212 protein-coding genes, 2 tRNA genes, 2 pseudogenes and 1 riboswitch (2 of these 217 cut by a window edge) are annotated in these 227,268 nt (G+C 62.8%); of the genes and pseudogenes, 134 read left to right on the forward strand and 82 right to left on the reverse strand.

The annotated features are described in order from the left end of the window. The 3 genes in view from gcvP to gcvT are tightly spaced (at most 18 nt apart) and all read right to left on the reverse strand, a layout consistent with a single transcriptional unit that may run on beyond the window. A protein-coding gene (gene gcvP, locus MESAU_RS18675; RefSeq protein WP_015317601.1) for an aminomethyl-transferring glycine dehydrogenase crosses the window boundary here: on the reverse strand, positions 1-2,614 show its 5' portion. It extends 197 nt beyond the left edge of the window; only the first 2,614 of its 2,811 coding nucleotides appear in the window; the start codon lies at positions 2,612-2,614; its stop codon lies off the left edge, out of view. A gap of 18 nt (positions 2,615-2,632) precedes the next feature. Then, positions 2,633-3,001, reverse strand: coding sequence for a glycine cleavage system protein GcvH (gene gcvH, locus MESAU_RS18680; RefSeq protein ID WP_015317602.1), 369 nt, complete (start codon positions 2,999-3,001; stop codon positions 2,633-2,635). 5 nt (positions 3,002-3,006) lie between these two features. Continuing rightward, the gene (gene gcvT / locus MESAU_RS18685; protein ID WP_015317603.1) at positions 3,007-4,107 is read right to left on the reverse strand and encodes a glycine cleavage system aminomethyltransferase GcvT; all 1,101 of its coding nucleotides are present in this window, start codon (positions 4,105-4,107) and stop codon (positions 3,007-3,009) included. 149 nt (positions 4,108-4,256) lie between these two features. Then, positions 4,257-4,343, reverse strand: a riboswitch (glycine riboswitch). Between the two features lie 174 nt (positions 4,344-4,517). Here gcvT and MESAU_RS18690 point away from each other — a divergent pair. Then, positions 4,518-5,519: a hypothetical protein gene (locus MESAU_RS18690; RefSeq protein WP_015317604.1), complete on the forward strand. Its 1,002-nt coding sequence runs from the start codon at positions 4,518-4,520 to the stop codon at positions 5,517-5,519. Here the strand turns inward: MESAU_RS18690 and MESAU_RS18695 are convergent. The 7 genes from MESAU_RS18695 to MESAU_RS18725 form a co-directional block, all read right to left on the reverse strand. Beyond that, positions 5,516-5,914 carry a GNAT family N-acetyltransferase gene (locus MESAU_RS18695; RefSeq protein ID WP_015317605.1) on the reverse strand — a complete coding sequence of 133 codons (399 nt, stop codon included), beginning with the start codon at positions 5,912-5,914 and terminating at the stop codon, positions 5,516-5,518. The two genes, MESAU_RS18690 and MESAU_RS18695, sit on opposite strands and share 4 nt — an antisense overlap. Before the next feature lie 38 nt (positions 5,915-5,952). Continuing rightward, positions 5,953-6,744, reverse strand: coding sequence for a molybdopterin-binding protein (locus MESAU_RS18700; protein ID WP_015317606.1), 792 nt, complete (start codon positions 6,742-6,744; stop codon positions 5,953-5,955). 1 nt (position 6,745) lies between these two features. Then, positions 6,746-7,627: a cytochrome b/b6 domain-containing protein gene (locus MESAU_RS18705; RefSeq protein ID WP_015317607.1), complete on the reverse strand. Its 882-nt coding sequence runs from the start codon at positions 7,625-7,627 to the stop codon at positions 6,746-6,748. A 97-nt stretch (positions 7,628-7,724) separates the two neighbouring features. Continuing rightward, a complete protein-coding gene (locus tag MESAU_RS18710) occupies positions 7,725-8,402 on the reverse strand; it encodes a DUF1345 domain-containing protein (RefSeq protein ID WP_015317608.1) in 678 nt (225 codons plus the stop codon). 30 nt (positions 8,403-8,432) lie between these two features. Beyond that, a complete protein-coding gene (locus MESAU_RS18715) occupies positions 8,433-8,900 on the reverse strand; it encodes a YaiI/YqxD family protein (RefSeq protein WP_015317609.1) in 468 nt (155 codons plus the stop codon). Between the two features lie 64 nt (positions 8,901-8,964). Continuing rightward, entirely contained in the window at positions 8,965-9,534 is a 570-nt protein-coding gene (gene gfa, locus MESAU_RS18720) for an S-(hydroxymethyl)glutathione synthase (RefSeq protein ID WP_015317610.1), read from the reverse strand. Between the two features lie 68 nt (positions 9,535-9,602). After that, a complete protein-coding gene (locus tag MESAU_RS18725) occupies positions 9,603-10,730 on the reverse strand; it encodes an S-(hydroxymethyl)glutathione dehydrogenase/class III alcohol dehydrogenase (protein ID WP_015317611.1) in 1,128 nt (375 codons plus the stop codon). 248 nt (positions 10,731-10,978) lie between these two features. Between MESAU_RS18725 and MESAU_RS18730 the strand changes: the two genes are divergently transcribed. The 3 genes from MESAU_RS18730 (at position 10,979) to MESAU_RS18740 (ending at position 17,484) form a co-directional block, all read left to right on the forward strand. Next, on the forward strand, positions 10,979-12,991 hold the full coding sequence (locus tag MESAU_RS18730; RefSeq protein ID WP_015317612.1) for an acetyl-CoA carboxylase biotin carboxylase subunit: 2,013 nt from the start codon (positions 10,979-10,981) through the stop codon (positions 12,989-12,991). Positions 12,992-13,098: 107 nt separating this feature from the next. Then, positions 13,099-16,626: a DNA polymerase III subunit alpha gene (gene dnaE, locus MESAU_RS18735; RefSeq protein ID WP_015317613.1), complete on the forward strand. Its 3,528-nt coding sequence runs from the start codon at positions 13,099-13,101 to the stop codon at positions 16,624-16,626. A gap of 78 nt (positions 16,627-16,704) precedes the next feature. Further along, positions 16,705-17,484, forward strand: coding sequence for a potassium channel family protein (locus MESAU_RS18740; protein WP_041163441.1), 780 nt, complete (start codon positions 16,705-16,707; stop codon positions 17,482-17,484). A 9-nt stretch (positions 17,485-17,493) separates the two neighbouring features. Here the strand turns inward: MESAU_RS18740 and MESAU_RS18745 are convergent, their stop codons facing one another. Then, positions 17,494-18,375, reverse strand: coding sequence for a DMT family transporter (locus MESAU_RS18745; RefSeq protein WP_015317614.1), 882 nt, complete (start codon positions 18,373-18,375; stop codon positions 17,494-17,496). Between the two features lie 191 nt (positions 18,376-18,566). Here MESAU_RS18745 and MESAU_RS18750 point away from each other — a divergent pair, with 191 nt between their 5' ends. Continuing rightward, positions 18,567-19,073 carry a hypothetical protein gene (locus tag MESAU_RS18750; RefSeq protein WP_015317615.1) on the forward strand — a complete coding sequence of 169 codons (507 nt, stop codon included), beginning with the start codon at positions 18,567-18,569 and terminating at the stop codon, positions 19,071-19,073. A 6-nt stretch (positions 19,074-19,079) separates the two neighbouring features. Here the strand turns inward: MESAU_RS18750 and MESAU_RS18755 are convergent, their stop codons facing one another. Next, positions 19,080-20,408 carry a DNA polymerase IV gene (locus MESAU_RS18755; protein WP_041163442.1) on the reverse strand — a complete coding sequence of 443 codons (1,329 nt, stop codon included), beginning with the start codon at positions 20,406-20,408 and terminating at the stop codon, positions 19,080-19,082. Between the two features lie 65 nt (positions 20,409-20,473). Between MESAU_RS18755 and MESAU_RS18760 the strand changes: the two genes are divergently transcribed. Both MESAU_RS18760 and MESAU_RS18765 read left to right on the forward strand, forming a co-directional pair. After that, the gene (locus tag MESAU_RS18760; protein ID WP_015317617.1) at positions 20,474-21,061 is read left to right on the forward strand and encodes a GNAT family N-acetyltransferase; all 588 of its coding nucleotides are present in this window, start codon (positions 20,474-20,476) and stop codon (positions 21,059-21,061) included. A gap of 93 nt (positions 21,062-21,154) precedes the next feature. Then, positions 21,155-22,714, forward strand: coding sequence for a hypothetical protein (locus MESAU_RS18765; RefSeq protein ID WP_085986601.1), 1,560 nt, complete (start codon positions 21,155-21,157; stop codon positions 22,712-22,714). Between the two features lie 74 nt (positions 22,715-22,788). Here the strand turns inward: MESAU_RS18765 and MESAU_RS18770 are convergent, their stop codons facing one another. After that, positions 22,789-23,442, reverse strand: coding sequence for a hypothetical protein (locus tag MESAU_RS18770; protein WP_015317619.1), 654 nt, complete (start codon positions 23,440-23,442; stop codon positions 22,789-22,791). After that, entirely contained in the window at positions 23,439-23,738 is a 300-nt protein-coding gene (locus tag MESAU_RS18775) for a DUF3572 domain-containing protein (RefSeq protein WP_015317620.1), read from the reverse strand. Before MESAU_RS18775 ends, MESAU_RS18770 begins: the two co-directional genes overlap by 4 nt. Before the next feature lie 262 nt (positions 23,739-24,000). Here MESAU_RS18775 and MESAU_RS18780 point away from each other — a divergent pair, with 262 nt between their 5' ends. From MESAU_RS18780 to MESAU_RS18820, 9 genes are all read left to right on the forward strand, one after another. Next, positions 24,001-24,357, forward strand: a complete 357-nt coding sequence (locus MESAU_RS18780) for a response regulator (RefSeq protein ID WP_280110242.1) — start codon at positions 24,001-24,003, stop codon at positions 24,355-24,357. Between the two features lie 33 nt (positions 24,358-24,390). Next, positions 24,391-25,764, forward strand: coding sequence for a PleD family two-component system response regulator (locus MESAU_RS18785; protein WP_015317622.1), 1,374 nt, complete (start codon positions 24,391-24,393; stop codon positions 25,762-25,764). Positions 25,765-26,313: 549 nt separating this feature from the next. After that, the gene (locus tag MESAU_RS18790) at positions 26,314-27,849 is read left to right on the forward strand and encodes an FAD-dependent monooxygenase (protein WP_015317623.1); all 1,536 of its coding nucleotides are present in this window, start codon (positions 26,314-26,316) and stop codon (positions 27,847-27,849) included. 86 nt (positions 27,850-27,935) lie between these two features. Beyond that, positions 27,936-28,670 carry a FadR/GntR family transcriptional regulator gene (locus tag MESAU_RS18795; protein ID WP_015317624.1) on the forward strand — a complete coding sequence of 245 codons (735 nt, stop codon included), beginning with the start codon at positions 27,936-27,938 and terminating at the stop codon, positions 28,668-28,670. Further along, positions 28,667-29,854 (forward strand): PLP-dependent transferase, encoded by a 1,188-nt coding sequence (locus MESAU_RS18800; RefSeq protein ID WP_015317625.1) that lies wholly within the window; start codon positions 28,667-28,669, stop codon positions 29,852-29,854. The genes MESAU_RS18795 and MESAU_RS18800 overlap by 4 nt, the downstream gene beginning before the upstream one ends. Before the next feature lie 28 nt (positions 29,855-29,882). Further along, positions 29,883-31,160 carry an ABC transporter substrate-binding protein gene (locus MESAU_RS18805; protein WP_015317626.1) on the forward strand — a complete coding sequence of 426 codons (1,278 nt, stop codon included), beginning with the start codon at positions 29,883-29,885 and terminating at the stop codon, positions 31,158-31,160. A gap of 183 nt (positions 31,161-31,343) precedes the next feature. After that, complete coding sequence (locus MESAU_RS18810) at positions 31,344-32,267, forward strand: carbohydrate ABC transporter permease (RefSeq protein ID WP_015317627.1); 924 nt, start codon at positions 31,344-31,346, stop codon at positions 32,265-32,267. Then, positions 32,267-33,115 carry a carbohydrate ABC transporter permease gene (locus tag MESAU_RS18815; protein WP_015317628.1) on the forward strand — a complete coding sequence of 283 codons (849 nt, stop codon included), beginning with the start codon at positions 32,267-32,269 and terminating at the stop codon, positions 33,113-33,115. The genes MESAU_RS18810 and MESAU_RS18815 overlap by 1 nt, the downstream gene beginning before the upstream one ends. A gap of 4 nt (positions 33,116-33,119) precedes the next feature. Further along, positions 33,120-34,187, forward strand: a complete 1,068-nt coding sequence (locus MESAU_RS18820) for an ABC transporter ATP-binding protein (RefSeq protein ID WP_015317629.1) — start codon at positions 33,120-33,122, stop codon at positions 34,185-34,187. A gap of 207 nt (positions 34,188-34,394) precedes the next feature. Here MESAU_RS18820 and rpmG read toward each other — a convergent pair whose 3' ends face one another. The 8 genes from rpmG to MESAU_RS18860 form a co-directional block, all read right to left on the reverse strand. Beyond that, complete coding sequence (gene rpmG, locus MESAU_RS18825; protein WP_006201775.1) at positions 34,395-34,562, reverse strand: 50S ribosomal protein L33; 168 nt, start codon at positions 34,560-34,562, stop codon at positions 34,395-34,397. Positions 34,563-34,716: 154 nt separating this feature from the next. Next, on the reverse strand, positions 34,717-35,175 hold the full coding sequence (locus MESAU_RS18830; RefSeq protein WP_015317631.1) for a YqfO family protein: 459 nt from the start codon (positions 35,173-35,175) through the stop codon (positions 34,717-34,719). Between the two features lie 114 nt (positions 35,176-35,289). Further along, complete coding sequence (locus tag MESAU_RS18835; protein ID WP_015317632.1) at positions 35,290-36,468, reverse strand: MFS transporter; 1,179 nt, start codon at positions 36,466-36,468, stop codon at positions 35,290-35,292. A 74-nt stretch (positions 36,469-36,542) separates the two neighbouring features. Beyond that, entirely contained in the window at positions 36,543-37,283 is a 741-nt protein-coding gene (locus MESAU_RS18840) for an NUDIX hydrolase (RefSeq protein ID WP_015317633.1), read from the reverse strand. A gap of 73 nt (positions 37,284-37,356) precedes the next feature. Then, a complete protein-coding gene (locus MESAU_RS18845; protein WP_015317634.1) occupies positions 37,357-37,791 on the reverse strand; it encodes a DUF983 domain-containing protein in 435 nt (144 codons plus the stop codon). Further along, on the reverse strand, positions 37,791-40,097 hold the full coding sequence (gene rnr, locus MESAU_RS18850; protein WP_015317635.1) for a ribonuclease R: 2,307 nt from the start codon (positions 40,095-40,097) through the stop codon (positions 37,791-37,793). The genes MESAU_RS18845 and rnr overlap by 1 nt, the downstream gene beginning before the upstream one ends. A gap of 6 nt (positions 40,098-40,103) precedes the next feature. Further along, positions 40,104-42,725: a type I DNA topoisomerase gene (topA, locus tag MESAU_RS18855; RefSeq protein WP_015317636.1), complete on the reverse strand. Its 2,622-nt coding sequence runs from the start codon at positions 42,723-42,725 to the stop codon at positions 40,104-40,106. Positions 42,726-43,069: 344 nt separating this feature from the next. Beyond that, complete coding sequence (locus MESAU_RS18860) at positions 43,070-43,447, reverse strand: COG4315 family predicted lipoprotein (RefSeq protein ID WP_015317637.1); 378 nt, start codon at positions 43,445-43,447, stop codon at positions 43,070-43,072. A 169-nt stretch (positions 43,448-43,616) separates the two neighbouring features. Here MESAU_RS18860 and MESAU_RS18865 point away from each other — a divergent pair, with 169 nt between their 5' ends. Beyond that, a complete protein-coding gene (locus tag MESAU_RS18865) occupies positions 43,617-44,363 on the forward strand; it encodes a cytochrome c biogenesis CcdA family protein (RefSeq protein ID WP_015317638.1) in 747 nt (248 codons plus the stop codon). A gap of 14 nt (positions 44,364-44,377) precedes the next feature. Here the strand turns inward: MESAU_RS18865 and MESAU_RS18870 are convergent. After that, positions 44,378-44,441 (reverse strand) — tRNA-Lys (locus MESAU_RS18870). A gap of 80 nt (positions 44,442-44,521) precedes the next feature. On the opposite strand from MESAU_RS18870, the gene glmU reads away from it, so the two are divergent. The 3 genes from glmU (at position 44,522) to MESAU_RS18885 (ending at position 48,769) form a co-directional block, all read left to right on the forward strand. Further along, a complete protein-coding gene (gene glmU / locus MESAU_RS18875) occupies positions 44,522-45,898 on the forward strand; it encodes a bifunctional UDP-N-acetylglucosamine diphosphorylase/glucosamine-1-phosphate N-acetyltransferase GlmU (protein ID WP_015317639.1) in 1,377 nt (458 codons plus the stop codon). Between the two features lie 202 nt (positions 45,899-46,100). Next, positions 46,101-47,924: a glutamine--fructose-6-phosphate transaminase (isomerizing) gene (glmS, locus tag MESAU_RS18880; protein WP_015317640.1), complete on the forward strand. Its 1,824-nt coding sequence runs from the start codon at positions 46,101-46,103 to the stop codon at positions 47,922-47,924. Between the two features lie 92 nt (positions 47,925-48,016). After that, the gene (locus MESAU_RS18885; protein WP_015317641.1) at positions 48,017-48,769 is read left to right on the forward strand and encodes a DUF502 domain-containing protein; all 753 of its coding nucleotides are present in this window, start codon (positions 48,017-48,019) and stop codon (positions 48,767-48,769) included. Here MESAU_RS18885 and recG read toward each other — a convergent pair. Further along, a complete protein-coding gene (gene recG, locus MESAU_RS18890) occupies positions 48,721-50,829 on the reverse strand; it encodes an ATP-dependent DNA helicase RecG (protein WP_015317642.1) in 2,109 nt (702 codons plus the stop codon). The two genes, MESAU_RS18885 and recG, sit on opposite strands and share 49 nt — an antisense overlap. Positions 50,830-50,921: 92 nt before the next feature. On the opposite strand from recG, the gene MESAU_RS18895 reads away from it, so the two are divergent. The 3 genes from MESAU_RS18895 to MESAU_RS18905 all read left to right on the forward strand — a co-directional run bounded on the left by MESAU_RS18895 (position 50,922) and on the right by MESAU_RS18905 (position 56,310). Continuing rightward, positions 50,922-51,209, forward strand: coding sequence for a succinate dehydrogenase assembly factor 2 (locus MESAU_RS18895; protein ID WP_015317643.1), 288 nt, complete (start codon positions 50,922-50,924; stop codon positions 51,207-51,209). A gap of 71 nt (positions 51,210-51,280) precedes the next feature. After that, on the forward strand, positions 51,281-54,778 hold the full coding sequence (gene mfd, locus MESAU_RS18900) for a transcription-repair coupling factor (protein WP_015317644.1): 3,498 nt from the start codon (positions 51,281-51,283) through the stop codon (positions 54,776-54,778). 158 nt (positions 54,779-54,936) lie between these two features. Beyond that, complete coding sequence (locus MESAU_RS18905; protein WP_015317645.1) at positions 54,937-56,310, forward strand: class II 3-deoxy-7-phosphoheptulonate synthase; 1,374 nt, start codon at positions 54,937-54,939, stop codon at positions 56,308-56,310. 114 nt (positions 56,311-56,424) lie between these two features. Here the strand turns inward: MESAU_RS18905 and MESAU_RS18910 are convergent, their stop codons facing one another. Beyond that, positions 56,425-57,495 (reverse strand): GGDEF domain-containing protein, encoded by a 1,071-nt coding sequence (locus MESAU_RS18910; RefSeq protein WP_015317646.1) that lies wholly within the window; start codon positions 57,493-57,495, stop codon positions 56,425-56,427. Between the two features lie 397 nt (positions 57,496-57,892). Here MESAU_RS18910 and MESAU_RS18915 point away from each other — a divergent pair, with 397 nt between their 5' ends. The 3 genes from MESAU_RS18915 to MESAU_RS18925 all read left to right on the forward strand — a co-directional run bounded on the left by MESAU_RS18915 (position 57,893) and on the right by MESAU_RS18925 (position 59,375). Beyond that, complete coding sequence (locus tag MESAU_RS18915; protein ID WP_015317647.1) at positions 57,893-58,309, forward strand: GFA family protein; 417 nt, start codon at positions 57,893-57,895, stop codon at positions 58,307-58,309. Between the two features lie 78 nt (positions 58,310-58,387). Further along, positions 58,388-58,747, forward strand: coding sequence for a diacylglycerol kinase (locus MESAU_RS18920; RefSeq protein WP_015317648.1), 360 nt, complete (start codon positions 58,388-58,390; stop codon positions 58,745-58,747). A 40-nt stretch (positions 58,748-58,787) separates the two neighbouring features. Further along, positions 58,788-59,375 (forward strand): hemerythrin domain-containing protein, encoded by a 588-nt coding sequence (locus MESAU_RS18925; RefSeq protein ID WP_015317649.1) that lies wholly within the window; start codon positions 58,788-58,790, stop codon positions 59,373-59,375. A gap of 3 nt (positions 59,376-59,378) precedes the next feature. Here the strand turns inward: MESAU_RS18925 and MESAU_RS18930 are convergent, their stop codons facing one another. Together MESAU_RS18930 and MESAU_RS18935 are read right to left on the reverse strand one after the other, a co-directional pair. Further along, entirely contained in the window at positions 59,379-59,966 is a 588-nt protein-coding gene (locus MESAU_RS18930) for a DedA family protein (RefSeq protein ID WP_015317650.1), read from the reverse strand. Next, positions 59,963-60,523 (reverse strand): DUF1003 domain-containing protein, encoded by a 561-nt coding sequence (locus MESAU_RS18935; RefSeq protein ID WP_015317651.1) that lies wholly within the window; start codon positions 60,521-60,523, stop codon positions 59,963-59,965. The genes MESAU_RS18930 and MESAU_RS18935 overlap by 4 nt, the downstream gene beginning before the upstream one ends. Before the next feature lie 182 nt (positions 60,524-60,705). Between MESAU_RS18935 and MESAU_RS18940 the strand changes: the two genes are divergently transcribed. The 6 genes from MESAU_RS18940 to MESAU_RS18965 all read left to right on the forward strand — a co-directional run bounded on the left by MESAU_RS18940 (position 60,706) and on the right by MESAU_RS18965 (position 68,751). Next, the gene (locus tag MESAU_RS18940) at positions 60,706-61,422 is read left to right on the forward strand and encodes a DNA-3-methyladenine glycosylase I (RefSeq protein ID WP_015317652.1); all 717 of its coding nucleotides are present in this window, start codon (positions 60,706-60,708) and stop codon (positions 61,420-61,422) included. A gap of 63 nt (positions 61,423-61,485) precedes the next feature. Continuing rightward, positions 61,486-63,162, forward strand: coding sequence for an NAD+ synthase (locus MESAU_RS18945; protein ID WP_015317653.1), 1,677 nt, complete (start codon positions 61,486-61,488; stop codon positions 63,160-63,162). Positions 63,163-63,218: 56 nt separating this feature from the next. Continuing rightward, the gene (locus MESAU_RS18950) at positions 63,219-63,635 is read left to right on the forward strand and encodes a GNAT family N-acetyltransferase (RefSeq protein ID WP_015317654.1); all 417 of its coding nucleotides are present in this window, start codon (positions 63,219-63,221) and stop codon (positions 63,633-63,635) included. 385 nt (positions 63,636-64,020) lie between these two features. Continuing rightward, entirely contained in the window at positions 64,021-65,826 is a 1,806-nt protein-coding gene (locus MESAU_RS18955) for an ABC transporter ATP-binding protein (protein ID WP_041163825.1), read from the forward strand. Between the two features lie 63 nt (positions 65,827-65,889). After that, the gene (locus MESAU_RS18960; protein WP_245262880.1) at positions 65,890-67,200 is read left to right on the forward strand and encodes a hypothetical protein; all 1,311 of its coding nucleotides are present in this window, start codon (positions 65,890-65,892) and stop codon (positions 67,198-67,200) included. Positions 67,201-67,377: 177 nt separating this feature from the next. Continuing rightward, positions 67,378-68,751, forward strand: coding sequence for a glutamate--tRNA ligase (locus MESAU_RS18965; protein WP_015317657.1), 1,374 nt, complete (start codon positions 67,378-67,380; stop codon positions 68,749-68,751). Here MESAU_RS18965 and MESAU_RS18970 read toward each other — a convergent pair. From MESAU_RS18970 to MESAU_RS18985, 4 genes are all read right to left on the reverse strand, one after another. Beyond that, complete coding sequence (locus MESAU_RS18970; RefSeq protein ID WP_015317658.1) at positions 68,669-69,868, reverse strand: DUF2865 domain-containing protein; 1,200 nt, start codon at positions 69,866-69,868, stop codon at positions 68,669-68,671. The genes MESAU_RS18965 and MESAU_RS18970 overlap by 83 nt on opposite strands. Before the next feature lie 143 nt (positions 69,869-70,011). Next, the gene (locus tag MESAU_RS18975) at positions 70,012-70,689 is read right to left on the reverse strand and encodes an outer membrane protein (protein ID WP_015317659.1); all 678 of its coding nucleotides are present in this window, start codon (positions 70,687-70,689) and stop codon (positions 70,012-70,014) included. Positions 70,690-70,882: 193 nt separating this feature from the next. Beyond that, positions 70,883-73,207, reverse strand: a complete 2,325-nt coding sequence (locus MESAU_RS18980; RefSeq protein ID WP_015317660.1) for an NADP-dependent malic enzyme — start codon at positions 73,205-73,207, stop codon at positions 70,883-70,885. A 175-nt stretch (positions 73,208-73,382) separates the two neighbouring features. Continuing rightward, the gene (locus MESAU_RS18985) at positions 73,383-74,162 is read right to left on the reverse strand and encodes an SDR family oxidoreductase (RefSeq protein ID WP_015317661.1); all 780 of its coding nucleotides are present in this window, start codon (positions 74,160-74,162) and stop codon (positions 73,383-73,385) included. A 153-nt stretch (positions 74,163-74,315) separates the two neighbouring features. Between MESAU_RS18985 and MESAU_RS18990 the strand changes: the two genes are divergently transcribed. Next, positions 74,316-75,098: a UDP-2,3-diacylglucosamine diphosphatase gene (locus MESAU_RS18990; RefSeq protein ID WP_041163826.1), complete on the forward strand. Its 783-nt coding sequence runs from the start codon at positions 74,316-74,318 to the stop codon at positions 75,096-75,098. A 129-nt stretch (positions 75,099-75,227) separates the two neighbouring features. Continuing rightward, positions 75,228-76,442 carry an MFS transporter gene (locus tag MESAU_RS18995; RefSeq protein ID WP_015317663.1) on the forward strand — a complete coding sequence of 405 codons (1,215 nt, stop codon included), beginning with the start codon at positions 75,228-75,230 and terminating at the stop codon, positions 76,440-76,442. Here the strand turns inward: MESAU_RS18995 and dgcA are convergent. Continuing rightward, positions 76,413-77,396, reverse strand: a complete 984-nt coding sequence (dgcA, locus tag MESAU_RS19000; RefSeq protein WP_015317664.1) for an N-acetyl-D-Glu racemase DgcA — start codon at positions 77,394-77,396, stop codon at positions 76,413-76,415. The two genes, MESAU_RS18995 and dgcA, sit on opposite strands and share 30 nt — an antisense overlap. A gap of 77 nt (positions 77,397-77,473) precedes the next feature. Between dgcA and MESAU_RS19005 the strand changes: the two genes are divergently transcribed. The 4 genes from MESAU_RS19005 (at position 77,474) to MESAU_RS19020 (ending at position 81,551) form a co-directional block, all read left to right on the forward strand. Next, positions 77,474-78,661: an ABC transporter permease gene (locus MESAU_RS19005; RefSeq protein ID WP_015317665.1), complete on the forward strand. Its 1,188-nt coding sequence runs from the start codon at positions 77,474-77,476 to the stop codon at positions 78,659-78,661. A 4-nt stretch (positions 78,662-78,665) separates the two neighbouring features. Continuing rightward, complete coding sequence (locus MESAU_RS19010) at positions 78,666-79,475, forward strand: ABC transporter ATP-binding protein (protein WP_015317666.1); 810 nt, start codon at positions 78,666-78,668, stop codon at positions 79,473-79,475. A 14-nt stretch (positions 79,476-79,489) separates the two neighbouring features. After that, the gene (locus MESAU_RS19015; protein ID WP_015317667.1) at positions 79,490-80,863 is read left to right on the forward strand and encodes an MlaD family protein; all 1,374 of its coding nucleotides are present in this window, start codon (positions 79,490-79,492) and stop codon (positions 80,861-80,863) included. Positions 80,864-80,972: 109 nt separating this feature from the next. Continuing rightward, complete coding sequence (locus tag MESAU_RS19020; RefSeq protein WP_157163659.1) at positions 80,973-81,551, forward strand: ABC-type transport auxiliary lipoprotein family protein; 579 nt, start codon at positions 80,973-80,975, stop codon at positions 81,549-81,551. A gap of 36 nt (positions 81,552-81,587) precedes the next feature. Here the strand turns inward: MESAU_RS19020 and MESAU_RS19025 are convergent, their stop codons facing one another. Both MESAU_RS19025 and MESAU_RS19030 read right to left on the reverse strand, forming a co-directional pair. Continuing rightward, on the reverse strand, positions 81,588-82,202 hold the full coding sequence (locus MESAU_RS19025) for a 3'-5' exonuclease family protein (protein ID WP_015317669.1): 615 nt from the start codon (positions 82,200-82,202) through the stop codon (positions 81,588-81,590). A 126-nt stretch (positions 82,203-82,328) separates the two neighbouring features. Next, positions 82,329-88,682 carry a kinesin gene (locus MESAU_RS19030; protein ID WP_015317670.1) on the reverse strand — a complete coding sequence of 2,118 codons (6,354 nt, stop codon included), beginning with the start codon at positions 88,680-88,682 and terminating at the stop codon, positions 82,329-82,331. A 275-nt stretch (positions 88,683-88,957) separates the two neighbouring features. Between MESAU_RS19030 and MESAU_RS19035 the strand changes: the two genes are divergently transcribed. From MESAU_RS19035 to MESAU_RS19045, 3 genes are all read left to right on the forward strand, one after another. Continuing rightward, on the forward strand, positions 88,958-89,326 hold the full coding sequence (locus MESAU_RS19035; RefSeq protein WP_015317671.1) for an Hpt domain-containing protein: 369 nt from the start codon (positions 88,958-88,960) through the stop codon (positions 89,324-89,326). Between the two features lie 143 nt (positions 89,327-89,469). Then, positions 89,470-89,790, forward strand: coding sequence for a 2Fe-2S iron-sulfur cluster-binding protein (locus tag MESAU_RS19040; RefSeq protein ID WP_015317672.1), 321 nt, complete (start codon positions 89,470-89,472; stop codon positions 89,788-89,790). Positions 89,791-89,878: 88 nt separating this feature from the next. Further along, positions 89,879-90,910 carry an NAD(P)/FAD-dependent oxidoreductase gene (locus MESAU_RS19045; protein ID WP_015317673.1) on the forward strand — a complete coding sequence of 344 codons (1,032 nt, stop codon included), beginning with the start codon at positions 89,879-89,881 and terminating at the stop codon, positions 90,908-90,910. Here the strand turns inward: MESAU_RS19045 and MESAU_RS19050 are convergent, their stop codons facing one another. Together MESAU_RS19050 and MESAU_RS19055 are read right to left on the reverse strand one after the other, a co-directional pair. Next, positions 90,911-92,392, reverse strand: coding sequence for an MDR family MFS transporter (locus tag MESAU_RS19050; RefSeq protein WP_015317674.1), 1,482 nt, complete (start codon positions 92,390-92,392; stop codon positions 90,911-90,913). A gap of 229 nt (positions 92,393-92,621) precedes the next feature. Further along, entirely contained in the window at positions 92,622-93,242 is a 621-nt protein-coding gene (locus tag MESAU_RS19055; RefSeq protein ID WP_041163443.1) for a DUF922 domain-containing Zn-dependent protease, read from the reverse strand. Positions 93,243-93,356: 114 nt separating this feature from the next. Between MESAU_RS19055 and folP the strand changes: the two genes are divergently transcribed. The 3 genes and pseudogenes from folP (at position 93,357) to folK (ending at position 95,063) form a co-directional block, all read left to right on the forward strand. Further along, positions 93,357-94,205, forward strand: coding sequence for a dihydropteroate synthase (gene folP, locus MESAU_RS19060; RefSeq protein ID WP_015317676.1), 849 nt, complete (start codon positions 93,357-93,359; stop codon positions 94,203-94,205). 3 nt (positions 94,206-94,208) lie between these two features. Continuing rightward, positions 94,209-94,567, forward strand: a pseudogene (gene folB / locus MESAU_RS19065) (dihydroneopterin aldolase). Then, positions 94,551-95,063 (forward strand): 2-amino-4-hydroxy-6-hydroxymethyldihydropteridine diphosphokinase, encoded by a 513-nt coding sequence (folK, locus tag MESAU_RS19070; RefSeq protein ID WP_015317678.1) that lies wholly within the window; start codon positions 94,551-94,553, stop codon positions 95,061-95,063. The pseudogene folB and the gene folK overlap by 17 nt, the downstream one beginning before the upstream one ends. 8 nt (positions 95,064-95,071) lie before the next feature. Here the strand turns inward: folK and MESAU_RS19075 are convergent, their stop codons facing one another. Beyond that, positions 95,072-95,617 carry a DUF924 family protein gene (locus tag MESAU_RS19075; protein ID WP_015317679.1) on the reverse strand — a complete coding sequence of 182 codons (546 nt, stop codon included), beginning with the start codon at positions 95,615-95,617 and terminating at the stop codon, positions 95,072-95,074. A gap of 11 nt (positions 95,618-95,628) precedes the next feature. Beyond that, positions 95,629-97,464, reverse strand: coding sequence for a monovalent cation:proton antiporter-2 (CPA2) family protein (locus tag MESAU_RS19080; RefSeq protein ID WP_015317680.1), 1,836 nt, complete (start codon positions 97,462-97,464; stop codon positions 95,629-95,631). A gap of 159 nt (positions 97,465-97,623) precedes the next feature. Between MESAU_RS19080 and MESAU_RS19085 the strand changes: the two genes are divergently transcribed. The 3 genes from MESAU_RS19085 to MESAU_RS19095 all read left to right on the forward strand — a co-directional run bounded on the left by MESAU_RS19085 (position 97,624) and on the right by MESAU_RS19095 (position 100,320). Continuing rightward, on the forward strand, positions 97,624-98,613 hold the full coding sequence (locus MESAU_RS19085) for an AraC family transcriptional regulator (RefSeq protein WP_015317681.1): 990 nt from the start codon (positions 97,624-97,626) through the stop codon (positions 98,611-98,613). A gap of 59 nt (positions 98,614-98,672) precedes the next feature. After that, complete coding sequence (locus MESAU_RS19090) at positions 98,673-99,881, forward strand: MFS transporter (protein WP_015317682.1); 1,209 nt, start codon at positions 98,673-98,675, stop codon at positions 99,879-99,881. Positions 99,882-100,053: 172 nt separating this feature from the next. After that, complete coding sequence (locus MESAU_RS19095) at positions 100,054-100,320, forward strand: hypothetical protein (RefSeq protein ID WP_015317683.1); 267 nt, start codon at positions 100,054-100,056, stop codon at positions 100,318-100,320. 133 nt (positions 100,321-100,453) lie between these two features. Here MESAU_RS19095 and MESAU_RS19100 read toward each other — a convergent pair whose 3' ends face one another. The 4 genes from MESAU_RS19100 to MESAU_RS19115 form a co-directional block, all read right to left on the reverse strand. Next, positions 100,454-101,005: a hypothetical protein gene (locus MESAU_RS19100; RefSeq protein ID WP_015317684.1), complete on the reverse strand. Its 552-nt coding sequence runs from the start codon at positions 101,003-101,005 to the stop codon at positions 100,454-100,456. Positions 101,006-101,128: 123 nt separating this feature from the next. After that, positions 101,129-102,214 carry a YcjF family protein gene (locus MESAU_RS19105; RefSeq protein WP_015317685.1) on the reverse strand — a complete coding sequence of 362 codons (1,086 nt, stop codon included), beginning with the start codon at positions 102,212-102,214 and terminating at the stop codon, positions 101,129-101,131. Next, a complete protein-coding gene (locus MESAU_RS19110; protein ID WP_015317686.1) occupies positions 102,211-103,689 on the reverse strand; it encodes a YcjX family GTP-binding protein in 1,479 nt (492 codons plus the stop codon). The genes MESAU_RS19105 and MESAU_RS19110 overlap by 4 nt, the downstream gene beginning before the upstream one ends. Positions 103,690-103,765: 76 nt before the next feature. Then, complete coding sequence (locus MESAU_RS19115) at positions 103,766-104,269, reverse strand: SixA phosphatase family protein (protein WP_015317687.1); 504 nt, start codon at positions 104,267-104,269, stop codon at positions 103,766-103,768. A gap of 275 nt (positions 104,270-104,544) precedes the next feature. On the opposite strand from MESAU_RS19115, the gene dksA reads away from it, so the two are divergent. Next, a complete protein-coding gene (dksA, locus tag MESAU_RS19120; RefSeq protein WP_015317688.1) occupies positions 104,545-104,961 on the forward strand; it encodes an RNA polymerase-binding protein DksA in 417 nt (138 codons plus the stop codon). Between the two features lie 148 nt (positions 104,962-105,109). On the opposite strand, the gene MESAU_RS19125 is transcribed toward dksA, so the two are convergent. Continuing rightward, the gene (locus tag MESAU_RS19125) at positions 105,110-105,862 is read right to left on the reverse strand and encodes a flagellar biosynthetic protein FliO (protein WP_015317689.1); all 753 of its coding nucleotides are present in this window, start codon (positions 105,860-105,862) and stop codon (positions 105,110-105,112) included. Between the two features lie 328 nt (positions 105,863-106,190). On the opposite strand from MESAU_RS19125, the gene cckA reads away from it, so the two are divergent. Together cckA and MESAU_RS19135 are read left to right on the forward strand one after the other, a co-directional pair. Then, complete coding sequence (gene cckA, locus MESAU_RS19130) at positions 106,191-108,767, forward strand: cell cycle histidine kinase CckA (RefSeq protein ID WP_015317690.1); 2,577 nt, start codon at positions 106,191-106,193, stop codon at positions 108,765-108,767. An 86-nt stretch (positions 108,768-108,853) separates the two neighbouring features. Continuing rightward, positions 108,854-109,567 (forward strand): purine-nucleoside phosphorylase, encoded by a 714-nt coding sequence (locus MESAU_RS19135; RefSeq protein WP_015317691.1) that lies wholly within the window; start codon positions 108,854-108,856, stop codon positions 109,565-109,567. Here the strand turns inward: MESAU_RS19135 and MESAU_RS19140 are convergent. After that, positions 109,564-109,863: a ribbon-helix-helix domain-containing protein gene (locus tag MESAU_RS19140; RefSeq protein ID WP_015317692.1), complete on the reverse strand. Its 300-nt coding sequence runs from the start codon at positions 109,861-109,863 to the stop codon at positions 109,564-109,566. The genes MESAU_RS19135 and MESAU_RS19140 overlap by 4 nt on opposite strands. A gap of 246 nt (positions 109,864-110,109) precedes the next feature. Here MESAU_RS19140 and MESAU_RS19145 point away from each other — a divergent pair, with 246 nt between their 5' ends. The 3 genes from MESAU_RS19145 (at position 110,110) to MESAU_RS19155 (ending at position 112,732) form a co-directional block, all read left to right on the forward strand. After that, complete coding sequence (locus MESAU_RS19145; RefSeq protein ID WP_015317693.1) at positions 110,110-110,505, forward strand: VOC family protein; 396 nt, start codon at positions 110,110-110,112, stop codon at positions 110,503-110,505. 78 nt (positions 110,506-110,583) lie between these two features. After that, complete coding sequence (locus tag MESAU_RS19150; RefSeq protein ID WP_015317694.1) at positions 110,584-111,114, forward strand: hypothetical protein; 531 nt, start codon at positions 110,584-110,586, stop codon at positions 111,112-111,114. A gap of 46 nt (positions 111,115-111,160) precedes the next feature. Next, positions 111,161-112,732, forward strand: coding sequence for a GMC family oxidoreductase (locus MESAU_RS19155; protein WP_015317695.1), 1,572 nt, complete (start codon positions 111,161-111,163; stop codon positions 112,730-112,732). Between the two features lie 156 nt (positions 112,733-112,888). Here the strand turns inward: MESAU_RS19155 and MESAU_RS19160 are convergent, their stop codons facing one another. Then, positions 112,889-113,296 carry a hypothetical protein gene (locus tag MESAU_RS19160; protein WP_015317696.1) on the reverse strand — a complete coding sequence of 136 codons (408 nt, stop codon included), beginning with the start codon at positions 113,294-113,296 and terminating at the stop codon, positions 112,889-112,891. 344 nt (positions 113,297-113,640) lie between these two features. Here MESAU_RS19160 and urtA point away from each other — a divergent pair, with 344 nt between their 5' ends. From urtA to MESAU_RS30340, 6 genes are all read left to right on the forward strand, one after another. Further along, a complete protein-coding gene (gene urtA, locus MESAU_RS19165; RefSeq protein ID WP_245263010.1) occupies positions 113,641-114,921 on the forward strand; it encodes an urea ABC transporter substrate-binding protein in 1,281 nt (426 codons plus the stop codon). A 110-nt stretch (positions 114,922-115,031) separates the two neighbouring features. After that, the gene (gene urtB / locus MESAU_RS19170; RefSeq protein ID WP_015317698.1) at positions 115,032-116,648 is read left to right on the forward strand and encodes an urea ABC transporter permease subunit UrtB; all 1,617 of its coding nucleotides are present in this window, start codon (positions 115,032-115,034) and stop codon (positions 116,646-116,648) included. Next, positions 116,645-117,880, forward strand: a complete 1,236-nt coding sequence (urtC, locus tag MESAU_RS19175; RefSeq protein WP_015317699.1) for an urea ABC transporter permease subunit UrtC — start codon at positions 116,645-116,647, stop codon at positions 117,878-117,880. Before urtB ends, urtC begins: the two co-directional genes overlap by 4 nt. Positions 117,881-117,886: 6 nt before the next feature. Beyond that, positions 117,887-118,633 (forward strand): urea ABC transporter ATP-binding protein UrtD, encoded by a 747-nt coding sequence (urtD, locus tag MESAU_RS19180; RefSeq protein WP_015317700.1) that lies wholly within the window; start codon positions 117,887-117,889, stop codon positions 118,631-118,633. Between the two features lie 69 nt (positions 118,634-118,702). After that, entirely contained in the window at positions 118,703-119,398 is a 696-nt protein-coding gene (gene urtE / locus MESAU_RS19185; protein ID WP_015317701.1) for an urea ABC transporter ATP-binding subunit UrtE, read from the forward strand. A gap of 261 nt (positions 119,399-119,659) precedes the next feature. Beyond that, positions 119,660-119,836: a hypothetical protein gene (locus tag MESAU_RS30340; protein ID WP_013531844.1), complete on the forward strand. Its 177-nt coding sequence runs from the start codon at positions 119,660-119,662 to the stop codon at positions 119,834-119,836. Between the two features lie 36 nt (positions 119,837-119,872). On the opposite strand, the gene MESAU_RS19190 is transcribed toward MESAU_RS30340, so the two are convergent. From MESAU_RS19190 to MESAU_RS19225, 8 genes are all read right to left on the reverse strand, one after another. Next, complete coding sequence (locus MESAU_RS19190) at positions 119,873-121,021, reverse strand: GGDEF domain-containing protein (RefSeq protein ID WP_015317702.1); 1,149 nt, start codon at positions 121,019-121,021, stop codon at positions 119,873-119,875. A 183-nt stretch (positions 121,022-121,204) separates the two neighbouring features. After that, positions 121,205-122,011, reverse strand: a complete 807-nt coding sequence (locus tag MESAU_RS19195; RefSeq protein WP_015317703.1) for a DUF72 domain-containing protein — start codon at positions 122,009-122,011, stop codon at positions 121,205-121,207. Between the two features lie 28 nt (positions 122,012-122,039). After that, positions 122,040-122,507: a GNAT family N-acetyltransferase gene (locus MESAU_RS19200; RefSeq protein WP_041163827.1), complete on the reverse strand. Its 468-nt coding sequence runs from the start codon at positions 122,505-122,507 to the stop codon at positions 122,040-122,042. A gap of 41 nt (positions 122,508-122,548) precedes the next feature. Beyond that, positions 122,549-125,470 carry an excinuclease ABC subunit UvrA gene (gene uvrA / locus MESAU_RS19205; protein ID WP_015317705.1) on the reverse strand — a complete coding sequence of 974 codons (2,922 nt, stop codon included), beginning with the start codon at positions 125,468-125,470 and terminating at the stop codon, positions 122,549-122,551. Between the two features lie 697 nt (positions 125,471-126,167). Beyond that, positions 126,168-126,467, reverse strand: a complete 300-nt coding sequence (locus MESAU_RS19210; RefSeq protein ID WP_041163828.1) for a hypothetical protein — start codon at positions 126,465-126,467, stop codon at positions 126,168-126,170. Positions 126,468-126,555: 88 nt separating this feature from the next. Beyond that, on the reverse strand, positions 126,556-127,161 hold the full coding sequence (locus MESAU_RS19215; protein WP_015317707.1) for an ATP-dependent Clp protease proteolytic subunit: 606 nt from the start codon (positions 127,159-127,161) through the stop codon (positions 126,556-126,558). 24 nt (positions 127,162-127,185) lie between these two features. Beyond that, positions 127,186-127,647, reverse strand: coding sequence for an SRPBCC family protein (locus tag MESAU_RS19220; RefSeq protein ID WP_015317708.1), 462 nt, complete (start codon positions 127,645-127,647; stop codon positions 127,186-127,188). Beyond that, positions 127,644-127,958 (reverse strand): ArsR/SmtB family transcription factor, encoded by a 315-nt coding sequence (locus tag MESAU_RS19225; RefSeq protein ID WP_015317709.1) that lies wholly within the window; start codon positions 127,956-127,958, stop codon positions 127,644-127,646. Before MESAU_RS19225 ends, MESAU_RS19220 begins: the two co-directional genes overlap by 4 nt. Positions 127,959-128,183: 225 nt before the next feature. On the opposite strand from MESAU_RS19225, the gene MESAU_RS19230 reads away from it, so the two are divergent. Together MESAU_RS19230 and MESAU_RS19235 are read left to right on the forward strand one after the other, a co-directional pair. Next, positions 128,184-128,693: a single-stranded DNA-binding protein gene (locus MESAU_RS19230; RefSeq protein WP_015317710.1), complete on the forward strand. Its 510-nt coding sequence runs from the start codon at positions 128,184-128,186 to the stop codon at positions 128,691-128,693. 126 nt (positions 128,694-128,819) lie between these two features. Next, positions 128,820-129,245, forward strand: coding sequence for an OsmC family protein (locus tag MESAU_RS19235; protein WP_015317711.1), 426 nt, complete (start codon positions 128,820-128,822; stop codon positions 129,243-129,245). A gap of 5 nt (positions 129,246-129,250) precedes the next feature. Here MESAU_RS19235 and MESAU_RS19240 read toward each other — a convergent pair whose 3' ends face one another. The 3 genes from MESAU_RS19240 to MESAU_RS19250 form a co-directional block, all read right to left on the reverse strand. Beyond that, positions 129,251-129,880, reverse strand: a complete 630-nt coding sequence (locus MESAU_RS19240; protein ID WP_015317712.1) for a MarC family protein — start codon at positions 129,878-129,880, stop codon at positions 129,251-129,253. 81 nt (positions 129,881-129,961) lie between these two features. Further along, entirely contained in the window at positions 129,962-130,354 is a 393-nt protein-coding gene (locus MESAU_RS19245) for a VOC family protein (RefSeq protein WP_015317713.1), read from the reverse strand. Between the two features lie 32 nt (positions 130,355-130,386). Next, positions 130,387-130,920 carry a hypothetical protein gene (locus tag MESAU_RS19250; protein WP_015317714.1) on the reverse strand — a complete coding sequence of 178 codons (534 nt, stop codon included), beginning with the start codon at positions 130,918-130,920 and terminating at the stop codon, positions 130,387-130,389. Positions 130,921-131,005: 85 nt separating this feature from the next. On the opposite strand from MESAU_RS19250, the gene MESAU_RS19255 reads away from it, so the two are divergent. Then, entirely contained in the window at positions 131,006-131,836 is an 831-nt protein-coding gene (locus MESAU_RS19255) for a helix-turn-helix transcriptional regulator (RefSeq protein ID WP_015317715.1), read from the forward strand. 235 nt (positions 131,837-132,071) lie between these two features. Beyond that, the gene (gene gyrA, locus MESAU_RS19260) at positions 132,072-134,870 is read left to right on the forward strand and encodes a DNA gyrase subunit A (protein ID WP_015317716.1); all 2,799 of its coding nucleotides are present in this window, start codon (positions 132,072-132,074) and stop codon (positions 134,868-134,870) included. Positions 134,871-134,934: 64 nt separating this feature from the next. Here gyrA and MESAU_RS30345 read toward each other — a convergent pair whose 3' ends face one another. Beyond that, positions 134,935-135,087: a hypothetical protein gene (locus tag MESAU_RS30345; protein ID WP_015317717.1), complete on the reverse strand. Its 153-nt coding sequence runs from the start codon at positions 135,085-135,087 to the stop codon at positions 134,935-134,937. 183 nt (positions 135,088-135,270) lie between these two features. Between MESAU_RS30345 and coaD the strand changes: the two genes are divergently transcribed. From coaD to tgt, 7 genes are all read left to right on the forward strand, one after another. Then, entirely contained in the window at positions 135,271-135,771 is a 501-nt protein-coding gene (gene coaD, locus MESAU_RS19265) for a pantetheine-phosphate adenylyltransferase (protein WP_015317718.1), read from the forward strand. A gap of 108 nt (positions 135,772-135,879) precedes the next feature. Further along, positions 135,880-136,374, forward strand: a complete 495-nt coding sequence (locus MESAU_RS19270) for a peptidylprolyl isomerase (RefSeq protein ID WP_425339446.1) — start codon at positions 135,880-135,882, stop codon at positions 136,372-136,374. A 27-nt stretch (positions 136,375-136,401) separates the two neighbouring features. Further along, positions 136,402-136,914, forward strand: coding sequence for a peptidylprolyl isomerase (locus MESAU_RS19275; protein WP_015317720.1), 513 nt, complete (start codon positions 136,402-136,404; stop codon positions 136,912-136,914). A gap of 12 nt (positions 136,915-136,926) precedes the next feature. Then, positions 136,927-137,376, forward strand: a complete 450-nt coding sequence (locus MESAU_RS19280) for a DMT family transporter (protein WP_015317721.1) — start codon at positions 136,927-136,929, stop codon at positions 137,374-137,376. 6 nt (positions 137,377-137,382) lie between these two features. Continuing rightward, positions 137,383-138,468, forward strand: a complete 1,086-nt coding sequence (queA, locus tag MESAU_RS19285; protein ID WP_015317722.1) for a tRNA preQ1(34) S-adenosylmethionine ribosyltransferase-isomerase QueA — start codon at positions 137,383-137,385, stop codon at positions 138,466-138,468. After that, a complete protein-coding gene (locus MESAU_RS19290; RefSeq protein WP_015317723.1) occupies positions 138,458-138,727 on the forward strand; it encodes a hypothetical protein in 270 nt (89 codons plus the stop codon). Before queA ends, MESAU_RS19290 begins: the two co-directional genes overlap by 11 nt. Further along, the gene (gene tgt / locus MESAU_RS19295) at positions 138,720-139,850 is read left to right on the forward strand and encodes a tRNA guanosine(34) transglycosylase Tgt (protein WP_015317724.1); all 1,131 of its coding nucleotides are present in this window, start codon (positions 138,720-138,722) and stop codon (positions 139,848-139,850) included. The genes MESAU_RS19290 and tgt overlap by 8 nt, the downstream gene beginning before the upstream one ends. A 6-nt stretch (positions 139,851-139,856) precedes the next feature. Here the strand turns inward: tgt and MESAU_RS19300 are convergent, their stop codons facing one another. Further along, positions 139,857-140,276 carry a DUF4864 domain-containing protein gene (locus MESAU_RS19300; RefSeq protein WP_015317725.1) on the reverse strand — a complete coding sequence of 140 codons (420 nt, stop codon included), beginning with the start codon at positions 140,274-140,276 and terminating at the stop codon, positions 139,857-139,859. Between the two features lie 319 nt (positions 140,277-140,595). Here MESAU_RS19300 and MESAU_RS19305 point away from each other — a divergent pair, with 319 nt between their 5' ends. The 17 genes and pseudogenes from MESAU_RS19305 (at position 140,596) to MESAU_RS32315 (ending at position 157,400) form a co-directional block, all read left to right on the forward strand. Next, a complete protein-coding gene (locus MESAU_RS19305; protein ID WP_010909609.1) occupies positions 140,596-140,832 on the forward strand; it encodes an Lrp/AsnC family transcriptional regulator in 237 nt (78 codons plus the stop codon). Between the two features lie 171 nt (positions 140,833-141,003). Continuing rightward, positions 141,004-142,416, forward strand: coding sequence for a circularly permuted type 2 ATP-grasp protein (locus MESAU_RS19310; protein ID WP_041163444.1), 1,413 nt, complete (start codon positions 141,004-141,006; stop codon positions 142,414-142,416). 141 nt (positions 142,417-142,557) lie between these two features. After that, positions 142,558-143,499, forward strand: a complete 942-nt coding sequence (locus MESAU_RS19315) for an alpha-E domain-containing protein (protein WP_015317727.1) — start codon at positions 142,558-142,560, stop codon at positions 143,497-143,499. Positions 143,500-143,563: 64 nt separating this feature from the next. Next, complete coding sequence (locus tag MESAU_RS19320; protein WP_015317728.1) at positions 143,564-144,355, forward strand: transglutaminase family protein; 792 nt, start codon at positions 143,564-143,566, stop codon at positions 144,353-144,355. Between the two features lie 31 nt (positions 144,356-144,386). Further along, positions 144,387-145,118, forward strand: a complete 732-nt coding sequence (locus MESAU_RS19325; protein ID WP_015317729.1) for a proteasome-type protease — start codon at positions 144,387-144,389, stop codon at positions 145,116-145,118. Between the two features lie 115 nt (positions 145,119-145,233). Further along, positions 145,234-146,646 (forward strand): pyridoxal phosphate-dependent decarboxylase family protein, encoded by a 1,413-nt coding sequence (locus MESAU_RS19330; RefSeq protein ID WP_015317730.1) that lies wholly within the window; start codon positions 145,234-145,236, stop codon positions 146,644-146,646. Positions 146,647-146,773: 127 nt separating this feature from the next. Then, on the forward strand, positions 146,774-147,541 hold the full coding sequence (locus tag MESAU_RS19335) for a DeoR/GlpR family DNA-binding transcription regulator (protein ID WP_015317731.1): 768 nt from the start codon (positions 146,774-146,776) through the stop codon (positions 147,539-147,541). Positions 147,542-147,667: 126 nt separating this feature from the next. Beyond that, entirely contained in the window at positions 147,668-149,194 is a 1,527-nt protein-coding gene (gene glpD / locus MESAU_RS19340) for a glycerol-3-phosphate dehydrogenase (protein ID WP_015317732.1), read from the forward strand. A 43-nt stretch (positions 149,195-149,237) separates the two neighbouring features. Further along, positions 149,238-150,317: an ABC transporter ATP-binding protein gene (locus MESAU_RS19345; RefSeq protein ID WP_015317733.1), complete on the forward strand. Its 1,080-nt coding sequence runs from the start codon at positions 149,238-149,240 to the stop codon at positions 150,315-150,317. Between the two features lie 10 nt (positions 150,318-150,327). Further along, entirely contained in the window at positions 150,328-151,395 is a 1,068-nt protein-coding gene (locus MESAU_RS19350) for an ABC transporter ATP-binding protein (protein WP_015317734.1), read from the forward strand. After that, complete coding sequence (locus MESAU_RS19355) at positions 151,396-152,262, forward strand: carbohydrate ABC transporter permease (RefSeq protein ID WP_015317735.1); 867 nt, start codon at positions 151,396-151,398, stop codon at positions 152,260-152,262. A gap of 37 nt (positions 152,263-152,299) precedes the next feature. Beyond that, entirely contained in the window at positions 152,300-153,181 is an 882-nt protein-coding gene (locus MESAU_RS19360; protein WP_411908819.1) for a carbohydrate ABC transporter permease, read from the forward strand. A gap of 2 nt (positions 153,182-153,183) precedes the next feature. After that, positions 153,184-153,471 carry a DUF2160 domain-containing protein gene (locus MESAU_RS19365; RefSeq protein WP_015317737.1) on the forward strand — a complete coding sequence of 96 codons (288 nt, stop codon included), beginning with the start codon at positions 153,184-153,186 and terminating at the stop codon, positions 153,469-153,471. A gap of 79 nt (positions 153,472-153,550) precedes the next feature. Next, entirely contained in the window at positions 153,551-155,278 is a 1,728-nt protein-coding gene (locus tag MESAU_RS19370) for an ABC transporter substrate-binding protein (protein WP_015317738.1), read from the forward strand. A gap of 91 nt (positions 155,279-155,369) precedes the next feature. Continuing rightward, complete coding sequence (gene glpK, locus MESAU_RS19375) at positions 155,370-156,863, forward strand: glycerol kinase GlpK (protein ID WP_015317739.1); 1,494 nt, start codon at positions 155,370-155,372, stop codon at positions 156,861-156,863. Positions 156,864-156,895: 32 nt separating this feature from the next. Then, positions 156,896-157,057: pseudogene (locus MESAU_RS32310) on the forward strand (DUF6882 domain-containing protein); the annotation flags it as partial. Between the two features lie 79 nt (positions 157,058-157,136). Continuing rightward, positions 157,137-157,400, forward strand: a complete 264-nt coding sequence (locus tag MESAU_RS32315; RefSeq protein WP_342447704.1) for a DUF6882 domain-containing protein — start codon at positions 157,137-157,139, stop codon at positions 157,398-157,400. Between the two features lie 77 nt (positions 157,401-157,477). Here the strand turns inward: MESAU_RS32315 and MESAU_RS19380 are convergent, their stop codons facing one another. After that, on the reverse strand, positions 157,478-157,948 hold the full coding sequence (locus tag MESAU_RS19380) for a BA14K family protein (protein ID WP_015317740.1): 471 nt from the start codon (positions 157,946-157,948) through the stop codon (positions 157,478-157,480). Between the two features lie 256 nt (positions 157,949-158,204). On the opposite strand from MESAU_RS19380, the gene MESAU_RS19385 reads away from it, so the two are divergent. Continuing rightward, positions 158,205-158,280, forward strand: a tRNA-Lys gene (locus MESAU_RS19385). Positions 158,281-158,343: 63 nt separating this feature from the next. Here the strand turns inward: MESAU_RS19385 and MESAU_RS31670 are convergent. Continuing rightward, the gene (locus MESAU_RS31670; protein ID WP_015317741.1) at positions 158,344-158,829 is read right to left on the reverse strand and encodes a hypothetical protein; all 486 of its coding nucleotides are present in this window, start codon (positions 158,827-158,829) and stop codon (positions 158,344-158,346) included. Positions 158,830-159,007: 178 nt separating this feature from the next. On the opposite strand from MESAU_RS31670, the gene MESAU_RS19400 reads away from it, so the two are divergent. From MESAU_RS19400 to MESAU_RS19420, 5 genes are all read left to right on the forward strand, one after another. Beyond that, a complete protein-coding gene (locus tag MESAU_RS19400; RefSeq protein ID WP_015317742.1) occupies positions 159,008-160,069 on the forward strand; it encodes a glycosyltransferase family 4 protein in 1,062 nt (353 codons plus the stop codon). Between the two features lie 45 nt (positions 160,070-160,114). Further along, the gene (locus tag MESAU_RS19405) at positions 160,115-162,277 is read left to right on the forward strand and encodes an amylo-alpha-1,6-glucosidase (protein WP_041163831.1); all 2,163 of its coding nucleotides are present in this window, start codon (positions 160,115-160,117) and stop codon (positions 162,275-162,277) included. 107 nt (positions 162,278-162,384) lie between these two features. Beyond that, positions 162,385-164,160: an alpha,alpha-trehalose-phosphate synthase (UDP-forming) gene (locus tag MESAU_RS19410; RefSeq protein WP_015317744.1), complete on the forward strand. Its 1,776-nt coding sequence runs from the start codon at positions 162,385-162,387 to the stop codon at positions 164,158-164,160. Further along, positions 164,160-164,960: a trehalose-phosphatase gene (gene otsB, locus MESAU_RS19415; protein ID WP_015317745.1), complete on the forward strand. Its 801-nt coding sequence runs from the start codon at positions 164,160-164,162 to the stop codon at positions 164,958-164,960. Before MESAU_RS19410 ends, otsB begins: the two co-directional genes overlap by 1 nt. Continuing rightward, entirely contained in the window at positions 164,960-165,172 is a 213-nt protein-coding gene (locus MESAU_RS19420) for a hypothetical protein (protein WP_015317746.1), read from the forward strand. Before otsB ends, MESAU_RS19420 begins: the two co-directional genes overlap by 1 nt. Before the next feature lie 6 nt (positions 165,173-165,178). Here MESAU_RS19420 and dprA read toward each other — a convergent pair whose 3' ends face one another. Genes dprA through MESAU_RS19440 form a run of 4 tightly spaced genes read right to left on the reverse strand, consistent with a single transcriptional unit; the run spans position 165,179 to position 169,228 of the window. Continuing rightward, positions 165,179-166,312 carry a DNA-processing protein DprA gene (dprA, locus tag MESAU_RS19425; protein WP_015317747.1) on the reverse strand — a complete coding sequence of 378 codons (1,134 nt, stop codon included), beginning with the start codon at positions 166,310-166,312 and terminating at the stop codon, positions 165,179-165,181. Next, complete coding sequence (plsY, locus tag MESAU_RS19430) at positions 166,309-166,896, reverse strand: glycerol-3-phosphate 1-O-acyltransferase PlsY (protein WP_015317748.1); 588 nt, start codon at positions 166,894-166,896, stop codon at positions 166,309-166,311. Before plsY ends, dprA begins: the two co-directional genes overlap by 4 nt. Before the next feature lie 53 nt (positions 166,897-166,949). Then, a complete protein-coding gene (locus MESAU_RS19435; RefSeq protein WP_015317749.1) occupies positions 166,950-168,236 on the reverse strand; it encodes a dihydroorotase in 1,287 nt (428 codons plus the stop codon). Beyond that, a complete protein-coding gene (locus tag MESAU_RS19440) occupies positions 168,233-169,228 on the reverse strand; it encodes an aspartate carbamoyltransferase catalytic subunit (protein WP_015317750.1) in 996 nt (331 codons plus the stop codon). The genes MESAU_RS19435 and MESAU_RS19440 overlap by 4 nt, the downstream gene beginning before the upstream one ends. Before the next feature lie 218 nt (positions 169,229-169,446). Here MESAU_RS19440 and MESAU_RS19445 point away from each other — a divergent pair, with 218 nt between their 5' ends. The 3 genes from MESAU_RS19445 (at position 169,447) to MESAU_RS19455 (ending at position 172,102) form a co-directional block, all read left to right on the forward strand. Continuing rightward, a complete protein-coding gene (locus tag MESAU_RS19445) occupies positions 169,447-171,075 on the forward strand; it encodes a DNA alkylation response protein (protein ID WP_015317751.1) in 1,629 nt (542 codons plus the stop codon). Positions 171,076-171,212: 137 nt separating this feature from the next. Next, entirely contained in the window at positions 171,213-171,761 is a 549-nt protein-coding gene (locus MESAU_RS19450) for a hypothetical protein (RefSeq protein WP_015317752.1), read from the forward strand. Then, positions 171,761-172,102, forward strand: a complete 342-nt coding sequence (locus MESAU_RS19455) for a DUF6105 family protein (RefSeq protein ID WP_015317753.1) — start codon at positions 171,761-171,763, stop codon at positions 172,100-172,102. Before MESAU_RS19450 ends, MESAU_RS19455 begins: the two co-directional genes overlap by 1 nt. On the opposite strand, the gene ruvX is transcribed toward MESAU_RS19455, so the two are convergent. Continuing rightward, a complete protein-coding gene (ruvX, locus tag MESAU_RS19460) occupies positions 172,020-172,526 on the reverse strand; it encodes a Holliday junction resolvase RuvX (RefSeq protein WP_015317754.1) in 507 nt (168 codons plus the stop codon). The two genes, MESAU_RS19455 and ruvX, sit on opposite strands and share 83 nt — an antisense overlap. A gap of 124 nt (positions 172,527-172,650) precedes the next feature. Here ruvX and MESAU_RS19465 point away from each other — a divergent pair, with 124 nt between their 5' ends. The 6 genes from MESAU_RS19465 to MESAU_RS19490 all read left to right on the forward strand — a co-directional run bounded on the left by MESAU_RS19465 (position 172,651) and on the right by MESAU_RS19490 (position 177,077). Continuing rightward, the gene (locus MESAU_RS19465; protein ID WP_015317755.1) at positions 172,651-173,358 is read left to right on the forward strand and encodes a metal-dependent hydrolase; all 708 of its coding nucleotides are present in this window, start codon (positions 172,651-172,653) and stop codon (positions 173,356-173,358) included. 23 nt (positions 173,359-173,381) lie between these two features. Continuing rightward, on the forward strand, positions 173,382-173,798 hold the full coding sequence (locus MESAU_RS19470) for a hypothetical protein (RefSeq protein WP_015317756.1): 417 nt from the start codon (positions 173,382-173,384) through the stop codon (positions 173,796-173,798). A gap of 87 nt (positions 173,799-173,885) precedes the next feature. Continuing rightward, positions 173,886-174,173 carry an Asp-tRNA(Asn)/Glu-tRNA(Gln) amidotransferase subunit GatC gene (gene gatC, locus MESAU_RS19475; RefSeq protein ID WP_015317757.1) on the forward strand — a complete coding sequence of 96 codons (288 nt, stop codon included), beginning with the start codon at positions 173,886-173,888 and terminating at the stop codon, positions 174,171-174,173. Positions 174,174-174,180: 7 nt separating this feature from the next. After that, the gene (locus MESAU_RS19480) at positions 174,181-174,636 is read left to right on the forward strand and encodes a GNAT family N-acetyltransferase (protein WP_015317758.1); all 456 of its coding nucleotides are present in this window, start codon (positions 174,181-174,183) and stop codon (positions 174,634-174,636) included. Next, positions 174,636-176,201 carry an amidase gene (locus tag MESAU_RS19485; RefSeq protein ID WP_015317759.1) on the forward strand — a complete coding sequence of 522 codons (1,566 nt, stop codon included), beginning with the start codon at positions 174,636-174,638 and terminating at the stop codon, positions 176,199-176,201. Before MESAU_RS19480 ends, MESAU_RS19485 begins: the two co-directional genes overlap by 1 nt. 78 nt (positions 176,202-176,279) lie before the next feature. After that, the gene (locus MESAU_RS19490; RefSeq protein ID WP_015317760.1) at positions 176,280-177,077 is read left to right on the forward strand and encodes a YdcF family protein; all 798 of its coding nucleotides are present in this window, start codon (positions 176,280-176,282) and stop codon (positions 177,075-177,077) included. Here the strand turns inward: MESAU_RS19490 and MESAU_RS19495 are convergent. Then, positions 177,050-177,766, reverse strand: coding sequence for a DUF599 domain-containing protein (locus tag MESAU_RS19495; RefSeq protein ID WP_015317761.1), 717 nt, complete (start codon positions 177,764-177,766; stop codon positions 177,050-177,052). The two genes, MESAU_RS19490 and MESAU_RS19495, sit on opposite strands and share 28 nt — an antisense overlap. Before the next feature lie 175 nt (positions 177,767-177,941). Here MESAU_RS19495 and MESAU_RS19500 point away from each other — a divergent pair, with 175 nt between their 5' ends. The 3 genes from MESAU_RS19500 to MESAU_RS19510 all read left to right on the forward strand — a co-directional run bounded on the left by MESAU_RS19500 (position 177,942) and on the right by MESAU_RS19510 (position 180,834). After that, entirely contained in the window at positions 177,942-179,345 is a 1,404-nt protein-coding gene (locus MESAU_RS19500; RefSeq protein ID WP_015317762.1) for an L-serine ammonia-lyase, read from the forward strand. Between the two features lie 76 nt (positions 179,346-179,421). Continuing rightward, positions 179,422-179,859: a DUF1489 family protein gene (locus MESAU_RS19505; RefSeq protein ID WP_015317763.1), complete on the forward strand. Its 438-nt coding sequence runs from the start codon at positions 179,422-179,424 to the stop codon at positions 179,857-179,859. A 273-nt stretch (positions 179,860-180,132) separates the two neighbouring features. After that, positions 180,133-180,834: a DnaJ domain-containing protein gene (locus tag MESAU_RS19510; RefSeq protein WP_015317764.1), complete on the forward strand. Its 702-nt coding sequence runs from the start codon at positions 180,133-180,135 to the stop codon at positions 180,832-180,834. Between the two features lie 46 nt (positions 180,835-180,880). Here the strand turns inward: MESAU_RS19510 and MESAU_RS19515 are convergent, their stop codons facing one another. Continuing rightward, a complete protein-coding gene (locus MESAU_RS19515; protein WP_015317765.1) occupies positions 180,881-182,302 on the reverse strand; it encodes a D-alanyl-D-alanine carboxypeptidase family protein in 1,422 nt (473 codons plus the stop codon). A 284-nt stretch (positions 182,303-182,586) separates the two neighbouring features. Between MESAU_RS19515 and MESAU_RS19520 the strand changes: the two genes are divergently transcribed. From MESAU_RS19520 to MESAU_RS19540, 5 genes are all read left to right on the forward strand, one after another. After that, complete coding sequence (locus tag MESAU_RS19520) at positions 182,587-182,916, forward strand: phasin family protein (protein ID WP_015317766.1); 330 nt, start codon at positions 182,587-182,589, stop codon at positions 182,914-182,916. A 279-nt stretch (positions 182,917-183,195) separates the two neighbouring features. Continuing rightward, positions 183,196-183,525 (forward strand): ATP-dependent Clp protease adapter ClpS, encoded by a 330-nt coding sequence (gene clpS / locus MESAU_RS19525; protein WP_010909565.1) that lies wholly within the window; start codon positions 183,196-183,198, stop codon positions 183,523-183,525. A gap of 6 nt (positions 183,526-183,531) precedes the next feature. Then, entirely contained in the window at positions 183,532-186,000 is a 2,469-nt protein-coding gene (gene clpA / locus MESAU_RS19530) for an ATP-dependent Clp protease ATP-binding subunit ClpA (RefSeq protein ID WP_015317768.1), read from the forward strand. 61 nt (positions 186,001-186,061) lie between these two features. After that, positions 186,062-186,697 carry a chloramphenicol phosphotransferase CPT family protein gene (locus MESAU_RS19535; protein ID WP_015317769.1) on the forward strand — a complete coding sequence of 212 codons (636 nt, stop codon included), beginning with the start codon at positions 186,062-186,064 and terminating at the stop codon, positions 186,695-186,697. A 92-nt stretch (positions 186,698-186,789) separates the two neighbouring features. Continuing rightward, positions 186,790-187,740 carry a phosphatase PAP2 family protein gene (locus MESAU_RS19540; protein WP_015317770.1) on the forward strand — a complete coding sequence of 317 codons (951 nt, stop codon included), beginning with the start codon at positions 186,790-186,792 and terminating at the stop codon, positions 187,738-187,740. Here MESAU_RS19540 and MESAU_RS19545 read toward each other — a convergent pair. From MESAU_RS19545 to MESAU_RS19560, 4 genes are all read right to left on the reverse strand, one after another. Beyond that, positions 187,732-188,166, reverse strand: coding sequence for an HIT family protein (locus tag MESAU_RS19545; protein ID WP_015317771.1), 435 nt, complete (start codon positions 188,164-188,166; stop codon positions 187,732-187,734). The genes MESAU_RS19540 and MESAU_RS19545 overlap by 9 nt on opposite strands. A gap of 78 nt (positions 188,167-188,244) precedes the next feature. Further along, positions 188,245-189,465 carry a GNAT family N-acetyltransferase gene (locus tag MESAU_RS19550; RefSeq protein WP_015317772.1) on the reverse strand — a complete coding sequence of 407 codons (1,221 nt, stop codon included), beginning with the start codon at positions 189,463-189,465 and terminating at the stop codon, positions 188,245-188,247. A 55-nt stretch (positions 189,466-189,520) separates the two neighbouring features. Further along, positions 189,521-190,249, reverse strand: coding sequence for a glycerophosphodiester phosphodiesterase (locus MESAU_RS19555; protein WP_015317773.1), 729 nt, complete (start codon positions 190,247-190,249; stop codon positions 189,521-189,523). Positions 190,250-190,263: 14 nt separating this feature from the next. After that, complete coding sequence (locus MESAU_RS19560) at positions 190,264-190,728, reverse strand: RidA family protein (RefSeq protein ID WP_015317774.1); 465 nt, start codon at positions 190,726-190,728, stop codon at positions 190,264-190,266. A gap of 138 nt (positions 190,729-190,866) precedes the next feature. Here MESAU_RS19560 and MESAU_RS19565 point away from each other — a divergent pair, with 138 nt between their 5' ends. The 5 genes from MESAU_RS19565 (at position 190,867) to tsf (ending at position 194,609) form a co-directional block, all read left to right on the forward strand. Next, positions 190,867-191,697 (forward strand): cell envelope integrity EipB family protein, encoded by an 831-nt coding sequence (locus tag MESAU_RS19565; protein ID WP_015317775.1) that lies wholly within the window; start codon positions 190,867-190,869, stop codon positions 191,695-191,697. Between the two features lie 36 nt (positions 191,698-191,733). Beyond that, complete coding sequence (locus MESAU_RS19570; protein ID WP_015317776.1) at positions 191,734-192,012, forward strand: DUF4031 domain-containing protein; 279 nt, start codon at positions 191,734-191,736, stop codon at positions 192,010-192,012. Next, positions 192,009-192,620, forward strand: coding sequence for a LysE family translocator (locus tag MESAU_RS19575; protein WP_015317777.1), 612 nt, complete (start codon positions 192,009-192,011; stop codon positions 192,618-192,620). Before MESAU_RS19570 ends, MESAU_RS19575 begins: the two co-directional genes overlap by 4 nt. 177 nt (positions 192,621-192,797) lie before the next feature. Further along, positions 192,798-193,580: a 30S ribosomal protein S2 gene (gene rpsB, locus MESAU_RS19580; protein WP_015317778.1), complete on the forward strand. Its 783-nt coding sequence runs from the start codon at positions 192,798-192,800 to the stop codon at positions 193,578-193,580. 108 nt (positions 193,581-193,688) lie between these two features. Then, positions 193,689-194,609 (forward strand): translation elongation factor Ts, encoded by a 921-nt coding sequence (tsf, locus tag MESAU_RS19585; protein WP_015317779.1) that lies wholly within the window; start codon positions 193,689-193,691, stop codon positions 194,607-194,609. Positions 194,610-194,613: 4 nt separating this feature from the next. Here tsf and MESAU_RS19590 read toward each other — a convergent pair whose 3' ends face one another. After that, positions 194,614-195,558, reverse strand: a complete 945-nt coding sequence (locus tag MESAU_RS19590; RefSeq protein WP_015317780.1) for a LysR family transcriptional regulator — start codon at positions 195,556-195,558, stop codon at positions 194,614-194,616. Positions 195,559-195,675: 117 nt separating this feature from the next. Between MESAU_RS19590 and MESAU_RS19595 the strand changes: the two genes are divergently transcribed. The 13 genes from MESAU_RS19595 (at position 195,676) to lpxB (ending at position 208,810) form a co-directional block, all read left to right on the forward strand. After that, complete coding sequence (locus MESAU_RS19595) at positions 195,676-196,203, forward strand: nuclear transport factor 2 family protein (protein ID WP_015317781.1); 528 nt, start codon at positions 195,676-195,678, stop codon at positions 196,201-196,203. A gap of 35 nt (positions 196,204-196,238) precedes the next feature. Beyond that, positions 196,239-197,348 (forward strand): aldo/keto reductase, encoded by a 1,110-nt coding sequence (locus tag MESAU_RS19600; protein ID WP_015317782.1) that lies wholly within the window; start codon positions 196,239-196,241, stop codon positions 197,346-197,348. Positions 197,349-197,498: 150 nt separating this feature from the next. Continuing rightward, complete coding sequence (gene pyrH / locus MESAU_RS19605) at positions 197,499-198,221, forward strand: UMP kinase (RefSeq protein ID WP_015317783.1); 723 nt, start codon at positions 197,499-197,501, stop codon at positions 198,219-198,221. 108 nt (positions 198,222-198,329) lie between these two features. Next, positions 198,330-198,884 (forward strand): ribosome recycling factor, encoded by a 555-nt coding sequence (gene frr, locus MESAU_RS19610; protein WP_015317784.1) that lies wholly within the window; start codon positions 198,330-198,332, stop codon positions 198,882-198,884. Between the two features lie 32 nt (positions 198,885-198,916). After that, positions 198,917-199,651, forward strand: coding sequence for an isoprenyl transferase (locus MESAU_RS19615; RefSeq protein ID WP_015317785.1), 735 nt, complete (start codon positions 198,917-198,919; stop codon positions 199,649-199,651). Continuing rightward, the gene (locus tag MESAU_RS19620; protein WP_015317786.1) at positions 199,648-200,463 is read left to right on the forward strand and encodes a phosphatidate cytidylyltransferase; all 816 of its coding nucleotides are present in this window, start codon (positions 199,648-199,650) and stop codon (positions 200,461-200,463) included. The genes MESAU_RS19615 and MESAU_RS19620 overlap by 4 nt, the downstream gene beginning before the upstream one ends. Before the next feature lie 94 nt (positions 200,464-200,557). Continuing rightward, positions 200,558-201,700, forward strand: coding sequence for an RIP metalloprotease RseP (gene rseP, locus MESAU_RS19625; RefSeq protein WP_015317787.1), 1,143 nt, complete (start codon positions 200,558-200,560; stop codon positions 201,698-201,700). 217 nt (positions 201,701-201,917) lie between these two features. After that, positions 201,918-204,317 (forward strand): outer membrane protein assembly factor BamA, encoded by a 2,400-nt coding sequence (gene bamA, locus MESAU_RS19630; RefSeq protein ID WP_015317788.1) that lies wholly within the window; start codon positions 201,918-201,920, stop codon positions 204,315-204,317. A 73-nt stretch (positions 204,318-204,390) separates the two neighbouring features. Further along, positions 204,391-205,446 carry a UDP-3-O-(3-hydroxymyristoyl)glucosamine N-acyltransferase gene (gene lpxD, locus MESAU_RS19635; protein WP_015317789.1) on the forward strand — a complete coding sequence of 352 codons (1,056 nt, stop codon included), beginning with the start codon at positions 204,391-204,393 and terminating at the stop codon, positions 205,444-205,446. Beyond that, complete coding sequence (gene fabZ / locus MESAU_RS19640) at positions 205,439-205,906, forward strand: 3-hydroxyacyl-ACP dehydratase FabZ (protein ID WP_015317790.1); 468 nt, start codon at positions 205,439-205,441, stop codon at positions 205,904-205,906. Before lpxD ends, fabZ begins: the two co-directional genes overlap by 8 nt. A 13-nt stretch (positions 205,907-205,919) precedes the next feature. Beyond that, positions 205,920-206,753 carry an acyl-ACP--UDP-N-acetylglucosamine O-acyltransferase gene (gene lpxA, locus MESAU_RS19645; RefSeq protein ID WP_015317791.1) on the forward strand — a complete coding sequence of 278 codons (834 nt, stop codon included), beginning with the start codon at positions 205,920-205,922 and terminating at the stop codon, positions 206,751-206,753. Beyond that, positions 206,740-207,639: an LpxI family protein gene (locus MESAU_RS19650; RefSeq protein ID WP_041163833.1), complete on the forward strand. Its 900-nt coding sequence runs from the start codon at positions 206,740-206,742 to the stop codon at positions 207,637-207,639. The genes lpxA and MESAU_RS19650 overlap by 14 nt, the downstream gene beginning before the upstream one ends. After that, positions 207,632-208,810, forward strand: coding sequence for a lipid-A-disaccharide synthase (lpxB, locus tag MESAU_RS19655; RefSeq protein ID WP_015317793.1), 1,179 nt, complete (start codon positions 207,632-207,634; stop codon positions 208,808-208,810). Before MESAU_RS19650 ends, lpxB begins: the two co-directional genes overlap by 8 nt. A gap of 87 nt (positions 208,811-208,897) precedes the next feature. Here the strand turns inward: lpxB and gltA are convergent, their stop codons facing one another. Continuing rightward, complete coding sequence (gene gltA, locus MESAU_RS19660; RefSeq protein ID WP_015317794.1) at positions 208,898-210,220, reverse strand: citrate synthase; 1,323 nt, start codon at positions 210,218-210,220, stop codon at positions 208,898-208,900. Positions 210,221-210,403: 183 nt separating this feature from the next. Then, complete coding sequence (gene gltX / locus MESAU_RS19665; protein ID WP_015317795.1) at positions 210,404-211,828, reverse strand: glutamate--tRNA ligase; 1,425 nt, start codon at positions 211,826-211,828, stop codon at positions 210,404-210,406. A gap of 103 nt (positions 211,829-211,931) precedes the next feature. Here gltX and MESAU_RS19670 point away from each other — a divergent pair, with 103 nt between their 5' ends. Further along, positions 211,932-214,385: a ComEC/Rec2 family competence protein gene (locus MESAU_RS19670; protein WP_015317796.1), complete on the forward strand. Its 2,454-nt coding sequence runs from the start codon at positions 211,932-211,934 to the stop codon at positions 214,383-214,385. Here the strand turns inward: MESAU_RS19670 and lexA are convergent. Both lexA and MESAU_RS19680 read right to left on the reverse strand, forming a co-directional pair. After that, positions 214,379-215,122: a transcriptional repressor LexA gene (gene lexA, locus MESAU_RS19675; RefSeq protein ID WP_015317797.1), complete on the reverse strand. Its 744-nt coding sequence runs from the start codon at positions 215,120-215,122 to the stop codon at positions 214,379-214,381. The genes MESAU_RS19670 and lexA overlap by 7 nt on opposite strands. A gap of 410 nt (positions 215,123-215,532) precedes the next feature. Continuing rightward, the gene (locus tag MESAU_RS19680) at positions 215,533-216,306 is read right to left on the reverse strand and encodes a GntR family transcriptional regulator (protein ID WP_015317798.1); all 774 of its coding nucleotides are present in this window, start codon (positions 216,304-216,306) and stop codon (positions 215,533-215,535) included. A gap of 150 nt (positions 216,307-216,456) precedes the next feature. On the opposite strand from MESAU_RS19680, the gene MESAU_RS19685 reads away from it, so the two are divergent. The 4 genes from MESAU_RS19685 to kynU are packed head-to-tail and all read left to right on the forward strand — an operon-like array spanning position 216,457 to position 220,505. Next, entirely contained in the window at positions 216,457-217,443 is a 987-nt protein-coding gene (locus MESAU_RS19685; RefSeq protein WP_015317799.1) for an ABC transporter substrate-binding protein, read from the forward strand. Positions 217,444-217,501: 58 nt separating this feature from the next. Then, on the forward strand, positions 217,502-218,281 hold the full coding sequence (locus MESAU_RS19690; protein WP_015317800.1) for an ABC transporter ATP-binding protein: 780 nt from the start codon (positions 217,502-217,504) through the stop codon (positions 218,279-218,281). A 5-nt stretch (positions 218,282-218,286) separates the two neighbouring features. Then, positions 218,287-219,210, forward strand: coding sequence for an ABC transporter permease (locus tag MESAU_RS19695; protein WP_015317801.1), 924 nt, complete (start codon positions 218,287-218,289; stop codon positions 219,208-219,210). 47 nt (positions 219,211-219,257) lie between these two features. Beyond that, positions 219,258-220,505 carry a kynureninase gene (kynU, locus tag MESAU_RS19700; protein WP_041163834.1) on the forward strand — a complete coding sequence of 416 codons (1,248 nt, stop codon included), beginning with the start codon at positions 219,258-219,260 and terminating at the stop codon, positions 220,503-220,505. Between the two features lie 63 nt (positions 220,506-220,568). Here the strand turns inward: kynU and kynA are convergent, their stop codons facing one another. Both kynA and MESAU_RS19710 read right to left on the reverse strand, forming a co-directional pair. Then, positions 220,569-221,405, reverse strand: coding sequence for a tryptophan 2,3-dioxygenase (gene kynA / locus MESAU_RS19705; protein WP_015317803.1), 837 nt, complete (start codon positions 221,403-221,405; stop codon positions 220,569-220,571). Continuing rightward, positions 221,402-223,027 carry an AMP-binding protein gene (locus tag MESAU_RS19710; RefSeq protein ID WP_015317804.1) on the reverse strand — a complete coding sequence of 542 codons (1,626 nt, stop codon included), beginning with the start codon at positions 223,025-223,027 and terminating at the stop codon, positions 221,402-221,404. Before MESAU_RS19710 ends, kynA begins: the two co-directional genes overlap by 4 nt. A 311-nt stretch (positions 223,028-223,338) precedes the next feature. Here MESAU_RS19710 and MESAU_RS19715 point away from each other — a divergent pair, with 311 nt between their 5' ends. Further along, a complete protein-coding gene (locus MESAU_RS19715) occupies positions 223,339-224,169 on the forward strand; it encodes an alpha/beta hydrolase (protein WP_015317805.1) in 831 nt (276 codons plus the stop codon). Positions 224,170-224,201: 32 nt separating this feature from the next. Here MESAU_RS19715 and MESAU_RS19720 read toward each other — a convergent pair whose 3' ends face one another. From MESAU_RS19720 to trpD, 4 genes are all read right to left on the reverse strand, one after another. Further along, a complete protein-coding gene (locus tag MESAU_RS19720) occupies positions 224,202-225,407 on the reverse strand; it encodes a molybdopterin molybdotransferase MoeA (protein WP_015317806.1) in 1,206 nt (401 codons plus the stop codon). Then, a complete protein-coding gene (gene moaC / locus MESAU_RS19725) occupies positions 225,407-225,889 on the reverse strand; it encodes a cyclic pyranopterin monophosphate synthase MoaC (RefSeq protein WP_015317807.1) in 483 nt (160 codons plus the stop codon). Before moaC ends, MESAU_RS19720 begins: the two co-directional genes overlap by 1 nt. Before the next feature lie 66 nt (positions 225,890-225,955). Then, positions 225,956-226,801, reverse strand: coding sequence for an indole-3-glycerol phosphate synthase TrpC (trpC, locus tag MESAU_RS19730; RefSeq protein WP_015317808.1), 846 nt, complete (start codon positions 226,799-226,801; stop codon positions 225,956-225,958). A gap of 3 nt (positions 226,802-226,804) precedes the next feature. After that, positions 226,805-227,268, reverse strand: the 3' portion of a protein-coding gene (gene trpD / locus MESAU_RS19735; RefSeq protein WP_015317809.1) for an anthranilate phosphoribosyltransferase. It continues 547 nt past the right edge of the window; the window shows 464 of its 1,011 coding nt (coding positions 548-1,011); the start codon falls outside the window, past its right edge — the gene reads right to left on this strand; its stop codon occupies positions 226,805-226,807.

Genomic DNA, 227,268 nt, shown 5'->3' on the forward strand with positions numbered 1-227,268 from the left:
GTGCGTTGACCAGCGGATTGTCGGCCAAGGGCCATTCGCCTTTGGCCACTTTCGCCGCTTCGCCGGCAATGGCGATCATGGCCTCGCAGAAGCGATCCAACTCGCGCTTGGGTTCGGACTCGGTCGGCTCCACCATCAGCGTGCCGGCGACCGGAAACGACATCGTCGGCGCGTGGAAACCATAATCGATCAGGCGCTTGGCGATGTCCTCGACACTGATGCCGGCGCTCTCCTTGAGCACGCGGGTGTCGAGGATGCATTCGTGGGCGACGCGATCGCTCCTGCCCTTGTAAAGCAGCGGGAAATGCGGGGCGAGCCGCGTCGCCACATAGTTGGCCGAAACGATCGCTGTCTCGGTCGCCTGCTTCAGGCCGGAAGCGCCCATCATGCGGATGTACATCCAGGTGATCGGCAGGATGGAAGCGCTGCCGAAGGGAGCGGCGGCCACGGCATGAGCCGAGCCTTCGCTGACATGGCCGGGCAGATAGGGCTTCAGATGCGCCCTGACACCGATCGGACCGACACCCGGGCCACCGCCGCCATGCGGGATGCAGAAGGTCTTGTGCAGGTTCATGTGACAGACGTCGGCGCCGATGTCGCCTGGCCGAGCAAGGCCGACCAGCGCGTTGAGGTTGGCGCCATCGAAATAGACCTGGCCGCCATGCTCATGGATGAGGGCGCAGAGGTGGCGGGCGCCTTCCTCGTAGACGCCGTGGGTAGAGGGATAGGTGAACATCAGCGCCGCGAGATTCTTGGAATGCTCGTTGGCCTTGGCGCGCATATCGTCCATGTCGATGTTGCCGTCTTCCAGGCAGCGCACGACGACGACGCTCATACCGGCCATCGCGGCACTCGCCGGATTGGTGCCATGCGCGGAAGACGGGATCAGGCAGACGGTACGATGGCCCTCGCCGCGCGAACGGTGATAGGCGCGAATGGCGAGCAGCCCGGCATATTCGCCCTGGCTGCCGGCATTGGGCTGCAAGGTCACGGCGTCGAAGCCGGTGATCTCCGACAGCCAGCCTTCCAGTTCGCCGATCATGGCGCGGTAGCCGGCCGAATGGCTTGCCGGCGCGAAGGGATGCAAATTGGCGATGCTTGGCCAACTCACCGGCATCATTTCCGCCGCGGCGTTGAGCTTCATGGTACAGGAGCCCAGCGGGATCATGGCGCGGTCGAGCGCCAGGTCCTTGTCGGCCAGCCGGCGCAGAAAGCGCATCATCTCGGTTTCCGACTTGTTCTCGTGAAAGACCGGCTGGGTCAAAAACTCCTTGCCACGCGGCTTGCCGGGCAACGTGCTGTCGGCGGAAGCGGCAGCCTTGGCATCGAACAAGGCCGCGATCGCGTCGAGATCGGTGTCGGTCGAGGTCTCGTCGAAACTGATGCCGACATGGTCGGCATCGAGCACACGCAGCAGCCGGCCGGTCTTTTCGGCGGCGACCGCGATCTGGGCGGCCTTGCCGTTGGTCTCCACCGTCACCGTGTCGAAGCGGCTGGAGCCGAGCACCGATACGCCCGCCGCCTCGAGGCCGCTTGCCAAGCGGTTGGCCAGCGCGTGTATGCGCCCGGCGATCGCCTGCAGGCCCACCGGGCCGTGCCAGATGGCGTAGGCGGTGGCCATATTGGCAAGCAGGGCCTGTGCGGTGCAGATGTTGGAAGTCGCCTTGTCGCGGCGGATATGCTGCTCGCGCGTCTGCAAGGCGAGGCGGTAGCCGGGGCGGCCCTTGCTGTCGGTCGACTGACCGACCAGGCGACCGGGCATCAGCCGCGTCAGCTTGTCGGAGACCGCGCAATAGGCCGCATGCGGGCCGCCAAAGCCCATCGGCACGCCAAAGCGCTGCATCGGGCCGACCGCGATGTCGGCGCCGAGTTTCGCCGGCGCGTCGGTCAGCGTCAGACCAAGCGGGTCGGCGATGAAGACGACAATGGCGCCAGTGGCGCGCGCTTTTTCGATCGCCGCCTTGTGGTCGCCATAGACGCCAAAGGTGTCCGGCCAGGAGACGAGCAGGGCGGCGGTGTTGTCGTCGATCGTCTCGCCGTCGATCTCGATGCCGAGCGGCTCGGCGCGGGTGCGAACGACGTCCAGCGTCTGCGGGTGCGGCGTGCCCGCAAGCGCCACCTTGGTGCGCTTGTCGCGGTGGTGGCGCAGCGCAATGCCAACCGCTTCGGCGACGGCCGTCGCTTCATCGAGCAGTGAAGCCGATGCCACCGGTAGGCCGGTCAGTTCGGTGACCAGCGTCTGGAAGTTGAACAGCATTTCGAGCCGGCCCTGGCTGATCTCGGCCTGATAGGGCGTGTAGGCGGTGTACCAGGCCGGATTCTCGAACAGATTGCGCTGGATGACCGGCGGCACGTGGACGCCGTGGTAACCGGCGCCGATAAAGCTTTTCAGCACCGTATTCCTTGCCATGGTCACCGACAATTCGGCGAGAGCTTCGGCTTCGCTGGCCGGCGCGGGGAGGTCCAGCGGCTGGTCGAGGCGGATCGATCTCGGCACGGCCTGGCTGATCAGTGTCTCGACCGAGGGAACACCGATGACGGCGAGCATGGCTCTGACGTCGGCAAGGCCGGGTCCAATGTGGCGGGCCGAGAAGGGGTAGGGAGCAGCGGTCATGTCGATAAGTTCCCGATGTCAGGCGATATGGGCTTTGTAGGCGGCCTCATCCATGAGGCTGGCGAGCTGACTTTCGTCGGCGAGCTTCATCTTCCACAGCCATCCGGCCCCGGTTGCCGCCGAGTTGACCAGCGAGGGGTCGGACGACAGCGTGCCATTGGCTTCGGTGATCTCGCCATCGACCGGCGCATAAACGTCCGAGGCTGCCTTGACGGATTCGACCACGACGGCGGTGTCGCCCTTGGCGAGCTTCTTTCCCGTTTCCGGCAGTTCCACGAAGACAAGGTCGCCGAGCTGCTCCTGCGCGTAGTCGGTGATGCCGACGGTGGCGATGCCGCCCTCAACGCTGAGCCACTCGTGATCCGATGTGAAATAGGTTGTTGCCATGGAGTTCATCCTTTGCGGTAGCGATGAGGGGTGAAGGGCAGAGAACTGACATCGACTGGGATCTTCGTGCCGCGCACGTCGGCGAAAATCCGCGTTCCGGGCTTTGCCAGCGGCGTGGAGACATAACCCATGGCGACCGGATGGCCGGCGGAAGGGCCGAAGCCGCCCGATGTGACATGGCCGGCAGGATTGCCGTCGGTTTCGAACAGCGCGGCACCGGCGCGCACCGGCTGGCGACCCTCCGGTTTCAGCCCGACGCGCTTCTGCGCCGGACCACGTTCCACGGCGGCGCGCAAGGCGTCGGCGCCAATGAAGGTGCCGGAGGCACGGATTTCTTTCGGGATCGCCCACATCAGCGCCGCCGCGGCCGGGTCGGTCTCGGGCGTGATGTCCTGGCCGTGCAGGCAGAGGCCGGCCTCCAGCCGCAGGCTGTCGCGCGCGGCAAGGCCGATCCAAAGCACGCGTTCATCCTCCAGCAGCTTGGTGACAAGGTCACGCGCATCGGCTTCCGGCAGGCCGATCTCGAAACCGTCCTCGCCGGTGTAGCCGGACCGGCTCATGAACCAGTTTTTTCGCGGCTCGACCCCATGCATGAACAGCAGCGAGCCGGTCTCGATGCCGGCGCGGGAGAGTGCAGCCCAGGCTTCGGGACCCTGGATCGCCAGGAAGACGCGGTCGAGCGGCTCGACCTTCACCTCGAAATCGGTCGCCAGGGCGCGCAAATGCTTTTCGTCGGCGACGGCATTGCCGGCATTGGCGACCACCATGAACCTGGTGTCGCCGAGCCGGGTGACGATCAGGTCGTCGAGAATGCGGCCTGCTTCGTTCAGGAAAAAGGATAGCTTTGACTGCGAGATTTCGAGCGCGCCGGCGTCCAGCGGGCAGGCGCGGTTCAACAGCGCAACCGCTTCCGGGCCACTGACCTCGAACAGTTTCATATGCGAGATGTCGAACAACCCCGCATGCTCGCGGGTGTGAAGATGCTCTTTCATGACGCCGGCCGGATAGGTCAGCGGCATCGACCAGCCGGCAAAGGCGCCGAAGCGCGCTCCGGCAGCCGCATGAATATCTTCGAGGGGAAGGTGTTTGTCGTCGTCGCCCGTCATGTCGCCTCCAGAGTCGCACGCAATCGGCCGCTGATGGCGACCAGTCCGTGCCCCTCTGTCTGAAGCCTGAGAGACTCGCGCAGCCGGAACTCTGTCAGCGGCGCTTACACCTTCGGCGCGGGGGCAAGCCCCGACTTTCCAGAGTGTCTTTCCCGTCTACGGTTCTTTTGCCTGAGAGATTTCGGGCGATTTCCCCTTCGGCGGCAGCTCTCGCTGCTCTCTCCCGCAAACAGGTAGGACTCAAAACCCTGAGCCCTCGACGCGCCATCCATAGCCCGTCGACGACACCTTGTCACCTCCCAGCGACATTGTTCTGACAAGTCTTCGCTAACCACGCCGTTTGCCGGTTTTTCAAGACACTCCTGATAAAGCTGACCGATGTGACGCGTTGGGGCGGACGGGGACGACAGATGGGCGAGTTGATCATGAGTGCTCCGGTGGCGGGGCTGACTTCGAAGAACCGCATTGCTTCAGAGGACGTCGTGATGCTGCGCCGCGACGTGTTCGCCGACGGCGTGGTGAGCCGGGGCGAAGCCGAGGCCTTGTTCGCGCTCAACCAGACGGCGCGGGACAAATGCGCGGAATGGGCGCCGTTCTTCGTCGAGGCGGTCACCGACTACATCGTTCATCAGGAAAAGCCCTTGGGCTACATTTCGGGGGAGAATGCCGACTGGCTGGTCCGCACGATTTCGCGCGACGGCATGGTCGACAGCCGGACCGAACTCGAATTGCTGGTCCATGTGCTGGAAGAGGCGAAATCCTCGCCGAGCCGGCTTTGCGTCTACGCGCTGGAGCAGGTCGCCCACGCCGTCGTCGACGGTAAGGGACCGCTGATGCTCGGCGGCGCGCTGGTGCCCGGACTGGTCGCCGGGGCCGAAGTCGAGCTTTTGCGCCGCATCCTCCATGCCCATGGTGGCGACGGCAACATCGCCATCACCCAGGCCGAGGCCGAGGTGCTGTTCAGGATCAACGAGCGGACCGCCCAGGCCAATAACGATCCGTCGTGGAACGACCTGTTCGTCAAGGCGATCGCCAATTTCGTCATGTGCTCGGCCGGTTATGAGGCGCCCACCCGCGAGGTGGCGCTGCGCCAGGAAACTTTCCTCGATCATACCGATCCGGAAATCGGCGGCTTCTTCAGCCGCATGGTCTCCGGCGGTCTTGCCGGTGTCATCGAGGCCTACCGCTCTCCTGACGACATAGAGACCGAATGGGAGGCCAAGAACAGGGCCGCCGAGGCGCTGGCCCGCCGTGCCGAGACGATCGATGCCTGTGAGGCAAAGTGGCTGGTCGGACATATCGGGGTGAACCGGCCTCTTTACGAGAATGAGCGTGCGCTGCTGACCCTGATCAAGCATGCCTCGCCGGAAATTCATCCGGCGCTGAAGCCGTTGCTCGACAAGGTTGCCTAAGCCCCGCCGTCCGCTGCTATCGTTTTGCAAAGAATGATATTGGAATGGCCTTCGGGCCATCCCGAGAATTCGGCCATACGCTCGAAGCCAGCCTTTTCATAGAGATCTGGTGCCTGGAAGTCGTGGCTGGAGACCCAGATTTTCCTGACACCGCGATCGGCGGCCTCCGCGACAAAGGCGTCTAGCAACTGCCTTGCGTAGCCGCGACCTCGGTGAGCCTCGTCTATCCACATCAAGGTCAGTTCGGACGTGCCCGCCCAGGAATAGCCGGCGGCTACTCCGACCGCGTGTCCCGCACCATCGCGGATGACAAAGGTCAGCCCTCGGTCATCGTCGCGGTCGATCATACGTCGGTTATCGCGGTTGAGACGATCCTCGAGCGAACTCAATTCCATGGGGGACAAGTCGTGCTCGGCCCGTATGCGAGGGACCGTCAAATCCCGCCATACCAGTCATAGCCGTTGTCTTCCCAATAGCCGCCCCGGCCGCCGCCGATAGTGGCGAAGCCATCGACCAGTTCGATCTTGTAGAGATATTTCGGCATTTTGTAGCCGAGCTGGCGCTCGACGCGGACACGCAGCGGCGCGCCGTTTTCGACCGGCAGCGGCTTGCCGTTCAGGCCGTAGGCAAGGATCGTTTGCGGATGGCGGGCATCGATGAGGTCGATCGTGCCGTAATATTTGATGTCGCCTGACAGGCTGCGGTCGATCGTGTCGAGGCAATGGAACATGACATAGCGGGCCTGTGGCTTGACCACCGCCTGGTCGAGCAGCAGCGCCAGTGGCGTGCCGGTCCATTTGGCGATGCAACTCCAGCCTTCGACGCAATCGTGTCGGGTGATCTGGGTGCGGCTCGGCATGTTCATGAGCTGCTCGCGGGTGAGTGACAGCGGCTTTTCCACGAGGCCTGACACCTCCAGTCGCCAATCGGCGAAGTTGTTGGCGAGCAGGGCCTTGTAAGCGTCGTCGTCCGGCGCGGTCACGCCGTTCGGCCGCATTGGCTGACGGATATCAGCCTCGGTGAATTCGGGCGCCAGCGAATTGCCGCCGCCGAGCAACCGTTGTGCCTTGTGGGTCAGGCCATTGGCGTTTTCGAGGAAGCTGCGCAGGCCGCTGCCGATGCTGAGCTGGCTGTCGAAGGCGTCGCAGCCCGACAGCATGATGCCGGACGCGCCGAGGCCGGTGGCGGTGAGGAACTTTCGGCGGCTTATCTCAAATTTCGCCATCTCAGGCACTCCTCTCGGACGTTTTGTCGTCATGCACGGGAGGATCAGTGCGGTACCAGCCGGTAATGATCGAGCGCAGTTCGTTGATCGGGCCGGCGGCGAGGATCATCAGGATGTGAATGACGAAGAAGGCGACCAGCAGCACCATGACGGTGAAATGGATGGTGCGTGCCGTCTGCCGGCCACCGGTCAATTCATTGAGGAAGGGCAGCACCGAATTCATGCTCGGCGACATTGCAAGGCCGGTGATGATCATCAGTGGCAAGAGCACGAACAGCACGCCGCCATAGGCCATCTTCTGCAGCGTGTTGTATTCGCGCGTGTGGTGGAATTTCAGCCTGGCGTGGTTGGCGATGTCCCGGGGCAAGCGTTTGAGGTCATCCAGGCGAGGCGCCAGATCGCGGCGGATGTGGCCGTTGATCAGGCTGGCGACGAGCCAGACGATCAAGGTCGTCGTCAATATCCAGGCGAAGAAGAAATGGATCACGCGGGCGGTGCCGAGGTCATAGTAGGACGGGATCGTCGCCCAGGACGGGAAACCGCGCGCCGTCTCGTTACCGGTCGGGCCCGACCAGCCAAGGACGCCTGTCGTGTCGAAGCGGTGGCCGAAGATTTCGGTGTAGCCGCGCGGCCCGGCATTGGTGTTTTCGGCGCCTATGGCGAAAATGGTGTTGTTGTAGTCGAAGCCGGATTGCTTGCCGATGTAGAGCTGCGGCCGGGCATTGAAGATCTGCAGGCCGGACAGCAGCATGAAAAACAACGAGATGGCCCAGAGCCAGTGTGTCAGCCGCGTCCAGCGCGACTGCCGGTAGATCAATGTTTTCTCTTTTGACGCGGGGGCGCCCGGTCCAATTTCGGATTGGCTTCTGGCAACCGATTCCATCTTGTCTGGTCTCCCGGCCTTGCGGCTTGTCCTAAGCGTTCATTGTCCTCTTGATACGTCGCGATCCAAACCGATGTTTCATGCGATCACGGATTTATTACGGACCGCCCAGGCTGACGGCGAGATTGACGGCGGCGGCGACGATGACCGTGTTGAAGAAGAACGACAGGACCGAGTGGACAAGCACGACGCAGCGCATGTGCGTCGTCGAGATGTTTGTGTCGGCGGTCTGCGCCGTCATGCCGATGACGGTAGAGAAATAGAGGAAATCCCAGCCTTCGGGGCGTTTGTCGCCCGGGAACAGCAGGCCGCCGACCGGAATCTTCTTATTGGTGCCGGCGTCGACCGCGTCGCCGTCCATCCAGTAGACATGGGCATAGTGGAGCGCTGCCATGGCATGGATGGTGAACCAGCCGAGCGGGATCGACAGCAGTGCGAAGCCGAGTTCGATCGGGTGATCCCCATCCTTGCGATTGATCAGCAGGAACAGGGAGACAAGGGCAACGCCGACGACAACGAGCGTGACCGCGAAGATCACCAGCACCGGCTGATCGGTGGCGCGTGCATTCTTGCTCAGGTACTTGCCGGTGAATTTGGGCATCTGGCTGACGACAAGAAGGACGTAAGCGGCAAAAAATATGTTGGCGCCGATTGAATAGGCGAGTGGGGCGTGCAGCAGCAGCGCCACAAGCAGCGCAAACGCACCGATACAGGCCGACACCGCGAACAGCATGTGGCGCTGCATCGGTTTCTTGATCGGGGTTTCGGCGGCCATGGCGGTCTCCACCTGGATGGCGCTTTGTTGCTAGCCCGGTGTGGCGGATTTCAGCGCGCGCCGCAAGATGCGGTCAAGTTCACCCAGGAACCGGGAACGATCCTGCGGCGCGAAGCTGGCATTGTAGCCCTTGCTCTCGCCGGTTTCGCGCAAATGCTGTTTGAGGTCCCGCATCGCCACCGCCATGCCGATCGTCTCGGGCGTGAACGGCCGCCCGGTCGGTCCAAGCACATGCGCGCCGAGCGCCACCGTGCGGGCGGCGAGCGGAATGTCCGCCGTCACCACGATGTCGTTGGGCTTGGTGTTCTCGACGATCCAGTCGTCGGCGGCATCGGCACTCTTGGAGACCACGACATTGCGGATCATCGGGTCGCGGGAGGGGCGCAGACCGCCATTGGAAACATAGGTGACGACGACGCCATGGCGCTCGGCGACCTTTTCTACCTCCGCCTTGACCGGGCAGGCGTCGGCGTCGACGTAGATGGCGGGTGCGGGCATTGTCTCTCCGGAAACGAGCAAGGGCCGGAAACATATCCGGCCCTTGCCTGAAATCTCTCGGTGGTCAGGCCGGCAGGGCGCCGGACTTCTTGGCCGTCCAGGTGGCGATATAGTCCATCAGGCCCGGATTGAGGCAGTCATAGGGTTCCAGCCCGATCGTCCTCAGCCTGCCGCGAATGCCGTCCATGCGGCTTGGGTCGACACCCGATTCAATGATCGAGGAGACGAAGGCGGTGAAGCCCGGAGGCGACCAGCCGTCTTCCTCGAAGCGCTCGGGATGGATGAAGGACAGGCCCTTGAACGGATGGTCGCGCTCGACCGGCCCGTGCATGTGGACGCCGCATTGGGTGCAGGCATGACGCTGGATCAGCGCCGAGGGGTCGACCACCTTGAGCTTGTCGCCATTCTCGGTGACGGTGACATCGCCGGTGCCGGCAACGGCCACCACCGAGAACACAGCACCGTCCGGCTTCCAGCATTTGGTGCAGCCGCAGGCGTGGTTGTGGGCGATCTGGCCCTTGACCTTCACCTTGACCGGCTTGCTGGTGCAGGCGCAGACCAGCGTGCCGCCGGCAAAGCTGGCGCTCTCCTTGGGCAGCCCATTGTCGATCTTTGGATGCAGTTTCTCCGCCATTGTTTCTCTCCTCCCATGTTTCACCACAGGGGTCGCTGGCCGGATGGCCGGCGGCGTGTGGCTGTCTTTTAGTAAACCACGACACTCCGGATCGATTTGCCCTCATGCATGAGGTCGAATCCCCTGTTGATGTCCTCGAGCTTCAGCGTGTGGGTGATCATCGGGTCAATCAGGATCTTGCCGTCCATGTACCAGTCGACGATCTTCGGCACGTCGGTGCGGCCGCGCGCGCCGCCGAAGGCGGTGCCCATCCAGCTGCGGCCGGTGACCAGCTGGAACGGCCGGGTCGAAATCTCCTGGCCAGCACCGGCGACGCCGATGACGACCGACTTGCCCCAGCCGCGATGCGAGGCCTCCAGCGCCTGGCGCATGACCTTGGTGTTGCCGGTGCAGTCGAATGTGTAGTCGGCGCCGCCGATCTGGTCGGCACCGCGCTTGGTCATGTTGACGAGATAAGGCACGATGTCGCCGTCGATCTCCTTCGGATTGACGAAATGCGTCATGCCGAAGCGCTCGCCCCATTCCTTCTTGTCGTTGTTCAGGTCGACACCGATGATCATGTCGGCGCCGGCAAGCTTCAGGCCCTGGATGACGTTGAGGCCGATGCCGCCGAGGCCGAAGACGACGGCGGTGGCGCCTTGCTCGACCTTGGCGGTGTTGATGACCGCACCAATGCCGGTGGTGACGCCGCAGCCGATGTAGCAGATCTTGTCGAAGGGGGCGTCGGGGTTGACCTTGGCCACCGCGATCTCCGGCAGCACGGTGAAGTTGGAGAAGGTCGAGCAGCCCATGTAGTGGAAGATCTTGTCCTTGCCGATCGAGAAGCGCGACGAGCCGTCCGGCATCAACCCTTGCCCCTGGGTGGCACGGATGGCGGTGCACAGATTGGTCTTCCTCGACAAACACGACGGGCACTGACGGCATTCGGGCGTATAGAGCGGGATGACATGGTCGCCCTTCCTGACCGAGGTGACGCCCTTGCCGACATCGACAACCACGCCGGCGCCTTCATGGCCGAGGATGGCCGGAAACAGCCCTTCCGGGTCGGCGCCCGACAATGTGAATTCGTCGGTGTGGCAGATGCCGGTCGCCTTGATCTCGACCAGCACCTCGCCATCGCGCGGTCCATCGAGGTCGACCTCCATGATCTCCAGCGGTTTTCCGGCGGCGACAGCGACAGCGGCGCGGGTTTTCATCGGGCAATTCCTCCAAAGGCGATTTTGAGCCAAGGTTTCAGGTTTTGAGCTGCTCATCAACTCTCAGATGAGACGAAATCTTGGCTTTCTTGACGCAGCTAGCACACCGTCGACAACCAGCCCGGCTCGGCAGGGGAGTGCGACGGAGCATCGGGAGGGACGCCCGCCATGTCGTCCACTGCGGCACTTGAGACCTGGCGACATAGTCCATAGAACTGAACCATCCGCCGGAGGGGAATTCTGCCCGCATGTTCACCAGGATCCTGATCGCCAATCGTGGCGAGATCGCCTGCCGCGTCATCAGGACGGCGCGCAAGATGGGCATTGCCACGGTCGCCGTCTATTCCGACGCCGATCGCGATGCCGTGCATGTCGAAATGGCCGACGAAGCGGTGCATATCGGGCCGTCGCCTGCCGCGCAGAGCTACCTCGTTCCTGAAAAGATCATCGCGGCCTGCAAGGCGACGGGCGCTCAGGCCGTGCATCCCGGCTATGGCTTCCTGTCCGAGCGAGCCGCGTTCTGCGAAGCCCTGGAAGCGGAAGGCATCGTCTTCATCGGGCCGAAACCCAGGGCAATCAAGGCGATGGGCGACAAGATCGAGTCGAAGAAGTTCGCCAACGCTGCCGAGGTTTCGACGGTTCCGGGTTGGCTCGGCGTCATCGAGAATGCCGATCACGCCGAAAAGATCGCCGGCGAGATCGGCTATCCCGTGATGATCAAGGCCTCGGCCGGTGGCGGTGGCAAAGGCATGCGCATCGCCTGGGAACAGTCGGAAGTACGCGACGGATTTGACCGGGCGCGCTCGGAAGCCAAGAGTTCGTTCGGCGACGACCGTGTCTTCATCGAAAAGTTCGTGGTCGACCCGCGTCACATCGAAATCCAGGTGCTGGCCGACGGGCATGGCAACGCGCTCTATCTTGGCGAACGCGAATGCTCGATCCAGCGCCGCAATCAGAAGGTGGCGGAAGAGGCGCCGTCGCCCTTCCTCGATGCCAAGACGCGCAAGGCGATGGGCGAGCAGTCGGTGGCGTTGGCCAGGGCTGTCGACTACCAGAGCGCCGGCACCGTCGAGTTCATCGTCGACAAGGACAAGAACTTCTATTTCCTTGAAATGAATACACGATTGCAGGTCGAGCATCCGGTGACCGAACTCGTCACCGGCATCGATCTGGTCGAGCAGATGATCCGCGTCGCCGCCGGCGAAAAGCTCGCCTTGAAGCAGAGCGACATCAAGCTGAACGGCTGGGCGGTGGAAAGCCGGCTCTACGCCGAGGACCCCTATCGCAATTTCCTGCCGTCGATCGGCCGGCTGACACGCTACCGGCCACCCGAGGAAGGCCGCTTCGGCGATGTCGTCATCCGCAACGACACCGGTGTCACCGAAGGCTCGGAAATCTCCATGTTCTACGATCCGATGCTGGCCAAGCTGTGCACCTGGGCTCCGACGCGGCTCGAGGCCATCGACGCCATGTCGGAAGCGCTGGACAGCTTTGTCGTCGACGGCATCGAGCACAACATACCGTTCCTGGCGGCGCTGATGCAGCATCCACGCTGGCGGGAAGGGGCGATATCGACCGGCTTCATCGCGGAGGAATATCCCGACGGTTTTGCCCCCGTCGTGCCGAACAGCGAGGAAAAAGCCGTTCTGGCATCGATCGCGACCGCGGTGGAACTGCTGCGCCGCGATCGTCTCGACCGGCTGGGCGGGCGGCTGGCGCCGCATTCGGGAGCGCTCAAGCGCGACTGGGTGGTGAAGATCGGCGAAGAGTATTTGTCGGCGTCGATCCTCGAAGGCATGATTTCCATCCCGATGGAAATGGACCTGTCCATCGATGGCGGCAAGGCGCTGACAGTTTCGTCCGATTGGCGGCCCGGCGATCTCATCTGGCGCGGCACGGTCGGCAAGCGCAGGGTTGCCGCCCAGATCCGTCCTGTCGCCAATGGCCTCCGCATCGCCTGGAAAGGCATGTCGGTGACCGCGCGCGCCATGCTGCCGCGCACCGCCGAATTGGAACGGCTGATGCCGGAGAAAATAGCGCCGGACACGTCGAAACTGCTGCTCTGCCCGATGCCGGGCCTCGTCGTGTCGATCGCCGTTGTCGAAGGCCAGGAGGTCAAGGCGGGCGAGACGCTGGCCGTGGTCGAGGCGATGAAGATGGAAAACGTTCTGCGCGCCGAGCGCGACCTCGTCGTGGCGAAACTCAATGCCAAGCCGGGCGACAGCCTGGCCGTCGACGCGGTGATCATGGAATTCGCCTGAACGGCTGGAAGCCTGTGGGTCGGTAGTCGTTTGTGCTGGACTGGTATCGCCCGGTCCCGGACAATACATCTCCATCGACTCAAGTCTTACGGACAGCGCGAGAAACCATGGCGGATGAGAGACTTCCACGCGATCCCCTGAAGCGCGAGGCCGCGATCGCGGCCGCGCGGCCGGAGGTGCCGGCGCGGCCGTTCGTCCATCTGCGAGTGCACTCGGCCTATTCGCTGCTGGAAGGCGCGCTGCAACTCGGCAAGATCGTCGGCCATGCCGTCAAGGACGAAGCGCCAGCGATCGCGGTGACCGACACCAACAATTTGTTCGGCGCCTTGGAGTTCGCCCAGAAGGCGGTGAAGGATGGCATCCAGCCGATCATCGGCTGCCAGATCGCGCTCGCCTTTTCCGGCGAAAACAGCGACGGCCAGCGTGACCGCCGCCGGCAAGGTCCCGATATGCGGCCGGTCGTGCTGATCGCGGCGACCGAAACCGGCTACTCCAATCTGGTCCGGCTGGTCAGCCGCGTTTATCTCGAAACACCGCCCGGCGAAGCGGTGCACCTGACCACCGAAATGATGGACGGCCAATGTGACGGCCTGATTTGTCTCAGTGGCGGGCCGCGCGGCCCGATCGGCATGGCCCTGAAGGAAGATCGCCGCGATCTTGCCGAAGCGCGGCTGGTAACGCTCAAGGCGATGTTCGGCGACCGGCTCTATGTCGAGCTGGACCGGGTTTCGGGGTACGACCGGATGATCGAGAAATCCTCGATCGATCTCGCTTATGCCCATGAATTGCCGCTGGTTGCCACCAACGAGGCCTTCTTCTCGTCGCGCGACGAGTATGAGGCGCATGATGCGTTGATCGCCATCGCCGAGGGGTCGGTTGTCGCCGTCGACACCCGCCGCCGGCTGTCGCCGGACAATTTCCTGCGCAGTCAGGCCGATATGGCGAAATTGTTCGCCGACCTGCCTGAAGCCATCGACAACACTGTCGAGATCGCGCTGCGCTGCTCCTACTATCCAAAAACCCGCAGTCCGATCCTGCCGCGTTTCACGGGTGGCGATGCCTCCGACAAGGACGCCGCCGAAAAGGCCGAGGCCGAGGAACTGGCCCGTCAGGCGCGCGAGGGGCTCGATGCCCGGCTCGCCCTGCACGGACCGACACCGGGCTACACGATCGAGCAGTATCGTGAGAGGCTCGAATTCGAGCTTGGCATCATCGAGAAAATGAAATTCCCCGGCTACTTCCTGATCGTTGCCGACTTCATCAAATGGGCCAAGGCGCAAGGCATTCCGGTCGGGCCGGGGCGTGGTTCGGGCGCTGGTTCGCTGGTTGCCTATTCGACCACCATCACCGACATCGATCCGCTGCGTTTCTCGCTGCTGTTCGAACGCTTCCTCAATCCGGACCGCGTTTCGATGCCCGATTTCGACATCGATTTCTGCCAGGACCGTCGCGAAGAGGTGATCCGCTACGTCCAGCAGAAATACGGCCGCGACCAGGTCGGCCAGATCATCACTTTCGGTACGCTGCAGGCGCGCGCCGTGCTGCGCGACGTCGGCCGCGTGCTGCAGATGCCGTACGGCCAGGTCGACAAGCTGTCGAAAATGGTGCCGCAGAACCCGGCCAATCCGGTCAAGCTCGCCGACGCCATCGCCAACGAGCCGCGCTTTGCCGAGGAGGCCGAGAAAGAGCCGATCGTGCAGACGCTGCTCGACATGGCGCAGAAACTGGAGGGCCTCTACCGCCACGCCTCGACGCACGCCGCCGGCATCGTCATCGGCGACAGACCGTTGTCGGAACTGGTCCCGATGTACCGCGATCCGCGTTCGGACATGCCTGTCACCCAGTTCAACATGAAATATGTCGAGCAGGCAGGGTTGGTGAAGTTTGACTTCCTCGGCCTGAAGACACTGACGGTGCTGGAGACGGCCGTCAAGTTGATCCGCCGGCGCGGCATCGATATCGATCTGGCGACCATCCCGCTCGACGATCCCGACACCTACGCGATGCTGTCGCGCGGCGAGGTGGTTGGTGTGTTCCAGGTGGAAAGTGCCGGCATGCGCAAGGCGCTGATCGGCATGCGGCCCGACTGCATCGAGGACATCATCGCGCTGGTTGCCCTCTACCGGCCGGGACCGATGGAAAACATCCCGACTTACAACGCCAGAAAGCATGGCGAGGAGGAGATGGCCTCGATTCATCCCAAGATCGACCACCTGGTGAAGGAGACGCAGGGCGTCATCGTCTACCAGGAACAGGTGATGCAGATCGCGCAGGAGCTGTCCGGCTATTCGCTTGGCGAAGCCGACCTTCTGCGGCGCGCCATGGGCAAGAAAATCCGGGCCGAGATGGACAAGCAGCGCGAGCGCTTTGTCTCCGGCGCGGTCGAGCGCGGCGTCGCAAAGCCGCAAGCCGACTTCATTTTCGACCTGCTGGCAAAGTTCGCCGACTACGGTTTCAACAAGTCTCATGCGGCCGCCTACGCTGTCGTCTCCTACCAGACCGCCTATCTCAAGGCGCATTATCCGGTCGAGTTCCTGGCAGCGTCGATGACGCTAGACATGGGTAACACCGACAAGCTCGCCGACTTCCGCCAGGATGCGCTGCGCCTTGGCATCGAAGTCCTGGCGCCGTCAGTGATGACGAGTTTCCGTGCCTTCGAGGTCGGGGAGAACCGGATCTATTATTCGATGGCCGCGCTGAAGGGCGTCGGCGATGCCGCGGTGGAGCACATCGTCGCCGTTCGCGGCGAAAAGCCGTTCAAGAGCCTGGCCGATTTCTGCGAGAGGGTCGACCCGAAGATCGTCGGCAAACGGGTTTTCGAAAGCCTGATCATGGCCGGCGCGCTCGACTGCTTCGGCCACGACCGCGCCCAGATGTTGGCCGGCGTCGAGCGGATGATGGGGCTGGCGTCGCTCGCCCAGCAGAACGCCGTTTCGGGTCAGGCCGACATCTTCGGCGCCTCGCTCGGCGCACAGTCGCAGGCGCTCAATCTGCCGGCGACCGATCCGTGGCTCGCTGCCGACCGCCTGCACCGCGAGTTCCAGGTCGTCGGCTTCTATCTCTCGGCGCATCCGCTCGACGAGTACAAGGCGGCGCTGCAGAAGATGCGGGTGCAGAACTGGGCGGAGTTCTCCGCCGCCGTCAAGCGCGGTGCTTCCGCCGGCCGGCTTGCCGGCACCGTTACCAGCAAGCAGGAGCGCAAGACGCGCACCGGCAACAAGATGGGCGTGGTGGCCTTTTCCGACACCTCTGGCCAGTACGAGGCGGTGCTGTTTTCGGAAGGGCTGGCGCAGTACCGTGACCTCCTCGAGGCCGGCCGTTCGGTTGTCATCACGGTCGCGGCGGAGGACAGGCCCGAGGGCGTCAACCTGCGCATCAACTCCGTGCAATCGCTGGAGGACGAAGCAAGCCGCATCCAGAAGGCGCTGCGCATCTTCGTCAGGAACGATGGACCTGCCTCGATGATCCAATCCCAGCTCACGCAGCGGGGTGAAAGCCAGGTGAGCATTATCGTGATCAAGGAAGAGGCGCAGGGCGAGGTCGAGATCGCTCTGCAAGGCGGCTATCGCGTCTCGCCACAGATCGCCTCGGCAATGCGCGCCGTGCCGGGCGTGATCGAAGTGGAACTGGTGTGATCTGCGCGCTTACCAGGCGGCACTCCGCGGGCCGGCACCGGCTGCTCATGCCAGCATGAAGGCCAAGGAGAGGCGCCCATCGCAGAACCTTCCGCGACGGCGCGATTACGCGACAGGCTGCGCAGGCTCTATCACGGACGCTCGCCGGCCGCGTTCCGGTTCCAACTGGTGGCTGTCATCATCGACCTCGCCATCATCGCTTTTTTCATCGCCACCCCGGTCATCCAGCAGTCGCCCTCGTTTCTGTGGCTGGACTATGCCGTGGCGGCTCTCGTCGCCGCCGATCTGATTGCCAGGCTGCTCGCCTCCAACGACATGCTGCGCCTGACGAAGCAGCCGACCTTCTGGGTGGATGCCTTCATCCTTCTGACGCTGCTGATGCCGACAGCTCTCGCGAGCCTCGGCTTTCTGCGCATCCTGCGGCTATGGTCGCTGTCGCGCAGCGGTTCGATCTGGCGGCATTTCGAGATGCGTGGCCTGCGGCCCTGGCGCGAGGCAAGCCACGCGGTGATCAACCTTTTGACCTTTCTCTTTGTCATCACGGGCTTCGTCTACACGTTCTTTTTTCGCAACGGAGCCGGACTGGAAAACTACATCGACGCGCTTTACTTCACCGTCGCGACCGTGACGACGACAGGCTTCGGCGACATCGTGCTGCCGGGCATCGCCGGCAAGCTGACGGCGATCGTAACCATGATCATCGGTATATCGCTGTTCGTCAGGCTGGCGCAGGCGATCTTTCGGCCGGCCAAGGTGTTCTTTCCCTGTCCGCAATGCGGGTTGCAGCGTCACGAGCCGGACGCCGTACACTGCAAGGCGTGCGGACACGTGCTAAACATTCCAGACGAAGGGAACTGACCGGCAACGCTATGACGCCGCGACCTCTGCCGGCTTGACTGCCTTGCGCTGCAAGTTGAGCAGATTGCCCATCAGGATCAGCAATGCACCGCCAGCGGTGAAAGCGTCGATCTGCTCGCTGTAAAGCAGCCAGCCGATGAGCGCCGACAACGGTACACGCAGGAAATCCATCGGCGAAATGACGGTGGCGTCGGCATAGCCAAGCGCACGGGCCATGCAAAAATGCGACGACATGCCGGTGAAGGCGATCAGCACGATCCATGGCCACAGTTCCAGCGGCGGGTTGCGCCACTCGTAAAGGGCTGGAACGAGGCCGACCACTGACTGGATGATCAGCATCCAGAAGATAATGCGCACGACGCTGTCCGTCCGCGTCAGCGACTTGACCAGGACCACCGAGATGCCGAAGCAAACCGCGGCGCCGAGCACGATGAGATGGCCCGGATCGACCGAGCCCACACCGGGGCGAACGATGATTAACACCCCGATCAGGCCCAGCACGATCGCGGCAAGCTTTGGCCGGGACAACCTTTCACCAAGAAAGGTCACCGCCAGGATAGCCGTCCAGATCGGTGTGGTGAATTCGATCGAAATCAGCACGGCCAACGGAATCAAGGTCAATGCGTAGAGCCATGCCGCCTGCCCGGTATAGTGGATGACGTTTCTGGCGATATGAGCGACGGGCCGCTGCGTGCGCATCGCCGCGAAGCCGCCGCTCATCATCACCAGCGGCAGCAGAATGAAGAACCCGATGACCGAGCGCAGTTCCAGCACCTGGAAGACGTTGAGCTCGGCGGTCGTGGCGCGGCCGGCGACCGACATCGCCAGGAACGAGGCGATCGACAGCGCCATCCAGAAAGCGGCCTTGGGGATCGAGGGGGTAGGTGCCATGTCAGCTATCTCGCAAGCCGGGGTTTTTGCCGCAACCACTAGCCGCCGCATTTGACTGGGCCAGAGATATTGGCGCGACGTTGCAAAACAGCCCTGTCGCGGGCGGAACCTGACATGGCAAGCCGCGTTGAGTCGCGATGTCCGCTTGAGCATCACCGATCGCCGTTCCACCCGTCACAAGGAGACCTTCGATGACATTACTCACGCGGTTTGTGCTTGCCGGGTGCCTGGCCGTCGCGGCCACAGCCGCGCATGCGGACGAGAGCAAATTTCTCCAATCCTTCAAGGGCAATTTCGCCGGCAAGGGAACCGTTCAGGTGACGACGCAGGCGCCAACGGTCAGCGTTTCCTGCACGTTCAAATCGAATGCGACATCGTCTTCGCTGTCCCTCGACGGCAACTGCCGCGGCCTGATCCTGGTGACACGCGCCATCAGTGCTCGCCTGAAGACCAGCGGCGCCAAATACAGCGGTGTCTATGTGGGATCGCGCACCGGACCGGCGCAGTTGAACGGAAGCCGTTCCGGCAATGCGATAAACCTCGCCATCCGCTGGGCCAAGGAGGTCAATGGCGACCGCGCCGCGCAGCTTACCGTGCAGAAAAACGGTGCGGACGGCATAGTCTTGACCGTGGTCGACCGCGATCCCAAGACCGGCAAGAGCGTGGTGACCAGCCGCATCGATCTTCGACGCAGCTGATCGGGTTCAATCTTCCAGCGGCTCCGGCGGATGGGCGTCGCGGCCCTTGCCGAAGGTGTAGCCGGTTTGCACCGCCTTGCGGCCGAACTTGTCGCGTAGTGCATCGATGGCGCCTTCGGCCATGGCGCGCTTGCGCGACTGCACATCGACCAAATCCGGCGGATCGGCCTTATCATCGTCGGAGAGGTCGCTGACGCCGATGCCGAGCAATCGGAATTTCGTTCCGTCGGTCTCCTTGCGAAGAAGTTCCACGCCGGTCGAAAAGATGCGGTCGGCGAGGCGGGTCGGGTCGCCGAGCTGACGGTTGCGCGTGCGGAGCCTGAAGTCCTGGGTCTTCAGCTTCAGCACCACGGTGCGCCCGGCGATGCCTGATTTCTTCAGCCTCGCCGAGACTTTTTCCGAAAGGCCCCTCAGCACCGAGACAAGCTCGTCCAGTGAGGCGATATCGGTGTCGAAAGTGGTTTCGGCCGATACGCTCTTGGCGTCCTGGTCTGGGTCGACGCGGCGGACATCCTCACCGCGCGAAAGCCGGTAGAGCCGTTCGCCCATCACCCCATAGCGGCGCATCAGGTCGCCACGCTCCATCTTCTGGAGCTGGCCGATCGTGCGGATGCCATCCTGTTCCAGCGTGGCGTTGAACGCCTTGCCGACGCCCCAGATCATGGTCACCGGCTGCGTGGCCAGAAAGCCGACCGCCTCCGCCTCGCCGATGACGGAAAAGCCGCGCGGTTTGCGGAAATCGGACGCTATCTTGGCGAGGAATTTGCAATAGGACAGGCCTGATGAAACGGTGATGCCGATCTCCTTCTCCACCGCCAGCGAAAAGCGCGCCAGCACCACGGCCGGTGGCAGTCCGTGCAGGCGCTCGGTGCCGGCGAGGTCGAGGAAGGCCTCATCGATCGACAACGGCTCGACCAGCGGTGTCAAAGCCTGCATCATGGCGCGCACCTCGCGGCCGACGGCCACGTACTTTTCCATGTTGGGCGCGATCACGACCGCCTCCGGGCAGGCCTCGAGCGCCTTGAACATCGGCATGGCGGAGCGCACGCCGCGGATGCGAGCGATGTAGCAGGCGGTGGAGACGACACCGCGCTTGCCGCCGCCGATGATCAGCGGCTTGTCCTTGAGCGCAGGGTTGTCGCGCTTCTCGATGGCCGCGTAGAAGGCGTCGCAATCGATATGGGCGAGGTGCAGCCGGTAAAGCTCGGGATGGCGGGCAAGGCGAGGGCTGCCGCAGCGTTCGCAACGGCGCGTTTCACTGCGCTGAAAGGTCAGGCAGTCACGACAAAAACCGTGGTCGGGATTGTTGACAGGGGTCGCCATCGCTGCGAACATAAAGAGAACAAAACCAATGGTACGACAGCGCAAGGCCAGCGACAAGCCTGGCCTGGGGAGAACGCATGAGCACGACCGTAGTGCCGCTGGCGCCAGAGCTCTGGCCTGAATTCGAGGACCTTTTCGGCAAGCAGGGCGCCTGCTACGGCTGCTGGTGTACGCATTTCCGGCTGGCGCCGGCGGCGCGGCGCGAGAGCAGTCGTGAACGCAACAAGGATCACATCAAGGCGCGCATCGAAGCCGGCCCGCCGCCCGGCCTGCTGGCTTTCGAGGACGGCAAGGCGGTCGGCTGGATGCAGATCGGGCCACGCGCCGACGTGCCCGAATGGAATAACAAGGGCAGGGGCTCGGCGCCGATCGATCCCGCCGACGCGTCCGATCCGGCCGTTTGGGCGATCTCGTGCTTTTTCATCCGCGCCAAGGCGCGCGGCAGGGGCATCACCCACCGCCTCGTCGAAGGCGGCATCGAGTTCGCCCGCAGGAACGGGGCGCGGCTCGTAGAGGCCTGCCCGATCGACCTGTCGCGCGATTCGCGTTCGATCGGCCTGTTTGTCGGGTCATCGGGGGTGTTCGAGAAAGCCGGGTTCGAAAGGCTTGTGGAGCGCAAGGCCGGTCGGCCGCTGATGCGGCTGGTGTTGAAGCCGATTGCCTGACTGTCATCGTCTTGCGGTCGCGATGGTATTTCCCTACCAGAGATACGAAACCATTTTTGCCTTTTTGACGAACGGAGAATTCCCGTGAACCGTATGCTGCCTATTGCCTTTACCGCGTTCCTGCTGAGCGCGCCTGCTTTCGGCCAGACCGTCGACAGTCAGGGCGCCAAGCAGTTGTCCGATGATCTGTCGCGCTATGTCGGCAAACAGGCGCTCGACAAGGGCATCCTGAAGGTTTCGGCCGAAGGCGCCGCCTACAAGATCGTGGTCGATTTCAAGGCGCTGGCCAGCAGCTTTCCCGACGAGAAGCTGGTGAAATTCGACTTTGCGCCCTATGCCCTGCTGGTCAAGCCGCGCAGCGACGGGTCCTGGGATGTCTCGATGGATTTTTCGCAGAGCGCCTCCTTTGAATTCAACGGCCCTCAGGGAAAGCAGAGCACGCAGTTCTCGATCAAGGATGGCAAGGGCAACGGCGTCTACGACCCCAAGCTGGCGGCCTTCACCAGCGCCACGAGTTCGATGGCCGGAATGACGATGTCGTCGCAGGACGCCAAACAAAAGATGGATGTGACCGCCGGTGCCGGCACCGTGACGCTTTCCGCGACCAAGGCGAGCAATGGCGGCGTCGATTTCACGACGTCGCAAAAGATTTCGAACTTCGTCGAAGCGATAAAATTCGACGATGCCGAGAGCGGGCTGAATTTTCCCGTCACCGTGAAGTCGCCGGAATTTTCCGTGGAGGCCAGCGGTAAGGGCGTGCAGACCAAGCCTCTGCTCGATCTTCTGGCGTTTGCCGTGGCCAACGAGGACGAGAAGACGCTGAAGGCAAACCAGGCGCAGCTCAAGTCGCTTCTGCTTGCAGCGCTTCCGGTGTGGGAGCGTATCGACGGAACCTATGGTTTCAAGGACTTCGCGGTCGACAGCCCGATCGGCACGTTCGGAGCAACCCAGTTCGGCATAGCGTTCGGTTCCGACGGCGTCGCCCAGAACGGCAAGGTCAGCTATGGTATCAAGGCTTCGGGGCTGACCGTGCCGCAGCAGCTTTTGCCGAGCTGGAGCGCGGCATTGCTGCCCACCGATATCGACCTGAATTTCGGCGGTGCCAATATCGATCTCGACAGCATGGCGAAGAAAGCCATCGAAGCCTTTGATCTCAACCAGGATCCGCCGCTGCCGGCCGAGTTCGGCGACCAGCTCAAAGCCGACTTCCTGGCCAAGACGCCGAAGGTCGTCATCGGCCACAGTACCGTAAAGAACAAGGACATGGAGATCGCGCTGGAAGGTGAGATGACAAGCTTCGGCCAGAAACCCGACGCAAATCTCACTGTCGACGTCGCTGGCTTCGACAAGATCATGGAGCATCTGCAGGAAGCGGCGAAGGCGGAGCCGGAAGTCGGGCAGTACGTGCCTGTCGCTCTCATGGCGAAGGGTTTTGCCAAGACGCTGCCGGACGGCAAGCTGGAATGGGCTATCAACACCAAGGCCGACGGCTCGGTCACCGTCAACGGCGTCATGCTGAAGCCCGCCGACCCGGCGGTGGACGATAGCGTCGACGACGGTGACGGTTCGGACGATGAGAGCGGCGGCGATAATGGCGGTAGCGATAATGGCGGCGGCGCTAACGGCGGGGCAGGGGCGAAGCTCAATCCTTGAGTGTTCTGCCCTTGAGCAAATCCGGAACAGTGCGAACCGGTTTTTTCGTCCGGGATCGCACCAAAACGCCTGGATTAGAACCCCAGCGCGCCAGCGATCTTAGGCGCGGCTTCGTGCCAATCCTGGACGACGATGACATCGTCCGGGACCGATGGCAGGAACGTACGCAGCGAATTGTCGGCCATCAGATGGAATAGGTTTGCGTCGGCGACCGAGTCACGCACCGACGCCAGATTGGCTGGCTGATCGTCGACGAAGACCACCGGCCTGCCGCTCTTGCCGCGCAGTTTGGCTACCGCCGGGCCCTTGGCCATTTCGGTGGTCAGCAGCGGATAGGCTAGCCCCAGTGCATCGAGATGGGCGCGTCGCACGGCGCGATGCCGGTGCGGCATGGCTGTCAGCAATATGATTTCGGCACGGTCTCCAAGCCCGGTCAGGGCTTCCGCGGCGCCATCGGTGATGCTTTGCCAATCGGCTTGCGCGTCGAAGAAATCGCCGAGGAGTGCGGTGACTTCAGGTTGTTCGATCAGGCGGCCGCTGGCTGTCTCGGCAATGTTGCCGGTCAGCCGGAAGGACGCCAGCGTCAGGCCATAGCCGCGCGCCTTGAGGAAATGCGGGAAGGGCCGGATGAATTCGAGCACCACGTCATCGACATCGAGCACCAGCAGCGGTCGGTCGTCAGCCGCCAGTTCCTCGATCTGGCGCGCGGTTTCGGGATCATCGCTCATGTGGAGTGCTCGTGATTGTCATCGCCAAGCGGCAAGACGCGCAACGCCTTGCCGACAGCCGCTGGTGGCGTGCCGGTTTCCTCGGCGAAGCGCATTAAGGTCGGCTCGTGGGCGAGAATGAACTGCAGGACGCCGGCCATGAAACCCGGCTCGCCGGCCGCCCGGCGGATCGAATGCGCCTCTATTCCCGTGATTGCCAGAAAGCGCGGTAAAAGCTCCGGATCGGCGGCAACGAAGCCCAGTGCCTTGACGGCAATGGTTTCCGCCTCTTCGCGCATTGACGCTGCGTTTGCCATCACTACCTTCGGTGCGTGGAATGAGTCTTTCCCGCAGTAATGGCAAGAATTGCTTGCGGCAAGCCATTAGCGTGTGGCGCGCCTTTTGGACGCGCAGGGAGGCGAGGCGGAATTCGTGCTGCTTTGCAGGCTTCGGGTTTCCGTTTCGTCAATCATATTGCCGTATAGTGCAGCAGGGTTTGGTGCGTTCAAGGAAAGAGCGCATGACGGCCACCTCCGGGCGGAGGACGGCCGGGACGGGATGTCGATGACTAAGAAGGTGATGATCGTCGAGGACAATGAGCTCAATATGAAGCTCTTTCGGGACCTCATCGAAGCAAGCGGTTACGAGACGGTGCGCACCCGCAACGGTCTGGAGGCGCTCGACCTTGCGCGCCAGCACCGGCCGGACCTCATCCTGATGGACATCCAACTGCCCGAAGTGTCGGGACTGGAAGTGACCAAATGGCTGAAAGAGGACGACGATCTGCACGTCATCCCGGTGATTGCGGTGACTGCCTTCGCGATGAAAGGCGACGAGGAACGCATCCGCCAAGGCGGCTGCGAGGCGTATATTTCGAAGCCGATCTCGGTGCCGCGTTTCATCGAAACCATCAAATCTTATCTGGGCGATGCCTGATGTACCCTTCCAGCCGAGCCGGAGCGTTGTGAAATGACTGCGCGGATCCTCGTCGTCGACGACATCCCTGCCAATGTGAGGCTGCTGGAAGTCCGGCTGCTGGCCGAGTATTTCGAGGTTCTGACCGCCACCAATGGGGCCGATGCGATCGAGACCTGCGAGAACGGCAAGGTGGATGTCGTGCTGCTCGACGTAATGATGCCCGACATGGACGGGTTCGAGGTCTGCCGGCGATTGAAGAGCGATCCGGCGACGTCGCACATTCCGGTGGTGATGATCACCGCGCTCGATCAGGTCACCGACCGCGTGCGCGGGCTCGAGGCCGGTGCCGACGATTTCCTGACCAAGCCGGTCAACGACTTGCAGCTGATGACGCGCGTCAAGAGCCTGGTCCGCCTGAAGTCGTTGACCGACGAGCTTCGGCTGCGCGCCTCGACCACGCGCAACATCGGCATCGAAGAACTTTTGAGCCGCAATTTCGCGTCCGAGGACACGACGCCGAAGGTGCTTTTGATCGACGAGCGCAAATCGTCGGTCGAGCGCATCCAGAAGATGCTGCGCGATCGTGCCGACCTCGACGTCACGGGCGATCCGCATGCCGGGTTCTTCCAGGCCGCGGAGACGCCCTATGAATGCGTGATGATCTCGACGGCCTTCGCCGATTTCGATCCGCTCAGGCTCTGCTCGCAACTGCGCTCGCTCGACCGCACCCGTTTCGTGCCGATCATCCTGCTGGCGGAGGAGGGCGAGGAGGAGCGCATCATCCGAGGGCTCGAACTCGGCATCAACGACTATCTGATGCGGCCGATCGACCAGCAGGAACTGACGGCGCGGCTGCGTACCCAGGTGCGCCGCAAGCGCTACAATGACCAATTGCGCGCCAGTGTCACCCAGACCATCGAAATGGCCGTGACCGACGGCCTCACCGGGCTGCACAATCGCCGCTATCTAGACAGCCATCTGCAGACGCTGTTCGATCGCGCCGTGGCGCGGCGCCGGCCGCTGTCGGTGATGATCACCGATCTCGACCGCTTCAAGTCCATCAATGATGCGCATGGGCATGACGGCGGCGACGAGGTGCTGCGCGAATTCGCGCGGCGGCTGCGCAAGAACGTCCGGGGTATCGACCTTGCCTGCCGGTTCGGCGGCGAGGAGTTCGTGGTGGTAATGCCCGATACCGACGGCGCAGTGGCCGAGAAGGTGGCCGAGCGCATTCGTGCCGAAATCGCCCAGATGCCGTTCGCCATCGGCGCCGAGGGCAAGACGATCGAGGTCACCGTCAGTGTTGGCGTGTCATCGGTGCTGAAGGGCGTGGACACGGTGGCGGCATTGATGAAACGCGCCGATCTCGCGCTCTACGAAGCCAAGAGCGGCGGCCGCAACCGCGTCGTTGCCAAGGCAGCTTGACGCTCCGGCCGCGATAATCCGGTCAACCCCAACAGGGTTACCCATTTACCTTAATCCAAGCGATTCGCGAGCCTTGGTTAAGAAACTGTTGATTTCCATAAGCTCTTGCGCAAATGTGAAGGCCAAGACGAAGCCGGCACGAGGTAGACAGCCGGCTCGATCCTCGAATACCCCATGATGCTCAGGTCCGCCGCATCTCCTGGGTCCGTGGGGTCGGCCGGCCGGCGCTGGCACATAGTGGCCTCCTCGTACCGCTGCCAAACGCCGACCGGCCCCCTTTGCCCGATATGACATCAGGAATCTGCGTCAAGCCCCGGAAGAAACGGGGCTTTTTGCGGCAGGTCCGCTTTTCTGGACTGTAACGGCTTCGGTTGCACCCTCGCGTGCTATGCTTGACAACACCGCGACTTTTTCGCCGCCATATGCATAAGGGGAAGAAGAGGAGTCAGCCCCCTCCATTTCATACATATGGCGCGCAAGGGGCTTGCGGCAAGACCCGGCTGTTCCCGTAGAACCACGACCCAGGTTAACGGAAACGGGAGTGGCGAAATGCCGGAATTGTTGCCAGGTGGCCGAGTGCGTCGAGATCATGCGGTGGTGATCGCCGGAGGCGGTCCGACCGGGTTGATGCTGGCTGGCGAACTCGCATTGGCGGGCGTCGATGTGGCCGTTGTCGAGCGGCGGCCAAACCAGGAACTCGTCGGTTTGCGCGCGGGCGGCCTGCACGCACGCACCATCGAGGTGCTCGACCAGCGCGGAATTGCCGACCGGTTCCTCTCGCAGGGACAGACATCGCCGTCGGTGGGCTTCCACATGACCCGATTGGACATCAGCGACTTTCCCACGCGGCACAACTATCTGCTGGCGTTGCGGCAAAACCACATAGAGCGGATATTGGCCGACTGGATCAGCGAGTTCGGCGTGCCGATCTATCGCCGGCAGGACGTCACGGGCTTCGCACAGGATAATGGTGGCGTCGACATCGATCTGTCTGGCGGCCAGCGGTTGCGGACGCAGTATCTCGTCGGCTGCGACGGAGGACGCAGCATGATCCGCAAGGCCGCGGGGATCGCGTTCGATGGATGGGATCCGACGATGAGCTGGATAATCGCCGAGGTCGAGACGGCGGAGGAACCAGCATTGGGCTTTCGCAGTGACGCCCATGGTATCCATGCGATCGGCAAGATTGAGGAAGACGGCCGGGTGGGTATCGTGCTGACCGAGCGACAACTGACCATTGGTGGCGAACCGACACTGCGCGATCTCAGCGAGGCGCTTGTCGGTGTCTACGGCACCGATTACGGAGTCCACAGTCCGACCTGGATTTCCCGGTTCACCGACATGACGCGGCAGGCTGCCGCTTACCGCGACAGACGTGTTCTGCTGGCCGGTGACGCCGCGCATATCCATCCCCCAATGGGCGGACAGGGCCTCAATATCGGCGTGCAGGACGCGGTGAACCTGGGGTGGAAGCTAGCTCTGGTGGTCAAGCGGATGTCACTGGAAGGCCTGCTCGACAGCTACCATGCCGAACGCCATCCGGTCGCCGCCCGCGTGCTGCGCAACGCGATGGCGCAGGTCGCGCTTCGCCGGATGGATGCTCGCACCAAGGCCTTGAGCGACACATTCGCCGAACTGCTCGCCATGGATGGGCCACGCAAACGGATCGCCGCGGAGATGTCTGGCCTGGGTGTCCACTACGATCTCGGGGAGGGGCACGCGCTGCTTGGGCGACGAATACCCGACCTCGATCTCTCCACCGCCAACGGGACGTTGCGACTGTTCACGTCGCTCCACGACGCGCGGCCGCTGCTCCTCAATTTCGGTGAACCAGGCAGGCTGGACATAGCGCCTTGGGCCGACCGGATCCGGCAGATCGACGCATCGTATGCCGGTGCCTGGGAGCTTCCCGTACTCGGAACGGTCGCCGCACCCGACGCGGTCTTGATCCGGCCCGATGGATACGTGGCCTGGGTTGGCGTTGAGGATGGACAGGGATTGGCCGATGCGCTGACCAGATGGTTCGGACCGGCCGCCGGAGCCGGGCGCCCCTCCCAACGCAGCGCGTCACCTTCCAAGGCCTGAAAGGCCGGCTGCCTCCTGACAAGCGATTGACAGGAGGCTCCATCTATGCAGAAATTGGTTGGACCATTGGACCACTTGGAGGAAATGTGGACCAGAACAGCCTGCCACCCATCCAGACGACGGCGCGTGACGACGCCGTGCTGAAGGCACTGGTGGGCTTCGTCCGCGCCGAGGCCTTGCGGCCTGGCGAGCGACTGCCGACCGAGCGCATCCTGGCCGAACGGCTCAAGGTCAGCCGCAACACGGTGCGCGAGGCGCTGACGCGGTGGGAAGGATTGGGCCTGGTCGAACGCCGGCAAGGCAGCGGCACTTTTCTCAAGGCCGCCGTCTCGCCCGACATGCTGCATTTGCCGCTGACGCTGACGGGCGGCAATGACTTCACCAGCCTGATGCAGACGCTGGAAATCCGCCGCGCGCTGGAGGCCGAGGCAGCGGCACTGTGCGCCGAGCGGGCAAGCCCGGCCGACATTGCCGAGATCGAGGGCAAGCTCGATATCATGGAGCAGGCGTTTCGCACCCTTGATGGCATGTCGTCGGAAGAGGACTGGGAATTCCACCAGGCGATCTACCGGGTCTCCGGCAATCCACTGTTCGAACAGATCATCGCGGCCATGCACGAACTGTTCCATCGCTTCTGGGAGCATCCGCTCGGTGTGCGCGATTTCGGCCATGCCAGCTTTCCCTATCACCGCACCATCTACGAACGTATCGCCGCGCGTGATCCGCAGGGCGCCCGCGACGAGGCGCTCAAGCTCATCGCCACCGTCGAGGACGACCTCAAGCGCGGTGCGGCCAAACTCAAACTTTCGGACCTGAAATGAACGGGCATCCAGACGGTTTCGACCACGATTATCTCGCCGAGGCGGCGACGCTTTTGGCGCATGACGAACCGTTTCCCGGCGGCGCCGTCGTGCCGCCGATCTACCAGACCTCGTTGTTCACCTTCGCCAATTACGCGGAAATGGCCGATACCTTTGCCGGCAAACGAAAGCAGCCGATCTATTCCCGCGGCGACAATCCGACGGTCATGGAGTTCGAGGCTCGTGTCGCCGCGCTCGAGGGTGCAGAGGCCGCACGCGGCTTCTCCAGCGGCATGGCGGCGATCAGCGCCACCGTGCTTGCCTTCGTCGGGGCGGGCGAGCGCATCGTTGCTGTACGCAACTGCTATGGCGATGCCTATCGGCTGTTCGAGCGGCTCCTGCCGCGGCTCAACATCAAGGTCGACTATGTCGACGGTTCCGACCCGGATGCTGTCGCGGCGGCGCTTCCCGGCGCCAAGCTGCTCTATCTGGAAAGCCCGACCTCGATGGTGTTCGAGCTCCAGGACCTGCCGCATCTGACCCGGCTGGCCAAAGAGCAGGGCATCGTCACCACGATCGACAATTCCTGGGCGACGCCAGTGTTCCAGAAGCCGATCTCGCATGGCGTCGACCTCGTGCTGCACTCGGCCTCGAAATATCTCGGTGGCCACAGCGACACGGTCGCCGGCGTGGTGGCTGGCTCGGCAGCGCATATCAAGCAGATCAACGAGCAGACCTATTCCTATCTCGGCGGCAAGCTGTCGCCGTTCGAGGCCTGGCTTTTGCTGCGCGGCCTGCGCACGCTGCCGCTGCGCCTGCCGCACCATATGAAGAGCGGGCTTGCCATCGCCGAGCGGCTGAAGGCGCATGGCCATGTCGAGCGGGTGAACCATCCGGCCTATTCGAACCATCCGGGCAAGGCGACGCTTGCCGGCTATGGCGGGTTGTTCTCGTTCGAGGTTACCGAGGACATCGACATTCCCGTCTTCGTCGACGCGCTGAAATATTTCCGCATCGGCGTCAGCTGGGGTGGGCATGAGAGCCTGGTCGTACCGGCCAAGGCGTCGCTGGAGCAGACGCCAGGACTGAATTCGATGGCGCGCTTCGGCGTCAGCCCCCGAACCATCCGCTTCAATGTCGGATTGGAAAGTGTCGAGGATCTCTGGGCGGATGTCGCCCAGGCCCTCGAAAAAGCCAGAAAATAACAAGCGGGTTCAAATGGGAGTCTTGAACATGAAAAAACTGACCGTCATGCTTGCCACCGTCGCGGGGCTGGCGATTTCCGCCGGTGGCGCGCTCGCCGATTCAACCCTGAAAATGGTCGAGGTGATCACCAGCCCGCCACGCACCGAATTCCTCAAGAAGCAGATCGCCGAGTTCGAGGCGGCCAATCCAGGCGTCAAGGTCGAACTGGTCTCGCTGCCCTGGGGCCAGGCTTTCGAGAAATTCCTGACCATGGTGCAGGCCGGTGACACGCCCGATGTGGTCGAGATGCCGGAACGCTGGATGGGGCTCTACGCCAACAATGCCCAGCTCGAGGATCTCGGCCCCTATATGGCCAAGTGGGACGACGCCAAGACGCTCGGCGACCGTGCCAAACAGTTCGGCTCGACGGTCAACAACACCCAGTTCATGATCCCCTATGGCTACTATGTGAACGCGCTGTTCTGGAACAAGAAGCTGTTCAAGGAGGCTGGTCTCGACGGCCCGCCGGCGACGCTCGACGAGTTTGTCGCCGATTCCAAGAAGATCTCGGCCATTCCCGGAAAATACGGCTACTGCCTGCGCGGCGGGCCGGGCGCCTTCAACGGCATGCACATGTTCATGAACATCGCTCAGGGCAAGGGCGGCTATTTCAACGAGGACGGCACCTCGACCATCAATGAAGAAGGCTCGGTCAAGGGCCTGCAGATGCTGGCCGACATGTACAAGAATGGTCTCGCGCCGAAGGATGCCGTAAGCTGGGGCTTCAACGAAACCGTCACCGGTTTCTACTCCGGCACTTGCGCCATGCTCAATCAGGATCCGGACGCGCTTCTCGGCATCGCCGACAAGATGAGCGCCGACGACTTCGCCGTGGCGCCGCTGCCGGTCGGACCAAGCGGAAAGTCCTATCCGACGCTCGGCTATGCCGGCTGGGCGATGTTCGCCAACTCGCAGCACAAGGATGATGCCTGGAAGCTGATGGCGACGCTTCTGTCGCCGAAGGACAATCTGGAATGGGCCAAGGAAGTCGGCGTCGTGCCGATCCACAACGGTGCCGACCAGGATCCCCATTTCAAGACCGAGCAGTTCAAGGGCTGGTTCACGGAACTCAGCGACAGCTCCAAATATGAAATGGTGACGCCGCCGACGCATCTGGAAAACCTCGGCAATTTCGTCGACCAGGTCGCGATCAAGAACTTCCAGGAAGTGCTGCTCGGCCAGAAGACGGCCAAGGAGGTCGCCGACCAGTGGGCTGCCTTCCTGACCAAGGAACAGCAGGACTGGCTGGCGAAGAACAAGAAGTAGCTTTTCTTCCCTTCTCCCCGTTCACGGGGAGAAGGTGGCCCGATAGGGCCGGATGAGGGGCTGCGCCAAGTTCTGAAAAGCTGGCGCCGCCCCTCATCTGCCTGCCGGCATCTTCTCCCCGTGAACGGGGAGAAGGACGCTCATTGTCCATCCCGCCGCTCCAGGGAGCCATTTCTCAGCCAAATGACCTATGCCGTATCCGAAATTCGGTCCGCAGCGGCGCCGCGAAAAAAGCGGCTCTCCTACGCGACGATCGAGCCTTGGCTCTACCTCAGCCCGGCGATCATCCTGCTGGTCGTGGTGCTGCTCGTGCCGCTGGTCATCGGCATCAGCTATTCCTTCCGCAAATTTTCGGCCTTCAAGTCCGAGTATGTCGGGCTCGGGCAGTATCAGGCGATGCTGTCGGACCAGGTGCTGGGCCAGGCGCTGATCAACACGTTGTGGTGGACGGCGGCCAGCCTGTTCTTCCAGTTCTTCCTCGGCCTTGGCCTGGCGTTGCTGCTCGACAAGCCTTTCCCAGGCCGCAAGGCGGTGCAGGCACTGGTCTTCCTGCCCTGGGCGGTGCCGTCCTTCCTGTCGGGCCTGACCTGGGCCTGGCTGTTCAACCCGATCGTCGGTCCGCTGCCGCACTGGCTGTTCGCCTTGGGGCTGAAGGCCGAACCGACCAACGTCCTGTCCGATCCCTCCACCGCCATGTGGGGGCCGATCATAGCCAATGTCTGGTTCGGCATTCCGTTCTTCGCCATAACGCTGCTGGCGGCGCTGAAGTCTATTCCCTCGGAACTGCATGAGGCGGCGGCGATCGACGGCGCTTCGCCGTGGCAACGTTTCACCAAGGTGACGCTGCCTTTCCTGGCCCCAACCATCGCCATCACGGTGATGTTGCGCACCATCTGGATCGCCACTTTCGCCGACCTGATCTTCGTCATGACCGAGGGCGGACCGGCCGGCTCGACCAACACGGTGCCGGTCTACATCTATGTCAGCGCCTTCAAGTCGCTGGACAAAGGCTATGCCTCGGCCGTGGCCGTGCTGCTGCTGGTCCTGCTCATCGCCTACGCGATCGTGCTCATCGCCATCCGCCGCTCGCTTGTGAGGCACGTCTGATGATTGCCGGACGCTCAGCATCACAGCGCTTCTTCGGTGGCATCGGCCTTTACGCCGCGATCGCCGCCTACGTCGTCTTCGCTCTGTTCCCGATTTACTGGACGCTGAAGATCTCGGTCACGCCGGAGCGGCTGCTCTATTCCGAAGGCATCACCTTCTGGCCGTCGCACATGACGTTGCAGAATTTCGTGACCGTGCTCGAAGCCACCGATTTCCCGCGCTATTTCCTCAACAGCGTCATCGTCTCGGTGTCGACGGCGGCACTGGTCACGGTCATCGCCACGCTCGCCGGCTACGCCATGTCCCGCTTCACCTTTCGCGGCAAGGCTGCACTGGCTCTCATGTTGCTGCTGACCCAGACCTTTCCGCTGGTGATGGTCATTCCGCCTATCTACCGCGTGATGGGGCAGATCGGCCTGATCAACAGCCTGACCGGGCTGATCATCATCTACACGGCCTTCAACACCGCCTTTGCCACCTTCCTGATGCAGTCCTTCTTCGACGGCATCCCCAAGGACCTGGAGGAGGCGGCGATGATCGACGGCTGCACGCGCGCGCAGGCGATGCGCAAGGTGATCGTGCCGCTGACGCTGCCCGGCATGGGCGCGACGCTGGGCTTCGTCTTTACCGCCGCCTGGAGCGAGCTGCTGTTCGCGCTGATGCTGATTTCCAGCGACGACCAGAAAACCTTCGCCGTCGGCCTGCTCACCTTCATCGGCAAGTTCGCCGTCGACTGGGGACAGATGATGGCGGCGTCGATCCTGGCGCTGATCCCGGTCTGCATCTTCTTCGCTTTCCTGCAACGCTATCTCGTCACCGGCCTGACCGCCGGCGCCGTCAAAGGATAGACCGATGGCCTCTGTCACGCTCGAAAAGGTCCGCAAGGATTATGGCGCCGTGCGCGTCCTGCACGCGGTCGATCTCGAAATCGCCGATGGCGAGTTCGTCGTGCTGGTCGGTCCGTCCGGCTGCGGCAAGTCCACGCTGTTGCGCATGATCGCCGGGCTCGAGGAAGCCTCGGGCGGCGAGATCCGCATCGGCGAACGGCTGGTCAACGATGTTGCACCCAAGGACCGCGATATCGCCATGGTGTTCCAGTCCTATGCGCTCTATCCGCATATGGACGTCTCGAAGAACATGGGCTTCAGCCTGATGCTGCGAAAGGCCGAGAAGCCGGCGATCGATGCCCGCGTCGATGGTGCCGCCAAGCGGCTGGGGCTCGATACGTTCCTGCAACGCCTGCCCAGGCAATTGTCTGGTGGCCAGCGCCAGCGTGTCGCCATGGGCCGGGCCATCGTGCGCGATCCCAAGGTTTTTCTTTTCGACGAGCCGCTGTCGAACCTCGATGCCAAGCTGCGCGTTCATATGCGCGCCGAGATCAAGGCGCTGCACCAGCAGTTGAAGACCACTTCGGTCTACGTCACCCACGACCAGATCGAGGCCATGACCATGGCCGACCGCATCGTCGTCATGCATGACGGGCTGATCCAGCAGGTGGGGGCGCCGCTCGATCTCTATGACCGGCCGGCCAATATGTTCGTCGCCGGCTTCGTTGGCTCGCCTGGAATGAATTTCCTGCCGGCCACGGTGGAGAAGGGTGGCAAGGTGAACGCCGTGTTGTCCGATGGCCAGAAGCTTCGGCTGCCGGACGGCCTGCCGCTCAGGGACGGTGACGTCATCACCGTCGGCCTGCGGCCCGAGCATATCCGGCTGGCTGACGACGGCACGCTGCAAGGCGAAGTAGGAGTGGTGGAGCCGCTCGGCCTGTCGACGCAGTTCTACGTCAAGCTGGCCGGCCAGCAGCTTTGCGTCTTTGCGATGGGGCGCGCGGCCGTGAAGCCTGGCGACATGGTGCGCCTGTCGGCCGATCCGGCATCGCTGCATTTGTTCGACGGGAAGAGCGGCGACCGCATCGGCTAGAGCATGATGCCGAAAAGTGTGAAGTGGTTTTCGGACGACATCATGCTCTATCTCTTTGATTTAGAGACGGATTCAGATTTCAGGTCGACTCGACCTGAAATCATCCGGCTCTAAGGCGCTCAGCCGGGCTGACGGACTTCAGCCGCCCGGGCCGAACGAAAACGCCGCCCGATGGGCGGCGTTTGGCATTCCAGAGGAAAAACCAGATTACTTGATCTTGGTTTCCTTGAATTCGACGTGCTTCTTGGCGACCGGGTCGTACTTGCGGAACGACAGCTTGTCGGTCTTGGTACGGCTGTTCTTGCTGGTGACGTAGAAGAAACCGGTGTCGGCGGTCGACAGAAGCTTGATCTTGATGTTTGCGGCTTTGGCCATGATCTCAGTCCGTTATGTTCGTGGGGTTTTGGCCGCTGGAGCACGGGAAAACACCCGGACGCGGGAAACTTGGCGCGACACATAAAGAACGTGCCTGGAAAGTCAAGCCCGGCTCGCCTGATGTGGCCGGCCCAAGCTGCCCAGAACGCATAAATCAGGCGGTTTCCGCCTCGGATACCGCAACCTTCTTCCAGTCTCCGGTCGTGTTCCACCAGCGATTCGGATTGGCACGGTCGTCCAGCCCCTTGGAGCGGCTGGCAAGGATCGGCTGGATGCGGATCACCGGTTCCTGATAGGAATGCGCCTGGAAGATCGCTTCGACGACGCGGGCCGCCAGCGTCTGGTCGTCGGGCAGTTCGAACGAAACCTCGACCGTGCCCGGGCGGCGGCGCAATTCGGTCTCGGCGCCGGCCGCGGCCCCTTCAAGCGGCCTGTAGCGCTCGATGCCGTGTGCTGACTGATACGCGTTGCGGTCATATTTGCCCATGGCGAGCGGTGCGATCGCGACAACCGCGTCCATGATGCGGTCAACATCGGCAGTTGGAGCCTGGAAGGTTACAAGCAGCAGAAGCGTCATTCGCAGTGATGTGGTCTCAAAGCCGCTGTCGATCATGGCAGTGTCCTCAACTTCGGGTATCAGGGGACACTCTTTTAACCGGACGCTCCTGACACGGTTCTGTCAGCATCCGCCGCGGCGCGGCGGATAAGGGCACTCGACGGCACAGCGTTACAGCAGGAGCTTGCGCACGAGCCTGAAGCAGACCAGGGCGATGTAGGCGCCGAAGAACAGGCCGAGTGACCAGCCGAATCCGGAAGGCCCGAAACTGTCCATTCCGATGCCGATCGCCTGCGGGCCAAGCACCATGCCGACGCCGTAGCAGAGCACGAAGGCGGCGTTGGCGGAGGCCAGTTCGTGGCCGGAGAGCTGCGAGCCGAGATGGGCGAGGCCGATCGTGTACATGGCGGCGACGACACCGCCCCAGACGAAGAGTAGCGCGGCCATCAAATGCCAGTTCGCGGCAAAGAACGGCATGAATATCGTGCCGACGAGGCCGACCGTGGCGCAGGCGAGCAAGAGATAACGCCGGTCGGAGACGCGGTCGCTGATCATGCCGATCGGAATCTGCAACAGCACATTGCCGAGGCCGATCATGGTCAGCAGCAGCGCCGCGTCGGCTTCGGAATAGCCGATGCGACTGCCGTAGATGGGAAACAGCGCGAAGCCGCCAGTCTCGACCGCGCCGAACACGAGCACGGCGAAAGTCGCGGTCGGCACCAGCCAGATGTAGCGCAGGAAGTGGCTGGTTTCGCTGTCGGCCACGATGGTCGGGCTTTCGTTGCGCGCGGCGAGCACCGGTATGGCAGCCAGCGTCACCAGGGCAATGATGACGCCGAACGGCCTGAAGCCGGAGCTGCCGAGATGGGCGAACAGCCACGGCCCGGCGGCAAAGCCGAGCGACAGGACGGTGGCATAGATGCCAAGCACAAGGCCGCGCCGGTGTGGCGGCGCCGACGTGCTGATCCAGAATTCCGACAGGATGAACAGCACGGTCAGCGCGATGTGCAGAACGACGCGCAGCGGAAACCACATCCAGAAATCGGGCGCGAAATGGAAACCGACAAAGGCGAGCGCGCCGGTGGCAATCATGGCGATCATGGTCCAGGCGACGCCGAAGCGCATGGCGAGCGGCGTGGCCAGCGGCGCCCCGGCGATCGAGGCCACGCCGGCGACAGCCGTGTTCAGGCCGATCATCGAGGCCGAATGACCGCGTGTTTCCAGGATGACGCTGAGCAAGGGCATGCCGAGGCCAATGGCGATGCCGACGACGCTGATCGACGAAATGGCCGCCACCATCGGCAGCCAGTGTACGCGTTCGTCGCCCTGTGGTTGGGTATCGACCGTCATGGGATGCTGAATACTCTGTCTTTTTGATCTTGCGCAATTCCCGTGGGAAACCGCGGCGTTTTCCTGGAATTGCTTTAGAGAAGTTCGCGGGTGAAGTGGTTGCGGACAAGCCGGTAGAAAGGGACAGGTCCGCCCGGACGCAGCAGCGGATCGTCGGCGAGCCGCTTTTCCAGCTCGTCCAGGATCATGCGGGTGATGTCGGGTATGTCGGCCTGCTTGGCCTTGGCGAGCGGCAGCCAGACCAGTTCCTCCAATTCGTTGGTCGGACCGCCATCGGGCAGTTCGACGGCGACGTCGCCACGCCAGGCGCTGAAGAAGCGGGTGTCGAAGCGGCGCACCCGGTTCGGCGGCGTGATGGCGCGCGCGACGAAGCGCAATGCTTCCAGCGACGGTGCCACGCCATGTTCGACGAAACCCTGCCAATCGCGCCTGGTCGTGGCAAAGGCGCCTTTGCGGCCGATCAGCAGGCCGGCTTCCTCGTAGGTCTCGCGGACCGCCGACAAGGCAATGGCGCGGGCGCGGGCGCGGCTGGTGCGGCCGGGGCCGGCCGTCAGCTTGGCTTCTTCGTGCTGGTCAAGTGCCGTCGCTGTCGGTATGCGGCTGTCGGCAGGGTCGGTTCGGCCGCCGGGGAACACGAACTTGCCTGGCATGAAAGCGTGTGCGGCGTGGCGGCGCCCCATCAACACCAGGACGTCGCCGCCCTTGCGGTCGAGCAGGATGAGCGTCGCGGCGTCACGCGGACGCAGGCGCCCGCCGCCATGCGTGGCAAGACCCTTGTCGAGCTTGTCGGCATCCGCCTTGGTCAGTGCTTCCATGCGCAGGGACCTAGCGGAAACTTCTTGCATGCGAAAGTGGCCTTGACGATTGGCGTGTTGCGCCAGCGGCGCCTCAGGCGCCGTGGTGGGACTCCGTCCCATCCTTTTGGCCACCGAACCCGTGCATATAGAACGCCCATTGCAGTCCGATGACGGCACCCTTGACCGGTTGCAGCAGCGCGATGGAGAGCAGGATGGTCAAGGGCACCCATATTGCAATGTGCTGCCAGGTGGAGAGCGTCGAGGTCGCTTCCACGCCCATGAAGGCACCGAGAACGATATGGCCGACGATGACGATGACCAGGTAGGCCGGCAGATCGTCGGCGCGATGGTGATGGATCTCCTCGCCGCAGACGCTGCAGGTTTCGACAGTCTTGGTGAAGCCGCGGAACAGCTTGCCTTCGCCACAGTTCGGGCAGCGGCCCAAGAAGCCCCGCTTCATCGCCGTCCACAAGGGGCGGGCAACCCGGCCAGAGTGATGTTCGCCACCAAAAACCTGTTGTTCCATCATCGTCTCCTGCCGCGCGGCCCCGGTCGCGTTTGCGACGCACGGGCGCGGCCCTTAGCCTTGTGAAACGACCTGCTGGAGCCTGGCAGGGGCTTTGGGTCGGTCAACATTTCGAAGCGCATCGCGCCGGCCATTGGCGCCACCTCCACGAGCCGGACCTCGACGCGGTCCGCGAGCTGGTAGCCTTTGCCCGAGCGTTCTCCGAACAGGGAGCGGGCCATTTCATCGTATATATAGTAATCGCCGCCCAAAGTTGACACCGGGATGAAACCATCGGCGCCATATTGCGGCAATTGGACAAAAAGTCCTGATTTGGTGACGCCGGAGATGCGGGCGTCGAAGCGGTCGTCGATGCGCTCGGCGAGGTAGGCCGAGATCAGCCGGTCGACCGTGTCGCGCTCGGCAGCCATGGCGCGCCGCTCGGTGCCGGAGATCAGCACCGCAACATCTTCGAGGCGGGCCTCCTCATCCTGCGTCAGCCCGCCGGGGCCGAGACCGAGCGCGGCAATAAGTCCGCGATGCACGATCAGGTCGGCGTAGCGGCGGATCGGCGAGGTGAAATGAGCGTAACGGCTGAGGTTGAGGCCGAAATGGCCGATGTTCTTGGGTGAATATTCGGCCTGGCTCTGCGAGCGCAGCACCACTTCGTTGACCAGCGCCTCGTTGTCGGCGCCGCGCACACGCTCAAGAATGCCGTTGAACTGGCTGGGCCGCATCTGGGCGCCGCGTGCCAATGACAGGCTAAGCGTCTGCAGGAATTCGCGCAGCGATTCCTGCTTGGCCAGCGACGGCGCGTCATGGACTCGATAGACCAGCGCCTGCTTCTTGCCTTCCAGCGTTTCGGCCGCGGCGACATTGGCTTGGATCATGAACTCTTCGATCAACTTGTGGGCGTCGAGCCGCTCCGGCACGATGACGCGGTCGACCGTGCCATCCGGCTTGAGCAGGATCTTGCGCTCCGGCAGGTCGAGTTCCAGCGGCTGGCGGCCGTCGCGGCCGCGCTTGAGGATCGCATAGGCCTCCCACAGCGGCCTCAGCACAGTGTCGAGGATCGGGCCGGTCTTGTCGTCCGGAACACCGTCGATCGCGGCCTGGGCCTGGCTATAGGCCAGCTTGGCCGCCGACTTCATCATGACGCGGTGGAAGGAGTGCCTGATCTTTCTGCCATCGGCGGAGAAAGTCATGCGCACCGCGAGTGCTGGGCGATCCTGACCCTCGCGCAGCGAACAGAGATCGTTGGAGATGCGCTCGGGCAGCATCGGCACGACGCGATCTGGGAAATAAACCGAATTGCCGCGCTTCAGCGCTTCGCGGTCGAGCGCCGTGCCATGGCGGACATAGGCCGCGACATCCGCGATGGCGACCGTCGCGATGACGCCGCCGGGGTTCTTCTCGTCGAGGTCAGGGGTGGCGAAGACCGCGTCGTCATGGTCCTTGGCGTCGGCCGGATCGATGGTAACCAGCGGCAGGTCACGCCAGTCCTCGCGATGGTCAAGCGTCGCGGGCTTCACCGCCTCGGATTCGGCAATGACGTCGGCCGGGAAAATGTGGGGAATGTCGTGCGCGTGGATGGCGATCATCGAAACCGCCTTTTCGCTGGTCAGCGAACCCAGCACGTTCAGCACCTTGGCGCGGGGCAACCCAAAGCGGGAGGCTCGCGCTGGCTCGACTTCGACAAGATCGCCGTTTTTGGCGCCGTTCTGGAATTCCTTGTCGACGATCAGCTCGGGCTGGCGCCGTTCCACCGGCTCGATGCGGAAGCTGCCGTCCTGAAGCACGCGAAAGACGCCGAGGACAGCGTCCGTGCGCTTCTCGAAGATCTTGATCACCCGGCCGGTATAGGCAGGCCCTGACGGATCGTCGGTCGGGAAGGTTTTGGCCAGCACGCGGTCGCCGATGCCTGGCGCGGGACCGTTGCCGCTGCGCGAAACGCGGATCGAGACCACGGGAGGCTCGCCCGGACCGACTGCCTCGGCCGGGTGCGCCAGCAAGATGCCATCGCCGTCGCGGCCAAAGATGTCGAGCACGGCGACATGGGGTAGGGCGCCGACCCGGGCCAACCGCTTGCGCTCCTTGGTCAGAACGCCTTCGTCCTGCAGGTCGCGCAGGAGATCCTTCAGCCAGATGCGGTCGTCGCCGCGCAGCGCGAACGCCTTGGCGATGTCGCGCTTTCCGGCGCGATCTGGGTTTTCGGCGATATAGCGCAGGATTTCGTCGCGCGAGGGCCGATAATCGTCCTTGACCTTGGCCCGGGTGTCGGCGGTGCGGGGATCGCCGTGACTTCTTCCGGTGATCCTGCGCGCCACGCCGTTCTACCCTTTTTTCTTCGCGGCCGGCTTCTTGGCCGCTGTTTTCTTGGCGGCGGGGGCTTTGGTTGCCGCCGCCTTGCGGAACGGCTTCTTGCCACCGCCGCCCTTGGCTTCCTTTTCGGCGATCAGCGCCAGCGCATCCTCGATCGTCACCGATTGCGGATCCTTGCCCTTGGGCAGCGTGGCGTTGACCTTGCCGAAATTGACGTAGGGGCCGTACTTGCCGTCGCGCACGACGATCTTGCCGCCGCCATCCGGATGGTCGCCAAGCTCCTTCAGAGCCGCAGCCGTGCCACCATTGCGGCCACCCTTGCCCTTGGACTGCTTCTCGGCAATCACCGTGACGGCACGGTTGAGGCCAATGGAAAACACATCCTCGATGCTGTCTAGATTGGCGTAGGTGCCATCGTGCAGCACGAACGGCCCGTAACGGCCGAGGCCGGCCGAGATCATCTTGCCGGATTCGGGATGTTTGCCCACGTCGCGCGGCAGCCCCAGCAAGGCGAGCGCCTTCTCATGGTCGATGGAATCAGGCGTCCAGCCCTTGGGCAGGCTCGAACGCTTTGCCTCCTTGCCGTCGCCGCGCTGGATGTAGGGGCCGAAGCGGCCGGAGCGCAGCGTGATTTCCTCGGCCGTATAAGGATCCTTGCCCAGCACCTTGGTGCCGTCCTCGCCGCCGCCATTCTCGCCATTGGGATTGGCGGCGTCGCCGAGCTGGCGGGTGAAGGAGCATTCGGGATAGTTCGAGCAGCCGACGAAAGCGCCGAACTTGCCGAGCTTCAGCGACAGATTACCGGTGCCGCATTTGGGGCAGATGCGCGGGTTGGAACCGTCCTCGCGGGCGGGAAAAACCAGCGGCGCCAGTTCCTCGTTCAGCGCATCGAGCACATCGGTGACGCGCAGCTCCTTGATGTCGGCGACGGCGCCCGAAAAATCCTTCCAGAAATCGCGCAGCACGTCCTTCCAGGCGAGCTTGCCGTCGGAGATCTCGTCGAGCTTTTCTTCCAGCGATGCCGTGAAGTCATACTCTACATAGCGCTCGAAGAAGCTTTCCAGGAAGGCCGACAGCAGGCGGCCCTTGGCCTGCGGCACCAGCCGGCGCTTGTCGATGGTGACGTAGTCTCGGTCCTCGAGCGTCTTCAGGATCGCGGTGTAGGTCGAGGGGCGGCCGATGCCGAGTTCTTCCAGCTTCTTGATCAGCGACGCCTCGGAGTAGCGCGGCGGCGGCTCGGTCGTGTGCTGGGTGGCATTGATCGCGCGGCGGGCAAGCTGCTCGCCGGAGCGGATCTCCGGCAGACGGCGGTTTTCCTCGTCTTCGGCGTCGTCCTCCTTCTGATCGGTGTAGGCGGCGATGAAGCCGTCGAAGCGAACGACCGAACCGACAGCGCGAAGTTCAGCGGTGCGGGCGCCATTCAGCGCCTCGATCTCGACAGTGGTGCGCTCGATCTCGGCCGACTGCATCTGGCTTGCGATGGCGCGCTTCCAGATCAGTTCATAAAGCCGCATCTGGTCGGAATCGAGATATTGCCTGACCGATGCAGGGGTGCGCATGAAATCCGTCGGCCGGATGGCCTCGTGCGCTTCCTGCGCGTTCTTGGCCTTGGCGGTGTACTGGCGTGGTTTCTCCGGCAGGTACTTCGGGCCGAATTCCTTGGCGATGGCATCGCGCGCGGCGTCGATCGCCTCGGGGGCCATCTGCACGCCGTCGGTTCGCATATAGGTGATCAGGCCGGTGGTCTCGCCGCCGATCTCCATGCCCTCATAGAGCCGCTGGGCCACCTGCATGGTGCGCGTGGCCGAGAAGCCGAGGCCCGATGAGGCGGCCTGCTGCAATGTCGAGGTGGTGAAGGGCGGACCGGGGTTGCGCTTGGTTGGCTTGGCTTCGACGGACAGCGCCTTGAAGGTGGCGCCTTCGAGCATCGCCTTGATGTCGTCGGCCTGTGCCTTGTTGGCAATGTCGAGCTTTTGCAGCTTCTTGCGCTCGAAGGCGGTGAGGCGGGCTTCGAAGGTCTCGTTGCGCGGTGTGCCGAGGAGAGCTGATATCTGCCAATATTCCTCGCGGATGAAGCGCTCGATCTCGGATTCGCGGTCGCAGACCAGGCGCAGCGCCACCGACTGGACGCGGCCGGCGGAGCGGGCGCCCGGCAATTTGCGCCACAGGACAGGCGACAGGGTGAAGCCGACGAGATAGTCGAGCGCGCGGCGGGCCAGATAAGCGTCGACCAGCGGCGCATCGATCTGGCGCGGATTGGCCATCGCCTCCAGCACCGACGATTTGGTGATGGCGTTGAAGACGACGCGGCTGACCGGCTTGTCCTTCAGCGCGCGCTTCTGCTTGAGCACTTCCAGAACGTGCCAGGAGATGGCTTCACCTTCGCGATCCGGGTCGGTGGCGAGGATCAGGCCGTCGGCGTCCTTGACTGCCTTGGCGATGTCGGCGAGCCGCTTGCCGGAGGCGGTGTCGACCGCCCAGGACATGGCAAAATCTTCATCCGGGCGCACCGAGCCATCCTTGGCCGGCAAATCGCGGACATGGCCGAACGAGGCCAGAACCTTGTAGTTCCTGCCCAGATATTTGTTGATTGTTTTTGCCTTGGCCGGCGATTCGACGACGACGACGTCCATGAGGTCTCATATCAGCTGTGATGCGGCAGAAGAATTCCGCTGCGCGCGACGAAATCTCGGTTCTGTTCGTCGCTCACATGGCCGCGCTTTTGCATCCGGTCAAGGGCAAGCGCCCAAATTGCGGGGCCGCTGACAGCAATACACTCTTAGAGTGTATGGAGAACATCACATATTTTAGAATGAGTGGGCGCAAGCCTCGGAAGATTGGGAGAGGTTCAATTTGTTGCTGGTCCAATCGGCCTGGAATGGGTCAAGTCGAGTCCGTGACGGCCCGGTCGCCGGACTTGGAGGGATGCCCGGCGGCCGGTGAGAAGTCCCGTTTGGCGGAACTCCCGATGGGGAAATCAGTCCGCCTTGACAACGTGCCAGACGCCGGCGACGCCATCACCGGTCACGTCGCCGGCCTTCTTGTCCTTGATGAAGGTGTAAACCGGCTTGCCGTCATAGGCCCACATCTTGGTGCCGTCGGTACGGTCGACGACGCTCCATTCATCGTCCGCCTTGGCGCCGGCCTTGGCCTTCAGCGGCGGCCAGTTGGTGGCGCACTTGTCGTAGCAGTTGGTCTTGCCCTTCTCGTCCTTGTCATAGGTGTAGAGCGTCATGCCATTGGCGTCGGTGTAGATCTTGGTGCCATTGACCTCGGCTTCCTTCCACGCTTCGGCGGCAAAGGATGCGGCGGTGCTGAGCAGGAGCGCGGCCAGCGCCGCAGTTATCGTTTTCATGGAAATCTCCGTGGCTGATATTCGAAGGCGCGCGGGAAATCGCGGCCTCGTCGTGTCAACGCCCTGCGCGGATGCTTTCTTCCCCGCCCGCGATGACTTGCCACACGATGGTGATTGGCGGACGAACCGGCGTGCCGCTATATCGGACGCCAAAGGTTGGAGTTTTGGAATGGCATTGGATATCGGCTATGTCAGCGCGGTCGGGGCGGGGGCCATCTCGTTCCTTTCGCCATGCGTGCTGCCGCTAGTGCCGCCTTATCTCTGCTACATGGCCGGCGTCTCCGTCGACGATTTCCGCGGCAATGCAGGTGCGACGGCACGCGAGGGCGCGCGCGGCGCGCTGCTCTATTCCTCGATCGCCTTCGTGCTCGGTTTTTCCACCGTGTTCGTCGCGCTAGGCGCCGGCGCGTCGACCATCGGCCGGCTGCTGCGCGTCTGGCAGGAGCCGCTGGCGATGGGCGCCGGCGTGCTGATCATCCTGATGGGCCTGAACTTTTTGGGCATCCTGCGCATCCCGCTTCTGTCACGCGAGGCGCGCTTCCAGTCGCAGGGCAAGCCGGCCAGCGCCGTCGCCGCCTATGTCATGGGCCTTGCCTTCGCCTTCGGCTGGACGCCCTGCATCGGCCCGGTGCTGGGGCCGATCCTGACGCTGGCCGGTGGCCGCGAGACGGTCGGCGAGGGGGCTCTTCTGCTCGCCGCCTATTCGCTCGGCCTCGGTATCCCGTTCCTGATTGCCGCGCTGTTCTCCGGCGCTTTCATGCGCTTCCTCGGCAAATTCCGCGTCCATCTCGGCCGCGTCGAAAAGGCGATCGGCGCGCTGCTGGTGGTCGCCGGCGTGTTTTTCCTCACCGGCGGCGTGCAGACGGTGTCGTACTGGCTGCTTGAGAATTTCCCGGTGCTGGGGCGGCTGGGCTGACGCTTGTCAGCTTGGGGTGAGGCACGGGATTGAACTGTGGACCCGCTGATTAAGAGTCAGCTGCTCTGCCATCTCACCGGAATTTAACCGCATTGGTGCAGCATGGCGCCACTGCTATCCTGTATTGATTCCCAACCCTTTCATACGGTTGCCCGTCCATGAGCCAGAGATCCTGCCTGTCCGTCATCCTCGCAGCCGGCGAAGGCACGCGCATGAAGAGCGCGCAGCCGAAGGTGCTGCATCAGATCGCCGGGTTGCCGATGGTGGCCCATGTGGTCAAGGCGGCCGAAGCCGCGGGTGCGAGCGGGCTGGCGCTGGTGATTGGCCATGGCGCCGACGAGATGCGCAAGGCGGCGGCGAAGTTTGCACCGAAGGCGGAAACCTTCGAGCAGGAAAAGCGCTTGGGTACGGCGCATGCCGTTATCGCTGCCCGCGCAGCGATATCAAGGGGTTATGACGACGTCCTCGTGATGTTTGGCGACACGCCACTGATCGATGCGGATGCGCTCACGGTGGCGCGGCGGAGATTGGCGGAAGGTGCTGCCGTCGTGGTGATCGGATTCCGCCCACCCAATCCGACCGGCTATGGCCGGTTGATCGAAAAGGATGGCAAGCTCACAGCTATCCGCGAGGAAAAAGACTGCTCCGAAGAGGAGAAGAAAATCGGCTTCTGCAATGCCGGCATGATGGCGGTGGCCGGCGCGCACGCGCTGAAACTGCTCGACGCGGTCGGCAACGAGAATGCCAAGGGCGAGTATTATCTGACCGATATCGTCGAGATCGCCAGTGCACAAAATCTCGATGTCGTTGCCACCGAAGCCAGCTTCGAAAGCGCGCTCGGCATCAACAATCGCGCCGAACTGGCGCAAGCCGAAGCCATCTGGCAACAGCGCCGGCGCCATGACGCGATGCTGTCGGGCGTGACTCTGATCGCCCCGGAAACCGTGTTTTTCTCGCACGACACCGAAATCGGCGCCGACACCATCGTCGAACCCAACGTCTGGTTTGGTCCGGGCGTGAGGATCGCCAGCGGCGCCAAAATCCACGCCTTCAGCCACATCGAGGGCGCCACCATCGCTTCCAATTGCGATGTCGGGCCGTTCGCCCGGCTGCGGCCAGGCGCCGATCTCAGGAACAAGGCAAAGGTCGGCAATTTCTGCGAGGTCAAGCAAGCCGTTATCGAGGACGGCGCCAAGGTCAACCATTTGACCTATATTGGCGACGCGCGTGTCGGCGCGGGCGCCAATATCGGGGCGGGCACCATCACCTGCAACTACGACGGCTACTCAAAGTTCTTCACGGACATCGGCGAGGGCGCCTTCATCGGCTCCAATTCCTCGCTCGTGGCCCCGGTCACCATCGGCAATGGCGGCTATATCGCCTCGGGCAGCGTCATCACCGAAAGCGTGCCCGACGATGCGCTGGCCTTCGGCCGCGCCCGCCAGAAGACGATCCCCGGCAAGGGAAAGGAATTGCGCGAACGCTTTGCTTCCGCGGCGGCCGCGAAGAAGAAAGCGGCTGGCGCCGACCATTAGCGATTGGGTCGACGGTCTGCTTTTTCGCCGAAGCAATCGAAAAAACCGAACGATTGCCGTAACCGGATTGCAAGAGCGGGCTGTCATGGTGCATGCCTGCTGAAGCGTCCGTTACAGCGGACGAAATGCAATGTGACTTTCGCGGCAGGCCGGCCACGCCTAAATATCGCTGGTTTTCCGTGGGCAATCGGGGACTGTCTGCATGTGCGGTATCGTTGGAATCGTCGGCCACTCGCAGGTTGCGCCGCTCATCGTCGACGCACTGAAGCGGCTCGAATATCGCGGCTATGACTCCGCTGGCGTCGCCACCATCGAGAAGGGCGCGCTCGGCCGCCGCCGTGCCGAGGGCAAGCTGGTCAACCTCGAACGCCGGCTCAAGGATGAGCCGCTCGACGGCATGATCGGTATCGGCCATACGCGCTGGGCAACCCACGGCGTGCCCAACGAGACCAATGCGCACCCGCATTTTTCGGACGGCGTCGCCATCGTCCACAACGGCATCATCGAGAATTTCGCCGAACTGCGCGAGGAGCTGATCCGCGACGGCTATTCCTTCTCGTCGCAGACCGACACCGAGGTCGTGGCACACCTGGTGGCGCGCGAACTCGCCAGGGGGCTGAAGCCGGTCGAGGCCGCGCATCAGGCGCTGAAGCGGCTGGAAGGCGCCTTTGCGCTAGCCATCATGTTCAAGGGTGACGAGGACCTGATCGTCGGCGCGCGCAATGGCCCGCCTTTGGCCGTTGGCCATGGCGACGGCGAGATGTTTTTGGGGTCCGACGCCATCGCGCTCGCTCCGTTCACCAATTCGATCACCTATCTCGAGGACGGCGACTGGGCGGTGGTGCGCCGCGACGGCGTCGCCATATTCGACATCGACGGCAAAAAGGTCGACCGCAAGCGCCAGCAGTCGCTCTCGACCAGCTTCATGGTCGACAAGGGCAACCGCCGCCATTTCATGGAGAAGGAGATCCATGAGCAGCCCGAGGTGATCTCGCACACGCTGGCTCATTATGTGGATTTCGTCTCCGGCGTTTCCAAGCCGCTCGATCTGCCATTCGACTTCGCCAAGATCGGCCGGCTGGCGATCTCCGCCTGTGGCACCGCCTATCTCGCCGGCCTGATCGGCAAATACTGGTTCGAGCGCTATGCGCGGCTCCCGGTCGATATCGATGTCGCGTCGGAATTCCGTTACCGCGAGATGCCGTTGTCGGCCAACGACGCCGCCTTCTTCATCTCGCAATCGGGCGAGACCGCCGATACTCTGGCCTCGTTGCGCTATTGCCGCAAGGCCGGGATGAAGATCGGCGCCGTCGTCAACGTGCGGGAATCGACCATGGCGCGCGAATCCGACGTCGTGCTGCCGACGCTGGCCGGGCCAGAGATTGGCGTCGCTTCGACCAAGGCTTTCACCTGCCAGCTGTCCGTGCTCGCGTCGCTTGCCGTGCGCGCCGGCGTGGCGCGCGGAGCGATCTCGAAGGAGCAAGAGAAAACGCTGGTGCGAGCGCTTTCGGAAGCGCCGCGCTATGCCAACCAGGTGCTGAAGCTCGAAGAGCAGATTGAACGGATCGCGCGGGAACTGTCGCGTTACAAGGACGTGCTCTATCTCGGACGGGACACCAATTTCCCGCTCGCCATGGAAGGCGCGCTGAAGCTGAAGGAGATTTCCTACATCCACGCCGAAGGCTATGCCGCCGGAGAGCTGAAGCATGGGCCGATCGCGCTGATCGACGAGAACATGCCGGTGATCGTGATCGCGCCGCACGACCGCATCTTCGAAAAGACCGTGTCCAACATGCAGGAAGTGGCGGCGCGTGGCGGCAAGATCATCCTGATCACCGACGCCAAGGGCGCGGCACAGGTGAGTCTGAAGACGATGGAGACCATCGTGCTTCCGGATGTGCCGGAAATCATCTCGCCGATCATCTATGCGCTACCGATCCAGATGCTCGCCTATTTCGCCGCCGTGTTCATGGGCACCGACGTCGACCAGCCGCGCAATCTGGCGAAGTCGGTGACGGTGGAATAGGCGCTTGTAAACAGGCGCCTTTAAAAACTTCGCAGTTCCAAAGCGTCTTCCGGTTCACTAATGTCGCGTCGCAATAGCGCCTCCGGTGAACCATGTCAGACGCTCCCAAGACTTCCGGCATGACACGGCTGAGGAACTATTTCCTCACGGGCTTCATCGTCTGCGCGCCGCTGGCGATCACCGCCTATATCGCCTGGTCGTTCATCGGCTGGGTCGATTCCTGGGTGAAACCGTATATTCCGGCGCGCTACAGCCCCGACACCTATCTGCCGTTTCCGGTTCCAGGGTTCGGGCTCATCGTTGCGCTCATCCTGATCACGCTGATCGGTTTTCTGACCGCCAACATTGTCGGCCGCGCCATAGTCGGCTTTGGCGAGCGCTTGCTTGGCCGCATGCCGCTGGTGCGCGGCATATACGGCTCGCTGAAGCAGATTTTTGAGACCGTGCTGTCGAACAAGGGCGACATGTTCCGCCAGGTTGGGCTGGTCGAATATCCACGCAAGGGCGTGTGGTCGCTGGTGTTCGTCGCCAGCGAAAAGGAAACCGAGATCAACCAGAAGCTCGACCAGGAAGGTGATCCGCTGATTGCCGTGTTCATGCCGTGCACGCCGAACCCGACGACCGGTTTCCTGATGTTTGTGCTGAAGTCGGACATCGTGCCGCTCGACATGACGATCGAGGACGGCGCCAAGCTGATCGTATCAGCCGGGTTGGTGGCTCCCGAGGTGAAGACGAAACTGGTGACGCTGAACGGCGAGCCGATCAACGGAACCCTGGCCAATCCGCCGCTAGGGCCTCACCCGGCGCGCAGGAGCCGCACGGCCTCGTCGCGGCCGAACAAGTAGAGCAGGAGCCGCAGCGCCTCGCCGCGGTCCGATTGCAGTTCTGGGTCGCGCGACAGGATCAGCCTGGCGTCGTTACGGGCGGCCTCCAGTAGGTCGGCATGCACCTCGATGCGCGCCACCTGGAAACCCGGCGTGCCGGACTGGCGGGTGCCCAGCAGTTCGCCTTCGCCGCGCAATTTCAGGTCCTCCTCGGCGATCAGGAAACCGTCCTCGGTCTCGCGCATCACCGACAGCCGGCGTTTTGCGGTCTCGCCAAGCGGATCCTTGTACAGCAGCACGCAGGACGAGGGCTTGTCGCCGCGTCCGACCCGGCCGCGCAGCTGGTGCAACTGGGCGAGGCCGAAGCGTTCGGCATGCTCGATGACCATGATCGTGGCGTCAGGAACGTCCACGCCGACCTCGATGACCGTGGTGGCGATCAGGATGCGCGTCTCGCCTTGCTTGAAGGCGCGCATCGCCTCGTCCTTCTCGACACCCTTCATGCGGCCGTGGACAAGGCCGATGCGATCGCCGAACAGCGGCTTCAGCGAGGCAAAGCGATCCTCGGCCGACATCAGTTTTATTTCTTCGGATTCCTCGACCAGCGGGCAAATCCAGTAGATCTTCTGGCCATCCGCGACGGCATCGAGCATGCGGCCGACCAGCTCGTCGAGCCGCTCCAGCGGCAGCGTGACGGTGCGGATCGGCTGGCGGCCGGCGGGTTTTTCCGTCAGCTTCGACACGTCCATGTCGCCGAAGGCGGTCAGCACCAGCGTGCGCGGGATGGGGGTCGCGGTCATGACCAGCATGTCGGGGGCGTCGCCCTTGGCGGTGATGGCAAGCCGCTGGTGGACGCCGAAGCGATGCTGCTCATCGATGACGGCCAGGACCAGGTCGTGGAAGCTGACCGTTTCCTGAAACAGCGCATGGGTGCCGACGACGATGTCGATCTCGCCGCTGGCAAGACCCGCCAGCGTTTCGGCTCGCTCGCGACCCTTTTCACGGCCGGTCAGGATGGCGATGCGCAAGCCGACCTTGGCGGCAAGCGGGGTGATCGTCGCCAGATGCTGGCGCGCGAGGATTTCGGTCGGCGCCATCAGCGCCGCCTGGCCGCCGGCCTCGACAGCGCGTGCCATGGCAAGCAGCGCCACCACCGTCTTGCCCGAGCCGACGTCACCTTGCAGCAGCCGCAGCATGCGCTCCGGATCGGCGAGATCAGCGTTGATTTCGGCGAGCGCGAATTCCTGCGAGGGCGTAAGCGAATAGGGAAGGGCTGTACGCAGCTTCTCGACGATGCGCCCATCGCCGACGAGAGGGCGGCCTGACAGGCGCCGCACCTTTGCCCGCACCAGAGCCAGCGAGACCTGGCCGGCGAGCAATTCATCATAGGCGAGGCGGCGCCATGCAGCCCCTTCGACCGCGACATCGATCGGATCAGCGGGATAATGGATGCGGGTCAGCGCGTCGCCGAAGGACGCAAAGCTCTGGCGGCGCATGAAGGCATCATCCTGCCATTCCGGCAGCTCCGGCAGGCGGCCGAGCGCCTGGCCGATCGCCCGGCGCAGCACCTTGCCCGAGAGGCCGGCGGTCAGCGGATAGACCGGTTCGACCAGCGGCAGGTTTTCCGCTTCGCTGGCGAGCGCGATATGGTCGGGGTGGACCATGGTTGGGCGGCCGTTGAACCATTCCATCCGGCCTGACACCACGACATGCTCGCCCACAGGCATTGCCTTTTCGAGATAGGCGGCATGGGCATGGAAGAAGGTCAGGCCGATTTCGCCCGTGTCGTCATGGGCGTACACCCGGTAGGGCACCGACCTGTTGCCGCGCGGTGGCGGCTGGTGGCGGTCTATGCGCAGCTCAAGCGTGACGATGGCGCCTTCGGCCGCGAGTGCGATGCCCGGCCGGTGTCGGCGGTCGATGACGGTGTGCGGCAGCACGAACAGGAGGTCGCCGGCGCGTGCGGCGCGGTCGCCGAGATCGGCGGCAACGACCTTCTCGATCAGCGCGCCAACCTTCGGCCCGACGCCGGCAAGCGAGGTGATCGGGACAAATAGGGGATCGAGGATGGAAGGACGCATGATGTCAGCTTATGTCGCGACGGCCGCAGCGCAAGGCTGACAGCGCCCACTATCCACGCTATATGCGCCGCTTGAAGCGAGGATGCGGCACAATGACCGGAACGAAACGATCAAGCGAGGGGCTGGACGCCCATCGCCGCAAGCTGTTGTTCCGTTCCTGGCATCGCGGCATGCGCGAGATGGATCTCATCCTCGGCACCTTCGCCGATGCCGAGATCGGCACCTTGACCGCCGACGAAATCGACCAATATGAGAGGCTCCTCGATATTGTCGACACGGAATTCCTGCCGCTGGTTACGGGCGAACGCCCGGTGCCGGCGGAGATCGACTGTGCCGTCCTGCAAAAAATCCTGGCGTCCCGCCGGACCATGACTTTCTGAACACACGCAATTCCAGGAAAAGTGCGCAGCGGTTTTCCCATGGGAATTGCGACAAACAAGACCGTGATTTGATGGCTCTCATTCCCACCATTGGCTTGCCGAAGGGCCGCGCCGGCCAGTTCATCGTCGACGGTGTCGCGGACGGCTACGAGGCTTTCGCGCTGGTGCAGACGGCGCTCGAGATCGCGCCCGACAAGCCGGTGCTGTTCGTGGCCCGCGACGGCCAGCGCCTGCCTTCGATCATCGAGGCGCTGTCCTTCGTCGCGCCGGGCCTGCCTGTGCTGGAACTGCCTGCCTGGGACTGCCTGCCATACGACCGTGTCTCGCCCGGTTCGGATGCCGCCGCCAAGCGCCTCGATGCGCTGACCGCCATGATCGCACTGGCGAAGAAACGGCACCGTGCCGTAATTCTCACCACCGCCAATGCGCTGCTGCAGCGCATTCCGCCCGCGGAGCTTGTCGAGGCCCAAACCTTCCACGCCAGGCCCGGCAACCAGATCGACATGAATGCGCTGATCGCCCGGCTGGAGACGTCGGGATTCGAGCGGGTGCCGACCGTGCGCGGCATCGGCGAATTCGCGGTGCGCGGCGGCATTCTCGACCTCTTTGCACCCGGCTGGAGCGAGGCGCTAAGGCTTGATTTCTTCGGCGACACGCTGGAATCGATCCGCGTCTTCGATGCCGCCACGCAGCGCACCACCGGCCAGCGCAAGTCGATGGCGCTTCAGGCGATGAGCGAGGTGGCGCTGACGCCCGAAACCATCAGCCGCTTCCGCCGCTCCTATATCGAGGCTTTCGGCGCACCCCAGCGTGACGACGGACTCTATGCGGCGGTCAGCGAAGGCCGGCGCTTCGCGGGCATGGAGCATTGGCTGCCGTTCTTCTACGAGCGGCTGGAGACGGTGTTCGACTACCTGCCCGACGCACCCGTGGTTTTCGACCATCTGGCACATGAGGCGCTGGCCGAGCGCCATACGCTGATCCTCGATCACTACGAGGCGCGCAAAAAGCAGGCTGACGCGGCGCTCAAGGATGCGGTCCCCTACAAGCCGGTAGCGCCGGATCTGCTCTATCTCTCGCCGGAGAATCTGAAGGCTTCGCTTGGCGAGCGCGAAGACATCGACTTTACCGTGTTCGACGCGCCGGACCTGGGGAGCAAGAAAGTCTTCCACGCCGGCTCGCGCCATGGCCGCAGCTTCGTCGAGGAGCGAGCCGATCCGAACGTCAACGTCTTCGATGTCGTCGTCCGGCACATAGCCGACGAGCGCGCGGCGCGCCGCCGGGTCGTTATCGCCGGCTGGACCGAGGGCTCGCTCGACCGCCTTGGCCAGATCCTGGCCGAGCACCATCTCGGCAATCTCAAGCAGGTCGAGACGCTGGCGGAGGCCGAACAGCTCGAGCCGGGACAGGCCGCATTGGCGGTTTTGCCGCTGGAATCCGGTTTTGAGACCGAAAAGCTGGTCGTCGTCGCCGAACAGGACATTTTGGGCGACCGGCTGATCCGCCGCTCGAAGCGCAAGAAGCGCGCGTCCGACTTCATCGCCGAAGCCTCGGCCTTGTCGGCCGGCGATATTGTCGTCCATGCCGACCATGGCATTGGCCGTTTCATCGGTCTGCGCACCATCGAAGCGGTTGGCGCGCCGCATGACTGCCTGGAAATCCACTATGCCGGCGACGACCGGCTGTTCCTGCCGGTGGAAAACATCGAGCTGCTGTCGCGCTATGGCTCCGACACGGCCGAAGCGACGCTGGACAAGCTGGGCGGCGGCGCCTGGCAGTCGCGCAAGGCGAAGCTGAAGCGGCGCCTGCTTGACATGGCCGGACAACTGATCCGCATCGCCGCCGAGCGGCAGATGCGGGCCGCACCGGCCCTGGTGCCGGCCGAAGGCCTCTATGACGAGTTCGCCGCCCGGTTCCCCTACGAGGAAACCGACGACCAGCAGACGGCCATTGACTCGGTACGTGACGATCTCGGCGCGGGTAGGCCAATGGACCGGCTGATCTGCGGCGATGTCGGCTTCGGCAAGACCGAAGTGGCGCTGCGCGCCGCCTTTATCGCGGCGATGGAAGGGTTTCAGGTCGCGGTGGTGGTGCCGACGACACTGTTGTCGCGTCAGCATTTCAAGACATTCTCGCAGCGTTTCTCAGGGCTTCCCATCCGTGTCGCCCAGGCGTCACGGCTGGTGGGCTCAAAGGAATTAGCGGAGACCAAGAAGGGCATTGCCGAAGGGCAGGTCGATATCGTTATCGGCACCCATGCGCTGCTGGGCTCCGCGATTTCGTTCAAGAATCTCGGCCTGCTGATCATCGACGAGGAGCAGCATTTTGGCGTCAAGCATAAGGAACGGCTGAAGGATCTGAAGACCGACGTCCATGTTCTGACCCTGTCGGCGACGCCGATCCCGCGCACGCTGCAACTGGCGCTGACGGGCGTGCGCGAACTGTCGCTGATCGCCACGCCACCGGTCGACCGCATGGCGGTGCGCACCTTCATCTCGCCCTTCGACCCGCTGGTCATTCGCGAGACGTTGTTGCGCGAGCGCTACCGAGGCGGCCATTCCTTCTATGTCGTTCCGCGTATCAGCGATCTGGTGGAAATCCATGATTTCCTGAAGGAATCTGTTCCTGAGCTGAAGGTAGCGGTGGCGCATGGGCAGATGCCACCGGGCGAACTCGACGACATCATGAACGCGTTCTATGACGGCCAGTATGATGTGCTTTTGTCGACGACCATCGTCGAATCCGGACTCGACATCCCGACCGCAAACACGCTGATCATCCACCGCGCCGACATGTTCGGCCTGTCGCAGCTCTACCAGTTGCGCGGCCGCGTCGGGCGCTCGAAGGTGCGCGCCTATGCGCTGTTCACCCTGCCGGCCAACCGCAAGCTCACCGACACTGCCGAGCGCCGTCTGAAGGTACTGCAGTCGCTCGACACGCTCGGCGCCGGCTTCCAGCTCGCCAGCCATGACCTGGATATCAGGGGCGCCGGCAACCTGCTGGGGGAGGAGCAGTCCGGGCACATCAAGGAGGTCGGTTTCGAGCTCTACCAGCAGATGCTGGAGGAAGCGGTCGCCGAGGTGAAGGATTCCGGCGAGGTGCAGGATGGCGGATGGTCGCCGCAGATCGCCGTCGGCACGGCGGTGATGATCCCGGAAGGCTACGTGCCGGACCTGCAGCTCAGGCTGGCGCTGTACCGCCGTCTCGGCGATCTCGAAAACACCGAGGAGATCGACGCCTTCGGCGCCGAACTGATCGACCGTTTCGGCCCGTTGCCGGAGGAAGTGAAACATCTCCTCAAGATCGTCTTCATCAAGGCGCTGTGCCGCAAGGCCAATGTCGAGAAGCTCGATGCCGGGCCGAAGGGTATCGTCATCCATTTCCGCAAGCGCGAGTTCTCGAACCCGGTCGGGCTGGTCAAGTATATTGGCGAGCAGGGTTCGCTGGCCAAGATCAGGGCCGACCATAGCGTGGTCTTCATCCGCGACTGGCCGACGGCGGAGAAGCGTCTGGCGGGCTCGGCTGTGGTCATGACGCAACTGGCGCGACTGGTGGATAAGGCAGCCTGATCTCGCCTTTCGGGCCGTCCTGGGCGCGTCAGCCATTCGCCAGCACCGAAATTCCGGTCTAGAATAGGAAATCGGCTTCGTGTATGGAGCCGCCACCCCAGTTTGGGGCGGGAAATGGCGGGCGAGGGTGTCCGCCGGAAAGAGCGTTGGGTGCAGCGATGACGAAATGGTCGCCGAATTCGTGGAGAGCAAAGCCGATCAAGCAAGTTCCCGCCTATCCGGACCTTGCCGCGCTGAAGAACACGGAAGCCCAACTCGCCACCTTCCCGCCGCTGGTCTTTGCCGGCGAAGCGCGCAAGCTGAAGAAGCAGTTGGCAGCGGTTGCCGCCGGCGAAGCCTTCCTGCTCCAGGGTGGTGATTGCGCGGAGAGTTTTGCCGAGCATGGCGCCGACAACATCCGCGACTTCTTCCGCGTCTTCCTGCAGATGTCCGTGGTGCTGACCTTCGCCGGTGCGCAGCCGGTGGTGAAGGTTGGCCGTGTCGCCGGCCAGTTCGCCAAGCCGCGCTCGTCCGACAACGAGACCAAGGGCGAAGTGACGCTGCCGAGCTATCGCGGCGACATCATCAACGGCATCGAGTTCGACCAGAAGTCGCGCATTCCCGATCCCGCCCGCCAGGAAATGGCCTACCGCCAGTCGGCGGCCACGCTCAACCTCCTGCGTGCCTTCGCGCAGGGCGGTTATGCCAGCCTGGAGAATGTGCATCGCTGGATGCTCGGCTTCGTCTCCGACAGCCCGCAGGGCGAGAAATACGAGTCGCTTGCCAACCGCATCACCGAGACGATGGATTTCATGCGCGCGGTCGGCATTACGTCCGAAACCAATTTCGCGCTGCGCGAAACCGACTTCTACACCAGCCACGAGGCCCTGCTGCTCGGCTACGAGGAGGCGCTGACCCGTGTTGATTCCACCTCGGGCGACTGGTACGCCACGTCGGGTCACATGATCTGGATCGGCGACCGCACGCGTCAACCCGACCACGCCCATGTCGAATATTGCCGCGGCATCAAGAACCCGCTCGGCCTGAAATGCGGTCCGTCGCTGACGCCGGACGGTCTGCTGGAACTGATCGACCTGCTGAACCCCGAGAACGAGCCGGGCCGGCTGACGCTGATCGCCCGCTTCGGTTCGGACAAGGTTGCCGACCATCTGCCGAAGCTGGTGCGCGCTGTGCAGAAGGAGGGCCGCAGCGTGGTCTGGTCGTCGGATCCGATGCATGGCAACACGATCGAGGCGGCCGGCTACAAGACACGGCCCTTCGACCGCATCCTGAAGGAGGTGCAGACCTTCTTCGAGGTGCACCGCGCCGAAGGCACGCATCCGGGCGGCATCCATGTTGAGATGACCGGCAAGAACGTCACCGAATGCACCGGTGGCGCCCGTGCCATCACCGCCGAGGAGTTGCAGGACCGCTATCACACCCATTGCGATCCGCGTCTCAACGCCGACCAGGCGATCGAACTGGCCTTCCTGGTCTCGGACCTGTTGAAGAAGAGCCATCCGGTGCAGCACAAGCAGGTCGCGAACGGCTGATCTCGGCCAATTGGAACCGATAAAGGAAAGGCGCCTGGGAAACCGGCGCCTTTTTTATTGCAACTTCGGTTTGTGCTTCCGACCGTGTCGGCGCAACCGGCAAAAGCGAAAGCCTCAGTCTTTCTTGTAAAGCAGCCAGCTTTTGCCGGCGCGCCCTGCCATGGCTGAATGCCTGGTGACGCGGTTGCGCCCGCTGACCTTGGAGCGGTAGAGCGCCCGATCCGCCTTGGTGTAGAGGTCTTCGGGGCCTTCGGCCTCTGATGCCATGCAGATGCCCATCGATACCGTCACGGTGCCGTAATTCATGCCGGTCTGGCTGCTGGTGAACGGCGTCTGCTCGATCAGGGCGCGAATGCGTTCCGCGATCTCGTAGGTTGCGTCCTCGCTGGCGCCCTCGATGATCAGCGCGAACTCCTCGCCGCCGGTTCGGGCGACGAACATGTCGCCGCGGATGCTGGTCTGCAAAATCTCGGCGATGATCTGGATGATCTTGTCGCCGACAGGATGGCCATAGCGGTCATTAATGTCCTTGAACCGGTCGATGTCGACAAGGACAAGGGCATTGAACAGAATACCCTTGTTGCTGTTGTAGATCCTGGTGATTTCCTTGTCGAAAGCGCGACGATTCCAGATCTGGGTCAACGGATCCGTATCGGCCAGCCGCTTGTATTCCTCGAGCTTCGACTTGACGCTCTCAAGCTCCGCCGTCTTGTCGCTGAGCGTCGAGGCGACCTGCCGGCCGTGGTCGATCGTCGAATTGGTTGCGATCGTCATTGCGTTGGCGATCTTTTGCAGAAGATCCTGGGAGAGAAGGCTGCGGTTGCTCAGGCCACTGGATGTCTCGTCGAGGATCCTGCCGTATTTTTCGATATGGCTGCGCTCGCTGCGCAGGAGCGACGCGACCTCCTCAAGCTCCTTGGCGATGACGTCCCGGGCATGCTCGATGATGCCGGGGCCATGATTATGGGCAAAGAAAGCGCGCCCGATCTGATCCAGCTCATCCTGCGTCGGCCGGCTGCTCAGCGACAGGACGGCAAGACCGAGCTCGCGGTTGGTGCCGCTCAGGGCCTCATAGAAGATCTCGTAGTTGCGCGGCAGGCCGAGCACGCCAAGCTGGCGCATGGTGGCCACGACTGTGCTTGCGATCTCAGTGTTTCGTTCGGTCTGGGTGGCCGCCGGCTGCATGGTTGTTCGCTCTTCCCTTGGGAACGCGCCTGAACTTGGCGCATATCCATCATCGCTGACGCGGGGACGCCACCCATTCGAAGCCGACACACGAAAAGGCGCGTCCCCACACGCGACCTTCGATGGAGACCACCATAGATGCAGTAGCGCTAAAGTTTCCTTAATCGGCAGAACTCACGCCTTTTCGCTACATCAGGCTGCATGCGTCCAACCAAACTATCAACCTCCAGGCAGCGCTGATTGGCGGCGTTGCATGCAAATTCGCGTACCGATCTGGCTGAGCGAAACTGAACTTCAGATTTTCCACAACAACAGATGTCGCAATTGCTTACGCATGACGGCCGCAAAGCTGGAATGCTGGTGCCTTCGTCAGACTACAGTTTAGGGGAGAAACCCAGTGCGGGAGAGTCACCAGGGATCATGCCTGTGCGGAGCGGTCCGCTTCCGGACAAGTGGGGCACTGCGTGGCGTCGTCTACTGCCATTGTTCGCAATGCCGCAAACAGAGCGGGCATTTCTATGCCGCGACCAATGTTGCCGATACCGACATCGTGATCGAAGGCACGGAAAGCATCACCTGGTATGAAGCGTCCGGCTTCGCCAGGCGCGGCTTTTGCAAGACATGCGGGTCGCTGCTGTTCTGGAAGGCGATGGACCAAGACCATATCTCGGTCATGGCGGGATCGTTCGACAAGCCGACAGCGCTCGAGGGCGAATGTCATATCTTCGTCGGCGACAAGGGCGACTATTATTCGATCGACGATGGGCTGCCGCAGTTTGAAAAGTCGACACCGGCCATACCGGTAGCCGAATGAAATTTGGACGATCCGCCTTATTCCATTGATCGGGGCATTGCTTTATCCCGGGCCGGTGATTCCGAGAGGGGCCTTGGCATGCAGCGGCTGATCGATGCTTTTATCAATTCGGTGCGGGCATTTCGCAAGCTTGCGGTTAGCGAGAAGGCTTTCCAGCAGGAACTGATGCTGCTGGTGCTGGCCTTGCCCGCTGGCTGGTTCGTTTCGGTGTCTTGGCGCGGTTACGCGCTGCTGATCGGCGCGGTGCTCCTCTTGATCATGGTCGAAGTGCTGAACACGGGCATCGAGGCGGCGTGCGACGCAATTTCTCGTGAATTCCATATCGATATCCAGCTCGCCAAGGATTGTGGCTCGCTGGCGGTGCTGATTTCTGTGGTGATTGCCGGCGGCGTCTGGGGCATCGCTCTCATTGAGCGCATAACGGGGGTGCCGATCTGAAGCTTTGATGCCTATATGACGGTCACCAAAGGAGACCGTCATGGCAGAGGTCACGAATTCATCGCCTCTCGAACGCCTGGGCCTGCCGGACGACCTGCGCTGGCTGGCCGACAAATATCCCCGCGAAAGCTGGCAGGCTCACGCCAACATTCACGGCATGGCCAATATGTGGCTGCAGCGGCACGACATGTTCCGCGAACTCGGCGGCATGCTCACCGGCGGTATTGGCAACTATCGCGAGGGCAGACTGACGGCCCCCGATTTCGCGCGCTGGTTCGCGCCGCGCCTCAACCATTTTCTCGGGCATCTCGACGGCCACCACAATGTCGAGGATTACCAGTATTTCCCGGCCTTCACCAAGGCGGAGCCCCGTCTGAAGCGCGGGTTCGAGATTCTCGATGCCGACCACCACACCATCCATGTAGGATTGGAGCGCAACGCCGAGGCGGCGAACGCGTTCATCCGTACACTTCAGGAGAGTGAGGACAAGCAGCGCTTCGCCGCCGATGCCTATGCCGACGAAAACAACCGTCTGATCGCGATGCTGACCCGGCATCTGGCCGATGAGGAGGACCTGATCATCCCGCTCATCCTCGATCGGGGGGACCAGGCGCTCGGCATCGACTGACGGTCAAAACTCCTTGTCGCGCTCCCGCTTGGCGACATGGCGGGCGACAAGCCAGGCAAGCACGGCCACGGCAAGGCCGATGCCGAGCCCGACGAACAGCCGCTTGTGCTGCATCAGGGCCTGGCCGATCAACTGCTCGGCTCCCAATCCGAAGACATAGCCGATCGTGCTGAACAGGACCGCCCAGATGACCGAGGAAATGGCGTTGAGGATGATGAAGCGCGGCGCCGCTATGGTCGAAAGGCCGGCCGCGATGCCGCCGACCAGGCGCATGCCGTAGACATAGCGGTTCGACAGCACGAAGATGTTGGGATGGGTGTTGAGCAGGCGGTAGGCGCGGCGAAAGCCAGGCCGCCGGCGCAGCCTGACGATATGGCGATTGTCGGCGAAACTTCTGCCGAGGATGAAGAAAAAGGTGTCGCCAGCGAAGGCGCCCAGCGCTGCCGCGACGAAGGCATGCCACAGCACGAAAACATGCTGGTGGGCGAAGAAGCCTCCCAGGATCGCGGCACTTTCGCCTTCGGCCACGCAGCCTAGAAAAACCGCCAGCAACCCGTATTGCTCGATGAAATGGTGGATCGCTTCGGTCATGAGGCCGACTGCTGTGACAGTCTTTCGTCGATCCGCTTGACCAGTTCGGCCAGCCGCACGATTTCGTCGCGCATGCCGATGATCTGGCTGTGGCGCAGTTCGTCCAGCTTCTCATGCAGCGCCATGATCTCGATCTCGGCCTTCAGATTGACCTCGTAATCATGGGCGGCATCGATGCGGTCGCGTTCGGTCTGGCGGTTCTGCGCCATCATGATCACCGGCGCCTGCAATGCGGCGACCATCGACAGGACGAGGTTGAGGAAGATGAAGGGGTAGGGGTCGAATGCATCGCGCGACAACAGCCAGACATTGGCTGATGTCCACACGATCAGGAAGGCGATGAAGGTCAGGATGAACGACCAGGAGCCGCCGATGCGGGCGATCGTATCGGCAAGGCGGTCGCCAAAAGTCTGGTGGAAAGCGACGGCCTTGTTGGTGTCCCTGGTGATGGTGGTACGCTCGATGGTGCTTTGCAGCACCCGGTTTTCCAACTGGCTCAGCCCATCCGGCTTCCGCTTCAGCCAACGGTTCGCCAGGTCGTCGATGGTCTTGTTCATGGCGTCTCCAAGCGCTTTGCTGCGCTAAAGCGCGTCGCGTCGAAGCGGATTGAGGCGACGCGCTTTAGGTTTTTGCTTTTATGCATGTCGTCTTCCCAAAACCGTTTTGGGCGACATGCATTAGAGGTAGAGGCTGCCGGCCCGGGCGGGAAGTGCTAGATTGAGGCGAACCGAGGGGACCGATGGCCGACTTCAAGAAAATTCGCGCTCGCGCGGCAAATCGCAAGGGCGGTGAGGCGGAACTGACCTCGCTGTTGGGTCCGATACCCGACAATGCCGCCGTCGCCGACATTGCCGACGCCCGCATCCTTTCGACCATGGCCGAGCGCGTCTTTGCCGCCTGGTTTCGTCTGCGCGTCATCGAGCAGAAATGGCCCGGTTTCGAGGAAGCGTTCCTGCGCTTCGAGCCGAAGCGGCTTTTGTTCCAGCCCGACGATTTCTGGCACGATCTGGCCTCGGACCAGCGCATCGTGCGCAATCCGCAGAAGATCAGGTCCGTTCGCGACAACGCCGCCTTCGTCGAGCGCGTGTCCCGGGAACATGGCGGCTTCGGCAATTTTCTCGCCGAATGGCCCGCCGATGACCAGGTCGGGCTGATGGCCTATCTCGGCAAGCATGGCAGCCGGCTCGGCGGCAACACCGGCCAGTATTTTTTGCGCTGGCTGGGCTGGGATGCTTTCGTCATTTCGGCCGACATGGCGGCAGCCCTTCGCGACGCGGGCCTCGACATCGCGGACAATCCGACATCGAAGAAGGACCTCGACAACATCCAGGTCCAGATCAACCGATGGGCCGACGAGACAGGGCTGCCGCGCCGGCATCTCTCGCGCATCCTGGCCATGTCGATCGGCGAAAACCACTCTCCGCAATCGCTGCGCGAGTATATGGGCGACGATTGACGGGCTGAATTGGTCCAAACGAACGCCATTGCGAGGTGAATTCCGCCGCGCTAAGTCAGCAGCATGACCAAGAAGCTCGACATACTGCGTATCGCCATCGCCCAGCTCAACCCGACTGTCGGCGACGTCGCCGGCAACCTCGCCAAGGCGCGCGAGGCGAGGGCGGATGCCGCCCGCCAGGGCGCCGATCTCGTGCTCTATACCGAGCTTTTCCTCGCCGGCTATCCGCCGGAGGATCTGGTGCTCAAGCCGGCGTTCCTCAAGGCATGCGAGCGGGCAGCACAGGATTTTGCCGCGGACACCGCCGATGGCGGTCCCGGCGTCATCATCGGCACGCCGCTGAAGCGCAAGAGCGGCACGCATAATTCCATCGTCTTCGCCGATGGCGGCAAGATCATCGCCGAACGCTACAAGCTCGACCTGCCCAATTACGGCGAATTCGACGAGAAGCGCGTCTTCCAGGCCGGGCCCGAGATCCAGGGACCGGTCAACTTCCGCGGCGTGCGCATCGGCATACCGATCTGCGAGGACATCTGGGGCGACGTCGCGGTCTGCGAGACGCTGGCCGAAAGCGGCGCGGAAATCCTGCTGGTGCCGAACGGGTCGCCCTATTATCGCGCCAAGATCGACGTTCGCCACCAGGTCGTGATCAAGCAAGTCATCGAATGCGGCCTGCCGATGATCTATGCCAACCAGCTCGGCGGCCAGGACGAGCTGATCTTCGACGGCGCCTCCTTCGCCATCGGGGCGGACAAGACGCTCGCCTTCCAGATGAGTCAGTTCGAGGATGCGGTGGACGTCACCACCTGGAAACGTACCGATGATGGCTGGGTCTGTTCGGAAGGACCGATGTCGAAAATCCCGGACAAGGAGGAGGCCGACTACCGCGCCTGCATGCTCGGCCTGCGCGATTACGTCAACAAGAACGGCTTCAAGAATGTGGTGCTTGGCCTCTCCGGCGGCATCGACTCCGCGATCTGTGCCGCATTGGCCGTCGATGCGCTGGGCGAGGAACGGCTGCGTGCCGTCATGATGCCTTATCGCTACACTTCGAAGGATTCCCTCAAGGACGCCGAGGACTGCGCCCGCGCCCTCGGCTGCCGCTATGACATCGTCCCGATCTTCGAGCCCGTCGAAGGCTTTTTGCATGCGCTGACGCAATTGTTCGAAGGCACCAAGGAAGGCATCACCGAGGAGAATTTGCAGAGCCGCGCGCGCGGCACCATCTTGATGGCAATCTCCAACAAATTCGGCTCGATGGTCGTCACTACGGGCAACAAGAGCGAGATGTCGGTCGGCTACGCCACCCTCTACGGCGACATGAATGGCGGCTTCAATCCGATCAAGGACCTTTACAAGATGCAGGTCTACGCGCTCTCGCGCTGGCGCAACAGCCATGTGCCGCCGGGTGCGCTCGGGCCTTCGGGCGAGGTGATCCCGAAGAACATCATCGACAAGGCGCCATCGGCCGAATTGCGCGAGAACCAGACCGACCAGGATTCGCTGCCGCCCTATCCGGTGCTGGACGACATCCTCGAATGCCTGGTCGAGAACGAGATGGGCGTCGACGACATCGTCTCGCGCGGCCATGACCGGGCGACGGTGGCGCGCATCGAACACCTGCTCTACATCGCCGAGTACAAGCGCAGGCAGGCGGCACCGGGTGTGAAGATCACCAGGAAGAATTTTGGCCGCGACCGCCGCTATCCCATCACCAATCGTTTCAGGGATCGTGGCTGAAGCGCAGTTCGTCTGCTGGACGAAAATACGCGGCATGGCGGGATAGGGATACCAGCATGCCCGACTGTGAAATCAGCTTCGACCTCTCACGGATCGACTTTCGTGCGACCTCCGACCTGTTGATGGAAAGCTACTGGGGAGCTGGACGCAGCGACGAGTTCCATCGCCGGGCCTTTGCCAACTCGTTCTGCGCCGCCGCCTACATCGCTGGCAAACAGGTCGGTTTCGGCAGGGCGATCACCGACCGCACGGTATTCGCCTATCTCGCGGATATCATCGTCTGGCCCGTGCATCGCGGGCAGGGCGTCGGCTTGCGGCTGGTGCGGGCACTCATCGACCATCCTGAACTCAGCACCGTCTCGCATTGGAGCCTGTCGACCAGCGACGCGCATGGGGTCTATGAAAAGCTGGGTTTCAAGGCATCGATGGATGGGCGATACATGCGCCTCGATCGTGCGCCGCATGCCGGGTGAACGACGTGCGACGGCGATAGGCAGGGATAGCGACTGTTGCAAAATCGCCTCATCGGCTGGGCCAGAGATGCTTTTGGCCATGGCTTGCCTTGGCGCGCAATCGAAGCACCCCTATAAGAGCGTTTCCGCGATTCCCTTCAGGGAGGACCGAATGCCAGGATTTGACATCGTTATGCGAGGCCGCGAGGCCTAGGTCTGCGCCGGTGTTCCGAAGTATCGGAACCATTCCGGGTGTAGAAAAGGCATTTGCCGCTGCCGGTCGCCGCCCTTGGGCAGGCGACCAACCATAGCCGAACCTCCGCATTCATGGGCAATTCGCCCCGGCGCGGTTTTTCAACCTTCGACTTTTATTGGGATCGGGCTCGTTTTGCGCCCGAATGACATCATGGCTCGTTTCAAGATCGATTTGCGCGCGAGCGCCTTTCGCAGCGTTCTTGGCTTCACACTTACCCATTGGCGGCGTCAGCCTTGGCGGCTCTCGCTCATCATGGGCGGTTTCCTGTTGTCGACGCTGGCCGACGTGCTGACGCCGCTCTACTCCGGTCGGCTGGTCGATGCTGTCGCCAGCAGCGCCGGAGCGGATGCCATTGCCTGGAACGCCGCGATGACGGCATTTTTCTTCTTGATGGCGCTGGCGCTGACTGGCGTCGTGTTGCGCAATCTTGCCTTCATGGGAATCGTTGAGCTGACACTCAAGATGATGGCCGACATCGCGGCCGACGCCTTCCATCGCGTTCAGCGCTTTTCGACCGACTGGCATGCCAACTCGTTTGCCGGCTCGACGGTGCGCAAGGTGACGCGCGGCATGTGGGCGCTCGACCTGCTCAACGACACGATCCTGATCGCGCTGCTGCCGTCGGTGGTCATGCTCGCCGGCTCGACGCTGCTGCTCGGCTGGTTCTGGCCGCTGATGGGCGTGGTCGTCGCGGCCGGCTCCCTGCTGTTCATCACGGTGACGGCCATGTTGTCGCTTGGCTATGTCGCGCCCGCGGCAAGGCTTGCGAACACCTGGGACACGCGCCTCGGCGGCTCGCTGGCCGACGCGGTCAGCTGCAATGCCGTGGTCAAGGGCTTTGGCGCCGAGGCGCGCGAAGAGCGCCGTCTCGCCAGGGTGGTCGCCAAATGGCGCGACCGCACGCGGCGCACCTGGGTGCGCGGCACCATCAACGGCACCACGCAAGGGGTGCTGCTGTTGGTCATGCGGGCCGCCGTGATCGGCCTGGCGCTGATGCTGTGGTCGTGGGGGCAGGCGAGCGCCGGCGATGTCGCTTTCGTGCTGACCTCATTCTTCGTGCTGCAAGGCTATTTGCGCGATATCGGCACGCATATCCGCAATCTGCAGCGTTCGATCAACGACATGGAGGAACTGGTCGATTTCCAGTCCGAACCGCTCGGCATCGAAGACAGGCCCGGCGCCGAACCGATTGCCATCACGCAGGGCCACATCGCCTTCGACAAGGTCACCTTTCACTACGGCAATCACCGGTCGCCGCTCTACCGTGACTTTTCGGTGGATATCGCGCCGGGCGAGCGTGTCGGGCTCGTCGGTCACTCGGGTTCGGGCAAGACCACATTCGTCAAGCTCATCCAGCGGCTCTATGACGTGAATGCGGGAAAGATCGTGATCGATGGCCAGGATATCTCACAGGTCGCCCAGTCGTCGCTGCGCGGCCAGATCGCCATCGTTCAGCAGGAACCGATCCTGTTCCACCGGTCGCTGGCCGAAAACATCGCCTATGCCAGGCCAAGCGCGACGCAGGGGGAGATCGAGCATGCCGCCAGGCTGGCGAGCGCCCACGACTTCATCACCAGCCTGCCGAAGGGCTATGGCACGCTGGTCGGCGAACGTGGCGTGAAACTGTCGGGCGGCGAGCGCCAGCGCGTGGCGATCGCCCGCGCTTTCCTGGCCGATGCGCGCATCCTGATCCTGGACGAGGCGACGTCGAGCCTCGATTCGGAATCGGAGGTGCTCATCCAGCAAGCGATGGAACGGCTGATGGTCGGCCGCACGACACTGGTCATCGCGCATCGGCTTTCGACGGTGCGGGCGCTCGACAGACTGCTGGTCTTCGATCGCGGCAAGATCGTCGAGGAAGGCTCGCATGACGAGTTGATCCGGCTGAAGGGCGGCATCTACCGCCGCCTGTTCGAGCGCCAGGCGCTGGAACTTACCAAGGGCCTCGTGATGTGATCCGAGGTGGCCTCCGGCTCCTGCCGGGGGCCACCTCTATCGGTTGCCATAAGCCGGCGAGCCATGTGGCGCTCGCAATCGCAGCGCGAAGCCAAAGTCCCGAGTGCGGGACGTCTGTTTACGTTACCGGCCGAGATTCGTTGTTTCCACTTTTGGTTGCTGTACTCTGTAAAAGCAACCTGTTCGGTGTTTACGATGCATCTCGTTTCCGCAAATGCCGGCGCGCAAAAGGTGACGGCCCCGTCGGTGCTGGATTCCCAGCACGGCTCGGTTCGGCCACTCGCCGCCGAAGATCTCGAGCGCGTCGCGGCACTCTTCCTGACGAAGTTTCGCCGCCGCCGGCGTCACCTCCTCGATCGCGCTATCGAGGAGACGGCCGAATACATGAGAAAGATCTATCTTGACCCCGCCGGCCAGCCCGGTGCGAGCGCTCTTGTCCAGATCAACCGGCAGGGGGATCTGGGCGGGTTCCTCGGCGTCCTGAAAGCCCGTTACGAGTTCAACGGCGCTGGATTGAATGCGGCGATCATCGGTCCGTTCATGGCCGACACTGGCGCCGACGATGGCTCGGCAGGACCGCAATTGCTGCGCGCCTTGCACCAAGGCGAATTCGATCTGCAACTGACGGATTCGGCCAACCGGGTCTCCCTGGCCTTCGCGCGACCGATGAAATACCAGCTCCTGCCGGTCCATTGCCTGGGATGGACCTGCATCTTCCGGCCAGCCGCGATGGCCGCCGCCGCGCTGCACCGTAAATGGCCCGGCCTGCCTCGCTTGGCACTCGATCCCTGTGCGAGAGCATTCGACGCTGTCGCGAAGCGAAGGTTCGGATCGCCTTTCCAGGCTTCATCGTCGCATCGGGTCCATGCCGAGCCGATCAATGCCGCGCAGTTTGCCGAGCGGTTGCCGACCCTTCTCTCCGATTACGCTCTTCGGCCGAGTTGGAAGGACGGCGAACTGCCGCGGCTGCTCGCGCTGGCGGCCGAGAAGCGGGCCGACGGACCACTTCATTTCGGCGGGACTTACGATGAGACAGGCAAAATGCTCGGTTGCTATGCCTTTTACGGCCGGGTCGGAGACATGGCGGTCCTGCTGCAAATCCAGGCTTCCGGACACCACTGGGGCGCGACGCTGGACGGCCTCGTCGCGGCAGCGCGGGATATGGGCTGCGCAGGCATAACCGGGCAGACCCAGGACAAGTTCATGCCTCACCTCTTCGGCTACAGGAATGTCTTCTTCCGCTATGCCGGCGGAACGATGGTCCGCTCGCGAATCGCCGAGGTCACGCAAGCGGTCCGCTCCGGCGACATCGCTATCGGCGGCTTGATGGGCGACCGCTGGACCCGCCTGAGTTCAGACGACTTCGGCCGCTGATCGTCGTCAACCACCTGTTCGTCGGCTCCGCTGGCCGCTTGCCCTCTCACGGCGGGGTCTTGCGCCAGCTGAGGCGTGCCGGCCCGGTCTTTTCATTCCAGCCGCCATGTTCTATGTCTGCGGCACGGCGCGGGGGCGCATCTTGTCAATCATAAAGGCATCCGGTACGCCCCGCTCATGACAGTTACCGTTCGTTTCGCCCCGTCACCGACCGGCCGCATCCATATCGGCAATGCGCGCACCGCTCTGTTCAACTGGCTGTTTGCCCTCAACAACAAGGGCCGCTTCATCCAGCGCTTCGACGACACCGACATCGCCCGCTCGAAGCAGGAATTCGCCGACGCCATCCTTTACGACCTGCACTGGCTGGGCATTTTCCCGGATGCCACCGAGTATCAGTCGCGGCGCTTCGAAATCTATGACGCGGCGGTGGAGCGGCTGAAGGCGGCGGGCGTTCTTTACGCCTGCTACGAAACGCCGGAAGAACTCGATCTCAGGCGCAAGGTGCGCCGCACGCGGGGCCTGCCGCCGGTCTATGGCCGCGAGGCATTGGCGCTGACGACAGAGCAGGTGGCCGAATATCAGGCCGATGGACGCCGGCCCCACTGGCGTTTCCTGCTGCCCAATTTCTCCGGCGATCCGCTGCAGCCGGAGCGCACCGAGATCCGCTGGGACGATTTGGTGCGTGGCGAGGAGATGGTGGATCTGGCCTCGCTGTCCGATCCGGTGCTGGTGCGTGAGGACGGCACCTATCTCTACACGCTGCCCTCCGTCGTCGACGACATGGAGATGGGTGTCAGCCATGTCATCCGCGGCGACGATCATGTCACGAACACCGGCGTGCAAATCGCCCTGTTCAAGGCGCTGGGTGCCGAGCCGCCCGTCTTCGGCCACCACAATCTCCTGACCACCGTCTCGGGCGAGGGGCTGTCGAAGCGCACCGGCGCACTTTCCATCGAGAGCCTGCGCGAAGACGGCATCGAGCCGATGGCCGTCGCTTCGCTGGCCGTACTGGTCGGCACGTCGGAAAATGTCGCGGCCGCGCATGACCTGACCGAACTCGCCGGCCATTTCGACCCGGCCGCGACCTCGAAATCGTCGTCCAAGTTCGATCCGGCCGAACTGTTCGTGCTCAACCGGGTGCTGCTGCATCACATGCCGTTCGACGAGGCGCGGGACCGGCTGATGGTGCTGGGTATTTCCGGCGAACAGGCCGAACCATTCTGGCTGGCGGTGCGCGGCAATCTCGACCGACTAGCCGATGCGGTTGCCTGGTGGCGCGTCCTGCGCGAAGGGCCGCGGGAGAAGCCCGACTTTTCCGACGACGACCGCGATTTTCTGCACCAGGCGCTCGATCTCCTGCCTGAGGAGCCGTGGAACGGGACGGTCTGGAAGGATTGGACCGGCAAGATCAGGGAAGCGACCGGCCGCAAGGGCAAGGCGCTGTTCATGCCGCTCAGGCTTGCCCTTACTGGACTGCCTTCGGGGCCGGAGCTTGCAGATCTATTGCCCCTGATGGGTCGGGAAGGAACGTTGGCCCGACGACCCTGACCTTGCGCTGGTCCGGAGGCACGGCAGAAACCGGCGATGTCACAGGCTTGGCCGAGAGGCGCTTGATGGCCTCACGGTCGAGCCCGCCGTCCCTGTTGGCCAGGGTCTCCGGGTCGGCACCCGGATCGGGCTTTAAGGCCGGCACCGGAACGAGCGGTGCCGCTTCCGGTTCGGGCTGTGACTGTTGGGGGCTTGGCGAGTTGCCGCCAATGATCTGGAAATTCTGCGCGGCGTTGCAGCCGCACGCGGGCGGCCGCGACATGTCGGGCTGCTTGTAGAGATAGGCGGTCGGCAATTCGCCGTAGGGCCTGCCGGTGACCGATGACATCATCGATGCCGAATCATCGTCCATGCCGCGCGAATAGAAGACCTGCATCTCGGTGCCGGGGCAGGCTGATTCGCAATTCTTCTGGTCGCGCTCGAAATCGCCGGCCGAGGCGGCGTTCGACATGGGGAAGAAATAGCCGTCGCAAGTGCGCACGCAACTGGTGTGGAATTCGCCGCCGCTGCTCGCAACGTCCGGACTGCCGGGCTGGTTCAGGACGCGGCCGACATCGCGTTCCTCCCCGGAATCGTCAGGCTGGTCCAATGTATCGATCTGACGGTCGTCGCCGCCGAAAAGCTGGTCGAAGAGATTGGCATTGCCTCCATCTTCACGATTCGCTTCCAGCGGAGGCTCGCGGCGCGGCGCAACCGCATCGTCACGACAGTCATTGGCATCGAGCGCCGCCAGGATACGGCCCCGGTCGCGGCGTGAACTGCCGCCGGCGAGTTGGGCGCGCTTGGCTTGCAGACTGTCGAGATTGGCGCTCATGCGCTCGATGGTGGCGTTGAGCCCGGCGCACCGGTTGATGTTGCGGGAAAATAGTGAAAACCCGCAACCGGCATTGTCCGCCTGGCTGCGGGCCTTGGAGATCTGTTCGCGCTGCCGGTAGATGGCCGCATCGTATTTGCGGATCATTGCCGGACCGCCGCCGCCACGCGAAGCCGCGGCGAGCTCGGCCTCCAGTTGACGGCAGACCCGCGAAGCGGCCTGCGGCTCGCTGACCACGGCGCCGGACAGCAGAAGGCCAAGCAGCACGGCAGCATGCGCCTGCTTCAAACCTCCGCTCGCCATCCGCCTCGATCCCGCTTGCCTGTGGTCGCCAAGGCTACCCCGTTCGCGGTTAAGCGTCTATTTCGGAAGTTGCTTAGTTGCCGGCTGAAAAAAGCCGCGCGCATTCGGTGTGCCCATCAGTCCGGCAATGGCCGGGTGGGCCATCAGAACTTGTAGTTCATCCCGATCCTGACGGTACTGAACGTGTTGTCGAAAGTCGTATTGGAGTTGGGCGCGTAGTTGATCGTCTGATCCCGCAGGTCGACATATCGGTATTCGGCATTTGCCGACCAATGATCGGTGATTGCCTGCTCCAGCCCGGCGCCAATCGTCCAGCCAATTTTGGTGTTCTTTTCGGAATAGCTGTCGGCCGGGCCATCGAGATACTGGTTCTCGACACCTCCGATAGCGAGGCCGCCGGTCCCGTAGACAAGGGTGCTGCCGAACGCATAGCCTGCCCTGGCGCTGATCGATCCGAACCAATCCACCCTGGTGTCGTAGACATCGCCTCCGCCGACATTGACCTCGTCGGAATGCCCCTTGATATCGGCGCCCGAAATATCGGCCTCGATCCCCAGAACCGCGGAATTGACCTGGTAATTGTAGCCGATCTGGACACCGCCCAGAAAGCCGTCGATGTCGTAGTCCTGCGTGCCCCGGATCGCTGGCGTATTTGGCAGGTTGTAGGTCGCGTCGGTTTTGCCGAAACCATAGCCGAGATGCCCGCCGACATAGACGCCGGACCAGTCATGCGCGGCCGGGCCCAGCCCGATGGCGTCGGCGGCGAACGCCTGTCCGCCAATCACAGTCAGCATTGCCGAAGCCAGCAACAGGGCTCTCATGACATTTTCACCGCCCAATCAGACGGCGTGACCATATCAAATTGACCTGGTCCGAGAAATCCGCATTCGTCCGATGCCGGATTTCTCGGTTAAGAGTTGTCGGCTCGCAACACTCGATTCCGACAATGCGTTCCGTGACGCGTCGCCGCCACACCTCAATCGGGGCCGGATCAATCGGATCGCGACCGCCGGTTCAGTCCAGATTGGCGATCGCCTGGGCCTTGTGCGCGGCTTCGACCACCGCCAGCGCCGTCATGTTGACGACGCCGCGCGAGGTCACCGAGGGTGTCAATATGTGCGCCGGCTTGTCGGTGCCGAGAAGGATGGGGCCGACATGCAAGGCATCCATCATGGCCCGCAGCGCCGTCAGCGTGATGTTGGCCGAATCGAGGTTCGGGAACACCAGGAGATTGGCTTCGCCCTTCAGGCGCGAATGCGGATAGACGCGCTGGCGCAGATGCTCCGACAAAGCGGAATCGGCGTGCATTTCGCCGTCGCACTGCAGCTCCGGCGCGATGCGCGCCAGAATCGCCGCGGCCTGACGCATCTTCAGCGCGCTCGGCGAATCGCGCGAGCCGAAATCCGAATGCGACAAGAGTGCCGCCTTCGGCTCGATGCCGAAACGCTGGATTTCTTCCGCCGCCAGCACGGTCATCTCGGCGATCTCGTCGGCCGTCGGGTCGACGGAGACGTGGGTGTCGGTAAGGAAGATGATGCCGCGTTGCGAGATCAGCATGGATAGCGTGGACAGGTCCCGGTCCTTGATGCCGGTGCGCGGCCCTATGATCAGCGTCACATTGCGCAGATGCCGCTCGAAACGGCCTTCGAGGCCGCAGACCATGGCGTCGGCATCGCCGCGCTTCAGCGCAAGTGCGGCGATCACCGTGTTGTCGGTGCGCACCATGGTACGCGCGGCCTCCGTCGTCACGCCGCGGCGGCCGGCGAGTTCGATCAGGAGGTCGACATAGTGGCGGTAGCGCGGATCGTCCTCCGGGTTGATCAGGCCGAAATCGACCCCGGGCTTGATACGCAGGCCATAGCGCTTCAGCCTGACCTCGATGACGTGCGGGCGGCCGATCAGGATCGGCTCGGCGATGCCTTCCTCAAGCACAACCTGGGCGGCACGCAGTACGCGCTCGTCCTCGCCGTCGGCGTAGATGACGCGCTTGGCGCTGGAGGCCTTGGCGGAAGAGAACACCGGCTTCATCACCAGGCCGGAGCGGAAGACGAAGCGGTTGAGCTTGTCGATATAGGCGGCGAAGTCGGTGATCGGCCGTGTCGCCACACCGGTGTCGCAGGCTGCCTTGGCCACCGCCGGCGCAATGCGCAGGATGAGGCGCGGATCGAAGGGCGAGGGGATCAGGAATTCGGGTCCGAAGACCGGCGTCTCGCTGGAATAGGCGCGCGCGGCGACATCGGAAGGCTCTTCGCGGGCAAGGGCGGCGATGGCCCGCACCGCCGCCATCTTCATCTCCTCGTTGATGGCGCTGGCGCCGCAGTCGAGCGCACCCCTGAAGATGTAGGGGAAGCAAAGCACGTTGTTGACCTGATTGGGAAAATCGGACCGTCCGGTGCAGATCATGGCGTCTGGACGGGCCGCGCGCGCCACTTCCGGCATGATCTCCGGATTGGGATTGGCCAGCGCCAGGATCAGCGGCTTCGGTGCCATGTGTTGCAGCAGTTCCGGCTTCAGCACGCCGGCGGCGGAGAGACCGAGGAAAACATCGGCGCCCGTTATGACGTCGGCCAGGGTGCGCGCGTCGGTGTCCTTCACATAAGGATCTTTCCAACGGTCCATCTCGTCGACACGGCCCTTGTAAGCGACGCCGAACCGGTCGGTGACCCAGATGTTTTCGACGCGCACGCCGAGGGAAACGAGAAGATTGAGACAGGCTAGTGCGGCAGCACCCGCGCCGGAGGTGACGACCTTGATGTCCGAAATGGTCTTGCCGGCGAATTCCAGCCCGTTGAGCACGGCAGCGGCAACGATGATGGCGGTCCCGTGCTGATCGTCATGGAACACCGGTATGCTCATGCGAGCCTTCAGGCGTTCCTCGACCTCGAAACACTCCGGCGCCTTGATGTCCTCGAGGTTGATGCCGCCGAAGGTCGGCTCCAGAGCGGCGACGGTTTCGACCATGCGCTCGATTTCCGGCGCGTCGATCTCGATGTCGAAGACGTCGATGCCGGCGAACTTCTTGAACAGGACCGCCTTGCCCTCCATCACCGGCTTGGAGGCGAGCGGCCCGATATTGCCGAGGCCGAGCACGGCCGAGCCGTTTGATACGACACCGACCAGGTTGGCGCGCGCCGTGTAGTCGGCGGCCGTCGCCGGATTGTCGCGGATTTCGAGGCAAGGGGCGGCGACGCCGGGCGAATAAGCGAGCGCCAGGTCGCGCTGGTTGCCGAGCGGCTTGGTCGCCTGGATCTCGAGCTTTCCCGGCGTCGGGTGCTTGTGGAAATAGAGCGCGGCTTCGTCGAGGTCCGAACGTGCCGTTTTCTTGTTCTCGCCTTCCATGCGGCCGCTCCTCGAAACCTGCTTCGGGAGTCCTTTTAGCATGAGGCCAAGGTTTTTCGCGACGCTAATTGACGCGCCGGCATCTTTAAGCGCCAGCGCATCGAAAATCTCTGGATGTCAGACACTTACGGCTGTTACATGCCGGATGTTTCGCGCCGCTTTGCCGACATTTCGGTCAGAAAGCGCTGACGTAGAGACCGCCATCGACGGGTATATTCTGCCCGGTCAGGTAGCCGGCATGGACCGAGCAGAGGAAGGCGCAGATCTGGCCGAATTCCTCCGGCGTGCCGAGCCGTTTGGCCGGCACGTCGGCACTGATGCGGGTCTTGCGCGCCGCGGCCGCCTTGGGATCCTCCGGCGTGCCAGCCTCATGCGGGCCGCGCAGTCGGTCAGTGTCGAGCTTGCCGGGCAAGAGACTGTTGATGGTCACGTTGCGCTCGATCACCGTGCGCGCCACGCCGGCGAGAAACGAGGTCAGGCCGGCGCGCGCGCCCGACGACAGGTCGAGGCCGGGTATGGGGACGTAGACCGATAGCGAGGTGATGTTGACGATGCGGCCGAAGCCGCGCGCAGCCATGCCGTCAATGACCGCCTGCACCAGTTCGATCGGCGTCACCATGTTCTGGGTCACGCCTTCGAGGATTTTGCCGCGATCGAGTTCGCGGAAATCGCGCAATGGCGGTCCGCCATTGTTGTTGACGAGGATGTCGGGTTCCGGACAGGCGGCGAGCAGCGCTTTCTGTATCTCCGGCTTAGAAACGTCGCCGACCACTTCCGTCACCGTCACGCCATGGCGCTGGCGCAGTTCCGCGGCGGTTTTCGCGACCAGCTCCGGATTGCGCCCATTGACGACGATGTCGCAGCCCGCCTCGGCCAGCGCCATGGCGCAGCCACGGCCAAGCCCCTTGCTCGAAGCGCAGACGATGGCCTTCTTTCCGCGGATACCGAGATCCATGACGATTTTCTCCTTTGATTTGCCCGGCAGGCTAGCGCTAGCGCTGGACCAATCGCAACCGTCATACGGTTGTTGCATGAATCGGGGCATAGGCTGCTCGAAAGCAAGGGTGAATCCGCGATGTCAGGCCAAGAGCCCCGCACTTTCCGCAGCATGTTTATTTCCGATGTCCATCTGGGCTCGAAGGCGGCGAAGGCCGATTTCCTGATCGACTTCCTGCGCTACCACGACGCCGACATCATCTATCTGGTCGGCGATATCGTCGACGGCTGGCGCCTGAGGCGCAGCTGGCATTGGCCGCAAAGCCACAATGACGTCGTGCAGAAACTGCTGCGCAAGGCGCGCAAGGGCGCCTCGATCACCTATATCGCCGGCAATCACGACGAATTCGCCCGCCAGTTCCAGGGCGTGCATTTCGGCGGCATCGTCGTTGCCGACCGCGCCATCCATGAAACCGCCGATGGCCGGCGGCTGCTGGTCATCCATGGCGACCAGTTCGACACTGTAGTCCACAACCAGCGTTGGCTCGCTTATCTCGGCGACCATGCCTATGACGCCGCCATGCAAGTCAATCGGGTGATCACGCGGTTGCGCCAGCTGCTCGGCCTGCCTTACTGGTCGTTTTCGTCCTGGGCCAAGGTCAAGGTCAAGAAGGCGGTGAACTTCATCGGCTCGTTCCAGACAGTGCTCAGCGAGGAAGCGCGACGCTCGCATGTCGACGGCGTCATCTGCGGGCATATCCACCATGCCGCCATCGAAAGCTATGGGGACGTACAATATATCAACACCGGCGACTGGGTGGAGAGCTGCACCGCCGTGGTCGAGCATTTCGACGGCCGCATGGAAATCCTGACCTGGGCGCATGTATTGCCTGAAGCGTTTGACGAGCCCTTCATCCCGCTGCTGATCGAGGACAGGGTGGTGCAGGCGGCCTGAGGCGAAGCCGGCCCTGCAATTTCTGGTGTTAATCGACTGGTCCAGCCGGTTTCGTCCGGTTTTTGCTCATGTTAAGGATCGGCTTGCGCTGCTCGCCGGTCGTTGAGCGCAGCGTCATTGGATCGATTCATGCCGCTGCCACCGCTTTTGCCCGAACAACTCGTGAAGCCGAGCCGTTTTGAACTGCGCATGAGCCTGATCTTCGGCACGTTGTTCATATCGCTTGGTACCCATTTGCCCTATTTCCCGCTTTGGTTGCAGGCCAAGGGGTTTCATGCCGAGCAGATCGCCGTCATCCTGGCGGCGCCGATGTTCCTGCGCGTCGTAACGACGCCGCTGCTGACCACACTTGCGGATCGAGCCAGGGACCGCGCCGATGTCTATGTCGTGCTCGTCGCCGCATCGCTGCTGCTGTCCGCGGGATACTTCCTGACCCCGACATACGCGACGGTGCTGGCGGTGTCGCTGGTGCTGACTATCGTCTGGACGCCACATTCGCCGATCGCCGATTCGCTGGCGCTCTCGGGCGTGCGCCGCTTCGGGGCCAATTACGCGAGCATGCGCAAATGGGGGTCGATCTGTTATCTCCTGGCCAATGTCGCCGGCGGTTTCATCCTGGCGGCCAGTGGCCCTGGAGCCGTCCCGGTGATCATATTCCTTGCCCTTGGCGCGGCACTCATCGCAGGCCTGCTGGCACCGCGCATGGGACGGCCGCGAAAGGCCTCGCCGCTGTCGGCAGTGGAAATCCAGCACGCGGCGCCAAGCCTGTTCAACGCTTATTTCCTCTCCTTCACCCTTGGCGTCGGCATCATTACAGCCAGCCACGCCTTCCTCTACGGTTTCGTTTCCATTTACTGGAAATCGATCGGCATCAGCGATTCCGTTGTCGGCCTGCTGTGGGCGTGGGGCGTGGTGTCGGAAGTCTGCATGTTTGTGTTTTTCAATCGCATTTTCGCCTCCGTGTCTGTCGTCAAGGTGATGGTGATTGCCGGCATTGGATCCGTTGTGCGCTGGATCATCTTTCCACTGATATGGCCGCTCGGCCTCGGCATCGCCGGCTTCTTTGCCGTGCAGTCGCTGCATTCGGTGTCTGTCGCAATGGTGCTGATCGGCCTGCAGAAAATGATCGGCGAGACCGTCTCCGAAGAGCGCACGGGTGCCGCGCAAGGCATCGCCTATTTCTTCAACGGCTTCTTCATGGCCGCCGTTACGCTTGTTTCCGGCCCGCTCTATGACCGTCTCGGTGTCGATGGATTCCTGGCGATGATCCCGATCGCGATCGTCGGCCTTATGCTGATCGGGTTTGCCGCGCGCTCAGCCCCACAGAGCCCGGTCCGGGGGTGAGACGAGCGATCCCTGGTAAACGAGACCCGGCACACGATCCCGGGCAAGCAGCAGCGGGCCGTCGAGGTCGACGAAATCCGCTCCTTGCGCCAGCAGCACCGCCGGCGCCATTGCCAGCGACGTGCCGACCATGCAGCCGACCATGATGCCGAAACCCAGCTCACGGGCGCGGTCGCGCAAGGTGAGCGCCGCTGTCAGCCCGCCGGACTTGTCGAGCTTGATGTTGACGGCGTCGTAGAGGCCGACAAGCGCCTCGAGGTTTCCTGCTTCATGGACGCTCTCGTCAGCGCAGATCGGCACCGGATGGGCTATGTGGCGCAGGATGCCGTCACGGCCCGCCGGCAGCGGCTGCTCGATCAGCGCGATGTCTTGCTTCGCGGCAAAAGCCAGATTCGCGACGATGTTGTCGTCGGTCCAGCCTTCATTCGCATCGAGGATCAATCGGCTCCCGGGCGCCGCCTGCCTCACCGCCTGGATGCGGGCGGCGTCGTTGTCGCCGCCGATCTTGACCTTCAGCAGCGGCCTGCCGGCATTGGCGCGGGCCTGCGCCGCCATCGCCTCCGGTTCGCCGAGCGACAGCGTGTAGGCGGTTTCGAGCTGATGCAAAGGGGCCGGCCAGATTGCGTTCGCCCCCGGATTGCCGCTGATCTTGGCTTCAAGGTCCCACAGGGCACAGTCTATGGCGTTACGCGCCGCTCCGGCAGGCATTGCGTCGAGCAGGGCGGCACGGTCCATTCCGCCGGCGATCCGGTCGCGCATCGCCGCGATCGCGCCGCTCACGCCGTCCATGGTCTCGCCATAGCGCTTGTAGGGAACGCATTCGCCGCGACCGGCATGGCCGTTGTCGCTGATCGTGCAGGTGATGACCTCGGCCTCAGTCTTGGAGCCGCGCGAAATGGTGAAGGTCCCGGCGATGGGAAAACGTTCGGCCTCGACCGAAATGACACGCGCCATATTTTTCTGCTCCGGCTATGCGAGAAGGGTTGTCGGCAAATCGACAAGGTCGGACCCATCAGGCTAAACAGGACGCCATGTTGACCATCGGCAAACGCGACGCAAGCGGCACGACCGCCTCGGGGGCTGACCACGACCCGCGCGTCGCGGTCGGCGAGGAGGATGGGGTCCTCGGCTGTGCGTTCTCCGGGATCTGGACGACGCGGACGGTGGCGCTGATCGACGCCGAGATGCGCAAGATCGAGAAACGAAGCGGTTTCAAGATGTTGGCGCTCGATCTTTCGAAAATCGAGAAGATCGACACCGCCGGCGCCTGGCTGATCGACCGGCTGGTGAGCGTTTTCGAGAAGAAGAATGTCGAGGTAAGGCTGCAAGGCCAAAGTGACGTCGCTTCCATCCTGCTCGAAGCGGTGAGCGAGGCCGTCCGGCGCGAACCCGAAGCCGGACCGGCGGGACCGCCCAACATTGTCATTCGGGCATTGGAGGCGGTGGGCCGGCGCGTCTACGAGATGCGCGACGATTTCCTTGCCTCGATGAACATATTGGGCGCCACCATCCGCGGCGCGCAGATGAAGCTCGGCCGTGGCCATGCCGTGAATCCGGCGGCGATCTTCAACCAGATCGATCGCATGGGCGTCGGCGCTATCCCCGTGGTGGTGCTGATGTCGGCGATCGTTGGTGCCATCGTCGCCCAGCAGGGTGCCTATCAGCTCAGCTATTTCGGCGCCGACATCTTCGTCGTCGACCTGGTCGGCGTGCTGATCCTGCGCGAACTCGGCGTGCTGATGACGGCAATCATGATCGCCGGACGCTCCGGCAGCGCGATCACCGCCGAAATCGGCTCGATGAAGATGCGCGAGGAGGTCGACGCGCTGAAGGTCATCGGCCTCAATCCGATCGGCGTCCTGGTCTTTCCACGTCTGGTTGCCCTGGTGATCGCCTTGCCCTGTCTGACGATCATCGCTAATTTCGCCGCGCTCGGCGGCGGCATTGTCGCGGCCTGGCTCTACTCCGATATCCCCCCCGCTGCCTTCATCGACCGGTTGCGTGTCGCAATCGATCTCAGCACGATTTTCGCCGGGCTGATCAAGGCGCCGTTCATGGCCATGATCATCGGCACGATCGCTTCAGTCGAGGGCATGAAGGTCGGCGGCAGTGCCGAATCGCTCGGGCAGCACGTGACCGCTTCGGTGGTGAAGTCGATCTTCGTCGTCATCATTCTCGACGGACTTTTCGCCATGTTCTACGCAGCGATCCAGTTCTAGTAACATGGCAAAGGGAAACGGAATCACGACTGAGGCGCCGCACGAGAGCGAAATCGTGCTTTCGGTGCACGACGTCACCGTTGCCATCGACGACAAGCTGATCCTCGACAAACTGTCGCTCGACATCAAGCGCGGCGAGATACTGGGGTTCGTCGGTGCCTCGGGCGCCGGCAAGTCCGTGCTGTTGCGAACCATTCTCGGACTGATGCCCAAGCAGTCGGGAACAATCAAACTGTTTGGCGTCGACGTCGACAAGGCAAGCGATCTCGAGCGGCTGCGCATCGACATGCGTCTTGGCGTTCTGTTCCAGCATGGGGCGCTGTTTTCGGCGCTGACCGTGATGGAGAACGTGCAGGTGCCGATGCGCGAATATCTCGATCTGCCAAGAAAGCTGATGGACGAGTTGGCGCTGCTGAAAATCGAGCTGGTCGGACTGCCGCCGGATGCGGCGCAGAAGTTTCCCTCCGAACTCTCCGGCGGCATGATCAAGCGCGCGGCACTTGCCCGCGCCCTGGCGCTCGACCCCGACATCGTTTTTCTCGACGAGCCGACGTCCGGCCTCGATCCGATCAGCGCGGCCGAGTTCGACGAACTGGTCGTCAAGCTGCGCGACACCATGGACCTGACCGTCTATATGGTGACCCACGACCTCGACACGCTGTTTACCGCCTGCGACCACGTGGCGGTGCTCGGCAAGAAAAAGGTGCTGGTCGAAGGCACGATCGACGACATGCTGAAGAGCGAGGAGCCGTGGGTAAAATCCTATTTCCGCGGAAAACGCGCACGGCAACTTGATCTTGCCGCACGTGCATAGCCATAAGTGAAGCAATGGAAACCAGAGCCAACTACGTCATTGTCGGCATTTTCACGCTGGTTGCGATCCTGGCGGCGTTCGCCTTCGTCTATTGGACGGCGGCGATCGGCGACAGGGGCGAGACGACGCTGCTGCGGGTGCGCATTCCGGGCTCGGCCTCTGGTCTCGGCCGCGGCAGCTTCGTGCTGTTCAACGGCGTCAAGGTCGGCGACGTCAAGCGCGTCTACATCGACGTCGACAATCCGACTGTCGCCATCGCCGACACCGAGATCGACCGGATGACGCCGATCACCAAGTCGACGCAGGCCGATATCGGCCTCGCCGGCCTCACCGGGCAGGCCAATATCGAACTCAAGGGCGCCGACCCCAAGGAAGTCAAGCTGCTCGACCAGGCCGAGAAGGAAGGCAAGGTCGCCGAGATCGTCGCCAATCCTTCTGCCGTGACCAATCTGCTGCAGACGGCGCAAAACATCTTCACCCGTGCCGACAAGGTGCTGACGGAGTTGGAAGGCTTCACCAAGGATGTGCGAGGGCCGCTGACGCAGACCGTCCAGAACGTCCAGACGTTTTCCGACGCATTGGCCAGGAATTCCGACGGGATCGACAAATTCCTGTCCGCCGTCAGCGCGCTGTCCGATGAGCTGAAAGGCGTTTCAGGCAAGCTCGACGGCACGTTGAAGGCAGCGGAAGGCCTGCTGAATGCCGTCGACAAGGACAAGATCAAGAGCATCGTTGCCAATGTCGATGCGGTGACGGGGAACCTCAAGGAAACCTCGCAGCAGCTGGACGGTGTGATCAGGAATGTCGATACGGCGGTGGGATCGGTCAACGATTTCGCCAAGCAGACGCAAGGCACGCTGGCCAAGGTCGATGGCGTGCTCGACGGCATCGATCCGGCGCAGGTGCGCCAAGCGCTCGCCAACATCCAGAAGGCCAGCGACAGCGCCAACAAGGCGGCTGCCGATATCGCGGAGGTGACCGGCAAGATCGCCAATCGGGCTGACGACATCGACCAGACGATCAAGGACGCCAGGCAGCTGGCGCAACGGCTCAACGACGCCTCTGTGCGGGTCGACGGCATTCTCGCCAAGGTCGACAAGCTGCTCGGCTCGGGCCAGGCCGACGGCGTGATGGCCGACGCCAGGGATACGCTGAAATCGTTCAAGCAGGTCGCCGATACGCTGAATGCCCGGCTTGGGGTCATCACCGACAATCTGGCGCGCTTCTCGGGCCAGGGACTGCAGAATGTCGAGGCGCTGGTGCAGGATAGCCGCCGCTCGATCAACCGCATCGAGGAGGCGGTGACCGATCTCAGCCGCAATCCGCAGCGCATCCTTTCGGGCGGCGACGGCGAGGTTCGGCAGTTCGACGGCAGGGCGCGGCGTTGACTTCGGCATCGGCCCGCCGCAAGAACAGTGCTCGTGAATGCGGGTTGATCTTGCGATCAGGGGATAACGGGGATCACGCGTGAGATTGAGTAGGCTTGGAACGGGCGGGTTGAAATCGGCTGCGGTGCTGCTTGTCCTGGCGGTTGCCGGCTGCGCGGCGCTCGGCGGCAAGCCGGCACCGCTCGACACGTTCGAATTGTCGGCGCCGTCGGTCGACGCGCATGGCCATAGCCGCAAGCAAATCCTGATCGCCCAGCCTTCGGCGCTGAAGGCACTGGACAGCCAGAACATCGTCATCAAACCCTCCGATGGCTCGATCCAGTATCTGAAAGGGGCGCAATGGGCCGACCGCCTGCCGCTGATCGTGCAGGCGCGGCTGGCCGAGACGTTCCAGCGCTCGGGCAGCTTTGCCGGCGTCGGCAAGCCGGGCGAGGGGCTGGCGATCGACTATCAGGTGATCGTCGAGGTTCGCTCCTTCGAAGTGCGCGTCAATGGCGGCGAACATGCCGAGGTCAACCTGTTCGTGCGCTTGCTCAACGACCGCAACGGCGAAGTGAAGGCTTCCAAGAGCTTCACCGCATCGGCACCCGTTTCGGGCAGCGGCAACCCGGCCTATGTCGGCGCGCTCGACGCGGCCTTCGGCGATGCGGCCAAGCAGGTCGTTCGCTGGACCGATTCGGTGGTCTGACCGCCAGGCGCGCGGGGTTCCGCCAACGCTTCCGGGTTACGGACGGTCGAAGGTCTCCGGCCGCAGCTTTCCAGTCTTCATCAGGTGCTGCAGGGTGTAGGTCAAGGACAGCGCATCGTCGAGCGCGTCATGCCTCTGCAGTGGCGGGTGTTCGACGCCGTAAAAATCCGCAAGCTTGTTGCTCGGTGTCCTTGCCAGGTCCTCGATCGGCATGCCGGCCGCGATCAGCAGCTTGACCGCATTGTCGAACCGGGTGGCCGGGATAGGCGGCCTGATGCCCGCGACATAGCAACTGATGGCGATCATGTTCAGTTCGTCCTTGCCCCAGGACCAGAACCGGGCCCCATCGGAGAAACGATCGACGCCCGCAAGAGCATCTTCCAGCACGACGCCCTCGGCCTCGATGATTTCTTCGGTGATGCCGGTCAGTCCAGTGAAGAACGGATCGAGCGTGTACCGCTCGCCAAACCGGTCGACCGATCTAATATAGGCCTTGTGCGTGCCCAGCACGGGGAAGTCACCTTCGAGGCCGAACCTTGCCGCGCCGATCTGCGCGATGATCGGATCGGGATCGTGGGCCGTGCACCAGTATCGGCGTTGTGATCCGTCAAGGCAGAGAAACTCGCAGTCGAAGATGATTGCCGTCTTCACAACCCAGGATCCGATTCCGGAAAGCAAGATCAAACCCGGATGCGTCTCCGGGTGGCGAAGTCAGTTCGTTCAAGAAAAAAGGCGGGAGACAATCCCCCGCCTTTTCGTTTTTGGCTTGTCGACCGCCTAATGCAGGCGGCCGCTGGCATGGGCCAGCATGGTGTAGACCTTGCCGGTGTCCGACGTGAGATAGGTCTGCGCCATGATGTTGTCGCGGTCGTTGCGCGAGACATCCTTGAGCAGCTTCTCGAAATCGTCGCAATAGCGGTCGACGGCGGTGCGGAATTCGGCCTCCGCCTGGTACTTGCGGCGGATTTCATCGAACGTCTGCTGGCCCTTGAGCGTGTAGAGCCTGCGCGTGAACACGTCACGCTCGCCACGCCGGTAGCGGTTCCACAGCTCGATCGAGGCATCGTGGTCGATGGCCCGCGCGATATCGACGGACAGCGAGTTCAGCGATTCCACGACATGTGCCGGCGAACGCTGGGCAGGGGCCGCGCGCGGGGCTTCCGCTGGCGCCTGGGAAGCCGCCGGCCTGAGCTCGGCATCGTTCGACGCGGCGGTCAAGAGATCGCGCACCCAGCCGCCTTGCGGCGCGCGGGCAGTGGCGTCGGTGGCACGCTGGCGCGGTGCTGCCTCAGCCGGGCGATCCAGATCGAGCGTGCCGCGCAGTCCCGCGCCGCCCAGTGGCGCCTGTGGCGGGCGCAGGTCCGCCTGCGGTGCCGGGGCGCGACGGGGTGGCTCGGCGGCGCGTGCCGCCGGTGCCTGCGGCGCAGGGCGCAAGGGCCGCGGTTCTGAAGTGTCGCCGCCACGACCGGACTTCGCCACGATGTCCGAAAGCTCCTTCAAGGCGTTGATCTGCTCGGAAACCGCGCGGCGGATGGCCGATGTCGACTCCTTTGCCTCTTCCGGCATCTCGATGACGCCCTTCTTGAGCTCGGCGCGGGTGAGGTCGAGCTCGCTCTTGATCGAGCCCGCGGTGCGCCGCATCTCCTCGGTCGCATCGGCGAAGCGCTTGGTTGCCGAATCGACGACGTCGGTGATGGCGTTGCGGATCTTGTCGGCGGACTCCATTGTCTTGCCCTCGGCGTTCTGCAGGGTCTGGCCGACGAGATTTTCGAACGAGCGCATGACCCTTTCGAGATCTTCCGACTTCTTGACCAGGCCGACGGCGAGGTCCTCAAGTGAGGACTGCCTTTCCAGCGTGTGTTCGAGGTTGCTCTGGGCCGAGCTCAACAGGTCCGAGGCGCTGGCCAGCAAGCGGCTGTGTTCATCGAACTTGGTGGCGATCGAGGCGACTTCGCGCAAGGTCGACGACGACAGTTCCGTCAGCCTCGTCGTGTTCGAATCGACCAGACGCGCCGAGCTGGCAAAGGTCTGCGCCGCCTTTTCGGTGGTCGCCGCGAAGCTTTGCGTGCTGCCGGTCAGACGTTCGTCGACCTCGCCGAGGTTGACCGCGGCCTGCTCGATCAGCTGACCGAGCTGCGAGCTGGACTCGGTCATGCGGCCGATCAGATCGGCGACGCTGTCGGACAGCGACGAGCGGGCGCCTTCGACCGCCGACAAGGTCTCGGCGGTGCGGCTGGCCAGTGCGTTGACCAGGGCTGCATTCTCGCTGCGCAGCTTCTCGGTCGCGCGTTCGGTGACCTCTTCCATACTCTTTTGCAGTTCCGAGCCGCCCTGGGCGAAGCGCTCGACCAAAGGCCGCGCGGTTTCGTCGAGGATCTTCGACATCTCGGCCGACCGCGCTGCGAGCATGGTGTTGAGCTCGCGGGTGTTGGCGCCGATCGTCTTGGCCGCGTCATTGGTGCTCTGGCCGATATGTTGTCCGACCGCGGTGAAGGTTTCCGCGATCACATTGGCACGCGATACGAGTTGTGCCTCGGCACTCGACACCTGCTCATTGAGCTTCTGGCCCATCGTCTCGGTGGTGTAGGCGAGCCGGTTTTCGACCCCAGCGATCTGTTCTTCGACACGGGCGGCCGCTGCCGCCGCGCTCGATGCAAGACGCTCGTCGGCGCCGGCAAGCGCCTGCTCGATTTCGCGGGCGTGCACGGCCAGCTCCTGGCCGGTCTGGCGGGCGCGATCGGCGACCCGCTGCTCGGTGCTTGCAAAGGCGCCGACAATGGTCTGCGCATGCTCGCCGATCGTCGAGGTGCTGTCGGCGATGCGCGAAACCAGGCGCTGGTCGGCGTCGTCGAAGATGCGGGCGATTTCGGATGCCCGGCTGGACAGCGCGTCCGAACCCTCGGCGATGCGCGAGACCAAATGCTGGTCGGCGGCATCGAAGATACGACCGAGGTCCGACGCGCGGGCGGCGAGCGCCTCGGCGGATTCGCCGATGCGCATGCCGAGCCGCTGGTCGGCGCTTTCGAAGTTCCGCAGGATGTCGCCGGCGCGGGCGGCCAGCGACTGCGCCGTTTCCACGGCACGGGCGACCAGCTTCTGGTCGGCCGCGTCGAACGTGCCGGCAATCTCGCTTGCGCGGGCGGCCAGCTGATCGGCGGTTTCCTGGGCGCGGGCGGCAAGCTTCTGGTCGGCCATGTCGAAGGTGCCGGCGATCTCGCCGGCGCGGGCAGCGAGTTGATCGGCGGTTTCGTGGGCACGGGCCAGCAGCGAGCTGGAGGTGTCATCGGCGCGGGCGAGCAGGGCGTTCGACGTATCCTCCGCACGGGCGTGGAGGCGACGATCGGCCTCCTCGAAGGTGCGGGCGATGTCTTCGGCCCGGGCCAGCAGGGCGGCGGACGTCTGCTCGGCGCGCTCGGCGATCTTGCGATCGGCGTCGCTGAAAGCCGCACCGGCCTGTTCGTGCAGCGTGCTGGTGACTTCCAACACCTTTTCGCGCAATGCGCCGGCGACGAAGACAGCGCTCTTCTCGAGCACGTTGCGGACGTTGTCGACACCAGTCGAGAGCGCGCGCTCCATGGTGCCGGCGCGTTCCTCGATGATGCCGGTCTGGCGGCTGAACGCCTGCTCGATCTTGTCGACATCGGCGGCGATCGCGGCGGAAATGTCCGTGCTCCTGGCCGCGATCTGGTCGATGTGGCCGGACAGCGAACGATCGACCTCCTTGCGGCTCTCGGCGAGCTTGCCGAGATCATCTTCCAGCGCGCGGCTGAGCATGTTGCGGCCTTCGGACAACTTGCCGACATGTCCGGCGATGATATCGTCGATATCGCCGCGGCTTTCGGTCAGCTTCTGCAGGTCGGCTTCGAGAGCACGCTTGAGAATGTCGCGGCCTTCGGCGAGCTTCTCGACCTGGCCGGCGACCAGACCGTCGATGCTGGAGCGGCTTTCGGCCAGCTTGGCAAGGTCTGCCTCCAGCGCACGCTTGAGGACATCGCGGCCTTCGGCAAGCTTCTCGACCTGGCCGGCGACCAGACCGTCGATGCTGGAGCGGCTTTCGGCCAGCTTGGCAAGATCGTCCTCGAGAGCCTTCGACAAGGTCGAACGCTCCTGCACAAGCCGTTCCGCATGATTGTTGACGTGGGTGCCGACAGTCTCAAGGTCGGCCTCAAGCGCCTTCGACAAGGTCGAACGCTCCTGCACAAGCCGTTCCGCGTGACTGCTGACGTGGCTGCCGACAGCCTCGAGATCGGCCTCAAGCGCCTTTGACAGTGTCGATCGCTCTTGGGCAAGTCGGTCCGAGTGGCTGTTGACAAGGCTGTTGACAGTTTCGAGATCGGCCTCCAGCGCGCGGGCGAACTGGGCGCGGTCGTCGACCAGCTTCTGGGACTGGTCGGCAACGGTGTTTCTGACCGTGCTGAGGTCGGCTTCCAATGCGCGGCGCAGGATATCGCGGCCCTCGGCGAGCTTCTCGACCTGACCGGCGACCAGACCGTCGATGCCGGAGCGGCTTTCGGCCAGCTTGGCGAGATCGTCCTCCAGCGCCTTCGACAAGGTCGAGCGATCCTGGACCAGCCTGTTCATGTGGTCGGCGATGACGCTGTTCACATTCTGCAGATCGGCTTCCAGAACACGTGAGAGCTGCCCGCGATCCTCGGCCAGCCTGTCCGACTGGCTCGATATGACGTTCTTGATCGTATTGAGGTCGGATTCCAGCGCACGCTTGAGGATGTCGCGGCCCTCGGCGAGCTTCTCGACCTGGCCGGCGACCAGACCGTCGATGCTGGAGCGGCTTTCGGCCAGCTTGGCAAGGTCGGCTTCGAGCGTCTGCGACAGCAGGCCGCGGTCTTCCGCCAGGCGTCCCGAATGGCTGTCGATCAGCCCGCGTATCCCCGACAGGTCGCTTTCGAGCGAACGGCCAAGCTGCGTGCGGTCCTCGGCCAGTTTCGCCGAATGCGCCTCGATGAGGTTCTTGATACCAGCAATGTCGTTTTCCAGCGCCTTGGCGAGCACCGCGCGGCCCTCGGCGATTTTCTCGACCTGGCCGGCGACAAGGCCGTCAATGTCGGCGCGGCTCTCGGACAATTTGCCGAGATCGGCCTCCAAGGCGCGCGACAAAATGTTGCGGCCTTCGGCCAGTTTTCCAACATGCCCGGCCACCATTTCATCAATGATGGTACGAGCTTGCACCAATTTTCCGGAGTCTTCGTTGAGAGCCAGTGAGAGCCGGTTGCGGCCTTCTTCCAGCCTTTCGAGGTGGCTGCCGAGCGACGCATCGATGGCGGCACGCGATTCGTTGACCTTGCGCAGGTCTTCTTCGAGCGCACGCGCTATCAGGCTGCGGCCTTCGGCCAGCCTCTGCACCTGGTTGGTCACCGCCGCATCGATGCCGGCGCGGCCTTCGTCGAATTTCTCCAGGTCCGCCTGCATGGCTGCCGCCATGCGCTCGCGGCTCTCGGAGAGCTTGCGGCTATGGTTTTCGACGGCTTCTTCGATACCGATGCGCGCGTCGGCGAGCCGCTGGATGTCGGCGTCGAAGGAGCGCGACACGACATGGCGGGCTGCCTCCATGCGGCCGGCGAAATCGCTGGCGCGCGCCTCGAGCATGGAAGAGGTCGAGGTGACGATGTCGGCCATGTCGGCGCCGATCTGGGTCTTGCCCTGATCGATCATGGCCGACAGCGTGTCCTTGCTCTCGGCGAAGGTGTGGGCGATTTCACGCGCGCGCTCGACCAGCGTTTCGTTGATCTGGCGGGCGCGGGCTTCCAGCGCGGCATTGAGCTTCTGGGTACCGGTGTCCAGTGCTTCGGCGCGGGTCTGAAATTCGCTGATCAGCGCCTGGCCGCGTTCGGCCAAGGTGCGTTCGATGCCGTTGAGGCTGGCCTCGAACTCGGAATTGAGGGTGCGCGCGGCGCCGCCGAGCAGCGACACCATGCCGGTGGTGCGATCGTCGAGCAGGTCCGTCAACGAACGGGTCAAGCCGTCCGTGGTGTCCGTCAGCTTGGCGATACGGGTGTCGAGCAGGCTGGCGAAAGCCTCGCCGGAGGTTGAAAGCCTGTCGGTAATGTTGTCGAGCCGGCCCTCCACCGAATCGAAGATCGACATCGAGCTTTCGTTGATGCGGTCGATCAGCGTGTCGCCGGAATTGGTGATCGTCATCGACAGTTTGGTCGACGCGTTGAGGATGCTGTCACGGATGATGTCGCTTGCCGCGCCGATTTCATCGCGCAGCGTCTCGTGCGCGCCGGAGATCGAGGCGCGGACGCGTTCGGCATGGGTGACCACTGCTTCGCGTTCGCTGCCCAATCCGTCGACCAGCGACCTGATGCGGGTTTCGTTTTCCGAATAGGAGCGCTCGATCTGGTTGACCTCGCTGTGGACCAGCGTCTCCAGTTCGACGGCACGGGCAAGGGTGCGCTCGATGCCTTCGCCCATGGCAGCCACCTCGCGGCGGACGGCCTGGCCGATCATCATGACGCGATCCTGGGCCATGTTTTCCGGCTCGGTCAGGCGGAAGGCCACTTCCGTCATCGATTGCGCGGCGATGCGCATGTCCTGAGCGCGGCGAATCATCGTCGCGAAGGCCCAGAACAGGATGACAGGCACGATAGCCGCGACGGCAAGGCCGATCAGTTCGGGGCGGGCAAAGAACTGGTCCAGCGTGCGGATCCGCCAGATGCCCGGTCCAAAAAGCAGGTTCGCCAGTCCGCCGGCGCCCGCGATCCAGGCAAGCGAGACAAAGGCGATGACCCAGTAAATGGTGTTGGAGGCGCGCCTGTTCAGGCTGTGCAGAAGGGTCTTGTAATCTTTCTGACGATCGTCGTTGGCTGGCGCGAAGCCGGCGGGCTGGCCACCATTGCGCGTCTCGACCGGGCGAAGTTCGGCCGGCTTGGCGTTTGGCGCAGGCTTCGCGGCCTGGGGCTGATTGACGACGGGCGCAGGCTGCTGATTGCGTCCCTCGCGCGCCAGTTCGTCGGCGGCCTGTGATATCTGCGCTTCCAGATCTTCCATCGAGGCCGCGATATCGAGGTCGCCGCTATCGGTATCGCCGCTCAGGTCGAGATCGAGCGCTTTTTCGAGTTCCCTGGCTACGTCGCTGTCGAGAGTTCTGGTCGTTGTTGGTTTCTTCGCCATGCCTTCGCTACCCTGTACTAGCTGCCGCGGGGGGCTTATAATTGTGCTTGTCTTACCCCCGCGCAGGAGGCTGAAAATGGACCCTCGTATCGTAATGACACAGGGGGGTAAAGAAAACATGCATTCCGCGGGATACGTAAAACTTTAAATATAAGGTTAACGGAAGCGTGATTTGGGCGCCGCTTTCGCAACATTTTTCCGGGCCATCCATTAACCCGTTGTCCACTGGATTCGCCTAGGTTTTCAGGCGACCGAAGAAAATGGAGTTCGAGTTCATGCGTGGCGAAAGCGGCATTGCCTTCTCAATGCCGGGGGGCGACGTATCGGGAACGAGGCAGTCCCGACCGGTCGATTTGGCACACCTTGCCCGGCAAACGATGGGCGACCGCGCCCTCGAGCAAGAGGTGCTGGCGCTGTTTGTACAGCAGGCACTGTCGGTACGCGACAAAATAGTCGATGCCGACATCAAGGACCGGCTCCTGCTGGCTCATGGTTTGAAAGGGTCGGCCCGTGGCGTGGGTGCCTTCGCCATCGCCGATTGCGTCACCGATATCGAGCATCGCCCGGAGGACGCCCAGACGCTCAAGCGGCTCGGCAGGCTGATCGACGAAGTGCGCGACTTCATCGCCGCCATCAATCGCTGATCCAGGTTTGCGACAAAAACGTCACGGAGCGCCGCTTTCGCACGGCAGTTGACTTGTTTGCCGGAGTGATTATCTCGGGCGAAACTCGCTTTCCCCTCGGGCGAACTCCCTTCGTCCGGGGTGGAACTCCCTTCAGGTGACAAATGACCAAACTGACCTTCATCGCCCATGACGGCACACATTTCGACGTGGACGCCGAAAACGGCTCGACGGTCATGGAGAACGCCATCCGCAACGCTGTCCCGGGCATCGAGGCGGAGTGCGGCGGCGCCTGCGCCTGCGCGACCTGCCATGTCTATGTCGATGAGGCATGGACGGCCGAAGTCGGCGAGCCCGAGGCGATGGAGGAAGACATGCTGGACTTCGCCTACGACGTCCAGCCGAACTCGCGCCTGTCCTGCCAGATCAAGGTACGCGACGCGCTCGACGGCCTGATCGTCCGGGTGCCCGAGCGTCAGGGCTGAAGCCAGCACGGGCGATTTTTGTCGCTGACGCTTGGCAGCGGGCCGCTGGTCATGCAGTCTCGCCCGGACTTTCGCAGCGAGGCGCATCATGACCGGCATCATCAGCACAGACGTCCTCATTGTCGGGGCGGGGCCGGTCGGCCTGTTCGCCGTGTTCGAGCTCGGCCTGTTGGACCTGAAATGCCACCTGATCGACATCCTCGACAAGCCCGGCGGCCAATGCGCGGAACTCTATCCGGAAAAGCCGATCTACGACATTCCCGGCTGGCCCTCGATCTCGGCGCAAGGGCTCGTCGACAAGCTGCTCGAGCAGGTCGCGCCGTTCCAGCCTGAATTCACCTATAACCGTATGGTCTTCAGCCTTGAGAAACTGGAAGACGGCGGCTTTCGCGTCACCACGGACGAGAACGAGGTGTTCGAGGCCAAGGTGGTGGTCATCGCCGCCGGCGGCGGCTCATTCCAGCCGAAGCGCCCGCCAATCCCGGGCATCGAACCCTATGAGGGCAAGAGCGTCTTCTATTCGGTGCGCCGGATGGAGGATTTCCGCGGCCATGACCTTGTCATCGTCGGCGGCGGCGACTCGGCGCTCGACTGGACGCTGAACCTGCAGCCGATGGCAAAGAGCGTGACACTGGTTCACCGGCGGGCCGAGTTTCGCGCGGCGCCCGACAGCGTCAACAAGATGTACGCCATGCAGGAGATGAAGCAGCTGGAATTCAGGGTCGGTCAGGTGACCGGGCTCACCGGAGCCGATGGCCAGTTGTCATCGGCCACCATCAAGGGCGGCCCGGATGGCGACGTCGAGGTGCCTTGCACCCGCATGCTGCCGTTCTTCGGACTGACCATGAAGCTCGGCCCGATCGCGGAATGGGGGCTCAATCTCCATGAGAACCTGATCCCGGTCGATACCGAGAAGTTCCAGACCTCGGTGCCCGGCATCTTCGCGGTGGGCGACATCAACTGGTACCCGGGCAAGCTGAAGCTGATCCTGTCGGGCTTTCACGAGGTGGCGCTGATGGCGCAGGCCGCCAAGCGCATCGTCAGCCCCGGCGAGCGCATCGTGTTCCAGTACACGACCTCGTCCACCAGCCTGCAAAAGAAGCTCGGCGTTTCCGGCTAGTTATTCCGCCAGGATCGGCGCCGGATCATCGACGTGGCCCCGAAGTTCTTTCTCGGGCATCAGCGTCAGCGTGACGAGACCCAATCCCAGAGTGCCGGCCGCGACGAGAAAGATCATCACGAAGGGTTGGGCCGATACGACATGTCCAGCCACCTGAACGCCTTCGCCGGCCAGCGGCAACCCAAAGCCAAGGGCGACCGCGCCGAGCATCGCCACCCCCAATGCACTGCCCAGCGAACGCAGAAAGGTAAGCACCCCCGTCGCCACGCCAAGATGCATGCGGTCGACGGCGTTCTGCACGGACACGGTGGTTACCGGAAATGTCGTGCCGGTTCCCAGCCCGATACAGATGGTCAGGGCTTCGACGACAAGCAGCGATGCATGGCCGGCGACAAAAGCCAGCAGGCCCGTGCACAGGATGGCGAAGACGACGCCGACCATGGCGATGCGCTTGTAGTGGGTGAAGCGTGGTATCAGGCGGCCGCTGGAAGCGGCGCCGCCCACGGTTCCAAGCAGAAGACCAAGCATTGCAATGCCCGACTCGCTGGCCGTGAGGCCGAGTATCGACTGCAGATAGACCGGCAGATACACGGCAAGGCCGACGCTGGAGGCCTGGAGCAGGAACATCGACAGGGTGCCGGCCAGGACGATCGGGTTGCCCAGCACCTCGAGCGAGATGAGCGGTTCGGCCGCCCGCATCAGCCGCAAGGCAAAGGCGCCCCAGAACAGCGCGGAGCACGCCAGGACGCCGATGACTTCCGGCGATAACCAGAGATAGGCACTGCCGCCCCAGTTCAGTGCCAGCAGCAACAGCGCCGTTGCCACGATCAGCAGCAATGCGCCGAGGCCATCGATGCTGTGGTTCTTGGCCGCGATGGGCAGCTTCTTGAGCGGCTTGTTGATGATCGCCATGGCAAGAAAGCCCAGCGGGATATTGATCCAGAAAATGAGAGACCAGTGCAGATGCTCAGCGAAGGTGCCGCCCAGCAGCGGCCCGGCGACGCTGGCAACGGCCCAGGTACCGGAAAACCACGCCGCATAGCGCGCCCGCTCGCGCGGCGGGACGAGGTCTCCGACCACGATCTGCGTCAGCGCGAAAAGACCGCCGCCACCGGCCCCCTGGATCGCGCGACCCAGGATGAGGACGAACATGTTGGGGGCCAGTGCGCTGACCAGCGATCCAGCAAGGAAGATGAGGATTGCCGCGTAGACGGTTGGCCGACGCCCATAGACGTCGGAAATCTTGCCGTAGAGCGGTGCCACGGCGGTTGCGGTCAAGAGGTAGCCGGTGACGATCCATGGCAGGTATTCGGCATGGCCGAGCAAGCGCCCGATGGTCGGCATGGCGGGCGCGACGATGGTCTGGTCGAGGGCTGCCAGCAGCATCGACAGGAGAACGCCGCCAATAATGGCGTTCTTTTCGCTTTCGCTCAGCGGCGCGCTCACGGCCGCCACGGCCTGCTTGTCGACAGCCTGGTCCATAAATCTTCTCGTCCATGCGCTTTGCGCTGCCGCATCACCATTGGGCTTGTCTGGTGCATCCGCGGCGTGATCGATCGTGATGCCCGTGCTTCTGGATTGTGCCCTTGGCAACCCTGGATATGTCGTTCCGTATAGGCCGATTTCGACGGTTGCTCGAAAAAATTCCAAGCTGGCACTACGCTTCCGCCCGGTTGGCTTGCACCCAGGCGAACGGAGGCGGCGAGGAGATTCAGGCCGGCGGCCGCAACTGGCCGCTCTCGATGCGCTCCATCCGGTAACGCAGCAGCCGCAGGATGCGGCTTTCGAAATTGGCGCCTTCGACACGGTCGAACCGCACCTGGTCCCTGTCGTGTTTGGCAAGCTCGGCCGCCGTGATCGCGGCGGCCCTGGCCTTTGCGGCGTCGCAATCCTTCTGCGGATAAGCTGCCTTCAGGGCGTCTTCCAGCGCGCGGCCGTGGTTCTGGGCTATCTCGACATGGCGGTCTTCATGGCGCTTGATGTCGGCGGACAAGGTATCCCAGAACAGCCGCACATCGGCGTCGGCTTTGCGCGGGCGGCGCCATTCGGGAAGGATCACCTTGACCTTGACGGTGACGACCGCGTCGGCGATCCGGCAGGAGCCCGGCTGGCTGGCGTAGCTAATGCGTGTCGTGAAAGCCATCTGGGTGGCGCCAGGGTGGCGCGACCCCGTGCTTTTGACCTGGGGCCCGTGTTTGGCAAGTTGCTGCTCGATATCCTCCAGCGTTCTGCCGCCAATGGCGAAATAGCTGTATGTCTTCACCAGATTGGCCGCATTCGCCGGAACGGCGGCGGTAAGCAGCAGCGCGCAGAGCAGGGATCGTATCATCATGTTGCCTCTTCAATCACCTTGCTTTACGGCCTTCGCCGGCGCAACGGAATTGATCCAATGCGGATCACACATCGTTGATGACATCTTGGTTGATGAGCCCATGGTTGAAGCGCAATGACGGCGGGGCGATGGCAATTGGCGCATGGACGCCATCTCGAGCTTGGCGGCAAGGCCGTGGTCGTCGGCATCCTCAATGTCACACCCGACAGCTTCTCCGATGGCGGCTTGTTTGATGCTCCTGAACCGGCGCTCGTCCAGGCGCGCCGCATGATCGGGGAAGGAGCTGCCGTCATCGATGTCGGCGGAGAATCGACTCGCCCGGGCGCCGCCGCGATATCGGCCAGCGAGGAGCAGGCCCGTATCCTGCCGGTGATCGAGGCGTTGGCGCAGGTCGGCGACGTGCTGATTTCCGTCGACACCTATCGTGCCGACACCGCGCGGCTCGCCGTCAAGGCCGGTGCGCATATCGTCAACGACGTCTGGGGTCTGCAGCGTGAGCCCGACATTGCGCGGGTGGCGGCCGAAACCGGCGCCGGGCTCGTCATCATGCATACCGGACGGGATCGCGACAAGCTGCCCGATGTGATCGCCGACCAGCTGGCGTTCCTGGGAAAATCGCTTGAAATCGGGCGCGGGCAAGGTGTCGCCGACGACCATATCGTGCTCGATCCCGGCTTCGGCTTCGCCAAGGAGACGGCGGAGGAAAACCTCGATCTGATGGCACGGTTTGCCGAGCTTGGCGCGCTCGGCTTCCCGCTGATGGCCGGTACGTCGCGAAAGCGTTTCATCGGCACCGTCACCGGCCGCGACGCCGCCGACCGGGCGGCCGGCACGGCGGCGACCAGCGTCATTCTCCGACTCAAGGGCGCGCATCTGTTTCGCGTCCATGATGTCGCAATCAACGTGGACGCGCTGGCGGTGGCGGATGCTATGCTGGCGCGGGAAACCGGATCGGAACGCTGAGCCATGTATGTCATCCGCATGAAGAATTGCGCCTTCTTTGCCCGGCACGGCGTGCTGGACGAGGAAGAAGGGCTGGGGCAGCGCTTCTATGTCGATGCCTCGCTCACCGTCGAGCCGGGACGCGCGCTCGTCGATGACGCCATCGGGGAAACCGTCAATTACGGCGTCGCCTTCACCGTCATCGAGGAGATCATCACCGGACACCGGCGTTTCCTGATCGAGGCGCTGGCCCTGGAAGTCGCGAAGGCTCTCAGCGGGCGCTTCCCCAGATCCGGAAAGCCGAGGTCACCGTTCGCAAGCCCAATGCGCCGGTGCCTGGCGTGCTCGATTACGTCGAGGTGACCGTTGTCTGGCCCGAATAACACCGTCTATCTGAGCCTCGGCGGCAATCTGGGCGATCCGGCGGCGTCGATGGGAGCCGCGTTGCGCCTGCTCGACGCCGATCCCGATACCGACATGGCCGCCGTCTCCTCGCTCTACCGGACGCCGCCCTGGGGTAAGCTCGACCAGCCGGATTTCCTCAATGCGGCCGCCGAATTGTCGACGCGGCTGTCGCCGCGGGCATTGCTCGACCTCTGCCTCGATGCCGAGCGAAAGCTCAAACGTGTGCGTGAGGAGAGGTGGGGGCCGCGCCTCATCGACATCGACATCCTGGTGTTCGGCGACCGCATCATCCATGAAACGGGCCTGGAAGTCCCGCACCCGCGCATGCTGGAGCGCGCCTTCGTGCTGGCGCCGCTGGCCGAAATCGCGCCGGATCTTGCCGTCGGCGGCAAACGCGTGGCTGATCGCCTGAGCGCGGTCGATGCGGCCGGCATCGAGCGGCTGCCGTCGGGCCGCGACTGGTGGCGGCGCTAAATCGCGGATCAGCCGGAGAAACCACCGTCATCCAGGAATGCTTTTTCCTCGGCCGTGGTCTCGCGGCCAAACATCCGGTTGCGGTGCGGAAAGCGGCCGAAGCGCTGGATGATGTCGCGGTGCTCCAGCGCGTATTTCAGATTGAACGCGGCCCTGGCGGTATGAAGTTCGACCGACCGCTCCTGGTCCGCAAGATTTTCCGAATGTTCGAACGGCAAATAGAGGAACACACGCACTTCCGGTTCCAATGCCAGATCGTGGCCGGCATCGACCGCTTTTTGCGCAAAATGCTTTGCCAGTGGGTCGGTCGCAAACATGTGGCCGGTGCCGCGAAAGCAATTGCGCGGGAACTGGTCGAGCAGGATCATCAGCGCCAGCGAGCCCTCGGCATGGCTTGACCAGACATCGCATTCACGGCGCGCTGCGGCGTAGTGGAGATCGAGGAAGCGGTCGCGGAAATCGGCATCGAAAGCGTCGTTCTTCTCGAACCAAGCATCCTCGCCGGCGTCGCGCCAGAACTTGGTGATCGACAGGGCTCTGCTGTCCAATTCCATGCCTAACTCCCTCAATCCGCCGATTCGGATTTATGCAGGACGCCGGCCGTTTCCTCGTTGAGCGCCTGGCCAGGACGGCGGGGCGTCGAGAGCGGGGTCGGGATCGGCGTACCGATATTGCCTTTCAGGAAACGCTGTCCCGAGCGGATGCCTTCGGCGAGCTGGGTCTCGAACCGGGCCGTGTCGCGGCGCCTGACGTCCTCGATCGTTTCGGCGACGTCCTCGGGATCGACGCCCAGCGCCTCGAGGGTCGAGCCACCAAAGACGAGCGCCGATTCGAAGGTTTCGCGCAGCTGATAATCGACGCCGGCGCGGATGAGCTGCAGCGCCGTGCCGCGGTCGAACGCACGGGCCAGCACCGTAAGCAGGGGGAACTCAGCCTTGACGAGTTCGGCGATGCGGATGGCGGCGTCGGGCTTGTCGACACAAATGAGCACGGCCCGCGCCCGGCCGGCCCCGGCCGCGTGTAGGATGTCCAGCCGCGTGCCGTCGCCATAATAGACCTTGAAGCCGAAATCGGCGGCCGCCTGGATCATCTCGACATCGTTGTCGATGATCGAGACGTCGATGCCGCGCAAGAGCAGGGGTTGGCTGGCGATCTGGCCGAAGCGGCCAAAGCCGATGATCAGCACGCTGCCGGACAGGCCGTCGGCGACTTCGACGCCGTCCAGCGACTGCTCGTCCCGTGGCGTGAAATAGCGCAAGGCGATGATCGCCAGCGGCGTCAGCACCATGGAGATGATGACTATCGCGGTCAGCGTTGCGTTTGCCTGGCCGTCGATGATGCCGACGGCGGCGGCCGCGGAATAGAGCACAAAGGCGAATTCACCGCCTTGCGCCATGAAGACCGCGCGCTCCAGTGCCTCGCGGTGGCCTGATTTCAGGATGCGGGCGACAATGTAGATGCCGAAAGCCTTCATCACCATGTAGGCCACGACGTAGACGGCGATCAGCTTCCAGTTCGCGGCCACCACATGCAGATCGAGCGACATGCCGACCGCCAAGAAGAACAGGCCGAGCAGGATGCCGCGGAACGGCTCGATGTCGGCTTCAAGCTGATGGCGGAAGGTTGATTCCGAGAGCAGCACGCCGGCCAGGAACGCGCCCATCGCCATCGACAGGCCGCTGAGCTGCATGGCAAGCGCCGATCCGAGCACGACCAGCAGAGCCGCAGCCGTCATCACTTCGCGCGCACGGGCATCCGCCAGGATGCGGAAGAAGGGGTTGAGGAGGTAGCGTCCCGCCACCACCAGGCCGATGATCGCGGCGAGGCCGATGCCGACCTCGGTCAGCCGCTCCGACAGGCTGGTACCGGCACCGCCCGGCGCCAGGAAAGCAATCAAGGCGAGCAGCGGCACGATGGCCAAGTCCTCCAGCAGCAGGATGGAGACGATGCGCTGGCCCTTGGGCGCGGCGATTTCGCCGCGTTCTTCCAGAAGCTGCATGACGATGGCCGTCGAGGTCAGCACGAAACCGGCGCCGGCGACGAAGGATTGCGCGATCGGAAACCCTCCGGCCATGCCGACACCAGTCAAGAGCACCGCGCAGACGCCGACTTGAAGCGCGCCCAGCCCAAAGATCTCGCGGCGCAGGCCCCAGAGCCGAGACGGCTGCATTTCCAGGCCGATGATGAACAGGAACATGACCACGCCGAGTTCGGCGACATGGAGGATGGCTCCCGATTCGGAAAAGACGCCGAGGCCGAACGGACCGATCACCACGCCGGCGGCCAGGTAACCGAGAATCGAACCGAGACCCATGCGCTTGAAGATCGGGACGGCCACCACGCCCGCCGCCAGCAATGCCACCACCTGAATGAGATCGCTGCCCGCTGCCTCTGCCGCCATGATCCGTCCCTTTGTCGTATAGCACTCCTTGCATGCAGTGGGAGCGGGAGGCAAGGGCGGGAAGCCTGCCAGGAAAGGTAGGGTGCTGCCGGTGCGACTCCCCCGGTGGAACAACGGTCTCCGCTTGTCTGCGGGACGTTCGGCATCTATATCAGCTGCATGCTTGACCGTTCGTCCCAGCCGTCTTCGCCGTCCCATATCCCGATGGATGCGCTCAGCGAAGTCCTGCAAGACTTTCGCCTGAGTGGCGTCAACTATGGCCGCTGCGAGCTCCGACATCCATGGAGCATAGAATTTCCGCGACAATCGCTGCTTCGTTTTCACTTTGTCGGCCAGGGTCCGTGCTGGATTCACACCGAAGCGCAGGGCTGGCAAGAGTTGCGCGATGGCGATCTGGTGCTGCTGCCGCAGGGCATCGCCCATCGGCTGGCGAGTGCGCCGGACGTGGTGGGCGACTCGCTCGAGGGCTGCCAGGTGATCAAGTTAGGGGGCAATGTCTGCGAAGTGGTGCGGGAAGGAACGGGCGCGACAAGCACCCTTTTCTGCGGCTCCATGGCCTTGGACTCCTGTGCGCTCAATCCATTGATCACGTTGATGCCGGCTGTCATCAAGGGTTGCGACGTGGCCGGCAATGACCCGGTCGTTGGTCCTTTGCTGGCTGCCATGACGATGGAGGCCGCGCAACCGCAGATGGGCAGCGCCACCATCTTGTCGCGTATGGCGGATTTGCTGACAGCCCGGCTCATCCGCTGTTGGGTCAATTGCAACGGAGCCTCGACCACTGGTTGGCTCGCAGCCATCCGCGATCCCCATATCGGCCGCGCCCTGGCAGCCATGCATCGAGACCCCGGCCACGACTGGACGCTGGGAAGCCTTGCGAGCGTGGCAGGCCAATCGCGATCGATTTTCGCCGCGCGTTTCAGCGCTGTATTGGGCGAGGGTGCCGCGCGCTATCTCGCCCGCCTGCGCATGCAGCTTGCCCGCGAGTTGTTGGGGCAGAGCGGCTTGTCGGTTGCCGAGGTCGCTACCCGTTTGGGCTATGATTCCGAGGCATCCTTCGCTCGCGCGTTCAAGCGCATCACCAATGTCTCGCCGGGAATTGTGCGTCGCACAAATCCCGGACGAATAGACATGAATTTCGGATTTTAAGACACATATCATCCGACAGAACTCGTCTATCAAGATCTCCAAACTTTGGAGATCTTTCCGTGACAGACACAACATTACAGCTTGAAGACGCCGCGATTGGCCTTGATGCCGACACGCCGGCCGCGTGGAGTGCAGCCACCTGGTTTGCGGTCATTTCACTGGCGGCAACCAGCTTTGCCCTGGTGTCAGCCGAATTCCTGCCGGCAGGCCTGCTGACGCCAATGGCGCGCGATCTCGGTATCAGTGAGGGAACGGCCGGACAGGTCGTCACCGCCACCGCTTCCGTCGGCGCCGTGACGGCCATGTTGAGCAATGTTCTTATCGGCCGATTGAACCGCAAGACGGTGCTGGTCGGTCTCATGGCGTTGGCGGTGGCTTCCAATATCCTTGCGGCGCTGGCACCCAATTTCTGGCTGTTGTTGTTAGGCCGGGCCGGGCTGGGGATTGCTCTCAGCGCTTTCTGGGCACTTTCGGTTGCCGTCGTGGCGAGGCTGGTCGGCGCCAATGCGACAGGCCGGGGCATGGCTATCGTTACCCTCGGCGTCTCGCTCGCCACCATTGCCGCGCCGTCCTTGGGGGCGTTGATCAGCGACTGGCTGGGATGGCGCAGCGCCATGGCCATGACAGCGGGGCTGGCCGTATTGGCCATGTTGGCGCAGTTGCTCAGCCTGCCGACCTTGCCGGCGACAACAAGCAACAGTCTTGCAGACGTGTTTCGACTTACACGGCGGCGCGGCATTCAAATCGGCATGCTGGCCATTGTCTTGCTGATGACGGGGCATTTTGCTGGTTCTGTCTATGTGCGCCCCTTCCTCGAACACGTCACGCTGCTTGCAACCGGTCCAATCGCCCTGGCTCTGCTTGGGTTTGGCATCGCCGCTGTGATCGGCAACATTGCTGGCGGCCGCATGGCCGATGCCAATATTCACATGGCTCTCGTGGTCACCGCGGCGTTAATGGCGGTTGCGGCGCTGGCCTTGGTGCTTTGGGGCGTGCACATTGGCGTTGCCTTCGGATTCGTCACGCTTTGGGGCTTCGCCTTCGGCATGGGGCCGGTGGTGCTGCCAACCAATCTCTCGCGTGCGGCACCTGACGCGCTGGAAGCAGCGGGCAGCCTGATGGTCGTCTCTTTCCAGGTTGCCATCACGATCGGCGCGGTTGTCGGTGGCTATGTCGTGGACACCTATGGTGCCACGGCGCCGTTGACCGTTACGGCCATCCTTGCTGCATCGACAGCTGTGCTCGCTCTGCTGCAGCCTCGCGCCTGAACTTTGCTCCAGCTGACATCGAACTCGAACCGCCGCAATGTTGCAGGCTCTTTACACAAGTTTACGCCATGGGCGCGTTGCTTGTTGCCGCAATCGAAGGCTAAGCACGCTCGGCTTCGGCCATTGGGGGTGAGCGGCGATCAAGTCGCACCCTTTTGAGGAGATGACTGACATGAAGAAGTTTTTGCTCGTTGCCGCCGGGCTGGCGGTGCTTGCCGGCTCGGCCTGTTCGAAGGCGCCGGAATGCACGACCGAGATCGCGACCAAGAAGGCGCAGGACATGGCCGCCGCGCTGCAGGAGGCGATCACCAAGGATCCGTCCAAGGCGGCTGACCTGACCGCCAAGGTTCAGGCGGTGACGACCAAGTATCAGGGTTCCACGACCCTGGCCGATGCCTGCAAGGCGTATGACGAGCTGACCAAGGCGATCAAGGGCTGACGCCTGGTTCGTCCGTTTCCAAGGAGGCGGTGGCGATGGGCCGCCGCCTCTTTGTTTTGTGGGGTGTATTCGAGCAATCCCAGGAGAAGTGTTTTCCCGTCCGGAATTCGTAAAGAATAGAGGCGAGGTGCGCTCAGTTCGGCGCGATGGAGCCGACTTCGACGGCATCGACGCGCTTCAGGCTCATGCCGATGACGGGCACCAACTGGTCCTGAACGCGTACTGCAACCGTTACGGTCATGGAATTGTCGTCGGGAATGCGGGCCTGCATGACACCGCGCAATTGATTGCGGTTGATGGTGAAGACCACCTTGTGGGCGTCGACGACGTTGCCGCCGATGATGTCGAGGCCGGCGCCGGCAGCGCCACCCATGAAGGAACCCTTGTAGTCGCGGCCCTTGCGCTCGATCTTGGCCGACATGGGCTGGGTGAACATGCCGACCCGGCAACCGCCGTCCAGTGTCATGCCCATCTTGCCGTCCGGCGTGGAGCCGGTGAAGCTGCAGTTGAATTTCGTGCCCTTGTATTTGCCGGCGACGATTTCGCCCGGGCCAACCCATTTGCCTTCGGCCGACTGGAAAAACTGCTTGTCCGGTTCCGTGGCAGAGGCCGCCGAGGCAATGCCGACGACAGCTGTGATCACCGCCGCCAGGGGCAGGACGCTGGACAGAATTACGCTTTTCATCGACGATACCCGGCAACAACGAGGCTGTTTGAAACCGGTTCGACCATGAAGAAGATTGGTTAATGCTTCGTCACCGCGGGCCCTCGAAACAGCAGTCCGATCATCGTCCCGAAGAGCTGGACGCTATTTGCCGGAGCCAGCTGTTTCGGCGTCTTTCTTGGCTGCGAACGAAGTCAATGCTGCGAGGAAATCGCCCAGTCCCGGGCGCCTGGCAGCGCTGAAGGGCAGGGGGCGCGCCGTCTCCATCGCGGCGAGACCGATGCGCGCCGTCATCATACCGTTGACGACGCCTTCGCCCAGCTTTGCCGAGAGGCGGGCCGCCAGGCCGTGGCCGACGATCTGCTGGACGAAACTGTCGCCGATGGCGATCGAACCGGTGACCGCCAGATGCGCCAGTACGCTGCGCGCCAGGCGGAAAAAACCCAGCGTTCCGGGCCGTCCGCCATAGAGTTCCGACAGCCGGCGGATGAGGCGCCCGGCCTCGAACACGACATAAGCGACATCGACCAGCGCGCGCGGGCTCACCGCCGTCACCAGCGAGACCCGCTTGGCGGCCTCGAGAATCATCACCTTGGCCCTGACATCAAGGGGGCCGAGGATTTCCGCCTCCGCCAGGCGCACCAGATTGGCGCCGTCGATAATCTCGCCGCGCAATTCAGCCAGCGCGCGCCGGCCGGCAGCGGTGTCGGGTTTGGCCGCGACAAAGGCCGACAACTCGTCGACCACCGCGCGTGCCGCTTTCGGATCGTCGCGCGCGATGGCATCGAGCGCGCGCTTCTGCAGCTTTTCGACCTCGGCGAGGCGGGCGATGGCCAGGAACTCGCGAATCAGGATTACCAGCAGCGCCAGCAGCGCAATCGCCGCCATCCCGGCGGCCAGCCAGCCCAGCCATTCGGCGCGGGCAAAGAGATCGCGTATCAACTGGTCGGTCCACAGGCCGACAGCCAGCGAAACCAGCACGCCGAAGGCGCCGAAGAAGATGCTGCCGAGAACCGAGCGCCTTCTGGGGGCGACCGATGGCGGCGGCTCGGCGGCAATAACGTCCGGTTCGTCAAAAACGTCGACCTCCGCCGGGATGACCAGCGCCACATCGGCGTTCATGGAGCGCGGTCTGCGCGACGGTTCGGTCTGGCGTGCTTGTGGCGCGTCTTGTTTCGGCGCGGCTTCCGGCTCGATGCGGAATGCCGCCGGTTTGCGGGGCGCGGTCATGCCAGATGGTCTCCGATCAGGAACTGCAAGGCGCGGTCGAGCCTGATATGGGGCAGCGACAGCGTGACACCTTCGGCCGTGCGTTCGAGTTTCGGCGGACGGAACCGGACGAAGCGGATTGCCGGGTCCGTGGAGTCCTGCCTGTGATCCGGCCCCGAAAGATCGAAAACAGCATCAATGTTCTCCGGTAAATCACCAGGAAATATAGCTGTTTCCGTCTTTCCGTCGAATGTTTCACCATCGATCTTCTCGCCGGCGATCGGCGTGCCGATGATAACAGGCAATGTTTCGCGGCCCTGTTTGACGGTGCCTTCGCGGGTGGCGCGCACCGCCGCCATGGCGACGACGTCGACATCGGCGCCGGTGAAATTCGCCCGCGCCACGGCGCGGTCGGCAAGGCGCCGCACGATCGCCTGCAACCGGTCATGGCTTTCGTGGTGCAGATGATCGGCCTTGGTCGCCGCGACCAGGATGCGGTCGATACGCCGGGAGAAAAGGTCGGTTATGAAGCTGCCCCGGCCGGGGCGAAAACAGCTGAGGATCTCGGTGACGGCGCGCTCCAGGTCGGCCATGGCACCAGGCCCGGCGTTCAGCGCCTGCATGGCGTCGATGAGCACGATCTGGCGGTCCAGGCGCGTGATGTGCTCGCGGAAGAATGGTTTGACGACATGCGTCTTGTAGGCCTCGTAGCGCCGTTCCATCATGGCGTGCAACGAGCCGTTGCGCGCGCGCCTGTCGCCCAGGCCGGCCAGCGGCGCGAAAGTCAGCGCGGGCGAGCCTTCGAGATCGCCGGGCATCAGGAAACGGCCGGGCGGCAAGGTCGAAAGCGCCCGTTCGTCGAGCTTGCATGCCTTGAGATAGGCGGCGAAGCTTTCAGCCAGCCGGCGCGCCGTCATTTCCTCGGCGTCGGCATTCGGGTCGATTTCCGCCGAGATCGCTCGCCAGGCCAGCGAAAGATCCTCGCGCACCGGCAGCGTGGCCATTTCGAGGGCTTCGCGCGAAAAATCAGCGAAGGATTTGCCGAGCAGCGGCAGGTCGAGCAGCCATTCGCCGGGGTAGTCAACGATGTCGACCGACAGCTTGCCCGACGAGAACATGCGGTTCCAGCCGGAAGCCGATTCATATTCGATCGTCAGCCGCAGTTCCGAAATGGCGCGGGTCGAGTCCGGCCAGACGCGATCGTTGACCAAAGCGGCGATGTGGTCCTCGTATTGAAAACGCGGCACGGCGTCGTCGGGCTGCTGTTCGAGGAAGGCGCGCGCGATACGCCCCGACTTCTGCGCCTCGAACAGCGGCAGACGTCCACCGTGGATCAGATTGTGGACGAAGGCCGAGATGAAGACGGTCTTGCCGGCGCGGGAGAGACCCGTGACACCCAGACGCAGCGATGGAGAAAAAAGTCCGGTGGCACGTCCCGACAATGTGTCGAGGGCAATTCTTGCCTCGTCGGTGAAGGTGGTCAGCGATGATGCCAAAACATGATCTCTCGGGCTTGCGTCCGCCCGATATAGGCGCTGGAACCCGGCTTTGAAATGGCGCTGGAAATCGGCATCAGGGATCTGCCGGTGTCAGGAACGCTTCGAGATAACCCGCTCCCTGGGTCGCTTTCGCCAGATCGCCGGGGAAACGGACGACCGCGAGGCCCGTGGTTGGAAAGCCGTGATTGAGCATTGCCCGCTCCGCCTCGCCGCCATCGCCCGAAACCGCCATGGCGAGATCCTCCGTCATCGGGTTGTGGCCTATGACCAGCAATGAACCGGGCCCGCCATGATCTCGGACGAGGCGGAGATAGCACGCCGCGTCCTCGCTGTAGAGCGCGTCCAAAAACAGCACCTTGCCTGTATCGGTCTGGCCGGCCAGACCCTCGAGGGTTTCCCTGGCGCGTTTGGCGTTGGAACACAGCGTCAGGTCCGGCACATAGGAGCGGGAACGCATCGCGGTCCCCATTTTTTCGGCATCGGCGCGGCCGGATGCGTCCAACGGACGATCGAAATCACGCATGCCCGGCAAGGCCCAACCGGCCTTGGCGTGTCGCAACAGATAAAGCCTGCTCACCCAACCTCCAACGGTGCCCGAGAGCTGAAGTCCTGCCGCGATTAGCCACGAGAAAAGCCGCACGCACAATGGTGCGCGTGCTTCAGCGCGGCGAATCACTTGCAGGGCGATGGGCGAGGATCGTCGTACTTTCGCCATCAAAACAGATTTATGCCGCTCCGGAGAAGGCTGGAGACGCACTTTAACAATTGCGTGAGTCGGTGGCTGATTGCGCTTGTGCAGGCGTCTGGTGGCGAATATATAGGCGCCAAATTTGGGGCTGTTGGGTGAGTCGAATGAACGACATCGTTACCGCCGATTACGTACCCTCCGAAGACGAGCCGTTCATGAACGAACGGCAGAAATCCTACTTCCGCCAGAAGCTCGTCACCTGGAAAAATGACATCTTGCGCGAGGCGCGCGAAACCCTCGAAATCCTGCAGCAGGAAAACGCCAACCATCCCGACCTCGCCGACCGCGCCTCTTCGGAAACCGACCGCGCCATCGAGCTCAGGGCCCGCGACCGTCAGCGGAAACTCATCTCAAAGATCGATTCGGCGCTGCAGCGCATCGATGAAGGCACTTACGGCTATTGCGAAGAAACCGGTGAGCCGATCGCCTTGAAGCGGCTCGACGCGCGCCCGATCGCCACCTTGTCGATCGAAGCGCAAGAACGGCATGAGCGCCGTGAAAAAGTCTATCGCGACGACTGATGGACCGCCTTTGCATTGATTTCCAAATGGCTGGTTATCCGGCCATTTCTGTTCGATGCGTGCCACCTTCAATAGATTTGAACACGCTTGAACGCCGGCCAGCCTAGTCACTGGCAGGCGACAGTTCATCTCTTGACCTAGGCGCAGTTCATCTCTTTTGGCTTGAAAGTTCGCCCAACAGCCTGGTCATTTCATCGTCGAGCGAGGGCGGCGCCTTGGCTGCCGGTTTGCCCACCGGGCCGCCGGAGCGGGGCTGGTCGAGCGAAACCTCGAGTTCTTTCATCAGCGTGTCGTCGATGCTGTCCTGCGTCGGCGGTGGCGGCGTGTGCCTGGCGGCATTGACGTTGGCGGAGCCATAGGCAGGCAGCGGCGTGACATTGGTCGATTGATAGGTTTGCGCCGCTGGTTTCGGTGCGGGCGCCGGAGCCGGTGGTGGCGCCGCCGGACGCTGGCGGGCAGGCTGTGCCATGGCCACCGGCTGCGGAGCGGGTGCTTGTCTCGGAGGCACGGGAGCGGGCTGCGGCGACCGAGGCTTCGCAGCCGGGGCGGCGGCCGCCGGGACAGGCTGCAGGCCGCCATCTCCAGTCAACGCCGGACGGCGCGGCGCGGCGAGGCGGATGTCGCGTTCGACAACGACGTCGGTCGGGCCGCCGATCAGAAGCAGATGTTCGATGTCGTCGCGTCGCACCAGCACCAGTCGGCGATGGCTGTCGACGGCGGTTGCGTCCATGACGGCGAGCCGCGTCTTGCGGTTGCGGCCGCCGGCGACAAACGTGCCGAAGGTCAGGTTGCGCACGAGCCTGACGATGACGAGAACGATGACCAGCAGGATCAGCGCCGCGAAGGTCCACAGGAGTGCCGCCGCATAACCGGGACCCGCCACGCTATCCAGCCACTGCATTGGTTTCCCCCGAACGGTTTGGAAAGTGACGCGACACTAGACCGTTGCGACTGGCTACCGCAAGTTGCCTTTCACGCATCGTGAACAGCTTGAAACACAGGGAAGGCCAGCCGACAGCATTTTTATCCGACATTTGCCGCCCGGGCCTTTTCCAGACCAGGAGAATGTGATTCAACCGGCTAAAGCGCGTCGCGCTGAAACGGATTCATGCGGCGCGTTTCAGGTCCGTGTTTTTCATGCATGTCGTTTTCCCAAAACCGAAGTCATTTTTGGGCGACATGCATTGGGGGCGGGTGTCGGAACATCGGATTTCATGAGCAGGGGGCATATGGCCAAGGAAGCGCGCGGCGATTTCTATCCGGCACCGATCGTCGACCAGAATACGCGACCGGGCGCGGTCACCCGGCTTATCATCTTCATCGTCGTCCTGACGGGCGCCGCAATCGTCTTCGGCCTTTTCCGCGAGCGCCTCGGCGATCCGTTCCTGCTCGGCATGCTCGGCGTACTGGCGATGATCGGTGTCGGCTTCCTGTTCGCGACCGCGATCGGCTTCGTGCAGATCACACCGCGCTCGACGGGCGACGAACTGTCCAAGGCCTTCGTCGATTCGATGTCGCAGGGCCTGCTGGTCACGGACACCAAGGGTCGCGTCGTCTACGCCAACCGCGCCTATGCCGATATGACCGGCGCCTCTTCGGCCGCTGACCTGAAGACGGTCGAAGGATTGCTCTCCGATGTCCCCGAAGCCTCGGTGACCATTTACCGGCTGGCGTCCGGCTTGCGTGACGGGCAGCCGGGCGACGGCGAGTTCCGGCTCGCGCAATCGATCCGGCCCGGCGCCGAACCGGGCGCGCGCTGGTACCGGGCACGCGCCCGCGCGTTCAGCGTTCCGGGCCAGCGGCTGCCGATGCTGGCCTGGCAGCTCGCCGACATTTCGCAAGAGCGGGCCGAGCAGGAGCGTTTCTTCCTCGATCTGCAGAAAGCCATCGACCACCTCGACCACGCGCCGGCCGGCTTCTTTTCGGCCGACCAGGACGGCCGCGTCACCTATATCAACGCCACGCTCGCCGGATGGCTGGGCATCGATCTCGCCAGCTTCACCCCCGGTGCCGTCGCCTTGCCCGATATTGTTGCCGGCGACGGCATGGCGCTGGTGCGCTCCGTCAAGGCGGACCCCGGGACGACGCGCAATGCGGTCATCGATCTCGACTTGACGACGATGACCGGCGAGGCGCTGCCGGTGCGCTTCATGCATCGCGTTTCGGCCAGCCGTGAGGGCGTCGGCGGGCCAACCCGCACCATCGTGCTCAACCGCACACAGGGCGAGGATGCCTCGGCCGACCTGCGCGCCTCGGAAGTGCGCTTCACCCGCTTCTTCAATTCGACGCCGATGGCGATTGCCGGTGTCGATGCCAGCGGGCGCATCCTGCGCACCAACGCACCGTTCCTGTCGCTGTTTTCCTCGGTCGTCGACCGGGATGCCGTGGATCGCCGCGTGCGGCTCGACACGGTGATCCATGACCGCGACCGGCCGGCCTTTGCCGCGGCTTTCGAGAAAGCCCGGCAGCGGCAGGCCGACATTGATCCGATTGAGACCGTACTGCCCGGCAATGATGAGCGGCATATCCGTTTCTACGTCAACGCCGTGGCCGATGGCACCGGCGGCGAAGGAGCCGAGGAAGCGGCCATCGTCTACGCCGTCGAGACGACCGAGCAGAAGGCGCTCGAAGGGCAGATGGCGCAAAGCCAGAAGATGCAGGCCGTCGGCCAGCTCGCCGGTGGCATCGCGCACGACTTCAACAATGTGCTGACCGCCATCATCATGGCGTCCGACCTGCTTTTGACCAATCACCGGCCGTCGGATCCGTCCTTCCCCGACATCATGAACATCAAGCAGAACGCCAATCGCGCGGCCTCCCTGGTCAGGCAGTTGCTGGCCTTCTCGCGCAAGCAGACGCTGCGGCCGGAAGTGCTGAACCTCACCGACGTGCTCGCCGATCTCAGGATGCTGCTTGCCCGGCTGGTCGGCAACGACATCAAGCTCAAGGTCGATCACGGCCGCGATCTGTGGCCGGTCAAGGTCGATATCGGGCAGTTCGAGCAAGTGGTGGTCAACCTGGCGGTCAACGCGCGCGACGCGATGCCGGCGGGCGGCGATCTCACCGTGCGCACCCGCAACGTGACCGCCGAGGAATGCAAGACCTTTCCCTATCGCGAACTCGCGGCCGCCGACTATGTGGTGGTCGAAGTCGAGGATACGGGTTCAGGCATCGCGCCCGACGTGCTGAAGAAGATCTTCGAGCCGTTCTTCACCACCAAGGAGGTCGGCAAGGGCACGGGCCTTGGCCTGTCCATGGTCTACGGCATCATCAAGCAGACCGGCGGTTTCATTTTCTGCGATTCCGAAGTCGGCAAGGGGTCCACCTTCCGCATCTTCCTGCCGCGTCACATCGTGGAAGCGAAAACGGCAGCCGAAGCCGGTGAAGCGCCGGCGGCAGCGGCAGTCAAACCGGCCGATAGCACCAAGGATTTGTCCGGATCGGCGACGGTCCTGCTGGTCGAGGATGAGGATGCCGTGCGCATGGGCGGCATGCGGGCACTGACCTCGCGCGGCTATACCGTTCACGAGGCATCGTCGGGCGTCGAGGCGCTGGAAGTGTTCGAAGCGCTGGGCGGCAAGGTCGACATCGTCGTTTCCGACGTGGTGATGCCGGAAATGGACGGGCCGACCCTGCTCGGTGAGTTGCGCAAACGCCAGCCGGACATCAAGTTCGTTTTCGTCTCCGGCTATGCCGAGGACGCTTTCGCCAGGAACCTGCCGGCGGAGGCGCATTTCGGCTTCCTGCCAAAGCCGTTCTCGCTCAAGCAACTGGCCACGATCGTCAAGGATGTCCTTGAATCCTAGGTGCTTCCAATGCCGCACTCTTGCACAACGCCGTAACAACGCCATGATTGTTGAAAATACAGCAGGCGGGCTTGGGGGAGCGGCTGTTGACGCCACACATCGAGGCAGGCAAGGGCGATTACGCCGACACGGTTTTGTTGCCGGGCGACCCGCAGCGCGCGGAGTGGATGGCGCAGACATTCCTGGAGGCATCGCGCTGCGTCAATCGCCGACGCGGCGCTCTCGGCTTTACCGGCTTGTTTCGCGGCAAGCCTGTCAGCATTCAGGCGACGGGCATCGGCGTTTCATCCTTCCTGATCTACGCCCATGAACTGCTTGACTTTTATGGCGTCCGAACACTGATCCGCACCGGTACCTGCGGCAGCCTGAGCGCCGAGGCAAAGCTGCGCAGCCTTGTGATCTCGCAATCGGCACGGCCTGAAAATACCGAGAGCGGTCGAGTTTTTGGCCTTTACGTAGCCGATGTTGGCCCGGATCCGGCGCTGCTGGCTCGCGCATTGAGCAAGGCAGCCGCACTTGGCATCGACCACCACGCCGGCCTGACAGCCTGCACCGATATATTCTACCATCCTGAAGCGCGTGCCCGTTATGCCGACGCAAGGGCGCTCGGGGCGCTGGCGGTAGACATGGAAACCAGCGCTCTCTATCGCATATCGGCCCATTTCGGCGCGAGGGCGTTGTCGCTGCTGACCGTCGTCGACAATCTGCTTACCGGCGAACAGACCGACTATTCCGAACGCCAGGCGCTTTTCACCGACATGAGCCGGCTCGCGCTCGAAGTCGCCACGGAAGGGCGCTAGGCGGCCTCTCGCTTCAACACCTCCTCCATGGATGGTCGGTGGCCGCGTAGATAGAGTGCGCAAGTGGTGCGCAGCATCGACGCGAAATTAGGGATCTCGCCGTTGATCTCGATGGCTTCGTCGTAGAGCTTCGAGATGAATTTCGGCGTCGTCAGGTTCTGGCTTTCGGCGATTTCGTCGAGCAAGGCCCAGAACGTGACCTCGAGCTGGATGCTCGTCGAATGTCCGTCAATGCGGATCGACCGGTTGATCTGACGATAGCCTTCCGGATCCTGTGCGGCAAAGACTCTGCACATCGTTAACTCCCGTTTTTGTTGGTCTTGGGCGCCGACGGGGCGGTCGGTGCCTTTTGAACACTGCCTGCGGTTTCATCATCGACCGGAAGGTCGTCAACGGCAATCAGACTTTCGTCCTTGGCAGACTTACGTCCTTGGGATGGGCCTATCCGTTTTTCCAACCCCATGCGTGGTAGTCGGCTGCCACCACCTTTCTTCACCGGCGCGCATAATCACCTTCGAAAGCATGAAGCTGCGGAGTCTGATTTGGCGAAGGCAATCCACACCATGATCCGGGTTCTCGACGAAGCCCGCTCCATCGATTTCTACACCCGGGCATTCGGCCTTGAGGTCGCCCAACGACTGGACTTCGAGACCTTCACGCTGGTCTACCTCAGCAATGCCGATGCGCCTTTCGAGGTTGAGTTGACCGTCAACAAGGGGCGCGCGGAGCCCTATGCGCTGGGCGATGGCTACGGTCACCTCGCGGTCTCGGTCGCCGATCTCGACAGCGAACATGATCGGCTCGGCGCTCTCGGCCTCAATCCGAAGAAGATTGTCGAATTCAGCCGCGACGGGTCGCTCATCGCCCGCTTCTTCTTCATCGAGGACCCCGACGGCTACAAGGTCGAGGTCCTGCAGCGCGGAGGGCGCTTCCAATAGCGACAACCGGCCGCGCGGACCGGCGCGGCGCCAGCAACGGCACTCTTTCGAGTGCGAACAGCAAGCAGGGAGGAAAACATGGTCACGATCCACGAGGGGAAGCCCGGGCTTTCACGGCGCGAACTTCTCAAACGCGGCGGCGTCGGCGCGCTGCTCGTCATTTCCGGCAGCGCCGTCATCAGTCCGCAACATGCCTGGGGGCTGGAAACCTCGGCTCTGAAGCCCGAGACAATGGCGACGCTGATCCAGCTGGCGCGCGATATCTACCCGCATGACCAAGTCCCTGACAAATATTACGCCGTCGCGGTCAAGGGCCATGATGAGATGGCCGCCAAGGACAAGGCTCACAAGGAGCTTATCGAAAACGGGATCGCCGATCTCGACAAGAGAGCCGGCGAGGGCGGTTATCGCGGGCTCGGCTGGGAAGAGCAGCGGGTCGCGCTGCTCAGGGACATTGAGGGTACGGCCTTCTTCCAGGCGGTTCGCGGCGGTCTTGTCGTCAGCCTCTACAACCAGAAGGAGGTCTGGCCGATCTTCGGCTACGAGGGCGAATCCTATTCCAAGGGCGGCTACATCGCGCGGGGATTCAGCGACATCGAGTGGCTCTGACCCGCTTCGCCTCAACCGCATTCAATTGATTTCATGGGAGGAAACCATGGCAGCAGCATTTGATCTGAAAAACGACGGCGTGGTCGTCATCATCGGCTCCGGCGCCGGCGGCGGCACGCTCGGCAACGAACTGGCGCAGAAGGGCATCGATGTCGTCATCCTCGAGGCCGGTGCCCGCCACGAATATGAGGACTTCATCAACGACGAGTGGGATTCGTTCGCTCAGCTCGCCTGGACGGACAAGCGCACCACATCCGGCGATTGGCGCGTGGCCAAGGATTTTTCCAACCTTCCGGCCTGGATCGTCAAGTCGGTCGGCGGCTCGACCACGCACTGGGCGGGCGCATCGCTGCGCTTCCAGGAGCATGAGTTCAAGACGCTGTCGACCTACGGCAAGCTGGAAGGCGCCAACCTTTTGGATTGGCCGGTGACGCTGGCCGAGATGGAGCCCTATTACGCCAAGGCGGAAGCCAAGATGGGCGTCACCGGCACCAATGGCTGGCCGCGCCTGCCGGGCAACAACAATTTCAAGGTGCTGAAGGCCGGCGCCGACAAGCTCGGCTACAAGGAATGCCATACCGGCAACATGGCGATCAACTCGGTGGAGCGCGACGACCGCAATTCCTGCCAGCAGACCGGCTTCTGCTTCCAGGGCTGCAAATGGGGCGCCAAATGGTCGACGCTCTATACCGAAATCCCGAAGGGCGAGGCGACGGGCCACCTCGAGGTCCGGCCGAACGCCATGGCGATCAAGATCAACCATGACGCCTCTGGAAAGGTCACCGGCGTCGTCTATGCCGACAAGGACGGCAAGCTGCAGGAGCAGAAGGCCCGCATCGTGGCGGTCGCCGGCAATTCGATCGAGAGCCCGCGCCTGCTGCTCAATTCCGAATCAGCCAAGTTCCCGCACGGCCTTGCCAACTCGTCGGGGCAGGTGGGCAAGAACTACATGCGGCATACCACGGGATCGGTCTATGCCATCTTCGACAAGCCAGTGCACATGTATCGCGGCACCACCATGGCCGGCATCATCCGTGATGAGGCGCGCCATGATCCGTCACGCGGTTTTGTCGGCGGTTACGAGTTCGAGACGCTGTCGCTCGGCCTGCCCTTCATGGCTGCCTTCCTGAACCCTGGCGGCTGGGGGCGTTCCTTCACCACCGCGCTCGACCACTACGACCACATGGCCGGCCTGTGGATCGTCGGTGAGGACATGCCGCGCGAGGAGAACCGCATCACGCTGCATGGCGACGAGAAGGACGAGCACGGCATGCCGATCGCCGATGTGCATTTCGACGACCATGCCAACGACACGGCGATGCGCAATCATGCCTACAAGCAGGCCACCGCGCTTTACGATGCGGTCGGCGCCACACGCACCTTCCCGACGCCACCCTATCCCTCGACGCACAATCTCGGCACCAACCGGATGAGCGAGAAGGCCGCCGACGGCGTCGTCAACAAGCATGGCCAGGCACACGACATCAAGAACCTGTTCGTGTCGGACGGCAGCCAGTTCACGACGGGTGCGGCCGAAAACCCGACCCTGACCATCGTGTCGCTGGCGATCCGCCAGGCCGACTATATCGCCGCGCAGATGTCGGCGAAAACCATCTGACCTCCCGACTGCCTGCTGGCGCGGAACTTGACCAGTTCCGCGCCTTTTTTTCATGGCCTCAGGCGCCGACCGGCTGGCGGTCCTTCGGCAACATCCAGATGAGATGAGAAGACGGGCAGGGTTGCAGACCGAGGCGGTGTCATTGCCAGGGAAGATCTATTGATTGCTTCCCCTGGTGCAGGTCGTGGCGGTGAAGGCGCCGTCGGGCTGCTTCATGATGATGTCGAAGGAGGGCGGACTCTGGCCGTCCAGCGTTGCCTGGGTGAGCGAGAGCGAGTTGCCGCCAGTGGTGTAACCGCCAACTGGTCCCAACCAGGAGATCACGCCGTTTGCATCCATCTGGTAGTTGTAGCCCTGCTGCGCGGTCCCGAACGTGACCGGGCCGTTGTAGACGTTTCCCTTGATGGTGATGTCGCCGAGGTTGAGGAACATGCCGAGCAGGTAGGCCTCGCAGTGATAGATGCCGTCGGGCATCCTGCCGTCGCTGAAGTCGGCTCGGGCCGCTCCGGTTGCCGCCGCCAGAGCCACTATGCCGATGAATATGCGTGAAATGGCTGATGTCATGATGCCGTCCGCTTGAACGACCAAGCTTGCCCTATTTTTGCGCCGCGCCGCAACATTTGCCGTCGGCGATCTGCCTTCGAGATCAAAATATAGGCATCTAAAGAAAATGGGCAAAACTTAGGCATATGCCTTGTGCATTGCGCAAATTTCCCTCAATCAATTTTTAACCGGCTCTCTTTGTTTCGTTCAATCTAATGTAGCAACGCACTGATAACATGTATCTATCTTGCTCTTTTCCGCATGCCTTCAGCGGTTGGCACGGGGGTTGCATCGCATAGTTGCGGTGCAATCAAACCAGCTTGGGAGTCTTCCGCATGAGAGGTAATTTCTCGACAATAGCAAAAATGTTCTCGGCGAGCGTAGTTGCCGCCGGCCTGGTGATGTCTGCTCCGGCCAGGGCCGCCGATGATACGATCAAGGTCGGCATTCTTCATTCGCTGTCGGGCACGATGGCGATTTCAGAGACGACGCTGAAGGACGCCATGCTGATGCTCATCGACGAGCAGAACGCCAAGGGCGGCCTGCTCGGCAAGAAGCTCGAAGCGGTCGTCGTCGACCCGGCTTCCAACTGGCCGCTGTTCGCCGAAAAGGCGCGTGAGCTGATCTCGAAGGACAAGGTCGCCGCGGTGTTCGGCTGCTGGACCTCGGTGTCGCGCAAGTCGGTGCTGCCGGTGTTTTCCGAACTCGACAATATCCTGTTCTATCCGGTCCAGTATGAGGGCGAGGAAAGCGAGCGCAATGTCTTCTACACGGGTGCCGCGCCGAACCAGCAGGCCATTCCGGCCGTCGATTACCTGATGAGCGAGGATGGCGGTTCGGTGAAGCGCTGGGTGCTCGAAGGCACAGACTACGTCTATCCGCGCACCACCAACAAGATCCTCGAAGCCTATCTGAAGGCCAAGGGCGTCGCGGCCGAAGACATCATGGTCAACTATACGCCGTTCGGCTTCTCCGACTGGCAGACCGAAGTCTCGGCGATCAAGAAATTCGGCTCGGCCGGCAAGAAGACCGCCGTCGTCTCGACCGTCAATGGCGATGCCAACGTGCCGTTCTACAAGGAACTCGGCAACCAGGGCATCAAGGCCGAGGACATCCCGGTCATGGCCTTCTCGGTCGGCGAGGAAGAGCTGGCCGGTCTCGACACCGCGCCGCTGGTCGGCCATCTCGCCGCCTGGAACTATTTCGAGAGCGTCGATACGCCCGAGAACAAGAAGTTCATCGCCGACTGGCACAAGTTCATCAAGAGCGACAAGCGCACCACAAACGACCCGATGGAAGCTCATTATATCGGCTTCAACATGTGGGTGAAGGCGGTTGAGAAGGCCGGCACCACCGATCCGGACAAGGTCATCGACGCCATGATCGGCGTTTCTGTGCCAAACCTGACCGGCGGCTACTCGACGATGATGCCGAACCATCACATCACCAAGCCGGTGCTGATCGGCGAAATCCAGACCGACGGCCAGTTCGAAACGGTTTCGCGCACGCCCGGCCTTGTGATGGGCGACGAATGGTCCGACTACCTGCCGGACTCCAAGGATTTGATCTCCGATTGGCGCAAGCCGCTGTCGTGCGGCAACTTCAACGTTGCCACCGGCAAGTGCGGCGGCAAGGGCACAAACTGATCCTCCCCGGGCTGGGCCTTCATGCCAAGCCCAAGACCGCACGCGTCCGGACGGTTTCCTCCACTGTCCGGACGCGCCCATTTCAAACCTTCAAGGGTTAACTCAAGCCGATGACCTTGATCCGCACGATTGGCCTGACGCTGTTGTTCCTGCTGGCGACACTGTCGTCGTCGGGCGCAGGCGAAGCCGATCTGCGCGCCATCATCGCCAAGTTCGCGAGCGCCAAGGGCTTTTCCGAGACCGGAGCCGTCGTGCATGACCTCGCCGCCACCGGCGATCCTTTGGTCGAACACCCGCTTTCGGCACTCGCCGATGGCAATCTCTATATCCGCAAGGCCGATTCCCTGGTCTTCGTCGGCAAGGAAACCGGCGAAAGCGTCCAGCTTTTCGATCCGCTCAGCAGCGAAGCATCCGGCGAGGCGGCCAAGGACGACGTCGCCAAGATCAAGGTCAACAACACACTGCGCCGCGTCATCCGCGATGCGCTCGGCACGTTGACGCTTGGCGCCAAGGATCCGGCTGTGCGGCTGGCCGCCGCCGGCACCATGTTCAAGACGCCCGACGCAGCCAACATCGAGCCACTCGACACGGCGATTGCCGGCGAGACCGTGGCCAGCGTCAAGGCTCTGCTCGAACAGGCCCGTGCGGCCTCGGTGCTTGTTTCCGACGGGCCTGAGGCCGACAAACTCGCCGCGGTCGCCCTGATCGGCGCGCGTGGCGACCGGGACGCGGTTTCGCTGCTCACTTCGGTCGAGGCCAGTGCCTCCGGCGCGGTCAAGGACGCGGCGACGGCAGCGATCGCCAACATCAATTCGACGCTGGCCCTGTGGGATGCCGGACAGAACATCTGGTACGGGATTTCGCTGGGTTCCGTGCTGCTGCTGGCAGCGATCGGGCTTGCCATCACCTTCGGCGTCATGGGCGTCATCAACATGGCGCATGGCGAGATGGTGATGCTTGGCGCCTATACGACCTTCGTCGTCCAGCAGGTGATCCGGACGTCCCTTCCCAGCCTGTTCGACTGGTCGCTGGTGATCGCGCTGCCGCTCGCCTTCCTGGTCGCGGCATTCGTCGGTCTCATCATCGAGCGCGGCGTGATCCGGTTCCTCTACGGCCGGCCGCTGGAGACGCTGCTGGCAACCTGGGGCGTCTCGCTCATCCTGCAGCAGGCGGTGCGCTCGATCTTCGGACCGACCAACCAGGAGGTCGGCAATCCGTCCTGGATGTCCGGCTCCTTCGACGTCGGGCAACTGGCCATCACCTGGAACCGTCTGTGGATTCTGGTGTTCGCGCTCACGGTATTCGGCATGTTGCTCTATGTGATGAAGCGCACGCCCTGGGGGCTGCAGATGCGCGCCGTCACCGCCAACCGGCGCATGGCCGCCTCGATGGGCATCAGGACGCCCTGGGTCGACGCGCTGACCTTCGCGCTGGGATCCGGCATTGCCGGTATCGCCGGCGTCGCGCTCAGCCAGATCGACAATGTCTCGCCCAATCTTGGTCGCGGCTACATCATCGACAGCTTCATGGTGGTCGTCTTCGGCGGTGTCGGCAATCTCTGGGGTACATTGGTCGGCGCCTTTTCGCTCGGCATCGTCAACAAGGTTCTCGAGCCCTATGCCGGCGCGGTGCTCGGCAAGATCGTCGTGCTGGTGCTGATCATCCTGTTCATCCAGAAGCGCCCGCGAGGCCTGTTCGCGCTCAAGGGCAGGGCGGTGGAAGCATGATATCGGGACGCTTCTTTGCCGCCGGCGCGGATCGCCGCATCGCCATCACCATCTTCATCCTGCTGGCGGTGGCTATAATCGTGCCGGTGCTTAACCTGGCCGTCTCGCCGACAAGCGCCTTCTACATTCCGTCCTACATCGTGGCGCTGACCGGCAAATATCTCTGCTATGCACTGCTGGCGCTCTCGCTCGATCTGGTCTGGGGCTATTGCGGTATCCTCTCGCTCGGCCACGGCGCCTTCTTCGCGCTCGGCGGCTATGCGATGGGAATGTATCTGATGCGCCAGATCGGCTCGCGCGGCGTCTACGGCAACCCGATCCTGCCCGATTTCATGGTGTTCCTGAACTACAAGGAATTGCCCTGGTTCTGGACCGGTTTCGACCATTTCTGGTTCGCCGCCATCATGGTGCTGGCGGTGCCCGGCCTGCTTGCCTTCATCTTCGGCTGGTTCGCCTTCCGCAGCCGCGTCACCGGTGTCTACCTCTCCATCATCACCCAGGCGATGACCTATGCGCTGCTGCTTGCCTTCTTCCGCAACGACATGGGTTTCGGAGGCAATAACGGCCTGACCGATTTCAAGGATATTCTGGGCTTCAACGTGCAGGCCGATACGACCCGTTCGGCACTGTTCGCGGCCAGCGCGGTGATGCTGGCACTCGCCGTTTTCATCACCTGGGCGATCGTCGGCTCCAAATACGGCAAGCTGCTGATGGCCGTGCGCGACGCCGAGAGCCGCACGCGTTTCCTCGGCTGGCGGGCCGAGAACGTAAAGCTGTTCGCTTTTACCGTTTCGGCCGTCATGGCAGGCATTGCCGGCGCGCTCTACGTGCCGCAGGTCGGCATCATCAATCCAGGCGAATTCGAGCCGGCCAATTCGATCGAGGTGGTGATTTGGGCGGCGGTCGGCGGCCGCGGCACCATTGTCGGGCCGATCATCGGCGCGTTGCTGGTCAATGCCGGCAAATCCTGGTTCACCGGCGTGCTGCCGGAATTCTGGCTGTTCGCGCTCGGCGGCCTGTTCGTCGCCGTCACCTTGCTCCTGCCCAAGGGCATCATCGGCATGTGGGACAGCTGGCGCGGCAATGCCAGGGCGCTGCGCGTGGCGTCCCAGGCTGAAGAAGCCGGCGCCGAGGTTGGCATCGCGTCCGCGACCTCGAAGCCCGCTCGCTCGCCGGCGAGAAACCCAGGCGAATGGTCCTGGTCCGACCCCGAACCGCAGGCGGCGGAGTAGGCGACCATGAGCAAATCCAACACTATCCTCTATCTCGACGGCGTCTCGGTGTCCTTCGACGGCTTTCGCGCCATCAACAATCTGTCCCTGGTGCTCGACAAGGGCGAGATGCGCGCCATCATCGGCCCCAACGGCGCCGGCAAGACGACGATGATGGACATCGTCACCGGCAAGACGAGGCCGGATGAAGGCGAAGTGTTCTTCGACGGCCAGGTGGACCTGACCAGGCATGACGAAGCCGAGATCGCCATGATGGGCATCGGCCGCAAATTCCAGAAGCCGACCGTTTTCGAAAGCCACACGATCGAAGAAAACCTGATGCTGGCGCTGAAGGGACCGCGTTCGATCTTCCCGGCGCTGTTCCATCGCCAATCGCCCGCCGAGGCGCGGCAGATCGATGACATCCTTGGCATCATCCGGTTGGGCGACAAGCGCCGCGAACTCGCCGCCAATCTTAGCCACGGCCAGAAACAATGGCTCGAGATCGGCATGCTGCTGGCGCAGGACCCGAAGCTGCTTCTGGTCGACGAGCCGGTGGCCGGCATGACCGATGCCGAGACCGAGGAAACCGCGCGGCTGCTCAGGGATATCGCCCGTGACCACTCGGTCATTGTCGTCGAACACGACATGCATTTCGTCCGCGAACTCGGCGTCAAGGTTACCTGCCTGCATGAAGGCTCGGTGCTCTCGGAAGGGACGCTCGATTTCGTTTCGGCCGACGAGCGCGTCGTCGAAGTCTATCTGGGGAGATGAGCATGCATTGGCGGGTTCAATTCCATCGCTTCGATCTGTCTTTGCTGAGGTTCTGGAGAAGGCGCTGACATGCTCGAGGTTTCCAATGCCACGCTGCACTACGGCGCCGCCCAGGCGTTGCGCGGGGTGTCGCTGAAGGCGGGTGCGGGCAAAATCACCTGCGTGCTCGGCCGCAACGGCGTCGGCAAGACCAGTTTGATGAGATCGATCGTCGGCCATAACCGGCTGACGAGCGGAAGCGTTGCCTTCGAGGGGAAGGCGCTCGACCGGAGCGCGGCGTATGACCGCGCCCGGTCGGGCATCGCATTCGTGCCGCAGGGCAGGGAGATCTTTCCGCTGCTCAGCGTGCGGGAAAATCTCGAGTCCGGCTTCGCGCCCTTGAAGCGCGCCGACCGCAACGTGCCTGCGCACGTCTTCGAGCTGTTTCCGGTGCTGAAGCAGATGCTTGGCCGCCGTGGCGGCGATCTTTCCGGCGGCCAGCAACAGCAGCTCGCCATCGGCAGGGCACTCGTGATGCGGCCGAAGCTGCTGGTGCTCGACGAGCCGACCGAAGGCATCCAGCCCTCTGTCATCAAGGATATCGGCCGCGCCATACGCTATCTGCGCGACCAGGCCGGCATTGCGGTGCTGCTGGTCGAACAGTATCTCGATTTCTGCCGCGAACTCGCCGACGAGGTCAACATCATGGATCGCGGCCAGATCGTCCACACCGGCCCAGCGGAAGATTTAGACCGGGCTGATGTCCGCAAATTCCTCACGGTCTAGAATCGGCGCCAGACTTCATTGAAGATTTGAAGTTATTGGCAAGACCAATATTTCCTACATCCATCATCTGCGTCTCTGGCACATGCAATATCGCATGCTAGTCTTTTCGTGGCTTTGTGAGTCGGCCGTTTCCGTATCAGTCTGGTCATCGCAGATCGCGGCGCGGCAAAGGCCCTGCAAGTTCCACGCAAGCAAGGCTTCCTAGCTTCCCGATCTGATTGTCGTTCAAACGCGTTTGGGCACACAGGCTAAGGGACAGCCATGGAACGTTACGTCGAGGACTACCAGAAGCGGCGGCTTACCGAACGCGTCGACATCATCGCCGCCATCAACATTCTGAGGTCACAGGGCTGTGACTACGACGACCTGATCGAGGAGATCACCAAGGTCTTCTATGTCGACCTCGATACCTTCAATGAAATTGTCATGGCGGCCTAATGCAGTCGCCCGGCGGGCTTGGCATGATACGCGCGTTTAGCTCGCGCGTCGGAATGGCGAAGCGGTGACGCGGTTGCGACCTCCGCGCTTGGCATCATAGAGCGCCTTGTCGGCGGCGCTGAGTACCTTGTCCAGGCTGATCCCCTCTTTGCTGCCAAACGCAAATCCGGCGCTGACCGTACAGGTGAGGGAACCGGTTTCGGTTTCTATCAGTCGCGCCGCGAAAGCCGCCCGGATACGCTCGGCTGCTTCCTCGACCGCCTCCGGCAGCGTGCGCTTCAGTACCAGCGCGAATTCCTCGCCGCCCATGCGCGCGGCGACGTCGGCCGGTCGAAGGTTGGCTGCCAACTCGTTGGCGAACACCCTCAGCACTTCATCGCCCGCCGCATGGCCGAATTCGTCGTTGATGGTTTTGAAGTTGTCGAGGTCGAAGACGACCACCGCGGTAAAGGCGCCGACCGGGACATGGCCATGCATGTCGAACAGCGCGCGCCGGTTGAGCAGGCCGGTCAGGGAATCCGTCTGGGCGTTGCGATGGTGATGCCTCGCCAGACGCCCCTGATTGAGGGCAAGCGACAGCGCGCCAATACCTGTCATGCTGGCGATAACCACGATGAGACTGAGCTCCTCGGCCCAGTTGCTTGGTGCATGTCCAAGCACCAGTTTTCCTTCCCAGGCGAGAACCATGGCGCAGAGCCCGAACGAGGTGGCCGTGGCCGAATAGAGCGCGGTGATGCCGATCGTCAGCGCGGGTGCCTCATCACGGCCCTTCCAGTATTCGAACGCCGTGGCGAACAGGAGCACGGCGGCAAACATGTTCTCCGCCATGAAGCCGAGGCCATCATAACCCAGAGCCATGGGGGGCAACGCTATCGCCAGGGAATAGCAACCCCACAGGGCCCGCGGCAGTGGCGAGCCGCCGGTTCGGAACTGATAGGCCGCACCCAGCATGGTCGAAAAGCCGATCAGCAGAAACGCCGAGGTGGCGATGCCGAGCAGGCGTCCCGGCATCTCGATATAGGCGTCATAGATAAAAATATCGCCGACCACGAACACCAGGCTGATCGCCCATGTCAGCAGGAATTTTTCCGAGCGGGCGGTCAGCCACATGCCGAACAATGTCAGGCTGAGGCAAGCTGCCGAGAAACCGACGGCCAGCAGAAGTGAAGTGTAGTCGAGCGACATGCCCTCTTTCCCTGCCGGCGGCGGTCCCAGCTCTGCGGCTTGGCGTCGGCGCATTCATGCGGCAAGGAAGTGTCGATAAGGTTACGATCGTGGCGAAGATGCCCAGGAACAGGCGCTTTGCTACGCTCAATACGCATAGGCTATGTGCTTATTGTGTGCAGCTGGAAACCGACTGATGCCTTTTCAGTCGGCTACGCGCTTCATCAATGCCATCGCCCCGAACGGCGCCCGCACCTTGCCCTCGGTGATGAAGTAGACGAACACGTCGCGGGGCTGGACCGGGGCATCGGTGGCGGGGTCGGCGCGCCGCAGATCGGCCGGCTGCTTGCCCTGCGCCCAGATCTTGGCCCGCGCCGCCCATTCGTCGAGGCCCGTTGGCGTATAGCAATCGGGATTGTCGTCGCTGCCGGTCTGCAGCCGCGCATAGATGAAATCGCCAGTGATGTCGGCGATATCAGGATATTTGGCATGGTCGGCATAGACGATCGCCGCCTTGTATTTGCGCGCGAGCGCTGGGAATTCCGGCACGATGAAACTGTCGTTGCGCACTTCCAGCGCGTGGCGCAGCGCGACACCATCCTGCTTTTCCGGCAGCAGCTTCAGAAAGGCCTCGAAATCGTCCGGATCGAACTTCTTGGTCGGCGCGAACTGCCACAGGATCGGTCCCAGCTTGTCGCCGAGCGCGGCAACGCCGGAACCCAGGAAACGCATCATCGATTCACCGGCCTCGCCCAGCACGCGCCGGTTGGTGACGAAGCGGTTGCTTTTCAGCGAATAGACGAAATTGTCAGGTGCTTCGTTGGCCCATTTGACGAAGGTCGGCTCCTTGAAGCTCGAATAATAAGTGCCGTTGACCTCGATGCTCGGCACCTGCCGGGTAGCGTATTGCAGTTGCTTGGCCTTCGACAGTTTCTCGGGGTAGAAGGACGTGTCCCAGGGTTCGAAGGTCCAGCCGCCCATGCCGGCGCGGATTGTTCCCGATTTGCTCATTGTCGTCCTCCCAGATTTCTAATGGCGATCAGGCCGTGGTGGACCTGTTGTCGACGGGTTTGGCCATGTCGACGAGCATCCACCCTGGCCGGTAGGGATTGGGCCGGCGACCCGTTTCGCGATAGCCGTAAGCGAGATAGAGCGCGATGTTTCGTTCCATTTTCGCATTGGTGTAGAGCCGTATCTCCGGCAGGCCCCACTGCCGCGCCTGCTCGTCAGCGTGCTTCAGCAATGCAATACCGAACCCCTTGCCCTGGAAGGCAGGCGACACCGCGACGGAGAAGATCATCGCGTGATCTTCATGCCGCTCCAGCGTGATCACTCCGGCAAGTTCATCACCGCTCTCCAGCAGCCAGATCTGGCCCTGGGCAATACGCGGCGCGTAGTCCTCGGTAACCGGGATCGGCGGTGCATCGAGTATGGCGGAGTAGGGAGCGTAGGCGGCTTGCGTCAGCGCGACGATCGCGGCGAGATCTTCAGGGCCGGCAAGCCTCATGCCAAAGCTGCTCTGGACCGTGATGAGATCATCCTTACCCATCACTCCGCCGCTTCGCGTTTGCCTCCGGGGCGACGCTCCAGCAACTCCTTCAGGAACTGGCCGGTGTAGCTGCGCTTTTCGCGCACGATCGCTTCCGGCGTGCCCGAGGCGACCAGTTCGCCGCCGCCATCACCGCCCTCGGGGCCGAGGTCGAGCACCCAGTCTGCGGTTTTTATCACTTCGAGATTGTGCTCGATGACGACGACGGTATTGCCCTGGTCGACCAGTTCGTGCAGCACTTCCAGCAGCTTGGCGACGTCGTGGAAGTGCAGGCCTGTGGTCGGTTCGTCGAGGATGTAGAGCGTCTTGCCGGTCGCCTTGCGCGACAGTTCCTTGGCGAGCTTGATGCGCTGCGCTTCACCGCCGGACAGCGTCGTCGCCTGCTGGCCGATATGGATGTAACCAAGGCCGACCTGCTTCAGCGTCTCCAGCTTGTCGCGTACGCCGGGTACGGCGGCGAAGAAATCGACGCCTTCCTCGACGGTCATGTCGAGCACGTCGGCGATCGACTTGCCCTTGAACAGCACGTCGAGCGTCTCCCTGTTGTAGCGCTTGCCGTGACAGACGTCGCAGGTGACGTAGACGTCGGGCAAAAAGTGCATCTCGATCTTGATGACGCCGTCGCCTTGGCAGGCCTCGCAGCGGCCGCCCTTGACGTTGAAGGAGAAACGGCCGGGCTGATAGCCGCGCGCCTTCGCTTCCGGTAGCCCGGCGAACCAGTCGCGGATCGGCGTGAAGGCGCCGGTATAGGTGGCGGGGTTCGAACGCGGCGTGCGGCCGATCGGCGACTGGTCGATGTCGATGACCTTGTCGAGGAACTCCAATCCCTCGATGCGGTCATGCTCGGCCGGATGCTCGCGTGAGCCCATGATGCGGCGCGAGGCCGCCTTGAACAGCGTCTCGATCAGGAAGGTCGACTTGCCGCCGCCCGACACGCCGGTGACGGCGGTGAAAGTGCCGAGCGGGATTTCGGCGGTGACGTTCTTCAGATTGTTGCCGCGCGCGCCGACGATCTTCAGCCGCCGGTTTTTCTTCGCCTCGCGGCGCAAGCCGGGCGTTGCCACTTCGAGCGCGCCCGACAGATATTTGCCGGTGATCGAATTGGGATTGGCCATCACCTGCTGCGGCGTGCCCTGGGCGATGATCTCGCCGCCATGGATGCCGGCGGCCGGACCCATATCGACGACATAGTCGGCATGCAGGATGGCGTCCTCGTCATGCTCGACGACGATCACGGTGTTGCCGATGTCGCGCAGGTGCTTGAGCGTGTCGAGCAGGCGGGTATTGTCGCGCTGGTGCAGGCCGATCGACGGCTCGTCCAGCACGTAGAGCACGCCGGTCAGGCCTGAGCCGATCTGCGAGGCCAGCCGGATGCGCTGGCTTTCGCCACCCGACAGCGTGCCGGAATTGCGCGACAAGGTGAGATAGTCGAGCCCGACATCGTTGAGGAAGCGCAGACGCTCGCGGATTTCCTTCAGGACGCGGACAGCGATCTCGTTCTGCTTGTCGTTGAGCTGCGCCGGCAGGTCGGTGAACCATTTGTCGGCGTTGCGGATCGACTGTTCCGTCACTTCGCCAATGTGCTTGCCGGCGATCTTCACCGCCAGCGCCTCCGGCTTCAGCCGGTAGCCCTTGCAGACCGGGCAGGGCGTTGCCGACATGAAACGCTCGATCTCCTCGCGCATCCAGGCGGATTCGGTCTCCTTCCAGCGGCGCTCGAGATTGGGGATGACGCCTTCGAAGGTCTTGGTCGTCTTGTAGGAGCGCAGGCCGTCATCATACTGGAAGGTGATCTCGCGCTCGCCGGTGCCGCGCAGGATCGCTTCCTGGGCTTGCGCTGAAAGATCCTTGAACTTGTCGCCGAGCTTGAAGTCGTACGCCTTGCCCAATGCCTCGAGCGTCTGCGAGTAATAGGGCGAGGTCGATTTCGCCCATGGGCTGACGGCGCCGTCGCGCAGCGACACGTTCTCGTCCGGCACCACGAGGTTGGGGTCGATGGCGCGCTGGCTGCCGAGACCGTCGCAGGTCGGGCAGGCGCCAAACGGGTTGTTGAAGGAGAACAGCCTGGGCTCGATTTCCGGAATGGTGAAGCCGGAAACCGGGCAGGCGAACTTTTCCGAGAACAGGATGCGCTCATGCGTCTCGTTCTTCGACTTGTTGACCGAATCCTCGCCAGTCTGGCTGGCATCGAGCGGCCTGTCGGCGAACTCGGCCACTGCCAGCCCCTCGGCCAGCTTCAGCGCCGTCTCGATGGAGTCGGCAAGCCTTGTGGCAAGGTCGCCGCGAACGACGATGCGGTCGACGACGACGTCGATGTCGTGCTTGTATTTCTTGTCCAGCGCCGGCACATCGGCGATTTCATAGAAGACGCCGTCGACCTTGACGCGCTGAAAGCCCTTCTTCTGCAACTCCAGCAGTTCCTTGCGATATTCGCCCTTGCGGCCGCGCACGATGGGCGCCAGCAGGAACAGGCGCGTGCCTTCCTCGACGGCCAGCACCCGGTCGACCATCTGGCTGACCGTCTGGCTCTCGATCGGCAGGCCGGTGGCCGGCGAATAGGGCACGCCGACGCGGGCAAACAGAAGGCGCATATAGTCGTAGATCTCGGTGACGGTACCGACCGTCGAACGCGGGTTCTTCGACGTGGTCTTCTGCTCGATCGAGATGGCCGGCGACAGGCCGTCGATCTGGTCGACGTCCGGCTTCTGCATCATTTCGAGGAATTGCCGGGCATAGGCCGAGAGGCTCTCGACATAGCGGCGCTGGCCTTCTGCATAGATGGTGTCGAAAGCAAGCGACGATTTGCCGGAGCCCGACAGGCCGGTCATGACGATCAGGCTGTCACGCGGCAGGTCGAGATCGACATTCTTCAGATTGTGTTCGCGCGCCCCGCGAATGGAAAGATATTTATGGTCGGCCATGTCAGGTCGCCGCCTCAGATCTGGAATTTGTGGGATAGGCGGGTTTCCCCGGCCATTCCCTATGTAGTTATTTTTGCCGCCACGTCGAGAGACGCCACAATTCTCGACAGAAGTCGTTTAACCGCCTTTCGCGCGAGGGGGCAAGCGGAAAGAACAAAGGCCGAACACGCTCCTGACAAAGCTGTGCGGAAGCTGACCCGAACGTAAGCTCCCGGCGATCACATTTTTCCGTAACCGGCTATTGATGGTTGACGCGGCCAACTCACGGGAGCAGTCTTGCGAAGTCAGCGAAGCCGGCCGTCTATCGATGGCCTCGCCGCCCCAAGGCGGCCTGCGAGACGCCGCAGGCATTTGCGATTTGCGCTTCACGACGACAATGTCGCAACGGACAAGAGGAGCGGAGCATGACGCCACCGGATAGTCCCCCAGGGCTTCAGTTGTTACTGGAGCCGCGGCAGGCATAAGTGCCAAGGGCAGGCGTTTGCGCCACCCGACAAACCGTGACCTGCCGTATCCCTGAAAATCAGAGACTGCTAGTCGGATCGTCGGCTGAATGCCGCGAAGCATCCGAAATCAAACGCCGGCAGTACACTCCCGGCAAAAATGGATTTGAGATCCAGAAAGCCCCGTCCGTTTGCCCAAGGCACGGCGGGGCTGTTCTTTTGGGCGGGCTCCAGTTGGAAGGCCCGATCTTTGCCTATCTGGGTGGCTTGATCCCGCCAACTCCGACATCGACGGTGATGCTGCCGGAAATCCTGACATTGGTATTGCCGATCTTGAACTGCCCGTTGCCGCTGCTGGGGAACGCGTCGTCGGGTTCGGGCACCGGGGCCGGCTTGGCGATGCGATAGCCGCCGGTTACGCCGGGCAGGGCGCCTTTCCGAACCGACGACGAGGCCTCGTCGGCAAGTGCTGACCTGGACACAAGGCCGACGATGGCAAGCACCATGGCGGCCGTGACACGGTGCGATGTTCCTGATCGATGAGTGTCGGTCATCCCCTTGTTATAGGGGCCTGCCGCCACCGGAGCCAGAGCGGGATCGTCAAATCTTCGACAAGCAGCAGGATTTGACCTCGCTCTGGTCCTACGCAGCCTTTTTGCGGGTGTCGAACACATGGTCGACGATGCCCCAGGCCTGGGCCTCGCGGGCGGTCATGAAATGGTCGCGGTCGAGCGTGCGCTCGACGTCTTCATAGCTGCGGCCGCAATGCTGGGCGTAGAGTTCGGTCATGTGGCGTTTGGTCTGGCCGATGCGTTCGGCGTGCCGCTGGATGTCGGAAGCCTGGCCCTGGAAGCCGCCCAGCGGCTGATGTAGCAGGATGGTGGCGTTGGGTAGTGCGATGCGGCGCCCGGCGGTGCCCGCCATCAGCAGGAACGATCCCATCGACGCGGCAAAGCCCATGCATACGGTCGACACCGGGCAGCTGATATACTGCATCGTGTCGTAGATGGCGAAGCCGCTGGTCACCATGCCGCCGGGCGAGTTGATGTAGAGCGAGATCTCCTTCTCGGGATTGTCCGACTCCAGCGACAAAAGCTGCGCGCAGACCAGCGCCGAGACGTCATCGTTAATCTCCCCGTTGACGAAGACGATGCGCTCGCGCAGCAGCCGCGAAAAAATGTCGAATGCGCGTTCGCCGCGGCTCGATTGCTCGATTACCATCGGCACAAGACTGGCAACACCGCCCATTTTTCTGTCTCCAATTTTCCGTGTTCAAGCCGCGTGCAGCAGCAGAAGGCGTGGGGTGTTCGCGGCTATAGGCGTGCCGGTCCCGTGCAGCGAAAGCCGGCAGCCTGCCCCCGCCATGGCCACGGCCGGCATCGCCTTGCGAGCAAAGCCGTCATGGACGATGCGCAGATGCGTGCCGCCGGAAACGGTTCGGGCGAGTGTGAAGGTGACGGTGCTGTCGAGTGGGTGCGCGGCATCGTCCGACCGCTCGCGCCAGGAATAGCGCAGCAGGCGTTCGGGCTCGGCATCGAGAATCTCGCATTCGATCGCCGCGTCTTGACCGGCGAAGACAAAGCGGCTGCCGGTCTGCGGCCTGATGTCGTTGGGCATCATCCAGGCGGCGAGCAGTTCCGGCACGGTCAGCGCCCGCCAAACCTTTTCCGGCGGCTCGGCAAGATCGTATTCGAACTCAATCGCATCGGGAGAGACTTCGCTTTGGCTGTTCATTGATCCATGTCCTTCAAAACCGTCTTCAGCCTTTCGATGCGCTCCGGCCAGAAGGTACGGTAGCGTTCGATCCATGAGAGCAGCGGGGCAAGCCCCTGCGGATCCGCACGATAATAGGCGTTGCGGCCGGCCCGCCGCTCGACCACGAGGCCGGCGCCCCGCAGCACCGCCAGATGCTGCGACACCGCCGGTTGCGACACCGTCAGGCCGCTGCGCAATTCCGACACGCTCATCTCGCTTGTGGCGAGACGCTCAAAGACGGCGCGGCGTGTCGGGTCGGCCAAGGCGCGGAAAATCTCTGCTTCGATCATGACAAAAGCATAAGTCGATACTTATCGATTTGGCAAGCGCTGTTTTGAGACCCATATGCGGCGTTCCGGCATTGCTGCCATTCCTTGACAATTGGCGGCGGTGCATATAGGAACGAAAAGGGAACAAAAACCTTGTGGGAAAAGCCAGCCTTGGCAAGCGGCTGACGTGCGTAGCCTGTAAGGTGCTGCGACAAAAATTTGTTTCGGATAGCGCGGAGAAATATCATGGCGGGTAGCGTCAACAAGGTCATTCTGGTCGGCAATCTCGGCGCTGACCCTGAAATCCGCCGCCTGAACTCGGGCGAGCCGGTCGTCAACATCCGCATCGCGACGTCGGAAAGCTGGCGCGACAAGAATTCCGGCGAGCGCAAGGAAAAGACCGAGTGGCATAACGTCGTCATCTTCAATGAGGGCATCGCCAAGGTGGCGGAGCAGTATCTGAAGAAGGGCATGAAGGTTTATGTCGAGGGCCAGCTGCAGACGCGCAAATGGCAGGACCAGACCGGTGCCGACAAATACACGACCGAAGTCGTGCTGCAGAAATTCCGTGGCGAGTTGCAGATGCTCGACGCGCGTGGCCAGGGTGAGGGCGGTCAGGTTGGCGGCAGCAGCCGTGGTTCCGATTTCGGCCAGTCGAGCCCGAACGAAGGGTTCAACCGCGGTGGCGGCAACGCTCCCAGGGGCGGCGGTGGCGGTGGTTCGTCGCGCGAACTGGACGACGAAATTCCGTTCTGATCGAAAGCCGCACCAAATAGCGAATGCCTTTACTTGATATGCCCCGAGGGTCCGCATGGACTTTCGGGGTTTTGCATGGTGGTTTGAGCTGACGTTGGCGCGATCAGAGACGTAAGAGGACTGGCGATGAAGGCACGGGTAAAATGGGTCGAGGAGCGCACCTTCGTCGGCGAGTCCGGCAGCGGCCACAAGGTCGTGCTGGGCACGGCGTCAGGCCCGGAAGGCAAGACGCCGGGACCGAGCCCGATGGAGCTGGTGCTGATCGGCACCGGCGGCTGCTCGGCCTATGATGTCGTCCATATCCTCGAAAAGGGGCGCGAGGCCGTCGAGGATTGCGTGGTCGAGCTCGATTCCGACCGCTCCGAAACCGATCCCAAAGTGTTTACCCGCATCCATATGCATTTCATCGTCAAGGGCCGGGCGCTGTCCAGCGACAAGGTCAAGCGGGCAATCGACCTTTCAATCGAAAAATACTGCTCGGCCTCCGCCATGATGGCCAAGACCGCGACGATTACCCACGACTTTGAAGTCATCGATACGACCGCAAAATAAGCGGCCTACGAGGCCATCAGCGCCTTGATGCCATCTGCCACGAACTGCACGGCCAGTGCCGCCAGGATAACCCCGAGCAGGCGGGTCAGGATCGAGCGGCCGGTCTGGCCGAGGATGCGGTCGATGCGTTCCGACAGCACGAACACCAGATAGGTTATGACGAGGCAGACAAGGATGATGCCGACCAGGGCCGCCTGCGCCGCAAAACCCTGAAACGAGCCGGAGAGCAGCACCGTCGCTGAAATCGCGCCGGGGCCGGCGATCAGCGGGATCGCCAGGGGGAAGGCGGCGATGTTGTGGATCATGTCCTTGGTGATGGCGACGTCGCCGATCTTTTCCTTGCGGTCCTGTCGGCGCTCGAACACCATTTCGAAGGCGATGAAGAACAGCAGGAATCCGCCGGCGACACGGAACGCCGGCAAGGTGATGCCGAACACCGACAGGATCGATGCGCCGGCCACCGCAAACAGCGCCATCACCAGAAAACCGATGACCGAGGCGCGCACGGAAACCTGGCTGCGCTCCTCGCGGTTCATGCCGCGCGTCACGGCGAGGAACAGAGGCGCCAGCCCAGGCGGATCGATGGTCACGAGAATGGTGACGAAGGCATTGAACAGGCTGTCGAAACTCGGCATCGCTGACCCTCCCGCCGGGCCAAGCCCGTACCCACATTGGTAGAGCAAAGCCCGGTCGGTGGGAACAGTCAGAACCGCAGGTTAGGCGGCAGCGCCGCAATAGGCCTCCAGGCGATAGCCGTCCGGATCGACGACGAAGGCCGCGTAATAGTTCTCGCCATAGTCGGCGCGCAGGCCCGGTCCGCCATTGTCGCTGCCGCCTTCGCGCAACGCCCCGGCATGAAAGGCACCGACGCTATCCCGTGTCGGCGCGGCGAAGCAGAAATGCAGGCCGGATCTTTCGTCCGCCGGCACCGGGCGCGCCGCCTCGTTGACCCACAGCGCGACAGCCTGGGGCGCGACAGCCTGGACACCATAGCCGAGCGAACCCGGCGATTGGCTGACGCAAGTGAAGCCGAGCGGCCTCAGCGCGGCATCGTAGAAACGTTTGGAGGCAGCGACGTCGCGAACGCCGATCGAGATATGATCGAACATGGTTTTCTCCATTGTCACAAAGGGTTGTGGTGTCATCTTTCAGATTGACGACGCGCCAGGAACTCGACTTCGAGGTGCCAGTCGGCGCCGTCATGCGAGCGCTCGCCGAGCCATCGGAAGGAATTCTCGGTGATGCGCGAAAAGCTCCAGCGTACCGAGGAACCAGTGCCGTCGGCGCCGACCTGCACGATCGTGTCGCCTTCGGCGCGGCCGAGCTGGCGGCTGAAATACTGGTTGCGCGGGTCGCTCCAGAAGATGTGCCAGGCATCGACTCCAGGGTCATAGACCCGCAGCGTCGTGCCGTAAAAGGTCCATTTGCCAAGCGATGGCGAGGGGCCGGCGTCACGCGCGGGCAGGATCCAGACGTCCTGGATGGCGCGGCCTTCCAGCGCCCAGCCGAAGTGCACCTCGCCGCGTCCGGTCAGCACCGTGCCGTCCTCGAGATGGCGCGCGGCGTCAAACGTCCACGCACCGACGAAGCGGCCGTAAAGGCTCAGTTTTTCGGCAAGCCCTTGGATCGGTCCGGGACTGTGCAAGGCTTCGGCAAATGTGGATTGGCCGGGCATGGCTGCGATCTCTTCTTGTCAGGAGACCGCGAGCAATAGGTGCCGGCGGGGTTTTGGGCTTGGGAAAAATTGCTATATTTCAGCCATGACGGCGACCGCGAACACCCTTGCATCCGGACCTGGCTGGCACGTAGCGGATGTGATCTGCACGGCCAGCGCCGGCGACCGACCGTTCGAGGAAGTCCATCGGGATTTTTGCGTCGCGGCGGTCACCAGTGGCACCTTCCGCTATCGCGCACAGCAAGGCACCGCAATGCTCGCGCCAGGCAGCCTCCTGCTTGGCAATTCCGGCACATGCTACGAATGCGGGCACGAGCATGGCAGCGGCGACCGTTGCCTCTCCTTCCATTTCGGGCCGGCCTATATGGACCGGATCGTCGCCGACGTACCGGGCGCTGGGAAGCTCACCTTCGAGACGCCCCGCCTGCCGCCGTTACCCGCCATCGCACCGCTGCTGGCCGAGGCGGAAGCCGCGCGCGACATGGCCGACGCAGGCGCCTTCGAGGAACTTGCCCTACGCATCGCCGGTGCCGCCGTGGCGACAATCTCAGGCGCAAGGCACGCCAGTCGCGATCCAAGCCGCCGCGACCAGAAAAGGGTTGCCGAGGCGGTGAGGCGGATCGAACTGGATGCCGACGGACCGGTCTCGCTTCCAGCGTTGGCGGATGAGACCGCGACCAGTCCCTATCATTTCCTGCGCACCTTCCGGCAGGTTGCCGGCATGACGCCCTATCAGTACCTGCTCAGGACCCGATTGCATCGCGCGGCGGTGCGATTGCGCACGTCCAACGATGCCATCTCGGCAATTGCTTTCGAAGCCGGCTTCAACGATCTGTCGACTTTCAACCGCCGGTTTCGGCGCGTCATGGGCGAAACGCCTGGCCGGTATCGGTCCGGGCGCGTTGGCAGCCGCTGAAAAGTTGCCAGGAGCTCCAATTGATCGCGCTCGGGGCGTTCGTCTGGGGAAAACGGTCCATTGCCGGCTTTTGCCTTGCTGGCGGCGAAAGGGTCGTGGCCATATCGTCGCAATCAGTGGTATCCACTTGAAATTACCGCTAAAATTGACACTGGAAAAGTGCCCCGGACATTGGAGTTTCGGCCTCGCTTCCTATATAAGCAGCGAGTGATTCCTGATTAGATTGTGATCCGATTTGACCGACCAGAAGACACCGCGCGGCACAGACGGCGGCCCTAGCGGCATCGAGCCGATATCCATCATCGAGGAGATGCAGCGCTCCTATCTCGATTACGCCATGAGCGTGATCGTCAGTCGTGCGCTGCCCGATGTGCGCGACGGCCTGAAGCCGGTGCACCGTCGCATCCTCTATGCCGCCCATGAGAGCGGCTATCACTGGAACCGCAAATATGTGAAATCGGCGCGCCCCGTCGCCGACGTGATGGGTAAATACCATCCGCATGGCGACGCCTCGATCTATGACGCCCTGGTGCGCATGGCGCAGGACTGGTCGTTGCGCGTGCCGCTGATCGACGGGCAGGGCAATTTCGGTTCGATCGACGGCGATCCGCCGGCGGCGATGCGCTACACCGAATCGCGCCTGACCAAGGTCGCGCACGAGCTGTTGGAGGACATCGACAAGGATACCGTCGATTTCCAGGACACTTATGATGCTTCGGACACCGAACCTAAGGTTCTGCCGGCGCGCTTTCCCAATCTGCTGGTCAACGGTTCGGGCGGCATTGCCGTCGGCATGGCCACCAACATCCCGCCGCACAATCTCGGTGAAGTCTGCAACGCCGCTATTGCCGTCATCGACAATCCGGCGATCGACCTGCCGGCGCTGATGGAGATCATTCCGGGCCCCGATTTCCCGACCGGCGGCATCGTGCTTGGCCGTTCCGGCATCTACAGCGCCTATTCCACCGGCCGCGGCTCCATCGTCATGCGCGGCAAGGTCAACATAGAGCAGCGCGGCAATGACCGCGAATCGATCATCATCACCGAGGTTCCCTACCAGGTGAACAAGGCCTCGATGATCGAGAAGATGGCCGAACTGGTGCGCGACAAGCGCGTCGAGGGCATTTCCGATATCCGCGACGAAAGCGACCGCCAGGGTTATCGCGTCGTCATCGAGCTCAAGCGTGACGCCGTTGCCGACGTCGTCCTCAACCAGCTCTACCGGTTCACGCCGCTGCAGACCTCTTTCGGCGCCAATATGGTGGCTCTGAACGGCGGCAAGCCGGAACTGCTGAACCTGACCGACATGCTGAAGGCGTTCGTCACCTTCCGCGAGGAGGTGATCAGCCGGCGGACGAAGTTCCTGCTGCGCAAGGCGCGGGACCGCGCCCATGTGCTGGTTGGCCTGGCCATCGCCGTCGCCAACATCGACGAGGTCATCAAGCTGATCCGTACCGCGGCGGACCCGCAGACGGCGCGCGAGCAGTTGATGGAGCGGCGCTGGCCCTCGGGCGATGTTGAATCGCTGATCCTCCTGATCGACGATCCGCGCCATCGTATCAACGAGGACGGCACCTACAATCTGTCCGAGGAACAGGCGCGCGCTATCCTCGAACTGCGCCTGCAGCGCCTGACCGCGCTTGGCCGCGACGAAATCGCCGATGAGTTGAATACGATCGGCGACGAGATCAAGGACTACCTCGACATTCTGTCGTCGCGCGCGCGCATCCAGCAGATCGTCAAGGACGAGCTCGCCGCCGTGCGCGACGAATTCGGCACGCCACGCCGCACCGAGCTCACCGATGGCGGCGCGGACATGGAAGATGAGGATCTGATCCAGCGCGAGGACATGGTCGTGACGGTGAGCCATTCCGGCTACATCAAGCGCGTGCCGCTGTCGCTCTATCGGGCGCAGCGCCGCGGCGGCAAGGGCCGCTCCGGCATGTCGACCAAGGAAGAGGATTTCGTCACCCGGCTGTTCGTGGCCAACACCCACACGCCGGTGCTGTTCTTCTCCTCGCGCGGCATCGTCTACAAGGAAAAGGTCTGGCGGCTGCCGATCGGCAACCCGCAGTCACGCGGCAAGGCGCTGATCAACATGCTGCCGCTGGAGCAGGGCGAGCGCATCACCACCATCATGCCGCTGCCCGAGGACGAGACGAGCTGGGGCGATCTCGACGTGATGTTCGCCACGACGCGCGGCACCGTGCGCCGCAACAAATTGTCCGACTTCGTCCAGGTCAATCGCAACGGCAAGATCGCCATGAAGCTGGAGGAGGAGGGCGACGAAATTCTCGGCGTCGAGACCTGCACCGACAATGACGACGTGCTTCTGACGGCGAATTCGGGCCAGTGCATTCGCTTCTCCGTCGGCGACGTGCGCGTCTTCCAGAGCCGCAATTCCGTCGGCGTTCGCGGCATAACCATGGCTGAAACCGACCGCATCATCTCCATGTCGGTGATCGAGCATGTCAATGCTTCACCGGCGGAACGCGCCGCTTACCTCAAGCGGGCGGCGTCGGAGCGGCGGCTTGCCGCCGAGACAGCCGGAGAGGAAGAAGAGATCGCGCTCACCAATGAGGAGATCGGCGAGGAGACCGAGCTTCCAGACGACCGCTACGAATTCCTCAAGGCGCATGAGCAGTACGTGCTGACGGTGACCGAATATGGATACGGCAAGCGCTCGTCGTCCTACGACTTCCGCCTGACCGGCCGCGGCGGCAAGGGGATCCGTGCCACCGACGTGTCCAAGGCAGCCGAAATCGGCCAGCTGGTGGCAACCTTCCCGGTCGGCAATGACGATCAGATCATGCTGGTGTCGGATGGCGGCACCGTCATCCGGGTACCCGTTAACGGCATCCGTTTCGCTAGCCGCGCCACCAAGGGCGTGACCATCTTCAACACGGCTGAAGGTGAAAAGGTGGTTTCGGTCGAGCGGATTTCGGAGCCGCAATCGGACGAGGAAGTGGAAGAGGCCGTCGAGGGTGGCGCGGGGCCGGATTCGAATGACAGCGGTCCGGACAACGCCGAATAGTTCCTGGTACGTTTGACATAGCAACGCCGGCCTGTCGGCCGGCGCGGCAGCGTTGCGGACTGTCTTAGTAGTGGCGATACGGCTTGCGCAGGCCAAAGCCTTCGAAGCGCTTGGTGGTGGCCTTGACGCGGATGCGCTGTGCTTCCTGATGCAGCCCGAATACTGTGGCGATCAGCATGGCGACGGTCATTGCGGTGGCGAGCATGTAGATCAGCATGTGCGTGTTCTCCTGCGCCTTACAACGGATATATGGGACTTTGGTTTCATCTTATTAAGGGTGCAGCCTAGTGAAGGCTTCGTGATCAGCGTGTTCATCTGTCGTTCATGCGCCGGAAAAGGTTCATGGGCCGCCTGCCAATCGGATTTGCCTTTGTGATAGAGGCTCGCTAGAAGCTCCGCCATGACCGAACGCATCGCCCTTTATGCCGGCTCCTTCGACCCGCTGACCAACGGCCATCTCGATGTGCTGAAAGCGTCGCTGGCGGTTGCCGACATTGTTTATGCCGCGATCGGCATTCATCCGGGCAAGAAGCCGCTGTTTTCGTTCGAGGATCGGGTGCAGTTGATCGAAGCCGCCGCGAAGGCCGAATTCGGCCGCGATGGCGCCCGCATCAAGGTGGTTGCCTTCGATGGGCTGGTGATCGATGCGGCCAGGAGAGAAGGCGCCTCGATCATGATCCGCGGTCTGCGCGACGGCACCGACCTCGACTACGAAATGCAGATGGCCGGCATGAACGAAACCATGGCGCCTGAATTGCAGACGGTTTTCCTGCCCGCCAGCCCGTCGGTGCGCACCATTACCGCCACACTTGTGCGCCAGATAGCCTCGATGGGCGGCGACATCCGCCCCTTCGTGCCGGCGGCCGTGGCCGGCGCGCTCACCGCAAAATTCGCGAAATAAGCTCGGAGAACCCTCATGCAGCTCAAAAGGCTCGCCTCATTCCTTGTTGTGCTCGCCGGTCTCGTGACCGCATCGGTCTCGGCCTATGCCGCAGATCCGGAAAACACGATGATCATCACGCTGAAAGATGGCGACGTGACCATCGCGCTGCGCCCCGATCTGGCGCCCAAGCATGTCGCGCAGATCAAGAAGCTGGTGCGTGACCATGCCTACGACAATGTCGCATTCCACCGTGTCATCGACGGCTTCATGGCGCAGACTGGCGACGTCAAGTTCGGCAACATGAATAAGGGTTTCAATGCCCAGGCCGTCGGCACCGGCGGCTCCGACCTGCCCGACCTGCCTGCCGAGTTCTCGCAGGCCGAGCATTACAAGCGCGGCGTGGTCGGCATGGCCCGTTCGCAGGATCCGAACTCCGCCAATTCGCAGTTCTTCATCATGTTCGCACCGGCGCCGCCGCTCGATGGCCAGTATACGATTGTCGGCAATGTCGTCAGCGGCATGGACCTGGTGGACAAGATCAAGAAGGGCGACGAGGCGGACAATGGCACGGTCACCGATCCCGACCGGATGATCAAAGTGCGCGTCGCCGCCGACAAATAGTTCCAATTTTACAAAAGGATATCTGACATGGCTGAGATCAAGGACCGTGAGAACGCGCTCATCATGGAAACGACCAAGGGCAAGGTCGTCATCGAACTGTTTCCCGATTTGGCTCCTGGCCATGTCGCCCGCATCAAGGAATTGGCGCGTGAAGGCGCCTATGACGGCGTCGTCTTCCACCGCGTCATCGAAGGCTTCATGGCGCAGACCGGCGACGTGAAATTCGGCAATTCCAGCAAGCCCAGCTTCGCGCCGTCTCGCGCCGGCATGGGCGGCTCGGAAAAGCCTGACCTGAAGGCCGAGTTCTCCAACGCGAACCACGGCCGCGGCACCTGCTCGATGGCTCGTTCGCAGAACCCGAACTCGGCCAATTCGCAGTTCTTCATCTGCTTCGACGACGCCGCGTTCCTCAACCGCCAGTACACGGTCTGGGGCCAGGTCATCGAGGGCATGGACAATGTCGACAAGATCAAGCGCGGCGAGCCGGTGCAGGATCCCGACAAGATCGTGTCCCTAAAGGTCGCGGCCGACGTCAAGTAAGGACAAACGACAATGATGGGCGTCGTCTGGTCGCTTCTCGGCATCCTGTCCGGCGCCTTCATTGCCATCCAGGCGCCGATCAATTCGCAGCTTGCGCGCGGCTTGGGTCTCCCGGTCGCGGCGGCAGCGTTTTCGTTCCTGTCGGGCGCGATCGTGCTTGGCATCATCTCCGTCACGGTGGTGAAGCTGCAAGGCATCTCGCTCGACTGGAAGGCGCCCGCGCCCTGGTTGTTTGTCGCCGGCGGCATGCTTGGCGGCTTCTATGTCACGCTTTCGACGATCCTGACGCCGCGCATCGGCGCGGCCGCCCTGATGGCGTTCCTGGTGGCCGGCCAGCTGCTCGCGGGTATGCTCATCGACCGCGTCGGCTTCCTTGGGGTCGCCGTGCGTGAAATCTCGCTCGGCCGCGTCGCCGGCGCGGTGCTTCTGCTGGCCGGAGCGCTGCTCGTTCGGCTGTTTTGAGTCCCGATGCGCGTCGACCTCTTTGACTTCGACCTGCCGGAGGAGCGCATCGCGCTTCGCCCGGCAGAACCGCGCGACAGCGCCAAAATGCTGGTGGTCAAGCCAGGCAAGGGGCTGGAGGACAGGACGGTTGGCGACCTGCCATCCTTGCTCCGCGCCGGCGACGTGCTGGTTTTCAACGACACCAAGGTCATTCCGGCGCAGTTGAAAGGCATCAGGCGGCGCGGCGAAGCACAGTCGCAAGTCGAGGCCACGCTGCACATGCGCATGGCGCCGGACCGCTGGCTGGCCTTCATGCGGCCGGGCAAGCGCATTGCCGCCGGCGACCGCATCCATTTCGGCCATGACGGCAATTCCTGTTTCCTCGGCCAGCTCGACGCCACCGTGATCGAAAAAGGCGAGGGCGGCGAAGCGCTGCTCGGCTTTGATCTATCCGGTCCTTTCCTCGACGAAGCGCTGCACGCGGTCGGCCACATTCCACTACCGCCCTACATCGCCTCGAAGCGCGATGACGACGAGCGCGATCGTGCCGACTACCAGACCATCTATGCCCGGGAAGAAGGCGCGGTAGCGGCGCCCACCGCGGGCCTGCACTTCACGCCGGCGCTTTTCGCGGCGCTGGACGCCAAAGGGGTCGAACGCCGCTTCGTCACCTTGCATGTGGGCGCCGGTACGTTCCTGCCGGTCAAGGCGGACGATACCGCGGACCATAAGATGCATGCCGAGATCGGCTCGGTCAGCCAGGCGACCGCCGATGCGCTCAATGCGGCGAAGGCGAGGGGCGGGCGCGTCATTGCCGTCGGTACGACCTCGCTGCGCCTGCTCGAGAGTGCGGCGCGTGAAGACGGCACGCTGGCGCCGTGGTCCGGACCGACCGACATCTTCATCACGCCCGGCTACCGCTTTCGCACGGCCGACATGCTGATGACCAACTTCCATCTGCCGCGCTCGACGCTGTTCATGCTGGTCTCGGCTTTCAGTGGCCTCGACACGATGCGTGCCGCCTATGCGCATGCCATCGAGAGCGGTTACAGGTTCTATTCCTATGGAGACGCCAGTCTTTTGTTCAGGGAGGAGAACGATGGACGATGATCTGCAGACCTTCGACCGCGACAAGCTGATCGCGGAAGTGAAAAGGCTGCGCGCCGGCATTCGCGCGCACCGCGATACATCAGGTCATGACCTCTGCTGGCATCACCCCGATCTGTGGGACCTGCTGCCGGAAAAGACCGAGCCGTCAATCGCGGTGCCGCCCTGGCCAAAATTCATGCGCGGCTGCATCCAGTACCGTCAGTCGCTCGACGAGCAGGCGCCGGATGCGCCGGTATTCGACAAGGAATTCAATGGCTGAGAATTTCACCTTCAGGGTGTTGGCGACCGATGGCAAGGCGCGGCGCGGCCTGATCGAGATGCCGCGCGGCGAAATCCGCACGCCGGCCTTCATGCCGGTCGGCACCGGTGGCACGGTCAAAGCCATGTACATGGACCAGGTGCGCGGCGTTGGTGCCGACATCATCCTGGGCAACACCTATCACCTGATGTTGCGGCCCGGGGCCGAGCGCGTGGCGCGGCTCGGCGGTCTGCACGAATTCGCCCGCTGGCCGCACCCGATCCTGACCGACAGCGGCGGTTTTCAGGTGATGTCGCTGTCGAAGCTGAGGAAGCTGACGGAAAAGGGCGTCACCTTCCGCTCTCACATCGATGGCGCGGCTTATGAGATGTCGCCGGAACGCTCGATCGAAATTCAAGGTCTGCTCGATTCCGATATCCAGATGCAACTCGACGAATGCACCGCGCTGCCGGCCGAGGTCAAGGAGATCGAGCGCGCCATGGAACTGTCGCTGCGCTGGGCGGAGCGCTGCAAGACGGCGTTCGGCGACCAGCCGGGCAAAGCGATGTTCGGCATCGTGCAGGGTGGTGACAACGCGGCGCTCAGGGTTCGCTCGGCACAGGCGCTGAGCGCGATGGAGCTCAAGGGCTATGCTGTCGGCGGCTTGGCCGTCGGCGAGCCGCAGGCGGTGATGCTCGACATGCTCGACATCACCTGTCCCGAACTGCCAGACGACAAGCCACGCTATCTGATGGGCGTGGGAACCCCGGACGATATCCTCAAATCGGTTGCGCGCGGCATCGACATGTTCGATTGCGTAATGCCGACGCGGGCCGGCCGGCACGGCCTGGCCTATACCAGGCGCGGCAAGGTCAACCTGCGCAACGCCCGCCATGCCGACGATCCGCGCCCGCTCGATGAAGAGAGCGACTGCCCGGCAGCCAGGGATTATTCGCGTGCCTATCTGCACCATCTGGTGCGCTCGCAGGAGGCGCTCGGCGCGATGCTGCTGACCTGGAACAACCTGTCCTACTACCAGAAGCTGATGCAGGACATCCGCGCCGCGATCGAAACCGGCACCTTCAAGACGCGTGGGGCCGAGATTTCCGAGGGCTGGACGAGGGGCGATATCCCGGCGCCGTAAGCCCGTTCAGGTGCTGAGCGAGTTCGACGCCCGCAGGCTGCAGCCGGTGATCTGGAATGTGCCGTCAGGCTGCTGCTGCAGCGTGTAGACCGCCTCATAATCCTTGCCGTCCGGGCCGACGATCAGTACCTGCTGGACGATAGAACCGGGACCAGTCTGCTCGACCTTGCCGAAAGCGTAGGACTGGGGTTTGCGCACAGGCGGGTAGCCATTGGTCACCATATTCATGAAGGCATCGACGGTCGGGAATATCTGCTTCACGTTTGGGGCGGCAAAGCTGTACGCCTTGGCGCCGTCATCGGCGATGAGGGCCTTCAACTGACTGTCGATGACGGCCTGACCAGCCTTGATCTCGGCATCTCCGGCAGACGCCTGGAAAGCCAGCATGAGCGAAACGAACGCGAATGCGAAAAAGCCGCGGCGCATGGCTTGTCTCCACCGTCCTCGAACCGCCTCCAGAAGTTCCAGGAGACATCCTAACATACGTGCCAGGGCGCCTCACGGTTTCAGCGGCCGCCAATATTCGTCGCGCCTCGGTGCAGAAGCCATGCACGAACGATATTGCAGGGCATGCCCGCGCTGGTGATCGGCGGCAGGCTCTGCAAGCACGGCATGCCGGTTGCGGGGCCGCGCGAGGCGGTGGCCGGGACCTCGCGCCGGCTAAGCGCGCATTCCAGTGCTTGAAAGGCTGCCTCCAGTCTGCCAGAAGGGCCGCTTGGACCTGGAAGTTTAGCGGGACGAAGCCATGAAGGCGTTTTTCGTGCAGATCAAATGCGAGCTGGGCAAATCCTATGAGGTTGCCAGCGCGCTTGCCGACGCCGAGATCGCCTCGGAAATCTACTCCACCGCCGGCAACTACGATCTGCTCGCCAAATTCTATGTCGACGACGAAGAAGACGTCGGCCATTTCGTCAACGAGAAGGTGCAGATTCTTCCCGGCATCAAGGACACGTTCACCGTCGTCACCTTCCGCGCCTTCTAACAGTGCGAGGCAGTTGCCCGGGCACGAGGCAAAGGCTGATCAAGCTTGTATTTGGGCTGCCTTAATTTTGGGCAGCCGCAACATACTGATCGTCCGCTTCCCCCAAATCACCGATTGCGCTTGATTTTCTCCCACGACGCCAGTGAAATGGCTTCACAGGGGAGGATGCGATTGGCAGCGTTCGATGAAATGCTTCCGGAAGTCTCCGGATTGAGAAGACCGTATTCGGCTTACGATCGCTGGCTGAAGGAGCAGGATCCAGCCAGGCTTACCGAGAAGATGCAGGACGCCGAACGCGTCTTTCGCAAGACGGGCATTACCTTCGCCGTCTATGGCGAACAGGAAGCCTCCGAACGGCTGATCCCGTTCGACATCGTCCCTCGCATCATTTCAGGCAATGAGTGGCGGCGCCTGACGCAAGGCATCGAGCAGCGCGTCCAGGCGCTGAACGCCTTCCTCGACGACATCTACCATCGCCAAGAAATCCTGCGCGCCGGCCGCGTCCCAAGGGATCTCATCGCCAGGAACGAGGCCTTCCTGCCGGAGATGATCGGCGTGCGGCCGCCGGCCGGCGTCTATACCCACATTATCGGCGTCGACATCGTTCGCATCAGCGAGGACGAGTTCTACGTTCTGGAAGACAATGCGCGCACGCCGTCCGGTGTCTCCTACATGCTGGAGAACCGCGAAACGATGATGCAGCTGTTCCCCGAGCTGTTCCAGAAGATCAAGGTGCGGCCAGTGGAGAACTACCCGCAGCTGCTGCGCCAGTCGCTGGCGGCCGTGCGGCCACAGAACACCAACGGTGCCCCGACCATCGCGGTGCTGACGCCGGGCAGTTTCAATTCCGCCTATTTCGAACACGCTTTCCTTGCCGACCAGATGGGTGTGCAGCTTGTGGAGGGCCAGGATCTGCGCGTCGTCGACGGCCATGTCGCGATGCGCACCACCGAAGGCTACAAGCAGATCGACGTGCTTTACCGCCGCGTCGATGATTCCTTCCTCGATCCGCTGACCTTCAGGCCGGATTCAGCGCTTGGCATACCCGGCATCATGGATGTCTATCGCGCCGGCAATATCACCATCGCCAATGCGCCTGGCACGGGTATCGCCGACGACAAGGCGATCTATTCCTATATGCCCGAGATTGTCGAATTCTACACCGGCCGCAAGGCGATCCTCGGCAACATCCCGACCTGGCGCTGTTCGGAACCGGACAGCCTGAAATATGTGCTCGAGCACATCCACGAACTGGTCATCAAGGAAGTGCATGGTTCCGGCGGCTACGGCATGCTGGTCGGACCGGCGGCGACCAAGAAGGAATGTCAGGATTTCGCCAAGAAGCTGCAGGCCAAACCGTCTAATTACATCGCCCAGCCGACGCTCGCGCTCTCGACCTGTCCGATCCTGACTGAAAAGGGGCTGGCGCCGCGCCATGTCGATCTCAGGCCCTACGTACTGGTCTCGGATCGCATCCAGATCGTGCCCGGCGGGCTGACGCGGGTCGCGCTGAAGGAAGGCTCACTGGTGGTGAACTCCTCCCAGGGCGGCGGGACGAAAGATACCTGGGTGCTGGATGATTGAGCTGAACCGGTAGGGATTAGTGAGTAGTGAGTAGTGAGTAGTCAGCTACAGAGGGAAAGCGCATGCCACATCTCATATGGATTTAACTATTTACTACTGACTATTCACTAATCCCTACTCACTAGCCCGAAGGGCCTTCCCATGCTTCTCGGCCGCACCGCCAACGGGCTCTACTGGATGAACCGCTATATTGAGCGGGCGGAAAACATGGCGCGGCTGGTCGACGCCGGGCTGCGCATGGCGCTCACCCGCACCCAGAGCGCGTCGGAGGAGTGGAATTCGGTGCTGCTCAGCGCCGGCTCCGACATCACCTTCAAGCAGAAATACCCGGACTATACCGCGGCCAATGTCTCCGATTTTCTCTTGCGCGACACGTCGAACCCATCGAGCACGATGTCGTCGATCGAGACCGCCCGCAACAATGCGCGCATGGTGCGCACCGCGCTGACGCGCGAGACGTGGGAGAGCATCAACGAAGCCTGGATGGCGCTGAAACGGATGCTGGCGAGGCCGATAGACGAGCGCGACCTGCCCAACGTGCTCGACGCGATCAAGCGCGAGACAGCGCTGATCCGCGGCTCGTTTTACGGCACCATGCTGCGCAACGAGATCTTCGATTTCTCGCAGCTCGGCACCTATGTCGAGCGCGCCGACAACACCGCGCGCATCCTCGACGTGAAATACTACGTGCTGTTGCCGTCGATCTCCTGGGTCGGCTCGACGCTCGACAACTATCAGTGGGAATCGATCCTGCGCTCGGTGTCGGCGCATCGCTCGTATCGCTGGGTTTATGATGCCGACTATAAGCCGACCAACATCGCCGACTACCTGATCCTCAACGTCCGCATGCCGCGATCGCTGACCTTCTGCTATCGCTTCCTGGCAGAGCATCTGAAGTTCCTGGGCGACGACTATGGCGAGCGCCATGCCTGCCATGCGACGGCGCAAAACACGCAGACAATGCTGCAAGCAGGATCGATCAAGGACATATTCGATGCCGGGCTGCACGAGTTCCTGGCCGGGTTCATTCGCGACAACACAAGGCTCGGCGACGAGATCGCGCAGGACTACAGGTTTTATTGAGCATGATGCCGGGAAGTGGATATCGGTTTTCGCTAGAGATCATGCACGCGAACGGAAGATGGCCATGCGGCTGAAAATCACGCACCGGACCGAATACCGCTACGACGCACCGGTGCAGTATTTGCTCCAGAGGCTGCGGCTGCTTCCCGTGAGCGGGCCGACTCAGACCGTGCTGTCCTGGGCGCTGAAGGTCGAGGGTGCGCGCGAGGAAGTGCGATTTACCGACCATTACGGCAACGACAACAGGCTGTTGAGCGTCGAGGGTGACCACGACTTCATTACAGTCGAAGCGTTGGGCGAGGTGGTGACGCGCGATACATCGGGTGTTTGCGGGCCTCATCAAGGCTTCGCGCCACTCTGGTTGTTCGCGCAGGAGACCGCTTTGACCACCATAGGCGGCGGCATCCGTGATCTTACCGAGGCGGTCGGCAAGGGCACCGACCTTGACAGGCTGCACCGGCTGATGGCCGCCATTGGTGAGCGCGTCGCCTACACGCCGGGGACAACCAATGCGACGACCTCGGCCGAGGAAGCTTTGGTACTGAAAACCGGAGTCTGCCAGGACCATAGCCACATCTTTGCCGCCGCAGCGCGCGCCATGGGATTTCCGGCCCGCTATGTCAGCGGCTATCTGATGATGGATGCGGTGGAGCAGGCTGCAAGCCACGCCTGGGCCGAAGCGCATGTCGCGGGGCTCGGCTGGGTTGCCTTCGACCCCGCGAACGGTATTTCTCCCGACGAACGCTATGTGAAGGTGGCAACCGGCCGCGACTACCGTGACGCTTCGCCTGTGTCGGGAATTCGACTGGGACAGGCGGAAGAACTGCTTGCGGTCACCGTCACGGTAGAGCAGTAATCCCCCAGGGATTACCGCCTTAAGAGATTCCATGACCTATTGCGTCGGCCTCAAGATCGATCGCGGGCTCGTGTTCATGTCGGACACGCGTACCAACGCCGGTATGGATTCGATCTCGACCTTCAAGAAGATGCATGTCTGGGAACAGCCGGGCGAGCGCGTCATCGTGCTGATGTCGGCCGGCAACCTGGCGACGACACAGGCCGTGGTCAGCCTGCTCGACGAGCGCACCAAGGCGGTGACCGACCGCCATGAGAAGCTGCTCGAGACGCCATCCATGTACCAGACGGTGCGGCTGCTCGGCGACACGGTGAAGGAAGTGATCGCGCAATCGTCGCCCGCCGGCGAGAAGGCCGATTCCTATTTCAATGCTTCCTTCATCCTGGGCGGGCAGATCAAGGGCAGCCCGCCACGCCTGTTCATGATCTACCCCGAAGGCAATTTCATCGAGTCGACCGATGACACGCCGTTCTTCCAGATCGGAGAGACCAAGTACGGCAAGCCGATCATCATTCGCGCCTACGAAAAGACGATGAGCCTGGCCGAGACGGTGAAACTGCTTCTGGTGTCGTTCGATTCGACGCTGAAGTCGAACCTGTCGGTCGGCCTGCCGCTCGACCTGCTTTTCCTGGAGCAGGACGCCTTTCAGGTCGGCCTCAAAAAGCGGATCGGCCAGGACGACCAGTATTACCGCACGATCTCCGATGGATGGTCGAATGCTCTGAAGACGGCCTTCGCCAGCCTGCCGGATTTTCCTGGCTAGTCCGCATATCTCGCAGTCCGCCGGCGGCTTCAAATATTTCACATGGTGACTAATATCCGATCTTGAGGAGCCGGCGGCTACCACCGGCAGCCAATGATCGTGTCGGGAGGACAAGATGAACAATGATGATTTCCGGCAATGGTCGCAACGCGCCGCCGATTGGGGCGCCGACTATCGCAACAATTTGCGTGAGCGGCCGGTGCGGCCGCTGATCGAGCCGGGCGACATTTTCAGGAGCATCGAGGCGTCGCCGCCCGAAGACGCGGAGTCGATGGACAGGATTTTCGCCGATTTCCAAGAGAAGATCGTGCCGGGGATGACGCATTGGCAGCACCCGCGCTTCTTCGCCTATTTCCCGGCCAACGCGGCGCCGGTCTCGGTGGTGGCTGAATATCTGGTGTCGGCGATGGCCGCGCAATGCATGCTCTGGCAGACCTCGCCGGCGGCGACCGAGCTTGAAATGCGGACCATCGACTGGATGCGCCAGGCGCTCGGCCTGCCGGAAGGATTCTCCGGCGTTATCCAGGATTCGGCCTCGTCGGCGACACTCAACGCGGTGTTGACGATGCGCGAGCGGGCGCTGGACTGGCAAGGCAACAAAAAAGGATTGGCCGGGCAGGGCCGATTGCGCGTCTATTCCTCCGACCAGGTGCACACTTCGATCGATCGGGCGATCTGGGTGTCAGGCATAGGCGAGGACAATCTCGTGCGCATTCCGGTCGCCGGCCGTTTTCGCGCCATGGATGCGGCCGCACTCGACGCGGCAATCGTCGCCGACCGCGTGGCCGGCATGTTGCCCGCCGGCATCATCGCCAGCGTCGGCGGCACCAGCACCGGGGGGACGGACGATATTGCAGCAGTTGCGGCGGTCGCCGGTCGGCATGGGCTCTATCTGCATGTCGATGCCGCCTGGGCCGGGTCGGCGATGATCTGCCCGGAGTACCGGCATTTCTGGGCCGGCGCCGAACTGGCGGATTCCATCGTCTTCAATCCCCATAAATGGCTAGGCGCGCAATTCGACTGCTCGATGCAGTTCATTCGCCAGCCCGAGGACCTCGTTCGTACGCTGGCCATCAAGCCCGAATTCCTCAAGACACATGGCCGCGACGGCATCATCAACTATTCCGAATGGTCGGTGCCGCTCGGTCGGCGCTTCCGGGCGCTGAAGCTTTGGTTTCTGCTGCGCGCGCATGGACTGGAAAACCTGCGAACCATGATCCGCAACCATGTCGCCTGGAGCGAGGGCCTTGCCGCTCGGCTGGCAGGGGAGGTGGATTTCGAGATCGTCACCGAGCCGATGCTGTCGCTGTTTTCGTTCCGGCACAAGGCTGCCTCGGGCGCCGATGCCGACGAGCACAATCTGCGGCTCGTCAATGCGATCAACGACGATGGCCGCATCTACCTGACGCAAACGAAGGTCGATGGAAAGGTGGCGATCCGCTTCCAGGTCGGCCAGTTCGACGCGACGGCGGGAGACGTCGATGCCGCTTTCACCGCCATTACCGAAATTGCGCGTGCCACGGCCTGAAAAGGCTGGATGAAGGTGGCACCGAGGTTCACCCGTACAATCATCAGATTTCGTTAGCCGGCTTGCACCTTTTCATCGGTTTCGTTTTCTATTATAAGCAAGAAAAACGAAAACGGGAGCTTGCCTTATGTATCTGTCGCCGCGCCATGCCGAGATCATCCAGATGGCCAAGGACAACGGCCGCGTGCTGGTCGATGACCTGGCCACGCATTTCAACGTGACGCCGCAGACCATACGCAAGGACCTCAACGATTTGTGCGACCAGCGGCTGCTTTCGCGTGTCCATGGCGGCGCCTTGTTCCCGTCCGGTATCGAGAACATGGAGTATGAAGCCAGGCGCAAGATCGCGGCCGACGAGAAGGAAGCGATAGGCCGCGCGGCGGCCAGGCTGATCCCCGACAACGCCTCGCTGTTCATCAACATCGGCACCACGACAGAGGCGGTCAGCAAGGCGCTACTCGATCACGACGGCCTGATGGTCATCACCAATAACATCAATGTTGCCAATAGGATGCGCATCTATCCCTCGATCGAGGTGGTGATTGCGGGCGGCGTGGTGCGCGGCTCCGACGGGGGTGTTGTCGGCGAGGCGGCGGTCGATTTCATCAGGCAGTTCAAGGTCGACTACGCTGTCATCGGCGCCTCGGCTATCGATCATGATGGCGCGCTGCTCGATTTTGATTTCCGCGAGGTGAAGGTGGCGCAAGCGATCATCGCCAACGCCAGGCACGTCATCCTGGTTTCCGACCAGACCAAGTTCGAACGCACGGCGCCTGTGCGTATCGGCCATCTGTCGCAGGTCAACACCTTCATCACCGATCGCTGCGACATCCCGTCCGTGCGCAAGATCTGCCAGGAGGCCGAGGTTCAGCTCATCGAGACGTCGCTTGGCTGACGCAATTCACGGTCTTCTCACAGGCGTGTGATATTTCGTTTGACATTCGTTATGAGTTCGAAATAATTCCGCCACGGTTTCGCAAAAGAGCAAAAATGGTGCAATGCGAAATCGTGGAGGAGCTAGGTGGACACATCTTCAGTCCGGGACATTTTCGTCATAGGTGGCGGCATCAACGGCTGCGGCATCGCCCGTGATGCCGTGGGACGCGGGTTCTCGGTCTTTCTCGCCGAAATGAACGATCTCGCCAGCGGAACCTCGTCCGGTTCGACCAAGCTGATCCATGGCGGGCTGCGCTATCTCGAATTCTATGAATTCCGCCTGGTGCGCGAGGCGCTGATGGAGCGCGAGGTTCTGTGGAAGAACGCTCCGCACATCATCTGGCCGATGCGCTTCGTGCTGCCCTATGCCAAGGGCCTGCGCCCGGCCTGGCTGATCCGGCTCGGCCTTTTCCTTTACGACCACATCGGCGGGCGCAAGTTGCTGCCGGCGACCAGAACGCTCGACATGGCAAGCGACCCGGCGGGCAAGCCTTTGAAGCCGCTGTTCAAAAAGGCTTTCGAATATTCGGATGGCTGGGTCAACGACGCGCGGCTGGTGGCGCTGAATGCACGTGACGCCGCTGACCGGGGCGCAACGATCCGGACTCGCACCAAAGTGGTTGGAGCGCGCCGCGAGGGCGGAATCTGGGCGATAAAGATCGAGGACCTGCAGACCGGCGAGACCGACGAGGTCAAGGCACGGTTGCTGGTCAATGCGGCGGGTCCTTGGGTCGACCACGTGCTGTCCGGCGTCGTCGGCCTCAACGACGTGCACAATGTCCGCCTCGTGCAGGGCAGCCACATCGTCATCGCCAAGAAGTTCGACGACCCGCGCGCCTATTTCTTCCAGAACAGGGATGGTCGCATCATCTTCGCCATCCCCTACGAGGACGAGTTCACGCTGATCGGCACCACCGACCAGGATTATCCCGGCGACCCACATGATGTGAAGATCAGCGACACCGAGATCGACTATCTCTGTGCCGCAGCGAGCGAGTATTTCGCGGTGCCCGTCAAGCGTTCCGACATCGTCTGGACCTATTCGGCCGTGCGTCCGCTCTACGATGACGGCGCCTCCAAGGCGCAGGAAGCGACACGTGACTATGTGCTGAAGGCGGATGGCGGCGACGGCGCCGCGCCGCTGGTCAACGCGTTTGGCGGCAAGATCACCACCTACCGCCGGCTGTCGGAATCGATGCTGGAGAAGATCGAAGGTTTTCTCGGCAAGCGCGGCAAGCCGTGGACATCAGATGCGCCGCTGCCGGGCGGCGATTTTCCGGCCACGGGTTTCGATGCGCAGGTGGCGAAGCTGAAAAGCGCCTATCCTTTCCTCGACCAGCGCTTGGCGCGCCGGCTGACGAGGCTCTATGGAACGCGTGTACAGGTGCTGCTCGGCTTGGCCAAGTCGATCGCCGATCTCGGCCGCAATTTCGGTGGCGATCTCCACGAAGCCGAGGTGCGCTATCTCGTCGAAAACGAATGGGCTGTCACGGCGGAAGACGTGCTGTGGCGGCGGACCAAGCGCGGCCTGCATCTTAACCGCGAGCAGGTCGCGGCACTCGATGAATTCATGCGCGGCATAAGCCGGCAGCACGTCGCGGCCGCCGAATGAAGAGGGGTTTTGAGCTGATGCGGAAAGCCTGGGAGGAGGCGTCATGCTGGAACTGAGGAACGTCACCAAGACGGTCGGTGCGGTCGAGCACATCCGCGACGTGTCGCTGACGCTTCAGCACGGCTCGCTCAACGTTTTGCTCGGGCCCACGCTTTCAGGCAAGACCAGCCTGATGCGGCTGATGGCCGGCCTCGATGTGCCGACCTCCGGCTCGGTCTGGTTCGACGGCCGGAATGTCACTGGCACGCCTGTGCAGAAGCGCAAGATCGCCATGGTCTACCAGCAGTTCATCAATTATCCGGCGATGACCGTCTATGACAATATCGCCTCACCCCTCAAGGTGGCCGGCGTCGAGCAGGGCAAGATCGACAGCCAGGTGCGCGAAGCGGCGGCACTCCTCAAACTGACCCCCTATCTCGACCGCACGCCGCTCAGTCTGTCGGGCGGGCAGCAGCAGCGCACCGCGCTGGCGCGCGCCATCGTCAAGAATGCCAGCCTTGTGCTGCTCGACGAACCGCTTGCAAATCTCGACTACAAATTGCGCGAGGAATTGCGAGCCGAACTGCCGAGGATATTCGCGGCCGCCGGTACCATCTTCGTCTATGCCACCACCGAGCCACATGAGGCCCTGCTGCTCGGCGGCAATACGGCAACGCTGTCGGAAGGCCGCATCACCCAGTTTGGGCCGACCATCGACGTGTTCCGCAAACCGGTCGACCTGGTGACGGCGAAGACCTTCGCCGATCCGCCGCTCAACAACATCGTGCTGGCCAAGAAGGGGGCGGATTTTCTGCTGGAGGGCGGCGTCAAGCTGCCGGTGCCCGCTGATCTCGTCGGCATCGCCGATGCGAACTATACGGTCGGCTTCCAGCCGCACCATCTTTCGCTCGACCGGCCCAATGCCTCCGCGGTGCCGGTGCGGGCGAAAGTCACCATCACGGAAATCACCGGGTCCGAAAGCTTCATCCATCTCGACTTTGCCGATGTGCGCTGGGTGATGTTGACCCATGGCATCAGGGATTTCGAGACAGACGCGGTGGTCGAAGTGTTCATCGATCCACGTCACATCATGGTCTTCGACGAGCACGGCCGGGCCGTGACCGCGCCGAAGCTGGCGGCTTGAGGAGGACGATATGGCGCGCATCGACGTCAACCATGTCAGGCATTCCTATCTACCGAACCCGCGCAAGGATGCCGATTTCGCGCTGCGCGAAGTGCATCACACTTTCGAGGATGGTGGTGCCTATGCGCTGCTCGGACCGTCCGGCTGCGGCAAGACCACGCTGCTCAACATCATATCGGGGCTGCTGCATCCCTCGCATGGCCAGTTGCTGTTCAACGGCAGGGACGTGACCAATCTGTCGACGCAGGAGCGCAATATCGCGCAGGTGTTCCAATTCCCGGTCATCTACGACACCATGACGGTCTATGACAATCTGGCGTTCCCGCTACGCAATCGCGGCGTACCGGAGGCAGATGTCGACCGCAAGGTGCGCGAGACGCTGGAGATGATCGACCTGGCGTCCTGGGCGAAGAAGAAGGCGAGGGGCCTGACCGCTGACCAGAAGCAGAAGATCTCGCTCGGCCGCGGCCTGGTGCGCTCGGACGTCAACGCCATCCTGTTCGACGAGCCGCTGACCGTCATCGACCCGCATATGAAGTGGGTGCTGCGCTCGCAATTGAAACAGCTTCATCGCCGCTTCGGCTACACGATGGTGTATGTCACCCACGACCAGACCGAGGCGCTGACCTTCGCCGACCAGGTCGTCGTCATGTATGATGGCGGCATCGTGCAGATCGGCACGCCGGCCGAACTGTTCGAGCGGCCGCGCCATACCTTTGTCGGTTATTTCATCGGTTCGCCGGGCATGAACGTCATGCCTGTGGCGATCGACGGCAAGACGGCGACGCTCGGCTCGCAGCGTATCGAACTGCCGGGCGCGCCCAAAGCCGCCGGCGGCGCCGTCGAACTCGGCATTCGCCCCGAATATGTGCGGCTCGGCCGGGACGGCATGGCCGTCTCGATCACCAAGGTCGAGGATGTCGGCCGCCACAAGGTGGTTCGCGCCAAGCTGGAAGGCAGGGACATCGCTGCCGTCATCGGTGAGGACGAGACCGTGCCAGCCGAACCGAAGGTGCGGTTCGATCCGGCCGGCATCAACATCTATGCCGATTCCTGGCGTGTCGAGATGGGGGCATAGATGGACAAGACCTGGAACAACAAGGCCTGGTTCCTCGTGCTCCCGGTGCTGGTGCTGGTGGCCTTCACCGCCGTCATACCGCTGATGACGGTGGTCAACTATTCGGTGCAGGACACGTTCGGAAACAATGTCTTCACCTGGGCCGGCACCGAATGGTTCGAGGAACTGCTTTCATCCAGCCGCTTCTGGGAAGCGATGGTTCGCAACCTGATCTTTTCCTTTATCATCTTGGCGATCGAGGTGCCGCTCGGCATCTTCATCGCGCTCAACATGCCTAAGAAGGGCTGGGGCGTGCCGGTCTGCCTGGTGCTGATGTCGCTGCCACTGCTGATCCCGTGGAATGTCGTCGGCACCATCTGGCAGGTGTTCGGACGCAACGACATCGGGCTGTTGGGCTATTACCTCAACGCGCTCGGCATCGACTACAATTACGTGCAGGATCCGTTCGATGCCTGGGTGACGATCATCGTCATGGATGTCTGGCACTGGACAAGCCTTGTCGTGCTGCTCTGCTACGCCGGGCTGGTCTCTATCCCCGATGCCTTCTACCAGGCGGCAAAGATCGACGGGGCCTCGCGCTGGGCGGTATTCCGCTACATCCAGCTGCCGAAGATGCAGCGCGTGCTTTTGATCGCCGTGCTGCTGCGCTTCATGGACAGTTTCATGATCTACACCGAACCGTTCGTGGTCACCGGCGGCGGGCCGGGCAACTCGACGACCTTCCTGTCGATCGACCTCGTCAAGACGGCACTCGGCCAGTTCGACCTTGGCCCGGCGGCCGCCATGTCGCTGGTCTACTTCCTCATCATCCTGTTGTTGTCATGGGTGTTCTACACCGTGATGACCAATTACGACGCGGAGCGCTGAAATGGCTGGCGCCAATGAACGAACCGAGCGCAATGCGATGAACGGGACCGCCTCGGAAAGTCTCGCCGGTACACTGTCGCAGAGCGATCTCGACAGGCGCATGCGCCGGCGCGGCGAGGAATCGCGCTGGTGGTGGATCGTGCCGACGCTCTACATCATCGTACTTCTGCTGCCGATTTACTGGCTCATCAATATGAGCTTCAAGACCAATGCCGAGATCGTCAACTCGATGACGCTCTACCCGCACACGCCGACGATCGCCAACTACGTCACCATCTTCACGCAGAGGGCTTGGTATTCCGGCTACATCAACTCGATCACCTATGTCGTCATGAACATGGTGATTTCGGTGTCGGTGGCGCTGCCTGCGGCTTACGCTTTCTCGCGCTATCGTTTCCTCGGCGATAAGCATCTGTTCTTCTGGCTGCTGACCAACCGCATGGCGCCGCCGGCCGTGTTCGCACTGCCGTTCTTCCAGCTCTATTCGGCCTTCGGCCTCATCGACACGCACATTGCGGTGGCGCTGGCGCACTGCCTGTTCAACGTGCCGCTGGCGGTGTGGATCCTCGAAGGCTTCATGTCGGGCGTGCCGAAGGAGATCGATGAAACCGCCTATATCGACGGCTATTCGTTCCCGCGTTTCTTTGTCAGGATATTCATGCCGCTGATCGCCAGCGGCATCGGCGTCGCCTGCTTCTTCTGCTTCATGTTCTCATGGGTGGAACTGTTGATCGCGCGCACGCTGACCACCACCGACGCCAAGCCGATCGCCGCCACCATGACGCGCACCGTATCGGCCGCCGGCATGGACTGGGGCCTCCTTGCCGCAGCTGGCGTGCTGACGCTGATCCCTGGCGCGCTCGTCATCTGGTTTGTCCGCAACTATATCGCCAAGGGCTTCGCCCTGGGGAGGGTATGATCATGAATCTCGACCTCTCCTGGATGGCGTGGACGTGGCCGACGGCCGCTTTCTTCGCCACCATTCTTCTGTTGCTGTGCGGCATGGCCGCTTGGGAATACGCCTCGCCAGGCGGCAATCCGCGCGTCGGCATGCTGCGCTTCGAGACGACACGCGGCGATCGCCTGTTTCTGTCGCTGCTTGGCAGTGCCTTTATTCATCTCGCTTGGCTGGGTCTCGTCGGATCCAACCTTTGGTGGGCTCTCGCTCTCTCCGTGGTCTACGCCGTCGGCGTGTTCCGCTACGTATAGAGGGGGAAACTGTTGGAGCGGCCGCGTGCCGGCGACTGCTCCAGATCGCACTTGAAACTTAAAACTGTGGAGGAAACTAATGCGACGGCAATTTTTAACGTCAACGACCGCCCTTGTCCTGTTGCTGGGGGCAGGCAATGCCTATGCCGGAATGGACGAAGCCAAGTCCTTCCTGGACAAGGAAATCGGCCCCCTGTCGACGCTTTCGCGCGCCGATCAGGAAGCCGAAATGCAATGGTTCATCGACGCCGCCAAGCCGTTCGCCGGCATGGACATCAAGGTCGTCTCTGAAACCATCGCCACCCACCAGTATGAATCGCAGGTGCTGGCGCCGGCCTTTACCGCCATCACCGGCATCAAGATCACACATGACGTTATCCAGGAAGGCGACGTCGTTGAGAAGATCCAGACGCAGATGCAGACCGGCCAGAACCTCTATGACGGCTGGGTCAACGATTCCGACCTGATCGGCACCCACTGGCGCTACCAGCAGGTGCGCAATCTGACCGACTGGATGGCGGGTGAGGGCAAGGACGTCACCAATCCGAACCTGGACCTGAAGGACTTCATCGGCACCTCGTTCACGACGGCTCCCGACAAGAAGCTCTACCAACTGCCCGATCAGCAGTTCGCCAACCTCTACTGGTTCCGTTACGACTGGTTCAACGACGAGAAGAACAAAGCCGACTTCAAGGCGAAATACGGCTACGACCTCGGCGTTCCGGTCAATTGGTCGGCGTATGAGGACATCGCCGAATTCTTCACCGGTCGCGAGATAGACGGCAAGAAGGTCTATGGCCACATGGACTACGGCAAGAAGGACCCGTCGCTGGGCTGGCGGTTCACCGACGCCTGGCTGTCGATGGCCGGCAATGGCGACAAGGGCCTGCCGAATGGCTTGCCGGTCGACGAGTGGGGCATCAAGGTCGACGAGAATTCACGCCCTGTCGGCTCCTGCACCGCCCGCGGCGGCGATACCAATGGTCCTGCGGCGGTCTATTCGATCCAGAAGTATCTCGACTGGTTGAAAGCCTACGCGCCTGCCGAAGCGCAAGGCATGACCTTCTCCGAATCCGGCCCGGTGCCGGCGCAAGGGGCGGTTGCCCAGCAGATCTTCTGGTACACCGCCTTCACCGCTTCGATGGTCGACGCCGGCGCCAAGGCGGTGCTGAACGACGATGGCACGCCGAAGTGGCGCATGGCGCCGTCGCCGCACGGCGTCTACTGGAAGGACGGCATGAAGCTCGGCTACCAGGACGTGGGTTCCTGGACGCTGATGAAGTCGACGCCGACCGATCGTGCCAAGGCCGCCTGGCTTTACGCGCAATTCGTCACCTCGAAGACCGTGGACGTGAAGAAGAGCCATGTCGGCCTGACCTTCATCCGCGAGAGTACTATCCACGACAAGAGCTTCACCGAACGTGCGCCGAAGCTCGGCGGCCTGATCGAGTTCTACCGCTCACCCGCCCGTGTGCAGTGGTCCCCGACCGGCACCAACGTGCCTGACTATCCGAAGCTGGCTCAGCTCTGGTGGCAGGCAATCGGCGATGCGTCGTCCGGAGCCAAGACGGCGCAGGAAGCGATGGACTCGCTCTGCGGCGAGCAGGAGAAGGTCATGAGCCGCATCGAGAAATCGGGTGTCCAGGGCGATATCGGTCCGAAGATGGCCGAAGAGCATGATCTCGCCTACTGGAACGCCGACGCGGTCAAGAAGGGCAATCTCGCGCCTCAGCTCAAGATCGAGAACGAGAAGGAAAAGCCGGTCACCATCAACTACGACGAACTGGTCAAGAGCTGGCAAAAGTAAGACGATCTATGCGGGCGTTCGCGCCCGTGTGAAATTGAGGGAGGCGGCGCGTTGCCGTCTCCCTTCTTTTTGTCAAGGCGGAGGATGCAGAATGAGCGGTTTGGTGCTTGCGATCGACCAGGGAACGACATCGACACGGGCGATCCTGTTCGACGGCACGATGAATGTCGCGGGCAGCGGGCAGAAGGAATTCGCCCAGCACTATCCGGCCTCAGGCTGGGTCGAACACGATCCGGAGGAGATCTGGTCGAGCGTCATTGAGACGGTGAGGGCCGCGCTGAAGAATGCCGGCCGCGACGCTTCGGATGTGGCTGCGATCGGCATCACCAACCAGCGCGAGACGGTCGTCATCTGGGACAAAGCGACCGGCAAACCGATTCACAACGCCATTGTCTGGCAGGACCGGCGCACCGCACCGTTATGCCAGAAGCTCAGGAAGCAGGGGCTCGAGAAGAAATTCACCCGCAAGACCGGCCTGCTGCTCGACCCCTATTTCTCCGGCACCAAGATCGCCTGGATGCTGGACAAGGTGAAGGGCGCGAGGAAGCGTGCCGAGAAGGGCGAGCTGCTCGCCGGCACCATCGACAGCTTTTTGATCTGGCGGCTGACCGGCGGCAAGGTTCACGCCACGGATGCCACCAACGCGTCGCGCACGCTGGTCTACAACATTGCGGAGAATGCCTGGGATGAAGAGCTGCTGGCCATCCTGCGCATCCCCGCCGCGATGCTGCCCGAAGTCAAGGATTGCGCCGATGATTATGGAATAACAGAGAAAAACCTGTTTGGCGCCGAAATCAGAATCCTCGGCGTTGCCGGCGACCAGCATGCCGCGACGATTGGCCAGGCCTGCTTCGAGCCGGGCATGATGAAATCCACCTATGGCACCGGCTGTTTTGCGTTGCTCAACACCGGCAGCGACCTGGTGCGGTCGAAGAACCGACTCTTGACCACCATTGCCTATCGGCTGAACGGCAAGACCACCTATGCGCTGGAAGGCTCGATCTTCATCGCTGGGGCTGCCGTGCAATGGCTGCGCGACGGCATCAAGGTGATCGGCAAGGCAGAGCAGAGCGGCAAACTCGCGGCGGAAGCCGATCCGACGCAGAACGTCTATCTGGTGCCGGCCTTTGTCGGGCTCGGTGCGCCGCACTGGGATGCCGAGGCGCGGGGCGCGATTTTCGGATTGACCCGCAACACCGGACCGGCGGAGTTTGCCCGCGCGGCACTGGAATCTGTCGCCTACCAGACCCGCGACCTGCTCGACGCCATGCACAAGGATTGGAAGGGCGCCAAGGCAAAGACGGTGCTCAGGGTCGATGGCGGCATGGTGGCATCGGACTGGACCATGCAGCGCCTGGCCGACATTCTCGACGCGCCGGTCGATCGGCCGACAATTCTGGAGACGACCGCGCTGGGGGCGGCATGGCTTGCCGGTTCGAAGGCCGGCGTATGGCCGAAGGCGCGGGAATTCGCGAAGACCTGGGCCCTGGAGCGGCGGTTCGTGCCCGACATGGAATCCGCTACCCGGTCCGTCAAATTGGCGGGCTGGCGGGACGCTGTGCGCCGGACATTGAGCGTGCCATAATCGCCTTGAGGTGAGGGCTTGGCGAGGGCGAAATGACGCCGGAATGGTATAGCAACTGGTGCGCGGAGGCATTCGAACAGCTTACCGCGAAGAACGCCCGTCTGGAGAAGGATTTCCACTTGGGGCACTGGCCGCGCTATGACTACGACCTGACAACGGGGAAGCTGCTGTTTTCACAGGAAGGGAAGGTCGCGGTCGTCGCCGAAATCCAGATCGCGGGTTCCACGAGCACAATGGCTGGCAACTGGCTGTGGGGCCTGGGCGAACTCCAACCTGCCCGACGAACTCCTTGCGGACGCAAAGCAGGTCCGATCCTTCGGGGAACAGAACGGCATCGACGAGCTGGCGCAGGCTTACGTGGTCGATACCGACGACGACCTCGAAGCACTCGGATGGGAACTCAGCGGGGCTATGGTACGGATTTGCGACGCTGTTGGAGCGTACCGCTCTCCCCGCGGCAAAGGCGGCGGTCTTTACCTGGTTATCAAGAGCCTGAGCTGGGCCAGCGACAAACGCGACCACTGCCAACCATGTTAGGATAGACGCGACAAGGCCCGCGTCTTCTACACGCGGGCCTTTACTCACCATTACCAGCTACTGATACTCAATACGGATCAGTAAGGGGAGCGGCACTCCCGACGAGGACCATTGTTCGGCTGGAAGGTGTTGTCGGAAGCGCGGTAGCTCCGATAATGATCGTAGCACCACTGAACGTGCGAGTTGCCTTCATAGACGCGGTTGTTCTCGTTGTTGACAATCGCGCCGGTGATCAGCGCGCCAGTCGCGAAGGCGGCCAGCGGGAACCAGTAGTCGCCATGACGGCGATAGCCGCGGCGATATTCACGATAGCCGCGATGCCCATTCCAATACATGTCACCGTTGCGGCTAAAGCTTCGATTGCGCGAGAAATTGCGGTCGAAGGAGCGGTTTCTCCTCCACTCCCGGTATTGCACCGTCTGCACATCCGGCGCTGCCGCCTGGGAGAGTGGCACGAAGTTGGGCTGGGCGTTGACCGGCACCACCTCCGCCGCGACGAATGTCGCCGAAAGGGTGGCGGCAAGCAGGCCCGTTGTGATTCTATTCATTGGTATTCTCCTCGAGGGTTGGCGAACGTCCCTTTGGCAAAAAACGACAGTGCGTCGGATTTGTTCCGCCGTGTAGGCAGCCGTTCCCGCACGAAACCCAAACCGCCGGGCTGGTCGCCAGAACCCGGGGGGAACAAGCAAGGGGCAGCGAATTAGGGCAAAGAGCAGGTTTGGAACCCCTCTTTTCCGGTTGACCGGTCGCGGCACTCTCCCTATGTTCCGCGCAATTTCGAGGGCGGCCTTTTCGAGCCCGCGGGAGCGCGTAGCTCAGCCGGTAGAGCAACTGACTTTTAATCAGTAGGTCATGGGTTCGAATCCCATCGCGCTCACCATCGTCAAATGACATGCCAGCGCTTTTGATTTGCCCATGTATCTTTGCGGCGCTCAACGACCGTTCAGGCGCCTCCTGACAGGTGCACGTCCAGAACGGCGGCTTTCTTGGCGATCAGTCCTGTCAGATCCGCGTCGGATCGCTTGGTGCCGGTCCGTTCGCGCAGCAACGAGATGACCGCGCTCATCGAAAGCTGGGCAGTGCGATCGCTCAGGATAGCGTCCACCGCGCCGGCAACATCCGGGGTCTCCGTCGGTGCTCGCATGATCGGTTCCTTTCTGTTCAGGTCGGCCTCGGCGCCGTTGGCCGGTCCCCGCACGCCACGGTCGAAGATGACGGCCAGGCCGTTCTTCACGGCGAGGGCGGCGACCATGTCGTCGAGGTCGTGATCGGAAAGCGCTGGCTCCGAAGGATCGGGCTTCAGGGTTCTGCGGATCACTCGGGCAGCCTGATCAGTCGACACAAAGCCAAAATGCCGTTTTCTGGCCTCGACATATTGCTCGATGATCATGCTCAGGCGCCGCGCTGCGATATCCCTGGGTTGCTGCATCTGGGCCTCCTTCGGCTGCCGCAAGCGCAAGGTCGACAGCACCAGAAGGAAATAGGGCGGCGGATCTACTCAAACAGGGGACGGATCGATCATTCGACGCATCTTGCGCTGATATAGGAACGATCCGGGCCTTGATGCATTTTGGCTCTATGACCAGCTCATTGAGGGACGCCGGGACATGAAGATTGCCCATGTCGCACCACTCTACGAATCGGTGCCGCCACGACTTTACGGGGGTACCGAGCGTATCATCTCGTATCTTACCGAAGCTCTCGTCGATCTCGGCCACGAGGTGACGTTGTTTGCCAGCGGCGACACGAAGAGCTCCGCCAAACTGGTGCCATGCCGCGAAAGGGCGCTTCGTCTCGATCCGCGTCCGCTGAAGTCCGAGATCGCGGCACATTTGTCGATGCTCGACGAAGTGCGCAAACGGGCCGACGACTTCGACGTCGTGCATTTCCATCTGAGCCATTTCCTGCATTTCCCGTTTTTCCGTGATATGCCGCAGCGCACGGTGACAACGCCGCATGGCAGGCTAGATTACGCGGACCTCGCGCAAGCCTATGACCGGTTCCCGCGGTTCCCCATGATTTCCATATCCCGCAGCCAGCGGGCGCGGTTCGCATCCGCGAACTGGCTGGCGACGATCCATCACGGGCTGCCGCTTGACCTTTATGAGGCCGATTTCGAGGCCGGTTCGGACGGTACCTACCTGGCTTTTCTCGGCAGAATGTCACGCGACAAGCGGCCGGACCGGGCAATCGAGATTGCCCGCCGAACCGGCCTGAAACTGAAGCTCGCCGCCAAGGTGGGCGATGGCGACCGCGCCTATTTCGAGGAAGTCGTGCAGCCGCTGATCGATGGCGACCGGGTCGAGTATGTCGGCGAGATTGGTGAGGACCAGAAGGCCCGGTTTCTGGGCAATGCGGCCGCCTTGCTGTTTCCCATCGACTGGCCTGAACCCTTCGGGCTTGCGGTGATCGAGGCCATGGCGTGCGGAACCCCGGTCATGGCTTGGAGTTGCGGCGCTATGCCCGAGATCATCGATCATGGGGTCACCGGCTTTGTCGTCGAAACCATCGAAGATGCCGTCGCCTCGATGCCGGCTCTCCTGCAACTCGACAGGCGACGAATAAGAACGGCCTTCGAAAGGCGGTTTTCGGCCGATAGAATGGCCAGGGATTATGTCGAGGCCTATTCGCGGCTGACCACCGGCCACGAAGAGAGCAGGGCCTCATAGATCTTCAACCCGTTCGGAAACCAGCACGGGACAATCTTCTTGACCATTACCCAACTCGACGAGCGCAAGCTCGATCCTGCGATAGCACTGGCTTCCCTGGACGAAACCGCGCCCAGGGAGCCGCATCGGCTTTACGCTCTCAAGCATGGCGATTGCTTTGCCGTCGCCGACGCCTATGGCGACATACGTGGCGCCGGCGACGGCTTCTTCCGCGACGACACGCGCGTGCTCTCCGAATTTCGCCTGACGGTTGGCGGGCGATCGTTGTCGCTGCTGGGCGCATCGCTCAGCCAGGACAACGTCCTGTTCACCAGCAACCTGACCAATCTGCCGATCGAGAGCGCCGCGGGCCGCCAGATTCCGCAGGGCGCGATCCATATCGAGCGGGTCAGGCTTCTGTGGCAGGAAAGGCTATATGAACGCATCACGCTCTCGAACTATAGCCGGGAGCATTCGACGGTCTTGGTGTCACTGCGCTTCGGTGTTGATTTTCGCGACATGTTCGAAGTCCGGGGCTCGACCCGCTCCAAGCGCGGTACCGCGCACACGGCCGAGATCGACCAGAGTTCGGTCGTGCTCCGCTACGAAGGGCTGGACAAGGTCGTACGGACCTCGGCCATTTCGTTTTCACAGCCCCCGGATCAACTGACCTCCGAGCGGGCGGATTTCTTCATTGCCGTCACCAAGCGCAGCCGCCAGACGCTGTATGTGGAGGTGGGGAGCAAGACAACGGCCCGCCCGCAAAGTGAACGTTTCCGGGCCGCGGCGGCGCGCGCCCGTTTCGGCATGCGCGCCAAGCGCCGGCATGGGGCAACGCTGCACAGTTCAGGCCGCGTCTTCAATGATTGGATGGAACGGGCGCGTGCCGATGTGGCATTGCTCACCACGGAACTGGCGACCGGGCCTTACCCATATGCCGGGATCCCGTGGTTCTCCACCGCCTTCGGCCGCGACGGTGTGATTTCAGCTCTGCAGATGCTTTGGCTCAATCCCGGCCTGGCTCGTGGCGTGCTTGCCTTTCTCGCCCAGCACCAGGCGACCGAAACCTCTCCCTTCAGCGATTCCGAGCCCGGCAAGATCATGCACGAGACCCGCAAGGGCGAGATGGCGGCGCTGAGCGAGTTGCCGTTCGGCCGCTACTATGGCGGCGTCGATACGACGCCCCTCTACATCCTTCTCGCCTGCGCCTATGCGGACCGCACGGGAGACACGGCTTTCATCGATGGCCTTTGGCCATCGCTGTGCGCCGCCGCCGAGTGGATCGAGACAGCGAGCCGTTCGACAGGGTTTCTTACCTATCAGCGCGCCGCGGAATCCGGCCTTGCCAACCAGGGATGGAAGGACAGCTTCGATTCCGTCTTCCATGCCGACGGCCGCATTCCGAAAGGGCCGATCGCGCTGGTCGAGGTGCAGGGTTACGTGTTTGCAGCATTCCGGGGATTGGCAAAGCTGGCACGGCTGCGCGGCGAAGAGGAGCGGGCGGAGAATTGGGAGCTGCGCGCCGATGCCATTCGCCAACAAGTCGAACGCCATTTCTGGATCGAAGAGCTTGGCTACTATGCGCTGGCGATCGATGGCGACGGCCAACCCTGCAAGGTGCGCACGTCCAATGCTGGTCACCTGCTCTATGTCGGCCTTCCCAATCCGGATCGCGCACGCATGGTCGCCGACCAGCTGCTGTCGGCTTCGTTCCATTCCGGCTGGGGGCTGAGAACGCTGGCGGACGATGCGATCTTCTTCAATCCGATGTCCTATCATAACGGCTCCATCTGGCCGCACGACACCGCGATCTGCGCCGCCGGGCTGGCGCGATACGGCATCCGCGACAGCGTGGTGCGGTTGATGAGCGGGACCTTCGAATCCGCGGTTCATTTCAACATGCGGCTACCCGAACTGTTCTGCGGGTTCACGCGCTCGGCCGGCGAAGCGCCGATTGCCTATCCGGTGGCTTGCCTGCCGCAGGCCTGGTCCGCGGGCTCCGCCTTCATGCTCATGCAGGCCTGCCTCGGCCTACAGATCGACGGTTGGACGAACGAAATTCACGTGACCCGGCCGCACTTGCCGATCGGCATCGACAATCTTGTCATTCGCCATCTCTCGGTGGGACATGTGGCGGTGGACCTGACGTTTCAGCGCGTGGGGGATCGTGTCGGTGCCTTCCTTGCGGATGCGCATGAAGGATTGGTGCCACTGGTGGTCAAGAGCTGAAAAATCGGAACCAACACCGGGTGCGGAACGTTGGATCAGCACGCCAAGGATGCTGGAGTTCCTGTCGGTGGATCTGCCGCGTCCCATTGAAAGGTAATCAATTCGAAATGCCCGACAACAGTTCGTACCTGGTCGTACCCTCGGCCGCACTGTGGCTCTTCGTTCTCGTAATTGTCGGCATCTCATGCGTCGCGCTCGCGGTGGTGCTGTCACGGGCGCGCCGGGCCAGAAACATGAAGCTCGCCCGTCTCGAAGCAGGATCCGTTCGCAGCCCATTGCCGGAGTTCGAAAAGAACGGGCAATCCGCGGCCGCCGCCCTCGTCCAATGGTCGCCGGAAACGTTGCGTCACATTCTGGCGAAGGAACTTCCCGATGCACAGGTGATCGTGGTGTCAAATCGCGAACCCTACATCCATAACCGCAACGGCGACGGCATCCAGCTGGTCGTACCCGCCAGCGGGCTGGTCTCCGCCCTGGAGCCGATCACGCGCGCCTGTGCGGGCACATGGATCGCCTATGGCGGCGGTTCGGCCGATGCGCTGGTGGTGGACGAAAACGACCGCGTCGAAGTGCCGCCGGAAAACCCTTCCTATACGTTGCGCCGTGTCTGGCTGAGCGAGGAAGAACAGCAAGGCTATTATCTCGGCTTTGCCAATGAGGGGCTTTGGCCGCTGTGCCACATAGCCTTCACCCGACCGATATTCCGTGCTTCCGACTGGGAGGCCTACGAGGCGGTTAACCGCAAATTCGCCGACACCGTCGTCGCGGAGGCACGCAACGAGCGGCCCATCGTGCTTGTCCAGGACTACCATTTCGCCCTGTTGCCGCGGATGATCCGGGAGCGCCTGCCGGAAGCCATCATCATCACCTTCTGGCACATTCCATGGCCGAATTCCGAGGTATTCAGCATCTGCCCATGGCGCGAGAAGATCCTAGAAGGATTGCTGGGCAGTTCGATCGTCGGCTTTCACACCCAGTTCCATTGCAACAACTTCATCGACAGCGTCGACCGCTTCCTGGAGAGCAGGATCGAGCGCGAGGATTCCGCCATCTCCTATGGCGGCCAGATCAGCCTGGTTCACGCGTATCCAATTTCAATCGAATGGGAGCCGGCTCGACAGGCCCAGCTGCCCGACGTGGCGCAATGCCGGCGGCATGTTCGTGAAAAGTTCGGGCTGGCGGACGATGTCAGGCTGTGTGTCGGCGTCGAACGTCTCGACTACACCAAGGGCATCCTCGATCGCTTTACCGCACTCGACGAGCTGCTGAGGCTCCATCCGGAATGGATTGGCAAGGTCGCCTTCCTGCAGATCGCGGCACCCAGTCGCGGCACCTTGCCCGCATACCAACAGTTGCATGAAGAGTGTCTGCGTCAAGCCGAGGATCTCAACCGGCGCTATGGCCGCGACGGCTACACTCCCGTCCTGATGGTCACGGAACATCATTCGCAGGAACAGGTCTACGAAATTTACCGGGCCGCCGACGTTTGCTTGGTCACGAGCCTGCATGACGGCATGAACCTGGTGGCCAAGGAGTTCGTCGCGGCGCGCAATGACGAACAGGGGGTCCTGCTGCTCAGCATGTTCGCCGGCGCTTCCAAGGAATTGCTGGAAGCGCTGATCGTCAATCCCTACGACGCCACAATGATGGGCGACGCCTTGTTGCAGGCTTTGACGATGTCGTCGGAAGAGCAGCGGCAGCGCATGCAAAGGATGCGTGAGGTCGTTCGCGACAATAATGTCTACCGGTGGGCAGGCAGCATGCTTCTCGATGCCGCGCGCCTGCGCAAACGCGTTGCGGTCGATCGCGCCGTCGGCGCCGCCCCGACCTCATCGGGCAACGTGATCTCGCTGCTCGATCGCAGACGGGTGGCGGCGCTGTGATGTCGCTTCTGCCAAAGCTGCCCGCGCCTGAGCTCCCAACAGGGCCGTGGGCCTTGTTCCTGGACATTGACGGCACGCTTCTCGAACACGCCGCGCATCCCGATGCGGTGGTTGTCGGCGATGAATTGCGTACGCTGCTGGCGAGGCTCGAATTGCAATTGGATGGAGCTCTGGCGTTCATCACGGGACGATCGATCGCCGCGGTCGACCATCTTTTCCAGCCGCTCAGATTGCGCGCCGCCGGGCTGTATGGGCTTGAGCACAGGCTCATCCGCGACGGCCCGGTCGAGGCAGCGGGAGAGCCGGCCGACATTGCGGCACTTGCCGAGGAAATCGAAGCGGAGCTGGGCAGTTCGGACGTTTATATCGAGCGCAAGGGACCGATCCTGGCAGTCCACACGCGCGCGGCACCGCAACTGTTGCAGCGCGCGACGCAACTGGTCGAACAGGCGTTGGGCAGGTTGCCTACGGGATATCGGGTGCTGGCCGGCAATGCCGGCGTTGAATTGATGCCGCTGGAGGCAGCAAAGGGAGCGGCCATCAGGCGCTTTCTGGATCTGCCGGCTTTCGAGGGGCGGCGGCCGGTGTTTCTGGGCGACGACACATCCGACGAAAATGGTTTCGAGGCCGTGAACGAGATGGACGGCATGTCGATCCGCATCAAACCGCACGGACCGACAGCGGCGCGCCATGTGCTTGCCGACGTCGGGGAGGCTTTGGCTTGGCTGGGTGCGGTGAGCCAGCGTAATTTGGGTGGATCGACCGGCCTGGTCCATCCCTTCAATCGAAGGAGTCCGTGATGACCCAATTCACCAGTCTCATCTTGGAGATCATGCCTGCTTGGCTACGCCGGCGGTCGCTGCCGAATACGCACGAGACCCAGCCGAGTTTCGATCCGTCGCGCCCGCAGGACGCGGATGAGGTCTGGCGCCAGTTTGTTCAAAAGGATCTCTTTGACGCCAACATGCAGGATTACGACGAGACCGGAGATAGAAAGACCAGCCGCCACTGAGGGCGGTCAGCCTTCCCCGAAAACAAGCGAAACATTTCCACCGGCGTGACGCTCGAGGCGGCCGGCAAGGTCGAGTTCAAGCAGCACCATGAAGACCTGGGCGGGATGCAGGCCGGTGTGGCGGATGATCTCGTCGATCGGCACCGGTGTCGGCCCCAGCGCCTCGATCACCTTGGCCCGGTCGCTCTCCCCTGGTGGCGGTGTGGCCGAAAAGTCGGGCGGGTCCTCAAACGGCGGCAGATCAGGCGCCCGCATGCCGGTCAGCGGAAGGATCGCCCTGGAAATGTCCGAAGCTTCGGTGACCAGCGTGGCGCCGTCCTTGAGCAGACCGTTGGTACCGGCCGCGCGCGGATCGAGCGGGGAGCCGGGTACCGCAAAGACCAACCGGCCCATCTCGCCGGCAAGCCTGGCGCTGATCAGCGAGCCTGAGCGCTGTGCTGCCTCGACCACCACCAGCCCAAGAGCGGCGCCCGCGACAAGGCGGTTGCGGCGCGGGAAATCCTGGGCACGCGGCTGCCAGCCGAACGGCATTTCCGAGATGATGGCGCCACGCTCCGCAATGTCATCGCACAGACCGGCATTTTCGGGCGGGTAGGGCAGGTCGAGCCCACCGGCGAGCACGCCGACCGTACCGGTCAAGAGACTGCCCTGATGCGCCGCCGTGTCGATGCCACGTGCCAGGCCGGAGACGATGCCGTAGCCGTCTCGTCCGAGATCGGCTGCCAGCATGCGCGCCATCTTGATGCCGGCAAGCGATGCGTTGCGGGCGCCGACTATCGCGACACCCGGCAACCGGAACACCGCGGCATTGCCCCTGACCGCCAGCATCGGCGGCGGATTGTCCATGCTGCGCAACAGCGGCGGATAGTCCGCCTCCCCAATACCGACAAAGCGTGCTCCAACTCGCCGCGCGGCCTCCATCTCGGCCTCGGCCTCGGCAAGGGAAGGAATGCGCACGATCCGGTTGGCGCCGCCGGAAATCATCAGTTCCGGCAGCATTTCCAACGCGACTTCGGCCGAACCGAAACGGTTGATCAGGTCGCGAAAGGAGGCAGGGCCGACATTCTGGGTGCGGATCAGCCGCAGCCAGCTCAGCCGCTGGCGATCGGTGAGACGCGGCCCGGCGGCCGGTTCGCTCACCCCTTGGCTCCGATCTTGCCTTCGGAGCCGGCAATCAGTCGCGAAATGTTTTCTCGGTGCTTGATGAACACAATGATGCTCATCACCACGAACAGAATGGCTATCTGCGGCGTGCTCAGGAAATAAAGCGCGATCGGTACCACCACGGCAGCAGCCAGCGCCGCCAGCGATGAGTAGCGGAAGAGGAAAGCCATCACCAACCATACGACAGCGAAGATCAATGCGACTTGCCAGGCAAGGCCGACCAGCACGCCGAGATAAGTGGCGACGCCCTTGCCACCCTTGAAGCCGAGCCATGCCGGGAACAGGTGGCCCAGAAAGGCGCCGAGACCAGCCCAGATCGCGGCTTCAGGCGCGAAATGGCTTGCTATCAGCACGGCGGCCGTGCCTTTCAGCACATCGAGCAGCAAAGTCGCGGCGGCAAGCCCCTTGTTGCCGGTGCGCAGCACATTGGTGGCGCCGATATTGCCTGAACCGATCTTGCGCACATCGCCAAGGCCGGCCGCGCGGGTAAGCAGCAGGCCGAACGGAATCGAGCCCAGCAGATAGCCGAACACCAGCGCCAGGATTGGGCCGTAAGTCATTGTTCCCCCCGCGTTCCCCCAACCATGCCTGAAGTCGCATGGCTACCGCCGGCTCAGGCAGAAAATATTGTGCGGCCCGCCACCAGCGTTTGCAAGACCTTGCCTTGCAGCCGTGCGCCTTCGAAGCAGGTGTTTTTCGAGCGCGAGCGGATACCGCTTTCGCTGACTATCCAGGGTTCATCGAGGTCGACAAGCGCGAGATCGGCGACGGCGCCTGGCTTCAGCGTGCCGCCGGCCAATCCAAACAACCTCGCCGGCGCGGTGGACAAGGTTTCGATCAGCCTGAGCAGGGGCACGTCGCCATTGTGGTAGAGGCGCAAGGCCGCGCCCAGCAGGGTTTCGAGGCCAATGGCACCGGCCGCGGCGTCGGCGAAGGGCAGGCGCTTGGTATCGACGTCCTGCGGATCGTGCGAGGAGACGATGACATCGACCGTTCCGTCCTTGACCGCATCGATCATCGCCAACCGGTCCTCCTCGGCCCGCAGCGGCGGCGTCAGGCGGAAGAAGGTGCGGTACTCGCCAACGTCGTTTTCATTGAGAGACAGATTGTGGATCGACACGCCCGATGTCACTGCCGCGCCGTCGGCCTTCGCACGCGCCACGGCGCTTGCCGCCATTGCCGTCGAGATCTTCGCGGCGTGGTACGAACCTTGCGTCAGCTGCGCCAGCGCGAGGTCACGCTCGAGCGGGATGGATTCGGCTTCACGTGGAATGCCGGAGAGGCCGAGCCAACTGGCATACAGGCCTTCGTTCATGACGCCCGACGACCCAAGATCGGCATCCTGCGTTTCATGGACGATGGTGGCGCCGAAATCGCGCGCATAGGTTAGCGCGCGACGCATCACCAGCGCGCTCGATATGGTATGCCTGCCATCGGTGAAGGCGACCGCACCCGCCTCGCGCAGCAGGCCGAACTCCGTCATTTCGCGTCCGTGGAGGCCCTTGGTGATGGCGGCGGCCGGAAAGATATTGACGACGGCCGTGTCCTTGGCGGTGCGCAGCACGAATTCGACCAGCGCCACATTGTCGATCACCGGATCGGTGTCTGGCATCATCACGATGGACGTGACGCCGCCGGCCGCTGCGGCGACACTTGCCGAAGCGATGGTTTCGCGATGTTCGGCGCCGGGCTCGCCGATGAAGACCCGGCCGTCGATCAGGCCGGGGATGATCGCCTTGCCGCTGCAGTCGATCGCCGTAGCGCCGTCGGGGACGCCCTGGTTCAGCGCCGCCTTGCCCGCGGCAACGATTTTCCTACCTTCGACTATGACGGAGCCGACTTCATCAAGGCCGCGTGACGGGTCGACGATGCGGGCGCGTTCAAAGACCGTGATGCTCATGCGCCGCGGCCTTCTTGATTGCGGCCCTCTTGATTGCGGCCCTCTTGATTGCGGCGGGAATCGAGCAGCGCTTCCATCACCGCCATGCGCACGGCGACGCCCATTTCCACCTGCTCCTGGATGACGCTTTGCGGGCCGTCGGCGATTTCCGAAGCAATTTCGACACCGCGGTTCATCGGGCCAGGATGCATGACAAGCGCGTCATCCTTGGCGGCCTTCAGTTTCTCGGCGTCTAGACCAAAATAGCGGAAATATTCGCGCACCGACGGCACGAAGGCTCCTTCCATGCGCTCGCGCTGCAAGCGCAACATCATCACCACATCCGCGTCCTTCAGGCCCTCCGCCATCGAGCGGCAGACGATCACGCCCATCCTGTCGATGCCCGAGGGCAACAGCGTCGAGGGCGCCACCACCCGCACCTGTGCGCCGAGTGCGTTGAGCAGCATGATGTTGGAGCGCGCCACACGCGAATGCAGGATGTCGCCGCAGATCGCCACGATCAGCTTCGACAGCGCACCCTTGGCGCGGCGGATGGTGAGCGCGTCGAGCAGCGCCTGTGTCGGGTGTTCATGGGCGCCGTCGCCGGCATTGACCACCGAGCAGCCGACCTTCTGCGCCAGGAGGGCCGCCGCGCCCGCCGACTGATGGCGGATGATCAATATGTCGGGCCGCATGGCATTGAGTGTCATCGCGGTGTCGATGAGCGTTTCGCCCTTCTTTACCGAGGAACTCGCCACCGACATGTTCATGACATCGGCGCCAAGCCGCTTTCCGGCCAGCTCGAACGAGGATTGCGTGCGGGTCGAGGCTTCGTAGAAGAGATTGATCTGGGTGCGGCCGCGCAGCGTCGAGGTCTTTTTTTCGGACTGGCGCGAGATCGCGACCGCCCGATCCGCCCTGTCGAGCAAAAGCTCGATGTCGGCGGGCGAAAGGTCGCTGATGCCCAGAAGATGGCGGTGAGGGTAGAGTGGCAGGGACGAAGCGTCGGTCATCTCAAGGGGCTGCTATAGGGTGCGGATTTCGCGCCCGCAAGCACCCGCTTTGGATTGACGCCGTTCTCCTCAATTTTTTCGTGTAGATAGCCGATTAGATCGGCCGGTATTTTCGTCGCGCGCGCAGCAACGCTTGGCTATATCTAAGCCGACGGCCTCGGATTCGAGGCTTTCCGACAATAGGGCCTTTCTAGAAGGATCGGCTAGAAGGATTGGGCGTGACCGACGACGTAACGAACCAGCCGCCGCCGCTGACGGGCGGCAACGCCTGGCGAGGCGATCCGTTGCTGATCCAGCTTGCCGAGCGCTTTTCCGATCCGGTGCGCAAGGATCTCGACGGGCTCGGCCGTTTCGTGCTGACGCAAGAAGCGCAGGAACTGGCGCGCCTCGCCAATGTCGAGACGCCGAAACTCAGGACGCACGATCGCCAGGGACGGCGCATCGACCTGGTCGAATTCCATCCCGCCTACCACGCCTTGATGCGCCGCTCGGTGGCCAACGGCCTGCATTCCTCGGTCTGGGAAAATGGCGACGCCGAGATCGGCCGCCGCCATCAGGTGCGCGCCGCCCGTTTTTACCTGACGGCGGAACTCGAGACCGGGCATCTCTGCCCCATCACCATGACCAGCGCCTCGCTGGCGGCATTGATGGCCAGCCCAAAACTGTTTCGCGAATGGGCGCCGCGCGTGACGACGCGCAAATACGACCAGAGCCAGAAGCCGCCCGTCGAAAAGACCGGACTGACGCTCGGCATGGGCATGACCGAGAAACAGGGCGGCACCGATGTGCGTGCCAATGTGACCCGGGCGGAACGCGTCGGTAGCGGCTTCTACCGCCTGACGGGACATAAATGGTTCATGTCGGCGCCGATGTCGGACGCCTTCCTGGTGCTGGCACAGGCGCCGGAGGGACTGTCCTGCTTCCTGGTGCCGCGCGTGCTCGGCGACGGGTCTGGCAACGGCTTTCGCTTCCAGCGGCTGAAGGACAAGCTCGGCAATCGCTCGAACGCGTCTTCCGAGGTTGAATTCGTCAACGCCATCGGGGAGATGGTCGGCGAACCCGGCGCCGGCGTCAAGACGATCATGGACATGGTGACGCTGACCCGGCTCGACTGCGCGGTGGCGTCTTCGGCGATCATGCGGGCCGGGCTGGCCGAAGCGATCCATCATGCCCGCCATCGCCAGGTGTTCGGTTCGACCTTGATCGAGCAGCCGTTGATGCAGCGCGTGCTGGCCGACATGGCGCTCGATGTTGCCGCGGCGACCGCGCTGTCGTTCCGGCTGGCGCGTTCCTTCGACGAGGCGGCGAGCGATCGCGGCGAGGCGGCGTTCGCCCGCGCCATGACGCCGGTCGTCAAATACTGGGTCTGCAAGATCGCGCCACCGCTGCTTTACGAGGCGATGGAGTGCCTTGGCGGCAATGGCTATGTCGAGGAAGCTCCGCTCGCCCGTTATTACCGCGAAGCGCCTGTCAACGCGATCTGGGAAGGGTCGGGCAATGTCATGGCGCTCGACGTGCTGCGCGTGCTTGGCCGCGCGCCGGGGCTTTTCGAAGAAGTATTGACCGGCATCGATCGCGACCTCGGCGCCGGCGGGCGCGGCACGATCGGCGTTCTGAAGGCGGCCATGCAGGTCGCTTCGACCGACGAGGGCTCGGCCCGGCTGCTGACGGAACAGCTTGCGCTCTCTGCGGCGGCCGCCGAGTTGCGTCGGCTCGGGGCAGGGCGGATCGCCGATGCCTTCGTCGAGACGCGGCTCGCGGGCCAGTGGCGCAATACCTACGGCATGCTCGATTCGCGCCACGACGCGCGCATGATCATCGATACGCTCTATCCGCCGGTGAATTGACGGAGATGCCGTTCATGTTCGAGGGGCGTTGCCGGAATCCCCACTGACCCGCCGTCGCCGTTAACCTTAACAAATGGTTTCCGTTGCGGCGGCGAACCGCAAAGCCCACTGTCATTCCTGTCGAAGCAGGAATCACGATGCGACACGTACTGACCTCCTTTCTGTCCGTGCACTGGGCGATCGTTTTTGCCCTGCTCGCGGTGATCTGTATCGATGGAAATCGAGGTGTGACGGCGGCTCTCGGCGTACTCGGCGTGACCGTCGAGAGCGCCCAGTTTGTCAATCTGGAGAACATCGTCGTGGTCGCTCCGCTGGCGATCGCGTTGCTGGTCGTGGCGGTGCTGTTCTTCTGGGCCTTTGTCGATACACTGATCAACGACGCGTCCAGCCCCGGCGCCGACAGCGTCGTTCGCATCGCCTTCATTTCCGCTTCCGGGGTGATGTCGATGATCCTGATCGGCGGTGCGGCCCAAGGCATCAACGGCCTGTTCATGGTGGTCGCAGTGCAACTGGCCGCACTTCTGGTCTCCTATGTCGCAATGCTTGCCGAACGGCGTTCGGTAGCTGCGCTGGATGAGGAGGATTTCCACGCCACGGCGCACAGCATGGCGAAAGCCGCGGCGCACAATTCGCTGCTCTCCATGATATCGGGACGGACCGGCCCGAACGGGAAGGGAGGCCGCTGATGCGCTACATCTTCGCGTTGTGGGCCGCGCCGATGGCGCTGTTTTGGGGCTGGTTCTACCTGTCGCTCAACGACATGAATTTCGGCTATGTGATGCTCAGCCGGCAGCTGCACGATTTCGTGTTCCAGCTCTACGGTCAGATGCTCGGCATCGACCCCGCGACCATCCCGGGCATGGTGGCAAAAGCCTGCGTGTTCGATGGCTTGCTGCTCGTGGCGATATGGGTGTTTCGCAGGCGTCGCGAGATATTGGGCTGGGTCAGGCGTCGCTGGACGGGTCCGGTCCCGTTCGATCGGCTGCATCGAGTGACTGAAGCCGGTCTAAAACTCCCTGCAGAATAAAGGCGGCCGCCGCCGAATCGATCTTGCCGGCGCGTTTGGCGCGCGAGAAATCCATCTCTATCAGCGTCCGTTCGGCCGCGACGGTCGACAGCCGCTCATCCCAGAATACGAAGGGCAGGTCGCTTAGCCGCGCCATGTTGCGCACGAAGGCGCGCGATTTCTGTGCGCGCGGACCTTCCGATCCATCCATGTTGATCGGCAATCCGATCGCCACCGCACCGACATTCTCCTTCGTCAGCAATGCCAGAAGGACGGCGGCGTCGAGCGAGAATTTCCGCCGGATGATGACTGGACGCGGATGAGCGAAGGAGAACCCCCGATCGGAAACCGCCACGCCGATCGTCTTGTCGCCGAGATCGAGCCCCGCCAAGGTCCTGCCGTTGGCGAGCCGTGCCGGCAATTGCTCAATCGTGATGACGGTCAACGGTTTTCCCTCGTTTTTTCGACAGCACGCGTCCTTTCGGATGCCCGGCGGACACTATACCCTTTGATCTCAAGGCTATCGGCGTTCTATCCTTTGGCTCGGGAAAAATCGAGGAAATGCATTCATGAAACTGACCTGGTATGGCCACTCGGCCTTCCGCATCGAAACCGGCGACGCGAAAATCCTCATCGACCCCTATCTGATCGGCAACCCGTCCTGGACGGACGGGTGGGAAGGACCGGCCGAAGGGATCACGCATGTTCTTTTGACGCACGGGCACAGCGACCACATCAGCGGCGCGCTGGAAGTGCTCGGCAAGAGCGGCGCGCAACTGGTCGCCAATTTCGAGATCTGCATGTACCTTGTCGGCAGGGGCGTCAGCGACAAGAAGATCAATCCCGGCAACATTGGCGGCACGGTCGATTGCGGCGGTTTCACCTCCACTTTCGTTCAGGCGCTGCATTCGTCCTCCTTTGGCGAAGAGGGCGGCAAGAACGTCTATCTCGGCAATCCGGGTGGGCTGGTCCTGCATTTCCCGGAAGACCAGACGCTCTACCACATGGGTGACACCGACATCTTTTCCGACATGGCGCTGATCAATGAATTGCACGAGCCAAAGATTGGCATCGTTCCGATCGGCGATCGCTTCACCATGGGCGGTGCGGTGGCGGCCCTTGCCTGCCGCCGCTTCTTCAAGTTCGAAACGGTGGTCCCTTGCCATTTCGGCACGTTTCCAATGATCGACCCGACGCCCGAGAAGTTCGAAGCCGGGCTGGAAGGATCTGGGGTCAAGCTTGCATTGCCGAAGATTGGTGAAACGATTACCATCTAGAACAGCCAAAGCGGAACAAATCCATGGCATTAGGGCGATCTCTTTGCGTATCGATGTTTGTCGCGGCGTCGCCCGCGCTTGCTGCGGATGACTTCATCGAAGGTGTCTATCTCCAGTCGGAGGAACTCTGTACCCAAGCCAAAAAGGATACGCTGCAGACGCTGATCGATGCCGGCAACATCGTTCTTTCGAAGAACGGCCTGCAAGGCGTCGAATACAATTGCGAATTCGTTCAGGTCAGCAAGGCGACACGCTCGCCGAGCTGGGCTGTGACGGCGATCTGCCAGGAGCCGGGCTATGTCTTTCCTGACGTCCTGTCGGTGACGCAGATGAACCCGACGCAGGTCGATCTCGTGTCGGCCCGGCCGATCGACGATGAAAGCGAGGCGAGCGGCAACAGCGGCAGCTACTATCTGTGCGCGGGCATTGCCCTGCCATGAGGTTGTTGCCCGATTGTCGGGCGGCACATGTTGCGCGTCGCGCGCCGCGCCGCTATAGCCCGGACTGGTTTTCCCCGAGGCAAATACATGTCCGTTGATGTCAAGACAGTGAAGCGCGTGGCGCATCTCGCCCGCATCGCGGTGAGCGAGGAAGATGCCGAGCGTATGACCGGCGAGTTGAATGCCATACTGGGCTTCGTCGAGCAGTTGAACGAGGTCGATGTTTCCGGCGTCGAGCCAATGACGTCGGTGACGCCGATGGAAATGAAGAAGCGCGGCGATGTCGTCACCGACGGCAACAAGGCGGCCGACATCGTCGCCAACGCGCCCGCGACCGACGAGAATTTCTTCCTCGTGCCGAAGGTCGTGGAGTAAGGCACCGATGGCTATCGAGATCGCCATCGAAACGCCGCTGCAGGACGACGTGCGCAGCCTGGTCGCGGAACTAAACGCGACCTTGCTCGAACTGACGCCGCCGGAGCACTGCTACCACCTGACGGTCGAGCAGATGGCAGGCACGGACACGACGGTTTTCATCGCTCGGGACAACGGCGTCGCCATTGGTTGTGGTGCACTCAAGCGCCATGACGATGCCATTGGCGAGGTCAAGCGTATGTACACGAGGCCTTCGCATCGTGGCCGCAAGATCGGCGCTGGAATCGTCCAACGGGTCGAGGCGCTGGCGCGCGATGAAGGGTTGAAGCGGCTGGTGCTGGAGACCGGCGATCGCCATCCCGCCGCCTGGACCGTCTATGAACGCGCCGGGTTCTCGCGCTGCGGCCCGGTGCTGGACTATCCCGATTCCGAGTGGTCGGTGTTTTACGAAAAGAGCCTTTGATGAGCGACCTGACCCATCTGACGATTTCGCAGGCCCGCGCCAAGCTGCGCGCCAAGGAAATCACCGCGACCGAGATCACCGAAGCCTATCTCTTGGCGATCGATCGCGCCAATCCGGCGCTCAATGCCTATGTGGCGGTGACGGGCGACAAGGCGCGCGACATGGCCAAGACGTCGGACGCCAGGCTGCTCAAGGGCGAGGGCGGTGCGCTGGAAGGCATTCCGCTCGGGATCAAGGACCTGTTCGGTACCGAAGGCGTCCACACCCAGGCCTGCAGCCACGTGCTCGACGGTTTCAAGCCGCGCTATGAATCAACGGTCACGTCCAACCTGTGGGCCGACGGCGCGGTCATGCTGGGCAAGCTCAACATGGACGAATTCGCCATGGGCTCGTCCAACGAGACCTCCTACTACGGCCCGGTCATCAACCCGTGGCGGCGTTCGCGCCTCGATACGGTGGTGATGCCGACGACGCATCAGGGTGATGGCGGCTTCGTCTCGGCAGGTGGCACGAAAACCCAGCGTAGCCTCGACAATGCGCAGCTGGTGCCGGGTGGTTCTTCCGGTGGTTCGGCGACCGCCGTGTCGGCCTTCCTGTGTGCAGGCGCAACCGCCACCGACACCGGCGGTTCGATCCGCCAGCCAGCCGCGTTCACCGGGACCGTCGGCATCAAGCCGACCTATGGCCGCTGCTCGCGCTGGGGCATCGTCGCCTTCGCCTCGTCGCTCGATCAGGCCGGACCGATCGCCCGCGACGTGCGCGACGCCGCCATTCTCCTCAAATCCATGGCCTCGGTCGATCCCAAGGACACCACGTCCGTCGACCGGCCGGTGCCGGACTACGAGGCGGCGATCGGCAAGCCGATCAAGGGCATGAAAGTCGGCATTCCCAAGGAATACCGTGTCGACGGCATGCCGGAAGAGATCGAGGCGCTGTGGCAGAAGGGCATTGCCTGGCTCAAGGACGCGGGCGCCGAAATCGTCGACATCTCCCTGCCGCACACCAAATACGCGCTGCCGGCCTATTACATCGTGGCGCCCGCGGAAGCTTCTTCCAACCTCGCCCGCTATGACGGCGTCCGCTACGGCTTGCGCGTGCCGGGCAAGGACATCGTCGAGATGTATGAGAAGACCCGCGCCGCCGGCTTCGGCCGCGAGGTCAAGCGCCGCATCATGATCGGCACCTATGTGCTGTCGGCCGGCTACTATGACGCCTACTACCTGCAGGCTCAGAAGGTGCGCAACCTGATCAAGCGCGACTTCGAAAATGTCTTCGCCGCCGGCGTCGATGTCATCCTGACACCTGCGACGCCGTCCGCTGCCTTCGGCATCGCCGACGAGGACATGGCCGCCGATCCGGTCAAGATGTATCTCAACGACATTTTCACCGTGACCGTGAACATGGCCGGCCTGCCCGGCATCGCAGTGCCCGCCGGCCTCGACCCCAAGGGGCTGCCGCTCGGCCTGCAGCTGATCGGCAGGCCGTTCGAGGAAGAGACGCTGTTCCAGACCGCCGCCGTCATCGAGCAGGCGGCCGGCACATTCCAGCCGGAGAAGTGGTGGTAAGGATATCGCTCGCCTGACGCATGGTCCTGAAAATCGCGATCGATTTTGGACAGCCTTGCGGGCTGTAATGAGTGAGCGATGTTCTACTATCTTTCCAAGATATTCTGGTTCTTCATCCAGCCGCTCAACCTGACGATCTTCCTGCTTTTGGCAGGCCTGCTCGCCGGGATGGCCGGCCGGCGGCGACTTGCCGTCAGCGGCGGCGTGCTGGCGTTTCTGATCCTTGCGCTGTCGGCGTGGACGTCACTTGGAGCGATGATGCTCAATCCGCTGGAGGAACGCTTTCCCAGGCCGCCGCTGCCGGAGAAGGTAGACGGCATCGTCGTGCTCGGCGGCGGCTTCGAGGGCGCTATCAACCTTGTGCGCGGCGGCTATGAATTGAACAGCAGCGGCGATCGCATGGTTGAGACCGCGATCCTCGCCAGGCGTTTCCCGCAGGCAAAGGTGGTGGTCTCCGGTGGAAACGGTTCACTGTTCTTCGACGGCGAAGGTGATGCCGACACCGCGCCGCGCCTGCTCGAGGCGCTGGGTGTCCCGGCCGACCAGCTGCTCCTCGAAGACAAATCCCGCAACACTTACGAGAACGCGGTCTTCAGCCGCGAACTGGTCAAGCCCAAACCTGGCGAGACATGGCTTTTGGTGACATCAGCCTTTCACATGCCGCGCGCCAAGGCCCTGTTCGACAAGGCAGGTTTTCCAACTGTCCAATGGCCGGTCGACTATCGCACCTCGGGTCGGGAAGGCATCGGCTTGTTTCGCGACAACGCGGCCGATTCACTGCAGAACACGACCATCGCGGTTCGCGAATGGATCGGGCTTTTCGCCTATTGGCTTTCCGGCCGCATCGATCAGCCGTTTCCGACGCCCGGCGGCTGACCGATCACCGCGCGCCGCGCCGCGGAGAAGAACTGCCGCCGTACCAGGACGGCCAGCAGCAGAAGCGTCGACAGCACGAACACCAGGGGATCGACGAACCAGCCGAGATAGCCGATCGAGAAGAACACGCCGCGCAGGCCAGAGTTGAAATGCTTGCCGGCCAGCATGTTCATTTGCGTCGCGCGCCACACAGCCGTTTGCGTGAGGGGATTGCGGGAGGCCTCGCCATGCGGGATCGGCACGGCGCCGATCAGGATCGAACAGTAGTTGAACAGCCTGTAGGCCCAGCCGAATTTGAAGAAGGAAAAAGCCAGGATCAGCACCAGTCCCAGCACCTTGATCTGAAAGGCCGAGCGCGACGGCGCGCCGCCCAAGGGCAGGGTGCTCAGCACCTCAAGCACCCGGTCCGACGCGCCAAGCAGGGCGAAGCAGCCGCCGAGCGCGATCAGCGAACTGGAGGCGAAGAAGGCGGTTCCCTGCTGCAGGCCGCTCATGATGGCGGTGTCGACGATGCGGATCTCGCGCTCGGCCATGGTGCGCATCCAGGCCTCGCGTTGCGCATTCATGGCGGTGGTCAGCGACACGCGGCTGACCAGGTGGCCGTCCGAGGCGAGCGTGTGCAGCACCCATGCGAGGAGGAAAAAGCCCAGCGCCGCGAGATCGGCCGTCGAAAGATAGGAATCGCCCATGGCGCCGAATCTACCATATTCGGCCCGGTTGCTTCGATGACCTTGCACGGCGCGTTGCACTCGATGTCGCTGCCGGAGCAAACAAGGTCGGCAGGTGCTGCGCCGCGATTGTCAAAAGAGCGGAAACATCCCGGGAATTCCTATATGTAGTCCTCGACGTGACCCAGGAGACAGCGTGTTCCTTTCGGTTTTCGACCTGTTCAAGATCGGCATCGGCCCCTCGAGCTCGCACACGATGGGACCGATGACGGCTGCGCGCCGCTTCCTCGACGAGGTCGCGAGCGACGACTGGCCGCGTCCCGCCGGCGCCAAGGTCGACCGCATCGGCGCCAGCCTGCATGGCTCGCTCGCCTATACCGGCATCGGCCATGGCAGCGACCGTGCCGTCATTCTCGGCCTTGCCGGCCAGACGCCACAAACGGTCGACCCCGACCGAGCCGACGACATTGTCAGCCGCATCACCGCCGACAAGCTGGTTTCACCGCCCGGCCACCCCTCCTACCATTTCGATCCGGCCACCGATCTGGTGCTGGACCGCAAGACGCCGCTCACCGGTCATGCCAACGGCATGGCATTCTACGCTTACGACGCCGGCGGCCGGTTGCTGCTCAAACGCATCTACTATTCGATCGGCGGCGGCTTCGTGGTTTCGGAAGAAGAGCTGCAACGGATGAAGTCGAAGGGCTCGGTCACAACCGAGGGCAAGAAAGTGCCGTATCCCTTCAAGAATGCGGTCGAGATGCTGAAGATGGCGGCCAGGAGCGGCCTTTCCATTGCCGAAATGAAGCGCGTCAACGAGGAGACGCAGATGTCGCGCGAGGCGCTCGACACCGGCCTCGACGCCATCTGGGACGCCATGAAGGGCTGCATCGACCGCGGCCTGTCGCAGGACGGCATCATGCCGGGCGGGCTCAAGGTGCGCCGCCGCGCCAGGCAACTCCATGACAAGCTGCAGGAGCAGTGGCAGCAGAACCGGCCGAACCCGCTGCTCGCCAATGACTGGCTGTCGATCTATGCGATGGCGGTCAACGAGGAGAATGCGGCGGGCGGGCGTGTCGTCACCGCGCCGACCAATGGTGCCGCGGGCACACTGCCGGCGGTGCTGCGCTACTGGCTGCATTTCCATCCCGAGGCCGACCAGCCGAGCATTCGCGACTTCCTGCTGACGGCAGCGGCGGTCGGCGGCATCATCAAGTCCAATGCGTCGATATCGGGCGCCGAGGTCGGCTGCCAGGGCGAGGTCGGTTCCGCCTCGGCGATGGCTGCGGCCGGCCTGTGCGCGGTCATGGGCGGCACGCCCGAGCAGGTTGAGAATGCTGCCGAAATCGCGCTCGAACATCATCTCGGCATGACTTGCGACCCGGTCGGCGGGTTGGTCCAGGTGCCCTGCATCGAGCGCAACGCATTGGGTGCCGTCAAGGCGGTGACGGCCGCGTCACTGGCCATCAAAGGCGACGGCGTGCATTTCGTGCCGCTCGATGCAGCGATCGAGACGATGCGCCAGACCGGCCTCGACATGAACGAGAAGTACAAGGAAACCAGCCTTGGCGGCCTGGCGGTCAATGTCGTCGAGTGTTGAGGGCTGGCCCAAGCCGGCACTGTGGAGAAGTCCGTCAGGCCGTTGACGTCTCGGCGCTCCGGACTAACCTTGGGCGATGCCTCTCAATCTCCTAAAGCTTTGCGTCGGTTGCGACAGTGTCGAGGATCTCGAAGAGTGGATCGCCTTCCGCCTTGACGAGCGCCGCCGTGCCGGCGAACCAGCCGAACACTGGCACACCACCCGCATGATGCCGACACGTGGCGACGAGGTCACCGATGGCGGTTCGCTCTACTGGGTGATCAAGGGCAGCGTGCAGTGCCGCCAGTTGATCACGGAAATCCGGCCGTTTACCGATGACGACGGCATCGGCCGCTGCCATTTGATGCTCGACCCCGAGGTGGTGCGCACCGACTGGCAGCCGCGCCGCGCCTTCCAGGGCTGGCGTTACCTGAAGCCGGCGGACGCCCCGGCCGACCTCGGCAAGGGCAAGGCGGGATTGGTCGAGATGCCGCCGAAACTCAGGCGCGAGCTGGCCGATCTCGGTCTGCTCTAAGGCTTGAGTGAAGGATTGCCTGCTGCCGCGCCCGCGTTTTCTGGCCCTCAATCTTGCCCCGCGCTGGACTTGCAAGCGACGCGACGACGCCACATCTTGAAATCCATGCGCGATGAAGAACTGTCGACACAGGCCGCTGCGCTTTGGAGGATCAGTTCGCATGATGGTCCTCCTTCCGGCCCGGGTTAAAGGCCATGATTCTGGCGCAGGAAAAGTGTTGAAGGACATCACGCGGCTGTCCGAGCGGACAGGACCCCTGCGGGGCGGTGCGAAATGTTAGGCGCAATTATCATTGTGGTCGCGTTGTTGCTGGTGCTGCTAGGGGTAGCCACCGCATTTCTCCGCGCGGATCCGGCGCAACTCGCAAGCGGAATGAGAAAATTGGGACCGATCCTGCTGGCGCTGGTGGGTGGCGCCGTGCTCCTGGTCGGGCGCCAAGGCATCGGCGGCATCATCCTGTTCGTGGCAATCGCCTGGTACGGCGCCACGCATACGGGCGGGCCAAAGGCCAGACCGGGTGCTGGAAAACGCTCAATGGTGCGGACGGCGGCACTCGAGATGGAACTCGATCACAATACTGGCGGCCTGGAAGGACTGGTTCTGGCCGGCCGCCACGATGGCAAGATGCTTGGCTCGATGACCCTTGCGCAATTGCAGCATCTCTACCGTGAACTCTCCGGCGATCCGGAGAGCCGGCAGTTGCTAGAGACGTATCTTGACGGCAGATTTCCCGTCTGGCGCAAATACGCTGAGACGAACGGTGGCGAAGGGCTGGGTGTTGCGCCAGGTCCGGGCGCCATGACTAAGGAGGAGGCCTACAAGGTCCTTGGTCTTGAAGCGGGGGCCGCCGCGGCGGATGTCCGCAAGGCGCACCGCCGCCTGATGCAGCGCCTGCACCCCGATGTCGGCGGCACGTCTTTCCTGGCGGCGCGGATTAACGAAGCCAAGGACGTCTTGCTCTCCAATCACAACTAGTCTCCTTCGACGCAAAAATTTTCCGGGAGATATCTTCCACGCAGTCCTATTGCTGGACGGCGTAGCACTCGATTTTCTTCTTCTTCAAAGCGGTGCAGGCCTTCCAGGCGGCATCCTTGGACCCAAAGCCGCCGAAGCGAGCGCGGTAGTAGGTGGCGCCGTCCTTGTCGAAAGCGACGGTGAAGCCGGAAGCGTCGGCCAGCACCTTGGGAGCCTGCTTGATGGTCTTGTCGAGGAAAGCCTGGGCTTCGGACTGTTTCGGCGAGGAGGCAACCTGGATGGCCCAGCCTGACGGAACCGACGCGGTGCTGACCGGATCAACGGCCGGGGTGGGCTCGGCATAGGCGGCCACGACCTGGGCGGTGGCGACCTTGGGAGCGGAGACGATGACCGTCTTTACCTTCTTTGCCGGGACAACCAGCTTGGGTGCCTCCGCCTCGGCTGTATCCTCGTCCTCGCTGTCGCCCTGGGCAATGGTCGCGTCGTCGGCGACGGCCGTATCGGCTTCCGCCACGGCCACCGGCTTTTCGTCCGGGGTCGGCGCGTCATGCTTGGGCAGGAGAACCTTTGCAAGTGCGCTGATGGGGTTGCTGTCCGCCTTGGCAACGAGGTCGCCGCCACCGCGGGTCGAGGCCCTCGGCAGATAGGTGTTGATCAGGCCTGCCATCTGGTTGTCTCGGCTGCCGCCCGATGTGCCGCCCATGACAACGGCGACCAGGCGGCGGTTGCCGTCATTAACGGACGAGACGAGATTGAAGCCGGAGGCGCGGGTATAGCCGGTCTTGATGCCGTCGACGCCCTTGATGCGTCCGAGCAGACGGTTATGGCCATTGATGCGCTGGCGACCGTAGAGAAAGGATCGCTGCGCGAAATAGCCGTAGTACTGGGGAAAATGTTCCCTGAGCGCAATGCCGAGCGTGGCCATGTCGCGCGCGGTGGTGAACTGTCCCGGATCCGGCAGGCCGTTGGCGTTGCGGAAGACCGTGCCGTTCATGCCGAGCTGCCGCGCCTTGGCCGTCATCATGCGGGCGAAGTTGGTTTCGTTGCCGCCGAGCATTTCGCCGAGCGCGGTCGCCGAGTCGTTGGCCGACTTCGTCACGATCGACAGGATCGCGGTCTCGACCGCCACCGATCCACCAGGCTTCACGCCGAGCTTGGTCGGCGCCTCGGCTGACGCATGTGCCGAAAACACGACTGGCGAGTTTCTGCTGATCTTGCCCTTCGCCATCGCTTCGAAGGTCAGATAGAGCGTCATCATCTTGGTCAGCGAAGCGGGATAGCGCCGGCCATCGGCATTAGCCGAGTACAGCACCTTGCCGGTTTTGGCATCGACGACGATGGCCGCGGATTTCGCCGCGAGCGACGAGGCGACGTCCGCGACGACGAAGGTCATCGCCATGGCGAGGATCATGATCGTTTTAAGAGGGAACGCGGATTTGGAAACGAAGCCCGACAACGCCTGACGCACTGGTAGTTCCTTTGAATTTCTCGTTGCGCTGGAGGCGGCAAAGGGATCCTGCCTCACTTCTGGCCAAGCTAGCGGAGCAGCGTTACCAATCCGTTTATGGTAACCGCCGCGTTCACCATTTTCTGGGGGTTTGAGCCTTCCTTTATTCGAATTTTAGCCATTGCCGCTGCCCGCGGGGTCGCGAGCCCCCGACTTCTTGACTTTTGTGCGCTGCACAATATATATTATGCATTGCACAACGGCGCTCGGGGCAGGGCGCGTCAACCGTCCAGGGAGAGTACGAAATGACCCAGACCTATGAGGACTTCAGCAAATATGGCAAGGAGTTCGCCGACACCGGATTGAAGAGCTTCGCCTCCTTGTCCAAGGGCGCGCAGGCGATCGCCACCGAGGCCGGCGAATACACCAAGAAGAGCTTCGAAGCCGGCAGCGTCGCGTGCGAGAAGCTGTTCTCGGCCAAGTCGCTGGACAAGGCGATCGAGATTCAATCCGACTATGCCAAGCAGTCCTACGAGGCGTTCGTCGCCGAGGCTACCAAGATAGGCGACCTCTATGCCGAACTCGCCAAGGAGGCCTACAAGCCGTTCGAATCGATCGTTGCCAAGGCAAAGTAATTTTTCGCCCGTGAATTGAAAATCCGGCCCTTTGGGCGCGGGACAAAACCCGACCGCGGAAACGCGGCCGGGTTTTTTCATGCCCAAATTCCGATCCGCGACAGCGTAGGGCTTCACGATTGCGAAAAACCGCCAGGTTGGTCACCTAGCCATATTGTCAGCTAACCAGAAGGGCTTAAAATCGTCCATCGAACACCTACATGTTGAACTCGCATGAGGATTCGAAAGAGGCAGGATTACGTGACGATCGGTTTGACTGCCACGAGACAAGTGGCGCGGATGCAAAACGGCGGCGGCGACGGCAATGAGGCCGGCCGCGGGACGGCCGTCATCACGCGCACCAAAACCAAAACCAAGAAGCCCAGCCTTTACCGGGTCCTCATCCTCAACGACGACTACACTCCGATGGAGTTCGTGGTTCACGTGCTGGAGCGTTTTTTCCAGAAGGACCGCGAAGCCGCCACACGCATCATGCTTCATGTTCACAATCATGGAGTGGGCGAGTGCGGGGTCTATACATTCGAGGTGGCCGAGACCAAAGTGTCTCAGGTCATGGATTTCGCCCGACAGAATCAGCATCCGCTGCAATGCGTGATGGAGAAGAAGTGAGGTAACATGCCGGCTTTCTCCCAAGGCCTGGAAAAGGCGCTTCACCAGGCGCTGACGCTCGCCAATGAGCGGCACCATGAATATGCAACCCTTGAACATCTGCTGCTCGCGCTCATCGACGACACCGAGGCGGCCGCCGTCATGCGCGCCTGCAACGTCGATCTCGACGAGCTGAAGCATACCGTTCTCACCTATATCGATACCGAGCTCGACAATCTGGTTACCGGCTACGACGAGGACTCCAAGCCGACCGCCGGCTTCCAGCGCGTCATCCAGCGCGCGGTGATCCATGTGCAGTCATCGGGTCGCGAGGAAGTGTCGGGGGCCAACGTGCTGGTGGCGATCTTCGCCGAGCGCGAAAGCCATGCCGCTTATTTCCTGCAGGAACAGCAGATGACCCGCTACGACGCGGTCAACTACATCTCGCATGGCATCGCCAAGCGTCCGGGCGCGTCGGAGAGCCGCAGCCCGCGCGGTGCCGATGACGAGCAGGGCGGCCCGAACGGCGCCGAGCCACAGGAGGAGGGCGGCAAGAAGAAGCAGCAGCAGGACGCGCTGACCGCTTATTGCGTCAACCTCAACAACAAGGCCAAGGCCGGCAAGATCGATCCGCTGATCGGCCGCGAAGGCGAGATCAACCGCACCATCCAGGTGCTGTGCCGCCGTTCCAAGAACAACCCGCTCTATGTCGGTGACCCCGGCGTCGGCAAGACGGCGATCGCCGAAGGGCTGGCCAAGCGCATTGTCGAGGGCGACGTGCCGGAAGTGCTGCACAATGCCACCATCTTCGCGCTCGACATGGGCACGCTGTTGGCCGGCACGCGCTATCGTGGCGATTTCGAGGAACGGCTGAAGCAGGTCGTCAAGGAACTCGAGGATTATCCGGGTGCCGTGCTGTTCATCGACGAGATCCATACGGTGATCGGCGCCGGCGCCACTTCGGGCGGCGCCATGGATGCGTCGAACCTGTTGAAGCCGGCGCTGTCTTCCGGTGCGATCCGCTGCATCGGTTCGACCACCTACAAGGAGTTCCGCCAATTCTTCGAGAAGGACCGTGCCTTGGTGCGGCGCTTCCAGAAGATCGACGTCAATGAGCCGACCGTCGAGGACGCCATCGAGATCATGAAGGGCCTGAAGCCCTATTATGAGGAATTTCACAAGGTGAAGTTCACCAACGAGGCGATCAAGGCCTCGGTGGAACTGTCGGCGCGCTACATCAACGACCGCAAGCTGCCGGACAAGGCGATCGACGTGATCGACGAGACCGGCGCCTCGCAGATGCTGGTGCCGGAAGCCAAGCGCAAGAAGACGATCGGCATCAAGGAGATCGAAGCGACGATCGCCACCATGGCGCGTATTCCGCCGAAGACGGTTTCGGCCGATGACGAGAAGGTGCTGCAGGGCCTGGACATTGAGCTCAAGCGCGTCGTCTACGGCCAGGACACCGCCATTACGGCGCTGACCTCGGCGATCAAGCTGGCACGGGCCGGCCTGCGCGAACCGGAAAAGCCGATCGGCTCGTACCTGTTCTCGGGCCCGACCGGCGTCGGCAAGACGGAGGTCGCCAAGCAGTTGGCCGCCTCGCTCGGCGTCGAACTGATCCGCTTCGACATGTCGGAATATATGGAACGCCACACCGTCTCGCGGCTGATCGGCGCGCCTCCCGGCTATGTCGGTTTCGACCAGGGCGGCCTTTTGACCGACGGTGTCGACCAGCATCCGCACTGCGTGCTGCTGCTGGACGAGGTCGAGAAGGCGCATCCGGACCTGTTCAACATCCTGTTGCAGGTGATGGACCACGGCAAGCTGACCGACCATAATGGCAAGCAGATCGACTTCCGCAATGTCATCCTGATCATGACCACCAACGCGGGCGCATCCGATGCGCAGCGCGCGGCGATCGGTTTCGGTTCGACCAAGCGCGAAGGCGACGATGTCGAGGCGATCAACCGGCTGTTCACGCCGGAATTCCGCAACCGTCTCGATGCAATCATCCCGTTCGGCTCGCTTCCGGTGCCGGTGATCCATCAGGTGGTGCAGAAGTTCGTCATGCAGCTGGAAGCTCAGCTCTCCGAGCGCGGCGTCACCTTCGACCTGTCGCCGGACGCGATCGCCTGGCTTGCCGACAAGGGTTATGACGAACGCATGGGCGCGCGTCCACTTGGCCGCGTCATCCAGGAGCACATCAAGAAGCCGTTGGCCGACGAGGTGCTGTTCGGCAAGCTGAAGAAGGGCGGCACGGTGCGCGTCACCGTCGAGAAGAAGGAAACCGGCGAGACCGGCCTGAAGCTCGAATCGCTCGCCGACGAGGCGCCGGTGAAGCCGAAGAAGGAAGAGCCCGAAGACGCGCCGAAGCCGCCCAAGGCGGTGGCCAAGAAGTCCGCGGCAAAGAAGGCCGTGGCGCAGAAGCCGGAGCCGAAGGGCAAGGATGGCGGCAAGCGCAGCCTTGTGCCGCAACTGCCCAGAAAAGGCTGAACAGTCACCCCCTCGAAAAGCCCCGGCAACGGGGCTTTTTTCGTTGGAGAAGAGGCGATCCATGGTCGGGCAAATCATCATCCTGAACGGCGCGCCGCGATCGGGAAAATCAAGCACCGTCCAGGCCATTCAGGAGCATTTCGATGGCGTCTGGATGAATCTCGGCGTGGATGTTTTCGAGCAGGCCACGCCGCCACGATGCCGGCCTGGAATAGGACTGCGGCCGGGCGGCGAGCGTCCGGACCTCGATGGCCTTGTGCCGGAATTATACGCCGCTCTCTACGAGTCGATCGCCGCCCACAGCCGGCTGGGACTGAACGTCGTGGCGGATGTTGGTCACCACGACGCCTATTCGAAGCCCTTTGATTGCCTTGCCGACTGTGCTCGTCGTCTCGTCGGCCTTCCGGTACTATTTGTGGGTGTTCGCTGCCCGATCGGAATCATCATGCAGAGGCGTGCCGCCACTGCGACGGCGAGGGGGTATGTGACCGGCTCGCCTGACGATCCCGTGCCGTTGCCGGTGCGCCTGTGGCAAGAGGAGGTGCACCGGCCAGGCGTATGCGATCTGGAAGTCGACACGTCGCTGCTGACGCCTGCACAATGCGCGGATGCGATCCGCAAACGGCTGCGGCAACATGCAGAGCATCCGACGGCGTTTGAGAAGCTTTCGGCTGTCTCCACGACCAAACCATTCTGATCACGCGTCCTGGCGGGCGATGGGAATGGATTTCAGCCGGCTGACGGTTGTGTTTTCATTCTGAATTAACGACCTTCGTGCAGATTTGACGAATGGTTCTCCTCCCTGCAGAACGCACGATATTGGCGGCTACCCTGGCGCTGGTGGCGGTTTGCCTTTTTCTTGTTTGGGAGAAAGGAACCGTCGTCTCGCTCGACGGATATATTCCTTCTGTTTATTTTGCCGTTCTCTTGATAATCATCGGCCAGGTCTACCGTCGGGTCCGCAAGGCGGAGCGCATTGCCCTCACCACACACATTCTGGCGCTGTTCATCGCCTATTCCGTGCCTGCCGCCCTTTTCAACATACTGTTGCTGCCGCGGCCATCGGAGCCGATCGACGCCATGCTTGTCCGGATGGATTCGTGGCTGGGATATTCCTGGCCGGGCTTTTGCGCCTGGATTGCGCAATATCCCCGCCTCTCGGATTTGCTTCGGCAAATCTACAACCTGACGCTGGCCCAGTTGCTGTTCACGTTTCTCTTCCTCGGCATGGCGAACGACCGGCGCCGCCTGCATGCGGCCGCATTGGGGACAGTAATAGCATCACTGGCGACCATATTCTGCTGGGCGCTGTTCCCGTCCGCCGGCGCCGCCGGCTACTGGACGCTGGCGCCGGAGGTGGACCGTATTGTCCGGCCGGTCGTAAGCTCGGCTTATGGCACGGAATTGAATCGCCTGTTCGCCGAGGGCGTACCGGATGTTTCCAGCCTGAAAGTAACCGGTCTCATTGGGTTTCCTTCGTTTCATACCGTCATGGCGCTGATTTCGCTGATCGCGATCTGGCCCTACAGGCCGATGCGTTTTGCATTGATCCTGATCAGTGCCGCCTTGTTGCCTGCGATCCTCATCCAAGGCGGGCACAATCTGATGGATGTGTTCGGTGGAACGACGATCACGCTGATATCCTGGCGGCTCGGGTTAATGGTTTTCGATACGCAACTGCGCAATCTCCGCGGAAGTCCGCAGGTGCTGGCAACCGCTGAAAGCCAGGCGTCAGGATAACGCCAACGCCGCTTTTATCCGGCGGGCGTTCTCAGCCAGCACCTCAGGCTTCTCTATTTCGCCCGAATGCGGCTTCAGCGGGATGCCATCGAAACGCGGAATGACGTGGACGTGGAGGTGATAGACAGTCTGCCCCGAAGCAGGCTCGTTGAATTGAATGATGGTGACACCGTCGGCGTCGAAGGCTTTTTTGACCGCTCGGGCCACTTTCTGAACAACCGTGAAAAGCGGGCCGAAGGTCAACGGATCGGCGTCGAGCAAGTTGCGCGACGGCGCTTTCGGCACCACCAGCGTATGGCCGGGTCCTTGCGGCATCACATCCATGAAAGCCACGACGGCTTCGTCCTCGTAAACGCGATGCGAGGGGATCTCTCCGCGCAGGATCTTTGCGAAGATGTTGTCGGTATCATAGGCGGCCTCAATCATGGCAAACGCTCCGAAGTGTGCCTTGCCGTCCGGTGTAGCGAAGCGACCTGCGAGCAGCAAGGCGAAGCTGCGGTGCGATCAATCGAGGTCGCCAATATCCTTGCGGAACGGGGTATGTTCTTCCAGATATTCACCCATCCGCTCTACCTCGCGCCGTTCGCGCCGGAGATAGTCGGCCACAGCGTTGCGCAGGCCAGGATGGGAAATGTAGTGGGCGGAATGCATGGTCACCGGCCGGTAGCCGCGCGCCAGCTTGTGTTCGCCTTGCGCGCCTGCCTCGACCACCTTCAGCTTGCGTTGGATGGCGAAGTCGATGGCCTGGTGATAGCAAACCTCGAAATGCAGGTAGGGGTGATCCTCGATGCAGCCCCAGTTGCGGCCGTAGAGCGCGTCGGAGCCGATGAAGTTGATGGCGCCGGCAATATAGCGCCCGTCGCGCCTGGCCATCACCAGCAGGATGTCGTCCGCCATGCGTTCGCCGATCAACGAGAAGAACTGGCGGTTCAGGTAGGGGCGGCCCCATTTGCGGCTGCCGGTGTCCATATAGAAGGCGAAGAAGTCGTCCCAGGCCTTTTCGGTCAGGTCCTTTCCGGTCAGCCAGTCGATCGAGATGCCATCGGCCAGCGCCTCGCGCCGTTCCTTCTTCATCGCCTTGCGTTTGCGTGAGGCAAGCGTGGCGAGAAAGTCGTCATAGGTTGAAAAGCCTTCGTTGAAGAAATGGAATTGCTGGTCGGTGCGATGCAGGAAGCCCGCGGCTTCCAGCGTCGCGACGTCGCTCTCCTGCACGAAGGTGACATGCGCAGAGGAGACGCCGAGCTTGTCGGCCACCATTTTGAGACCGGCCGCAAGCCCAGCCTTCACCGCATCCTGATCCTCGCCTTTGCCGACCAGCAGGCGAGGGCCGGTGACGGGGGTGAACGGCACGGCACTTTGCAGTTTTGGATAGTAACGGCCGCCGGCGCGCTCGAAGGCATCCGACCAGCCGTGATCGAACACGTATTCGCCCTGGCTGTGCGACTTGAGATAACAGGGAACGGCGCCGAGGAGCCTGCCTTGCGCGGTCTCCAGCCGCAGGTGATGACCTTGCCAGCCGGTGCGCCGCACCGCACAGCCGGAATCCTCCAGAGCGCTCAAAAAAGCGAATGAAACGAGCGGGTTGTACCCGGCCTCCGTGTCGCCACGCGTGGTTCCGGAAAAGCCGTTCCATTCGTCGCAGGTAAAGGCACCGATGCCGGCGGCGATGCGGATCGAATAGTCCGCATTCGCCATTTGCCCGTCGCCGTCATCACCCTGATCCATGAGGCTTATTTAAGCTCCATTCGGGCCGCTACAAGTCACGTTTCGGGCACCCTGCTCAGGCGACTTCGACCAGGTCCGGTTCGAACCCTTCGAACGTCATCTGGTCGGCGTATCTAAAGGTCAGGTCGATCGCGGGCTGATCATGCACCGTCCAGGTGATGACAGGCATTTTGAGCTTTTCGCGCACGAAGCTGACAAACGGGTTCGGCAGATCGCCGGCGGCATAGGAGGTAAAGGCGAGTTCGTGCGCCAGCATGGCGAAATGTGCTTCGATCAGCTTGGCGTCCTTGCCATAGGCGGTCAATCCAGCCGGGATGCCGGGCGCGTGTTTGGGGAAATCGCGGATCAGCCAGTGATCGAATGACATGATCGCCGCCTTGCCCTTGTAGCGCTTGAGCATCTTGCCGACGCGCGCCACCAGGCCTTCGTCGCGACCGGGAGTTCCTTTCAGTTCGACGACCATGGGCACGCGACCATCGACGAGGTCGAGCGCTTCCTGCAACGTCGGCACGTGATCCGCCGTGCCGCCAACCTTGAGCGCGGTAAGTTCGGCCGCGCTGCGTTGCCAGACGAAACCGTCCTGCCCGGTCAGCCGTTGCAAATCGTCGTCATGGATCACGACGGGGATGCCGTCCGACGACAGATGCACGTCGCATTCGATCGCGTAGCCGCGTTCGGCCGCGGCAGCGAAGGCGGAAAGCGTGTTTTCCCAGCGCGTCTTGTTCATGTCGTGAAAGCCGCGATGGGCAACCGGCCGGGCCGTCAGCCAGGAGAGGTCGGTCATGTCAGCACCTACACTCATTCGACTTCGAAGATCGCTTCGATTTCCACTGCGGCATTAAGCGGCAAGGAGGCGGTGCCGACGGCCGAGCGCGCGTGCTTGCCGCTTTCGCCGAGCGCGGCAACCAGGAAATCGGAGGCGCCGTTGGCGACCAGATGCTGCTCGACGAAGTCGGGGGCAGAGGCCACGAAGACGGTGATCTTCACCAGGCGACGGATCTTCTCGAGGTCGCCAAGTGCCGCCTTGGCTTGCGCCAGGATGTTGATGGCGCAGTATTTCGCCGCGTCCTTGCCGCTTGCCGTGTCGACGTCGCGGCCGAGCAGGCCGCTTGCCTGCAGCTTGCCGTCCTTGAGCGGCAACTGACCAGCGGTGAACAGCAGGTTGCCGGTCCTGCAATAGGGCACGTAGTTGGCGGCGGGTGCGGCGGCGACGGGAAGCGTCACGCCGAGATCACTTAGCCGCTTTTCGATTGTTTCACTCATTGCTTTTCCCTATTGCTGGAAGGCGCTGCGCTGGCCGGGCCGAAATTGCTATTTTTGCCTCGCTTCCGCCACGACTTTTTTTAAGCTGGACCATCTTTCCCTGCGGCCTGCCATCAGCCGCGACGATCGGAGTACCTCATGCGCGCGACGCGCCTTGCATTCCACGCCGTTCTGTTGTCGGCGCTTTTGCCAACAGGCGCCGCTGTCGCCGCACCGGCGCTGCAGGCGCATCGCGCCGTCTATGATCTCACGCTCAAGAAGGCGGATGATCGGTCCGGCATCACCGGCATCACCGGCCGCATGGTCTACGAGTTCAATGGCTCGGCCTGCGAAGGCTATACGGTGAAATTCCGTTTCGTCACCCAGATCGCCACCAACGACAACACGAAGCTGACCGACCAGCAGACGACGACTTTCGAGGATGCCGAAGGCAAGACCTTTTCGTTCGTGACGAAATCCTTTGTCGACCAGAACCTCGACAAGGAGGTCAAGGGTATGGCCACGAAAGACGCGAAGGGCCTCAAGGTCGACATCGACAAGCCGGAGAAGAACAGTCTCGAACTCGCCGCCACCCAGTTTCCGACCCAGCATCTGGTCGAGCTGATCGGCAAGGCCGAAAAAGGCGAAAACTTCTATCAGACCAACCTGTTCGACGGCTCGGAAGACGCCAACAAGGTGATGACGACCACCGTTGTCGTCGGCAAGAAGAGCGAGGCCGACAAGGCCGATCCGGAAGCGCCGGCATTGGCGAAGCTTGCCACCGACAAATACTGGCCGGTCGACATCGCCTATTTCGACGACAGCGCCCAGAACGGCGAGGAAGTGCCGGAATATCGGATCAGCTTCAAGCTGCACGAGAACGGCATCACCCGTGATCTCGTCATGGACTATGGCGACTTCTCGATGACCGGCAAGCTGGTCAACCTGTCGCTGTTCGACCAGACAAAGCCTTGCCCAGTATCGAAATAGCAGGGTCGGGCAATTGAGCTGGCCGTGGCGGGCTTGATGGCAGTCTATGTCGATGCGGCGATCTGGAAATGGGCCGGCCATCTCTGGTGCCATCTCCTGGCCGACAACACCGACGAGTTGCATCGCTTTGCGGCGGAACTCGGCATCAAGCGCTCATCTTACCAAGGCCCGCCCAAGACATCCGCTCCGCATTATGACATAACCGGCTTCGAGCGCGACCGTGCGGTGCGGCTCGGCGCCATCGAGTGCAGCCGCGAGCAGATCGTCGCCATCTTCCGGCGCGTGCGGGTGCCCAACGGAAAATCCAAGCGATGACACCAACGGCATTCCTGGCATATTGCGCCGCCGTGACGCTCGCCGCCGCCACGCCGGGGCCGGCGATGTTCGCGGTCATCACCAACGGTGTGTCGCGTGGGTTCCTGCGGGCCTTCATGGCCGGCCTTGGGGTCGCCGCCGGCGATGCCGTGCTCGTCACTCTGGCGCTGCTGGGGCTGGTGGCTCTGGCTCAGACCTTCGAATGGATCTTCCTCCTGTTGAAATATGCCGGCGCCGCCTATCTGATCTTTCTCGGCGTCAGGATGTGGCGGGCCTCGGTCGCGCAATCGAATGAGCCGCGGACGGGGCAGGCGAAATTGTCCCGATCCTTTCTGCTCGGCGCGTCCATAGCGCTCGGAAACCCGAAGGCGATCCTGTTCCATGCCTCGATCATGCCGCTGATTCTCGACCTCGACACGATGACCTTTTTCGATGGCCTGCTGGTGGTGGCGACCGTCATCAGCGTCAATATCGTGACGATGGGGGTCTATGCCGCGCTCGCGGGCCGGGCTTCGGGCTGGTTCAGGACACCCAGGCGCATGCGGCTGATGAACAGGTTCGCCGGCAGCGCCATGATCGGCACCGGAGCGCTGATTGCCGCACGCTAGGCGTTAAAGCGCCGCCCCGCTTGCGTTTGTCGGACTTCCCCTCTATATGCGCGCTCATTCCACACACGGACTTTGGTGTCTGCCCGGGAGAAATCCGGCTGAGACCTCCGGTGGCGTTCGAGGACCTCGGTCCAAAAATGCCTGTGTCCGTGGAGGCTAACCGGAAAGGAACTTAGAATGGCACTGCCTGATTTCAGCATGCGCCAGCTTTTGGAAGCTGGCATTCACTTCGGCCACCAGACCCACCGCTGGAACCCGAAGATGGCGTCCTACATCTACGGCGCCCGCAACAACATCCACATCATCGACCTCTCGCAGACGGTGCCTTTGCTGCACCAGGCGCTGAAGCAGGTTTCCGACACCGTCGCCAAGGGCGGCCGCGTGCTGTTCGTCGGCACCAAGCGCCAGGCGTCGGACATCGTTGCCGATGCGGCACAGCGTTCGGCCCAGTACTACGTCAACTCGCGTTGGCTCGGCGGCATGCTGACCAACTGGAAGACGATCTCGAACTCGATCCAGCGCCTGCGCAAGCTCGACGAGATGCTGGCCGGCGAAGCGCAAGGGTTGACCAAGAAGGAACGCCTGAACCTCGATCGCGAGCGCGAGAAGCTCGACAAGGCGCTCGGCGGTATCAAGGACATGGGCTCGACGCCCGACCTGATGTTCGTGATCGACACCAACAAGGAGGCGATCGCCATCCTCGAGGCCAAGCGCCTGGGCATCCCGGTCGTCGCCATCATCGATTCGAACTGCGATCCGGACAAGATCGATTTCCCGATCCCCGGCAATGACGACGCGGCCCGCGCCATCCAGCTTTATTGCGATCTGATCGCCAAGGCCGCCATCGACGGCATCGCCCGTCAGCAGGGCGCGCTCGGCATGGATATCGGCGCTTCGGTCGAAGCTCCGGTCGAACCGGCGCTCGATCCGGCTCCGGCGTCGGAAGCCCCCGAGGCTTGATAATCGAAGGCCGGTTGCGGCCTTCATCTTTCTCATATTTTGGTACGCTAAACAGACGCACCATCGAATACCGATGGTGCGTCGGTGCATTTAAACAAAGAGGCGACAATGAGCATTTCGGCTGCACAGGTCAAAGAACTCCGCGACTTGACCGGCGCGGGCATGATGGACTGCAAGGCGGCGTTGAACGAGACCAACGGCAACTTGGAAGAGGCCGTTGACTGGCTGCGCAAGAAGGGTATCTCCAAGGCCGACAAGAAGGCTGGCCGTACGGCAGCCGAAGGCCTGATCGGCGTCGACAACGGTGTGCGTGAAGCTGCCGTGGTCGAGGTGAATTCCGAGACCGACTTCGTCGCCCGCAATGCCGCCTTCCAGGAAATCGTCGCCAACGTCGCCAAGGTGGCGCTTGCCTATGGCACGACCGAAGCGGTCGCCGCCGCCAAATATCCGGGCTCCGACAAGTCGGTCACCGACACCATCAAGGACGCGGTCGGCACTATCGGCGAGAATATGGGCTTCCGCCGCTCGGCCAAGCTCACCGTTCCGCATGGTGCGGTTGCGACCTATGTGCACAACGCTGTTGCCGATGGTCTCGGCAAGCTCGGTGTGCTGGTCGCGATCGAGACCACGGGCAACGAGCATGCCGCCAATGCCTTTGGCCGCCAGGTCGCGATGCATGTCGCCGCCACCAACCCGATGGCGCTGACCGCCGAGCAGATCGATCCGGCCGCGGTCGAGCGTGAGAAGGCAATCTTCTCCGACCAGGCGCGCCAGTCCGGCAAGCCGGAAGCCATCATCGAGAAGATGGTCGAGGGTCGCCTGCGCAAATTCTATGAGGAAGTCGTGCTCCTGAAGCAGGCCTTCGTGCTCAATCCCGACATCACCGTCGAGAAGGCGCTGCAGGATGCCGAAAAGGAAATCGGCGCGCCGGCCAAGATCACGGCCTATTTGCGCTTCGCCCTTGGCGAGGGCATCGAGAAGGAAGAGACGGATTTCGCCGCGGAAGTCGCGGCGGCGGTCAAGAAGTAACTTCTTACCGGTCCATTTCGCCTGTGTTTTTTCGGCCGGACATCCGCTGGGATGCCCGGCCGATTTCGTTCGCGGTGTCGATAAAGGCCCTGAGTTTGGGCGCCATCGCCGCGCGACGCGGAAAGTAGAGGAAAAGGCCGGGTTCCTCGATCGCCGATTGCGGCAGAACCTGCACCAGGCGACCGGCCGCGAGATCGGCGCGCGCCAGCGGCTCGAACATGTAGGCAAGGCCCACTCCGGCGAGAGCCAGGTCGATTGCCGCAAGCGAATCCGTCACGATGGCCGTACCGCTGGTTTCCATGACCACGTCCTTGCCGTCCCAGGTCAAATCCCAGCGATAGAGGGCACCGGAGCGAACGAGACGGTATCCGATGCAATTGTGGTTCGCGAGATCGGCCACGCTGCGCGGACGGCCATGTTGCCCGATATAGGCGGGCGAGGCGACGATAACGGCTTTGAAGGGCTGCGTCAGTCGGATGGCCACCATGTCCTGGGCGATCATCTCGCCGAGCCGGATGCCGGCGTCAAAACCTTCGCCGACGATGTCGACCAACCCTTGATCAGCAAAAATCTCGACCGTGATGTCGGGATATCGCTCGGCCATCGCCGCCACGACCGGCGTCACCGCCAACGGCATTGCGATGTTGGAGGCGTTGATCCTGAGCAGCCCGGACGGCCTACCCTTGACGCTGCGGATACGATCCATCCGCTCGGCGATATCCTGAAGGGCAGGGGCCGCCGTTTCCACCAGCGCCTTGCCCGCCTCGGTGAGCGAAACGCTGCGCGTCGTGCGCGCAAACAGCGGCTGGCCGATCCGCTCCTCGACGAGGCGCACTGCATGGCTGACCGCCGAAGGGCTCATGCCCAGTTCGGCCGCGGCAAGGGCAAAACCGCCGCGCCGGGCGACCGCAATGATGACAGGCAGATGGCTGAGCAGATCCCGGTCCATTCGTGAACAGTATCGCATAGTCTTTACGGACAATGCAATCTTATCGACGCCGAGGCAGAGGTCCACATTGTCGCTAACACATCGGCGATCGGGCTGATGGTATCGAGGAGAAGAGACATGAACGCCTTGAAACACGCTACCTTCGCCGCAGGGCTTGCCTTGGCGCCGCTCGACGCCGGCGGGGCCGAACCGATGGGCTGGCAGGCGCTTGCCGATGACCGCGCCATCATCCGCATCGCCGATGCCATCGACCGCGCCGTCGACGCGCAGGACTGGAAACGCGCGCGCAGCTATTTCGCGGATCGGGTCACCGCCGACTTCAGCAGCCTGTCCGGGCAGCCCGCGGCCAACATCGCCTCCGACGATCTGATCGGCGCTTGGGCCGGCAATCTCAAAGGCAGCAAGACCAGCCTGCATCTGCGCACCAATCACCAGGTCGTCCTTGAAGCGGACACGGCGACCGTTCTGTCGAACGGCTACGCCTGGAACCGGATGGAGGGCAATGGCGACCCGCTCTGGGAGGTCTGGGGCACGTATGAGCATCACCTCACGCGCTCCGCGGCTGGCTGGAAGGTCGATGGCTTCACCTTCCGCATGACGCATGAGCGCGGCAATCCCTGGGTCAAGGCGACACCTGGCCAATGACGCCCGCATCAACCGGACCAAGATCGGAAAAGACAATGACGATGAGCTACTACACACTCGGCAACAGCGGGCTGCGCGTCAGCCGGCTGGCACTGGGCACGATGACTTTCGGGACGGAATGGGGCTGGGGCGCGGACCGGGATACGGCGCGCGCGATGTTCGACGCCTATGTCGAGGCCGGGGGCAATTTCTTCGACACCGCCGACCTTTACACCGGCGGCACGGCCGAGACCTGGCTCGGTGAATTTGTGGCCGAGCGGGGCTTGCGCGACAAGGCGGTGATCGCCACCAAATTCACCATGAACTCGAACCCCGGCAATCCGAACGCCGGCGGCAATGGCCGCAAGAACATCATGCGTGCCGTCGACGCATCGCTGAAGCGGCTGGGTACCGACTATATCGATCTCTATCTCATGCATATCTGGGACAGGCTGACGCCGGCCGAAGAAGTGCTGCGTACGCTCGACGATCTGGTTCGGGCAGGCAAGATACGTCACATCGGCCTGTCCGACGTGCCGGCCTGGTATGCCGGGCGGGCGCAGGCGATCGCCGAACTGCGCGGCTATGAGCCGATCTCGGCGTTGCAGCTTGAATACTCCCTGGCGGAGCGTGCCATCGAGCATGAATTCGTGCCGTTCGGGACACGCCATGGCGCCGGCATCATGGTCTGGAGCCCGCTGGCAAGCGGACTGCTAAGTGGCAAATACCGCCCGGCGCAGGCGGGCAATGCCGGCCGGCTCGACGGCTTCCGCAACACCACCCACCCAGGCTTCCAGAAATTCAGCGAGCACAACTGGGCTGTGGTGGCGGAGCTGGAGAAAGTCGCCGCCGAACTCGGCCGCGGCATGGCTCAGGTCGCGCTGAACTGGGTGGCGACTCAGCCAGGAGTTGCCACCGTCATTCTCGGAGCAACGCGGCTTTCGCAGCTGCAGGATAATCTTGCGGCGCTCGATTTCTCCATACCGCCCGCGCTTCGCCAGCGCCTGGACAAGGTGAGCGGCACGCCGGCACCGTTCCCGCATTCTTATTTCGGTCCCGAGATCCAGGTCCGTGTCGCGGGCGGTGTCGTGACCGGCGACAAGCCGTCAGGCTACGCATTGCCGGTCGTGGTCGAAGGCGAGGCGGTTGCCATCAGCAGCAACTGATCCAGAAAGCCTGGAATTTTGCACAAGGGCGCGGCGTGACATCGCCGCGCCCTTCGTGTATCCGGTCAACCCGTCATGACAGCACCGCCGGGCGAAGCAGGGGGCGTTTTCGCCTTCAGAGCTTGCCACGCCGGAATTTCGAGGAACCAGATGACGGTCAAGCCCCGCTACCGACGTGTTCTGCTGAAAGCTTCGGGCGAAGCGTTGATGGGCGAACAGCATTTCGGCATCGACGTCTCGGTCGTCGACCGCATCGCAGGCGACATTGCCGAGGCCCGTGCGCTGGGCATCGAGGTGGGTGTCGTTATCGGCGGCGGCAATATCTTTCGCGGCGTGGCGGTCGCCTCCAAGGGAGGCGACCGCGTTACCGGCGATCACATGGGCATGCTTGCCACGGTCATCAATTCGCTGGCGTTGCGCACGTCGCTGAACAAGATCGGTGTCGATGCCGTCGTGCTGTCCGCAATTGCCATGCCCGAGCTTTGCGAGAGTTTTTCGCAGCGCCAGGCGACCGCCTACATGAACCAGGGCAAGGTGGTGATCTTCGCCGGCGGCACCGGCAATCCGTTCTTCACCACTGATTCGGCGGCGGCACTTCGCGCGGCCGAAATCGGCGCCGACGCGCTGTTCAAGGGTACACAGGTTGACGGCGTCTATTCGGCCGACCCGAAAAAGGACCCGAATGCGACACGTTTCGAGCGCATCAGCCACGCCGAAGTCATAAATCGCGGCCTTTCCATCATGGATACCGCTGCGATTGCACTTGCGCGCGAAAACAACATTCCGATAATCGTCTATTCGATCCACGAAAAGGGTGGTTTCGGCGATATTCTAAGGGGCGGCGGCCGCTGCACGGTCGTCGCGGACGAATGATCGGGGCCGATCCCTGGAAGGGGAAACCGGCTTTCGAACATCAGGCTCGAACACGGGGCCCTTGCCCCGAAGCAGTGAACCCGCGGCAGACGGGTCGAGGAGACTAAGATGAGTGGTGAGTACGACGATCTGAAGCGGCGCATGGATGGGGCCATCGCCGCGTTCAAGCATGACCTGGCTTCGCTGCGGACCGGTCGCGCCTCCAGCAATCTGCTCGATGCGATCCAGGTGCAGGCCTATGGCACCACCATGCCGATCAACCAGGTGGCCAACGTTTCGGTGCCGGAGCCGCGCATGATCTCGGTCTCGGTCTGGGACAAATCGATGGTCGGCGCGGTCGACCGCGCGATCCGGGAATCCAATCTGGGCTTCAACCCGATCGTCGACGGCACCAATCTGAGGATTCCGCTGCCGGAGCTCAACGAACAGCGCCGCAAGGAACTGGTCAAGATCTCGCACGGCTACGCAGAGAACGCCCGTGTCGCCGCGCGCCATGTGCGCCGCGACGGCATGGATTTCCTGAAGAAGGCGGAGAAGGACGGCGACATCAGCGAGGACGATCAGCGCAAGCGTTCCGACCAGGTCCAGAAACTTACCGACGAAACCATCAGCACCATCGATCATCTGCTTTCCGACAAGGAAGCTGAAATCATGCAGGTTTAGGGTTGGCCCTTGGCTGACCCGAAAGCGAGATCATGACAACGCCCGCGCATGTCGCGATCATCATGGATGGAAATGGACGCTGGGCCAAGGCGCGCGGTATGCCGAGGCTCGCCGGTCATCGCGCCGGCGTCGAGGCCCTGCGCAAGGCGGTGCGCGCCGCCCCGGATCTCGGCATCTCCTTCCTGACCGTCTACGCTTTCTCGTCGGAGAACTGGTCGCGGCCGAAGTCCGAGGTCAGCGACCTTATGGGTCTGTTGAAGCTGTTCATCCGTCGCGACCTTGCCGAGCTGCACCAGAGCGGCGTACGGGTCAGGATCATCGGCGACCGCACAGGGCTGCAGGCGGACATCAGGGGGCTGCTCGACGAGGCCGAATCGCTGACGATCCACAACACTTCGCTGACGCTGGTGATCGCCTTCAATTACGGCGGACGCGACGAGATCGTCCGCACGGCGCGCAAGCTTGCCGCGGCCGTGGCGCGCGGCGAAATGGACAGCGAGGCTATATCAGCCGAAAGCTTTGCCGGCTCTCTCGACACGCAAGGCATTCCCGATCCGGAGCTGGTCATCCGCACCAGCGGCGAACTGCGCCTGTCCAACTTCCTGTTGTGGCAGGCCGCCTACAGCGAACTCGTCTTCCTGCCGTGCTACTGGCCGGACTTCAACCGCGAGCATTTCGCCGAGGCCTTGCGCGAATATGCCGGCCGCGAGCGCCGCTTCGGCGGACTGGGCCCGCAGGACGTTGCTTCGCGGCCGGCCGCGGGATGAGCAACCTTCAGCTGCGCGTCATGTCGGCTGTCGTGCTGGCCATTGTGGCCCTCGGCCTGACCTGGCTCGGCGGCCTGCCGTTCCGGCTGCTGTGCGCCGTCATGGCGGCAATGATCTTTTACGAGTGGACACGCATGTCGCGGCCCGCCGCGGCCGACGGGCTTGGTTTTCTCCCGGAAGCGCTGATGGTCATTTTCGTCGGCGCCCTGGTTGCCGGCCTGCCCGCACGGTGGCTGCTGCCGCTCGTCGTGATTCTGGTTGCGACAGCGGCGATCACCGCTGGAGTTCGCAAGATCGGCCAGTGGGACGCCGGCGGCCTTGCCTATGCCTGCATGTCGGGCCTGTCGCTTGCCCTGCTGCGCGACGGCGACCATTCGGGCCTCGTCGCGATCCTTTTCCTGTTCGCGGTCGTCTGGGCAACCGACATTTTTGCCTATTTCGTCGGGCGTGCCGTCGGCGGGCCCAAACTGGCGCCTTCGATCTCGCCCGGCAAGACCCGCAGCGGCGCCCTCGGCGGGGCGGTCGGTGGTGTCGTGGCAGGGCTTCTGCTTGCCGCCTTCGCCGGCGCCGGCAACCTGGCGTTGCTGGGTATTGTGGCGCTGGTGCTGTCGATCGTCGCCCAGGCCGGCGACCTCTTCGAATCCTGGGTCAAGCGGCGGCACGGCCGCAAGGATTCTGGCGTGCTCATCCCTGGGCATGGCGGCGTCATGGACCGTGTCGACGGGCTTGTCGCGGCCGCTCTTGCCCTATACGTCATCGGCTGGATCGCGGCGGGCGCCGAGCATCCGGCACAGGGGCTGTTTCCCATTTGAACGGTGTCATTCCACGATCTGGCGCGGGCGCCTTGGATTCGCCTGTATTGATGTCACAGTCACGCAGCGACGCGGAAGAACTTGAGGGCCTGAATTGAACGAGATTCTTCACGCGATTTTCAGCACGGAAGGCCTCTTTCTCGGCACGCTCGTGCCGTTTCTCTTCGTTCTGACCGTCGTGGTGTTCGTTCACGAGATGGGCCACTATCTCGTCGGCCGCTGGTGCGGCATCGGGGTCAGGGCCTTCTCAATCGGCTTCGGTCCGGAGCTCATCGGCTTCAACGACAGGCATGGTACGCGCTGGAAGCTTTGCGCCATACCGCTTGGCGGCTATGTCAAGTTTGTCGGCGACATGAACGCCACCTCCAGCCAGCCGACATCGGAAGAACTCGAAACGCTGACCGACGAGGAACGCAAGGTTGCCTTCCACACCCAGGCGATCTGGAAGCGCGCGGCAACGGTGGTGGCCGGGCCGCTGTTCAACTTCCTGCTGACGATCGTCGTCTTTTCCGTGCTGTTTGCCGCCTATGGGCGTTATGTCGCGGAGCCCATGGTGGCGGAGGTTACAACAGACAGTCCCGCGGCCAAGGCCGGCATCTTGCCAGGCGACCGATTCGTCAGCGTTGACGGCAGCAAGGTCGAAACCTTCGGCGACGTGCAGCGGCTGGTCTCGGGCCGCGCCGGCGACACCATCACCTTCGTCATGCTGCGCGGCGGCAAGGAGGTCACGGTGACCGCGTCGCCGCAGCTGATGGAGCAGGAGGACGCGCTCGGCAACAAGGTCAAGGTCGCCGTGATCGGCGTCGTCAACAACAAGGAACTCGGCCAGCCCCGCCTCATCACCTACACCCCGGTCGGAGCCGTTGCGGCGGCCGTTGAGGAAACCGGCCACGTCATCGAGCGCACCGGACAGTTCCTGCAGCGCTTCGCCGTCGGGCGCGAAGACAAGTGCCAGTTGGGTGGCCCGGTCAAGATCGCCGACATGGCCGGCAAGGCGGCCAAACTCGGTTTTGAATGGCTGGTGCAGCTCGTCGCGCTGCTGTCCGTTGGGATAGGCATTCTAAACCTTTTGCCGATTCCCCCCCTCGACGGCGGCCATCTGTTGTTCTACGGGGTGGAGGCCGTCATCCGCCGGCCGGTGTCGGAACGGATGATGGAAATGGCCTATCGGGCCGGTCTGCTTCTGGTGCTGTGCTTCATGGGGTTCGTGTTCTGGAACGATCTCTTTGGGTGCTGAAATCATGAAGGAATTTGGCCTGAGCATGGCGGATGTTGAGACGCCGTTTACCATGCACGGGGATATGAGTGACGCGAAAGCCACGCACCAGGGTTAAGTAAATACAAATTAACCAGAAGCCTTGCGTGTAGGGAAAATCCGGTTAATACGGTAGGGGAAATGACCGCACGTCCGGTTTTCTCGCCGTGGGGACTACGAGAAAAGGTTATTAAGCCCGATGAAGGCAGCATCCAAGTTTCTAAACGCCGCGTCAGCGGCGGCACTGTCCGCCGCTCTGGTCGTACCAGGTGCGCTCGCAGTGCAGTTCGTTGCCACATCGGCGGCCGAAGCCGCGGTCGTAAGCCGGGTGGAGGTGAGCGGCAACCAGCGTGTCGACGCCGATACCATCCGCAACTACATCACCATCAAGCCCGGCAAGGCCTTCTCCAGCTCCGATGTCGATAGCGCGGTCAAGGCGCTGTTCGGCACCGGCCTGTTCTCGGATGTCCAGATCAACCAGGTCGGCTCGACCCTGGTGGTCAAGGTTTCGGAATACAAGGTCGTCAACCAGGTGCTGTTCCAGGGCAACAAGAAGCTCAAGGACAACGCGCTTCAGGCAGCGGTTCAGCTCAAGCCGCGCGGCACGTTCTCTCAGGCTACGCTGGATTCGGATGTCGAGGCGGTCAAGGCCGCCTACAGGCGCATCGGCCGTGACGATGCCGGCGTGACCGCGCAGATCATGGAGCTTGGCGACAACCGCGTGAACGTGGTCTTCCACATCACCGAAGGCGATCGCACGCAGATCGCGGCAATCAATTTCGTCGGCAACAGCGCCTATTCCAGCCGCCGCCTGTCTGATGTGATCAACACCAAGCGCTCGTCCTGGGTCTCGTTCATCCTGCGCGACGACGTCTACGACGAAGACAAGCTGCGCGCCGACCAGGAGCTGCTGCGCCGCTTCTATTACAATCACGGTTATGCCGACTTCCAGGTCGTGTCCGCCGTCGGCGAGCTCGACAATGCGACCAACAAATACACGGTCACCATCACCGTCCAGGAAGGCGAGCGCTACAATTTTGGCGACATCAGCGTCGAAAGCACGATCCCGGAAGTCGACTCCAAGTCGCTGGAATCGGTGGTCGAAACCCGCAAGGGCGATGTCTACAATGCCAAGAACGTCGAAGACTCCATCATTGCGCTGACGGAGAAGGTGGCTGGTTCCGGCTATGCTTTCGCCCAGGTGACACCGCGCGGCGACCGCAACTTCGAGAACCACACGATCTCGGTGGTCTACACCGTCGACCAGGGCACCAAGGCCTATGTCGAGCGCATCGAGATCCGCGGCAACGACCGCACGCGTGACTATGTCATCCGTCGCGAATTCGATGTCAGCGAAGGCGATGCGTTCAACCAGGTGCTCATCCAGCGCGCGAAGAAGCGCCTGGAAGACCTGAATTATTTTGACAAAGTCGACATTTCGACCGTGCCTGGCTCGGCCCCTGACCAAGTCGTGCTGGTGGTCGACGTGGTCGAGAAGTCGACGGGTGAATTCTCGGTTGGCGCCGGCTATTCGACCGGCGGCGATTCAGCTGGACCGTCCGTCGAAGGATCGATCACCGAGCGCAACTTCCTCGGTCGCGGCCAGTTCATCAAAGTGTCGGCGGGTGGCGGCAAGAATTCGCGCGACTACAGCTTGTCCTTCACCGAGCCCTATTTCCTCGGGCGGCGCATCGCAGCCGGCTTCGACATTTTCAAGTCGACGCGGGAATACAATAACAATTACGACAGCGACACCACCGGCGCGACGATCCGCTTCGGGTTGCCGATCACCAACAGCATCACGACCCAGTTGGCGTACAACATCTCGCAAGAGAAATATAAAGTCGACGATAGTTGCGGTCCAACCACCATTGGAAATCCGGACGGCACCTGCACGATTTCACCGGCTATCCTGGATGGCATTGCTCAGAGTCCTTGGATCAAGTCGTCGATCAGCCTAGGGCTGGTTTACAACACGATCGACGACATGAAGAACCCGCATGAAGGCATCTATGCCAACACGACGGTCGAAATGGCCGGCTTGGGCGGTGACGCGAAGTTCGTAAAGATCACCGGTCGCGGTAGTATCTACCAGACGCTATCCGAGCAGCTTGATCTGGTCGGGCTGATTTCAGGCGGTGCAGGACATGTCGAGGCCTATGGCGGCGACGGTAATCTGCGTATCTTCGATCAGTTCCAAAGCACCGACCGCATGATCCGTGGCTTCGCGTATAATGGCATTGGTCCCGTGGACCCGACCACGGGTGATCATCTGGGGGGTGTGACTTATTTCAACGCCTCGGCCGAAGCGCAGTTCCCGTTGCCGGTTATTCCCGAGAGCTTCGGTCTGCGCGGTGCGGTGTTTGCGGACGCCGCAACGCTCTATGGCAGTAAGATCAATCAGCATCTAAACGATGGTAATCCCGGTAACGATATTCATATCGCTGGTACCGGCCTCGAATTGCGTGCGTCTGTCGGCGTTGGCCTGATGTGGGCTTCACCGTTCGGGCCGATCCGAATCGACTATGCGATCCCGGTCAAGAAGCAAGCGAGCGACGACGTGCAGGAATTCAACTTCGGCATATCGACCCGCTTCTGATCGGCGGCCAACGATGCTCCCGGGTTTTGGATCCGGGAGAAATGTTCCGACCTAGCTGGATATAGCTTCTGGAATGACCGATCCGGTGTTCTTCGCGCCATCACGCCGGTATACGGCGGCCGAAGTCGCGAATCTGACCGGCTCGGTGCTTGTCGATTCCGGCCAATCCGACGTTTTGATCGAAGCGCTGGCGCCGGCCAATGAAGGCGGCGCCAATGCGCTTGTCTTCGTCGACGGCAGGCGTAATTCCGCGCTGATGCCGTCGCTGCGCGCGGCAGCGGTCCTGTGCACGGCCGAATTCGCAAACAAGGCGCCTTCCAGCGTCGCTGTCTTGACTCATCCACGGCCGCAGCAGGCTTTCGCGCTGGTTGGGCGCCTGCTGTTCCCGACAGCCGCCACGCCGGGGCCAATGACCAGTGAAACCGGTGTTTCGCCGCATGCCCATGTCGATCCGACGGCGCATGTCGAAGCCGGGGCTATCATCGAGGCCGGCGCGGTCATCGGGCCTGGTGTCTCGATCGGCAGCGGCACAGTCATTGCGCCCAACGCCGTCATCGGACAGTCCTGCCAGATTGGCCGTGACGGTTATGTCGGGCCGGGCGCCAGTATCCAGTACGCTCTGATCGGCAATCGGGTCATCATCCATGGTGGCGCCAGGATCGGCCAGGACGGCTTTGGCTTTGTCGGCGGCGCCAAGGGGCCGGAACGTGTTCCACAGATCGGACGCGTCGTCATCCAGGATGATGTCGAGATCGGCTCCAATTCCACCGTCGATCGTGGCGCCATGTCCGATACGATCATCGGGCAAGGCACCAAGATCGACAATCTCGTTCAGATCGCCCATAACGTCCGCATCGGCCGCAATTGTATAGTGGCCGGGCTATCGGGTATTTCCGGTTCCGTGGTGGTGGGTGACAATGTCACCATGGGCGGCGGTGTCGGGCTTGCGGATCATCTGACGATTGGTACAGGTGCCAAGCTTGCAGCCAGAAGTGGATTTATGAGCAATGTTCCCGCCGGCGAGATCTGGGGTGGCTATCCGGCGCAGCCGATGGCGGAAGCCATGCGAGAGATAGCCATGTTGCGCACGATGGCCAGGGCACGCAAGCAGGGCAAGGACAATGGCTGACATGGTGGCGGCGACAACGCTGGAAGCGGTCGACATATTGGGGCTGATGAAGCTCCTGCCGCACCGCTATCCCTTCCTGATGATCGACCGCATCGTGGATATCGACGGCGACGACTCCGCCATCGGCATCAAGAACGTGACCATAAACGAGCCGCATTTTCAGGGGCATTTCCCGGAGCAGCCGGTGATGCCTGGCGTGCTGATAGTCGAGGCCATGGCCCAGACGGCCGGAGCCATCTGCATCCGCAGCCTCGGGGCGTCGAAGCCATCGCTGGTCTATTTTCTGACCATCGACAACGCCAAATTCCGCAAACCGGTCGTCCCCGGCGACCAGTTGAAGATCCATGTCAAGAAAATCAAGAAGCGCGGCAACCTGCTCAAATTCGCCTGTGAAGCCCTGGTCGAAGGTACCAAGGCGGCCGAGGCCGAGATTTCAGCCATGATGGTCACCGGCGACTGACGATCGAGTGCCTATGAAAATCAAGACGTCAATCCATCCTTCCTCCGTCGTGGAAGAAGGCGCCCAGATCGGCCAGGGTGTGCGCATTGGGCCGTTCTGCCACGTCAGCGCCGATGCCGTGATCGGCGACGGGGTCGAACTGGTCAGCCATGTCTCGGTGATGGGCGCGACCACTATCGGGGCGTCGACCAAGGTCTATCCGATGGCGACACTGGGCGCACCGCCGCAAAACACCAAGCACAAGGGCGGCCGCACGACGCTGGTCATCGGCGCCAACTGCACCATCCGCGAAGGCGTGACCATGCATGTCGGCACCGACACCAGCCGTGGCGAAACCACGGTCGGCGACAATGGCAATTTTCTCGCCTACGCCCATATCGCCCATGACTGCGCCGTCGGCAACAACGCCACCTTCGCCAATGGGGCGACATTGGGCGGCCACTGCGAGATCGGCAACAACGTCTATATTGGCGGCCTCAGCGCCGTCCATCAATTCGTGCGCGTGGGTGACAACGCCTTTCTTGGCGGGTGCTCGGCTTTTGTCGGTGATGTCATTCCCTATGCCATCGCGGTCGGTAACCGCGCCAGCCTGCGCGGCTTGAACATCATCGGGCTCAAGCGCGCCGGTCTGCCGCGTTCCGAAATCCATCTGCTGCGCAAGGCCTACAAGACGATCTTCGACCGCTCCCGCACCGTCGGCGAGAACATCGAGTTCGCCAAGGTGGAGTTCGCCTCGTCGCCGACAGCGATGAAGATCATCGACTTCATCACCAGTCGCGGCAAGCGGCACTATGCGGTGCCATCGCTCAAGGGCGGCGGTGGCGACGATGCCGATGACGAAGGCTGAGACAGCCGGGGCTGGTCTCGATCTCCCGCCTGGTGCCAGGGTCGGCATCATCGCCGGGGGCGGCAGCCTTCCGGTCGAAGTCGCTGCCGGTTTGGCCGGACAGGGTCATCCGCCCTTCGTCGTGCTCATGGACGGTGAGGCCGACCGCCTGGCTGAATTGTGCCGTTACGAGCATGAGACCCTTGCCCTGGAGGCGATAGGATCGCTCATTCCGCTGCTCAAGCGCAACCGGATTACGCATCTGGTGCTTGCCGGCGAGATAAAGCGCAGGCCAAGGCTGACACAGATGCATCCAAGCCTCAGCCTGCTCGCTGTGATACCCGTCGTCGTCATGGCGTTGGCACGCGGCGACGATGGACTGCTCAAGGTGGTGGCGCGCGGGCTCGAGGCCCGGGGGATAAAGGTCGTGGGCGCCCACGAGATCGTGCCGAACCTTGTCGCCGCCGAAGGGGTGTTGACCAGGGCCACGCCCCGGAAGTCGGACTGGCGCGACATCGAGGCAGGTTTTGCCGCGGCAAAAGCCATCGGGGCGCTGGATATCGGCCAGGCGGCGATCGCGGTCGGCGGCCGGACCATCGCGCTTGAAGGCATCGAGGGCACGGCCGGATTGCTGGACCGCGCCAGGCTGCTGCGCGGCCACGGCCGTATCGCCGGCAAAACGCGCGGCGTGCTGGTCAAATGCACCAAGCCTGGCCAGGAGCTGCGCGCGGATCTTCCTTCCATGGGGCCCCAGACGGTAGAAGCAGCGCATGCGGCCGGGCTTGCCGGCATTGCCGTCGAGGCGGGACGCTCCCTGATCCTCGAAGGTCCCGCAACCCTCTCGCGTGCCAATGACCTTGGGCTGTTCATTGTCGGTCTGGCCGCAACGGAGTCAGGTCATGGCTGACAGGGCGCTGAAGATCGCGATCGTCGCGGGCGAGGAGTCAGGCGACCTGCTTGGCGCCGACATTGTCCAGTCGCTGCGCCAAATAACAGGACGCGAGGTGCAGCTCGTCGGCCTCGGTGGCCGCCACCTGCAGGCGCTTGGGCTGGTTTCGCCGTTCGACGCCAGCGAGGTCGCGCTGATGGGGTTCAGCGCCGTCCTGCGTGACCTGCCGCGCCTGATGCGGCGGATCGGTCAGCTGGCGGGGCTGGTTGCGGATGCCAAGCCGGACTGCCTCGTCACCATCGACAGCCCCGATTTTTCGCTGCGCGTCGCCAAAAAGGTGCGCGCCGCCAACCCGACGATCCCGATCGTCCACTATGTCTGCCCGAGCGTCTGGGCATGGCGGCCGGGCAGGGCGGTGGCGATGAAGCCGTATGTCGATCACATCCTGTGCATCCTGCCGTTCGAAGTGAAGGAGCTCGATCGGCTGGGTGGCCCGCCCGGCACCTATGTCGGCCATCGCCTGACGCATGATCCAGGCGTGCTGTCGGCCGCCAGGGCGCAGGCCCAGCCGCGTGATCTTTCACCAGACCGCGTGAAGACGCTGCTTGTCCTGCCCGGCTCGCGGCGCGGCGAGGTGCGACGGCTGCTCGAGCCGTTCGGCGAGACCGTGTCGATGCTGCGGGCACGCGGGCATCGGCTTCGGCTGATGTTGCCGACGGTGCCGCATGTCGCGGACACCGTACGATCCGCGGTCACGCGCTGGGATGAAAAACCCGAGATTATCCTGGAACCGGAGCGCAAATGGCAGGCCTTCGGCAAGGCCGACGCGGCGTTGATCGCGTCCGGCACCGTCTCCCTGGAACTGGCACTGTCGGGCGTGCCGATGATCTCTTGCTACCGGCTCGACCCTGTCGCACGCGCCGTGGCGCGGTATTTCGTTTCCGTCTGGTCGGCGCTGCTGCCCAACCTGATCTCGGATCGCGCACTGATCCCGGAGTTCTACGACGAATACGTCAGGCCGAACAATCTGGCACGCCAGCTGGAAGCGCTGTTGGCCGACAGTGGCATGCGCGCCTGGCAGAAAGACGGGTTCGCCGAGATTTCACGGCGCATGGCAACGGACAAACCGTCCGGTGAGATCGCGGCGCAGGTGGTGATGGGGTGTATCAAGAGAGTGAGTAGGCAGTAGTGAGTGGTAAGTAGTGAGTAGTGAGTTAGAAAACTCTCTAACCTGACTACTCACTAACCACTACTCACTACTCACTACTCACTCGTCTCAGCGCTTGGCGATCGGCACGTAGTCGCGCTCTGGCGCACCGGTATAGAGCTGGCGCGGACGGCCGATCTTCTGGCGTGGATCCTCGATCATTTCCTTCCACTGGGCGATCCAGCCGACCGTGCGGGCAACCGCGAACAGCACGGTGAACATGGTGGTGGGGAAGCCCAGCGCCTTCAGCGTGATGCCGGAATAGAAGTCGACGTTCGGGTAGAGTTTCTTCTCGATGAAATAGGGATCGGTCAGCGCGATCTTTTCCAGTTCCATCGCGATGTCGAGCAGCGGATCGTCCTTGATGCCGAGTTCGCCCAGAACCTCATGCGCCGTCTTCTGCATGATCTTGGCACGCGGATCGTAGTTCTTGTAGACGCGGTGGCCAAAGCCCATCAGGCGGAACGGATCGTTCTTGTCCTTGGCGCGGGCGATGAATTCCGGGATGTGATCGACATGCCCGATCTCGCCCAGCATGTTGAGCGCCGCTTCGTTGGCGCCGCCATGGGCCGGGCCCCACAGGCAAGCAATCCCGGCGGCGATGCAGGCGAACGGGTTGGCGCCCGAGGAACCGGCGAGGCGAACGGTCGAGGTCGAAGCGTTCTGCTCATGATCGGCATGCAGAATGAAGATACGCTCCATGGCGCGCGCCAGCACCGGGTTGATCTTGTACTCCTCGCACGGCACGGCAAAGCACATGTGCAGGAAGTTTGCCGCGAAACCGAGATCGTTCTTCGGATAAATAAAGGGCTGGCCGATGTGGTACTTGTAGGCCATGGCCGCGATCGTCGGCATTTTGGCGATCAGGCGCATGGAGGCAACCATGCGCTGGTACGGGTCGGAGATGTCGGTCGAGTCATGATAGAAGGCCGACAGCGCGCCAACCACGCCGCACATCACCGCCATCGGGTGCGCGTCGCGGCGGAAGCCGGTGAAAAAGCGCGACATCTGCTCGTGCACCATTGTGTGGCGCGTTACGCGGTAGTCAAAATCGTCCTTCTGCGCCTTGGTCGGCAATTCGCCGTAGAGCAGGAGGTAGCAGACTTCGAGGAAGTCGCCATGTTCGGCCAACTGGTCGATCGGATAGCCCCGATGCAGGAGGATGCCGGCGTCGCCATCGATGAAGGTGATTTCCGACTCGCAGCTTGCCGTCGAGGTGAAGCCCGGGTCATAGGTGAAGGCGCCGGTGGTGCTGTAGAGCGAGGCGATGTCGATGACGTCAGGTCCGACCGAGCCGCTTCGCACCTTGAATTCGTGAGTCTTGCCGGCGAATTCCAGCGTCGCCGTGGCCTCTTGGCCGCCCACATCCAGTTTTTTCGCAGCTTCGGTCATTGCAAACTCCTTCTTGTTTCGTCATGCCGGCAAAGGCAAAATCCGCAGAGCGACACGTCGAAATCACCGCAATGCGCGTACTCGCCACCGCATTCTAGGAGGTGCGTGCCAGATTGGGCCAAGGCCTAATGTTGCACTGCGAAACCCGCCTTTCAATGCCAATCTTCTTGGGCCAGTTTGCTCCTAATCGATTTGATCCGCTATGCGCGCCAGGCTTTCCTCACGCCCCAGAACGGCAAGCACGTCGAATACGCCCGGTGACGTGCTCTTGCCGGTCAACGCAGCCCGCAACGGCTGGGCCACGGCGCCAAGCTTGTGGCCGCCAGCCGACGCAAAGTCGCGGATCGCGGCCTCGGCCGTGGCCGCCGTCCAGTCGCCTGACAGCGACTTCAAAGCTTCGTGAGCGCCACGCAGGATCTTGCGCGCGTCGTCATTGAGCAGGAGTGCCGCCTTGTCGTCGATCGGCAGCGGCCGCGCGGCAAACAGGAAGCCGGCACCGTCGACAAGCTCGACCAGCGTCTTGGCGCGCTCCTTCAGGCCCGGAAGTGCTGCCAGCAGCTGCGCCTTGTTCTTGTCGTCGAGGCGCGCCGCCATCGCCGGACCGCCCTCCAGATAGGGCAAGGTGGCGATGAAGATATCGAACAGCTCGGTGTCGGCCATACGTCGCATATGGGCGCCGTTGATCGCTTCCAGCTTGGCGAAGTCGAAGCGCGCCGCGCCCTTGTTGACGTCGCCAATGTCGAACCACGAGACCATGTCCTCGATCGACATGATCTCGTCGTCGCCATGGCTCCAGCCGAGCCGCGCAAGGTAATTGAGCAGCGCCTCCGGCAGATAGCCCATGGCGCGATAGGCTTCGACGCCGAGCGCGCCGTGGCGCTTCGACAGCTTGGCGCCGTCGGCGCCGTGGATCAGCGGGATATGCGACATCGACGGCACGTCCCAGCCCATGGCGTTGTAGATCACGGTCTGGCGGGCGGCGTTGGTCAGGTGATCGTCGCCACGGATGATGTGGGTGACGCCCATGTCGTGATCGTCGACGACGACGGCATGCATGTAGGTCGGGTTGCCGTCCGAACGCAGGATGATGAAGTCGTCGAGATCCTTGTTGGGGAAGCGCACGTCTCCCTGGACCCGGTCCTGCACCACCGTCTCGCCCTCGGTCGGTGCCTTGATGCGGATGGCGCCCTTGACGCCGGACGGCGCCTCCGAGGGGTCGCGGTCACGCCAATGGCCGTTATAGCGTGGCGGCAGGCCCTTGGCGCGTGCAGCCTCGCGCATTGCCTCCAGCTCGGCTGAAGTCTCGTAGCTGTAATAGGCCTTGCCCAGGCGCACCAGCTCCTCGGCCACCTCGCGATGGCGCGGCGCGCGCTCGAATTGGGAGACCGCGTCACCGTCCCACGAAAGGCCAAGCCAGGTCAGGCCATCGAGAATGGCCGATGTGGCCGCATCGGTCGAACGCTCGCGATCGGTGTCCTCGATGCGCAGCAGCATCGTGCCGCCGGTATGCTTTGCATAGAGCCAGTTGAAGAGCGCCGTGCGCGCGCCGCCGATGTGCAGATAGCCGGTCGGCGAGGGGGCAAAACGGGTGATGACCTTGTCGGGCATGGAACTCTCGGAAAACGTCTGAAGCTGGGTGCAGAGCGTGCGGACTTTCGCGCGTTGCGCGTTCATGTAGCATAGGACGTCGAGGGTGCAAGGGGCAGACCCGATGACTGGACGAGGCCGGGGCTCGGATCGGGGCGAGGATGCCGCTATCGGCGTCAGCGAGCGATCCCTGTTTGCGGCGCCTGCGACGATCCCACTGCCATCTCCGCTCGTGGCTGCACCCGAAACCAGGTCGCTGCAGGCAGGTGGGCAGGCGCCGGCGCCGGCTCCTGCCGCGGGCAGGATCGTGCGCGTGCGCCGGCAAGTCGGCCTGGTATCCTTGCCTCGCCTGCGCCATGGCGTGGCCCGGGCGGCGGAACTTGAACTCGACCGGGGCATCGCGTTCCTGCTGGTGCCGGTCTGTCTGGCCGTTGGGGCGATCGCCTATTTCTCGCTGGCATCCGAGCCCGACTTTTCAAAATCCGTCGCGGTCGTGGTGCTGATGGCGGTCTGTGCCTTCGTCTCGCGCTCCTGGTCGAAAACCCATCTGTGTTTCATGGCAGTGCTGTTGTGCGCGCTGGGCCTGCTCGCGGCGAAGGTCGAAACATGGCGAGCCGGAACCCGGATGCTGGGTTCGGAAATCTCCACGCAACTGACCGGCCGCGTGGTCTCGATCGAGGAGATGGAGAGCGGCCGCATCCGGCTGACCATGGACGTGATTTCGACCGCCCGGCCGAAACTGCGCTATGCGCCGGAAAGGGTCCGGCTTTCCGCACGCAAGATACCGCCGGGAATGACCGCCGGCTCGCTCATCACAGGCTACGCCAAACTGTTGCCGCCGACCGGCCCGGTGCGGCCGGACAGCTACGACTTCTCTTTCGACAGCTATTTCGCCGGCATCGGCGGCAGCGGCTTCTTTCTCGGCAATCCAACGGTTGTTTCCGCCGACGACGGTGAGATGCCGCTATCGGCTCGCCTTTTTTCAGGCATCGAAAATGCCCGCGAATCCATCGCCGACCACATCAGGGGCAGCGTCGGCGGCGCTGAAGGCGAGATCGCGGCGGCGCTGATCGTCGGCGTGCGCGCCGGCATACCCGATGAAATCAATGAAGCGATGCGGCGTACCGGCATCTATCACATCATCTCTATTTCGGGACTGCATATGGCGCTTGTGGCCGGCACCATCATGGGTCTGCTGCGTGGTGCCTTCGCGCTGTTTCCAGACTTTTCCGCGCGCCGGCCGGTGAAGAAATACGCGGCCGCCGCCGCACTGTTCTCGATCGCGGCCTATCTCATCATTTCCGGTGTCGTCGTTGCCGCCGAACGCAGCTTCATCATGCTGGCGGTGATGCTGATTGCCGTCTTCTTCGATCGCGCTGCGCTGACCATGCGCAATCTGGGGATCTCGGCGATCGCCGTCATCCTGGTCTCGCCGCACGAGGTCGTCGGCCCGAGCTTTCAGATGTCGTTCGCCGCGACCGCGGCCCTGGTTGGCGCTTATGCCGGCTGGGCCGATCACCGTGCGGGAAAGACGCGGCCACCGCCGCCAAAGCGATCGCTGCCCGGGTTCCTGACGCGAAAATTCCTGCTGGCGACAGGTGGATTGGCCATGACGTCCATTATCGCCGGCAGCGCCACGGCACTGTTTGCCATCTGGCATTTCCAGCGGGTATCGCCGCTCAGCCTGTTCGCCAATCTGGCCGTGATGCCTATCGTGTCGGTCGTGATGTTCCTGGCCGTCGCCAGCGCGCTGTTGATGCCATTCGGACTGGATTGGCCGGCTCTCTACCTCATGGGCAAGGGCCTGACAGCAATGATCGCCGTGTCGGCGTGGATATCGGAGCGCTCTCCGGTCGATGGAGTCGGGCTGATTTCGCAGCAATCCGTGCTGCTGGTCACCGTCGCGCTGGTTATCGCGACGATGGCGACGACATGGCTGCGGCTCGCGGCGCTGCCATTCGCGCTCGCCGGCCTGTTGACTGTGTCGCACACACGCGCGCCCGATGTGCTGATCTCGGAAGATGCGCGGCTGGTCGCGCTGCCGATCGGCAATGGCGAACTGGCCGTCAACCGGGAACGTCCGAACGAATTCGCAACCGACAACTGGAAGCGCGCCCTGATCTCCGAAACAATCGTCAAACCGGAAATGTTCGACACGACAGACAGGCAATTCGATGTTGCCAGTCCCACCGACCTGCCGCCGGGATCGCCCTTCTACTGCCGCGAAGGCCTGTGCCTTGCCAGGCACCCTTCCGGCGCGATCATTGCCTATGTCGAGGACCGCAAGACCACCTGGAAAGCCTGCGCTTTCGCCGACCTGATCATCGTCAATGACGCAACCGCCTATGACGCCTGCCACAATCCACTGGTTCTCGTCGTCACCAAACGGCAGCTCGCCCGCAAGGGAAGCGCTGCCGTCTTCTTCAATCCCCAGTCGGCCACGACCCGGGCCGCGATCGCGTTTGCCGTCGACGGACCATACCGGCCCTGGCACGAACAGCGAAAATTCTCACGCGAGGCGAGGGGGCTGCCGCCGTACAAAAAACCCGACAAGCCCGATAACAAGCCGGTTCAGTAGCGCCTGATCAACCCGACCAGCTTGCCTTGTACCTTGACCCTGTCCGGCCCGAAAATGCGCGTTTCGTAGGCTGGATTGGCGGCCTCGAGCGCGATCGAAGCGCCTTTGCGGCGGAACCGCTTCAGTGTCGCTTCCTCTTCGTCGACCAGTGCCACGATAATTTCGCCCGGGCTTGCCGTGTCGGCATTGCGGATAATGACCGTGTCTCCATCGAAGATACCAGCCTCGATCATCGAGTCGCCCTTGACCTCCAACGCATAGTGCTCGCCGCCCATGATCATGTCCGGCGGCACCGAGATCGAATGCGTCTGATGCTGGATGGCATCGATCGGCACACCGGCGGCGATACGGCCCATGACCGGGATGGACACGGCTGAAACCGCGTCGTCGTCGTTGCCGGCCGCGGGCAGGCGCGAAGGCGCAGCGGCCGGCCTGATCTGGCGTCCGAGACTGCCTTGGCCAAGGCTGCCTTGGATGACGCTTGGCGAGAACTTCTTTGCCGCATTGAGGCCCGGCGCGATCGAGTCCGGCAGCCGCAGCACTTCCAGCGCGCGCGCCCGATTGGGTAGCCGGCGAATGAAGCCGCGCTCCTCCAGGGCCGTGATCAGGCGATGGATCCCCGACTTGGAGGCAAGATCGAGTGCTTCCTTCATCTCGTCGAAGGAAGGCGGTATCCCGCTTTCCTTGAGCCGTTCGTGGATGAACATCAGCAGTTCATGTTGCTTGCGTGTCAGCATGGCGGCCCCCAAGACATTGAACGAAAGGTTGAACCAGAATCGAAAAAACAAACCCAGAACAAACACTATCTGTTCCAGTTGTGTTCTGCAACCGTTTAAAGTTTAATGAATTTGTTAAGGGGTCTGAAGTTTTTTGCCCGCGACGGCGGGCGGCAACCAGTCCTTTCCGCCGTCGGCAGGCGCATTGAAATCGTTTTGGTTAATGGCCTGTGGCCCATCCGCCGACGAGGCTTTGGCATCAGTTAGTTGGAAGGCTTCTCCTCGGAGGGACGTATAATTCGCGGAGCCATTATTCGCGGAACGAAACGAAACCAAAATGCCAACGATTGGTAGCTTCGGGCGGCCATGGATCGGGGCGTTCGGCGCACTCCGGCCAGCGCGTTCGAATAGGCGTCGCGGAAGCGCTGAAGTTATCCCGAACCCGCCTTCAAGCTGCCGGCGCGAGCGGCGTATCTGGTAGCGCCGCTGTCTTCGCTGTGGACATAGACGTGCAGTGTGTAGCCGATATGCGCCGTCATCAGCGCCTTGGCCCGCTCGACGTCACGGTCGAGCGCCGCTTCCATGATCGCGGTATGGTGTTCGATCGCAATCGCTTCGCGTAGCGCTTCGATTGCCTCTTCATAGCCATCCTTGAGGCCGGCCGCGGCCCGCAGTGTCGGCGCCAGACCAAGGAAGCGATGATGCCGGCGCAGCTGATCCGAGATCGTCGAGCGGAACCGCAACAGCCAGTCGCATGTGGCGGCGCTCAGCAGCGCCGCATGGAAAGCCTCGTGGTTCTCGTCCCATCTGTCGACGGCCGCGTCCGAGGGATCGTCGACCGCCGTCTTGCAACGCGAGAGCCGGTAGTGGGCGGTGACCACGGCATCCTCCCACTCCCTGCCGCCTTTTTCCATCGATTCGAGGAACAGGGGTATCTCGACCACCATCCTGGCGCGTGCCAGATCCTCCAGCTCGGCCCGCGACACCGGAGCCACGGCAAAACCACGATTGCTGATCGCGGTGACCAGGCGTTCGGCCTCGAGCCGCGACAGGGCTTCGCGCAACGGTGTCCAGCCGACGCCATAGGTGCCGCGCAGCGCACTCAGTTTGAGCGGGGCGCCGGGCATGAGGCGCGTGGTCAGGATGTCGCGCCGCAACAGCTGATAGGCGGCTTCCGTTTTTGTGGAACTCGTTTCATTCAGCATGGTGATCAATCCGTCGTCTGGCGAAAAGTATATATGATAGTGCGTCACAGCAACAATTATATATAATGTTTGACACAGACCAGCGGACTCACCATGATCGCCGTAGTAGCCGCGTTTCCAAGCGGCCCTGATCAAATCTGGGAGGAAATGATGTTGAAGTCGAAATCCGCTTGGTTGTCGGGCTTGGCCCTGGCAGGCGCATTGATGGTCAGTGCCGGCAGTGCCGCGGCCGATCAGATCCGTATCGGCATTGCCAATTTCGGCGAGCATCCGCAATTGAACGCCGCCATAGCCGGCTTCAAGAAGGCGCTGACGGATAACGGCTTCGTCGAGGGCAAGGACGTCGTCTACACGGAGAGCCACACCAATTTCGATGCGTCGCTGGTGCCGCAGATGATCGCCAAGCTGCAGGCCGAGCAGCCCAAGCTGATCTACACCATCACCACGCCGGTCTCACAGATCGCCAAGAAAGCGCTCGCCGGTTCCGGCATTCCGATCGTTTTTGCCGCGGTCACCGATCCGGTGGCGGCCAAGCTGGTGCCGTCATGGGACGCCGGAGACGAAGGCATGACCGGCGCCAGCGATCTGCAGGACGTCGCCGCGGTGATGGCCTTCACCAAGAAGCTGCTGCCGAACGCCAAGCGCTTCGGCGTGCCTTATAATCCCGGTGAGGCCAATGACGTTGCCTTGGTCGAAAAGATCAAGGCGGCGGCACCGGCCGCCGGTTTCGAGGTGGTGGAGGTCGGCATCGACAACGTCAATGACATCCAGCAACGCATCGCTTCGCTCGCCGGCAAGGCCGACGTGATCTACGGCCCGGCCTCGAACCTGATCCAGCCGGCGATCGCCGCTGTCTCCGCGGCCGCCCGCCAGGCCGGTATCCCGGTCGTCAACTCCGATGACAGTGCGGTCCGTAACGGCACCGTGCCGGCGAGCTTCGCGGTCAATTACACGCAGGTCGGCGTCAACGCCGGCAACATCGCCGCCGAGATCCTCAAGGGCAAGGATCCCAAGACGATCGCGCCGTCGCGCCCGGCCTACAAGGACCACATGGCAACGATCTCGCGCAAGGCGATGGCCGCGTTCGGCATCGAGATACCGGCTTCAATGGCCGATTGCGGCTGCATCGTCGACTAACATCGGAACTGCCGGGGTGACGGCGTCGGCGCCGCTATCCCGAGGTCAGGGAGGAACGATGCTGGAGATTCGATCCGCGCGCAAAGTGTTCTACAAGGGCCAGGCCGACGAGAAGGTCGCGCTGGACGGTCTCAGCCTGTCCTTGGCCACCGGAGAGTTCGGCATCGTCATCGGCTCCAACGGGGCCGGCAAGAGCAGCATGCTCAACGCCATTTCCGGCGCCCTGATCCTCGATTCCGGCCAGATCCTGATCAACGGCGCCGACGTGACTGCAATGCCGGTGCACAAGCGCGCCGCGAAACTGGCGCGCGTGTTCCAGGACCCGATGCGCGGCACCGCCGCCAGCATGACGGTTGCGGAAAACATGCTGCTGGCCGATTTGCGTAGCCAAAAGCGCACCTTGCGCCCGGGGCTGAACACCACCCGGCTTGCGTCCTACAGGGAACGACTGTCGATACTGGGTCTCGGTTTGGAAAATCGTCTCGACACGCGCGTCGACCTGCTCTCGGGCGGGCAGCGGCAATCCTTGTCGCTGATCATGGCGGTCGGCGGATCGCCGGACTTGCTGCTGCTCGACGAGCATACCGCGGCCCTCGACCCGCGCACGGCCGAAATCGTCATGCAAGCGACCGTGCGCGCCGTCAACGCGCTGAAACTGACGACTTTGATGGTGACCCACAACATGCAACACGCCGTCGATTATGGCAGCCGGGTGATCATGCTCGATGCGGGCCGGGTGCTCCTGGAAGTCGCCGGGCAGGAGAAGGCGAGGGTCACGGTTATTGATCTGATCGGCCATTTCTCGGTCAAGACCGATCGCATGTTGCTGGCGAGCTGATCATCATGGATTTTGTTGGGGACGTTCTCACCAGCTTCGTCGCGATCATGCCGGTCACCCTGGCGCAAAGCCTGATCCTGGCCTTTGTCGTGCTCGGGATCATGATCCCGTTTCGCATGCTGAATTTTCCCGATCTCACCAGCGAAGGCGCTTTTCCGCTGGGCGGCTGCGTCTGCGGCGTTCTCCTTGCCGCCGGCGCATCGCCGCTGATGGGCGTTGCTGCCGCCCTTGTCGCTGGCTTCGCGGCGGGCTGCTGCACCGCCTTCATCCATCTGCGCTTCCGCATCCACACGCTGCTTGCGGGCATCCTGATGATGACGATGCTCTACAGCATCAACCTTCGCATTATGGGCAAGTCCAACCTGTCCGTCTTCGGTTCGCCCTCGGTGTTCGACTGGGTGCCGTTCGCGCGGCCGGGTTTCCCCGCCAGCAAGATTGTCGTCGCGGGTCTCCTCGCGCTTGCCGCCTTCATGCTGCTCTACATGTTCTTCAGGACCGAGAAGGGGACTGCCGTGCGCGCCGTGGGCGCCAATCCTGACATGGCCGAGGCGCAAGGCATCAATGTCTGGGCCGCGACCATAGGCGGTGTCGGGCTGGCCAGCGCTTTTTCGGCGTCAAGCGGTGCGCTGATGGTGCAGTCGCAAGGCTTCGCCGACGTCAATATGGGCCTGGGAATTCTCATCAACGGCCTTGCCGCGCTGATGATCGGCGAAGCCGTCGTCGGCAAGCAGACGGTGTGGCGGCAATTGCTGGCGCCCTTCGCCGGCGCGATCATCTACTACCAGCTGGTGTCGTTCTGCCTTGCGGCCGGCATGCCGCCGCCTGACCTGAAGCTTGCCACGGGCCTGTTCGTACTGGCCATGCTTGCCTTGCCCAGCCTCAAGCGCAGCCGGGGTTCCGCACCGGTTCGCGAAGCGATTCGTGAGTAACCGGCGTGAATGACCAAGGCGTGAATAACCAGGGAATGTCACAAATGATGCCTGCAACGCTCGATCTCGCAGCCGTCGAAGCCATGGATGCGGCGGACCCGCTGCGTGCCATCCGCGACCGGTTCATCTTGCCGGAAGGCGTGATCTATCTCGACGGCAATTCACTCGGCGCCGCGGCACCCGCCGTCTTCGACGAGCTGCGGAAAGCCGCGACCCAGGAGTGGGCACAGGATCTGATCCGTGCCTGGAACACCGCCGGCTGGTTCGACATGCCGGTCGCGCTCGGCGACCAACTGGGGCGGCTGATCGGCGCGGCGGCCGGCCAGACGGTGGTCTGCGATACGACCTCGATCAACATCTACAAGGTGCTGCATGCCGCACTCGGCATGCGGCCGGACCGCTCGGTCATCGTCGCCGAGGGAGACAGCTTTCCAACCGATCTCTACATGGCCGAAGGCGTGGCCTCGACGCGCCCCGGCACGGTGTTGCGCCTTGAGGGCGTTGATGCGCCGACCATTGAGGAGCTGATCGACGAGCGCGTTGCGGTCATCCTGGTCAACCACGTCAACTACAAGTCCGGCCAGCTGCGCGACATGGCGGCACTGACATGCAAGGCCCATCAGGTCGGAGCGCTGATCGTCTGGGATCTCTGCCACACCGCCGGCGCGCTGCCTGTCGAGCTCGACAGCGCCAATGCCGATTTCGCCATCGGCTGCACCTACAAATATCTCAATGGCGGCCCGGGCGCGCCAGCCTTCATCTACGCCGCCGAGCGTCATCACGATAAAGTCCAGCAGCCGCTCAGCGGTTGGTGGGGCCATGCGCGGCCCTTCGCCTTCGAGCAGGGTTATGCGGCCGGCAGCGGTATCCGCCGGTTCCTGTGCGGCACGCAGCCGGTGTTATCGATGCGGGCGCTGAAGGGGGCGCTGGATATCTGGGACGATGTCGACATGGCGACGGTGCGCAAGAAGAGCATCGCGCTCACCGACCTGTTCATCCAGCTCGTCGAGACCAGATGCGGCGCCTATGGCCTGGAGCTGGAAAGCCCGCGCGACGGCAATCAGCGTGGCAGCCAGGTGTCCTTCCTCCATCCCAACGGTTACCAGGTGATGCGGGCCTTGATCGAGCGCGGTGTGATCGGCGATTTCCGTGCGCCGTCGACGATCCGCTTCGGCTTCACCCCGCTGTATGTGGGCTACGCCGATGTATGGCAGGCGGTCGAGGTCCTGGAGGATATCCTGCGCACTGGCGCCTGGCAGGATGCACGCTTCGCGGTCAAGACGGCGGTGACCTGAAGCCGGCGCGAAGCCGGGAAAAATGTGACGCGGTTTCCCACAGGAATTGCGTCAGACGAGAGTTCAGAGCCGGGTGCGAACCGTCCACAGTTCCGGAAACAGGACGACCTCGAGCATCTTCTTGAGATAGGAGGCGCCCGACGTGCCGCCGGTGCCGCGCTTCAGGCCGATGATGCGCTCGACGGTGGTGACGTGGTTGAAGCGCCAGCGGCGGAAATAGTCCTCGAAGTCGACCAGCTTCTCGGCCAGTTCATAAAACATCCAGTAGCGCTGCGGATCGCGGTACACCGTCTGCCAGGCGACCAGGACTTCTTCGTTCCCGGTCCGCGTCTCGCGCCAATCCGTGCGCTTTGCGTCCACCCCGATGTCGAAGCCATTGCGGGCCAGAAGCAGCAGCGCTTCATCGTAGAGCGACGGCTCGGCCAGGATCGCCTCCAGCTTCTGGCTGAGGTCCGGCCGGTGCTTGTGCGGCCCGAGCATGGCGAGGTTGCGGTTACCGGCCATGAACTCGATGGCGCGATACTGCCAGGACTGGAAACCCGAGGACTGGCCGAGCGCGTCGCGGAACTCGGTGTATTCGCTGGGCGTCATCGTGCGCAGCACGTCCCAGGCATTGTTCAACTGCTCGAAAATGCGGGCGACACGCGACAGCATCTTAAAGCTCGGTTCGAGGCGGTCGGCACGGATCGAGCGGATCGCCGCGCCAATCTCGTGCAAAGCGAGTTTCATCCACAATTCCGATGTCTGGTGCTGGATGATGAACAGCATTTCGTCATGCGCCGAGGACAGCGGCGTCTGGGCCTCCAGCACTTTCTCCAGGTGCAGATAGTCGCTGTAGGACATGCGCTCCTTGAACGACATCTCTGCGCCTTCAGAGGCCGGATCGTAAGGCTCGCTCAATTGATCTTCTCCGTGCGCAGCCGAAACCGCTGGATCTTGCCGGTCTGGGTCTTCGGCAGAGCGGCGATGAATTTGACCGATCGGGGATATTTGTAGGGCGCGATGGCTGCCTTGACGTGGTCCTGCAGGCGCTTGACGGTCATTGCGTCTGGCGGGACACCTTGCACCAGTACGACATGCGCCTCGACGATCTGGCCGCGCTCGCCATCCTCGGCACCGATGACCGCGCATTCGGCGACATCGGGATGCGACAGCAGCGCCGCCTCGACCTCGGGTCCGGCGATGTTGTAGCCGGCGCTGACAATCATGTCGTCGGAACGCGCGGCGAAGTGGAAGAAGCCGTCCTCATCCTGCGTGAAGGTATCGCCGGTGAGGTTCCAGCCGTCGCGCACATAATCCTTCTGCCTGTCATCGGCCATGTAGCGGCAGCCGGTCGGCCCGCGCACCGCCAGCCGTCCGGTCTCGCCACGCGGCACCTCGCGCATCTCCTCGTCGACGATGCGCGCCTCGTAACCGCCCACCGGCTTGCCCGTCGAAGCGGGCTTCCTGTCGTCAAAGCGGTTGGAGATGAAGATGTGCAGCATTTCGGTGGCGCCGATGCCGTCAAGGATAGGCTTGCCGGTCTTTCGCGTCCACTCTTCGAAGACCGGGGCCGGCAAGGTCTCGCCGGCCGAGACGGCAACGCGCAATGATGAAAGATCGGCGCCTTCGTCCATGGCCTTCAGCATGGCCCGGTAGGCGGTCGGCGCGGTGAAGGAAATGGTCGCTTTGTAGGTCTCGATGATGTGGACCATGTTGGGTGGCGTCGCCTGTTCCAGAAGCGTTGCCGCCGCGCCGAAGCGCAGGGGGAAGATGGCAAGCCCGCCAAGGCCGAAAGTGAAGGCGAGCGGCGGCGAGCCGACGAAGATGTCGTCGGGCGTCACCTGCAGGACTTCACGGGCGTAGGCATCGGCGATGATCAGCAGGTCGCGGTGGAAATGCATCGTCGCCTTCGGCACGCCGGTCGTGCCCGAAGTGAAGCCGAGCAGGGCGACATCGTCGCGGCCGGTGCTGACGGCGGTGAAGGTAACCGGCTTGTCGAGGGCGGCGCGATCGAGCTCGGCGTCATGGTTGGCGGTGCCGTCGAAGCCGATCACCTGCTTCAGGAACGCGCTGTCCTTGGCGCAGGCGGTCATCTCGTCCATCAGCCTGGTGTCGCAGAGCGCGGTCGTGATCTCGGCCTTGTCGACGATCTTGGTGAGTTCACCGGCGCGCAACATCGGCATGGTGTTGACGACGACAGCACCGACCTTGGTGGCGGCCAGCCAGCAGGCGACCATTGCCGGGTTGTTGGCGGAGCGGATCAGCACCCGGTTGCCCGGCTCGACGCCGTAGTTCTCGACCAGCGCATGGGCGAGCCGGTTCGTCCAGTCGGACAGTTCCTTGTAGGTGCGGCGGCGGCCATTGCCGATCAGCGCGGTGTGGTCACCAAGGCCCTTCTCGACGAGCCTGTCGGTCAATTCGACACCGGCATTGAGGTGTTCTGGATAGTCGAAGCCGTCGAGCAGGAAGTCGGGCCATTGCTCGGGCGGCGGCAGATTATCGCGGGTGAACGTGTCGGTATGCGCTGAAGGCCCAAGCATGTCGCCGCTGTCCCTGTCTGCCGCCTGCAGTGTGCGTGGCACCTGGCCGGCGGCGGTGGATCTGAATTCCTGTCTCTCGCGGAAGGCTTCGTGCGGCCGGCTACACCCTTGTCGACATGTCACCGGAAACGTGACCATCGGCGGGTTCGGACGGCACAGCGGACCTCCCATTTTGTCGGCTGTTCCGAAGGCAGGATCGCACCAGTCGAAATTTGTTTCAAGCCTAAAATGTTTCACCCCAAAGCCTTGACGCACGGTATGGTGGCGGCCATTGCTAGCACTGAGACGACGCTGTTTCGGGGAGGGTGCCGATGCTCGACCATCGCATTGCCGATTGGGACAATGCCTATGCCAACGGCGCGAATATTGCCGGCAGCGACCGTTGGCCGGCCGCCTGGTCGGGACCGGCGCAAGCGTTCCGTGACGCACTGTCGGGGGAGGGCCGGGCACGGTTCGACATCGCGTATGGCGATCGGCCGCGCAACCGGCTCGACCTTTTCCTGCCGGAGACCACGCCCAAGGGGCTCGTCGTGTTCATCCATGGCGGCTACTGGCTGGAGTCCGATAAAAGCGGATGGTCGCATCTCGCCAAGGGCGCGGTCGGCAACGGCTTTGCGGTGGCTATGCCTTCCTACACGCTGTGCCCGGACATCCGCATTGCCGGCATTGTCAGCGAAATCGGGGCGGCGATCGGCAAAGCGGCGGCAATGGTCGGGGGACCGCTGATGTTGACCGGACATTCGGCCGGTGGACATCTCGCCAGCCGCATGGTGACCACAACCACACCGCTCGCCACCGATGTCGTGCGGCGCATACGCCACGTCGTTTCGATTTCCGGCTTGCATGATTTGCGCCCGCTGATGCGCACCGGCATGAACGCCGTGCTGAAAATCGATGAGCATGAGGCGCTGACGGAAAGCCCGGCACTGCTGCGGCCAATCGATGGTGCCCGCATCACCTGCTGGGCCGGCGGCGGCGAGCGCTCGGAGTTCCTGCGACAGAATGCGTTGCTGGCCAACATCTGGACCGGGCTTGGCGCCACCACCAGTGCCGTGGTCGAGCCCGACCGGCATCACTACGATGTAGTTGATGGCCTGGCCGATCCGGCGCATGCATTGACGCGGACCTTGATCTCGGAATAAGCCCTGTGATCAGTAAGTTATTACGAAATACTTCAGCGCAACATCAGAACGCTGCAAGCGTCGCCCGCAGCGGATGCAGGGGCAAAAGGCGCGCGAACGACCAGTCCGTTGGCATCGGCCAGCATCCTCAGCATCGAGGAATCCTGGATGCCGAACGGCGTCGCCACCAGTTCGCCGTCATCCTCCCTGACCACCGCCCTCACATAATCCTGGCGCAGATCATTCGCCGCCATTGCGGCGCCCAGCCGAGCCGGGCGGATGTCCTGACGATGGTCGCGACCGCCCAGCCTTGCCAGAAGCGGCTTCAGGAACAATTGCGAGCAGACCAGGCTTGCTACCGGGTTGCCGGGCAGGCCGATGCATCTGATATCGCCGAGGCGCCCGAACATCAGCGGCTTGCCGGGACGCATGGCGATCTTCCAGAAGCCGAGCGTCATGCCTTCGCCGGTCAGCACGTCATGGATCAGGTCGTGGTCGCCGACCGAGGCGCCGCCCAGCGTGACGATGACATCGGCACCCGCCGCGACCGCTTTCCTGACCAGGCCGGCGATGTCGTCCTTGCGGTCGGCGGCGATCCCGAGATCGAGCGCACAGGCACCGACCGATTGTGCCGCCGCGGCGACGCCGTAGGCGTTGGACGAGATAATCTGGTCGGGCCCGAGTTCGCTGCCGGGCGGCAACAACTCGTCACCGGTGGCGATGATGGCGACCAGCGGCCGTTTCACCACGCCTACTCGGGGATGATTGGCCGATGCCGTCAGCGACAGTGCCGCCGGGTCGAGCACGCGCCCCTTCTCCAGCAGCACGTCGCCCTTGGAAAAATCGAGGCCGACGCGGCGAATGTTACGCCACACGGCGGTTGGCTCGATCACTTCGATGTTGCCGCCGCCGAGATCCCGGACGTTTTCCTGGATGACGATGGTGTCGGCGCCGTCAGGCAGCGGTGCGCCGGTGAAGATACGCACTGCCTGTGCCTGGCCGACCGCGCCGTCAAAGCCGCGTCCGGCCGGCGCCATGCCGATCACCGAGAGTTTCGACGGCACCGACGCGATATCGGCGGCTCGCACCGCATAGCCGTCCATGGCCGAAGCGTCGAAGGGTGGCTGGGTGCGCAGCGCCATGACCGGTTCCGCCAGCACACGATCGATCGCCTCGATGAGCGGGACGCTTTCGCCGGCCAGCGGCACGGCGCCGTCGAGCAGGCGCTCGAGCGCGTCGGCGACCGGAACCAGTGCCATCAGAGCCCTGCCTTGTAGTCGCCGGACTTGCCGCCGGTCTTTTCGACCAGCCGTATGCCGGAGATGACCATGGCGCGGTCAACCGCCTTGGCCATGTCGTAAATGGTCAGGCAGGCCACCGAGGCTGCCGTCAATGCTTCCATTTCGACGCCGGTCTTGCCGGTGACGCGTGCAAGGGCGGTGACCTTCAGGCCGGGCAGAGCATGGTCAGGCTCTATGTCGACGGAAACCTTGGTCAGCAGCAGGGGGTGGCAGAGCGGGATCAACTCATGGGTCTTCTTCGCTGCCATGATGCCGGCGATGCGCGCCGTGCCGAGCACATCGCCTTTTTTGGCATTGCCGGCGAGGATGGTCTTCAACGTCTCTGGCTGCATCGAGACGAAACCCTCGGCGATCGCGGTGCGCGTCGTCTCGTCCTTGCCGCCGACATCGACCATGTTGGCCTCGCCCTGTGCGCCAAGATGGGTGAGAGCGCCTGTCATCGTCAAATCGCCATAGAGCGACGTGCGTCCATTCGGACGCACAGAGTGCGCTCTGTCACTTTGACTCTATGCATCGTGCTCTCCGAAAATCGATTCCGATTTTCGGCCCGCATCGGACGCCTTGCCCGTGAGCAGCGAGCGCGTTGCAGCGGTCACGTCCCGTTGGCGCATCAAGCTCTCGCCCACCAGGAAGGCACCGATGTCCATCCTTTGCAGTCTAAGGCAATCGTCATGCGAGAAAATGCCGCTTTCGCTGACCAGCAAATGACCCCCCGGCACCATCGCCCGCAGCCGCTCCGACGTATCGAGGCTGGTCTCGAATGTCCGCAGATTGCGGTTGTTGATGCCGATCAATTGCGATGACAGTTTCAGCGCTCGCTCGGTCTCGGCTTCATCGTGCACCTCGATCAGGGCGTCCATGCCGAGCTCGAACGCAGTCGATTCGAGTTGGCTGGCCATGGCATCATCGACGCTGGCCATGATGATCAAAATGGCGTCCGCGCCCCAGGCCCGCGCCTCGTAGACCTGGTAGGGGTCGAACAGGAAATCCTTGCGCAGGGCGGGCAGCGTCACGGCGGCTCGCGCCTCGGTCAGAAACTCCGGTGCGCCCTGAAAGGAGGGCGCATCGGTCAGCACGGAAAGACAGGCCGCGCCGCCTTTTTCATAGGCCCTGGCCAGGCTCGGCGGATCGAAATCGGCACGGATCAGCCCTTTGGACGGACTTGCCTTCTTGATCTCGGCTATCAGTGCGAAGCCACCCGATCCGCGCTTGGCTTCGAGCGCGGCGAGGAACCCGCGCGGCGCGTCGGCGTCCTTCGCGCGCGCCTTGATCTCTGCCAGCGGCACGCTTGCCTTGGCGGCGGCGATCTCGTCGCGCTTGTAGACTTCGATCTTGCGCAGAATGTCAGACACGGTTCACCCGTTCGAAATCTCGACCAGCCGGTCGAGCACCTGCAGCGCCCGGCCGCTGTCGATGGCCTGTGCGGCGATGGCGATGCCGTCACCGAGCGTCGTCGCCTTGCCCGCAATCACCAGTCCGGCGCCGGCATTCATCAACACCGTGTCGCGATAGGCGCCGGCGGTGCCGCCCAGCATATCGCGCAAGGCCTTGGCATTGTAGGCGGCATCACCGCCACGCAACTCATCCTTGGTATGACGCTTCAGTCCAACCTCTTCCGGGGTCAGCGTGAAGCTGCGGATTTCGCCGCCAACCAGTTCGGCTACCTGTGTGTCGCCTGTGGTGGTGATCTCGTCATAACCATCGCCGTGGGCGACCCAGGCATGCTCGGTGCCGAGCGCCTTCAGCGTTTCGGCCACCGGCATGATCCATTCCGGCATGAACACGCCGACCATCTGCCGCCTGACGCTAGCCGGGTTCG

Source organism: Mesorhizobium australicum WSM2073, assembly GCF_000230995.2.
Classification (GTDB): Bacteria; Pseudomonadota; Alphaproteobacteria; order Rhizobiales; family Rhizobiaceae; genus Mesorhizobium; species Mesorhizobium australicum.

Excerpts from the sequence above, each read along its gene's own strand:
- gcvH (WP_015317602.1), bottom strand. The coding sequence starts at position 3,001 with ATGGCAACAACCTATTTCACATCGGATCACGAGTGGCTCAGCGTTGAG.
- gcvT (WP_015317603.1), bottom strand. The coding sequence starts at position 4,107 with ATGACGGGCGACGACGACAAACACCTTCCCCTCGAAGATATTCATGCG.
- MESAU_RS18690 (WP_015317604.1), top strand. The coding sequence starts at position 4,518 with ATGGGCGAGTTGATCATGAGTGCTCCGGTGGCGGGGCTGACTTCGAAG.
- MESAU_RS18695 (WP_015317605.1), bottom strand. The coding sequence starts at position 5,914 with ATGGAATTGAGTTCGCTCGAGGATCGTCTCAACCGCGATAACCGACGT.
- MESAU_RS18700 (WP_015317606.1), bottom strand. The coding sequence starts at position 6,744 with ATGGCGAAATTTGAGATAAGCCGCCGAAAGTTCCTCACCGCCACCGGC.
- MESAU_RS18705 (WP_015317607.1), bottom strand. The coding sequence starts at position 7,627 with ATGGAATCGGTTGCCAGAAGCCAATCCGAAATTGGACCGGGCGCCCCC.
- MESAU_RS18710 (WP_015317608.1), bottom strand. The coding sequence starts at position 8,402 with ATGGCCGCCGAAACCCCGATCAAGAAACCGATGCAGCGCCACATGCTG.
- MESAU_RS18715 (WP_015317609.1), bottom strand. The coding sequence starts at position 8,900 with ATGCCCGCACCCGCCATCTACGTCGACGCCGACGCCTGCCCGGTCAAG.
- gfa (WP_015317610.1), bottom strand. The coding sequence starts at position 9,534 with ATGGCGGAGAAACTGCATCCAAAGATCGACAATGGGCTGCCCAAGGAG.
- MESAU_RS18725 (WP_015317611.1), bottom strand. The coding sequence starts at position 10,730 with ATGAAAACCCGCGCCGCTGTCGCTGTCGCCGCCGGAAAACCGCTGGAG.
- MESAU_RS18730 (WP_015317612.1), top strand. The coding sequence starts at position 10,979 with ATGTTCACCAGGATCCTGATCGCCAATCGTGGCGAGATCGCCTGCCGC.
- dnaE (WP_015317613.1), top strand. The coding sequence starts at position 13,099 with ATGGCGGATGAGAGACTTCCACGCGATCCCCTGAAGCGCGAGGCCGCG.
- MESAU_RS18745 (WP_015317614.1), bottom strand. The coding sequence starts at position 18,375 with ATGGCACCTACCCCCTCGATCCCCAAGGCCGCTTTCTGGATGGCGCTG.
- MESAU_RS18750 (WP_015317615.1), top strand. The coding sequence starts at position 18,567 with ATGACATTACTCACGCGGTTTGTGCTTGCCGGGTGCCTGGCCGTCGCG.
- MESAU_RS18755 (WP_041163442.1), bottom strand. The coding sequence starts at position 20,408 with ATGTTCGCAGCGATGGCGACCCCTGTCAACAATCCCGACCACGGTTTT.
- MESAU_RS18760 (WP_015317617.1), top strand. The coding sequence starts at position 20,474 with ATGAGCACGACCGTAGTGCCGCTGGCGCCAGAGCTCTGGCCTGAATTC.
- MESAU_RS18765 (WP_085986601.1), top strand. The coding sequence starts at position 21,155 with ATGCTGCCTATTGCCTTTACCGCGTTCCTGCTGAGCGCGCCTGCTTTC.
- MESAU_RS18770 (WP_015317619.1), bottom strand. The coding sequence starts at position 23,442 with ATGAGCGATGATCCCGAAACCGCGCGCCAGATCGAGGAACTGGCGGCT.
- MESAU_RS18775 (WP_015317620.1), bottom strand. The coding sequence starts at position 23,738 with ATGGCAAACGCAGCGTCAATGCGCGAAGAGGCGGAAACCATTGCCGTC.
- MESAU_RS18780 (WP_280110242.1), top strand. The coding sequence starts at position 24,001 with ATGATCGTCGAGGACAATGAGCTCAATATGAAGCTCTTTCGGGACCTC.
- MESAU_RS18785 (WP_015317622.1), top strand. The coding sequence starts at position 24,391 with ATGACTGCGCGGATCCTCGTCGTCGACGACATCCCTGCCAATGTGAGG.
- MESAU_RS18790 (WP_015317623.1), top strand. The coding sequence starts at position 26,314 with ATGCCGGAATTGTTGCCAGGTGGCCGAGTGCGTCGAGATCATGCGGTG.
- MESAU_RS18800 (WP_015317625.1), top strand. The coding sequence starts at position 28,667 with ATGAACGGGCATCCAGACGGTTTCGACCACGATTATCTCGCCGAGGCG.
- MESAU_RS18805 (WP_015317626.1), top strand. The coding sequence starts at position 29,883 with ATGAAAAAACTGACCGTCATGCTTGCCACCGTCGCGGGGCTGGCGATT.
- MESAU_RS18810 (WP_015317627.1), top strand. The coding sequence starts at position 31,344 with ATGACCTATGCCGTATCCGAAATTCGGTCCGCAGCGGCGCCGCGAAAA.
- MESAU_RS18815 (WP_015317628.1), top strand. The coding sequence starts at position 32,267 with ATGATTGCCGGACGCTCAGCATCACAGCGCTTCTTCGGTGGCATCGGC.
- MESAU_RS18820 (WP_015317629.1), top strand. The coding sequence starts at position 33,120 with ATGGCCTCTGTCACGCTCGAAAAGGTCCGCAAGGATTATGGCGCCGTG.
- rpmG (WP_006201775.1), bottom strand. The coding sequence starts at position 34,562 with ATGGCCAAAGCCGCAAACATCAAGATCAAGCTTCTGTCGACCGCCGAC.
- MESAU_RS18830 (WP_015317631.1), bottom strand. The coding sequence starts at position 35,175 with ATGATCGACAGCGGCTTTGAGACCACATCACTGCGAATGACGCTTCTG.
- MESAU_RS18835 (WP_015317632.1), bottom strand. The coding sequence starts at position 36,468 with ATGACGGTCGATACCCAACCACAGGGCGACGAACGCGTACACTGGCTG.
- MESAU_RS18840 (WP_015317633.1), bottom strand. The coding sequence starts at position 37,283 with ATGGAAGCACTGACCAAGGCGGATGCCGACAAGCTCGACAAGGGTCTT.
- MESAU_RS18845 (WP_015317634.1), bottom strand. The coding sequence starts at position 37,791 with ATGGAACAACAGGTTTTTGGTGGCGAACATCACTCTGGCCGGGTTGCC.
- topA (WP_015317636.1), bottom strand. The coding sequence starts at position 42,725 with ATGGACGTCGTCGTCGTCGAATCGCCGGCCAAGGCAAAAACAATCAAC.
- MESAU_RS18860 (WP_015317637.1), bottom strand. The coding sequence starts at position 43,447 with ATGAAAACGATAACTGCGGCGCTGGCCGCGCTCCTGCTCAGCACCGCC.
- MESAU_RS18865 (WP_015317638.1), top strand. The coding sequence starts at position 43,617 with ATGGCATTGGATATCGGCTATGTCAGCGCGGTCGGGGCGGGGGCCATC.
- glmU (WP_015317639.1), top strand. The coding sequence starts at position 44,522 with ATGAGCCAGAGATCCTGCCTGTCCGTCATCCTCGCAGCCGGCGAAGGC.
- glmS (WP_015317640.1), top strand. The coding sequence starts at position 46,101 with ATGTGCGGTATCGTTGGAATCGTCGGCCACTCGCAGGTTGCGCCGCTC.
- MESAU_RS18885 (WP_015317641.1), top strand. The coding sequence starts at position 48,017 with ATGTCAGACGCTCCCAAGACTTCCGGCATGACACGGCTGAGGAACTAT.
- recG (WP_015317642.1), bottom strand. The coding sequence starts at position 50,829 with ATGCGTCCTTCCATCCTCGATCCCCTATTTGTCCCGATCACCTCGCTT.
- MESAU_RS18895 (WP_015317643.1), top strand. The coding sequence starts at position 50,922 with ATGACCGGAACGAAACGATCAAGCGAGGGGCTGGACGCCCATCGCCGC.
- mfd (WP_015317644.1), top strand. The coding sequence starts at position 51,281 with ATGGCTCTCATTCCCACCATTGGCTTGCCGAAGGGCCGCGCCGGCCAG.
- MESAU_RS18905 (WP_015317645.1), top strand. The coding sequence starts at position 54,937 with ATGACGAAATGGTCGCCGAATTCGTGGAGAGCAAAGCCGATCAAGCAA.
- MESAU_RS18910 (WP_015317646.1), bottom strand. The coding sequence starts at position 57,495 with ATGCAGCCGGCGGCCACCCAGACCGAACGAAACACTGAGATCGCAAGC.
- MESAU_RS18920 (WP_015317648.1), top strand. The coding sequence starts at position 58,388 with ATGCAGCGGCTGATCGATGCTTTTATCAATTCGGTGCGGGCATTTCGC.
- MESAU_RS18925 (WP_015317649.1), top strand. The coding sequence starts at position 58,788 with ATGGCAGAGGTCACGAATTCATCGCCTCTCGAACGCCTGGGCCTGCCG.
- MESAU_RS18930 (WP_015317650.1), bottom strand. The coding sequence starts at position 59,966 with ATGACCGAAGCGATCCACCATTTCATCGAGCAATACGGGTTGCTGGCG.
- MESAU_RS18935 (WP_015317651.1), bottom strand. The coding sequence starts at position 60,523 with ATGAACAAGACCATCGACGACCTGGCGAACCGTTGGCTGAAGCGGAAG.
- MESAU_RS18940 (WP_015317652.1), top strand. The coding sequence starts at position 60,706 with ATGGCCGACTTCAAGAAAATTCGCGCTCGCGCGGCAAATCGCAAGGGC.
- MESAU_RS18945 (WP_015317653.1), top strand. The coding sequence starts at position 61,486 with ATGACCAAGAAGCTCGACATACTGCGTATCGCCATCGCCCAGCTCAAC.
- MESAU_RS18950 (WP_015317654.1), top strand. The coding sequence starts at position 63,219 with ATGCCCGACTGTGAAATCAGCTTCGACCTCTCACGGATCGACTTTCGT.
- MESAU_RS18955 (WP_041163825.1), top strand. The coding sequence starts at position 64,021 with ATGGCTCGTTTCAAGATCGATTTGCGCGCGAGCGCCTTTCGCAGCGTT.
- MESAU_RS18960 (WP_245262880.1), top strand. The coding sequence starts at position 65,890 with ATGTGGCGCTCGCAATCGCAGCGCGAAGCCAAAGTCCCGAGTGCGGGA.
- MESAU_RS18965 (WP_015317657.1), top strand. The coding sequence starts at position 67,378 with ATGACAGTTACCGTTCGTTTCGCCCCGTCACCGACCGGCCGCATCCAT.
- MESAU_RS18970 (WP_015317658.1), bottom strand. The coding sequence starts at position 69,868 with ATGGCGAGCGGAGGTTTGAAGCAGGCGCATGCTGCCGTGCTGCTTGGC.
- MESAU_RS18975 (WP_015317659.1), bottom strand. The coding sequence starts at position 70,689 with ATGAGAGCCCTGTTGCTGGCTTCGGCAATGCTGACTGTGATTGGCGGA.
- MESAU_RS18980 (WP_015317660.1), bottom strand. The coding sequence starts at position 73,207 with ATGGAAGGCGAGAACAAGAAAACGGCACGTTCGGACCTCGACGAAGCC.
- MESAU_RS18985 (WP_015317661.1), bottom strand. The coding sequence starts at position 74,162 with ATGGATCTCGGTATCCGCGGAAAGAAGGCCATCGTCTGCGCTTCGAGC.
- MESAU_RS18990 (WP_041163826.1), top strand. The coding sequence starts at position 74,316 with ATGTTTATTTCCGATGTCCATCTGGGCTCGAAGGCGGCGAAGGCCGAT.
- MESAU_RS18995 (WP_015317663.1), top strand. The coding sequence starts at position 75,228 with ATGCCGCTGCCACCGCTTTTGCCCGAACAACTCGTGAAGCCGAGCCGT.
- dgcA (WP_015317664.1), bottom strand. The coding sequence starts at position 77,396 with ATGGCGCGTGTCATTTCGGTCGAGGCCGAACGTTTTCCCATCGCCGGG.
- MESAU_RS19005 (WP_015317665.1), top strand. The coding sequence starts at position 77,474 with ATGTTGACCATCGGCAAACGCGACGCAAGCGGCACGACCGCCTCGGGG.
- MESAU_RS19010 (WP_015317666.1), top strand. The coding sequence starts at position 78,666 with ATGGCAAAGGGAAACGGAATCACGACTGAGGCGCCGCACGAGAGCGAA.
- MESAU_RS19015 (WP_015317667.1), top strand. The coding sequence starts at position 79,490 with ATGGAAACCAGAGCCAACTACGTCATTGTCGGCATTTTCACGCTGGTT.
- MESAU_RS19030 (WP_015317670.1), bottom strand. The coding sequence starts at position 88,682 with ATGGCGAAGAAACCAACAACGACCAGAACTCTCGACAGCGACGTAGCC.
- MESAU_RS19035 (WP_015317671.1), top strand. The coding sequence starts at position 88,958 with ATGCGTGGCGAAAGCGGCATTGCCTTCTCAATGCCGGGGGGCGACGTA.
- MESAU_RS19040 (WP_015317672.1), top strand. The coding sequence starts at position 89,470 with ATGACCAAACTGACCTTCATCGCCCATGACGGCACACATTTCGACGTG.
- MESAU_RS19045 (WP_015317673.1), top strand. The coding sequence starts at position 89,879 with ATGACCGGCATCATCAGCACAGACGTCCTCATTGTCGGGGCGGGGCCG.
- MESAU_RS19050 (WP_015317674.1), bottom strand. The coding sequence starts at position 92,392 with ATGGACCAGGCTGTCGACAAGCAGGCCGTGGCGGCCGTGAGCGCGCCG.
- MESAU_RS19055 (WP_041163443.1), bottom strand. The coding sequence starts at position 93,242 with ATGATGATACGATCCCTGCTCTGCGCGCTGCTGCTTACCGCCGCCGTT.
- folP (WP_015317676.1), top strand. The coding sequence starts at position 93,357 with ATGACGGCGGGGCGATGGCAATTGGCGCATGGACGCCATCTCGAGCTT.
- MESAU_RS19075 (WP_015317679.1), bottom strand. The coding sequence starts at position 95,617 with ATGGAATTGGACAGCAGAGCCCTGTCGATCACCAAGTTCTGGCGCGAC.
- MESAU_RS19080 (WP_015317680.1), bottom strand. The coding sequence starts at position 97,464 with ATGGCGGCAGAGGCAGCGGGCAGCGATCTCATTCAGGTGGTGGCATTG.
- MESAU_RS19085 (WP_015317681.1), top strand. The coding sequence starts at position 97,624 with ATGCTTGACCGTTCGTCCCAGCCGTCTTCGCCGTCCCATATCCCGATG.
- MESAU_RS19095 (WP_015317683.1), top strand. The coding sequence starts at position 100,054 with ATGAAGAAGTTTTTGCTCGTTGCCGCCGGGCTGGCGGTGCTTGCCGGC.
- MESAU_RS19100 (WP_015317684.1), bottom strand. The coding sequence starts at position 101,005 with ATGAAAAGCGTAATTCTGTCCAGCGTCCTGCCCCTGGCGGCGGTGATC.
- MESAU_RS19105 (WP_015317685.1), bottom strand. The coding sequence starts at position 102,214 with ATGACCGCGCCCCGCAAACCGGCGGCATTCCGCATCGAGCCGGAAGCC.
- dksA (WP_015317688.1), top strand. The coding sequence starts at position 104,545 with ATGAACGACATCGTTACCGCCGATTACGTACCCTCCGAAGACGAGCCG.
- MESAU_RS19125 (WP_015317689.1), bottom strand. The coding sequence starts at position 105,862 with ATGCAGTGGCTGGATAGCGTGGCGGGTCCCGGTTATGCGGCGGCACTC.
- cckA (WP_015317690.1), top strand. The coding sequence starts at position 106,191 with ATGGCCAAGGAAGCGCGCGGCGATTTCTATCCGGCACCGATCGTCGAC.
- MESAU_RS19140 (WP_015317692.1), bottom strand. The coding sequence starts at position 109,863 with ATGTGCAGAGTCTTTGCCGCACAGGATCCGGAAGGCTATCGTCAGATC.
- MESAU_RS19150 (WP_015317694.1), top strand. The coding sequence starts at position 110,584 with ATGGTCACGATCCACGAGGGGAAGCCCGGGCTTTCACGGCGCGAACTT.
- MESAU_RS19155 (WP_015317695.1), top strand. The coding sequence starts at position 111,161 with ATGGCAGCAGCATTTGATCTGAAAAACGACGGCGTGGTCGTCATCATC.
- MESAU_RS19160 (WP_015317696.1), bottom strand. The coding sequence starts at position 113,296 with ATGACATCAGCCATTTCACGCATATTCATCGGCATAGTGGCTCTGGCG.
- urtA (WP_245263010.1), top strand. The coding sequence starts at position 113,641 with ATGTTCTCGGCGAGCGTAGTTGCCGCCGGCCTGGTGATGTCTGCTCCG.
- urtB (WP_015317698.1), top strand. The coding sequence starts at position 115,032 with ATGACCTTGATCCGCACGATTGGCCTGACGCTGTTGTTCCTGCTGGCG.
- urtC (WP_015317699.1), top strand. The coding sequence starts at position 116,645 with ATGATATCGGGACGCTTCTTTGCCGCCGGCGCGGATCGCCGCATCGCC.
- urtD (WP_015317700.1), top strand. The coding sequence starts at position 117,887 with ATGAGCAAATCCAACACTATCCTCTATCTCGACGGCGTCTCGGTGTCC.
- urtE (WP_015317701.1), top strand. The coding sequence starts at position 118,703 with ATGCTCGAGGTTTCCAATGCCACGCTGCACTACGGCGCCGCCCAGGCG.
- MESAU_RS30340 (WP_013531844.1), top strand. The coding sequence starts at position 119,660 with ATGGAACGTTACGTCGAGGACTACCAGAAGCGGCGGCTTACCGAACGC.
- MESAU_RS19190 (WP_015317702.1), bottom strand. The coding sequence starts at position 121,021 with ATGTCGCTCGACTACACTTCACTTCTGCTGGCCGTCGGTTTCTCGGCA.
- MESAU_RS19195 (WP_015317703.1), bottom strand. The coding sequence starts at position 122,011 with ATGAGCAAATCGGGAACAATCCGCGCCGGCATGGGCGGCTGGACCTTC.
- MESAU_RS19200 (WP_041163827.1), bottom strand. The coding sequence starts at position 122,507 with ATGAGGCTTGCCGGCCCTGAAGATCTCGCCGCGATCGTCGCGCTGACG.
- uvrA (WP_015317705.1), bottom strand. The coding sequence starts at position 125,470 with ATGGCCGACCATAAATATCTTTCCATTCGCGGGGCGCGCGAACACAAT.
- MESAU_RS19210 (WP_041163828.1), bottom strand. The coding sequence starts at position 126,467 with ATGACCGACACTCATCGATCAGGAACATCGCACCGTGTCACGGCCGCC.
- MESAU_RS19215 (WP_015317707.1), bottom strand. The coding sequence starts at position 127,161 with ATGGGCGGTGTTGCCAGTCTTGTGCCGATGGTAATCGAGCAATCGAGC.
- MESAU_RS19220 (WP_015317708.1), bottom strand. The coding sequence starts at position 127,647 with ATGAACAGCCAAAGCGAAGTCTCTCCCGATGCGATTGAGTTCGAATAC.
- MESAU_RS19225 (WP_015317709.1), bottom strand. The coding sequence starts at position 127,958 with ATGATCGAAGCAGAGATTTTCCGCGCCTTGGCCGACCCGACACGCCGC.
- MESAU_RS19230 (WP_015317710.1), top strand. The coding sequence starts at position 128,184 with ATGGCGGGTAGCGTCAACAAGGTCATTCTGGTCGGCAATCTCGGCGCT.
- MESAU_RS19235 (WP_015317711.1), top strand. The coding sequence starts at position 128,820 with ATGAAGGCACGGGTAAAATGGGTCGAGGAGCGCACCTTCGTCGGCGAG.
- MESAU_RS19240 (WP_015317712.1), bottom strand. The coding sequence starts at position 129,880 with ATGCCGAGTTTCGACAGCCTGTTCAATGCCTTCGTCACCATTCTCGTG.
- MESAU_RS19245 (WP_015317713.1), bottom strand. The coding sequence starts at position 130,354 with ATGTTCGATCATATCTCGATCGGCGTTCGCGACGTCGCTGCCTCCAAA.
- MESAU_RS19250 (WP_015317714.1), bottom strand. The coding sequence starts at position 130,920 with ATGCCCGGCCAATCCACATTTGCCGAAGCCTTGCACAGTCCCGGACCG.
- MESAU_RS19255 (WP_015317715.1), top strand. The coding sequence starts at position 131,006 with ATGACGGCGACCGCGAACACCCTTGCATCCGGACCTGGCTGGCACGTA.
- MESAU_RS30345 (WP_015317717.1), bottom strand. The coding sequence starts at position 135,087 with ATGCTGATCTACATGCTCGCCACCGCAATGACCGTCGCCATGCTGATC.
- coaD (WP_015317718.1), top strand. The coding sequence starts at position 135,271 with ATGACCGAACGCATCGCCCTTTATGCCGGCTCCTTCGACCCGCTGACC.
- MESAU_RS19270 (WP_425339446.1), top strand. The coding sequence starts at position 135,880 with ATGATCATCACGCTGAAAGATGGCGACGTGACCATCGCGCTGCGCCCC.
- MESAU_RS19275 (WP_015317720.1), top strand. The coding sequence starts at position 136,402 with ATGGCTGAGATCAAGGACCGTGAGAACGCGCTCATCATGGAAACGACC.
- MESAU_RS19280 (WP_015317721.1), top strand. The coding sequence starts at position 136,927 with ATGATGGGCGTCGTCTGGTCGCTTCTCGGCATCCTGTCCGGCGCCTTC.
- queA (WP_015317722.1), top strand. The coding sequence starts at position 137,383 with ATGCGCGTCGACCTCTTTGACTTCGACCTGCCGGAGGAGCGCATCGCG.
- MESAU_RS19290 (WP_015317723.1), top strand. The coding sequence starts at position 138,458 with ATGGACGATGATCTGCAGACCTTCGACCGCGACAAGCTGATCGCGGAA.
- tgt (WP_015317724.1), top strand. The coding sequence starts at position 138,720 with ATGGCTGAGAATTTCACCTTCAGGGTGTTGGCGACCGATGGCAAGGCG.
- MESAU_RS19300 (WP_015317725.1), bottom strand. The coding sequence starts at position 140,276 with ATGCGCCGCGGCTTTTTCGCATTCGCGTTCGTTTCGCTCATGCTGGCT.
- MESAU_RS19305 (WP_010909609.1), top strand. The coding sequence starts at position 140,596 with ATGAAGGCGTTTTTCGTGCAGATCAAATGCGAGCTGGGCAAATCCTAT.
- MESAU_RS19315 (WP_015317727.1), top strand. The coding sequence starts at position 142,558 with ATGCTTCTCGGCCGCACCGCCAACGGGCTCTACTGGATGAACCGCTAT.
- MESAU_RS19320 (WP_015317728.1), top strand. The coding sequence starts at position 143,564 with ATGCGGCTGAAAATCACGCACCGGACCGAATACCGCTACGACGCACCG.
- MESAU_RS19325 (WP_015317729.1), top strand. The coding sequence starts at position 144,387 with ATGACCTATTGCGTCGGCCTCAAGATCGATCGCGGGCTCGTGTTCATG.
- MESAU_RS19330 (WP_015317730.1), top strand. The coding sequence starts at position 145,234 with ATGAACAATGATGATTTCCGGCAATGGTCGCAACGCGCCGCCGATTGG.
- MESAU_RS19335 (WP_015317731.1), top strand. The coding sequence starts at position 146,774 with ATGTATCTGTCGCCGCGCCATGCCGAGATCATCCAGATGGCCAAGGAC.
- MESAU_RS19345 (WP_015317733.1), top strand. The coding sequence starts at position 149,238 with ATGCTGGAACTGAGGAACGTCACCAAGACGGTCGGTGCGGTCGAGCAC.
- MESAU_RS19350 (WP_015317734.1), top strand. The coding sequence starts at position 150,328 with ATGGCGCGCATCGACGTCAACCATGTCAGGCATTCCTATCTACCGAAC.
- MESAU_RS19355 (WP_015317735.1), top strand. The coding sequence starts at position 151,396 with ATGGACAAGACCTGGAACAACAAGGCCTGGTTCCTCGTGCTCCCGGTG.
- MESAU_RS19360 (WP_411908819.1), top strand. The coding sequence starts at position 152,300 with ATGAACGGGACCGCCTCGGAAAGTCTCGCCGGTACACTGTCGCAGAGC.
- MESAU_RS19365 (WP_015317737.1), top strand. The coding sequence starts at position 153,184 with ATGAATCTCGACCTCTCCTGGATGGCGTGGACGTGGCCGACGGCCGCT.
- MESAU_RS19370 (WP_015317738.1), top strand. The coding sequence starts at position 153,551 with ATGCGACGGCAATTTTTAACGTCAACGACCGCCCTTGTCCTGTTGCTG.
- glpK (WP_015317739.1), top strand. The coding sequence starts at position 155,370 with ATGAGCGGTTTGGTGCTTGCGATCGACCAGGGAACGACATCGACACGG.
- MESAU_RS19380 (WP_015317740.1), bottom strand. The coding sequence starts at position 157,948 with ATGAATAGAATCACAACGGGCCTGCTTGCCGCCACCCTTTCGGCGACA.
- MESAU_RS31670 (WP_015317741.1), bottom strand. The coding sequence starts at position 158,829 with ATGCAGCAACCCAGGGATATCGCAGCGCGGCGCCTGAGCATGATCATC.
- MESAU_RS19400 (WP_015317742.1), top strand. The coding sequence starts at position 159,008 with ATGAAGATTGCCCATGTCGCACCACTCTACGAATCGGTGCCGCCACGA.
- MESAU_RS19410 (WP_015317744.1), top strand. The coding sequence starts at position 162,385 with ATGCCCGACAACAGTTCGTACCTGGTCGTACCCTCGGCCGCACTGTGG.
- otsB (WP_015317745.1), top strand. The coding sequence starts at position 164,160 with ATGTCGCTTCTGCCAAAGCTGCCCGCGCCTGAGCTCCCAACAGGGCCG.
- MESAU_RS19420 (WP_015317746.1), top strand. The coding sequence starts at position 164,960 with ATGACCCAATTCACCAGTCTCATCTTGGAGATCATGCCTGCTTGGCTA.
- plsY (WP_015317748.1), bottom strand. The coding sequence starts at position 166,896 with ATGACTTACGGCCCAATCCTGGCGCTGGTGTTCGGCTATCTGCTGGGC.
- MESAU_RS19435 (WP_015317749.1), bottom strand. The coding sequence starts at position 168,236 with ATGAGCATCACGGTCTTTGAACGCGCCCGCATCGTCGACCCGTCACGC.
- MESAU_RS19440 (WP_015317750.1), bottom strand. The coding sequence starts at position 169,228 with ATGACCGACGCTTCGTCCCTGCCACTCTACCCTCACCGCCATCTTCTG.
- MESAU_RS19450 (WP_015317752.1), top strand. The coding sequence starts at position 171,213 with ATGCGACACGTACTGACCTCCTTTCTGTCCGTGCACTGGGCGATCGTT.
- MESAU_RS19455 (WP_015317753.1), top strand. The coding sequence starts at position 171,761 with ATGCGCTACATCTTCGCGTTGTGGGCCGCGCCGATGGCGCTGTTTTGG.
- MESAU_RS19465 (WP_015317755.1), top strand. The coding sequence starts at position 172,651 with ATGAAACTGACCTGGTATGGCCACTCGGCCTTCCGCATCGAAACCGGC.
- MESAU_RS19470 (WP_015317756.1), top strand. The coding sequence starts at position 173,382 with ATGGCATTAGGGCGATCTCTTTGCGTATCGATGTTTGTCGCGGCGTCG.
- gatC (WP_015317757.1), top strand. The coding sequence starts at position 173,886 with ATGTCCGTTGATGTCAAGACAGTGAAGCGCGTGGCGCATCTCGCCCGC.
- MESAU_RS19480 (WP_015317758.1), top strand. The coding sequence starts at position 174,181 with ATGGCTATCGAGATCGCCATCGAAACGCCGCTGCAGGACGACGTGCGC.
- MESAU_RS19485 (WP_015317759.1), top strand. The coding sequence starts at position 174,636 with ATGAGCGACCTGACCCATCTGACGATTTCGCAGGCCCGCGCCAAGCTG.
- MESAU_RS19490 (WP_015317760.1), top strand. The coding sequence starts at position 176,280 with ATGTTCTACTATCTTTCCAAGATATTCTGGTTCTTCATCCAGCCGCTC.
- MESAU_RS19495 (WP_015317761.1), bottom strand. The coding sequence starts at position 177,766 with ATGGGCGATTCCTATCTTTCGACGGCCGATCTCGCGGCGCTGGGCTTT.
- MESAU_RS19505 (WP_015317763.1), top strand. The coding sequence starts at position 179,422 with ATGCCTCTCAATCTCCTAAAGCTTTGCGTCGGTTGCGACAGTGTCGAG.
- MESAU_RS19510 (WP_015317764.1), top strand. The coding sequence starts at position 180,133 with ATGTTAGGCGCAATTATCATTGTGGTCGCGTTGTTGCTGGTGCTGCTA.
- MESAU_RS19520 (WP_015317766.1), top strand. The coding sequence starts at position 182,587 with ATGACCCAGACCTATGAGGACTTCAGCAAATATGGCAAGGAGTTCGCC.
- clpS (WP_010909565.1), top strand. The coding sequence starts at position 183,196 with ATGCAAAACGGCGGCGGCGACGGCAATGAGGCCGGCCGCGGGACGGCC.
- clpA (WP_015317768.1), top strand. The coding sequence starts at position 183,532 with ATGCCGGCTTTCTCCCAAGGCCTGGAAAAGGCGCTTCACCAGGCGCTG.
- MESAU_RS19535 (WP_015317769.1), top strand. The coding sequence starts at position 186,062 with ATGGTCGGGCAAATCATCATCCTGAACGGCGCGCCGCGATCGGGAAAA.
- MESAU_RS19540 (WP_015317770.1), top strand. The coding sequence starts at position 186,790 with ATGGTTCTCCTCCCTGCAGAACGCACGATATTGGCGGCTACCCTGGCG.
- MESAU_RS19545 (WP_015317771.1), bottom strand. The coding sequence starts at position 188,166 with ATGATTGAGGCCGCCTATGATACCGACAACATCTTCGCAAAGATCCTG.
- MESAU_RS19550 (WP_015317772.1), bottom strand. The coding sequence starts at position 189,465 with ATGGATCAGGGTGATGACGGCGACGGGCAAATGGCGAATGCGGACTAT.
- MESAU_RS19555 (WP_015317773.1), bottom strand. The coding sequence starts at position 190,249 with ATGACCGACCTCTCCTGGCTGACGGCCCGGCCGGTTGCCCATCGCGGC.
- MESAU_RS19560 (WP_015317774.1), bottom strand. The coding sequence starts at position 190,728 with ATGAGTGAAACAATCGAAAAGCGGCTAAGTGATCTCGGCGTGACGCTT.
- MESAU_RS19565 (WP_015317775.1), top strand. The coding sequence starts at position 190,867 with ATGCGCGCGACGCGCCTTGCATTCCACGCCGTTCTGTTGTCGGCGCTT.
- MESAU_RS19570 (WP_015317776.1), top strand. The coding sequence starts at position 191,734 with ATGGCAGTCTATGTCGATGCGGCGATCTGGAAATGGGCCGGCCATCTC.
- MESAU_RS19575 (WP_015317777.1), top strand. The coding sequence starts at position 192,009 with ATGACACCAACGGCATTCCTGGCATATTGCGCCGCCGTGACGCTCGCC.
- rpsB (WP_015317778.1), top strand. The coding sequence starts at position 192,798 with ATGGCACTGCCTGATTTCAGCATGCGCCAGCTTTTGGAAGCTGGCATT.
- tsf (WP_015317779.1), top strand. The coding sequence starts at position 193,689 with ATGAGCATTTCGGCTGCACAGGTCAAAGAACTCCGCGACTTGACCGGC.
- MESAU_RS19590 (WP_015317780.1), bottom strand. The coding sequence starts at position 195,558 with ATGGACCGGGATCTGCTCAGCCATCTGCCTGTCATCATTGCGGTCGCC.
- MESAU_RS19595 (WP_015317781.1), top strand. The coding sequence starts at position 195,676 with ATGAACGCCTTGAAACACGCTACCTTCGCCGCAGGGCTTGCCTTGGCG.
- MESAU_RS19600 (WP_015317782.1), top strand. The coding sequence starts at position 196,239 with ATGACGATGAGCTACTACACACTCGGCAACAGCGGGCTGCGCGTCAGC.
- pyrH (WP_015317783.1), top strand. The coding sequence starts at position 197,499 with ATGACGGTCAAGCCCCGCTACCGACGTGTTCTGCTGAAAGCTTCGGGC.
- frr (WP_015317784.1), top strand. The coding sequence starts at position 198,330 with ATGAGTGGTGAGTACGACGATCTGAAGCGGCGCATGGATGGGGCCATC.
- MESAU_RS19615 (WP_015317785.1), top strand. The coding sequence starts at position 198,917 with ATGACAACGCCCGCGCATGTCGCGATCATCATGGATGGAAATGGACGC.
- MESAU_RS19620 (WP_015317786.1), top strand. The coding sequence starts at position 199,648 with ATGAGCAACCTTCAGCTGCGCGTCATGTCGGCTGTCGTGCTGGCCATT.
- bamA (WP_015317788.1), top strand. The coding sequence starts at position 201,918 with ATGAAGGCAGCATCCAAGTTTCTAAACGCCGCGTCAGCGGCGGCACTG.
- lpxD (WP_015317789.1), top strand. The coding sequence starts at position 204,391 with ATGACCGATCCGGTGTTCTTCGCGCCATCACGCCGGTATACGGCGGCC.
- fabZ (WP_015317790.1), top strand. The coding sequence starts at position 205,439 with ATGGCTGACATGGTGGCGGCGACAACGCTGGAAGCGGTCGACATATTG.
- lpxA (WP_015317791.1), top strand. The coding sequence starts at position 205,920 with ATGAAAATCAAGACGTCAATCCATCCTTCCTCCGTCGTGGAAGAAGGC.
- MESAU_RS19650 (WP_041163833.1), top strand. The coding sequence starts at position 206,740 with ATGACGAAGGCTGAGACAGCCGGGGCTGGTCTCGATCTCCCGCCTGGT.
- lpxB (WP_015317793.1), top strand. The coding sequence starts at position 207,632 with ATGGCTGACAGGGCGCTGAAGATCGCGATCGTCGCGGGCGAGGAGTCA.
- gltA (WP_015317794.1), bottom strand. The coding sequence starts at position 210,220 with ATGACCGAAGCTGCGAAAAAACTGGATGTGGGCGGCCAAGAGGCCACG.
- gltX (WP_015317795.1), bottom strand. The coding sequence starts at position 211,828 with ATGCCCGACAAGGTCATCACCCGTTTTGCCCCCTCGCCGACCGGCTAT.
- MESAU_RS19670 (WP_015317796.1), top strand. The coding sequence starts at position 211,932 with ATGACTGGACGAGGCCGGGGCTCGGATCGGGGCGAGGATGCCGCTATC.
- lexA (WP_015317797.1), bottom strand. The coding sequence starts at position 215,122 with ATGCTGACACGCAAGCAACATGAACTGCTGATGTTCATCCACGAACGG.
- MESAU_RS19680 (WP_015317798.1), bottom strand. The coding sequence starts at position 216,306 with ATGCTGAATGAAACGAGTTCCACAAAAACGGAAGCCGCCTATCAGCTG.
- MESAU_RS19685 (WP_015317799.1), top strand. The coding sequence starts at position 216,457 with ATGTTGAAGTCGAAATCCGCTTGGTTGTCGGGCTTGGCCCTGGCAGGC.
- MESAU_RS19690 (WP_015317800.1), top strand. The coding sequence starts at position 217,502 with ATGCTGGAGATTCGATCCGCGCGCAAAGTGTTCTACAAGGGCCAGGCC.
- MESAU_RS19695 (WP_015317801.1), top strand. The coding sequence starts at position 218,287 with ATGGATTTTGTTGGGGACGTTCTCACCAGCTTCGTCGCGATCATGCCG.
- kynU (WP_041163834.1), top strand. The coding sequence starts at position 219,258 with ATGCCTGCAACGCTCGATCTCGCAGCCGTCGAAGCCATGGATGCGGCG.
- MESAU_RS19710 (WP_015317804.1), bottom strand. The coding sequence starts at position 223,027 with ATGCTTGGGCCTTCAGCGCATACCGACACGTTCACCCGCGATAATCTG.
- MESAU_RS19715 (WP_015317805.1), top strand. The coding sequence starts at position 223,339 with ATGCTCGACCATCGCATTGCCGATTGGGACAATGCCTATGCCAACGGC.
- MESAU_RS19720 (WP_015317806.1), bottom strand. The coding sequence starts at position 225,407 with ATGGCACTGGTTCCGGTCGCCGACGCGCTCGAGCGCCTGCTCGACGGC.
- moaC (WP_015317807.1), bottom strand. The coding sequence starts at position 225,889 with ATGACAGGCGCTCTCACCCATCTTGGCGCACAGGGCGAGGCCAACATG.